The sequence below is a fragment of the Halorhabdus sp. BNX81 genome (genome assembly GCF_029229925.1).
Taxonomy (GTDB): domain Archaea; phylum Halobacteriota; class Halobacteria; order Halobacteriales; family Haloarculaceae; genus Halorhabdus.
The window spans coordinates 1,793,521-2,011,964 of record NZ_CP107254.1; the positions used below are offsets into that span (position 1 = coordinate 1,793,521).

A 218,444-nucleotide genomic window follows, 5' to 3' on the forward strand; every position below is an offset into this window, starting at 1 on the left:
TCGTCAGACGCGGGTCCGACGCTGGGTCGTGGGTGGCTCCGTCCGCCGCGATCGACATGAGGGTATATATCCGTGGACTACTTTCCCCTGGAGTGAAAGCTGGAGAAAATGCCCCGATACGAGACGATCGTCGAGGACGGGACTGTCTACGTCGCCAGCGACGGCGACCGCGTCGAAGTCGGGCGCGTCGATGCCGTCCTCGACCTGGTCGGCGGGCCGTCCTGGACCATCTCGTATACGCCCGCGGAGAAAGAGCGCCACCCGGAGATGAGCACCTCGGACGAGGGTCTGACCGTCGACGTCGTCGACATGATGGCGGCGATGACTCACGGCGAGCAGTTCGTCCGCGCGCTCGAGACCCACCCCGTCGACGCACCCTCGAACGATCCCGACGCCATCTCACCACGGCTGGGGCTGTTCGCCGGCAAGCTCTTAGAGAACCTCGACAGCGGCCTGGAGTGAGTCCGACTCACCGGAAGTCCGCAAGCGTCGTCTGACCTGACAGCCGCCGGCTCCCGGACGACGACTGAGGGGTGGTGTCCGTTTCGTTCGTGTGCGTTTCAATCTCCGTGCCGTCGCTATCGCCGTCCCACTCAGCGAGACTCGCCTGATCGCCCGCCGAAAAGGAGAGCCCGGAGACGAACACGCCGACCTTGCGAACCTCGCGGTCAGCAAACTCCGCGAGGAGATCGAGCGCGACAGAACGAACCAGCTCCGGGCGGTCGACCGGTCCGGACAGCGACCGTTCGCGCGTGTTGATATCGAACGGTGGCGTGACGACTTTGATCCCGATCGTCTGATAGAGCGCATCACGCCGATTCGCCCGGTCCGCCACCGCATCGGCGAGCGTCCGTACTTGTTCCCGGACAGTCCGGGAGCCACCCGCCTCGGCTGGCAACGACGACTCCCGGGAGAGACTCTTGGGTTTGCCGACGGGCGTCACGTCGCGGTCGTCCTCGCCGCGGGCGTACCGGTAGATCGCGCGTCCGCGTTCACCGAAGCGATCGACGAGCGCCGCCGGATCGGCATCCGCGAGTTCCCCAGCCGTCTCGATGCCCATCTCGGCGAGTTCCGTGACCGTCTTCGGGCCGACTTCGTGGATATCCTCAACGTCGAGCGGGGCCAGAAACGACTGGACGGATCCCGGTTCGACGACCGTGAGGCCGTCGGGCTTGTCGTGGTCGCTCGCGATCTTGGCCGCGCTCATCGTCGGCGCGACGCCGACGCTCGCCTCGACGCCGACTGTGTCGGCGATCTCGGTTTTCAGTTCGCCCGCGAATTGTTCGACGGACTCCCAATCGGTCCGGTCGGTCACATCCAGGTACGCCTCGTCGATGCTGACCGCACGCAGCACGTCGGCGTGTTCCGCTAGGACGGACTGGACCTCTTCGCTGACGTCCTCGTAATAGGACATATCGACGGGCCGGTAGTAGGCAGTCGGCTCCGCGTCGGGATCGGCCTCGCGTCGGGGCAGCAGCTCGAGTGCCCGCTCGATCGACTGTGCGCTCTCGACGCCGTGCTCGCGCGCCTCGTAACTCGCGGTGGCAACCGCCCCCACTGTTTCACCCGGCTCGTATCCCATCCCCACGACCACCGGTTCGCCTCGGAGTGGGGGTTCGCGGAGTCGCTCACAGGCCGCATAGAAACAGTCCATATCGACGTGGAGGACAATGCGCTGCTCGCTGGTGGACTCGACCGGCAACCGGCCGGGCCGGGACATACGCGGCGTTCGCGCCGGAGCCATACCAAGGTTCTCACACCGGCATGGACAGAGTCGAGACTACTGGGCAGGTGAAAACGGAAACTCCGCCGGAGAATCGGCGGAGGGTACTCGTCGTTTGCGCACGGTGCGTCTCCCGGACGTTCACGACGGTCGTTCCCGTCGGGAACCACCCGGCGCGGTTCCACGCTAATGTTACACATGCCCATACTTAACTCTTGCTCTCGGGGCCTTTCCAAGACACGCCGCTGGCCAGCAGACACAGCGGAAAGCGAATATCGAAGCCTGGATCGCTGGAGAAATGCCGAATTGCGCGCGTTTAACTGACGTGGGCGGCGATATCGGCGTCGGTGATGATGCCGACGGTCTCGCCGCTGTCGACGACCAGGACGGCGTCGTGATGATCCAGGTACGTATCGATCTCTTCGAGCGTCGCGTCGGGTTCGACGGTCGTGATCGACTCGTGCATCACGTCGGCAACGGGGAGTTCCCCGACGTTGTCCGCCTGGCGCTGGCGGATGTCAGTGTTCCCGATAAGTCCGTCCGGTCGCCCGTTGCGGATGACCGGCACCTGCGAGTAGCCCTCGCTGTCCATCAGCTGTTTGGCCTCGTGGACGCTGTCGTCGGGCGCGACGCTGACGATGGGCGAGTTCATCAGGTCGCCAGCCCGAAGGATGCCACCTTCCGCTTCCTGGAGCGCGTTGACGATCCGCCGGAGCGTCGAGAGTCGCGGATCGACGTCACCACCCTCGATCCTGGCGATCAGCGGCTGGGAGACATCGGCACGATCGGCGAGTTCACTCTGGGTGAGCCCGAGGTCCGTCCGGCGCTCGCGTAAGTCCGCTGGAGTCGGCAGTTCCATAGAGGCTGATAACCATAGGTAATACAAAAAGCCACCGGCTCTCAGCGGTCGGTACTCTCCCGATAGACTCCGTGTCGTCCCGCGGGCGGTCTCACTCGTCGGGTGCAGTCGGTGGCTCCTCGTCCTCGGCGTACTCGATCGTCTCGACGATTTTGAGCGGGACATCCCGTAGCGCCCCACCGATCTCGCTTTTCGCGATCCGCTGGGCGTGTTCGGCACTCTCGGCGTTGAAGACCTTCATCTCGAGGACGAGCCCGACCAGGGCGGTGTCGGCGGCGATGAACGCCGAGTCGAACGGTTCCGCGCACGCGGGACAGGTCGTGGCACCGACCTCGACTTCAACGTAGTCCATGTCCTGATCGTTGAGTCGCTTGCCGGCTTCGCTGACTGCCACACCGATAGCGTCGTCGATGTTCTCTACGTCACGAACCAACCAGGCTGCTTCCATTGCCACGAGGTAGTTCATACTTTATCTCTACCGGCGAGCCTATTCGTGTTTTATGATTTCCGGATGTCGTCCCGATGTTGCGCGTCACGCCGTTGGGCCCTGCGCACGTCACGCCAATAATGGCTATAACTTATGACGAGGCCGCGTCGGTGTGACGAGCCCATTATGCCCTCCGGCAGTGAGTATCCTGTGCAGTTGGGAATAGTACAACCGGAGTTGAACCGCAAGACGTAGCCGTATTTAATTATAATAATCTACAATACTGTAATACTTCTTTCAGCAATCTTTATATACTGGAGGCGGGGGAAGCTCAGGTGAGGACCAATGGAAACGTACCTGTACCGAGCCGGCCTGTCCGTGCTGTACCACGTGACACTGCTCGTCGGGATCATGCTGTTGCCAGTCGCGTTGCTCGCCCGTCAGATCGGGATACCGCTGCCGTATCACCGGTTTCTCGGCTCGCTGAAAGACGCATACGATCGGGCGGCGACAGAGGTCTGAGGCCGGCAGTGACAGGGCGACCCGGAGTGCGACGACTGGGGCCAGGAACGTCAAAGCGCCCCGGAGGGCCGGCGGGGTCGACCCCACGTCGAACGGTGAGTCGGCCGATCGTCACATTCTAAGTGCGGTGCCGTCCAGGGAGTCGTATGGACCTGTTCGGGACAGCCGGAATCAGAGGGCCGGTCAGCGAACGCGTCACCCCCGATCTCGCACTCCGCGTCGGTCGAGCGGCCGGCGACGACGGCGCGGAGTTCGTCGTCGGCCGGGACGGCCGGACGACGGGCATGGGACTGGCGGCCGCCGTCGAAGCGGGACTGGAAAGTGCCGGTGCCGACGTGATTCGTGTCGGCCAGATACCGACGCCGACGCTCGCCTACGCCTCCCGGGGCCGTCGTGGCGTGATACTCACCGCGAGTCACAACCCACCGGCGGACAACGGACTCAAACTGTTCGTCGACGGCCAACAGTACCCGGCTGGGGCCGAATCCCGGATCGAATCCCGGATCGAAGACGACCCCGCCCCCGCCCCATGGGACGAGTGGGGGACGACCACCCGCCGTGATCCACTCCCCGACTATCGGAAAGCGGTCGTCGAATATGCCGAAACCCTCGGCGCGCCACTTGACGGACTCGGTGTGGCAGTCGACTGCGGTAACGGTGTCGCCGGCGTCGCGACCCCACCGGTGTTGCGCATGCTCGGTGCGCACGTCCGTGCCCTGGACGCAAACGTCGACGGTCACTTCCCGGCCAGAGAGAGCAAGCCGACACCGGAGAACATCCGGGGACTCCGGCAGTTCGTCGCCGGGTCTGAGGCGGTCGAGATCGGCTTCGCTCACGACGGCGATGGGGATCGGATCGTCGTCGTTGACGATGACGGCGACGTGATCCACGAGGATACCGTCACGGCGATCCTGGCAGACCATTTCGTCCGCGAGAGCTCCGCCGGTGACCCGGTCGTGATCACGACGCCGAACACCTCAACCCGGATCGACGAACGCGTCCAGGCCGCGGGCGGCCGCGTCGAACGCGTCGCCCTCGGTAGTCTGCACGAGGGGCTGGCGGACATCCCCGACACACCGGAGACGGAAGTCGTCCTTGCCTCCGAGCCCTGGAAATACATCTTCCCCGACCTCGGGCCGTGGATGGACGCCATCGCCAGTGCGGGGGTGTTCGCCCGGCTCGTCGCCGAGTCGGGGCTTGACGCCCTGCGAGCGCCAGTCACGGAACGGCCCTTCCGGAAAGTCAACGTCGACTGTCCCGACGCGGACAAACCGGCCGTGATGGATCGACTCGCTGCGGAGTTGCCTGCCCAGTTTGCATCCGCGACGGCCTCGACGGACTACGGAGTCAGACTGGAATTCCCGGACGATTCCTGGGCGCTGGTCCGTCCGAGCGGGACCGAGCCGTACATCCGGCTGTACGCCGAAAGCGATGAGGTCGAAACACTGATCGACGACGTTCGCGCGGGCATCGAAGACGCCGTCGAAGCAGCGACGTAAGCGAGCCCCGTTTGCGGTTCGTCACGGCGGTGGCTATTTGCCCACTCCGATGCACCGCCCTGTATGGACGAGTTGATCGAGCGAGCACGCAAAGCCCTCAGAAGTTCGTATGCCCCCTACTCGGCGTATCGGGTCGGGGCCGCCCTCCGGACGGCGGATGGAACCGTCTTCACCGGGTGTAACATCGAGAACGCCAACTATTCCAACAGCGTCCACGCCGAGGAACTCGCGATCAGCAAGGCCGTCGAGGACGGCCACCGGGAGTTCGAGTCGATCGCCGTCACGTCATCGAAACGCGATGGCGTCACGCCGTGTGGAATGTGTCGACAGACGCTCACGGAGTTCTGTGACGAGGAGTTACAGATCGTGTGTGACGAGGACGACGCCGTCGCCGCGTACACGCTGGGTGAATTGCTCCCGAACACGATCAGTAGCGAAAACCTGGAGGACTGACGATGGACAGCGAAGACCCCAACGACGAGGTCCAGTATCACCTGCAGGTCGGCCCCGAGGACGTGGCCGAGGCGGTCCTGCTGCCGGGTGATCCAGACCGCGTCCCGAAGATCACGGACACGTGGGACGACAGCGAGACCGTCGCCGAACACCGCGAGTTCCGGACGGCGACGGGGACCGTCGACGGGACGCCGATCTCGGTATCCTCGACAGGGATCGGGAGTCCGTCGGCGGCGATCGCCGTCGAGGAACTCGCCAGACTCGGCGTCGACACCCTCCTTCGCGTCGGCTCGTGTGGGAGCCTCGTCGAGGAGGCCGCCGTCGGCGATCTGATCATCACGACCGGCGCGGTCCGCCAGGAAGGGACCAGCAAGGAGTACGTCCGTGAGGATTATCCGGCAGTCGCCGACTATCGGGTGGTCTCGGCGCTGATCGCCGCCGCCGAGCGGCTCGACTATGACTATCACGTTGGACTCACGTGTTCGACGGACTCGTTTTACGCCGGGCAGGGCCGGCCGGGATTCGAGGGGTTCGAGGCGCGTGGAAGTGACGAACTGGTTGGGGAGTTGCGTGACGCCAACGTCCTCAACTTCGAGATGGAGGCGAGTTCGATCCTGACGCTCGCGAACCTCTATGGACTCCGGGCAGGTGCGGTCTGTACCGTCTACGCCAACCGGGTGACCGGCGAGTTCCAGACGGAGGGCGAACGCAAGGCGGCAAAGACGGCGTCGACTGCCGTCTCGATTCTGGCGTCGATGGAGAGCGACGCAGACGCGGCCGATGCCGACGCCTGGCACGCCGACCTCTGAGGGCTGGAAGCTACATATTGGGCCAGGCAGCGAGTGCCCGGGAGACCGAACTGACGTCGGCGATCCACCGCGCAGCGATGCCCTTTTTTAAGAGTTCGGCGGTGAATCCGTCGAACGTCTCGATCGGACTGAACATCACGTCGGTTGCGACCGCCTCGTCGCCGACGGAGACGACGGTCCCTTTATTCTCGTACTGCCACTCGGCGAGCGGTTGACCGCGGATCGACCGGGCAATGTTCTCCGCGGCGACGTCCGCCGCCTGCCAGGCCGCCTCGGCGTTCGGCGGGGCCGGATCGTCGCCCGGTTGTTCGACCAGCGCCGCGTCGCCGATGGCAAAGACACGGTCGTCGTCCGTTTGAAACGACGTGGAGGCTTTGAGACGGTTGCTCTTGTGATCTTTCGCGACGCGAACGTCCTGCATGGCACGCTGGCCCGTGATACCACCAGTCCAGACGAGGACGTCGTACTCCAGATCACGACCGTCGTCGAAATGAACCCGTTCGTCGTCGACCTTGCTGACAAAACTGCCCGTCCGGACGTCGACCGATCGCTCGTCGAGTCGCTTTCGAATTGCCGACTGGAACCCGGGGCGTTCCCCCGGCAGGATCGACTCCAGGCCCTCGACCAGGACGACATCGATCGGTGCCGAGTGTTCCTCGCGATAGGCAGCCACTTCGCCGGCGACCTGGACGCCGGTCTGGCCCGCGCCACCGACAACCACGCGAGCAGGATCAGCCGTGGAGGCGGATTCGGCCGCCGACTCGACCGCGTCGTGGATCGCGAGCGCGTCGTCGAGGCTCTTGAGCGTGTGTGCGTGGGCTTCGAGACCGTCGATTCGGAAGAAGGCAGTCTGGCTGCCGATGGCCACCAGCAGGTAGTCGTACTCGATGGGATCGCCGTCGTCGAGTGCGACCGTTCTGTTGTCGACGTCGACGGCCTCGACCCGGCCCCGGACGAACGTCGTGGACGGTGCTTTGATCTCCTCGATCGGGATCGTGACGTGCTCTTTGATAGTCGGATCGCGAATACAGCGATGGACTTCGTGGAGAACGAGATGATACGGTTGATCGGAGACCCACGTGAGGTCGACCCGATCGCCGAGTTCCGACTCGAGGCGTTGGATCGCGCCCGCGCCGGCGTACCCGGAACCGAGAACGACCACCGACTCAGTCATATCCGTCGTTCAGCGAGGCCCGGATACAAACCCTTTGGAATGGCCCCGTGGAAGGTGTATGTAACCGTATCACGTGGACGCGACGCAACCATGGAGACACGCCACGAAAGCGGCAAAATCGAATGGGGAATCCGAGCCGTGGTCAGTGTTCGGGTGCTTCGGCCGGGGCGACCATATCGTCGATCGTCAGGATGAGTTTGTTGCTGGTATCGTCCTTGCCGTCGAGGGTGCCGACGATCTGCAGCTTCGAGAGCGGCGTCGGGCCGACCGTGACGCTGTCACCTTCGTCGTAATCAGAGAGCGACCCCTGAAGCGTGACCTCCGCACGGCAGTTCTCCGGATGGTGGACGCTCGCAAGGTTGATCTCGGCGACGTTCGCCTCCGGGATCTGCTCGCCGTTGTGAAACAGCGGGACTTCCGCGGCGTGGTCCATGTCCTGAATCTGGAGTGCGTCGTAAGCGGTCGCCGTCGGCTTGTAGCCGCCTTTGGGACCGGGGACCCCTTCGACCAGCTGGAGGGCTTTCAGACTCTGCATCTGGTTGCGGATCGTACCGGGGTTCCGGTTGACTCGCTCGGCGATCTCCTCACCCTTTACCGCACTTTCTGAGTCACGATAGAGGTTGACGAGCTCCTGCAAGATGTTCTTCTGACTGGGCGTGAGTTCGATTGATGACATGAGTTATTTTTCGTGATAGGCTGTATTAAATGCGGCGGTGGATGACGACGACGCGTCCGCCCGGTTAACCGGGGTACACGGTGGCAAAGACGGCCAAATCCTCCAGGGGAGATAACTGTTCTCGAACATATGTACGCCGGAAGGATCGATGGGTGGCCCGCGTCCCGACTGTGTCCTGAACGGACGCCACGCTGGTGGCTATCATGGGGCTGGCTGGCCTCTGGAGACGGCTCGTAAGTTGCCGACGGCAATTCGAGAGCACGGTCGCTGCAGTTCGTGACACAGATTTATGAAACACCGCTGTGAAATCCGACTATTGATACAGATATGGGTTCTTCGGATACGGACACCGGCGAGTCAGTCATCGAGGTCTCAAACCTCCGGAAAACCTACGGTGAGACGGTCGCCGTCGACGGGGTAAGCTTCGACATTCAGGCCGAAGAAGTGTTCGCGCTGGTCGGTCCCAACGGTGCGGGTAAGACCACAACTGTCGAGATGATTGAATGTCTGCGGACGCCAACCGCGGGGTCGGCACTCGTTCTGGGCGAAGACGTGACGACAAATGCACACTCGATCAAAGCGGAGATCGGCGTCGTCCCACAGTCGTTTCACACGTTCGATCGTCTCTCCGTTCGGGAGAACGTCACGCTCATCCGGCGGATGTACGACGATGGGTTGTCGGTCGATGCAGTGCTCGACGAACTCGATCTCACCGAGTGGGCCGAGACACCGTTTCAGTCACTCTCGGGCGGCTTACAGCGACGGACTGGCATGGCGATGGCGCTCGTTAGCGATCCCGCCGTGCTCTTTCTGGACGAGCCGACGACCGGCCTCGATCCCGACGCACGCCGTACGACCTGGGAGCAAATCGAGGGCCTCGCCGACCGCGGCACGACCGTCGTCCTCACGACCCATTACATGGAAGAGGTCGAACGGCTGGCCGACCGGGCCGCACTCCTTCTCGACGGGCGGATCGAGGCCATCGACACCGTCCCGAACCTGATCGACCGATACGGCGGGGCCATCAAGGTCGTCGTCAGAAGCACGGGCGAGTCTGCCGAGGACGAAGTGTTCGAACCGATCCTCGAAGACGCGGCAAGTGAGGTCTACTGGACCGAAACCGGCGATATCGTCGGTCTGTTCGAGGACCGCAGTCGCGCCCAGGAAGCCTACAGTCGACTCCACCAGGAGGGCGAGGGCCGGGCGATCGACCTGATCAGCGCAGGCATGGAAGACGTGTTCCTGCAACTGGCCGGCGCGACGCCGGACGCCCGGGGGGAAATCGAATGAAGCGAATCGCCGCGCTGCTGGATGCGCTGTTGCGTGACTGGTCGCGCTCGCGGGAAACAGTCTTCTTTGTCGTGTTATTTCCGATCATTCTGCTGGTGATCTTCAGTACCGTCTTTGCGTCCAGTGCGCCGTCGTTCGGACTCGTCGTCCAGAATCAGGACGTCGGCCCGAACGGCGAAGCGACGAACCTCTCCGCGACGTTCGTCGAGAACCTGGGCGGGATCGAACCCCTCGACGTTCGGCACCTCGACGCCGATCGGAACCTGACCGAGTGGAGTCAAGAGAGCGACGGCGGGGGCCGTGTCCTCGTCATACCCGACGGGTTCGCCGAAGACGTCCGCGCCCAGAGCGGCCGCGTTCGGATTGCGATCATTCGGGACACTGTCGCGCGTTTCCGGGACGACATGAACGATACCGAGCGAGCAAACATTGAGCGGGGCCTCGATCAGGCAAGCCAGCGGAACGCGACGAACGCGACCGGTGCGACGGTGCAGTTTTACGCACCGCCGGACGACCAGTCGGCATCCGTCGTGCGTGGTATCCTTTCGACTGTCATTGCCGAGTTTAACCAGGAATCGCTCGGTGTCGAGGAACCGCCAGTCAGTCTGGATTCTGGAACGATCGGCTCAGCCGGACTCACGTCGACTGATTACTACCTGCCCGCGTTCATCGCCACGCTGGTGTTGATCAACGGTGTGATGACAGTCCCGGGCGTGATTGCCGGGTTCAACCAGGACGGGACGCTCAAGCGCCTCGTGGCGACACCACTGCGAAAGCGCGACTGGATCATCGCGAACATCGTCCAGCAGTCGCTGCTCGCCCTCTTACTTTCGGGGGTGATGCTCGTCGTCGCGGCGCTCCTCTTCGGGGTGACGGTGATTCCGGGTCCGCTCTTGGTCGCCCTCATCTTGCTCGGGGCGATCGCCTTTTCGGCGCTGGGGATGACCCTCGGGAGTCTCCTGCCGAACCCAGACGCGGCAAGTAGTCTCGGCGGGTCGATCGCGTTCCCGATGATGTTCCTGTCGGGCGTCTTCTGGGAGATCGACATCATGCCCGAGACGTTACAGACGATCGGCCGGCTCATGCCGCTCTATCAGTTCCATCGCGGACTCCGCCGGCTCATGATCGTCGAAACCACCGACGGGGTGTGGCCGGCGTTTGCGATGTTGGGCGTGATGGCGATCGTCTTCATCGGGCTGGCCATCAAACTCACGCGCTGGCGGGATTTCGGGGACTGAATTCAGTCCGCGAGCCGGGTTTCGACCAGTCGAACGCCCACGACGACGATGCTTGTGATCACCAACAGCAATTGGTATCCCGACCGTGCGATGGGGAACACCCGGTCGACGTTTGCGGGTTCCGGGCCACGCTGGGGATCGACGCCTGAGCTAATGTGGACATCTTCGGTCGACCCGACGGCAACCCCGCCGCCGTCAGTTGCCTCCGGAGCAAGGTCCACGAACGTCTGGACGAGACCGCGCTGGGTCGAGAGTTCGAGTTTTCCGTTGAACGCGTAAAACTGGTCGTGGATCGGATAGAAGATGTTCGCTCCTGCCCCGAACAGATCCGGGCCGATCCCCGCGAAGACGACCGCCAGGACCCCGACCCAGGCGACACGAGGAGTGTGCCCGTCGAATCGATCGGCGAGCCAGGAGTCCGCTCGGACTCGCGTATCCCAGTAGACCAGCACAGCGAGGCCGGCCGGGAACAACAGCGTATGTAGAAGCGCTCGGTGCCCACCTGGAATGAAGAGGCCACCGAAAGCGTCCAGGTCTGGGACCACCACCAGCGCAAGTACGACGAGAAGTGCGCGTGCGTCGAAGGCACGCCCCAGCAGCGCCGCCCCTATCAGCCCGGCCAGGGCAAGGTGTACCACGGTTGAGGGCATATGCGTGGGACGCACTGGACACAAAAAGCAATTACGTCGCCATTGGCGGGGGAATCTGTCCCCGGATTCGTCTTTTGTCGAAGTGTACTTCGACGGGATTTATGGGCTCGACCACGCACTTACGGGCATGGACAGAGGGTCGGACCGCGACCGTCTCGCGAAACAGATCGCCGGGGAGATCGCGACGAGCGATCGGCCGGGCGAAACGATACGAAAGTGGCGGACGGACTTCGAGATCGCTCAATCGGAACTCGCCGCCGAACTCGAGGTATCGCCATCGGTCGTCTCGGATTACGAAAGCGGGCGGCGGGACAACCCCGGGATCGCCGTGGTCAACCGGACGGTCAGCGCATTGCTCGCGATCGATCAACGACGCGGCGGTCGGCACATCCGCCAACACGCCCGGGTTATCTCGGCCGGGTTCGACAACAACATTGTCTCGGATCTCCGGGAGTTCGCGGCGACGGTGCCGATCGATCGATACTTCGAGGTGATCGAAGCCACGAAACTCGCGCCCGGTTCCCAGGAGACTGTCGTCGGCCACACCGTCATCGATAGCATCGAGGCGATTACCCGTCTCTCCAGTGAGGAATTCTACCGGCTCTATGGCCAAAGCTCGAACCGGGCGCTCGTGTTCACGAACGTCACCCGCGGCGAGTCACCGCTGGTCGCAATGCGCGTGGTGAATCCGACACCCAACGCGGTCGTGCTCCACGGGATCGAATCCGAAGACGTCTGGGAACGGGCCGCCGATCTGGCTCGCGTCGACGGGTTCGCGCTGGCGGCGACGACGCTCGACCTGGACGCGATGCTCGACCGACTCGGCGAGCAGTTCTGAGAGAGAACAGCGAGGGGATGCGGCCGCGAACACGATGGGCCAGCCACGGCCACATCCCGTTCCCGCTGTCGGTCCGGAAAGCCCGAACCGGTGGCGATCGGCTGATTCCGTCCGCGGTATCCGTCCGAAGCGTGGTCTTACTCTATTCGACGTCGTGATCTCGCTCTATTCGACGTACGTGTACTTGCGCTCGCCCATGCGGCCCCAGCCGTCGAAGACGAACTCCGCCTCGGGCGTGGTGAACGCGTCGACGTCCGTGGTCTCGTCGTAGTTGTGAACTTCGTGAATCTGTTCGTATTCCGCGAAGCTGATATCGTAGCGCTCCCGAAGCTGGCTGTCGACGTTGAGTTGGGCGATCTCCTCCTCCCAGCCCGGCTGGACAGTTTCGACGTGGATCTCCGCCTGCGCACCGCTACCGTACGAACAGACCAGCATCTCTTCGTCGTCCAGATCACGGCCGTTCTCTCTGGCTTCCTTGAGCGCCGATGCCCGGGCAAGGTGGACGGAGCCGGTGTACCAGTTCCCGACGTATCGGGAGATACCGAGCGTCGGCTCGACCGTCCGGTCGTACCACTCGCGATAGCGATCGGTCTCGGTCAGGTCATCGGTGTACGCCGACAGCGCGTCCCGGAACGCCTCGTCGTCCTCGAAGTCCTCGCGACGGGGCTGCATGCCGATTTCCTCGGCGAGTTCCTCCTCGACGTCCGTGTCCCGAGAGATGTGTCGATAACCGAGTGCTGCACCCTTCCGGACCATCCCGGGGAACGGAATGTGGAACGGGACGACCGCGAAGTCATCAGGATGTAAATCGCGCTGTCGTTCGACGTCCGTCATCGCTTCTCGCATCCGGGCGAGATACACCTGCATCGAGCGCTTGCCGTCGACGCTCGGGAACTGCTGGTTGGGCTTGAGGAAGTCCGTCTCGTCGGCGCTGCCAAAGCCCTGGACGGGATCGACCGACGTGAGACTCGGATCCTCGTCGATCAACATCGCGACCGCGCCTGCACCCTGGGTCGCCTCGCCGGAATCACCGCGGGCGTACAGCGCGGTGTCGGTGGCGATCACCAGTGCCGCGCGTCCCCGATTCTTCCCGGCCTGGATCCAGTTGACCGCGTCGTCGATCGCCTGCGTGCCCGCGACGCAGGCGAACTTCCGCTCGCCCTTGTTGGCGTGATGGAAGTCACCCTCGTAAACGTCCTCGAGACACCCAGCGATGTACGTCGAGGCCGGCTTGGAGTGGTCGAACGCGCTCTCGGTCGCCACGTCGATCCGACCGATATCGTCGGGTTCCAGCCCCTTGCGATCCATCAAGCGCTTGGCCGCGTTCGCCCCCATCGTCACGATGTCCTCGTACACGTCGGGGAACGAACTCGAATGCAAGCCGAGGCCCTTGGTATATTTCGCGGGATCCTCGTCCTTGGCGGGGGCGAACGTCTCCGCCAGGTCGAGTTTGAGATTGCCAGTGCGGATCTCGACAGCGTCGATGCCCACTGTAGTCATGATTCGTTCCCGGAAACGGAGAGGTCCCTTATGTTTTTGTCGACTGTGAATTCGTCAATCGTCGAAATATGCGCGACGACGATCACGTCGGTCGCAAGGTCGCCCGGTCAAAGGCAGGCGTCAGAGTGACTGAGCTGGTCGCCAGTTCTACCCGGAGGCGATACTGCTGGCTCTCCGTCGATAGCCCCGTGACGGCGTGGGAGCCGCTGCCGTCAAGCGTGATTTCGTCACTCTGGACGTACGTACCGTCGTTCTCAGGGTCGGATTCGACGTACACCGAGACGTTCGTTCCGGACGGGATCGAGGCGTTCACGTCGGCGAGCGTGAGCGTGGACGGATCGACGGGTTCGGAAAAGGTTTTGGTGGCCGTGGTAAGCGAGCCAGCGCTCGCGCTGTCCGATAGCTCCTGAATCGCAGCGTCCGATAGCACCCGGTCGTAGACCTGGAGTTCGTCGATCCGTCCCTCGAAGTATTCCGGACTGCCGCCCGTATCCTCAATGCGGCCAATACTGTCAAAGGCTGTTGTGATTTGACCCGACTTCGAGGTGACAGTATCCTCCCGTGTCCCGTTGATATAGACCTGAACCTCGCCGCTGGACGCGTCTCGGGTGAGGACCACGTGATGCCAGTTATCGTCGGCGACGTTCGTCGAACTCGTCGCGGCAGCGTCGTTCCCAGTCTGAATCCCGATTTGACCGTTGGCGTTGAGCCAGCCCCAGAAGATGTCGTCGCCGTCGCCCTCACTTTCGATGCCAGTGATCCCCGGTGCTTCCCACGGCGTGTTGTCCCCGTCCTGTGTGGTCTTGACCCAGAACGAGAGGCTTGCCGTGTTCCGGAGCGCCGGCATGCCAGTCGCACCCGAGACGTAGTCGCTCGTGCCGTTGAACCGGTAGCTCGTCGTCGAGAGGATCCCAGACTCCCCAGGCGTTGCACCGACGATGGTGCCGTCGTTGTTTCCGACGATATCCTCGGCCGTCGATCCCTCGTTCTCGTCGAACGGCCAGTACGCGAGTGGGCTCGTTGCATCCTTCGAAAATCCAAGCTCGACTCGATCTGCACTGTGATCGCCAAAGGAGTCGTGGACAACATTCGATTCAGTGGTAGCCACGTCCCAGTCCGTTGACTGCCCCCAGGTTACCGGGGACACACCGATCTTCGGGACATCGAACGTACGATCGTACAGGACCGTATTGGACGGATCGTGGACGATAAATACGGTGGCCACGTCCGTCGCATTGTGGGCGCGGGTCACTCGCTCCCCGGGGTCGAAATTCTCGGTACTATCTTCCTGTCGGTCCTGAAACGTTCTTAGCGAATGGTTTTCTCGCCCTCCGGAACGGACATAGACGGTAACCTCGTCGACGGGCAGTTGGGTGCCACCGAGGTGCCTGATCGTGACGTTCGACGCATCAACAGACGCTTCGAGGTTCACCACGGGTTCGTCCTGCGTATCGATGTTTGTGAGAATTACCCCGCCCACGGCCACCGAGAGGATGACGACGACCGCAGTCATGAGAACGACGCCGGTGACTTCGGATTGACTGCGATCGGACGGATTCATGCGGATCGGTCAGTATCGTTTGCACTCTTTGGTATGTCAAACATGCGTAGGTCAGACATCGATGGTGTATTCCCGGCTACTCCCGTCCTCGAAGGATAGGGTGAGCGTGACGGTCTTGCCCTTCATTCCCACCCGATCCCCGTTGCCACTTCCCGTCCTGAACTGGCCGAGTTCGAACGAGACGGTATCGCCGCTCTGGATCTCCGCGTTCGTGTCGAGGTCGACATCCACACCGAGATCGATCCGGGCTGCATACTCCCCGTTTCCACCCGCAAACGTTTCTCCGCCAGGGTTGTTGATATACAGACCAGCCGGCGGATCCGAGACGCTTTCGACGGTCAAGCCAGTAATGGTTGCCGCCCGGTCGCCGCCGTTGTTCAGATCGAACGTGATCCGGCTGTTCCCGTTTCCACCGACTGTGCCCCCGGATCCGGAGACGTACGTCACACTCTCGGCGATGGGAGCCGATACAGTCACCTCAGCCGTGTCGAACGAATCCGCACTACTGACGTTTGCGGTATAGTCACCGGCATCACCACTCGCGGTTTGCCACTCGAGTGTGATCGTCTGGCTTTCCCCGGGATCGAGCGTGACCGATTCGGAATCCCGAAGCCCAGCCACGTCGAGTTCGATCGACTGCGTCTGGGTTTCGTCCCCAGTGTTCTCGACGGTCGCGTCGACTGCGAGCGTTTCTCCTTCCTCGACCGGCGAGTTCGTCGAGTCGATCGTGACCGCGACGTTCGCTTCCTCATCTAGCGTCCCCGCGACAGGTATCGTGCCAGTAGTCGATCCACCGGCGTTGTCCGTGACGGTGATGACCATCTCGTAGTCGTCTAGATTGCCACTGAGATCGCCGTTCTCGAACCACGGGCTGTACCAGCTGAGATCGGTGCTTTCCTCGCCGTCAAGTTGGTCAGTCCCCGCGGTCACGATGTCGCCCGTATCGTCGAGAAGCCGATACGAGACGTGGTCGAGGCCCGATCCGCTGTCGTCTGAGACTGTTGATTCGAATACGTACTGTGATACGTCAGTAGCTCCAAAGTTTCGCACAGAGCTACTCCGATCGAACGACGTCGGACCGTCGATACTTGGCGGCGGCGTGTCCTCGGGGAACGTTCCCACGCGATAGGTCGCCGATTCGGAATCCAGGGCCCCGATCTCGAGACTGACACGAGCAGGACCACCGCACTCGTAGCTGACGCGACCCTGTTCGCCGGTTCGTTTCGGAGGGATATCACAGTCTCCCCGTTCGACCTGGGGCTCCACGGTAACGCCACTGACGGGGTTGTTGAACTCGTCACGGACTTCGGCCGAGAAGGTCTCGTTACTGGAGACGTTTTTCGGACCAACAGCCGTGACGTACGTGGTTTCCGAATCCGTGGCCCCTGTTCCGAGCGCGACTTTCGCCATTCTGAGATCGTAGGTCTCGTTTTGCGCCAACTCCAGCGTGACCAGCTCGTATGCTGCGGCTGGGATCGGCGTTCCTGTGACAGAAGTCACATACCCACTCTGGTTGGTGAACTGCTCCTCGTCGAGGAGCAGCGATTCCCACGCACTGGCCGACCGCATCGAGGCAAACTGCACGGTGACGTTCTCGCCAGTCACGTTGGTGATCGCCACGTCAGTCTGTGAAGCGCTGATCGCCTCTAGATCGACAGCGGCAGTGTGGCCCGACCGCTTGTCGTAGGTGCCATCGAGTGCGACCAACGTGAGTTCGCGTCCCTCGATGAGCGTCTGTCCGCTGGCCCACAACTCGGCGTCGGCAAAGCGTCGAGACAGTACAGAGTTGTCGTACACCAGGTCAGGTGGATCGCGGAACTCGTTATAATCGGGCGCGTACACGACGCCGCCGGAATGTCGCGTTCGATTCGTTCCGTCCCAGTAGTCCCTGGTTTCGTCGTCGAGTGCTCGTGCGTTCGAAAGCGTGACGTTGACGTCACCGCTGTCAGTCCCCGCAGTGTAAAGTCGCCCGGACGGCGGGGGTGGGTTGAGTGCGATCACTCTGGCGGGATATGTCGTACCCAGGGACACCCTGATCGAACGTCCGTCTCCACTTCGCGGTGTCGTCGTAATGCCGTTGCGGAGATCCAGCATGTCCCCTTCGACGGACTGGAGGTGATCTGCCTCGATCTGTTCGTTCTGCGTCGGGACGATAAACGCCTGATAGAGGGAAAACGCGATCACGAGCACGGCAAACAACAGTACAGCACCGATTTGAATCGCCTGCGCACGCTCGTCGCCCCGGAAGGACATTGTCCCTAGGTGGGCCGGCCGCGGGTAAAAGTTTGTCTGCCGAACCACCGGACCGCTCCGACTCCGGGCCCCGATCCGCCGTTCCGGCTTACTCGTCGTCCTCTTCGACGACTTCCGGGTCGCTCATCGCCGTCTGGAGACTGTCTAGCCCGTTGACCCACTCGGCGACCAGTCCGAACTCCAGGTCGTCGACGACCTCCATCGTCAACTCCTCTTCGTCGGCGATGATCCGCGTCCCGGCTTGCGCACAATACCCCAGGGCAGCGTCCATGTTCTCTTCGGCTTCGGCCTCGCTGGCGGCGGCGATATACTCCGCGACCGAGCCGTCGGCGACGCCACCGGCGACGTACTCTTCGGCGGCATAGAAGACACAGACCAGCGAGGTCTGGACGCCGTCGACGACCATCAGCTTCTCCTCGTCGGCGATGTCCACCTCGCCGAGGACGATCTCACGGACGCCCTCGAGTTCCTCGAGTGCCCGCTCGGCTTCGAGTTCGCCGTCCTCGTAGTCAGTGACGATTTTGGCGACAGCGATCGCCGTATCGTCCTGGAGGTTCAACAGGAGACGAGCCGAGTCCTCCTGCTCGGGATCGATATCCTCCGATTCGATCCGCTGGATCCAGTTTTGCCACCGTTCCTCTGTGTAGTACTCCCCCGGCGGAGCGCTCATACCTCTCCGTTCGTGTCTCGGGGGATATGGCTTTCGCTACCGATCACGTGTCACCCGAGACCACTCACCGTCGAGAGTGACCGACACCCCGTCAGTCGAGCAGTTCGAACGCGACAGTCACTTCGGCCTGGTACTCGCGATCGTCGGCGGTCGCCACTTCGACGCCCAGTTGGTCGACCTCGATCCACTGGACGTTCTCCAGCGTATCCTGTGCTCGATCGATCGCGTCGTCTGTCGCCGCATCGAAGCCGTCGGGACTCGTTCCCACGAGGGTTACCTTTTTGAACACCATAGCGGCAACCACGTGTCCATCACAGGTACCTTCTTCGATACCGACAACTCTGTCCCCAGGTCGGTCCCGACGCCCCGAAGCGGAATCCAGGGACAGCTGAGGAACCCACTCGGCTCGAGTGTAGAAACGGCATCTCCACGCGAGAGGCGTCTTCGAGACGCGCGGCTCGATCGATCTCTTGGCAGTGTGTTCAATACGAAACGTTGAGGCGTCCCCGGGACGGACATAGTGTCGATGACAACGGTGACGGTTCCGATCCGGTACCCACTCAGCGAACACTCGGAGGCGACGCTGGCCAGAGCGATCGACGTCGCCGAGGCGGAGAACGCTGATCTGACGATCCTACACGTCAATCTCTACCAACACAACGGGCACGTCACGCGAGCCGAGCTCAAGTCCGCGGTCGAGGACGTGTTTGGCCATCTGCCGCGGACGCGATACGCGATCCGAACCGGCCTGCTCGTCGAAGAGACCATCCTCGAAGAGGTCGCCGCTGAAGGAGCCGACGTGGTGGTGATTGGAAAGAAACAGGTCGGTCGATGGCGGCGGATGGTCCGGCGGTTGGTGGACGATCCCGACGTCGCAACCTTCCTCGAAACCGAACTTGACTGTCGGATCGTGACTGCTTCAGTCGAGTAGCCAATCGGCGTCTCTCGACCGAGCTGCAAACGCCTGCACACCAATCACTCGGAGCGGTCGCGATACTCTTGGCGTTCGTCGTCGACAGCCGCCTCGCTAGATGGGGGCTGTCTTCCAGGTGACTCCGAGACTCCTTCGTCGTGACTGACCCGCAACTGGCCACTTGTATCATCAAACATCAAGTGGGAGTGGGGATAGGCGATCTCAACGTCCAGATCCTCGATCGCGTCCCAGAGCGCAGTCTGTATCTGTGACCTGACTGCTTGCATCCGGTATGGTTCTTCGATCCAGTACCGGAGAGTCAGATTAATGCCATGATCGCCGAATTCGGCAATCTGGCAGACTGGACTCGCTGGATACCGGGCGGCCCCAACTCGGATGTCCGGCCCGCCGCCGATGACGCCCTCGACCGACCGGGCTGCCTGGACGAAGCGCTCGCGTGCCAGTTCCAGATCACTTTCGTATGTGACCACAATGTCGATCGATTCCCGAACGCGCGCGTCCTCTGCGGAGTAATTAACGACATCCCGCTCGCGGATCGTCCCGTTCGGGATAACCAGAAACGTATTGTCCAGCGTGAATATCTTGGTGTATCGCAGTGTGATATCTTCGACGAACCCGCGCTGACCTGTGTCGGCCAGTTCGACCATGTCGCCGATCTCGTAGGGTTGATCGGCCAGCAGGAAGACGCCGCTGATGACGCTGCCGACAATTGGGGCGAGGATGACACCGATGACAGCGGAAAAGACAGTCACCGAGAGGGCGATATCCCCCAGTTTGAGTCCAAAGATGCGAAGGATCACAAGGAGCGCGAGGATGAACACGCCGGCTCGAATCCCGCGAATGAACGCTCGAGTCAGGCTTGGCCGTCGAAACTGGCGCGCGATCCGCCGGCCGAGCAATTCGATCAGTAGTCGGCTGGCGGCCCAGGCAAGTCCAAGGACAACGACGACAGAGACCAAATCGAGAGTCCACCCAGGGATCCACGTCGGAATCCACTCGACAGTCTGGATCGGATTCGCGGCCTCGGTCGTCGTGGCCCCAACCACGTCGATCCACCCGACGGCCAGCGGTTGCATGCGAAAATCGACACCCCGGTTGCTCAAAAGGGTTGTGTTGAGGGGGATCCGTCGACACCGGCAACCATCGGTTCTGTCAATCCGGCGAGCGGCGGCGAGGGGGATTTTTATCGCTCCGGCCGTAACTCCGAACCGAGATGGACCCGGTCACGCCTGGGGGCGATCAGGATGAACGCGGGGTCTCGGAGATGACTGCAGTCGTCACCCTCGTCGGCATCGCGTTCATCCTGGTGGCCGGGGTCGGAATCAGCGCGTTCCTGTTTACGGGCGATACGTCCGGACCACCACAGGCCAACTTCACCTACGAGTACATCGATGGGGCGAACGCGCTCCTCATCGAGCACGACCGCGGCGACGAGATCCGGGGCGGTGATCTCTACGTCGATGGCCCTGACAACAACGTCACGTGGGCGAGCCTGGCCGGGTCGAACGAGTCAGCCCTCGTCGTCCCGGACGATCAAGTCCAGGTCAGTGAAGCGAGTGCCTACGGCGCGATAGTCCGATCGAGCAGTCGATTCCGGATCATCTACCACAACGCCTCACTGAACGAATCGGTCGTGCTCTCACGCTGGAACGGCGATACGGGAATCTAGGCCATACACCCTAGCCTTTGATGTTACAGACCGGAAACGTCCGAGCGACTCGATCCCCGATCCCGAGTTCGTCCGAGATCCGCACGACCTCGTCGACGTCCTTGTAGACGCCCGGGGCCTCCTCGGCGACGGTCGCCCCGCTCTCGGCCTTGACGTAGATCTGTTCTTGGTCCCGGAGGTCGTCCTGGACATCCTCGCCCCAGTAGGTGTTCTTGGCCTCGGTCCGGGACATGAGTCGGCCCGCGCCGTGGGCCGTCGAACCGAACGTCTCCGCCATCGAGTGCTCGCCGCCGCGGAGGACGTAACTCCCGGCCCCCATGCTCCCGGGGATGATGACCGGCTGGCCCACGTCGCGGTAGGCAGCCGGGATTTCCGGATGACCGGCCGGGAAGGCCCGCGTCGCGCCCTTCCGGTGGACGAAGAGTTCACGATCCTCGCCCTCAATGGTATGGGTCTCCTTCTTGGCGATGTTGTGGGCAACGTCGTACAACAGTTCCATCTCCATATCGCGCCAGTCGCGGTCGAAGACGTCGGCAAAGACCTCCCTGGTTCGATGCATGATGAGCTGGCGGTTGACCCACGCGAAGTTGATCGCGGCGTTCATCGCCCCGTAGTACGCCTCGGCGAGATGGCTCCCGGCGGGCGCGGCCGCGAGTTCCTTGTCCGGCAACTGCGAGAGCAGTCCCTGATGGGCCTGCTCGATATCCCGAAGGTAGTCGGTACAGACCTGGTGGCCCAGGCCGCGTGAGCCACAGTGAATCAGGACGACGATCTGGTCTTCGCTGAGACCGAAAGATTCGGCGACGTCCTCGCGATAGACGTCCGTGACGCGCTGGACTTCCAGGAAGTGATTCCCGCTGCCCAGACTCCCGAGTTGCTGGCGGCCCCTGTCCTTTGCTTTCTTCGAGACTGCGTCGGGATCTGCCCCGGGTCGGACTCCCTCGTCCTCGCAGTGGGCGAGATCGTCTTCGACGGCGTAGCCCTCGTCGAGCGCCCACTCGACGCCGCGTGTGAGGACTTCCTCCAGTGTGTCGACGTCGGTCTGGACGACACCACCGCCGCCCAACCCCGACGGGATCGCCTCGAACAGCGCGTCGACGAGTTGCTCTTCGCGACCCTGAATGTCGCTGTACGTAAGGTTCGTTTTCAGCATTCTTACACCGCAATTAATATCGTAACCAACCGCTCCAGGCGATATAACGCCGGTTTCGGCGTCGATGCCGGCGACGCCGCCGACCGGGAACCCATACCCCTGGTGGGCGTCGGGCATCGCGAGGGCGTACTGCTGGATCCCGGGGAGGTGGGTGGTGTTCTTGAGTTGCTGCAGAGAGAGGTCGTCGCTGATCTCGTCGAGGAGTTCCTCGCTGGCGAGGACCCGCGCGGGAACGCGCATCTCGCCTTCCTGTGGGATCTCCCAGACGTACTCGCGTACCTTCTCCAGGGTGAACTCACCGGCGTCGTAGGTACTCATACACGTGGGTACAACCTGTGGCAGCAAGTAAGGTTCGAAGCGGGAGACGGCGTCGGATCGACAGAAACGCGGCGGCGAGACGGCCGTTATTCGAGATCGAAGCGGTCGAGCTGCATGACCTTGTTCCAGGTGTCGACGAAGTCCGAGACGAACTGCTCTTCGCCGTCCTCGGCGGCGTACGCCTGCGAGACGGCACGAAGTCGGGCGTTCGACCCGAAGATGAGATCGACACGCGAGCCGGTCCACTCGACCGCACCCGTCTCGCGGTCACGGATCTCGTAGACGTTCTCGTCGTCGGTCCCTTCCCACTCGTAGTCCATGTCGAGGACGTTCACGAAGAAGTCATTCGTGAGCGTGCCGGGCTGGTCGGTGAAAACGCCCTTCTCGGTGTCGCCATAGGTCGCGCCCAACTGGCGCATGCCACCGAGGAGGACCGTCATCTCGGGGACGGTCAGATTCAGCAACTCGGCGTTGTCCACCAGGATCTCTTCGGGCTTGCGGTCGGCCTCCTCGCCGACGTAATTGCGGAAGCCGTCGGCTTCGGGCTTCAGCGCCTCGAAGGACTCGACGTCAGTCTGTTCGGGCTCGGCGTCGGTCCGGCCGGGCTCGAAGGGCACCGTCACATCGTAGCCGGCGTCCGCAGCGGCCTCCTCGATGGCGGCGTTCCCGCCCAGGACGATCAGGTCCGCGAGCGAGACACGGACGTCGTCGGAACGCGACTCGTTGAACTCGGCTTGAATGTCCTCGTAGGTCGACAGCACTGCGTCCAGTTCGTCGGGTTCGTTGACGTCCCAGCTCTTCTGGGGTTCCAGTCGGATCCGAGCACCGTTGGCACCGCCGCGCTTGTCGCTGTCGCGGTACGTCGAGGCAGCGGCCCAGGCGGTCTTGACCAGCTGGGAGCGGGAGAGCTCCGAGTCGAGGATCGTCTCCTTGAGATCCGCGACCTCGCTGTCGCCGACCAGATCGTAGTCGGCGTCCGGCAGGGGATCCTGCCAGATCATGGTCTCGTCGGGGACTTCCGGACCGAGGAAGCGCTCGGGCGGGCCCATGTCGCGGTGGATCAGCTTGTACCACGCCTTCGCGAAGTTGATCCCGAACTCCATCATGTTGTCCTGGTAGCGTTCGAGGATCTCCCGGTAATCCGGATCCCGCTTCAGCGCGATGTCGGTCGTGAGCATCATCACGTCCTCCTTGTCGTCGGGGTCCTCGACGCCGGGGGCGGACTCGTCGAGCTCGCCGTTCTGGGTGGTCCACTGCCACGCGCCGCCGGGCCCCTTCTCGGGCCACCACTGATACTCGAGAAGGTTGTCGATGTAGCCCATGTCCCACTCGGTCGGCGTGGTGTTCCAGGGCCCCTCGATTCCGCTGGTGATGGTGTCCGCGCCCTTGCCCGAGCCGTACTCGTTGTCCCAGCCGAGCCCTTGCTCTTCGATCGGGGCATCCGCGGGCTCGGGACCGAGGTGGTCACCGGAGTCGGCACCGTGGACTTTCCCGAACGTGTGGCCGCCGGCGATGAGCGCGACCGTCTCCTCGTCGTTCATCGCCATCCGGCTGAAGGATTCGCGGATGTTCTCCGCCGAGGCTTCCGGGGCCGGTTCGCCGTCCGGGCCTTCCGGGTTGACGTAGATGAGGCCCATGACGGTCGCGCCGAGGGGGTTCTCGAGTTCGCCGTCCTCGAAGCGCTCTGAGGTCTCCATCTCCATTTCCGGGCCCCAGTCGACCGACTCGTCGGGGGCGAAGTCGTCTTCACGTCCGCCAGCGAAGCCGAACGTCTCGAAGCCCATCGACTCCATGGCGACGTTGCCGGCCAGAACGATCAGGTCAGCCCACGAGAGCTTCCGGCCGTACTTTTGCTTGATCGGCCAGAGGAGTCGACGCGCCTTGTCGAGATTCGCGTTGTCCGGCCAGCTGTCAAGCGGCGGGAACCGCTGTCTCCCGCCAGCGGCCCCACCACGGCCGTCCGTGGTCCGGTACGTCCCGGCACTGTGCCAGGCCATTCGGATGAAGAGGGGACCATAGTGGCCGTAATCGGCCGGCCACCAGTCCTTCGAATCGGTCATCAGCTCCTCTAGATCCGCCTTCACCGCGTCGAGATCGAGTTCTTCGAACGCGTCGGCGTAATCGAAGTCCGCGTCGTACGGACTGACGTCGCGAGCGTTCTGATCCAGAATTGTCAGGTCAAGCTGGGTTGGCCACCAGTCTTGGGTACTCCTTCGCATCACCAGATGAACGGGCCAAACGCACATTAATTTTGGCTTTGGCGAGGTTGTCTTCGCCGAGCCCAAAGAAATACACGCTGTTTAATAATCCTCGCCATCGGTTGGCCCTTCCCCCGTCCGGGAGAAATGCCGCCGGAAAATTCGCCGTCCTCGTCGTCTCTCTGTCGGTGCTGGAACTGATGCGGGATGGATTTCGACGGCGACCGGTCTCATGTCGACAAGTCGTCGATCAACAACGGACAGCCGGCATGCATCGCTCCGATCAGACATCGAAGACGACGTAGGCGTGCCAGCCCTCATCAGTTGCTTCGAGGACCATTTCCGAGTACGTGACGGCCTTGACCTCACGGGCGGAAATCGCGTCCAGTGGGACGCCCCGAGCGCTGGCACGGACGTGCCAGTCATCGCCGGTTCGGTCGACTGTCGCCCGGTTGTCGACCGGAAGGACGCCCCGCATATCACGCTGATAGATGAGTTCGTCCAGATAATCGAACAGTGCCGACTCCCGACTCTCGGCGCTCACGTCGACCTCGAAGCGCTCGCCGTGGCGAGGGACGTCTGCACACATCGCCGCGGCCAGGCCGTCGGCTGTCGCGCCAAAGGCGTCACCGAGAGTTTCGCCGGTCGATTCGACTGCCACGTCCGCCGTGTGCTCGCGCAGGTCGAAACTCATGTGTGGTCCTCTCCTCCGTCATCGGCTCGGGACGGTTGCTCTGCAGCCGCGTCGTCAGTTTCGGACGCAGTTCCCGATAGCCACTCCGTCCCGACGATCCCGTCCGGCAGGCTGTCGGGATACTCGATGGAATCCGCGTCGGCGGTCGCGGTCTCACCGACGGCGACGCCGCTGGTCATGATGGCCTTGAGCCCCTCCTCGACGCTCATATCGACATCGATACATCGATCCGGTGTGACGTGGAGGACGTATCCACCCATGAGCGGGTTCGGAGCCAGCGGCACGTAGATCGTCAACATCCCTTCGTGGCCAGTGTCCTGTTGGATCCCCTCGGGTGTCTCGGCCGTCACGAATCCGGTCGCGTAGGACCCTTCCGTCGGGAACTCGACGAGTTTGATCTCCTGAAAGCTCTCCGTATCCGCGTCCAGCACCAGTTCGCTCATCTCGTTGAACGTCTGATAGACGCTGCCGATGCCGGGAATCGTTCCCATCGCACGGTCGAAGCGCTGCTCGACAGCCGCCGCGCCGGAGTACGCCTCCGCAAGAAAGCCCACGAACCCGATGAGCAGAATCACGGCACCAAGCGAGATGATCTGAAGCAGTATCACCGGAGTGTTCCCACCGAGGCCGAGGACGCTTTGGAGTGTCCCCGTCAGTGGTTGCAGTATCCCGAAGATGAACCCCCAGACGAAGCTCACAACCACCACGGTAATCAACAGCGGGATGGTGAGCGTCAATCCGGTTACCAGCGCCTGCTTGACCCGGTCGCGGATATCTGTCGGGTGAGATGGCTGGATAGAGCTCGACATATCCGACCAATTAGCTGCAGCCACCGAAAGCGTTGTGGCCACGGGATCGACGGGTCGGTCGCCTGCCCCCAGCGACAGCAGGAGCGGATACGAACCCGACAGTATCGACGTCCATGTTACCGACGGCTTTCCCACTCCGCCGTTCGTGTCGGAAAGAAGACGGTCGGCTTAAACGTTATATAGATCAAGATCATACCCCTGCGTAGTGAGCGTCACTGTCGAAGCGACACGGGTCGAACGTGGCGACGACGAGTTCGTCGATGCCGCGTGGAACCTCAAGGAGCATATCAGATCCGAGGAGGGAATCTTACGACAGCGGCGTCGATTCTTCGAGAACGCCTATCGACGCTCGACAACATACCTCTATTACGATGGGGGCCACGACCCGGACCTCATCGGGTTCGCAGCGGTCCGTCGTGACGGCTACATTCTCTTTCTCGCAGTCGATCCGGCCTATCGCAACGAGGGGTTCGGGAAGCGCCTCATCGCACGGGCCGTCGGAGATTATGAATCCGTCTCCTGTCACGCGCGAACGACTAATCAGTCCGCCATGCAGTTCTACCGCCACATCGGTTTCGAAGTCGAGCGGCGGATCGACAACTACTACGAAGACGGCGGGGACGCCTACTACCTCACACTTGGCAACGACGACGGGATCATCGACCGGCTCCAGGGTCTGTTGACTCGATAGGATCGGACAGTCCAATGGTTCGATGACTGGCGAGCGCGCGGTGTAGACGTCAACGCCCCCCGCGTTGCGGGCCCGACCGACAATCATTTTCCTCCCCTCCGCGAACCCGGGAGCGATGGAGGAGCGAACCCGCGCGTATCTCCGGGGCCGGTTCGGCGACCATTATCGACGAACCGATCCGCTACCGCCGCCGGACGCTCACGAACGCGAATGGGGCTACATCCCCTGGACCGACAGCCCCGGCGAGACGATGGTTCGCCACCAGTCACTGCTGGATATGGGCGACCTCGAATCGTTCCTCGCCAGGGAACGACCACGGCACGTCTACTTTTCGGCCGGCCGATACGCCGACCCGGGGGCCGGGTCGATGAGCGCCAAGGACTGGCGCGGGTCGGACGTCGTCTTCGATCTGGACGCCGATCACCTGCCGTCGGTCGATCCCACCCAGGCCACCTACGCCGAGATGCTCGCTGCTTGCAAGGACGCTCTCTTTCGACTGCTTGACTTCCTGGAGGACGACTTCGGGTTCGATGACCTGACGATCGTCTTCTCGGGCGGTCGCGGGTACCACGTCCACGTCCGCGACGAGGGGATTCAACAGCTCGAACGTGAGGCCAGGCGTGAAATCGTCGATTACGTTCGTGGGATCGGCCTTGATCTGGATGGCCTCGTGACGACGGAGATGCGGGGGAACGTGACGGCCCGAACGCTCCGGACTGAAGGGGGCTGGGGGGAACGCGTCCACGACGAGTTGCTCGCCTTCGTCGACGAAGTCGAGTCGCTCGAGGAAGACCGGGCGATGGAACGACTACAGGAGCTGGAAGGGATCGGCGAAGGGCGGGCGAAGACGATCCATGGCGCGATCGAGGAAAACCGCGCGGCGATCGAAGACGGAAACATGGAGGCTGGCGGCCCGGGGATCCGCAAGCTCGTCGAGGCGATCACCGGGGACGTCATCGAGGGGCAAAACGCACCGATCGACGAACCGGTCACGACCGACACGAACCGGCTCATCCGACTACCGGGCAGCCTTCACGGCGGCAGTGGCCTCGCCGTGCGGAAGCTCCCGCGGGATGAACTTGCGGAGTTCGACCCGCTGGTCGACGCCGTCCCGGAGACGTTTGTGGGCCACGACATCACCGTCGAAGTGACAGATTCCGGTGAGGTCAAGCTCGGTGGCGATAGCTTTACACTCCCGGAGGGAGTTACTTCCGTTCCGGAGTACCTCGGCGTGTTCCTCATGAGTCGTGGACGCGCCGAGAAGGGCCAGGAATAAGCTGGAGTCGCCGAAAATCATGGACTTAGACGAGATCCAATCGGTACAGAGTCGCGAGCGCCAGACCGACAGCCTCCAGCAGCTTCGCGATTCGTTTTACGAGGAAGCGGGACAGTTCGTCCGCTCGCTGCGGGCCGAGCGCGAGCGCGCGGCCGAGGCCGCCGACGATCCGTTCGACTCCCCGAAGGTCACCCGCCTCTCAGATGACATCGACACCGCCGAGCAAACGCTGCAGGCCATCTACGAACGCCGCGTCGGCAAAGTCGTCAAGATGGCGTCGCTCGCGGCCGCGGACATGCCAACTGAGGAGGAGGGGCTGACCACCGAGGAGCGCGATCTCTTCGCTGACCTGGTGAGTTCGATCGAATCGAATCGCCAGCGCGTCTTCGACGTCCTGGACGGAGACTCCATGTCCGTCGCCGGCAATTCGGAACCGGAACCGTCCGTCGAAGATTCCCCACCGAGTGTGACCGACGAAGGCGTCACTGCACAACCCGACACTGCCGGGTCGACGACAGCCAGCCAGGAGCCGGCTGTCCCGCCGATGGAACCCGACGAAGACGGTCCAACCCCGGAGAGTGACGAGGTGCCCGCGGCGGAGTTGATGGGCACCGAATCGACGCCCGAGGCGAGTCCAGCCGATCCGGACGTGACCAGCCCGTCAGCGCCGGCCGAGAACGCGAAAGCGCCGGCAGCCGGGTCGAATGATGACGGATCCGACCCGACGACGCGGCGTGACGGCGGTCCGCCGGATTCGACGGACAGCAGCGTCGAGCGGACGACCGTTCGAATCACCAGCGATGTCGGAGAGATTCTCGGTGTCGACGACCGGACGTACGATCTGGTGGCCGAAGACGTCGTGACGCTGCCGGCGACAAACGCCGAACCCCTGGTCGAGCGCGGCGTCGCGGAGACGCTCCAGTAGTCTCTTACTGTGAAGGTTGTTTTCGAAGGCTGCAGCGGTACTGAGTTGTGAAATCCGCAGTGTCAGTCCGCTTGGTCCCGGGATCCGATCCGCACGTCCAGCGTCTCGGTCGTCCCGTCCCGCCAGACCTGAATCGCTGCCGGTTGTCCAACCCGAGTTTCGAGCGCCAGGGCACTGGCCAGTTGCTGGGTGGTCGGGGTCGGCTCGCCTTCGATACGGGTAATCACGTCGCCACCGACCGGGATTGGCCGTCCATTGATCGACACGTCGTCGGTCGCCCCCCGGAGAACCCCGTCCGACGGCCCGTCGTCAACGACCTGCGTGACGTAGACGCCCGAGGTCTCCGGAAGATCGTTAGCCTCCGCCACGGCGGGTGTGACGTCCCGAAGCCCGATGCCGAGGTAGGGGTGGGCGTACGATCCTGTCTCGATCAGACTCGGGACCACCCTGGTGGTCAGCGCACTGGAGATCGCCAGCCCGATATTGTCGCCCTGGCCGGCACTGATGACGCCGACGACCTCGCCCTGGAGAGTCACCAGCGGGCCGCCACTGTTGCCCGGGTTGACGGCGGCGTCCGTCTGAATCGTATCGGGGATCGAGAACCTGTTCGGCCCCTCAAGCGTCCGGTCGACGCCACTGACGATACCCGCGGAAACCGACCCCGAGAGGCCATACGGGTTCCCGATAGCGACCACTTCGGTTCCGATGGCGGGTTCACGTTCGACAAAGGATACCGGGTCGGCGGCCGGTGGATGGTCCCCGACGGATAGAACCGCGAGGTCGCTATGGGTGTCGGTCCCGACGATGGACGCCTCTCGCCAGCCGGTCGACGGATACCGGACGTACAGGTCTTCGGCGTCCGCGACGACGTGTTCGTTCGTGACGAGATGGCTTTCGTCGTAGACAAAGCCGGTCCCGGTCCCCGCCGACCCGAAGGTCGTGATGACCCTGATCTGGACGACCGAATCGCTGATTGAACGGTACACGTCAGTGTATCGCGACTGGGAGTCCGCATCGAGTCGGGTTGCGTCCAATCCCGGATCGTCGCCCGCGGACGACACCGGATCGGTCGTCTCGGCCGACGGCGAGTCCGCACAGCCGGCGGTGCCGAGTGCGGTTGCCGCACCGAGCAGACCGAGAAACCGTCGGCGAGACAGTCCCTGCGGTGACATAGGCAATGCTAGTCGTAAACGCGCATAAACGCTTGGCTGGCGACAGGTTCTTGCGGGTAGCTGGCACACCCCACGAGAGGCCCACCTATGCTGCCGAGCCACCGAGGATTAAGTATCTCTCGGGCGTATCAGTTCCTGACCCATGGAACTCACCTGGCACGGTCATTCGACCTGGAGTGTCGAACTCGCAAACACGCGCTTGTTGATCGATCCCTTTTTCGACAACCCGAAGACTTCGCTGTCGCCCGCGGACGTCGAGAGCCCCGACTTCGTGCTGTTGACCCACGGGCACGCCGACCATATCGCCGACGTCGGTGCGTTCCCGGACGCGACCGTCGTCGCGACGCCGGAACTCGCCGGTTACATCGAGAACGAGCACGGCAACGAGACCGTCGGGATGAACCTCGGCGGGACGGTCGCGGCCGGCGACGCCTTCGTGACGATGCACCGAGCCGACCACACGAACGGCATCAACACGTCCAACGAAATCGGCTCAGCCGGGATGCCAGCCGGGTTCGTGATCTCCGACGCCGAACCGACGCGAGTCAGCGACGAGGACTCGACGGCGTTTTACCACGCCGGCGACACCGGTCTGATGTCGGAAATGCGCGACGTGATCGGGCCGTTCCTCGAACCCGACGCCGCGGCCGTCCCGATCGGCGATCATTTCACGATGGGACCGGAGCAGGCCGCCGTCGCCGTCGACTGGCTCGATGTCGAGTACGCCTTCCCGATGCACTACGACACGTTCCCGCCGATCGAACAGGACGCCGAGGCGTTCGCCCGCGAGGTCAAAGCCGTCGGCAGCGACGCAGACGTCCACGTCCTCGACGGCGACGGAACGTTCGAGCTCTAAGCGGGGACGCCACCGGGATCTGGACCGCACTTACAGCGTCGCTTCGGTGTCGATCCCGTAGACTGCGGCGGGCGTCTCGACGTGGGCTGTCCGGATCGCGTCGTCGTAGCCGTCCGCCCGCAGCCACTCGACGCGCCGGGGGACGGTCTTCGGGCCGAGCACCGCCCCTGGTCGATCGGGATCGTCGATGAAGTCGGTCTCCATCAGGAACGGTTCGTTCTCCTCGATGGCGATCTCCAGCTCGTCTTTGTTCGAGAGGACGCTCTTGGTCGGCCCGTCGAGGCGGCCTTCCGAGTAGTGCTTGACGACACGCTTGGCCGGCAGCCCCCGATCTTCAGCCCACTCGGCCACCTCGGTGAAGTCCTGGCCACCTTCGGTGTGAAGCTGGACGGCGCAGCCGGTTTCGGCACCCAACTCGAAGGCGTGTTTCATCACCTCGTTCGAGGCTTCCCAGACCGGGTCGCCCACGTCGTAGTGTGGCCGCCCGGATTTGAGTGCGAGCGCCGGGCCGTCGGCGACGTACTCGGCCGCGACGTCGAGACCCGCCTGCATGATGTTGCCTGCTTCTTCAGGAGTGTACCCCCGCCCCGTCAGCTTCGAGATCAATGCGGGATGGACGCCCAGAACCGGCCAGGCGCGTCCCGGGAGTACTTTCGTGGCCCGCTCGACGGCGTCGATGGTCGTCTCGAACACCGCTCTGAAAATCGCCTCGTCGTCGCCGACATCTTCGAGCATCCAGGAGGGTTTGTTGACGACCAGTAGGTGCGTGCCGCCGGCCCTGGCGAAGTCCTCGACGGCGTCGATCCCGCGGCCGTGTTCGGGATCGAGATGCAGGTGATTATCCAGGATCGGCGTGTCGGACTCGTCAGTCATACCCGAAACTGGGGGTGTTCGATCCAAAAGGCGTTCGTCTCCGAACGAGTCGACGCTGTTCAGTCTTCGAGCGAGTGGCTCTCGTGGGCAGTATTCGCCAGCGCGTCCGAGCGGCCGTGTTCGCCCGGCGCGATCGCGACCGTCCGACAGCCCCGGTCGGCGGCGACTTCCAGCGCGGGTTTGAAGTCAGTATCGCGGGAGGCGACCACCAGCGTGTCGATCCGGCCCTCGCTGGCTGCTCGCGTCGCGTCGACGGCGAGTTTGACGTCAACGTCTCCGCTGGTCGTGATGACCTCGAACCCGCGGGCTTCGCCAGCCTGAATTAGCCCGGGTGTGGCGTGTTCGTCGAGATAGAGTCTCGCAGCCGCTACTCGGCCGTACTCGTCGGCGATCGCTCGCAGGTCGTCGAGATCAATGTCGAACTCCTCACGGAGGACGTTCGGTCCGTCGACGTAGAGACCGACGCCGCCCGCTTGATCGCCACGAAGACGGCCCAACAAGCTCATATTCTCCCCGATGAGAGGGTCGAACTTGGAGGTTCCGTCTCCGCCGGTTCTTGGGTGAGCCTAACACGCCACAGTCCCGGGACGAATTGACGGCATTTATTAGGGTCCAGTCCGTCGATCGGAGTGTAGTTCGCGGCCCGCTCGGTTGGTGTAGTCCGGCCAATCATCTTGGCCTTTCGAGCCGAGGACCAGGGTTCAAATCCCTGACCGAGCATGGATTTTCGAGCGAACAACGTGAGCGAGAACCATCCACGCGCAGGAAAGGGATTTGAACCACGCGAGTCGCAGCGTCCGACGTGACCGCAGGGAGCGAGGACGACCGTCTCGCCACCGGGTTCAAATCCCTGACCGCGCAACGATGCTGACCGGAAGAAGCTAAGTGGCTTTCAGTCGGGCGCTCACAGAACAAACGCGCCGCCACCGATGATACCCATCGTCACCAGCAGCCGACCGACGCTACCGGCAAACGTCGCCAGCGCAAATTTTCCATAGTCTTTTTCCAAAATCGTGAACGCGTAGATCGAGATCGTATCCGGAAAGAAAGGCACGGAGAGAGCGAGTGCCAGGCCGACGTAACCGAACTTGCGGGCCAGTTGGACGGTCTTCCGTTCGGACCACTCGATGACGTCGAAGCGGGACTCCTTGATTCGCTTGACAAGGGGGCCATACTCCTTGGCTTCCTGGCCGATGTGGAAGGCAAATACACTCCCGGCCGCCTTTCCGAGCCCGCTAACAAGGACGATGACCGCGAGGGTCCAGTTGTACGAGAGACCCAGTTGCATGTGTCCGGCCGGGGCGAGGACGATTTCACTCGGCAACGGCAACACGAAGGCGATCAAAAACGAGTAGATCGCGATGACGGCCAGCCCGAGTGGGCCGGTCGCTGAACGGACCATGTCTTCAAGGACGGCGTAGAACCCCGAGAAGAACCCAGCGCTCGACAGAAGCGCGTCCCCGAACGGATCCACCAACCCCTGGGCGATGTCGCCAACGATGACGAGTGGGAGGGCACCATTCACGCGGAAGGATTACGGGTGGGTTGTCGTAAACCTTAATATTCTAACCAAGCAGCGACCGGCTCAATACCAGTCCAGATCCGCAACGAACGACCGGAGCATCGACCGGGTGACGTGGGGCATACAGACGACCCGCATCTCCCCGGAGCCGGTTTTCGTGACGCGCCAGCCCCGATCGCGTAGCTGCTCGATCAACGACAGCGAGACGTCAGCGGCCAACAGCGGGAGTTCGGGGCCGACGACCGTATAGCCGCGATCGGCGAGTGCGTCGGCGAGCCACTCGGCGTTGTCCATCGACGCGTGGTACTGTCGACGATAGCCCTCGGGCCACAGCGCCTCCATGGCGGCGACGGCGCTGGCGACGCCCGCACCGCTTCTGGTCCCGGTCAGCGTCACCTGCGAGCGTGACTCCAGATACGGCGTGTCGATCGCGAGTTCGTCGAGCAGATCGCTCGAGCGCGCGAGAAAGCCGCCCGCGGGGACCGCAGCCTGCCCCACCTTGTGTGGGTCGATCGTCATCGTGTCGATGTCGGCGTGACCGAAGTGCCACGCGAAATCAGTGAACGGGAGAAAGAACCCGCCGAAGGCGGCGTCGACGTGCATCAATGCGTCCGCGTCGGCCGCCAGGTCCGCGAGTGCGGGGATCGGGTCGACGTGGCCGTACTCGGTGGTACCGGCGACACCGACGACGGCGACAGTGTCGTCGTCGATGGCGTCAGCCATTGCCTCGACGTCGGCCCGGTAGTCGGTCGTCGGAATCCGGCGCAATTCGACATCGAGCATTTCGGCGGCCTTCGTGAAGCTGAAGTGGGCGCTGTCGGGGACGACGACGTTGGGGTCCGTCGTCTCCGCCCGATTGCGCGCGATTCGGACGGCCTGGATGTTTGCCTCGGTCCCGCCGCTGGTGACGTAGCCCGCGGGATTGCCGAGGCCGGTGATCTCACCGAGCAAGTCGACGGCCTGGCGTTCGAGGTCGGTGACCGTCTGGTAAGTCCCGGGATCGCCCGGGTTCGTCGCGAGGAATCGTTGGGCTGCCTCGCGAGCCGCTGGATGTGGTTCAGTACACATCGAGGAGAGAACGCGCTCGAAATCCTGCGGCTCGGCTCGCTGCATGGACGGTATTTGGGGCTTGATCGGTTTATCCGTTCCGCTCGTCGCAGTACTGTCGCCGTCAGATTCGCTGACACGCAGTCAGACTTCGATGATGTCGCCATCCTCGACGTCCGGAATGGCTATGTCGCCAGTGAGTGTCGTCACGGCCTGCCCGCCGACGAAGACGCCGTCCTCGACGCGAACCTGTACACGCCCGGGCCGATCCAGAAAGTCGCCCTGTTCACACCGGACCGTGGTGGCGTCGATCTCGGCGAACCGGTCAAGATACGCCGCGACCGCGCCGCTTGCCGTCCCAGTAACGGGATCTTCGTCGACGCCGACGCCCGGCGCGAACAGCCGGCCATGCACTGTCGACTCCCGATCGAGCGTGTCGAACGTGAACACGTACAGCCCGGTCGCGTCGTGTTCGTCACAGAGGCGCTCGATCGCCGCCAGGTTGGGCGCGATGTCACCCAACTGCTCGAAGTAGTTGACGGGGACGACGAGAAATGGCATCCCCGTCGACGCCCGGGCGATCGGAAGATCCATGCCGACACCTGCGAACGCTGTCTCGGTCAATCCGAGGATCTCGGCCAGCCGGTCATAGCCGATGTCGACCGACCGAACGTCGGGGTCGTCGCCCGCCATCCAGACCGTGCCGTCGGCTTCGATCTCGATCGCGAGCGTCCCCACGTTCGTCGAAATCGAGTGGTCGCCGGCGTCGAGATCGCCCTGCTCGAACAACCGAGCGTGGGCGGCGATCGTCGCGTGGCCACAGAGATCGACCTCGTTCTCGGGCGTGAAATATCGAAGCGTCCGGTCGGCATCCTCGGCCGAGCGGACGAAGGCCGTCTCGCTCGCGCCGAGTTCCGCGGCGATGGCCTGCATCTGATCGGCGGACAGGTCAGCAGCGTCGGGAACCACGCCGGCCGGATTCCCGGCGAAGGAGTCCGTCGTGAACGCGTCGACGAGCGAAACGTCGAGCGAGTCGGTTGACATACCACGTGCTGGGACCACCAGGGGGATATGTCCACCGACGTCAGTCCGGCGCTACTGATCGTCCTCGCCCGTCACCCGTCGCACCCACGACGCAACGTCCTCGACGACTGCGCGGGAGACGTTGTTCGGCTGGAAGTACTCGGCCGGTGACGGCTGGCCCTCACCCGGCATGAAGAGATGGTTCAGGTCGGGGTACAGGGAGAACGAAACGTTCTCCCGGTCACCGAGTGCCTGCTGCCACTGGTTATATCCATTCTCGACGGTGACCTGATAGTCGCGCTCGCCCTGGAAAATGGCGAGGGGCACGTCGAGTTCCTTGGCCGTCGCCACCTGATCGTATTCCTGGACAGTCCGCCAGAAGGGACGCCCGCCGAGGCCGAAGAGGATCTCATCCTCACTGATGTCCAGCGACCGAATTCGTTCGACCGTTTGTTCGACCGCTTGGAGTTGGGTCGCCTCCTCGTCGCTGAGTTCACCGTCGAGACGGAACAAATACTCCTGCTGTTCCGGAATGACGTCCAGTAGTGGGCGGGCGTTGCCAGCCAGCATGACCGCGCCCGCAACCGACCCGTCGCGGTCGGCGATCCGTGGCGCGGTCATCGCGCCGATGGAGTGACCGACGACGACAGTTCGGGAGGGGTCGATCCGGGGGTGTTCACGGAAGACGCCAAGCGCGGTCAACGCGTCGTCAGTGACCTTCTCGTCAAGCGTGAGCGTGGCCCGATCGACGTCACAGGCATGTGTTCGCTTGTCATACCGGAGGACGGCGACGCCACGGCTCGCCAGCCCCCACGCGAGATCCTTGAACGGTTTGTTTGGCCCGAGCGTCTCGTCCATGTCGTTGGGGCCTGATCCGTGAACCAGGACGACGCCGGGGACCGACTCCTCGCCTGTCGGGAGCGTGAGTTTCGCCGGCAGCGAACACGTCTCGGTCGCCTCGATCGTCCGATCGACTTCCTCGAACGCCGACTGGTCGACGTACTCCGGCGGGGAATAGGAGCCGCCCGACGCCGGGAAAAACAGCCCGACGATCGTTGCGGTGTCGTCGAAGACGAGCCGGACCGCCTGTCGACCGCCGGTGAAGCGCGCGAGGACCACGGTGACGTGGTACCCGTCCGATCGGCTGTACTCCGCTCCGGCGAGTTCGACGAACTGCCCCAGGGAGGCGGTCTGGGTGGTCCAGATCGATTCGAGCTGCTCGGCGTCGATTTGGGCGGTGAACTGTTCGGAAAACGCATAGTCGTCCATGATCGCGGCGTACTCGCCGGCAGCGAGTTGGTTGACGAACGCCCGTCCGGTCTCTTTGAGTGTCTCCGGATCGATGGATTCCGTCTCAGTCGGTTCGGTCGTTTCTGTGGGCTCGTCGGTCGCTGTCGACTCGCTCGGTTCCGACGTCGCCGTGTCGGTTTCCGTCGTAGACGCATCTGTTGTCGTGCTCGTCGGTGTCGACGGTTCGTCGTCCTCCGAACAGCCGGCCAGCGACGCGCCGGAGAGGGCAATGCACGTCTGGAGGAAACGGCGGCGAGTTCGCATAGGGGACTATCCGTTGGCGAACCTCTTAAGCAGACAACCCGAGCTACAGCGAGTGAAGCGGGGCTGCATGTAAAACCATAATTGTCGCCGTCCCCTGGCTTCGCCCGGTGACTACCTGAATGGCCGACCTGCCGGAGGAATTCCCCTGTACCATCACGAACTGGGAGTACATCTACGGGCTGTGCCGGGATGTCAGCGACGACGTCAAGGCCGACGACTTCGAGCCCGACGTCGTCGTGTCGCTGGCCCGTGGCGGCTGGTTCGCCGGTCGGACGCTGTGTGACTTTCTCGGACTGGACGACCTCACAAGTCTCAAGATCGAACACTACGTCGGGACCGCGGCCAAGAGCCAGGAGCCCGAGGTTCGCTACCCCATGCCCGAGGGCTCAGTCGCTGGCAAGGACGTCCTGATCGTCGACGACATCGCCGACACCGGCCAGTCGCTCGAACACGCTTATGAGTACGTGAGCGAGCGCGATCCGAACGCCGTCCGGACCGCCACGTTGCAGTTGCTCCAGACCAGCGAGTTCGAGCCGGACTTCGTCGGCGAACGCTTGGTGGAGTGGGTCTGGGTCGTCTACCCCTGGAACTTCATCGAGGACATGATCGACCTGATCAGTAGCGTCATGGCGAAGGCCGACGCCGAAACCTTCAGCGAGGAGGACGTCCGGTCGCTGTTGCGTTCCTACCACGAGGTCGACCCGATCGAGATGGAGATCGCCCAGCCCGACCGGATGGACGAAGTGCTCACGGAGATGGAACGCCGCGGCGTCATCGAGTATGCCGGCGAGGACGCCTGGCGGCTCTCCGGGCAGTAAGTATTAGTTTATCGTCCTCTTCGTCGGATGCGTGGCGCTCGGAGACATCGACCGTCGGGCAGTCGGGCTCGCCGCACTGCTGGCTGGGGCGATCACGTTCGTCCACGTCTCGACCAGCACCGGCACCATCACCGCCGCGACGACGAACACGCTCGTGATGGCAGTCGGCATCGCGGCCGTGCCTGCCGGCGTGGTCGTCGGCGTCCTGAGCGGCAGTTACGACCGCCACTTGATCGAAGGAGGGTTCGCTGCCGCCGGTGGGACGGCGATGGGTATCCTCGGGTGGTCAGTGGTCAGGGCGATCCTGCTGGACGCCGTCCCGATCGCGCATCGACTCGACGTCGTCTTCCTCGTCGTGGCCCTCGAGGGGCCGGTGTTCGCAGTAGTCGCCCCGTTCCTGTTTCTCGTCGGTGGCTACACGGCCGCCCGGGTGGCCGAATGGACCGAGCAGTCGATCGACAATCAATTGACTGTCGGGTTGTTCCGGTGAGGACCGACGGTCGCTGGGAGCGGAGCCGTCCGGAGAATCCGAATCCGAAGGGATTGTGACCCACCCCGGCCAAGCGCCCGATCGTGTCCGCGCTCGAACTGTCGTCGCTCGTCGGAATCTTCGGAACGGCCATCCTGCCGATCATCGCGATCGCAGCCGCCGGGTTCGCGCTCGGGCGTGTCAAGGACGTCGACGCCGGGCCGCTGAACACCATCACGGTCTACGTGCTGGTGCCCGCGCTGGTCTTTCATACCCTGGTGATGACGCCGATGGACGGCGAGACGGTCCTACTTGTCGCCGTCGGCGTCCTGGCCGTGACACTGGTCATGCTGGCCATCGCCGGCGGGGTCGGGCGACTCGCCGGCCGGACCGAGCCCCTGCTGGGGGCGTTCGTCCTGACGGCCGCCTTCGCCAACTCGGGGAACTTCGGCATCCCGCTCTCGAAGTTCGCCTTCGGCGAGCTCGGCGAGAGCACGGCGGTGCTCTACGCGGCGGTCCAGGGCGTGCTCCTGTACACCCTCGGGACGTACGTCGCGGCGCGGGGCAGCGGCGGGGCGCTCGCCGGCGTCCGCCGCGCGGCCCGGATCCCGCTGGTGTACGTGGTCGTCGTCGCGCTCGGCGTCCGCTGGCTCGGCCTCGCCCCGGCGGCCGGTTCATCGGCCATGGAGACGCTCCGGCTGGTCGGCGACTCCTCGATCCCGGTCATGCTACTCATCCTCGGGATCCAGCTCTCGGGGACGGACTACGGCGCAGCCATCGGCCAGGTGGGGCTCTCGAACCTGCTCAAACTCACGGTCGCGCCGGTCGTCGCCGTCGGAATCGCGCTCGTCCTGGGCTTCGAAAATCAGACGGTCGCGCGTGTATTCATCCTCGAATCAGCTGGCCCCACCGCAGTCACGCCGATCATTCTGCTGGGCGAATTCAGCGAGCACGGCGACGGACCGATCGGCCCCGCGGAGTTCGCCAGCACCGCGATCCTGACGTCGACACTGCTGAGCATCCCGATACTGACCGTCCTGATCGCACTCCTCAGGGCCGGCGTCGTGATCTAGGCGGCCCCGTCAGGGTCGCCGCTTCCGGCCGTCGTCGTGGACGTATCGCAACGCCGCGTAGTACCGGTCCCGGTCGAACCGATCCTCGCTCGCGGCGATGCTCTCGCTGATTCGCTCCGGCGTCATGGTTGTGGGTATGAGCCACACTAACATAATGGTTTTTCATCCAAAATGTGAGAGGGCTGCCCCCAGATCCGCTGACGAAAAGTGCCACAAAAGATTGGCAGGTCACTCGGCCGGCGTCGATTCGGGGGGTTGGATCCACAGATCCCCGAAGTACTCGTCCTGGTCGAGGACGATCCGGCCCTGGTTTGACAGAAAGAGCAGGCCCAGGAACGACTCGATGCGTGAGCCGGCGGCACCGTCGACTTCGGCAAACAACACCGCGTCGCGCCCGGCGTCGAACTGCGTCTCGATCTTCGTGGCGACGGACTCGACGAGTTCCTCGACGTTCTCGCCGTGGGCCGTCCCGGTCACGTCCTCGACCGTAGGCTCGGCGTCCTCCCGCATGTCGTCGTCCATCCGGTAGTCGAGTTCCTGGGTCCCGCGGCGGAATCCACGCGGGGAGTCGCTGGTGTCGTACTCCCTCGACTCCTTCCAGTCGGCCGACCGCTCGGCCTCCCGGAGTTCCCGGACGAGATCCTCGAGGGTGTCTGGCGTCCCGCGTGCCCGTTTGCGGTCGAGTCGCCGGTCCATCTCATCCTCTAAGGCGTCGAACGGATCGCTGTCTCCCCCCGAAAGATCGCCGGCGGCGAACGGATCGGCCGGTTCGTCCACCGCAGGTTCCTCGGCAGGGTCGTCGTCTTCCAGCAGCGCGTCGCTTTTCATCCGCAACAGGACACTCGCGTAGAACAGCGCCCGCCCGGACGTCCGGAGGTCGACCTCGTCGAGACGTTCGAGGAACTTGTCGGTCACTCGCACCACGTCGATGTCCCACGGGTCTATCTCGTCGTCCTCCGCAAGCCCGACCAGGACTTCGACGGGTTCGACCTCGCCGTCGTCGAGTGATGGCTCGGAAGGCGCGCCAGATTGGGCCATCACGCCTGTCCCGCCGTCGGGTCGCGTCTGTTCTCCCCCGTCCGTGTCCTCCCGTTGGTCCTCACTCATCAATTCCTCCTCAGTCATCCGCGGGCACCTCCTCGGTGAGATCGATTCCCGTCACGCTACTCACGTTATCGCCCTGCATCGTGACGCCGATCGCACGCTCGGAGCGCTCCAGCATCGCCGAGCGATGGGAGACGACGACGAACTGAGCGTCACCGGCGAGTTCGTCGACCATCTCACCGACGAGGTCGGCATTGGCGGCGTCGAGAAAGGCGTCGACCTCGTCCAGCGCGTAGAACGGGGCCGGATTGTGTCGCTGGATCGCGAAGATAAAGGCCAGCGCAGTCAGGGACTTCTCGCCGCCACTCATCGCGTTCAGCCGCTGGATCGGCTTGTCGCCGGGCTGGGCCTTCATCGTCAGCCCGCCGTCGAAGGGATCGTCCTCGTTTTCGAGGTGGAGTCGCCCCGTCCCGTTCGAGAGTCGCTCGAAGATGTCCTGGAACTGGGCGTCGATCGTCTCGAAGGCGTCCATGAACGTTTCCTTCTTTTTGGCCTCGTAGGAGTCGATCCGCTCACGGATCCCGTCGGCTTCCTCGACGAGTGTCCCGCGTTTGTCCTGCAGATCGTCGAGATCGGCCGCGACCTCGTCGTACTCCTCGATGGCGAGCATGTTGACCGGTTCCAGGCGTTCCATCTCGGCCTCCAGTTGGCCGATCCGAGTCTGGACCGTGTGGTGGTCGGGAATCTCCTCGGGATCGTACTCCCCGACAGCATCTTCGAGTTCGTCGATCTCCCACTCCAAGCGGGACTCGGTCTCGCGTTTTTCGTCGAGTTGTGAGTCGATCTGGTTGACTCGGTCCTTCTGCTCGTCACGTGCCTGCTGGGCCGCGTTGAGTTCCTCCCGGAGGTCCTCACGGTCGGCCTTGAGGTCGGCGAGTTCGGCTTCGAGTTCGGCGACGGCCTCCTGTCTGTCGGCCAGTTTCGACTCCTCGTCGGCAACGTTCCCGTTCAGTTCCTCGATACGTTCGCCCTGTTCGGCCTTGCGGTTCTGTGCCGTCTCGATCTGGTCGTGGAGATCGTCGATTGCGTCCTCGGCGTACTGTTTTTCGAGCTGGAGTTCGTTCAGCGCCGCGTCCAGATCGTCGAGTTCGTCCTCGCGCTCGTCGATCTCGCTCTCAAGCGATTCGGCCTCGTCGGTCAGTTCGGGCAACCGGGAGTCCTCGATATCGGCTTCCAGCTCGTCGATCTCGGCTTCCAGGTCGGCGATCTCGCTCTCGACGGCCTCGATGTCGGCCTCGATCTCGTCCATCTCCGCGGAGACAGCTTCCCGTTCGTCCTCGATCTCCGCGAGTTCCTCGCGGCGCTGTTCGATGCGCTCCTCGGTCTCTTCGCGTTCGCGCTCGCGGCGCTCGATCTCGGCCTGGATCTCCCGGACCTGATCGGCGGCCTCGGACTTTCGATCGCGAGCGTCCTCGAGTCGCTCTTCGACGCCCAATAGCTCTTCACGATATTCCTGGCGCTCGTCTTCGAGCTCGGTGATCCGTTCGGCGACCCGCTGGAGTTGGCCCTCGCTGTCCGAAAAGGAATATCGCGATCCGCTGGAGGAACCCCCGGTCATCGCGCCGCTCTTCTCGACGAGTTCACCGTCGAGGGTGACCAACCGGTAGCGTCCCATCAACTCCCGGGCCGTGGCCATGTCCTCGACGACCAGCGTGTCCCCGAGGACGTAACTGAATATGCCCGAATACTCGGGGTCGAAGTCCACGAGGTTGTACGCGAAGTCGACGACACCATCGTGGTCGGGAAGCGACGGCAGTGACCGATCGTCCATCTCCGTCAGCGGGAGGAACGTCGCCCGCCCGGCGTTGCGGTTCTTGAGATACTCGATACACCGCTGGCCGATGCCGTCATCATCAACGACGACGTTCGCGAGTCGGCCGCCAGCCGCTGTCTCACACGCCGTCGCGTAGGTCGGATCGACCCCGCCGAGTTGGCCGACCGTTCCGTGGACGCCGTCGAGATCCCCATCGAGGACTGTTGTGACCGCCCGACCATATGAGGCGTCGCCGGACTCCTCGGCCCTGGCTTCGAGTTCGGCGTACTCCTGACGGGCTGCCTCTAAGTCGTCGTCGATCGCCTCGATCTCTTCCTGGAGGTCGCGTTTCTCCGCGGCGAGGTCGTCGATCACGTCCGTGATCGTCTCGCGGTTCTGCTCTGCCTTCCGGCGCTCCTCTTCGAGATCCGCGATCTCGGCGTCGAGTTCGGGGATCGACTCCTGGAGATCCTCGATCGTGGATTCGAGCTCGCGTTGCTGGTTCGAGCGCCGCCGGGCCTCGTCGAGCAGCCGATCCTGCTCGCGCTGGAGGTCGTTGCGTCGCTCCTTTGCGTCTTCGAGGGTCGCCTTCTTTGTTTCGAGTTCGTCCCGGACCTCCTCGAACTCCGCGCCGACTTCCTCGATCTCCTCCTGGACGGCCGCGAGATCGACCTCGAGATCGTCGATCTCGGCTTTCACCGAGGACTTCTCGACTTTCGTCTCCCGGATATCGGCTTCCAGATCGTCGATGGTCTCCTGCTTGCGGTCAATCTCGACGAAGGCCTCGCGTCGCCGTGCCTCTGCCTCGTCACGCTTCTCCTCGGCGCTCTCGATAGCATCCTCGAGTCGGGCGATCTCGCCTTTGATCTCCTCGATCTCGCGTTTGAGCGCGAGCTGTTCGTCCTCGCCCTTGCGCTCGATCTCGGCGTTCAACTCGGCGAGTTCGTCCTCCAGCCGGACGACCTTGCCCTCACGCTCGTCGAGTTCGCGCTGTCGATCCTCGAGCGTCTCCTCTAAGTCCGCGATCTCTTCCCGGACCGCGTCGAGATCATCGCGCTTGTCCTCGAGTTCGGCAGCCTTCTGGTAGGCCTCGTACTCCTCTTTCTCGTCTCTGAGTTCCTGGTACTCCAGGGCCGTCTCGCGTTCGTCTTCGAGTTGTTCGAGGCGGGTCTCCTTCTCCTCGATCCGGAGGTCGGCCTCGTCGATCCGGTCCTCGACGACCTCCAACTCCTCGAAGGCCTGGGCCTTCTTCTGGTCGAACTCCGCGACGCCCGCGATCTCGTCGATGATCTCCCGCCGAGCGCCCGCAGTCATGTTGATGATCTCCGTAACGTCGCCCTGCATGACGACGTTGTAGCCCTCGGGCGCGACGCCGGCCTGGGCGAGCAGGTCCTGGATATCACCGAGGTTGACCGAGCGGCCGTTGATGTAGTAATAGGAGTAGTAGTTGTCGTCGGTCTCCTTGACCCGGCGCTTGATCGTGATCTCCTCGATGTCGCCGACGTTCTCGCTGCCGGCAGCACTGACGACTTGCGACCGCGAAAGCGTCCGGTCGCTGTTGTCCAGTACGACCTCGACGCTCGCCTCGCGTTCGCGATCCGGTGATTCGCCGTCCTGATGGCCGGGATTGTAGATGAGGTCGGTCAGCTTCTCGGCGCGTATCCCCGAGGTGCGGGCCAGCCCTAACGCGAAGAGGATCGCATCGACGATGTTTGACTTGCCCGACCCGTTCGGGCCGCTGATGGTCGTAAAGTCCTCGTAAAAGGGGATGCGCGTCTTCCGTCCGAAGCTCTTGAAGTTGTCGAGGACGACCTCTGTAATGTACATGTGGTGGGGTTCGGCGGCTGTTTCGCCTCGACGGTCGTGGGCACCCGGTGTCCGTCAGGCGATGATGATGTCCGATTCGGCCTCTTGGTCGTCCGTGTCCTCGACCTCCTGGGATTTAGTGGCTTCGGCCGAGGCCGAAACCGATTCCGTCTCGTCCTCGACGTCAGTCTCGATGTTGACCGGCTTCTCGAAGCCGAGTTCGTCGTCGACGGCGTTTTCGAGTTCACGCAGTCGGACTTTCGATTCGACGAGTTCGTCCGTGAGGCCTTCGACGGTCGCTTCCAGATCGCGGACTTTCGCTTCGAGTTCCTCCACGCGATTGTCGCTCATACCACGACAACCTGTCTCGCCCCGCTTAAACCTACGTCAGACATTCACATTCTGTCTGATACGTCTCCCGCGTGGACGGCCCCGAAGGCACGCCCGAGTGCGACCGAGGGATTTAATCGCGGCGCGCCGGATATTCGGACAATGACTGCCCAAGCCATTCAGGAACGCGATCTTACCGTCGTGATCGGGCTGGAGGTCCACGTCCAGCTCGAAACCGCGACGAAGATCTTCTGTGGCTGTTCGACCGATCTCGAAGACGCCGACCCGAACACTCACACCTGCCCGGTCTGTCTCGGGCTACCAGGATCGCTGCCGGTACTCAACGAGGGGGCCGTCGAGGCCGCCGTCAGGGTTGGGAAGGCCATCGACGCCGACATTCCCGAACAGACCCGCTTTCACCGGAAGAACTACTACTACCCCGACCTGCCGAAGAACTTCCAGATCAGCCAGTACGACGCGCCGATCTGTCAGGACGGCGAACTGGAATTCAGTGTCGAAGGCGAGCGCCGGACGGTCGGGATCGAGCGCGCTCACCTCGAAGAGGACCCCGGGAGCCTCCAGCACGCCGGCGGGAACATCGACACCGCCGACTACACGCTCGTGAACTACAACCGCGCCGGCGTCCCGCTGATGGAGATCGTCACCGAACCGGACTTCCGGGACGCGACGGAGGTCCGGGCCTTCCTCGCGAAACTGGAGGAAGTCCTCGAGTACCTGGGCATTTTCGATGCAACGCGGGACGGCTCGCTCCGGATCGACGCAAACCTCTCGCTTGTCGACGCAAGCGAGGTCGACGACGATGGCTCCATCGACCAGGATGTCCTCGAAGACGCCAACCGGACCGAGGTCAAGAACATCTCCAGTCACAAGGGAGCTGAAAAGGCACTGGCCTACGAGGCCCAGCGACAGAAAAACGCCGTCGAACGCGGCCGCGAGGTTGAACAGGAGACCCGCCACTGGGACGAGTCCCGGGGGATCACGGTCTCGATGCGCTCGAAGGAAGAAGAGAAGGACTACCGCTACTTCCGGGAGGCCGACCTGCCGCCCCTGGAGGTCAGCCACTGGAAGGAGGAGCTGTCGATTCCAGAGTTGCCGGACGCCCGCCGTGAGCGTTTCGGCGAGGAGTACGGGCTCAACGAGGAAGCCGCCTCGAAGCTCACCACCACCAAGCAGGTCGCGGACTTCTACGAGGACCTGGCAAGCGAGTTCGATCCCGATCTCGTGGCGACCTGGGTCGCCGACGAACTCCTGGGCGAACTCAACTACCGCGACATGGCGATCACCGACGTGGCGGACCGCCTGGACGAGATCGAACGCCTCGTCGAACTCGTCGCAAGCGAGGAGATCACCGCCAAGAACGCCCGCGAGACCGTCCTCCGCGGGATGCTCGACGACGGCGACGATCCCGACACGATCGTCGAGCGCGAGGGACTCGGCAAAACCCAACGCGACGAACTTCAGGGTGCCGTCGAGGAAGCTATCGAGGAGAACCCCGACGCCGTTTCAGACTATCACGACGGCGACGGCGGCGCGATCAACTTCCTCGTCGGCCAGGTGATGCAAAAGACAGGCGGAAGTGCGGATCCCGGTGACGTGAACGAGTTGTTGCGGGCCGAGCTAGAGGACTAGATTCCGAGCCACTCGTCGACGCGGACTTCGTAGCCGTTCGACCGGCAGAATTTCGCGGCCTCGCGGCGAACCGCCCGCGAACCGGGGAGCTTTCCCTTCTCGTCGATCTGCGCGACGATCCACTCGGTGATGACGTCGATCCCCTCGTCGTCGTCATCCGCCTCGATCGCCGCGAGTGCTTTGAGCGTCTTTTTATACGCGTCGCGGCGTGAACCGCCGAAATCAGCGTCCTGGAGTTCGGAACTCGCCTCGATGATTCGCTTCATCGCCGCGGCGACGGTCGGCCGCTGAACCTGGACACTGACAGCGGCGGGCGAGTCGAAGGTCTCGGCGTCAGTTTCAGGCAGGAGATCGGCGAGACGGTAGGTCCCGTCCGGTGACAGGATCTCGCGGTCGCCGACCGTCTCGACCACGTCGGCCGCCGTCGTCGGGAACGGCAGCGTTTCGAGTGCGTCCTCCAGTTCACCGAGTTCGGCCGCGGGGATCGGCGGTTCCGGTTCGTCACGACGTTCCAGTGCCGTTTCGAGTTCGCGCTCGCGTTGTCGTCGCTCCTCGTCGTGGGCCTGTTTGTCTCGGCCTCGCTTGTCGTCTGCCATTTCTAACTGTTGGAACCCCAGGCAGATAGACTTATTGCCCGAATATGACGTTGGATTGAATAGACATGCGACAGAACCCCGAAGAAATGACAACCGAACCTGACGAGATCATCGAGCAAATGGACAGGCTCGTCGCGGACACGAGTCCCGGACGTGAGGGGACCGTCCCACTCAATGGGATTGCTGAACCGATCGCCAGAAACCACAGAAACGCCATTCGACGAGGGATGAGTACGGACGATATCGAGGGGTAACGCCGACGGGGCATGCGGTTCAGCGACTGTTGCCGATACGTAGACCACCCGAGCGCGAGCGGGCGACGCGTGCGCGCCTTGTCCCCCTTCCCTCTTGCGATTACACGCCGAAAGACATATGGGACGCTCTCCGCGTAGCGAGAGACAATGAGTCACGAGCCAGACGGTGGTGATCGGGCGTGCGCCTGATCGTCACCGAGAAGGACAACGCCGCCAGGCGGATCGCCGAGATCCTCAGCGACGACTCGGCGAGTGGTGAGCGGCGAAATGGCGTCAACGTCTACAAGTGGGGCGGCCAGCGCGTCGTCGGCCTCTCCGGACACGTCGTCGGCGTCGACTTCCCGCCGGAATACGCCGAGTGGCGCGACGTCGAACCGGCCGAGTTGATCGACGCCGATGTCGTTACAACGCCCACGCGGGAGAACATCGTCGCGACACTCCGTAGCCTCGCCAGAAAGGCCGACGAGGTCGTGATCGCGACAGACTACGACCGCGAGGGCGAACTCATCGGGAAGGAAGCCTACGAGTTGATCCGCGAGGAGACCGACGCGCCGGTCGAACGCGTGCGCTTCTCCTCGATCACCGAGAGAGAAGTCCAGAAGGCCTTCGAGAATCCCGACGAGATCGACTTCGACCTCGCCGCCGCAGGCGAAGCCCGCCAGATCGTCGACCTGATCTGGGGCGCGGCGCTGACGCGGTTTCTCTCGCTGTCTGCCAAGCAGCTCGGCAACGACTTCATCTCCGTCGGCCGGGTTCAGAGCCCGACACTGAAGCTGATCGTCGACCGCGAGCGCGAGATCGAGGCCTTCGATCCCGACGACTACTGGGAGATCCTCGCCGACCTCGCGAAGGACGGCCAGGGCTTCGAGGCCCAGTACTTCTACGACGACGACGGCAGCGAAGCCGAGCGGGTCTGGGACGAAGCGGCCGCCGAAGCTGCCTACGCGGATCTCTCCGAATCCGGGACGGCCACCGTGACCGAAGTTCGGCGGCGAAAGCGTACCGACGACCCGCCCGCGCCGTTCAACACGACCGCGTTCATCTCCGCGGCGAGTTCGCTCGGCTACTCCGCCCAGCGCGCCATGTCGCTGGCCGAGGAACTCTACACGGACGGCTACCTGACCTACCCACGGACGGACAACACCGTCTATCCCGACGACCTCGATCCCGAGGAGCTATTGGGTGCCTTCGAAGGCAGTTACGAGTTCGGCGAGGATGCGGAGGCGCTGCTCGCCCAGGACGAGATCGAACCGACTCGCGGCGAGAACGAGTCGACCGACCACCCCCCGATACATCCGACCGGGGAGCTTCCCGATCGCAACGAGATCGGCGCGGACGCCTGGGAGATCTACGAACTCGTGGTGCGTCGGTTCTTCGCAACCGTGGCCGAGCCGGCGACCTGGGCACACCTGCGAGTCGTGGCGAAGGCTTCGGGCCGGTCGCTGAAGGCCAATGGCAAGCGCCTGCTCGAGGAGGGATACCACGCGGTCTATCCCTACTCCTCGGCCGGCGAAACTGTCGTTCCCGCTGTCGAGGAGGGAGAAGAGCTGTCGATCGACGCGGTCGAACTGGAGGCCAAACAGACCCAGCCGCCGCGCCGCTACGGCCAGTCGCGGCTCATCCAGCATATGGAGGAGATGGGCATCGGGACGAAGGCCACGCGACACAACATCGTCGAGAAGCTCTACGATCGCGGGTACGTCGAGGACGACCCGCCGCGGCCGACAAAGCTCGCCGATGCAGTGGTCACCGCCGCCGAGGAGTACGCCGATCACGTCGTCAGCGAGGAGATGACCGCCCAGCTCGAGGCGGACATGACTGCCATCGCCGAGGGCGAGGCGACCCTGGAAGAGGTGACCGCGGAATCCAGGGAGATGCTCGGCGAGATTTTCGAGGAGCTACGCGAGTCCCGCGAGGAGATCGGCGAGTTCCTCCAGAAGTCGCTAAAGGCCGACCGGACGCTCGGGCCCTGTCCGGAGTGTGGCGAGGATCTGCTGGTCCGCCGGAGTCGCCAGGGGTCGTACTTCGTCGGGTGTGACGGCTTCCCCGAGTGTCGGTTCACCCTTCCACTGCCGAGCACGGGCGAACCACAGGTGACCGACGAAACTTGCGAGGATCACGATCTTCGGCACGTCAAGATGCTCGCGGGTCGAGACACCTTCGTCCATGGGTGTCCGCGGTGCAAAGCGGAGGCAGCCGACGAGAGCGAGGACGAGGTGATCGGGGACTGTCCCGAGTGTGGGGATGGCAATACGCCGGAGGGGCAGCGAAACGAAGACGGCGAAGCCGCCGAAGGGGAGGGTGGCGAACTCGCGATCAAACACCTCCGGTCGGGGTCGCGGCTGGTCGGCTGTACGCGCTATCCGGACTGTGATTACTCGCTCCCGCTCCCCCGTCGTGGTGAGATCGTCGTGACCGACGAGCGTTGCGAGGAGCATGACCTGCCACACATCGAAATCCACGACGGCGAAGACGACGATCCCTGGGAACTGGGCTGTCCGATCTGCAACTACGAGGAGTTCCAGGCGCGCAACGCCGTCGAGAACTTGGAGGACCTCGACGGGGTCGGCCCGGCGACGGCGGAGAAACTACAGGACGCTGGCGTAGCGGACCCCGAGGACCTCCACGAGGTGGACCCGGACGCCGTCGCCGGCGAGGTCCAGGGCGTCAGCGCCGACCGAATTCGTGAATGGCAAGCCGAACTCGCGACCTGAAAAGGAGTTCCGGGGGGCCGGAAAGCGATTTGCCGGCCGATTGTGATCAGTACACGAACCGTTCGAGGAGTCGACCGAGCAGGCCTGGCTGCCCTTCACCGCCGGGATGGAGGACGAGCGCGTTCCCGCCGTTCGCGAGATCGAGGCCGGGGCCGTCACGCAAGATCGCACCCCCGGTGTCGGCAACAACGACGAGGTCGGCGTCTCGGGACGCGCGGAGTAGCGCCGCCGCGTCGTCCTCGCTCTCGACGACCGCCGATTCGGTCGGGCCCGAACAGAGGTCGGCCAGTTCGTCGTGATAGGTCTCGACTGAGTGACGCCGTTGGTCGGTCGCGTCCGGCGCGATCCCGTGGACGAACTCGACAGTGGCATCACGATCCATCGCCAGAGAGTTGGCAATTCGAACTTTCTGGGGATCGAACGGGCCCCCGTCGTCGACGAGGGCAAAGCGGTCGATATCGTCCAGCCCCTCGGCGTCGACACCCAGTACGTCGAAGGACCGACTCGGCCCCATGAGCACGTCGGCAAGCCCTTCCGTGAAGGTCGGGCCGGACTCGTCGACGATGACGAGGTCGTACCCGTGCAGATCGGCGACGTTTGCGACCGCCCGGTCAACGTCGTGACTGACGATCTCGCCGTACTCGACGGGCACGTCGGTGTCCTCGACGAGGACGGCCGTCCGCTCCTCGAACACCTGGTCGGTTTCTGTGAGTGTCGATTCAGCATACGACAGTGGCGTCTGGTCGGGCACCTGATCGAACTGAACGACAGTTACAGTCCCGTTCCCGGCTCTGGCTAGCGGGACCGCCACGTCGAGCAGACGTTCCTCTGCCGCCGCGGTCGTGTCCTCTGTGAGCGCGACGAGCACGTCGGACTCGTCGGCGTCGTGACAGACCGAACGCGTTTCCTCGACAGCTCGTTGATCGATGCCACGACGGATCGCGTCGGTGACTGCGCCCTCCCGGGAGACGTTGCGGTGGGCGTACGCGAAGTACCAGCCGACGCTCCCGAGAATGATGACGATCGCCCCCACGAACGGGATCAGTCCCATCTGGGTCAGCAACACGAGGCCGCCCAGGACGCCAAAGCCCTGCATCCAGGGGTACAGCGGCGATTCGTAACTCGGGTCGTAGGCGATGTCACTCTCCCTGAAGGCGATCAGGGCCACGTTGATCAACACGAACACGAGGATCTGGAACGCGCTCGCGAGTTTCGCGATGCTCATGATCGGGACGAACGCGATCAGCGTCAGCATGACGAGACCGGTCAGTGCGATGGCCGTGACCGGCGTGCCAAAGCGGTCGCTGACGGTGGCGAACGTCGGTGGGGCGAGGTCGTCCCGGCTCATCGCGAAGGGGTATCGCGACGACGAGAGGAGGCCGGCGTTGGCGGTGCTGATCAGCGCGAGCATCGCGGCGATGACGACGGCGGCCACGCCGGGCGTCGACATCGTCGCCTCGGCCACGTCGGCGACGGGGGTGCTCGAGCCGACGATCCCCGACGGATCGACGCCGACGATCACGAGCACGACGAGGACGTACAGCAACGTCGTGAACCCGAGCGACCAGATCATCCCCCGGGGTATCACGCGGTCCGGATCCTCGATCTCCTCGGCGACGCTCGCGATCTTCGTCACCCCCGCATAGGAGACGAACACGAAGCCGGTCGCTTCGAGGATGCCGCCCGCGCCCGCGGCCAGGAATCCATCAAAGGAGGCGCTCTGAATCGAACCCGCACTGCCGCCGACGAACCAGATCATCGCGGCCAGCATGATCGCCACGATCCCGACCTGCAGGCGACCCGTCTGTTTCGCGCCCAGGAGGTTGACCAGGATGAGGACGGCCGCGAGCACGAGCGCGACCGGCTTGATCGGGAGTTCGAAGTACCACAAGAGGTACGGGACGCCGCCAACGAGCGCGAGCGCCCCCTTAAATGAGAGTGCGAACCAGGTCCCGATACCCGCGATCGTGCCGAGCAACGGTCCCATCCCGCGTTCGATGTAGAGGTAGGTCCCACCGGCCTCGGGCATCGCCGTCGCCATCTCGGCCTTGCTCAGTGCTGCCGGGAGGACGATCAGTGCTGCCAGAACGTACGCCAGGATCACCGCCGGCCCGGCCATCTCGAGGGCGAGCGCCGGCAGGATGAAGATGCCACTGCCGACCATCGCACCGATACTGATCGCCAGAACCGAAAACAGTCCGAGATCGCGTTCGAGTTCCTTCGGCATCGGGATTAGAGTGCCTCCAGCGAGTCCTGAACCGCTTGCACGCTCGCTTCGGCTGGCGTCACCGTCTCGGTGGCTATCCCATCGAAGGCGGCCGTTCGATCCGAATCGTTGACCCTGATGATCACTGTCTCGACGTCACCGTGAATTCGCAGGCGCTGGGCCACGAGCAGGTTGACTGCGTCCCTGTCGGTCGCGACGAACGCGGTCTCTGCCGAGATCGCCTCCGGGTCAAGGCCCGTGTCGAACGTCGTCCGATGGGTCGGCACTCCGGCACGCTCGGCCACCCGTGCCTGATTGTGTCGATCCGTGACGAAGACGACCGCGTGGGAGCTATCAAGTTCCTCTGCAACTGCTCTGACACCGCTAGTGGTCCCGACGACCACCACGTCGACGGGGGAAGGAACGTCGTCGGTCATCCCGGCGCACACCCTCCCGAGATCGGCGATCGTTCGTTCGTTCCCCCGGTTCGATGGCTAACTGACGCGTCCGGACGATGGTGTTCCATACAGTGCGGCATAACACACGGAACGTCATAAGTTAGTCGGTTAATTTGACGCTGCGTCATTTGGATTCGGCAAAATGGCCCGATTCGTTCGAATCCGTGAAAGACCGTCGAACGACGACAGTCCTGTGAGAGCTGGCCAGCTCGACCAAACGGCGACAACGAAAAAACAGACAATCAGGCCCGTTCGACGCTGAATCCGTCGAATGGCGTTTCGTACTCGTTGCGGATGAGATCCTCATCTTCGATGGTGAGCCCGATCTCGTCGAGCTCACGGCCGATCCGGTTCAGGTCGTCGCCGTCGCGGCCGATCGCCTCGATGTGGACGTTCTCGTGGCCGGTCATGACCTCCCGAACGGCGACGACGCCGCTGACCTCCTGGGCCCGTTCGGCGAGTTCCTCACGGTCGGGGACAGGTGCCGTACAGACGATCAACGTATGCAACTGGAGGCCAGTCTGTTCGTAGTCGATCTCGGCGTGATAACCAGTCAGAATGCCGTCGGCTTCCAGCGCCTGGATCCGGGTCCGCACCGTACTCGGGGCGACGTCCATACGCTCGGCGATCGTACTCGTCGAGGTTTTCCGGGCGTTGTCTTGCAGTGCATAGAGAATCGCCCTGTCGAGATCGTCGAGTTCGTGAGCGGCCATGGACTGGTGTTGTGAGCCACGCGACAGAAGCGTTGTGGTCACTCAGGGACACGGCCCACGAAAGCGGGTAGAATCGAACGCGTCCCTCGAACGGAATAAACGGAGTTTAATCCCCGGGCGAGAAACACCGGAGTATGCAGGAACGGACATATGCTGCAGACGCTGACCCCGGGACGAGCGCGACCGTCGCGGGCTGGGTACACGAGATCCGCGACCTCGGCGGGATCGCCTTCCTGATCCTCCGAGACACGACCGGAAAAATCCAGGTCAAAATCGAGAAGGACAACCTCGAGGAAGCACTCGTCGAGACGGCACTCGATGTCCACCGCGAGAGCGTTCTCAAGGTTGTCGGTGACGTCGAGGAAGAGGAGCGTGCCCCGACGGGCGTCGAGGTCTCGCCCGACGACATCGAGGTGATCGCCCCTGCCGACCCCGAACTTCCCCTGGACCCATCCGGGAAGGTCGACGCCGAACTCCCGACACGACTGGACAACCGGACGCTTGACCTCCGCAAGCCCGAAGTCAAAGCCATCTTCGAGATCCGCGCGGAAGTCCTGCGCTCGGTCCGGGAAGCCTTCCGAAACCTGGACGCGACGGAGATCAACACGCCGAAGATCGTCGCCACGGGCACCGAGGGCGGGACGGAGCTGTTCCCGATCACCTACTTCGGCCGCGAGGCATTCATGAACCAGAGTCCACAGCTGTTCAAACAGCTGATGGTCGGTTCCGGGCTGGAGCGGGTCTTCGAGATCGGGCCGATCTTCCGCGCGGAGGAGCACAACACGCCCCGGCACCTCAACGAGGCGACCTCGATCGACTTCGAGTCGGCCTTCTACGACCACACCGAGGCGATGGACGCCTGCGAGACGGTCGTGAAAGCTGCCTACGAAGGCGTCGCACAGAACTGCGCCGACGAACTCGAAACGCTCGGCCTTACCGAGGTCTTCTCGGCTCCCGAGGGCGACTTCCCGCGGCTTACCTACGAAGAAGCCATCGAGCGGATCAACGCCACGGGCGAGATCGACGACGTGCTGGTGTGGGGTGACGACCTCTCGACGGAAGCCGAACACGCCCTCGGCCAGGACGTCGGCGAGCACTACTTCATCACCGACTGGCCCAGCGAGATCAAGCCCTTCTACATCAAGGATCACGACGACGATCCGGAACTCTCGACGGGCTTCGACATGATGCACCCCTCGATGGAACTCGTCTCCGGCGGGCAGCGTGAACACCGCCACGACCACCTCGTCGAGGGCTTCGAACAGCAGGGTCTGGATCCGGGTGCCTTCGAGTACTATACCAAGATGTTCAAGTACGGCATGCCGCCCCACGCCGGCTGGGGCCTGGGTGGCGAACGGCTCGTCATGACGATGCTCGGCCTGGAGAACATCCGCGAAGCCGTGATCTTCCCGCGAGATCGGCAGCGTTTGTCGCCATAAGCGAGGACGACCAGCGGGAGTCCTCGAAACGCGAGCGGGAGCGAAGCGACACGCGAGCGGCGACAAACCTGCGAGCCAGCGAGACGAACGAAGTGAGTCTCGCAGGATCGCCAGCGACTCTCTCCGTAGCGTCGCTCGATCTCGCAGCGGTCAAAGATCGCCGATGGCCTGTGCCCGGAGTTCGCCAGTTAAATGGAGTCCGTGACTGTCGATCCTGCGGACGATCCGCTTTGCCTGCGTGGTCTTGAGATACTTGTCCTCACTGGTGGCCCGGACGACGGTCCCGAACGTCCCGGTTACCGTGGCCCCCAATCCCTCGGCGACCGTCCGCAGGCGGCGGTCGTCGGTAACGAGCCCAATTGTCGGCCCGTCGTCCTCAGTGTCCGCCGCCTGGTCGTCGTCCATGGCCGCCAGCACGGGCTGCAGTAAGCGGCTTTCGACGACTGGGTTTTCGACGCCGAGGACTCCCATCGCGCGTTCGGCGTGGTCGGTGTCGATCGTCTCTCGGGTCGCCCCACCGTCGTGAACGAACTTCTCCATGTTCGTCTTCGCCGGTTCGGTCGAGACTTGGTCGGCAACCATCTCGGGGATGACGATCGCGCCATCGAACGCGGAGAGCAGTTTGGTCTCGCCGACCGTGCCGAGATCGATCAGTGGGCCCGGGCCGACGTAGATCCGGGTCATAGCTCGTGGGCCGCTTCGACCTCGCCTTCCAGGTCTTCGCGCCGGAACTGGACTGTCAGGTTCTTCTCGCGGGCGATTTCGAGCCACTCGGCGACGGTCACGTTCGCCAGCCGGGCGGCCTCGTTGACCGCGACATCCCCGGACTGATACCGCTCGACAGCGTGGCGCACGCGAAGGTCCTGCAGACCGTCACGCAACGCTTTCCGGATGGTCGAGCTCCAATCGTCCTCGAGCAGGTCGGCGACGGCTTCGAGTTCAGCCTTCTCTTCATCGGGAAGCCGGACGCTGACTGTGGGCATGTGTATACGGCCGATGACAGCGTAAACATATTTCAAACCCCCGGTTTCGGATCACTCGCCGATCCGAACTCGAAGGGTTCTACCGGGGGGACGACGAAGGGCCGACAATGAGCGAGCGAGCGAGCGCGTTCGTCCCGGGCCACGTGACGGGGTTTTTCTCCGTCGTCCGGACCGACGATCCGACGACGACTGGCTCACGCGGCGGCGGGATCGCCCTCTCCGACGGCGTCCGGGTGACCGTCGAACCGGCACCCGAGACGACGATCACGCTCGACGGGCGGACCGTTCAGATCGAGGCAGTCGAGCGGGTTCTCGACGCCCTGGCGGTCGAGGCGGCGGTCACCGGCGAGACGGACTTGCCGATCGGTGCGGGATTCGGCGTCTCGGGGGCGATGGCGCTCGGGGCGGCACTCGCTGCCAACGCCGTCTTCGATCGCCGGCTCTCGCGGGACGAACTCGTCACGATCGCCCACGGAGCCGAGGTGCAGGCCGGGACGGGGCTGGGCGACGTGGTCGCGCAGGCAGCCGGCGGCATCACCCTCCGGCTGGAACCCGGCGGGCCGATGGAGAATCGACTCGACGCGGTTCCCACGCGCTCCCGCGTCGAATACGTCACCTTTGGCGAACTCGACACCGCGACCGTCATCGGCGGCGACACAGACCGACTGAGCGAGGCCGGAAACGAGGGGCTGTCGACTGTCGTCGCCGAGCCGACCGTAGCGGAGTTCATGTACGCCTCCCGGCGGTTCGCCCGCGAAGCTGATCTCCTGACTGAGACGGTTCGGGACGTGATTACGGACGTCGCGGCGGCCGACGGCGAGGCCTCGATGGCGATGCTCGGCGAGACGGTCTTTGCGCTCGGGGACGGACTGTCGGCGGCCGGGTACGACCCCCAGGTCTGTCAGGTCGATCCGGCAGGGGCGACGCTGGTCGATGGCAGGCACGCGAACAGAGAAGGCCCGGCCCTCTCGACGGGCACTTCGCAGTAGCGACGTTTTTCACCGTCTGGATCCGATCGTGATTCATGAGCGACGTGGACATCCCGGAGAGTCACCCACGGTACGAATCGCTGTTGACCCGCCATCGTATCGAAACCGGCGTCGAGAAGGGGATCACGAGCCAGCAGGGGCTCATCGCCCAAGGTCGGGGCGAAGCATTCGATTACCTGCTGGGCGAGCGGACCATCGAGAGCGCCGACCGGGCCGAGCGGGTTGGGGCCGCATACCTTCTGCTCGCCGACCGCCCAGTGCTCTCGATCAACGGGAACGTCGCCGCGCTCGTCCCCGGGGAAGTCGTCGAGCTGGCCGCGGTGACGGGAGCCGACCTGGAGGTCAACCTGTTCAATCGTACCGAGGCGCGGATCGAAGCGATCGCCGACCACCTCCGCGAGCACGGCGCAAACGAGGTGAAGGGACTGACGGCTGACGCGCGCATTCCCGGCCTGGATCACGAGCGGGCGAAGGTCGACGCCGACGGCATCTACGACGCTGACACGGTCGTGGTTCCGCTTGAGGACGGCGATCGGGCCGAAGCACTCGGCGAGATGGGGAAAACGGAGATCGTAATCGACCTCAATCCGCTGTCCCGATCGGCACAGGTCGCGGCGGTGCCGATCATCGACAACGTGCTCCGGGCCGTGCCAAATATGACAGCGCATGCCCGATCGCTACAGGACAGCCCGGCCGAGGACCTCCGGCAGCTAGTCGAGGACTTCGATCCGGCGGGGGCACTCGACGCCGCCGAGAAAGCGATTCGATCCGGCCAACTGGAGTGAGAAAGCGCGGTACCGGGCGACCAGCAGAGTACTTACGTGAACGCGTCGAAAAGGAGGCTATATGAGTCTCGAAGTCGACGTCCGGAAACTCGATCTGTTCAACAAGATCGCAAAGGAGGGATCGGAGACAGTCTCGGATCACCTCAACCAGATGGCGGGGCTAAACACCGAAATAGCCGTCTCGAAGATCAACTTCCTCGACATCGAAGACGTGCGGACCCACATGGGTGACGGCGACCGCGTCGGGATCTTCGTCGAGTTGACCGAAGCGCCGTATGGGTACGTCCTCTTCATGCTCGAACCGGACGATGCAAAGGAGTTGGCAGGGATGCTCGTCGGCGGGACTGACGACGACACAGAGGGATTCAGCGAGATGGAGCGGTCGGCGATCCAGGAGGTCGGCAACATCATGACCTCCGGGTATATCGACGGCTGGGCGAACGTTCTGGATACGACCATCGGGATGGGGACCCCCTCGTTCGCGTACGGCCCGGCCGGCGGCATCGTCAACGAGATGGGCGGGTGGCCCGACGAGGACATCGCGTTCGTCATCGACTCAGAGATCACCGCCGGTGACGGTGACGTCTCACTGACGATCTATACCTTCCCGAAGCTCGTCGATCTCGTCGAACTGATTCAGGGGATCGACGTCTCGACGGTCGTCGGCGAGGACACGACGATCTCGTCGGACATCGCCGACGAAATGTAGCCGGGTCTGTGCGTGAATCGACATGCCAAGAACGGAGGGCTCAAGACCCTACTCGCCGTGATCTCAGTTAGTGGTTGAAGCGTTCCTCGAACGGGTACTGATCGATCCCTTCGCCGTCATGAACACGATCGGCCTGGTCGCGTTCGCCCTCGTCGGCGCGGCAAAGGGGATCCGTGAAGAGTTCGACATCTTCGGGATCAGTGTCGTCGGATTGGTGACGGCTTTCGGTGGCGGTGCAACCCGGGACGTCCTGGTCGGGCGGACGCCGCTGGCACTCCAGTCGATGGGCGAAGTCAGCCTCGGATTTCTCGGCGTCGGACTTGCATTGCTTCTCAGCGTCCTGCTCGAATCACCGGACGACCATCCGATCACCCTCGTGGCCGACGCGATCGGCCTCGCCGCGTTCGCGACCGCCGGCGCCATCGTCGCGACGGAGGCCGGGGTCTCGCCGTTCGGCATCGTCACTGTCGCGACGATCAACGCCGTCGGCGGCGGAGCCTACGCCGACATTCTGCTCGATCGTTCCCCCTTCATCCTCTTCGAGGACTTCTATGCGACCGCCGCAGTTCTTGGCGGGAGTACCTACTGGCTGGTGACCGCTGCCGGCGCGGCGGGCGGCCTCACCGCCGCCGCGTGTGCGGGAATGACCGTCGGCACCCGACTGCTGGCGGTCACCTACGGGTGGCACCTCCCGACGGCCCAGATGCTCGGGCTGGCGCAGGAAAACTGACGGCCCCGGCCAGCACGCACGCGACTCTCGACCAGTCATGATACCGAACCCCACTTCGGAATGTTGGGACCGTAACAGTTATTATTTGCCAGTAGTACCACTAGGTGGTATGCACGCGAACGAGTTCGATCAGTTCAGCGATGTCGGCGAAGCAACGGTCACCCGCGCGATCACCCAGGAGTGGACCGACGAGTTCATGGACTTCACGGAGAGCGACGTCATCATCATCGGCGGTGGGCCATCGGGGCTGATGGCCGCCAAAGAACTCTCCGAGCGCGGTGTCAAGGCGATGGTCGTCGAGAAGAACAACTATCTCGGCGGCGGCTTCTGGCTCGGTGGGTTCCTGATGAACAAGGTCACCGTGCGTGACCCGGCCCAGAGTGTCCTCGACGAACTGGACGTCGATTATACCCAGTCCGAGGAAGACGACGGGCTGTACGTCGCCAATGGCCCGGAAGCGACCTCGGGACTCATCAAGGCCACGTGTGACGCCGGCGCGAAGATGCAGAACATGACGGAGTTCACCGACATCGTCGTCCGCGAGGACCACCGCGTCGGTGGCATCGTGATGAACTGGACGCCCGTTCACGCCCTGCCCCGCGAAATCACCTGCGTCGATCCGATCGCCGTCGAGTCCGACCTCGTGATCGACGCGACCGGCCACGAGGCCCTGGCGATCAAGAAACTCGACGAACGCGGCGTTCTGGACGCCGAGGGGATCGAGGAAGGCGCGACCGGCATGGACGCGACCGACGACGAGAGCTACGGCGCGCCGGGCCACGATTCGCCGGGCCACGACTCGATGTGGGTCGCCGAGAGCGAGGACGCCGTCGTCGAACACACCGGGCTAGTCCACGACGGCCTCATCGCGACGGGCATGGCCGTCGCCACGGCCCACGGCCTCCCGCGGATGGGACCGACGTTCGGCGCGATGTTGCTGTCAGGAAAGCGTGGTGCCCAGATCGCCCTCGACGAACTCGGCGTCGACGCCGATCCGGTCGACATGACGACGCCCGCACCGGCTGACGACTGAAAAGAGACTTCGTGGCCTCACTCCGACAACGACACCGAAACCGACTCGTTGTCGCCCGCCACGGTGACGCCCTCGACAAACGCCGACGAACCTGCGGTGACAACCACTGCTTTTGAGCCCGGGCGGGTGAGCGCGGACGTCTGTGGCGGATTGCCCGCCGCCGCGTACTGTTGGTAGCCAGCGAGGAACTGCTCCGCGTAGCTGGGCTGATCCCAGGTCGTCACCCAGACAACCCCGGACGTGGTCCCGTCCTCGAACGCGAGCAATCGGTCGTTCCCCCAGCCCCTGGCCGCCCTGTCGGCCTCGTCACCGTCGATCCGTGTCGAAAGGAGCGCCCGAATGCCGAGTTCGCCGAACTGCTCCGTCGCGACCCGGTTCCAGTCACCCGTCCCCACGAGAGTTACCTCGAGGGGCTGGGGCGGTTCGCTTCCCGGCGGCAACCCATGGAGGAGTTGTTCGGTCGTGTTCGGCGGCTCAGTGTACAGCTGTCCCAGCGAGTCCGGAGCGGTGATCTGCCCACCGGCGTAGTCGTATCCGGCCCTGACTGCGGCCCGGGCCAGCCAGGGTGAGTCCAGCCAGCCGAACTGCCACTCGCGGACGGGAGTATCGACTGACAGCGAGTACTGCGCGGCGTAGGCGTCGGCCGCATACGCGCTGGCGCCGCGATCCAACGCGGTCGCAACCAGCCGCCTGTCGAGAGTGCCGTTGTCGTGTCTCGCGAGTGCGTCCGCCCAGCCGAGTCGATCCTGAAGAAATCGCGTGTGCAGATATGCGAGATGGTACTCCAGGCGCGACGGTTCGTACATGCCTCGCAGGAGACGGACCGTCGCGTTCTCGCTGTCGACCCGGCCGGGCGGAACGCCACCGGTGTCCACCGTCGGCCCAAGCGATCCGGTGACGGCATCCGACGTCCCGAGAGAACCCGCGTCGACGGGTCTGGACAGGCCGAACTGACGAACGACCGTCGGTTCGATGGCCCCCACGTCAAGCACGGTCCGGAGTCGCCATAGCGCGGTCCTGACCGAACGCTGGTCTCGAAGGCCGAGCGGTCCGGTTGCCGACGGATTCTCGGGCGTGAACGTCGCCACCGACTCCGTCGGGACCGACGGCGTGACAACCTGTTCGTGTACGTCGGCGTCCGGCACCGGTGCGGGCGTCAGCGTCGGGGCGTCCGTCTCGTCGCCGAGACCGCTGCAGCCGGCCGTCACAACGAGTACCAGGATGGCAAAAGTAACCAACCCTCGGGAATCCATCTCTCGAAGGTGGGCGGGCGAATCAGATAAGCGTTCAGGTCCCGGACTGGGCGGGGTCAGACCCGACGCCCGGCCCAGAGGTGCACGAACCCCAGTCCGAGCGTGTTTTGGATCGTCCCGGTCGTCCGGGCGTCGATCCGATCGGCCGCCGATCGAATCCGCCCGTCCAGGGTGACCGCGGGCGATTGGACAGCCCCTCGGTTCGACGGTGCCGAAAGGCGAGTGAATGCCCGAAACGCCAGGTTCAGCGGCTTCAAAACCCATCGGTCGGTCGATCCGGCTTCGAGCACCGCGAGCCGACCGCCCGGATCGACCAGATCAAGCCACTCGTCGATCACTGACGCCGGGTCCCCGAACAGTCCAACGACGAACGTCCCCAGGACAGCGTCGACGCCTGGGGTGATCGGGGGGCACGTCGCATCACCCAGACACAAGTGGACGTTCGACCAGCCGGCTCGATCGACCCGTCGGCGTGCTTCCGAGAGCATGCCGGGCGTGAGATCGACACCGATCACTCGCCCCGTCGGACCGACCCGCTCGCGTAACAATGGCAGGTTTGCACCCGTTCCACACCCCATCTCGACCGCCACGTCTCCCGCCTGAAGGGCAAGTGCGTCGACGGCTCGACGTCGCCAGGAATCAACGAGTGGCACCGACGCGATCAGGTCATAGTACCGCGCCCAGCGGCCGTAAAACTGCTGTACCGCCCGGACGTCGGTCATGTGTTACACCTCGTCGACGATCTCCCGAACTGACGAGACGACGGTGGGCGCATCGGCCCCCAGCACGTAGACGATCGGCTCGATCCCGAATCCCCCCGTCTGGTAGAGGACGTCGGCACCGGCGACATCGACGGCATCGAACGCCGCATCGAGTTCCGCCTCGGCGTCGAACTCCACGGCAGTGTGGCCCTGGGCCTCCAGGGCGGTGACAACTGCAGGCTCGTAGGCGACGTTCAGCGTCGCGCGGGCGTCGCTTCCGTGCCGGCGTGCGGCGAGCAACACGCTTGCGACGTATTCACTCACGCCGAACTCGGGGTCACCCGGAACCGCCGCCCGTCCCTTGACGTCGAGGATCCGACCGGGGACGGCAACCACGTCGTCGATACCGCCGGCGTCGGGCAGACATTCGACGAGGTTCGACCCGACGGCTGGAATCAGTCTGGCGAACCCGCTGGCGTTTTCCAGCATCCCCAGTCCCCGCCGGACCGACGACCGGACCTGTTCGGACTGGCGGACGCGACTCTCGGGATCGTGAATCGCAAGCGTCCCACCGTGTTCAGCCAGCGACGGGAACGCCTCCTTGTGCAGCTGTGCGAGCAAGTCGCCCTGTTCGAGCTGTCGGATGAACACCTCCGCCTCGGCCAACGCCTGGACGGGACTAACCTCGCCGGCGGCCAGTCCGTCAGCGAGGCTGTCGGTCAGTTCCTGGAGGCGATCGTCTTCGAGCAGCGACTCGTTGCGTTCGACCTCGCCGTGGGCGTACTTCGAGACCGCACTCTGGCTGATCCCCAACTGGTCGGCGACTTCGAGCTGAGTCAGCCCGCGATCCCGGAGGCGCTCGGCGAGCATCGACCGGAACGTCGGCAGGAACTCCTCGACGACCACCTCCTCGACGAATTTCATTGGTCGCCTCCGAACTCACGGTCGTTTCTCGGCGACGTTCCGGCGTACACAATCGTCGTCATTGATCGCCTCCGAACACACGGTCGTTTCTCGGCGACATCTCGACGGACAAGACCGTCGTCATTGGTCGCCTCCGAACTCCCTGTCCCCCTGTATCCGGGACGCCTGTGGCCCCTTCTGACCCTGATACTTCGAACCGCGCTCCTCGCCGTAGGGCCGCTCGGCGGGGCTACTCAACTCGGTAAACGTCAACTGGGAGATGCGCATACCCGGCGTGAGCGCGACCGGCGCGGTGCCGAGATTCGAGAGTTCGAGCGTGATCTGGCCCCGATAGCCGGGATCGCACAGTCCCGCTGTCGCATGCACCACGACCGCAAGACGGCCAAGCGACGAGCGCCCCTCGACGTGGGCGATGAGGTCGTCCGGGATCTCGACGGTCTCCTTGGTCGTGCCGAGGACGAAATCGCCAGGATGGAGGATGAACTCGCCGCCCTCCTCGACGACCGTTTCTTCGACGTACTCGGCGACCTCCTGTTCGCTCGTCGGGTGGATACACGGGATGTTGGCGTGCTGGAATTCGAGGAACTCCCGACCGAGTCGGAGGTCGATACTGGCTGGCTGGATCTGGAGATCGGGCTCGTCGAGTGGCTCGACCACGAGTTCGCCCGCTTCGAGCCGGTCGAGAATGTCCGCGTCCGAGAGGATCATACCAGCGTCTCGGTCCCGAGGTGAATAAAATACCACGGTCCACGTTGCGCGGTCAAAATTGAGTGAGCCCGGTAGTCAGTCCGGTTTCGGCGGTCAGGCCTCTTCGATTTCGGCGTTGGGCCCGTTGCGCTTGACGCTCTCGATGCCGTCGCGAGCGTTCGAGCGATCGTCGTAGCCCTGGCCGCTGTCAGCGAGGATGTTGCCGTTGCGGTGACGGAGCCGCCAGCGCCACTCCCCGCCGGAATCCTCGTAGATCTCGAAAGCAGTCGGACCGACGTCGAGGGCGTCGGCGTCGGGTGCGTACGTCTCGACGCGCTCGACAGCAGCTTCGGCTTCGTCACGGTCGGTGTAGCCCTCGCCGCTGTCGGCGACGATTTGATCGTTGCTCGCCGTCAGCCGCCAGCGATACTCCCCGGCGTTGTCCTCGTAGATCTCGAACTCGTAGCTGTCGAGATCATCCCGAATCCGATCGACGGCACGCCTGGCGTCGTGATATCGCGAGTATCCCTGCCCACCGTCGGCGAGGATGTTGCCGTTGCGGTGGACCAGCCGCCAGCGATACTGGCCGGCATTGTCCTCGTAGATCTCGAAGGCGGTCGGATCGAACCGGAGGTACGCCGCCGGGCCGACGTACGCTCTGATCCTGTCGATCGCCCGCGTGAGGTTGCTCCGGGAATCGTAGCCCTCACTCGAATCACACAGGATGTTCCCGTTGTCGTGACGGAGCCGCCACCGATGTTCGCCGGCGTTGTCCTCGTAGACCTCGAAGGCGGCCTGGCTCTCGACTTCCTCGACCGGTTCGAAAGTCTCGTCTTCCGCGGGAAGTTCGTCCTCAGATGCTATCAACATGAGTTCCGCGCCGAGAGCGTCCCGGCGGACACCCGCGATCCCTTTCTGGGCGTTGTGTTTCCGGGTATATCCCTCGCCGCCGTTGGCGATCAGATTGCCGTTGGAATGCCGGAGACGCCAGCGCCACTCCCCGCCGGTATCCTCGTAGAGTTCGAACCTGGACTGACTCGTCCGCAATGTCCGGAGTTGGGCCGAGAGGTCCGCTTCATCGGCGGTAGTATCAGCCAAATCCGCTCGAAGTCGGTCGATCTCGGCAGCGAGATCGTCCTCGTCGGCGTCGGCGTCTTCGAGTGCCGCCCGGAGTTCGGTGATGGATCGAGCCAAGTCAGACTCATCCGCGATCGTGTCCGCAAGTTCCCCTTGTAGGCGGTTCGCTTCGTGCTCGGAGCGAGTCGTCAACAGCGGCGCGAAGATACCGCCGACAGCCATCACCAGGAGGCCGACCGCGTAGACGGTGATGATCGGACTCGACTGGGGCCGCCAGTTGTCGGGGTACGCGATCGTGAACCACAGGACACCGGCGATACTCACGATCAACCCGACGATAATCAGAATCGACGCGTACTGATCCAGCGGCAGTCGAACGAGTGGACCGGCGACAAGCAGCGCCAGCGCGAGCGCGCCGGCGACGATCCCCCAGCCACGGAGTGCGGAGGCGGGGTCGCTGATGATCACCATAAAGATGCCGAGTATTCCAACCAATAAGCCGAGAACGAATATCCAGTAGCCGGTCACTTCGTCGTCAGTCGCCGGCTGTCCGATCCGTTCCTCGTACCACTCGTTGAGTCGCCGATTGTGTGACGGGTCAGTTGCCATGATATATCCGTTTGATTAAATACATGGCAGATACTTATAAATTTGTACAGGTACGTCCGGGGCGCTCGGGAACACACGCAGGATAGAACAATGTCGAGCTGGTCCTCCTGAGACGACAGACGACCGACGTCGCTAGTCCGTCGCGTACAGATCAGTCGAGAGATACCGCTCGCCCGTGTCCGGCAACACTGTCGCGACGACGGCATCGTCGGGATAATCGGCTGCGACCTGTGTGGCTGCGTGGGCCGCTGCGCCACAGGAGATGCCGACCGCAAGTCCCTCTTCGCTGGCGATCCGACGCGCCTCGTCGATCGACTCCTCGCGCGTGACAGTCACGACGTCGTCGAGAAGATCCATCTCGAGGATCTCCGGAACGAACCCGGCACCGATCCCCTGAATACCGTGGCTGCCGGGCTCCTCGCCGGAGAGGACGGCCGAATCTTCGGGTTCGACGCCGATCACGTCAACGTCAGCTTCGATATCGTCCCGCAGGAACTGCCCGACGCCGGTGATCGTTCCGCCGGTGCCGATGCCGGCGACGAACGCGTCGAGTTCCCCGTCGGTGGCGTCCCACAGTTCCGGGCCAGTTCCGTCACGGTGTGCGGCGGGATTTGCGGGATTCTCGAACTGCTGGGGAACGAACGCGTCGTCGTATTCGTCGGCGAGTTCGTGGGCACGGTCGATCGCCCCACCCATGCCGCCGTCGGCGTCCGTGAGTTCCAGTTCGGCACCGAGACCGGCGAGCAACTGCCGGCGCTCCTCGCTCATCGATTCGGGCATCGTGAGCACAAGATCGTACCCCTTCGCGGCACAGACGCTTGCGAGGCCGATCCCGGTGTTGCCGCTCGTCGGCTCGATCACGACCGTCTCCTCGGTGAGCTTACCCGTCTCCTCGGCAACTTCGATCATCGACTTGCCGATCCGATCTTTGACCGAATAGGGATTGAGCGATTCGACCTTGCCCAGGACCGTCGTCCCGGTTCCATCGTCGAGTCTGAGCAGCGGTGTGTCGCCGATAAACTCCGTGACGTCGTCTGCAACGTGCATCGTAGCTGTCGATCTATCACCCTAATAAATAAGGCCAGCCAAAACTCTCAGCTTTCGAGAATCCGCATACCCGAATGGGAAATCGCGAAATCCATACCGTCGCCGGACGGACCCAGACAGATCACATTTCGGCGAGGAGTTCGTCCATCAGCTTCGACTGGGCAGCCGCGAGATGCTCGGTGAAGGTCGAGGCGTCGATGCCGAGTTCGGCGGCGACGTCGGTCGCGTTGGCGTCGCGAGGATACGAGAAGTAGCCCATCCGGTAGGAGGTCTCGAGGACCTCCTGCTGGCGGTCGGTGAGTCGGCTGCGATCGATCGGGATCACGTCCGTACTCCCTTCCTCGTCGCTTTCGACCTGCAGGAGATAGCGGATACGGACGGCGCCGTACTGTTCCCGAAGATCCGTCACGAGGTCTCGCAGATCCTGAATCGTGGTCAGATGCAACGAAAGGACCAGCGACCCATCCTGGGCCCGGATCTCAGAGATAGGGTGGTCGTGGTCCTCAACGAACTCACAGACGCAGTCCAGTGGCTCCCGGTGGAATCGATAGACGCTTGCAGACCGGTATTCGAAGAGTTGACTGAGTCGGTCGTCGGTGAGAGCAGCGTCGCCGCTGACAGTGAATTCCTCGGTAACCGTTCCCTCGGCGTTGCCGGCCCGAGACACGGACGTGAGGGGGCCATCCGCCTGTTCTGAGAGACCAGCAACTGGACAGGCATCCGGGGAGAGGACTTCGATTTCAGCGCGCATACCGGGCATTGTTACATATACGTTGGGCGAGTATCGGCATAATCCAACGGGCCATTCTCAGCCAGTGAAAACGAACGGGCCAACCGGATATCCGGCAAGAGCAACCGGAAGCCGTCCCTCGGGGAGAGGAATGGAAAAAACACTTTGGAGGTGACCGCGAGTGAGCGTACATGCAAGCCGTCGTACTCGCTGGTGGCTACGCCACGCGGCTGTGGCCCGTGACCCGCAACCGCCCGAAAATGCTCCTCCCGATCGGTGACACGACCGTCATCGATCGTGTCCTTGCGGAACTAGAATCCGACGACCGAATCGAGGACGTCTACGTTTCGACTAACGAACGGTTCGCCGACGACTTCCTCGATCACATCGCCGAAACGGATTTCCAGAAACCGACGCTCTCGGTCGAGGAGACCGTCGAGGAGGACGAGAAGTTCGGCGTCATCGGAGCACTTGCCCAACTCGTCGACCGCGAGGGATTGCACGGCGAAGATCTGCTTGTCGTCGCCGGTGACAATCTCATCAGCTTCGACCTGAGCGAGTTCATCGATACCTTCGAACGCAACGACGCGCCCACGCTAGCCGCCTACGACGTTGGCTCGCGCGAGCGGGCGAAATCCTACGGACTCATCAACGTCGAGGGCAGCCAGGTCGTCGATTTCCAGGAGAAACCCGACGATCCGGACAGTACGCTGGTCTCGATCGCGTGCTACGGCTTCCCCGCCGAAGACGTCCGCTTCGAGGAGTACCTCGACGGTGGCAACAACCCGGACGAGCCGGGCTGGTTCATCGAGTGGCTCGTCGACCGTGGCGATGTCCACGCCTTCACGTTCGACGGTGCGTGGTTCGACATCGGCACGCCGGAGAGCTATCTCGACGCGATCCAGTGGGCCCTGGAGGGGGACAGCGTGATCGCCAGCTCGGCGACCGTCGAGAACGCAGAAATCGGGGGCAACGTACACGTCCTCCCTGGTGGCGAGATCGTCGATTCGACCGTCGAGGACTCGATCGTCTTCGCCGACGCGACGATCCGGGACTGTGAGATCCGGGATTCGATCATCGACGAGGAGACGCACGTCGAACATCTCGATCTCGCCGGGGCGCTCATCGGGGCCCACACCGAGATCACCAACGGAATGTAGGGCGGCCGGACGATCGGTTCCGGAGCGAACGTTGATGGGGGACGTTCCCCAACGCTTGAGTGATGAACACCGACTTGATTCGCGATCTCGCCCCACACTACGCCGTGATGGTCACTCTGGCGTACCTGACGCTGACTATCGCGAACAGGATCGTCGGCCCACTCGAGTTCTGGGTCGAACTCGCGGGCATCATCGTCATCTTCTTCGGCTATCGCGTCGCCATCGTTCGGACCGGATACGGCCCCGATATCTGGGAGTGAGCGTCCCCGCGTCGGGCCGACGTCTGTTTCCCTTCGTTACCCCAGCCGCGCGTTCTCGATCCGGATCGAGCCCCTGGTGCCGTCCCACTCAGTCGTGTATTCGAGTTCGATCGGGCGATCCATGTGCGGGCCGTCCGTGACCAGCGTCTCGAACTCGCCGCCCTCGCCCAAGATGTGAACCCCGTATTCGGCATTGAGTTCACGAAGTTCGGCAAGCGCGTCCGCATCGAGTTGCCGGCCGAGCCAGGATTCGTCGAGACCGGCCGCCGACACGCTGACGATCCGGATTTCGAATCCGGCTTCGAGCATCGCTTCCGCGAGATCAACCGGATCGCGCTGCCAAAGCGGGGCGTACAGCTCCGCGTCGAGCCGGTCGGCCAGCCGCTCGATGCGACTGGTCTGGAACTCGCTCTCGACAGCCCCGGCGACGATTCCAGCGATTCCGCCGTCGAGTTCGGTGTCGAGTTCGTCCAGGGCGGCCGCCAGTGGTTCGAGTTCGCGGTCGCCCTGCGCGCCGGCGTCCGTCACATCCCCCGCCCCGAAATCAGCGGGTTCGACTTCCAGAAGTGGAATGTCGACGCTCTCGGCAGCCAGGCGAGCCAGTTCCGTCGCCGGGACGTGATACATGTACGAATCGCCGGCCGGGTGAACGGTGAGGAGTCGCTCGACGGGACGGCCGTCTTCGAGCCCCCGATACAGTGCCCACGAGGAGTCCTTGCCGCCGGAGAAGAGACTTACCCACGCGCCGTCGGCGGTCTCGGTCATACGCCGGCTAGTCGAACGGAGTGGTTGAGTGTTGCGGTCGGGAAGCCGTCCCGGGGACGCTTCTACCGGGCGACGGTGACCGTGACGGCCCCACACGAACACTCGTAGACGTGGCGGGTCCCGCCCGGCGACTCGTAGACGATCTGTCGATCGTCACGGTGGAGCCGCTGATCACACCCGTCGGCCTCACAGGTCGGCGTGAGCGATTCAAGCATATGTATCACTGTGTCCCCAGGGGACATGAAGGCGCGCCAACCCCGGAGTGAAACTGAAAGTGACGGACGACGGCACGGAAACTCGACAACCGGTCGGGACGAGTCGGCGTACGTAAAGGATATGCCGACGGCGGCCCCCGCCACACGTATGGTGAACGAGTGGCGGGCTGCGACAGTCGAGCCGGGCGGCGACCAGCCCGCTCCGGCGACCTGGGAGCCGGTCGAGGTGCCGGGGCGGCCGGCGGATTTCGCCGGTAGCGACGCCGTGGCGTATCGATCGACGTTCGAAGACCCGAGAGACGGTGACGAGCACGCGATGGTCGTCTTCGAGGGCGTCTACGCACACGCTCGCGTCTGGCTGAACGATACCTTCCTGGGCGAGCACGACACCTACTTCGAGCCGCTGCGACTCCGGCTCGACGGGGCGCTTGCGCCCGAAAACGAACTCGTCGTCGAATGTCGACGGCCTGACGATCGCTTCGGCGGGAGCTACGAGACCGACGACGTCCCGGACGAACGTGCCGTCCCCGGTATCTGGTGGAATGCCGACATCGCGACCTACACCGACTCTCACATCCTCGATCTCTCGGCTCGACCACGAGTCGACGACGACGGCGCGCGCTTCGAAGTGCGGACGACTATCCTGGCCGAGACGGATCTCGAGGATCGCGTCACCTTCTCCGTCAAACCCGAAGGATCACGACGGGGCCGGGGAATGATGGACCGCACGTCGGTAACGGCGGCGGCCGGGGAGCGAACGACCGTCGAGTACACGATCGACGTTCGGGATCCGGCACTCTGGTGGCCCCACGACCTCGGCGAGCAGAATCGGTACGTTCTCCGGGCGAAACTCGGCGACGACGAACGAACGCTGACGACGGGCCTATGCTCGATCCGTTACGATGACAACGATGGAATCCGGGTCAACGACACCCCAATCACAGCCCGGGGCGTCGGCTTGCTCGCGGCTGAACCGGCGGATATCGAGCAGGCGGTCGGGCTCAACGCCAACCTGGTCCGGGCTCACGCACACGTCCCGTCGCCGGCAGTATACGAGGCGGCCGACGAGGCCGGTGTGCTCGTCTGGCAGGATCTCCCGCTGACCGGGCCGGGACCGTTCGACATCGAGCGCGGCCGAACACTGGTCGATCGGATCGTCTCCGCGTACGATCACCACCCCGGGCTGGCAGCGATCAGCGTCCACGACGACCCGATCTCACTGAGTGACGGTGCGCTCGGGTCGGGTCTTCTCGATCGACTCCGCCTGCGATGGCGACGGTTTCGAGCGGACTACGACCACGAACCCGCCGAAACCGTCGCGGAGGCGGTTCCCGACGAGATTGTTGCGCTTCCCGTCGTCGGACCGCCGGGGATCGAACCTGACGCGACAGCGCTGTATCCCGGGTGGAAGTACGGGGACGCGGCCGACGTCGACCAACTGCTGGATCGGCATCCCGCGCTCGAGGCGATCGTCGGCGAGTACGGTGCCGGTTCCATCGGTGTCCCGGATCCCGAGAACATGGCCGGGTTCGACCAGGAGATCCACGACACACACGTTTCCGGCGGCATCGAACCGTCACAGGCCTATCAGCGGTCCGTTATCAAAACAATCACTGAACGACTCCGATTGCGAGCGTCGGATGTGATCGTGGCTGCCTCGCTTCGCGATCTCTCGGACGCTGGGATGGGTGTCCTGACCCGTAACGGCAAACCCAAACAAGCACATGACGCACTCACCGACGCCTTCGAGCCGGTCCAGGCCGTGCTCGCGGAGCCTTCCCCTGGCGCTGAATCCGACGTTGTCGTCCTCAATGACACCCCGAGCGAGGTCGTCGGCCATCTCTCGTGGGACATCGACGGCGATACCGACGAAACGGCGGTCTCGGTCGGTGCCGACAGTCGCAAAACAGTCGCGTCACTCTCGATACCCACGGACGCCGAATTCGTCACCCTCTCGCTCACGGGCCGATCGGCCACGAACACCTACCGCTTATAAACGTCCGTGTGAGTGGTTAACATCCACGGAGAGGAGGCCTGAGGCGTGTGATACGCCGAACCACTGGCCGCATTCACCGGAATACTTAAATGAGTGTCTCCTGTAATACGAGATACCTGAACGCCCCGAGCGTTCGGCAGTATCGTGCGACGCCCAAAATGACAGGGAATCTAGTTATAAGGCGAAAGCAAGTCGGTAGCGACTGTACTGTCGAACGCCGGAGCGGGAATGGCACAGAGGAGTAATCATGACAGACTCGATTGATGAATCAAAGAACGTATCGGTAACTGACGAAGACCTCGAAACCAAATCGAAAGGCGAACTTATCAAGCTCGCCGGGCAGCTCCGGGATCGACGGAACGATCTCAATCAGATGGCGTCCGAGCGCGCCTCGGATCGAGACGACCTCAACGCGAAAACTCGCGAGAAGGTCGACGAGGCCCAGGAGCACCGCGAGAAGCGCGACGAGCTCAACGAGCAAGTCCAGGAACACAAGGAAAAGCGCAACGAGCTCAACGCGAAGGCCAACGAGCTGTTCGAGGAGGTCGAGGACAAAAAGGAGGAGATGGAGCTCGACGAGGGCAAAAGCGTCGACCAACTCGAAGACGAGATCGAGGACCTCGAATTCAAACAGCAGACTGAAGTACTTTCCTCCGAGGACGAGCAGGAACTCATCGAGAAGATCGAGGCCAAACGCGAGAAGCTCGCCGAGCGCAAGGAAAAGCTAGAGCAGACCGACGACATCGATGAGATCAAGGCCGAGGCCCAGGAGATCCGCTCCGAAGCGAGTAAACACCACCAGAAGGTGACCGAACTCGCCGACGAAGCCCAGGAACATCACAACGAGATGATCGAGGCCTATCGCGAGGCCGACGAGATCCGCGACGAGGCCGACGAGATGCACGAGAAGTTCGTCGAGGCCCAGGAGGCAGCCGATCAGCACCACGAGGACTTCGTGCGCGTCCAGAAACGGCTTCGCGAACTCGACAAGGAAGAGGAAGAAGAAGAGCGTTCGCGCCGCGAGGAAGAGCAGGAAGCCGCCCGCGAGGAGGCCGAGGAGATCTACCAGGAGTTCAAGGACGGCGAAACCCTCGATACCGAGGACCTGATGAAACTCCAGAAGACGGGACTGCTGTAAGTTTTTTCGCCACTCATTCTCGTTTGGCGGGTTGCTTGGGATTTTTATGGATCGGTAGCGTCCGATAAACTGTGAGCACGCTGGTGGTGTGCCTGGACCGCGGGGGTGACCTGGCGAGCGTCGCGGACCCGCCGATCGTCGGGACCGAGGCAGTCGAATCGCTCGTCACCGAGTTCGGCGTCGACGACCCGGAGGACAGTCGGGTCAACTGTCTGCTCGAAGGGTTGCGCGTCGCCCGCGATCTCGAAGCCGACGACGAAGCGGTAACTGTAGCCGTGATCTCCGGGAACGGCGAGACGGTCGGCGTGAGCCGGTCGGTCGCCAGACAGACCGAGCAACTGCTCTCCGCTCACGAGCCGGACTCGGCGATCGTCGTCACCGACAGCACGGAAGACGAGCGCCTCGTCCCGATCATCGAGAGCCGGGTCCCCGTCGACGCCGTCGACCGCGTGGTGGTCCGGCAGGCCCGGGACATCGAGTCGACGTACTACCTACTCAAGCAGTTCCTGGCCGACGAGGAACTTCGCGAGACCGTTTTAGTGCCGATCGGGGCCGCGCTGCTCGCGATGCCGATCCTCCTGCTGGTGGTCAACAGCGTGACGATGGCGCTTGGAGCGATCGCGGCAGCTGTTGGCCTCCTGTTGCTGTACAAGGGGCTTGGGATCGACGAGTACGTCGAGACGCTGCCCGGCCAGATACACAACGCACTCTATTCCGGACAGGTGTCACTCGTGACGTATGTCGTCGCCGTGGGCCTCGCGTTGATCGGGTTTTTCGTCGGCGCGCTTGGCGTCTCGGCGACGGCCTCCGATAGCATCCTCATCCTGGCGATGCGGTTCGGATTCGATAGCGTCACCTGGCTGACCGCGGCTGCCCTGGCAGCGAGTACCGGCCGACTGCTCGATGAGTTGCTCCGTCGGGAAGGCGTCCGCAACGCCTACCTCAACCTGCCGTTTGGCGTGGTCGCTGTCGGCCTGGTCGTCCGTGGCGTCACCGGGTACTTCCTCGAACGGGCCGCAGTGTTCGCGGCGGTGACGGTCTCGTCGATCGATCTCGGCGTCGTCACCGTCGAAGGATTTACGCTTGCACCGGGGACCAGACTCGCAATATTCCTCATCGCGGGGATCGTCGTCAGCCTCGTCGGCGTCCGGTTTGCCGCCTACTTCAGCGAGACGAACATCGAAGAGGAACTCGTCGATGAACGGGCGACTGAATAGGTGGATTCTCGCGAAGCCACGCCATTTTCGGAGACGATCAGCTGGATCAGACGGCTGAAGTGCGCCGAACCGAACCGACGTGTATGGACGAAGTGATTCACGCCGATGGCCACGAGAACGTCACCGCCAGCCACGAGAGCACGCTCGAACTCACGAGCGACGACTTCCTTACCCCGGCCGGGGATTGCATCGTCGGGATCGAGGCCGATCGCGTTCCCGCGGATTTCGATCCGGCGTTCGTCGAGGCGTGTCAGGACGCTACCGCCGAAATCACGGCCACACTCTCGACGGGCGACCACGAGGCCCGAATCACCGGTCGAGGGCACCCGGAACTCTCCTTCGAGAACGACCGCTCGCTAGTGATCCGGACCAGCGAGTACGTCGACGACCGAACGGTCATGATCGACGCCGACGCCGCTGCGGCGGATCTGGATCGCGAACTCGTCGACGCGCTGGCCGCCGGGGCGTCGGTGACGATGCGCCTCACCGTCGAGTAACGTCCCAAAATTGATGCGGTCGTTTTTGACGCTGCGCGAACCAAGACGAACCATGAGCGAGGACGCCGAACCGGTCGAGAACATCAGCGGTGGCCCCGGCAGCGGCGGCTCGATGGATACCTTCGAGCCGAGCGAAAATGAGACGCGGGCTGCCAAGGTGGTCGACCGCCTGGGCGAACTGTACTGGCAGAAGACCTACGGCGGCCAGGACGCCTTCGAGTGTCTCGTCCGGACGATCCTCAGCCAGAACACGAGCGACGTGGCGAGCCAGCCGGCCCACGACGCGTTGATGGACCGATACGGATCCGAGGAGGACGAAGTCGATCTCGTCGACGCCCTCGCCGACGCCGAACAGGCCGAACTCGCAGAGACGATCTCCGGGGCCGGCCTCCACAACCAGAAGTCCGCCCGGATCATCGAGATCGCCGAGCGCGTCCGCGAGGAGTACGGCGGCGAGGACGACTTCGACGCGTTCGTCCGCGAGGAGCCCGCCGAGGCAGTTCGGGAAACGCTGCTCGCGATGAACGGCGTCGGCCCCAAGACCGCCGACTGTGTCCTCCTCTTTGCTGGTGGACGCGACGGCGTCTTTCCGGTCGACACGCACGTCTACCGGATCTACCGCCGCCTCGGTATCGCCCCGCCGGACGCCGACCACGAGGCAGTCCGCGAGGTGCTCGAAGAGAAAGTGCCCAAGGGGAAATGTGGCTTCGGTCACACCGCGAGCATCCAGTTCGGCCGGGAGTACTGCAGCGCGCGCAAGCCGGCGTGTCTCGACGGTCCCGAGGCATGCCCGCTGTACGATCTCTGTGATCGCGTCGGTGTCGAGCCAGCGAGCGGCGATGTCGTCGATCCGGCCGAGACAGTCGGAAGCTGAGAGATCGAGTGACCCTTGGCCGACACGGGAGGTATCGAAAGGGGCCGGTCGCTCGCGGTCGGCCAATGTATCGAACGAAGAGTCAGGCGAATTGCGGTCCCCTCCGACGCAAACCCCGGATTACGCTTCGATCGCGGCGTCGATCCGCTCGAACTGTTCGTCGGTGAGCTCGACCTCGATCGCGCCGAGGTTCTCCTCGAGCTGGTCGGTCGTCCGCGCGCCGATGATCGGGACGACGGTGAGGTCCTCGTGAGCCAGCAACCAGGCCAGCGAGACCTGGGCGGGGGAGGCGTCGATTTCCTCGGCGACCGCACGGATTTCGTCGAGGACGTCCCAGGCCTCCTCTCGGAGGTACCAGTCCGCGAAGTGCTCGTCGATGTCGCCACGCGAGCCGTCGGGAGCCTCGACCTCGCTCTCGCCGACGCGTTCGTACTTGCCGGTGAGGAAGCCGCCGTGAAGCGGCGAATACGGACAGACAGCGATGTTCTGGTCCGCACAGACATCCAGATATTCGGCGACGGGGTCGCGGTGGACCGCCGAGTACTGTGGCTGGGTGACGGTGAAGGCCTCGTAGTTGTTGACGTCGGCCTTCCAGAGTCCCTTGGTGAGCTTCCAGGCGTCGGCCGTCGAGAGGCCGACGTAGTGGACCTTGCCCTCGCTGATCAGGTCGTCGATGGTCCGCAGGGTCTTCTCGATCGGCGTCTCGTCGTCGAAGCGGTGAAGATAGAGGATGTCGAGGTAGTCCGTATCGAGTTTCTCAAGGGAGCCTTCGACCTCCGCGCGGACGTTCTTCGCCGAGAGGTTCTCCTGGAAGCGCGAGACATCCGACCAGAAGCACTTCGAGGCGACGACGTAGTCCTCGCGATCGCGGTCGGCAAGCCACTCGCCGATCCAGCGTTCGCTGTCGCCCCCGCCGTAGCCGTTGGCCGTGTCGATGAAGTTCCCGCCCGCCTCGGCGTAGGCGTCGAGCAGTTCGTGTGCGTCCTCGCGGTCCGTCTCGACGACGCCCGTCTCCTCGTGTTCCAGCCCGAAGCGCCACGTCCCGAGCGCGATCGGCGATACTTCGAGTCCAGTCTCTCCAAGTCTGACGTATTCCATATACAAGGGATCGAGCCGCGTACGCATAAGTTCGATGTGATAATTCGTACCAACTGCCGGCTTTGCGGACAGTGGTGGCCTGCCGGGTGTGCCAGGCGGCATGGTCCAATCGAAGGAGTGTGCGCGTTACTCGGACGACCGAGCCACCAGGACCAGCATCGACGCCGTGATCAGGACGAACGCCAAAAGCGAGAGGTTGGGGATCGTCAGTCCAGCCACTCGGAACAACACGGACCCACAGCCACCGATGGTACACTGGTTCCCGGTCGAGGAGGTCAATTGCAAAAGCGAATGGTACGCGGCTATGCCGCCGCCGAACACCGACAGCGGGAGGACGGTTCGAAAGATCGTCTCCCGGTTCTCGACGAAGGCCACGCCGAGAACAACCACCAGCGGGTACATCAGGATACGCTGATACCAGCACAGCGTACACGGGATCAATCCGAGACCCAGACTGAGATAGAGGCTCCCGACGGTCGCGACGACCGCGACGAGCGTGGCGAACCCGAGCAGGGTACGGGAGCGACCAGCGAGGTGACGCGTCACGGCCACAGTGAGACGGCAGTGCGGAATAAGCCTTGATGTCGGCGACGCCAACCCGCCGCAGGATCACTTCGTGACAGGAGTCACGCGGTAGCGCTCGCCCGGCGTCGTCTCGAAAGTGACGGTGCCATCGTCGCGTTCTGCATCGACCGGCGTGCCGTCAGCCGTCGTGACGCGAACCGACGGGGTCGCCCGCACCCGACAGCGCTCGCCGGAGCCCGACCTGATTGTCGCCCGATCCAGTCGCCCAGCCGACCACGTGAGATCCACCTCGAAATCACCGCGAGCCCGGAGCCCCGAGACCGACCCCTCGGCCCAGGCGTCGGGCAGTGCGGGCAGGAGGCGGATCTCGCCGGCGTGGCTCCCCAGTAGCATCTCGGTGATACCCGCCGTCGCGCCGAAGTTCCCGTCGATCTGGAACGGCGGATGGAGATCGAAGAGGTTCGGGGCCGTCGAGTCGGTGAGTAGTGTTCTGACCCACTCGTGGGCCCGCTGGCCGTTCTCCAGGCGAGCGAACTGGTTGACCAGCCAGGCGGCGCTCCAGCCGGTGTGGCCGCCACCGTGTTCGAGGCGGCGGTCGAGCGTGGTTTCGACTGCGTCCGCGAGTGCGGGGGTCTCTCGGGGCGTGATCTGGTCGCTCGGGTGTGCGCCATAGAGGTGCGAAATGTGGCGATGCCCCGGATCGGCCTCCGCAAAGTCCTCGATCCACTCCTGTAACTGGCCGTGTTCGCCGACCTGCATCGGCGGGAGGCGATCGAGCGCGGCCCGCAGATCGTCGTGGAAGGCGTCTTCGGCGTCGAGAATCTCCGCGGCGGCGATAGTGTGCTCGAAGAGGTCCCGAGTCAACTGCACGTCCATCGTCGGCGCGTAGGTGACCGTCGCTTCCTGACCGTCATCAGTCACATAGGCGTTCTCCGGCGAGTTCGAGGGAGCGGTCACCAGCCACTTCGCTTTCTCCCCTTCTTCCGCAGGGTGCTCGACGAGAAAATCGGCCACGAACGTTGCCGCCTCCCGCAGGATCGGGTACGCCATCTCGCGGAGGAATTCCTCATCTCGAGTGAAGGCGTAGTGGTCGAACACCAGCCGGGAGAGCCACGCCGCGCCCATCGGCCAGAGCCCCCAGTGAGCGCCGTCGACGGGCGCGGCGTTCCGCCAGAGATCCGAGTTGTGGTGGACGGTGAAGCCCGCACAGTCGTAGTGAGCCTCGGCGACGCGTCGGCCAGGCTCCCGCAGGTCATCGACGAAGTCGTACAGCGGGGCCGCACACTCCGCGAGGTTCGTCTGCAGGGCCGGCCAGTAGTTCATTTCGAGGTTGATATTTAGCGTGTAACCGCTGTTCCACGGCGGGTCGAACTCCTGGTTCCAGACCCCCTGGAGGTTGGGGGGTTCGGTCCCGGGTCGGGAACTCGCAATGAGGAGATACCGGCCGAACTGGGCGTACAGCGCCGTAAGGTGCGGGTCTACCTCGCCCGCGGCGACCCGATCGAGGCGCTCGTCGGTCGGCCGGTCGAGGGGCTCGCCCAGATCCAGTTCCACGCGATCGAAGAGCTCCCGGTGGTCGGCGACGTGAGTCGCTCGCAAGTCGTCGGAATGCTGGTCCGCCACCGCATCCAGCACCGCCTCGCATGCTTCGCCCGGATTCTCCGTTTCGTGGCCGGTGAACCCGGTCAGCACGATCGTTGCTGCGTCGGCATCTTCGACCGCGAGCCCGACGCCCGACCCATTTGGCGCGTCCGCACCGGTCACCCGCTTGACGGTACCGCCCTGTCCGCTCACGCTGGCGCGAGCCTCGAAGGATATCCCCTCGCCGCCAGCACCGCGGTCGTCGTCCGGTTCGTCGACGACTCGCCCCCGGAGTTGAAGCGTCCCGTCGCGAACGGCGTCCTTGGCGTCCCGCTCCCGGTCGAGCCCGACCGTCGCGTTGACGGCCCCGGGTTCCTCCGCCGTAAGCCGAATCACGATCGCATCGTCCGGAGCGGAAGCGAAGTACTCCCGGACGTGAGTTGTCCCCTCGTGGTCGTAGCGGACGCGCGCCACGCCGGCCGAGAGGTCGAGGTCGCGCCGGTAGTCGGTGACGGCGTCGTGGCCGACGTCGATCAAGAGGTCGCCAAACGTCTGGTAGGACCGCAAGCGGATGGGGTCGCCCATCAGTTTCTCGTCGGCGAGGGCCTGTGCGCGCTCGACCTCGCCGTCGAAGATGAGTCGGCGGACTTCCTCGACATGTTCCCGAGCGTCGGGATTGGTTCTATCCTCGTGGCCACCCGCCCAGAGCGTGTCGGCGTTGAACTGCACCCGTTCCGTGCCCGGGCGGCCGAAGACCATCGCGCCGAGGCGGCCGTTCCCGATCGGCAGCGCCTCGAGCCACGCCGACGCCGGTTCGTCGTACCACGTGGTGGTCCGCGGATCGAAGTCGAGAGTCATGGTTCGCCAAGCGTGAGAAATCACTTAAAACCGCATGGAGCGACGACACCGACAGGACTAATATTTCGCTTCGAGTGTCCCCATTCATGCAGTACGAAAACCCCATCATCCCGGGCTTTCACCCCGATCCGACGATCTGCCGGGTCGGAGAGACGTTCTACCTCGCGACCAGTTCCTTCGAGTACTTCCCCGGCGTCCCGTTGTACCGCAGCCAGAACCTGACCGACTGGGAACCGATCGGCCACGCGCTCACCCGCGACGACCAACTGCCCCTGGGGGGTGCCCGCTCCTCGATGGGGATTTTCGCACCGACGCTGCGCCATCACGACGGCACCTTCTATATGGTAACCACGAACGTCACCAACGGCGGCCACTTCTTCGTCACCGCCGACGACCCGGCCGGCGAGTGGTCAGACCCGACGTGGGTCGACGCGCCGGGGATCGACCCCGACCTCTTCTTCGACGACGGCACCTGCTATTTCACCTATCACGCCGACGACCCCGACGCACCCATCAAGCAGGCCGAACTCGACCTGGAGACGGGCGAACTCGGCGACCCCTACCCCGTCTGGGAGGGATTCCGCGACCCCTACGCCGAGGCCCCGCACGTCATCGAGCGCGACGGGACCTACTACCTGCTCGTCGCCGAGGGTGGCACCCACGCGGGTCACATGGTCGTCGCGGCGCGCGCCGACGACCCGGCCGGCCCATACGAGGGCTGTCCCGACAACCCGGTCCTCACCCACTGGGGACGCCCGCGTGACGAAATCCGCGCGACCGGCCACGCCGATCTCACCGTCGACACTGAGGGGCAGTGGTGGCTCGTCTTTCTGGGCATCCGCCAGCACAGCATGTGGCCGCGCTTTCACCACCTCGGCCGCGAGACCTTCCTCGCGCCCGTCTCCTGGGAGGACGGCTGGCCGGTCGTCAACGACGGCGAGCCGGTCTCCACCGAGATGGATGCCCCGCTCCCGGGCGAACCCCGCGAAGAAGCAACGTCGGTCGATCGTACTGACACGACCTTCGCCGACGGTCTCGGTGTCGAGTGGGAGTTCCGCCGCAACCCCGACCGCGATCGGTATGAAACTGGCCCGGACGGACTCGCCCTCCACGGCGGCCCGGAGACCCTGGACGAACCAGGGGCCACGTTCGTCGGTCGCCGACAGACCGCCTTCGACTGTTCCGCCGAAGCGACGCTCGCCTTCGATCCCGACGAGGACGAGGAGGCCGGCCTCGCCCTCGTGATGAACGAGGACCACCACTACCAGGTCGGCGTGACGCGCCGGGACGGCCGCCGGGAAGCCGTCGTGCGCCTCCGGATCGGCGACGCGACGGAAGTGGTTGGTCGCACTCCGGCCGGGACGACCGCCGACCTCGCCGTCGAGGCTGACACGCAGACGTATCGCTTCCTCGTGGACGGTGAAGAAGTGGCGACCGCATCGACGCGCTATCTCGCGACGGAGGTCGCGGACGGCTTCACCGGCGTCATGATCGGGCCGTACGCGACCGGCCGCGGGCGGACCTGCGAGTCGAATGCAGTGGTCGAGCGGTTCGTCTACGAATCCTGAGCGCCGGGAAACCGACCGTTTCGGTCGGTGCCGAACGCCGTCCGCCGACGTGATGGGTACTACTTTTTGCGTGGGTGAAAAGCGTATGCAGCATGGACCTCCCCGCGGAGTGGACGCACGGAACCGTCTCGGCGAACGGGATCGACCTCCAGTACTATCGAGTCGGGAGCGGGCCGTCGATTGTCCTCGTTCACGGGTTCGGAGACACCGGCAGACGATGGGTCCCGCTTGCCGACGAGCTCGCCGCGGAGTACGACGTGATAACGTACGATGCACGCGGCCACGGGCGGTCGGACGCGCCGGAGACAGGATACGGTATCTCGGACCGCGTGGCCGACTTGCGTGGACTGATCCATGAACTGGACGTCGAGCGGCCGATCCTTCTGGGCCATTCGATCGGTGGGGGAACAGTTGGCTGGCTGGCCGCAAGGCATCCCGATCTTCCGAAAGGAGCCATTCTCGTCGACCCGGACTGTTTCCACGACCTGCCGGAGAGAGACCCGGAGGAACTCTTCGAAGAATCACGACAGCGGTTACGGAACGGCCGCGAACGGACCGTCGAAGAGATCATCGAAGAACAGTATCCGGAGATGGACCCGACCCATGCCCGCCGTCTCGCTGCCGGGCATTTGGAAAGTGGTCTCGAAATCGCCGAACTCGCTCGCGAGGGATATCCCGCCCCACTCGCCGAGAAGCTCCCGGAGATTTCCTGCCAAACGCTGCTATTGCGGTCCGACAGAGATATCGAGGAACGGGTGGCCGACCTCGACGCCGCCGAAAACCTCCAGTCCGGTCGATTGCTCCACATCCCGGAGGCAGGCCACTACGTGATCCGTGACAGATTCGACGCCGCACTCACGGAGATCCGGACGTTCCTCCGACAGGTCGATCCGTAGCGGCCTCGTGGCATCGAATATCGAATCGACCGGGAGAACACGGACAAACAACGATCAGACGAACCGGAAGGTTTCGAGGTTCTTCGGCGCGAACGTCCGCATGTTGTACTCGTGGTAGAGCGCCGACGAGAGGTCCTGGACCGAGGATTCGTCGCCGTGGACACAGAGGACTTTCTCCGGACGGGGGTTCATCGTCTTCACGAAGTTCTCTAAGCCCTGGCGGTCGGCGTGGCCCGAGAAGCCGTCGACGGTCTCGACGTTCATCTCCAGAGAGAGGGTGTTGCCCCGGCCGCGACCGTTACCGTTGCCAAGCGGGATCTCGTCCCAGCCGTTCTGGATCCGCCGGCCGAGGGTCCCCTGGGCCTGGTAGCCGACGAAGGTGAGCGTCGAGTCCGGATCGGGGCCGAAGTGTTCGAGCCAGGACATGATCGGCCCGCCGGTGACCATCCCCGACGTCGAGAGGACGATCGCCGGTTCGCCGTCGGTGACCTCCTGGCGCTCCTCCTCGCCGCCGTCGATGTGGTTGAACTGGTCGGCGAGGAAGGGGTTCTCGTCCTCGTGGAAGATCCGATCCCGCAGGTCGTCCCGGAGATACTCGGGATAGGTCGTGTGGATGGCCGTCGCCTCCCACATCATCCCGTCGAGATGGACCGGCATCTCCGGAATGTCGCCCTCGCGCATCGCCTCTTCGAGGACGAGCATGAGCTCCTGGGAGCGCCCCACCGCGAAGGCGGGAATCAGGACCGAGCCGTCGCGCTCGTAGGTCTCCCGGATGATCTCCTTGAGCCTCTGTTCGGAGTCCGCCTGGTCGGTCTGGTAGTCGTTGCGACCGCCGTAGGTCGACTCCAGAACGAGCGTCTCGACGCGGGGGAACTCGTTGACTGCGCCGTTGAACAGCCGCGTGTCGTCGTAGTGGATGTCCCCCGAGAAGGCGACGTTGTACAGGCCGTCGCCGATGTGGAAGTGCGAGATCGCCGACCCAAGGATGTGGCCGGCGTTGTGCAACGTGAGCTTGATGTCCGGCGAGATGTCGGTCACGTCGCCGTACTCGATCGGGATGGTGTGTTTGATCGCCTCCCGGACCATCTCGGAGTCGTAGGGCGGGGCGCGGCCTTCCTTGGCTGCGACGTCGAGATAGTCGAGTGTGAGCAGCCCCATCAGGTCACGGGTCGGCTCTGTCGTGTAGATCGGGCCGTCGTAACCGTACTTGAACAGGAGCGGAATGAGCGCCGAGTGATCGAGGTGGGCGTGGGTGAGCACGACGGCGTCGATCGAACTCGCGCCGACGCCGAGGGCCTCGGGTACCTGCAGATAGGGATACTCGTCTTCCGCGCCCGGTTTGTCACCGGCGTCGATGAGAACCCGGGTTTCGGGCGTCGAAAGGATGAACGACGCGCGGCCGACTTCCCGACAGCAGCCAAGCGTCGTGATTCGAACCCACTCGTCGTCGGACATCTCCTCGCGGTGGATCTGGCGACCGACGCGTTCGAGGATGTCCCGGCGGTCGTCGCGTTCCTGTTTGAGGAAGTTCCGGACGTTGCTGACCGTCGAGGACTCGATCGGCGGGGTCCGGACGACCTCCGGCGTCCACCCAACTTTCTGGGTGATCTCCCGGAGCGTCGAGCCGTGGCGGCCGATTACCATCCCCGGCTTCTCGGCCTCGATGACCACCTCGCCAGTATCTTCGTGGAAATCCAGATCCGTGACGCTGGCCTCATCAGGGATGACCGACAGGACCTCGTCACGCGCCTCCCTGGGCGGGGAGAGCACGTCCGTGTCCGGGCGGACGGTGATCCGCTTGCGGAGTTTCGACGCAAGCCGACGAACGAGGTCGCCGTTCTCCGCGAAGGACTTGGGATCGCGCGTGTAAATGACCAGTTCCGGCCCCTCGTAGGTGACATCCGTGATCGAAATGTCGTTGGGTACTTCGCTAACAATCGTCTCTTTCGTATCCTCGAGTTGCTGATCTACGTTACTCATAGCTGCAAGATGCCCCCGTCGTCTCCCGAAGGCGGTCCCCGCTGCTCGAAACAGACGGGCGGAGACCAAGCCGGTGGGAACGACGACGACTGATTAGTAATGTCATGGTACGACAGTGATTCATCCACATCGGTCCGGTCCCGTAGTACTGTCGAGTGGAAGCCGGAAAACCGATATCCGTACCTGGCTATTCCCCTCGGTTAATAAAAAGCTTCGGAAACGTTGAGGGGTTTCGCCCCACGAAACACAGCCATGGAACTGACGCCGGCCCGGGTTGAATCCGAACGGACGTGGGTGGACGATCGAGCAACGGTCGTGGTACCACTGATCAATCGCCTCCGGGAGAATCTGGGAGAGGTCTTCGAGACGGCCGTCGACCCAGTGACGCCCGAGCAGTACCACGAGGCCGTAACAGCAGTCTTTGCCGTTGGCGATCGAGCGGTCAACGTCGCCGCACTGGTGGGTCTTCTGCGCGATCTCGACGTCGAGGGCGACTATCCGGGGTTCGTCGTCGACGAACTACTCGGCCGTGAACTCGCTGCCACGATCGCCGGCGAGCAGCCGCGTGCAAGCCTCGCGGAAGCAACCTTCCACTACGCGGATATCCGGACCCACGGCAGTGACGAGGACAACGCTGGGCTCGACGACCTCGACGCCGCGCTTGCGGCCGGATTCCAGACTCGCCTGCCCGGGTGGGAGTGGACCGCCACGGAGAGCCCGTTCGGTATCGATCCCGAGTGAGGGACGGTCGGGACAGGGAACGGCGGCGATCGGACCCGACGCGCTCTTGAGGGTCGATACTGAACTGTTGGACATGCGCGTCGAGCAGCTCGGAAACGGCGAGCCGGAACTGGCGATCGTGGCGGCGATCCACGGCGACGAACCCGGTGGCGTCGAGGCGATCGAGCGTCTACTCACGGACGGAACGAACGTCGAGCGACCGGTGAAGTTGATCGTCGCCAACGAGAAGGCCCTCGAAGCCGGCGAACGGTATCTCGACGCCGACCTCAACCGGGCCTTCGATGAGAACGTGCCAGAGGACGCCCACGAACGGGAGCTCGCGCGGCAACTCGCCGATGCAGTCCAGGGGTGTACAGTGCTGTCGCTGCACTCGACGCAGTCCTCTGCCAGACCCTTCGCGATCAGTCCTGGGCTCGACGACGCGACGCGGGCGATCGTCCCCCAGCTGTCGGTCGCCGCGCTGGTTCGGACGGGGCTCGATGTCGAGGGGCGGCTGTTCGCGACCGACGCGACCATCATCGAGGTCGAGACAGGATACCAGCGATCGGTCGAAGCCGCCGAGAACGCCTACCGGATCGCCCTGGAGTTCCTGACAGCGACCGGCGCGCTGCCCGGATACACCGTTTCGACTGACCTCTCAGTCTACGACCTCGGAGAACCCGTCGAGAAGCCGCCCGCAGACGAATACGAGGTATTCGCCGAGAACTTCACCCACGTCGACGCCGGCGAGACCTACGCGGCCGCCGACGGCGAGGGGCTCACCGCCCAAGAGGGATTCTATCCCGTTCTGTTCTCGGCCTACGGCTACGAGAACATCTTCGGCTACACCGGATCGTTCGCGGGGACGCTCCAAACGACCGAGGACGGAACCGCGACGCTGACCGCCGAGGATACGCGCTGAGGTGGGCGGATCGAACACGGCGGGTTTATGGCTTCCCTCACGCACGTAGAGGTATGAGCGGCGAGCAAGAGCTCGGCATCACCGAGAGCAAGGAACACGCGACCGGCGAGTGGTACGCCGAACTGGTCCAGAAGGCCGGCCTGGCCGACTACGCCCCCATGGGCGGGTTCATCGTCACCCGCCCCCGCGGGTACGCCATCTGGGAACGACTCCAGAACTACCTCGACGGCTGGTTCAAGGACACGGGCGTCCAGAACGCCTACTTCCCGCTTTTCATCCCCGAGAGCTACCTCGAGAAGGAGAAGGACATCGTCGAGGGGTTCGACCCCGAAGTCGCGTGGGTCACCCAGGGTGGCTACGAGGAACTCGAGGAGCGCCTCGCCGTCCGGCCCACCAGCGAGAGCATCATCACACCCTTCCTTGCCCAGTGGACCCGCTCCCATCGCGATCTCCCGATCCGCGTCAACCAGTGGTGTAGCGTCGTCCGGTGGGAAGCCACCGAGACCAAGCCGTTCTTCCGGACGAAGGAGTTCCTCTGGCAGGAGGGCCACACCGCCCATCACGACGAGGAAGACGCCGTCGAGGAGATGGAGACCCGCCTCGGGCAGTACGAACGCCTCTACGAGGACGTCCTGGCGATGCCGGTGCTTTCGGGGCGCAAGCCCGACCACGACAAGTTCCCCGGCGCGCACACGACGACGACCGTCGAGGCGCTGATGCCCGACGGCAAGTCAGTCCAGGGCGGGACCTCCCACTATCTCGGGACCTCCTTCGCGGAAGCCTACGACGTGACCTACGTCGACGAGGACGAGGAAGTGAAGACCGCCCACACGACCTCCTGGGGGCTGTCCTGGCGGGCGCTGGGCGCGCTGTTCATGACCCACAGCGACGACCAGGGACTCGTTCTGCCGCCGACGCTCGCCGAGACGCAGGTCGTCATCGTCCCGATCTGGGACGAGGACAGCAAGGACGACGTCCTCGCATACGCCGAGGACGTCGAGGCCGATCTCAAGGAAGCGGGCGTCCGGGTCGAACTCGACGACCGCGATCACCGCAATCCCGGGTTCAAGTACAACGAACACGAGCTCAACGGCGTCCCGCTCCGGATCGAGATCGGCTCCTACGAGGTCGAAGACGACGAACTCACGCTCGTCCATCGCCCCGACGGCGAGGAAATCACGGTTGATCGGGATGGCGTCGCCGAGACCGTCGAGGACCATCTGGACACAATCTTCGCGAAACTGTACGCCAGCGCCGAGGAGACCCTGGAAGGGGAAATCCGTGAGGCCGAATCGCGCGAGGAGATCCTCGGCACCATCGGCCAGCACGGCGGCTACGTCAAGTGTGGCTGGTGTGGCGACGAGGACTGCGAGGAGCCGATCAAGGACGCCATCGCCGCCGAGATCGTGATGGTTCCCAAAGATCGCGACGAGGAACCGATCCACGACGAGTGCGCCATCTGTGGCGACGAGGCCGAGGAGACCGCATACTTCGCCAAAACCTACTGAAGACCATCTTTTTCATCGTCGGGTGTCCTCGCGCCCATCGGGCGCTGCGGGCACCACTCCTCGAAAAACATGGGTGAAAAAGGCTGAAGCCTCACTCCGTTCGGCTTCAGTGAATCGCGCTCGCTGGCTCGCGGTTTCTTCTCGCGGGCGCGAAGCGCCCGCTCGAATGGTCCGCGGAACTTCGTTCCGCGCTATCACCGCTCGTCCTACCGAGGTCGCTTCGCGACCTCGCCACGCTCGCGCGAATGCTTGTCCGCATGTAGCTACTCATTCCACATCACAAAACAGGTTCACCAAAACGCGATATAATACAAGGAGTTTTCGCACCTGTGCTTTACTTTCCCGAACCGCTCAGTACAGAATGTAGCTGTAACGTTCTGGGAGTGTCTACTTCGTGTCTTTCTAACCATAAGAATTTTCGGTACATTCTGAATAGATTGGCACAATGGCCCCTACCCGCCGCCAAACAATTGGTCTGGTGTCTGCTGCAGCAGTTTCGGTCGTAGGAGGGTGCTCGGCTATAGGCGGTAACAACGAGAAGGCGAGGGAGAAGAGCTTGCTTCAACCGGGTGTGATCGGATACGCGAATCTCGACGACTCTCCACATACCCTCGACCTCGTCGTTTCGATTCAGGGGGAAGTCGAATATTGGGAAACGCTTGAACTAGCATCCGTCGAGCAAGCGGAATCAGAACACACGAATGGGACGCTCGGCATATCGTACCCAGCGAAACCTGTCGAGTACACTGTTCTCGCGCGGCTGGACGGAACAGAGACGGCCCAAACCACGTCTAGGGCAGGCATCCATTGGAGCCACCAACATACCGTCGAGAACCCGAACTGTACGAGAGTTCGCGTCTTGATCCAAACATCGGCTGAACTTGAAGTAGAGAACTGGGAGCCAGAGCCAGAAGCCTCTTTATGTAGCGACTAAGTTCGTCTGGAAGTCTGCTTGCAACTAAGCACCTCAGCAAATCGGTAGGCGAGCACACGCACTGAGCAGATATTCACTTCTAGCCGTCCTGAAAACAACACCCTGTGAGCTGTTTTTATGACATCCTGGTCATTCCCCCACCAAATCGATGGTCACTCGACGACCTCGACGTCGAACATGCTTCGCCAGCGATAGCGCCGCCCGCCCCAGACGAACGTGCGGCGACCCAGTGCGTACGCGAACAGCGGGAGATTCACCACCGTCGCCGGTACCGCGAGCAGGAACGTCCACCGGCGGATGCCGAAAGCCGCGTAGACGAGGCCATAGGACAGTGTCACTCCGACGGTCGTGAGTACCGGATACAGGACGAGGAGCGCGGTGAGGGCAAACAATGCGAGGGCGTTGAACACAGTGATACCCGGGCCGTGGAACCGGACGATCTTGATGAATCGGACGAACCGTTCGAGAGACTCATCGATCGTGCCGCCGGCCGAAACCTCATGAACCCGTCGTATCGAGGTCACGTCCAGATGCTCGTCCAGCGTTCCATCGTCGCTAATCGTCCGGGTCAGGTCCGCCCGGAAGGCGTCGACTTCGAGATCACCACGCTCGAAGATCACGCTCCCACTCCAGGGGATATCGGCCGCCCATGTCGTGAGTGTGCCGCCAAAGACGTTGGTGGGTTCGAGCAACACCGAAAGCGCGTCGCGTCCGCGGAAGAAGGGGACCTCCGAGACCGGGCCCTGGCGGTCGTAGTCGGCCGAGAGTTGGTCCAGCCAGTCCGGCGGATGCTCGAAGTCGTCGTCCGTCCAGACGATCCGATCGTGGCGGGCTCGTTCCATGCCGACATCGATCGCGTTGGCCTTGCCCGAGCAGCCATCGGGGTCGCCTGCGGGGATCACCGACACTGACGGAGGGAGGCCTGTTTGCTTTGCAACTGGATCGCTCTCGTGATCGGGGAGAACCAGGAGTTCGTCGTCGTCCCGGAGTTGCTCGGCCACCTGCCGGCAGGCTGGCGTCCAAGTCGTCGTCGGTAGCAGGACCGAAACCGGCGGTCGCTCCATGGTCGACAAACAGCGCCCTCCTGTCAGAAGCTACTGGAAGCGTCACGCTCTGCCGGTTGATCTCCCTCCGCCAGCATGGTCTCGATCGTCTCGACCAGCACGTCCACCGCCCGCAGAACGTCCTGCCGGTCGACGTACTCCCGCGGCGAGTGAGCGACCGGCCCCTCGTCGTCAGCCAGCACGCCCGGACCGAAGACAACCGTCGGGGCGAGTTTGGCAAACTGGGCGGCCTCCGTCGCCGCGCCGAAGGGGCGCACGCTCCCGCCGCTCGCGTCCCGCAGAACTTCGACGATTTGAGCGGCCGGGTCCGTCTCGAACGCCTCAGGGAACGGCGTGTCCGGGCGGACGAGGGAGACGTCGACACCGATCTCGTCGGGAAGCGACTTCCGGAGGTGAGCCTCCAAAGAGGCGGGGAATTCCTCGCTGCGCTCGGGCGGGACGCTTCGGCGGTCGAAGGTGAGCGTCACCTCGGCCGGGATCTGGTTCGGGGCCTCGCCACCCTCGACCATCGTCGGCGTCAATGTCGGCGATCCAAGTGTGTCGTGGGTGTCGATACCGTGGGCTTCATCGTAGCGATCCATCGCCTCGATAGTCGGGCCGATCGCTCGAACGGCATTGGTTCCGTCGCTTGGATCGCTGGCGTGGGCGCTCTCGCCGGTGAGGGTGATCTGGCCCTCGAACTGTCCGCGAGCGGCATAACAGATGTCCAGGTCCGTCGGCTCGCCGACGATCGCCGCGTCGAGGTCGGCATCGAGCGTTTCGACGAGGTGGGCCGCGCCGGTCTGGGTCGTCTCCTCGTCGGGCGTGATCGCCAGCGTCACGCGCCCGTCGCCGATTTCGGCGCGGAGGAAGGCCCCGACCATCGCCGCCAGCGGCCCCTTCGCGTCGCAAGCCCCTCGCCCCCGGACAATATCGCCGTCGCGCTCGAACGGGACGTGTGGCGGAACCGTGTCGAGGTGGGTGTTGAGCAGGAGATGGGAAGTGCCGTCAGTCTCATCACTGCCGCTCCGGTGGGCGATAACGTTGCCAACCCCATCGACGCGGACACTCACACCTGCGTCTTCGAGTACGTCGACGAGCAGTGTCTGCATCGCATCGACCGACTCCTGGGATTCGGTCCGGACTGCCTGCTCGTGGAAATCCAGAATGTCAAACGCCATCACTCACGCTCCGCATCGGGCACGCCGGCCGTCTCGTCCTCGACTCGCGTGACGTCGGCCATCGTCTCCCGGCGACGAACAATGCGTGCGCCGTCGCCCTCGATCGCGACCTCTGCAGGCCGGGGCTGGGAGTGGAAATTGTTCGCGAGTTCGTAGCCATAGGCACCGGCGTTGCCGATCGCGAGGATGTCCTCGCGTTCGGGTCGAGCGATCGGCCGGTCGGTCGCGAAGACGTCCGCGCTGGTACAGCAGGGGCCGCCGACGGAGACTGCCTCGTCCGCCCGATCCGGCGCGGAGACGTTCCGGATCGGATGGTAGGAATCGAACATCGCCGGCCGGATCAGCGTCGACAGCGAGGCATCGACGCCGACGACAGTCGTCTCGGGGGCTTCCTTGACCGTGTTGACCCTCGTGAGGATCAACTCGGCGTCGGCGACGACGTATCGCCCGGGTTCGAACTTCATCGTCGCGTCGAGGTTGCCCACCGCCCCCCGGACCGTCTCGGCGACGGCTTCGATGTCGAGCGGTGGTTCGTCCTCGCGATACGGGACGCCGAACCCGCCGCCGAAGTCGACGAACTCCAAGTCGCCGTCGCCGACCTCCCGCGCCAGGTCCGCAACTTTGCCGAGTGCGTGGGCGTGCTCGTCGACTTCGCCCGTCAGGACGCCGCTGCCGACGTGGGCGTGCAGACCAACCAGATCGAATCGCTCCCGGAGATCGGCAGCGAGATCGGGGACGCGCTCGGCCGGGATCCCGAACTTCGCGTCCTTGCCCGTCGCGACCTTCTCGTGATGGCCGGTCCCGATCCCGGGATTGATCCGGATGGCAACGCGGCCGTCGTAGCCGCGCGCTTGGAGGCGGTCAAACGTGTCCCGAGCGCCGCCGGTGATCGTCAGCCCGGGGTACTCGTCGGCGAGTTCGACAGCGTAGTCAAGGTCCGCGGCGGGCGGGTTGACGGCCGTGTACTGGAGCGTGTTGGGATCAGCGCCGGCCTCGATCGCCCGCTGTAACTCCCCGCGGGCAGCACACTCGATGTCGGCACCGACGTCGATCAATGCAGAGAGGACAGCCCGGCCGGTGTGTGCCTTCGCGGCGTACATTACCTCGGCATCCGGGAACGCGGCGTCGAACCGGCGGTAATTTGCCTGGACGCGTCCGGTCTCAAGGACGTACAGTGGGGTCTCGTACTCGGCAGCGAGAGCGAGTAACTGCTCGTGATCCCAGTCGGCGAGGCGACGAACCGGCGGCGAGTGACTCATTACTTGCCAGACGGGTTCGGCGGCTAACAAGCGTTCCGTTTCCTGAAAGGGCAGCGGGAAGGTTCTAGCAGGAGCCGCCTATTCGTCGCCGACGAACACTGTCTCCAGACGGTTCCCGCAGTCCGGACAGCAAAACGTCTGCCACTTTGTTGGATCGAGTCCGCCCATCGTCTCCGTACGGATCACGTCTTCGCGGACGACTGATTGCTCACAGGTCTCACAGTAGAAGGACTCGTCGTCAGTCATTAGTCATCGTAGGTGTCCCGTCGGAAAAAGGTCGCCGGCTTCGTTACTCGTCGAGGACGAGCCGGCGGAGGAAGTTCCCGTACGCTGGCCGGGTGACCAGGACCCCGATCAGCACACCGACGATGGTGATGATGGCGAACCCACTCAGATCACCGAGGCCAAGCACGGTCAGTGGGCTCATCGCGATGATCGTGGTCGCCGCGGCCGCCCCGATGACCCAGAACGCCTTCCGGAATCGGTTCTGGAACACCCGATCGGTGGCGATCTCCTCGCGCTGAAGGATCTCGTCGGCGATGATGATGAGGTCGTCGGCCCCGGTCCCGATGACCGCGATGAACCCGGCGATGTGAGAGAGATTCAACGGATACTGGACGAGCGCGACGAAGCCGAGGAGGACGAACACCTCCGACATCGCGGTGACGATCATCGGCAGCGCCACGCGAACGTCCTGATACCGGAGGAAGATCATCCCACTGACGGCCAGAACGGCCATGATCCCCGTGATCAGGGAGTCAGTCCGGAACTGCTGGCCGAGCGCCGGTTCAAGTTCCTGATAGTTCGCGTTCTCGAAGTCGAGGGGTGCGGGGAGACGGCCGGCTCGAAGGCTGATTTCGAGGTCTTTCGCCTGGGTCATGTTCTCTCCGGTGGTCATTCTGAACGACGGATCGGTGGCGAACCCACCCGAAGCGAACGACCTGCCGAGATCCCCATCCACACCGCCAGAGAAGACGATTTCTCCGTTGAGTGTCGTAACCAGGCAATAGTCGTCGACCGCGGAAACGTTCGTGATCTGCGACCGATCGTAGCCACAGTTGCGATCCTGGTTGAAGCCGTACTCGGTCATCTCCTGCTGGAACCGTTCGGCGACGTCATCGTTGATCGTCACCGGGACGAAAGCTTCTGTTCCATCGGCCACTTCCCGTTCCTGTGCTGTCCCGATCCGTCCGAACTCGTCCTGGCCCAGTACCTGTGACGGAACGAACGATCCGTTTTCGTCCGGATGAACCGCGTAGACACGGACGATCCCGCGCTCGTTGAGGAGTGACTGAAGTTCCTCCCGATCGCGATCCGGCGCAGTGATCGAGATGAGGTTCCCCTCGATCGCGTTGAGTCTCGAGACGCTCCCGCCACTGAGTGCGGATTCAGTGATCTTGTCCCTGATGACCTTCACCATGCGCTCGCGAGTCTCGGACGTGACGCCGTCGCGAACCGTCCCGGGCTGGTAGCCCTCGGCGACGAGGGCGTCACGTAGTTGGTCGTGGGTGACGTTTTTGGTGAAGACTTCCACAGTCTTCGTCGCCGCGGAGACCCTGACATCTGCTGGATCAGCCGACAGCGACTCAGTGACGTTCGCTGCGAGGGCGTTCTCGCGCTCGAAGGTGACGTTGACGTCCTCGGCCGTGATCCCGACAGCAGGGGCCTGAATGCTGGTCCCGCCGTCGAGTTGAATCCCGTACTGGAGGTTGGTGATACCGCCATCGTCTGCGCCACCGGTGACGGGAGCGAACAGGGCAACGGCACTCCCGAGGACGAACACGACCAGCAGGACGATCCGCCAGTTCTCGCGAACGTTCATCGGTTCACCCCGTGGAATTTATACCAGCGAAGCAGACTCAAGTTGAGCATGTAGGTGTTCATCAGGTCGACGCTCAGGCCCAAAACGAGCACGATGCCGATCTGAGCCATGATCTGGATGCCGAACAGCGTCGCCATGATGGCCATGACGGCCATGGCCACGATCGAGGTCAGCGTCATCGTCACACCGGTCTGCATCGCGGCGTACGTACTCTCGTAGAACTCACCACGCCGTCGGAGGATGTGATTGTTCAACAGGATGTCCGAGTCGACGCTGTACCCGATCAACATGAGGAGGCCGGCGACAGTCCCGAGCGAGAGTTTGACCTGGAAGAGACTTAAGACGGCAAGCGGAATCACCAGGTCGGAGAACGCGGAAATGACGATCGCGATACTCGGGACGAACGTCCGAAAGAGTGCGAACGCCAGAACGCTCATGCCGAGGAACGCGATCGCGATGCCGATGAGAGCGACCCGCATACTGTCGGCGCCAAAGGACGCCGGTGTCTGCCCACTCGACGAGACGTTTATCTGTGCTGCCGTCGCTTGCTGCTTCAATTCGGTGATGTTCGCCCCGCTGTCGAACGTGAGGCGATAGCCGTTCTCCTGACGCACGAGCCCCTGGACAGACTCAGGCTCGGGTGAAAAGGTCGTCAGAATGTCGGACGACGGCATATCCGTCTGGACGGTCATCTGTGACCCGCCGGTGAAATCGATCCCGAGTGCGACTGGCGACCCAGTCGCCGCCCACGCCCCGATCAACACGGCGAGCGCGAGCGCCAGCACCGCCAGCGGGACAGCTGCGAGCTGACGGTTGGAATACTTCGTATAATCGACTTCCGGTACCTCGAACTCTACCATGACCATGCGTGTGGCACGGGCCTGAATAAGCCTTCCTAAAAGCCAGTAGCGTCACACCGGCCGGTCGAGTTAAGCGAGACACGATGGGCTTTTAGGGCTGGTTCCCCTGTGATAGTGGCGGCATGAAAGACCTCACGACAGGGCGTTCCTACGGGGACGTGTTGCTCGTCCCACAGCGCTCGCCGGTCGACAGTCGCGACGACGTGGACCTCTCGACGCCGCTCACACCCGACATCGAACTCGAGCGCCCACTCCTGAGTGCGCCCATGGACACCGTGACCGAACGCGAGACGGCGACCGCCCTCTCGGCGGCCGGTGGGTTCGGGACGATCCACCGGTTCCTCGCGATCGACGAACAGGTGGCCGAAGTGCGGGCGGTCGTCGAAGCCGGCGAGCGCGTCGGTGCGGCCGTCGGCATCGCCGATGGCTACCTCGAACGGACCGAACGGGCGCTCGAAGCCGGGGCCGACGCGATCGTTCTGGATGTCGCCCACGCCCACCTCGAACGCGCGCTTGCGGCAGTCGAGACGCTCGTCGACGAATACGACCCCGCGAACCTTATCGTCGGCAACGTCGCGACACCCGAGGGCGTCCGTGATCTCTACGCGGCAGGAGCCGACACCGTCAAGGTCGGTATCGGCCCCGGCTCGCACTGTACGACCCGGCGCGTCGCTGGGGCTGGCGTCCCACAACTCACCGCAGTCGACCAATGTGCGGACGCCGCCGAGGACCTCGACGTGCCAGTCATCGCTGATGGCGGCATCCAGAGCTCCGGCGACGCAGTCAAGGCGCTGATGGCCGGCGCGGACACGGTCATGCTCGGACGATTGTTCGCCGGGACAGCCGAGGCCCCGGGCGACGTCGTCGAGATCGAGGGCGACCAGTACAAGCGCTCGCGGGGCATGGCGACGACGGCCGCCAACGAGGCCCGGACGGACAAGGACGGCGCAGCGGCGGACGCCGATGAGGGCGTCGAGGGACTGACGCCATACAGCGGCGACCTCGCTGACGTCGCCGACCGGTTCGCTGCCGGGATCCGGTCCGGCCTGAGTTACTGTGGCGGCCACACTATTCCGGAAGCACGTGCATCGGCTGAATTCATGGAGGTTGCAGCCAGCGCCCGCGAGCGCGAGGGGGCACACTTCGATCACGACTGGGAGAGCGTCGTCGGTGACGGCAGCGATTGATGTAGCAGCTGCTCCGCGACGGTCGAACAAAAGTGACTACGGCAGATAGCGAACACTGAGGACACCATCGTCAGCCCGAATCTCGACGCGGTCGACGCCGAGACGGGCCGCCCGCCTGATCGTCTCGTCGTCGTCGATGACGTCCGCGACGGCCTGTTCGGTTTGTTCCGCCGGAACAGTCAAAACGTGTACTTCACCCTCGCCGGCACGCTCCCGGCGTGTAACCTCTCCGACGGCCTGGTCTGTGGCGATGTCCCTTGCCTGTTTGGTCGGGGTCTCCGGACTCCGCTCGACCGGTACGGTCCGGCGGTCGTGGATCGCGGCCACCTCCCAGGTGACTTCCATCGGCGGTTCGGCCCGGATCGTCGCCTCGACCACTTCGTCGGTCTCGAAGTCCGGATGTGCCGAAAGTGTATGCACGTGGGAGTCGGTGACGTCCGTCAGGACCGCCGACTCGCCGTCGACGTGGGTAACCACAAACGTCCCCGTTTTCTCGCTCATACCCGAACGCAGGATTTCGTCCCTCTTTGATTCACCGATACCGGCGGTGTACAAGGGCCATGATCGCCACCGCGAGTGCCGGGACGACGGGTGCGGCTGGTTCGGGGATCGCGTAGAGGAGTTCGACGAGCGGACCGAAGACGCCATCGGCGGCGGGCCGCGTGATCGTCTCCCCGTCGAGGACGAATGACGTCGGCATCGACGCCACGGCACCGAGGTACAGCGAGACGAGAAACAGAAAGCCGGTCGTCCCGAGAGCGCGGTCGTAGCGTCGATCACCCGTCCCCCGGCGGTGGCGTCGGGCAACGAGCAACGTCGGCGCGAGTAGCGGCCCGACGATCAGCAACGCGATGAGGACATAAAAGGCCCGTGCGCTCGTCAACAGGCCGCCAGGCGTGCCGAGGGTCTCCCCGATCAACGAGATCACCGCAAGCACGAACACTACCGTGGCGAGAGCGGCGAACAGTCCACCCACGACGATGTACACCCGGCAGAGCCGCGAATCGGTCGCACCGAAGGCGTAGGGGAACGCACCGAAAACCCCCTCGTAGGCGTCTTCGCTCGTGGGTTCAGCCATGCCGAACCCTTGTCACGGCTGGCGAATAAGCGCGATGGTTTGAACACCGGAAGGCAACCCCCGAAAGCGCAGGGCCTTTGGGGTTGCTGGCCGTTTATCCGGCCATGGTATCGGAACCCCGAGCAGATCGAACGCGCCTCCGTGCTATCGGTCTGGCAGCGGGTTGGGCACTCATCGGGTTTCTCGGGAGTCAGATATTCGCCGCTATGCTTTATATTCCGATCTCGCCCGCGCTTGGATCCATCCAGCCAACCATGGAGCAGGCGCTTCTTACTGCATTTTCGGGCATTGGCTTTGTTCTCGTCGCTATCGCGTACCTTCGCGTGAACGACCTGAATGTCGAATATATCGACGTTCGTTTTCCGTCCCTGCGCGATATTGGGTATACAATCCTCGGCGTGGTCGTCCTCCTGGTCGGCATCGTCCTGATCAGTCTCCTGTTCATCGAACTTGGTATCGAAAGTTCAGAGCACCAGATCTTCAAAGACGTGACGGAGAACAACAACCCGGAACTGCTACTTGCATTCGTGCCGCTATCGCTTCTGGTCATCGGACCGGCGGAAGAACTCATCTACCGAAACGTCGTCCAAAAGTCGCTCTACGACCAATTCGACCGACGGCTTGCGGTCATCATCGCGAGCGTGTTGTTTGCCCTCGTCCACTTTCCAGCGTACCTCACCTCGACACCGTTGGAAGCCGCGAGTTCAGTGGTAGCCGTATTTTTCCTGGCGCTCGTGTTGGGGGAATGGTACCGCCGGACGGACAACCTCGTCGTGCCGATTCTCGTCCACGGACTCATCAATGCAATCCAGTTCGCGTTGCAATACGTCCAGATTAGATACGAACTGGCCGAAGCGACACTGACTGCGCTCATGTGAGTACCGGGCAGTCCAGAGCCGATTGGAACGCGATGCGGCGAGGATCCCGACCGAGTCGGACGGCCGTCTGACGGGGGTTTTTATCACGACATCGATTACCATGATATATGCCGACCCGGTTTTCGGTCGTCGTCGACGACGACCAGGCCCGCGACATCGAGCAACTGGCCCGCGAGCACGATCTCACGGACGAAGAAGTGCTCCGACAGTTGCTGGCGCTGGGTCTGGATACACTCGACGGTGACCGGCCGGTCGAGGGACCGACCAGTCACGACGCGCCCGGGAAAACTGATGCCGACCCTTAAGCGCTGGATGGATTCTTCCGCGAGAGCGGGCTGCCACAGATCGGACAGCGGTCGTGGTTCTCGTCGAACTCGCGGCCACACCCCTGACACTGGAAGTGCCAGTCGCGTTGGGCCTCGATCCCATCCTGGGCGATCACTTCCACGTCGATCTCCAGTTTCTCCGCGACGTTCTGCATCGCGTAGTCGTCGGTGACCAGTTCGCCGTCGAGTTCGAAAGCAGCGGCGATCAGGCGGATGTCGGTCGTCGACAGTTCTTCGAGGTCGCCGGTCTCGTCGGCCGCCCGGCGGATGCGTTCGACGGTCTCCTCGTCAGGGATGTGGAGGTGCATCCCGGACCCCTCGAGGGCGTCGAAGCGATAGGCGCTCTCGTCTTCGAGTTCCTCGCGAACGAGAGGGATCGTGGCGAGTTGCTCGTCGGTGTGATACTCGTTGATGAAAGCCGAGGCGTCGAGAACGTTCATTTAGCTACCTTAGCGTTCGATGATCATGTGATCTTTGACTGCCTGTACACGACCCACAGGAACGCGAATGCGGCCGTTGTCGTCCCGCTTGAAGGCCGTCTCACCGAGCGTCTCGTCGGGTTCGATGATGAGGTCTTCGAGCCGCCCCGATTCGAGATCCATCGTGATGTTGTACAGCATGCCAAGCTCAGCCCCGTCCGAGCCCATGACGTCTTTCCCGGAGAGGTTCTCGGCGAGTATTTCGGCCATACAGTCGCTTACCCGGTCCTCTTACATAAACGCCACGGGCTGTCGGACGCGTGACTGACAACGCGATCGGCGACCTTCCCCAGTACGCGCGTGGCTTGCCGACAGCGATACGAACACCTTAAATGGCGAGAACGCCGAACTCGGACAAGGACTTCTCAGGGTGAGACGGGATGGCCGAAGACACACCAACTGATACGACCGAGTCGTCGTCGCTCCGGACGCCCATCGTCGCGGTCCTGGGCCACGTCGACCACGGCAAAACGACGCTACTGGACAAGATCCGCGGGTCAGCAGTGACCGAAGGCGAAGCGGGCGCGATCACACAGCACATCGGCTCGACCGCCGTGCCACTCGACGTGATCGGCGAGATGGCCGGCGATCTCGTCGATCCCGCGGACTTCGATCTGCCCGGCCTGCTGTTTATCGACACGCCGGGCCATCACTCCTTCTCGACGCTCCGTTCTCGGGGTGGGGCCCTGGCGGACATCGCCATCGTCGTCGTCGACGTCACCGACGGTTTCCAGCCACAGACCGAGGAAGCACTGGACATCCTCAAGCGAACCCAGACGCCGTTCATCGTCGCGGCCAACAAGGTCGATACGATCCCGGGCTGGAACCCGAACGACGACCAACCGATCCAGGCGAGCAAAGAGCGCCAGGCCGACCGCGTCCAGTCCGATCTGGACGAACGCCTGTATGAACTCATCGGCCAGTTGAGCGACGAGGGGTTCTCGGCGGACTTTTACTGGCGCGTCCAGAACTTCCAGAACAACATCGGCGTCGTCCCGCTGTCGGCGATGACCGGCGAGGGCGTCCCCGACCTGCTGACCGTGCTGATGGGGCTCTCCCAGCGCTATCTCAAGGAGGAGATGGCGGTCGACGTGACCGGGCCGGGCGCGGGAACAGTCCTCGAAGTCACCGACGAACGCGGGTTCGGCACGACGATCGATGCCGTCGTCTACGACGGGACGATCCGGGCGGACGACCAGCTCGTCGTGGGCGGACTCGAAGAGCCGATCGTCACCGAGGTCCGCGCACTGCTCCAGCCCCGCCCGCTGGCCGAAATACGGACCGAAAAGGAGTTCGAGAAGGTCGACTCGGTGGCGGCCGCCGCCGGCGTGAAGATCGCCGCGCCGGACCTCGACGACGCGATGGCCGGAGCGCCCGTTCGCGTCGTGCGCGACCGTCCCGTCGAGGAGGTCATCGCCGACGTCGAGGCCGAACTCGCGGAAGTCGAAGTCCAGACCGCGGAGGAAGGGATCGTCGTCAAGGCGGACACCCTCGGCAGCCTCGAAGCGATATCGAGTACGCTCGCCGACGAGGAGATCCCGATCATGCGCGCGGAGGTCGGCGACGTCGCGCCACGCGACATCCGGGTCGCCGAGACCGCCAACGAACCGACCCACCGGGCGATCCTCGCCTTCGGCGTGGACGTCCTCGAGGACACCGCCGCCCTCGCCGAACAGGAGGACGTCCGACTGTTCGAGAACGACGTCATCTACCAGCTCGTCGAGGAGTACGACGAGCACGTCACGGCGATCGAGGAGTCCCAGCAGGAACAGATCCTCGACAACATCACCCGCCCGGCACGGTTCCGGATCCTCGAGGACCACACCTTCCGGCAGTCCGATCCCGCCGTCGTCGGCGTCGAAATCCTCTCGGGGACGATCGTCCGTAATTCCAACGTCGCCCGATTCGAGGGGAGCGAACCCGAGCGCGTCGGCCAGCTCAAGGGCATCCAGGACGAGGGCGACGACGTTGATGAGGCACGGGCGGGCGAGCGCGTCGCCGTCTCGATCGACGGTCCGACGGTCGGCCGGGACATCGAGGAAGGCGACGAACTCTGGATCGAACTCCCCGAGAAACACGCCAAGATCTTAGAGCAGGAACTCACCGAGGAGATCCCCGCCGACGAGCGCGAGACGCTGTCGATGTATCTGGACAAGCGGCGGAACAAGGATCCCTTCTGGGGGAAGTAGACGGGTCGTGTTCGGCCCGTTTCAGAGGCAATTCCCCAGGTGAACGGCGCGCTTTTGGGTGCGTGCCCCCAACAGCTACCAATGACAGACCCCCGTCCGGATCCCGAGTACGACCGCGTGCAGGCGCTGAAGGCGGTCACGCCGTTTCTCGCGCTCGGGCTCGCTGACCTGTTGCTGTTGCTCGGGTGGGGACTGGACCCGCTTTGGGGATTCATGATTCTGCCGCCGATCCTGTTCATCAGCGGGCTCGCGTGGATCGGGTTCCGGACCGGGTTCATCAGCGATCGAACCGACGAGAGTCCGGGCACCTCGACTGTCGATCGTGGGCACTGAGACACGCGAAAAAAGCCGACGCCGACCGTCAGGTCAGGCGTCGAAAAGATCGTCGACCGCCGATCGGGCCGCGAGTGCGGCGTCGTCGGCGACCGTTTCGGGGTCGGCCCGCGCGTCAGGCGCGTTGAGGTAGACGTCGATCTCGAGTACCTTGTCTTCGAACGTCACCGTCACGTCGAGATCGTCGATCGCCGACCGGTCGAGGCGCGAAAACACGACGTCTTCGGCCGTCGCCGCGGCCGTCTCGACGACCGTTTCGTCCGCTGGTGTCTCCGCGTCAGTGGATGGTGTGGCGTCGTCGCTCATGCACCGCCAGCGCCCGGACCGACGTCCGGACCGCCGCCGAGCGCACCGCCGCCACCGCCGAGCATCTCCTGGAGGTCACTCTGGAGTTCCTCGAACTGTTCTTCGACGCGCTCCTCCTGCTTTTCGAGGGAGTCGACGCGTACTTCGAGGTTGTCGACCGTCTCGCTGAGGTCGTCCTCGGCCTCGTCGTACTCGGTCTCGACGAGGAGTTCGCCGACTTCGCGATACATCGTCGCGTCGGGGTCGATGTCTTCGAGGGCCTCGAGGGCGTTCTCGGATTCGGTCAGCTGGTTTTGGGCCTGCTGTTTCTGCTGGGCGACCTGCTGGGCCGTCTCCTGGAGGTCCTGCAGTTCTTCGAGCTTCTCTTGTGCTTCAGGTGGCAGATTTCCCTGCATATCCGCTACGTTGGGACGAGCACAGAAAAACCCACCTTTTGTGGTCTCACCGCCGGCGAACGGCTACCCCACCGCTAGCTGGGACTCTCGTCATCATCGCCGTCCCCGCATAGGGAAAACACCGTTACCGACCGCGGATCGCGCCGGCGATCGATCCACCGATTCCGCCGACAACAAGAGGATAAATGAACCCCGCGACGAGCAGGGCAGGGAGGAGATCCGGACCGGCGGATGCTTCGAAACTCATGAAGGAGCCGTCCGACGCGGTCGACCAGCCGGTCACCACCGCACCGACGGCCACCACGGGGATGTACCCAAGCACGACTGAGCCGCCGGCCACGGCACCCGCCGTCGTGGACCGGGCAGCAGTCGCGTAGGCGACGACCGCCCCCGCGAGCGCCAGTGCGATCACCGGGACCGCAAAGAACCACGGCTCCCAGAACACCGTCTCGGTAAACGCGATGGGATTCGATGATTCCGTCCCTGAGCTCTCGAAGAGTATGTCGACGTTGTGTGCGCGGTAGAACACCCAGCCGGCAAGCTTCCATCCAGCTGGAAGGTCGATCTGCCCGCCGAACTGACTCAAAAAACCAAACAGTCCGGACGCGCTGTCGATGGCGTCCGACTTGGCGATAGCGATCACGCCATAGCCGAGGACGTACGCGATCACGCCGCCAGCCAGTCCACCACCGATCGAGACCGACTCGAGGAGTGATCCGCTTCGGGTTCGATCCCTCTGTTCGCTCTTTGCCATATCTCACCGGATGGCGAGTCGGCCGATAAACATGCCGATGACGGCTCAGATCCCGCCGACTCGTTCAGCCACCTCGACGAGCGTGGTCCAGGTCGTCATGCCGGCCCGAAGTGCAACCGGATCCGCAGCGTCGATCGTCATCGAAAGCGTCGCGTCGTCCCGATCGAGTCGGGCGTGCGTGCGATCGCCGTCGATCTCATCGAGTTCCTGGGCGACGCTGGCCTCAACGAGTGCGGCACTGTCGGGATCGTCGTACACGAACTCCAGAACCGCCTGGTGGTCCATTTACTCGACGCTGATCTCTTTGACGTCGCGGGACCGTTCCTTCAACAGGACCCGGTGGCCACAGTACGGACAGCGGACGCCGCCGTACTCGTCGAGTTCGACGTCGCGTTTGCAGCGCGAGCACTTATACGCCATCTCAGGCCTCCGTCTCCTCGCCTTCCTCTGCGAGCGCCGCGCGGATCGAGCGCTTTGCGGCACGTCCACCGGGGGTCGTGGGGCTATAGGAGCCACCCGTGAAGGTGTAGCCACAGTAGCCACACTCCCAGACGCCGGTTCCCTGCCGGGAGACGCGGTCGCGGCCACAGTCGGGGCACTCGTGGTCGTCGTTCATGTTCGCCTCGATCTCGGCGACGCGACGGCGGGAGACTCGCCCGTATCGCGCGCCGAACCGACCGGCACTGCCGGTACGATCGTCAGCCATAGTGGTGAAACATCACGCCAGCGGGCTGATAAACCTGTTGAGTTGCGGGCAGCCGACGGGGCCGGTGCCCACGACCGGGCCGCTCACTCCCCAAGATCGGCGTCCGCCAGCGCGTCGTTCAGGTCCGCCCGGACGTGCTCGCCGAGTTCGCGATCGTTGGCCGTCGTAACGACCCGGTTCTCCTGGACGCTGGAGCCGTCCCGGATCAGGAGTCGGACGTTGCCACCCTCGTCGGCACGGGTCGCCTTCGCGCGGACGCCGCCGCGTGCGCTCGACCCGCTCGCGTCGATCGGGCCGGGGATGATCTTCTTGACGTGAGGGTGGCCCGCGACCGTCTCGATCGCCCGCATCCCGTCGCGATCACCGATCAACGTCGAGTGGGTGCCGCCGATCTTCTCGGCCGCGCTTGCCTCGACGACCTCCAGGGCGGGCTCCCCACGGCGCTCGAGGACCCGATCGACCGGATTCTCGCCCTCGACGCGGTAACACTCGTAGTGAAGTTGGGATCGGACGGCGTCGATAACCTCGCGATCGCCGGTGACGTAGACTTCCTCGGGGCGCTTGCGATGGACCTCGTCGGCGACCTGGCCGGCGAAGTTCCGCAACTCGACGCCGCTCAACTCGCCGTCCTCCGGCGTCGTCGTCACGACGCGCCGCCCCAGGATGTCCTCGTCGTCGATCGTCGTCACCCGGGCGCGCTCGCGATCGAGTTCCAGAACGACCACGTCGGCGTTCGCCGTGTGACACACCAGGCAGTAGTCGCCGGGTCGATCGAGGTCAGCGGCGCACTGCCGGCACTGCATCAGTGTCCTATCGGAACTCCCATCGAATAAGCAGGGCGATCCGCGAGTGCATGCAGTAGAGACGGCTATCGATAGGCTTCGAATTCCTCGCCGAAAACGAGGAAGTACCCGGTCCCGACGACGCCGATAGCGGCGGCGACCGTGAACGCGACCTCGGGGCTCACATAATCCCAGAGATACCCACCGATGGCAGCGCTCGGGATGACGATCGTGTTCCGCAGGAGGTAGTACGTCCCGGTGACGCGGCCGCCCGCGTCGGCCTCGGCGGGGCCGACGATCAGCGCCTTGTGCGAGGGGAGGCCGGCGAATCGGAGGCCGGAGAAAGCAAAGACGACGATCATCGCTGTCTCCGTCGCCGGGGCGTAGATGAGGACGACCGGGAAGATCGCGTAGACGGCGAATCCGACCGCAACGACCGGTTTGAGGCCGACGTACTCGGCGGCCTTCGCCGCGGGCGCCATCACCAACAGCGCGACCAGCATCTCGACTCCCAGGAGGATGCCGAAAAACGCCGCCGGTGAGAGGGTGACGCTGTAGGACGTTCCAAAGAGGGCGACGGAGGCGTCGAAGCCGACTTCGAGGAACTGGGTGACCACCAGCACGAAGAAGACGTACACCATGCCGTTGGCGAACCGGACGAGGGTGTCGCCGACGAGCAGCGGTCGCAACTCGGCGGGCATCTCCCGGAGGTCCGTCCGGATCTGCTCGATCCCCGCGAAGGAGCCCCCGATCGTGTCTTCGCTCGCGTCGTACAGCCAGTGCTGGATCAACGTCCCGAGCGCGCCGAAAACCACCCCGACCAGCAGGACGTACTGGAAGTTCGTCGCGAACGAGTCGCCCATCGTCCCGAGAATCGGCGAGAGGATCGGGACGTTCCACTGCAGTTCGAGCAGGACGGCCGCCAGCACCGGGCCGACGAGGAAGGCCACCCGCCGAAAGGTTTCCGTGCTTGCGAACCCGGCCGCCAGCCGCGAGGGATCGGTGGCCTGCTTGACGACGGCGAAGGAGGCCCCGAGGCCGAAGGACTTCCAGGCCTGGGCGAGGATCAGACCGACGAAGATCCACACCCAGGGTTCGATCGTTATCCCCACGATCGTGATCGCGTCGAACTGCCCGGCGATCAGCCAGACGGCAAAGCCGAGGGTCGAGAGAAAGCCAAAGAGCGTCAGCGCGTACCGGGAGCCGATCCGGTCCGAGATAGCACCACCGGGATAGGGGAACACCGCCGAGATGACGTTGCCGAAGGTGCCATAGAGGCCGACGACGACCCCCGAAGCACCCAGCGCGGTCATGTACTCCGGGAGATAACGGCTGGTCATCTGAAAGCCCAGGCTGAAGGCGAACATCGCGATCGAGAGGACGAGGACGTCCCGCCGGAGCGCGAAGAACGACCGGAAGGCGTCGATCGGACCTGCCGCTTCGGCCTGCTCCGCTGGCATGTATCGGTCTCCAACGCCGACTGTCTAAAGCGTGCTCCCCAAACGTTATTACTCGATACACGAATTATGAATTATATGTCGAGAACCGCCGGGAATTCCGAGCGGGCCATCAACGGTCTCCTGTCGGTCGCCCAGCTCTTAGAGGAGCCACGGCTGGCGCGACTGTACACGTTTGTCCTCCGCGAGGGGGAGGTCACCATCGACGATATCGGCGATGCACTGGAGATACCACGGACGACGGCGTACTCGGATACGGGCACGCTCGTCGAACTTGGTGTGCTGACTCGAGACGAGACACAGAAGACCCACCGGTATTCGGCCGTTCCGATTTCGCTCACTGCGACCCTCGACGGGGACGAACACACAGTCACGCCGACTCTCATCGAGGCGGTTGGACGCGCACCACAAGATCAGGATCTCGACCTCCTGCTCGAAAAGCACGGCCTGGGCAAACTTGCGGCCGCCCTCACCTACGCCATCCCCTATGCTGACGGCGCGATGTCCGAACGAGTGGCTGCCCGGGAGCTGGATCTCCAGTCCGCCTTCGCCACCGCCGTCTTGCAGGCGCTCCGGGAGGTCGTCCTCGACATGCAGTCGGTTGATCCATACTTCGAAGCGATCCCGAGTGCGCGCGAGCAACCGACCGAGACAGATGCCTGACGAGGAGCGCAGATGAGTGGGTCATTCGATCCGATGGCGGAGGGTGTCGTCTGGGTCGCGGATACAGGGCTGTTCGTCGCCTGTGGCCGCCAGCAGAACAACAAGTACACTGCCCTGGAGCGGTTCGCCCGGCGAAACGACCTCTCGTTCGTACCGGAAAGGTTCGAAGCGTACAGCGAGCGCGTGGCCGAGCGAATCGACCCGTGAGAAGCGTGGAGCCGAAAACTTGCGAGGACTTTTGGAAGGTTGGCCATTTAAAAATTATTTAAAGAGATACCTGGAGTTGGAGTGTTCGGTCGCTTTCAGCATCTATCAATTTTTAAATAGCGGCAGCGAGACACACAGATAGGGTCGAATAGTGACAATAACCAATGGAGACAGAGAACAATATCAAGCCACTGTTAGCAACTTCCATACACAACCCGAACCCGACAGTTGCTTTCCAACTGCTCTAAAGAACATCCTCGATGAACTCGCCGACCGTAAAGACGAACCAAATCTACGCTACAGTATTAGCGACCTCGCTGATGCCCTTGACTACGTCGAAAACCGAGCTTCAACTTCCGACCGCCTCGCAGCACGTATCGATCCACTTCTCGAAGAGGCTGGCTGGGAAGTAAATCACATGACTGGTGTCGGATACGACCAACTCCAGACCATTATTGAGTCCGACGACCGGTCTCTTCCTCTGTGTGAATTCCACGAACAGTATTTTGAGGATATAGGCCAGCACACCGACGAGTATACTCCTGAACCCGGGCTGGATGGATTCGGAAGATGGAAACACATCATCGTCCCATTCAAAATCAACGACAACACCGTGCTCTACTTTGACCCCTACATTCAGTTCTTCCATAACCTCGATGACCTTGACGAATCCGGAGCAATGAACGTTCCTATCCAGTCGTTCAACGAGTGGTGGGCACGCCCGGAAAAACGATGGGCCTTATGGCTTGAGCCGTCGAAACAACAGACACTGTCAACAGCTTTCGGAGATGGATAGAATGGCCACAACGGATACATCGCCTGATGAAGTAGTTCGTGTTCAGAACCCAGAAGCGCTCCAAGGCGGGCCCGCTGAGACTCGCCTCAAGCGCCATCTTGGTAGAGGCGTCTACGTTCACGACGTATACGAACTACCGAACGGTAATTTAGAAGTGTCCCTCGGAAACGCATCACCTCGAGACCTCAGTGACTGTCGTGACCACGACAACGTTTTGAAGTTCATCACATTGCGGGACGTATACACGATAGAAGCCAAAAATACAGGGCAAGGGGTTTACCTCATTGATGTTCCCGACCGTGGCGACGTTATCGGGGGAATCGATGACCGGGAGGAAGAAATCAAGGAGAAGCTTGATTTCACGATGGCACAAGCCATCTACAAACACGTCTACGACCTTCCAGCAGTCAGAACACAGCTTAACCCAATTCTCCAGATCTTGCGCGCCGCTCGTAACCGGAGAGGATTGACCGTCTCACGGATAGAAGAGAATCAACGCTCAAATAATACGCGTGAATACGTTGATCTACTGAAAAACTTTGGGTACATTAAGGTCGAGGACCATGAAATCCTGCCCGGAGAGCGATTACAGTCGGCAGATCTGAACGAATACAGTTGGGATGAGTTCGGTCGGAAGTTCCTTGGTGACGTAGTACAGCGAGGTTACGTCACGATTCGAGACGAGTTGAACTTGAGTATGCTCGGGCACTACCAGAAGTACTCTGGTGCGTACTACTTCGACGCCGTTCAGCGCGGGAAGAAAGACTTGTGGCTGGACATCGACAAGATTGTAGACAATTTCGAAGAACTACATGGCGAGCGCAAAGACCGGTTCTACATCCAGGATAAGCTGGGGGAGCTCGCCTCTGTGGACGTGATCCAGAAGGACGGGGACTTCGTAAAGTCTGAAGAAAAAATCTACGAACAGGTTGCACGGGGTACCCCTACAGCCTGAACCGCGCTTATCCAGCTATTCTTCACATGTTGAATACAGTCCTTGTTCCCCCTCACACTGATTGAATGGATTTATAATATATAGTAAAAATAGTGTTTTCCTGGTTGCCCCCATCAGTGATGATGCTGACGGGAAGGCGACAGTAAATATGAAAGTGAGAGGAGGAGTTACCGCTCGGGTCGCGGCGCGGACTCGTAGCGTTCGATCTCGTCGGTCTTCTCCACGCGATCGTAGATCTCCCGCAGCGTGTCTTCCGCCCGGAGCAGTTTGTGCTCCTCCAAAAACGCCCGCCCTTCCTCACTGAGCCCGTAGAACTTGTAGGGGCGGTCGTTCCGCCGCTGGTCCTCGGGGAGCAGCACTTCCTCGACGATCCCGGCGTCGACGAGCGCGTCGAGGTGCTGGCGGATCGTCGTCCGACTCTTCGAGGGGTTGACGTAGTCGAGTTCCTTCAGCGTCGGCAGCCCATCGGGATGACCCAGGATATCCTGCAGCAGCGAGAACCGCGTCTCCTGGGTGACGACGTTGAGCCGACTCCGGACGGTTTCGAGGTCGTTCGGCGGCGTCTCTGGCGTACTCATTATCACACTGTTCGGCCGCTTCGTCCAAAAGCGTTTCGCTCAAATACGAATCGGTTAGTGGCGAATCGTTTAAAGGCGAATCACAGAGGGAAGCAGTAGTTGGTTTGAAGTGTTCGCGTGCGGAACCGTTTCCCAGATGGACGAGCAATCGGTTTCTGTCGAAGAGGTCGCCGAGAAGGCCGAGTCGTATCTCCACGAAACCTCGCTCACGCCCGAGGAGTACGAGTCGCTCAAGCAAAGCGTCGGCGAACTCGCGCCGATCTTCTCCGCCGAGCGGGCGTATTTCATCCTGGGCAGCTACGGCCAGCCGGAGATCGAACGCCTCCAGCTCGTCAAGGACCGACTCAACCAGCGGCCCGACGCGTACGCGTTCCTGATGGTCGACGTCCGCAAAGAGTGGACGAACACCTACCTCAAGTTCCGGCTGCTGGCCGATTACACGGACGTCATCGTCGGCGTTGCCGAACACGCCCACGGCGGCTTTCTCGTCGAGCAGGGCTATTTCACCGCCTTGGAAGAATACTTCGCGAAGACCCACGTGTTCAAACGCGAGTACGACGCCCTCGATCTGGACGAACTCGACACCGAGGTCGACAGCGAGGATCCCTACAGCGCGATGCAGACGGGCATCTTCGAAATGCTCGACGACGCAGGCCGGCTTTGCCGATGGACCACCGAAGACGACCTCCTCACGTGCGTCGAGAATCTGCCCGACGAATGACCTGCGGGCTCAGAGGTCCGCCGGATCTGCTTTCGTGATCTCCCGCAGGACGACCGTCGCGTACGAGCCTTTCGGGAGCGCAAACGAGAGCGTCAGCGGATCCCGTTCGACCGATAAGTCCGTCCGCAGGAGGATCGCCCGTCGCGTGCCTTCCGAGTCGAACTCGCCCGGAAGGTCGAAGTCCGCCGGGCTGATCCCCAGATCTTCGAAGACAGCCCGCTCAATTTCGCCCGGCTCACCATCCGGGCGCTCACTGTCGGTCCCGAGCAGCGGCGCGGTCACGAACGCCCGCCCGCGCTCGCAGTGGCGGCGAACCGTCCCGACGTTGTCCTCGGTTACACGCTGCGTCCGCCCGGTGTCCGGCAGTTCGAGGCCATCGGGAGCACCGCTGTCGGCGAAACAGACCACGTCGCCCGCGACTGGCTCGTCGAAGGGAAGCCCGCGCTCCAGCCGTGCCGAGAGAATCCGATTGAACGCGTAGGACTGGGCAGCGTTGACGAACAGTTGCTGGAGGTTCGTCGGGACCGCCTCCAGCGCTTCTTGGAAGTCTTCGGGGTCGTCGGCCCCGTTCTCGACGAGTCGATGGCACATCGACCGTTCGTAGCCCAGGCGCTTGGGGAGTCGATCGAGCGCGCCTTCCCAATCCTCGGTTTCTGTGACGTACTTCCGTGCCTCGCGGGTATCCTCGCGCTCGCGTTCGTGTGGATTCCCGACGTACGCGAGAACGGCGTCCGTCCAGTCGCCGCGGGCGATGGCGAGGCCGACCTCGTGGGTGACCGGGCGCTGGCTGCCGAAACGTTGCTGCCCGAAGTAGTTGGGGACGCCAATGCGGGTCGAGCCGTCGTCCTCGCCACCGCCGGACGCGCTGCCGGCGAACGCGGCGAGTTCGTCGAGAACTCCATCGAGATTTCCGGGCGCGTCGGGTTCGCTGATCTCGATCTCGAAGGCGTTGCCCGCCAGATCGCCAAAGAGGATCGGCCGGCCGCTCCGACCCAGGACCTCGATTTCCACATCGGAGAGGTCGATCGTTTCGAGATCGGCGGGGTCGACTTTCGCGACGGAGAACAGCTGAGTCGTCTTCGCGTATTTGTCCTTCGTCCCGGCCCAGGAGACGCGTTCGCGACTGATCCCGAGGTGATCCGAGAGGACGCCCGCGAAGTCGTTGGTGTCCCAGCCCGCGAGCGTCGCCCGGAAGACAACGTGTGGGTACGCGCCCTGCTTGGCGTCAATGGGCTCGACCTGGAAGGCTTCGACCTCACGGACGCCGAAGGCCGCGGGCTCCCGACGAAGGCGGCCCCCGACGCCGTCGCTGTCGCTGACGTAGTACTCCATGCCGACTGCTTGCTCGACGGGGTGTGCCTGTCGCATATCGAGAGTTGGGCGTCCTACACTGTCACCGGAAAAGAGCGTGCTGGTCGACGTGTGGAAGGCACGAAAATCGAAACCGAATTGTTGCCGTCTACAGCGCGTCCGCGAGGTCGTCGAACTCCTCGATCTCGACGCCTTCGTCGGTAATCTCGGCGATCACGAGGCCGTTGCCGGAACCGGTGTCGCGCTCGCTGGCGGCCTGGACCGCGTTCGTCGCGAGCTCTTTGGCCTCCTCGGTGGACATCTCGGCGTCGTACTCGCCCTCGATGGTCCCGTAGGCGACTTGCATCCCGCTGCCGGTGACCGCGTAGTCGTCCTGCATGACGCCGCCGGCGGGGTCGATCGTGTAGACGTGACTGCCCTCGTCGTCGACGCCGCCGAGGATCGGGTGAATGGCGAGGAACGGACCACCGCGAGCGAAGTTGCCCGCGAGCGTCGCCAGCGCGTTGATACTCATCGGCTCGTCACGACGCGTCTCGTAGAGACTGGCCTCCGAGCGCAGCGTCCGGATGAACGACTGGGCACCGCCGACCGAGCCCACGAGCGTCATGGCTGCCGTCGGGTGGATCTCCTCGACCTTCACGACGTTCTTGTTCGAGACGAACCGGCCGCCGAGGCTCGCCCGGCGGTCGGTCGCGATCACGACGCCATCCTCGGTCGCGAGGCCGACGGTCGTCGTCCCGGTCTTCGTCACGTTCTCGCCGTCTCCCTCGTCGGTCGCAATCGAGCCGAGTTCGGGTGCGTAGGGGTCTGTCCGTCCGCTGTCGTGGGGGTTCATGTTCAGATCAGGGTTCATTCGTCGTCACCTCCGAGCAGGTCGCGCTCCTCGAGGTGCTCCTCGATCACGTCCTGGCTCACGCCGAGGACGCCCTCTTCGTCGACCGTCTGGAGGTCGACGCCGTCGGGGTCGAGCCCGTCCTCGTTGGGTTCGGCCAGCCCTTCCAGTGCAAGGCCAACGCCGTCCTCGAGCGTCATGCCGTCCTCGTAGTTGTCCTCGAAGTACTCCTGGATCTCCTCGCGGCCGCCGCCGACCGCGAGTGCCGACCACTCGTAGGGCGTCCCCGAGGGGTCGGTCTCGAAGAGGCGGGGCTCGCCGTTCTCCATCCCGCCGACGATCAGCGCGACGCCGAAGGGGCGCGCGCCACCGGTCTGGGTGTACTCCTGGATCGTGTCGGTGATGGCCTTCGTCAGCGCCTCGACACCCATCGGCTGGTCGTATCGCAGATGTTCGACCTGCGACCGTCGGCGCGCAAAGTCGATGAGCTTGCGCGCGTCGGCGACGTGCCCGGCGCTCGCGATAGCGATGTGGTCGTCGATCTTGTGTGTCTTCTCGATGCTGTCGCGCTCGATGAGCGACGAGCGCGTCTGTCGGTCCGCCGCCAGGACGACGCCCTCGTCGGTCCGTACACCGACGCTTGCGCTCCCGCGTTTGACGGCTTCCCGTGCGTACTCGACCTGATAGAGCCGGCCGTCCGGCGAGAAGATCGTAATCCCGCGATCGTAGGCCTGCTGTTGTTGGTTTCCTTGCATACTGGTGTCCTCGTATTGTGTTCACCCCGAGTTAGGGCAGATCGTACATAAACCTTTCAGTAAGAGATAAATAGGTCGATTGAATGCGGTACATCGGTTCTGAGTCCCAGCGGCACATATACATCAGTATAGCGATAGGTCTCCCGTGACGCGATCGACGGCGTCTTCGTCCGCTGGACCGACCGCCAGCGCCGAGACGGTGCCAGGTTCGAGTTCGGTGTGGCCGGCGTCCCGGACGATGGCGTGGGCCAACCCCTCGCGTTCGGCTTTGTCGGCGAGCTTGAACAGCGTTGCTTCGCCGTCAGCCTGCAGGACGACCTTCTTCTGGCCGCTGCCCTTCCAGGCTGACTGGCTTTGGCTGTCGGCGTCCTCGTAGGCCATCAGGGCGGCGTGGGCGACCTGGGCCGCGAGTTTCCCCTCGCCCATGTTCAGATCCGCGCGTGCGACGATCGCCTGCTTCATGGCTACTCCTACGCCGGAGTGGGTAAAGGCGTACTGTTCCGGCTGTGGTCGTGTCGGGAAAGCCGACGGTATATATTCCCGGCCCGGCAACGACGGCTATGCAGCGGACCACGCGCGAGCGGATCGCCGATCGATTACGGGGGGAATCGCTGTCCGCGACGGCGCTCGCCGCGGCGTTCGAACTCTCGACGACGACGGTGATCGAGCACGTCGAGCACATCGCCCGGTCGCTCGATGATAGTGACGAGCAGTTGCTGGTCGCGCCCCCGGCGTGTGAGGACTGTGGCTTCGATGGGTTCGACGACCGACTGAACGAGCCGAGTCGGTGCCCGGAGTGCCACAGCGAGAACCTTTCGCCGCCGATATTTCGGATCGAGTGAGCAAGTCGTCCCAGCCGCCGCCACGCGGACACTTAAATTCCTGGCGTGAGTGTCCCCGGACGCAATGACCGACAGCGAGGATTACCGGATCGAAGCCGACAGCCTCGGCGAGATGGACGTGCCCGCCGACGCCTACTGGGGGGCACAGACCCAGCGCGCGATCGAGAACTTCCCGATCAGCGACCGGCGCTTCGGACGACGCTTCATTCGGGCGCTGGGCGTCGTCAAGAAGGGTGCGGCACAGGCCAATCGGGATCTCGGCCTCTTGGACGAGGAGAAAGCCGACGCCATCGTCGCGGCCGCCGACGAGGTGATCGCCGGCGACCACGACGACCAGTTCCCGGTCGACATCTTCCAGACGGGGTCGGGGACCTCGACGAACATGAACGCCAACGAGGTGATCGCCAATCGAGCTACCGAGATCGTCGGCGGCGAGATCGGGTCGAAGGAGATCCACCCGAACGATCACGTCAACTACGGCCAATCGAGCAACGACGTCATCCCGACGGCGATGCACGTCGCCGTTTTGGAGGCGATCGAGCGCGACGTCCTCCCCGGACTGGAGACGCTCCGTGAGGAACTCGAAATCAAGGAGGAGGAATTCGACGACGTGGTCAAGACCGGGCGGACCCACCTCCAGGATGCGACGCCGGTGATGCTGGGCCAGGAGTTCTCGGGCTACCGGACCCAGGTCGAGAAGGGGATCGCCCGCGTCGAGGAGACGCGCGAGCGGGCGGCCGAACTGGCGCTCGGCGGGACAGCCGTCGGGACCGGGCTCAACACCCACCCCGAATTCCCCGAGTTGGCGGCCGAATACATCAGCGAGGAGACGCTGCTCACCTTCCGGGAGGCCGACAACCACTTCGAGGCCCAGGCCGCCCACGACGCGATGAGCGAGGTCCACGGCGCGCTCCGGACCGTCGCCGGGTCGCTCCAGAAGATCGCCAACGACCTCCGGCTGCTCGCCTCCGGGCCGCGTAACGGCCTCGGCGAACTCGATCAGCCAGAGAACCAGCCCGGCTCCTCGATCATGCCGGGAAAGATCAATCCCGTCGTCGCGGAGTCGGTCAACCAGGTGTACGCCCAGGTCGTCGGCAACGACGCGACCGTCTCGACCGGCGCGGCCAACGGCCAGATCGACCTCAACCTCTACAAGCCGGTGATAGCGGCGAACGTCCTCGAATCAGCGCGGCTGATCGCCAACGTCAGCGGTGCCTTCGCGACGAAGTTCGTCGCCAAACTGGAGGCCGATCGCGAGCACTGCGAGGAGCGTGTCGAACAGAGCATGGCGCTGGCGACGGCACTCAATCCCGCGATCGGCTACGACAAGGCCAGCGAGGTCGCCAAGGAGGCGATGAAAACCGGACAGACCATCCGAGAAGTCGCCGTCGAGAAAGGCTACCTCACCGAGGACGAAGCCGACGAGGTGCTCGACCCGGCGACGATGACCGAGCGCGTCATTCTCGGTGACGAGTGAGCGGCCGGCGACGGGCATAGAGCCGGATGGCTACTCCGGCAGCGGCCACGGTGCCGTCGCCCCCGTCACGGCGACGACAGGCTCGTCCCGTTCGCGAGACGACGATGGGCCTCCGGGAGCCACGCGGGCGAAGAGACGGTCACGTTTCCAACGTCGGTGATATTTGAGGTATACCGGTGGGTGAACGTGATCGTCTCGGAGCGTGTTCGGCGCTCGGTCGTATACATGGCCGTCAAATTTTGAACGAGTCCGCGTCGAGTCACAACGACTGAAACCCGGTAGTCCTCGACCAGTGGCGCGAGTGTCTCGGAGGGTTGGGTCGACGTGAGCCGATACCGCACTCCAGCGTTCGACTCGATCCGTTCGATACTGGCGGATCCGACAGGGAGATAGCGTTCGACCGCGTTCGTCGCTGACCGGACGAACCGACTTCGGCTTCCGCCGGCGGTGACGCGGTCGTAGCGGTAGGCGGCCCACGATGTCGACAGTGCGCGGATGTAGACGTCCTCGCCGTCTGCATATTCGTTGTACACCGGATAATAAACCCGCCGACCCTGATAGCGGTCCGTGCGACCGTTCGTCTCGAAGTAGTAGCGGGTCGCGTTCGCGAAGGCGACGGTCCGATAAGACATCGTACTGTCGGTGACGTTTGCGACCCGCCCGGTTCGGTTGTCGGTCTCCGTCCATACGAACGAGGTCTCTCGAAGGACATCCCGATGTGCGTCAGCGAGCAAGTCCGGCTCAAGTTCACCGTCAGCGTAGACTCCTGGCACGATCATCGCCCCCGGGCCTGTGTCTGGAGGGTCCGTGGGAACCGGCGCGGGCGTAACGGTCGGGACGGGTTCGTCACCGCTCAAAAAGCCAGTACACCCGGACAGGGCGAGCAGGGTAACGACCGCCAGGACTCGCCACCGCATTGTCGACTGTTCGGCTGCCACACACATAAAGACGCGGCAAGCGGTAGCATACACCGTCCGGCGGTGGCCACACACAACGGAGCGTTTTTCCCCGAAGCGGCGCCAGTGCCCAGTAATGACTGCCGACTTCGACTACGCGGCCCTCGGGCTGGTCGCCGGACTTGAGATCCACCAGCAACTTGACACCGAGAGCAAGCTGTTCTGTGAGTGCCCGACGACGATCCGCGATCCCGCGGAATCGACGACGACCATCACCCGATACCTCCACCCGACGAAGAGCGAACTCGGCGAACTCGACGAGGCCGCCCTCGAGGAGAGCCAGGTCGAACGCGAGTTCGAATATCTGACCTACGACTCGACCTGTCTGGTCGAGGCCGACGACGAACCGCCACACCGGGTCGACGAGGAGGCGATGGCCGTCGCCCTCGAGATCGGACAGCTGCTCGACATGGACGCGATCGACCAGGTCCACGTCATGCGCAAACTCGTCATCGACGGGTCGAACACCTCCGGGTTCCAGCGCACCATGATGGTCGCGACCGACGGCGAGATCGAGACCAGCGAGGGGCCGGTCGGCGTCGAGGACCTCATGCTCGAAGAGGAGAGCGCCCAGCGCGTCGAGGAGACCGATTCCGGGGTGCGCTACAGCCTCGACCGCCTCGGTATTCCTCTGGTCGAGATCGGCACTGACCCGGACATCCGCTCGCCGGCACAGGCCCAGGAGGCCGCCGAACGCATCGGGATGCTCCTGCGCTCGACCGGCCAGGTCCGCCGCGGCCTGGGCACCATCCGCCAGGACGTCAACGTCTCGATCGCCGAGGGGGCCCGCGTCGAGATCAAAGGCGTCCAGAGTCTCGAAGACATCGAGGCGATTGTCCGCAACGAAGTGGGTCGGCAGGTCGAACTGCTCGACATCGCCGAGGAACTCGACAACCGGGACGCCACGGTCGGCGACCCGCAGGACGTGACCGGAGTCTTCGAAGACACCGACAGCGGCGTGATCCGGGGCGCACTCGACGACGGCGGCGAGGTCTGGGCCGTCCCCCTCCCGGGCTTTGGCGGCCTCGTCGGTCGCGAGATCCAGCCCGACCGCCGCCTGGGAACGGAGTTCTCCGATCACGCAAAGCGCCACGGCGCGGGCGGGATCTTCCACACCGACGAACTACCGGCCTACGGCGTCACCGAGGCAGAAGTCGAAGCGCTGGCCGAGACCGTCGACCTCGATCCCGATGCCGTCACTGGCGAGGAGAGCGAGGACGCGGTCGCCATCGTCGCCGACGCGCCCGAGGTCGCCGAGCAGTCGATCGAGGCGGTCGCCGAGCGTGCCGAGACCGCGATGGACGGCGTCCCCGAGGAGACCCGCGACGCCACCGAGGAGGCGACGACGCGGTACCTTCGACCCTTGCCCGGTGCGGCGCGGATGTACCCCGAAACCGACGTCCCGCCGGTCGAACCCGACCCGGAAGAAGTCGAAACGCCCGAACTCCTCACCGAGAAGACCGAGCGCTACCAGGACGAGTACGATCTCGACGCCGGCCTGGCCGAACAGGTCGCCTACGGGAAGCGGTGGGAACTGTTCGAAGAAGCCGTCGAGTCAGGGGTCGACGCTACGTTGGCCGCCCAGACGGTCGAATCGACCGTGACCGAGATCCGGCGGGACGGCGCGCCGGTCGAGCACCTCACCGACGACCACTTCCGGGCGGTCTTCGGGCTGCTGGCCGAGGATGAACTCGCCAAGGAGGGCGTCCCGGACCTGCTGGCTGCACTCGCCGAGAATCCCGAGTTGAGCGCCGAGGAGGCAGCCGAGCAGGAGGACCTCGGCAGTGCTGGCGAGGACGAAGTCCGCGAGGCCGTCGTCACCGTCGTCGAGCGCAACGCAAGCCAGATCGAGGACGAGGGGATGGGTGCCTTCTCCGGACTGATGGGCGAGTGCATGGGCGAACTCCGGGGGAAGGCTGACGGCGACGTCGTCAGCGACGTGCTCCGCGAGGAGATCCAGAAGCGCGCCTGATGGACTCGGCCGGACGACTACCTCCCATGTACTCACGCGCTCACGCCGCCATCTCGCTGGTCGTCGCTGGCGGGGTCGTCCTCGCCGAGTCGGTCGTTCTGGCCGGCGAACCGGCGGTCGCCCCCGCCATCGCAGTGGCCTACGGCGTGGCGCTGGGCGTGTTGATCGACCTCGATCATTTCGTGCTCGCGTGGGTGCTCTCGGGCAGTTTCGCCCCACTCCGTCGCGTTCTCCGGGCACCCTGGATCGTCGTCACCGACCCCGCGACGATCTTCGAGGCGGACGACCTCGGTCCCTACCACCGGCTGATCAGCCACGTCGTGATCGCCGGGGTCCTCGTGCCCGGCGTCTGACTCGCCGTCGATCCCTTTCTCGGCGTTCTCTCGGCGGCGATCCTCTGGGCACACCTGCTCGCCGATCTGATCGCCGACGTTCGGAACTTCGAGACAATTCCAAGAGACGGACGCCAGCCCTAATCCTCCAGTTTCTGCTCGACCCGTCGGAAGAGCCCCCGCAGTGTCCGAACCTCCCGGCCCGTCGGATGGGCACGCCCGATCACCCGCCGGAAGAGACGCCCGGCCTTCGCCCGTTTCTCCGCGGGATGGTCGATCGCCGCGAGGAAGCCCTCGAACTGGTCGTGCAATCCCTCGATCGCTGGCTGATCGGCCCGATCAGTGATGTCGGGCAGCTGGGTCTCCTCGACGGTCAGCGCCCGGAGTTCGTAGAGCACGATCGTGGCGGCCTGGCCCAGGTTCAGGACGGGATAGTCGTCGCTGGCGGGGATCGAACAGATCTGGTCGACCTCGGCGAGTTCCTCGTTGGAGAGACCGACGTCCTCGCGGCCGAAGACCAGACACACGTCGGTGTCGATTCCCTTGAGTTCCTCGGCGAGTTCCCGCGGCGTCACGAACGGATACCGGACGTGCTTGGTCGCGTCCTCGTTGGTGATCGCCGTCGTCGCAACGGTATGGTAGTTGTTGACTATCTCCTCGAAGGTGACCACGTCGGCGTCGGGCATGATGTCCTCGCGGGCCTGGCCGGCGTAGCCGTAGGCCTCCCCGTCGGGATCGAGTTCGGGCGGGTCGACCAGTTTGAGGTCCGAGAGGCCGAAGTTCTTCATCGCGCGGGCGATCGTCCCGACGTTGCCCGGGGTCTGGGCATCGACGACGGCGACGCTCACGTTCATTCGTCGAGATCGAGGTCGAGATCCTCGACGTCGGCGTCGAGTTCCTCCCGTTCGGCTTCGTCCATCGCACAGAGTTCGTTCTCCAGGGAATCGAGCGCGCCCGAACTCACGTCGGGGAGTTCGTCGCGATCCTCCTCGACGTGCTCGAGGCCGCCGTAGCCCGCCGGGGCGCGCCCGCCGTCGGCGAACCACTCCTGGAAGGCGTTGGCGAGTTCCGGCTCGCCGGCGAGGTCGCTGCCGTCCTCCTCGCGGTACCAGTAGAGGAAGTCCGACTCGTGGGGGCCACACAGCAACACGGTCCCGGTCGGCTCGCCGTAGACGATGCTGCCGACGTTGCACTCGGCGACGTTCGCCTCGCCGTGCTCGAGGTAGCAGGCGTCACACGGTTCGCCGACCAGCGCGGTGAGCCGGAGGATCCGACTCCGGGTGTCCGGCGGCATCTCGACGAGTGTCTTGAGCGACCCATCGTCGTCGAACACGTCGTCCTCCTCGAAGCGCCAGCCGCGCAACCCGATCGAAACCTTGGCCATGCGTGGGGTACTCGCCTGGCGACCAAAAAGAGCGCGCTGTCGGTCAACCGGAAAGCGCCTTCGCCGGGGACCAACCGTTTTTGCCCGTCCCGGTCGTCGCACCCACTATGCACAACGTGGACGCCGCAGGGCTCGGGATCGGCGACGACCACCCACCCCGGATCATGGGCGTGCTCAACGTGAGCCGGGAGTCGCCGTACGACCCCAGCGTCTTCGCCGACCCGGACGAGGCGGCCGCCTACGTCGAGAATATGATCGACGCCGGCGCGGACATCATCGACGTCGGCCTCGAATCGGCCAACAAACGCCTGGAGGTGCTCTCGGCCGAGGAGGAACGCGAGCGCCTCGACACCGCGATCGAGACCATCGACGCCGTCGACGGTGACGCCGTCTTCTCGATCGAAACACGCTACAGCGAAGTCGCCGACGAGGCGCTCTCGCGTGGCTTCGACATGGTCAACGACGTCTGTGGCTTCGCCGACCCGGAGATGCCCGCCGTCTGTGAGGCCCACGACGCCGCCGTCGTGAAGATGGCCAGCCCACCGGACCTCGAACGGCCGGGAGCTGTCGGCGAGACGGACTGGACCGAGCGCTGCGATGCCGAGTGGGCGGGCGATGCTGACTACGTCGATCAGGTCTACGAGGCGCTCAAACAGGGCGGGTTCACCGAGAAGACGATCGTCGACCCGGCCTTTGGCGGGTGGAGCGAGGCCCAGACCCTCGAAGACGATCGCGAGACGTTCCGGCGGCTGGGAGAGTTCCGCGAACTCGGCCGGCCAATGCTGGTCTCGATCAACCGCAAGAACTTCCTCCGGGAATTCGTCGGGCGGTCGACCGAGGAGGCGCTGCCGGTCAGCCTCGCGGCGACCGCGCTGGCCGTCGAGCGCGGTGCCGACGTGATCCGGACCCACGACGTGGCCGAGACGCGAGACGCGGCGATAATCGGCCACGAGTTGGGCGTCGGTCCCGAGGCGTTCGAGTGATGGACTTTGCCACCTGGGAGCCGGTCTACGAGGCCATCCTCGACGACTTCGGCTACGACCGGGCGGGCGACGAGCGGGCGCGGGACTGGCTGGCGTCGGTGTTCGAGCGCCGCGAAGTCGAGCCGTACGAGCCAGTACCGGATGCGTTCGCAGGCGACACCGTCGCCGTCGCCGGTGCCGGTCCGTCGCTGCTTGACGAGACCGAGGTCGTTCGAAACGCCGATTCGATCGTCGCCGCCTCGACGGCCGCCGATAGCCTCCGCGATATCGGATTCGATCTCGATTTCGTGGTGACCGATCTGGACAAACACGCCGAGGGGGTGCGGGAGTTCACGAAGGAAGGCGTTCCCGTGGCTGTCCACGCCCACGGTGACAACGTGGACGTGCTCCGGCAGTACGTCCCGACGTTCGACCTGGCGAGCGTCGTCCCGACGACCCAGGCCGCGCCGACCGGGGCGGTCGTGAACTACGGTGGCTTCACGGACGGTGACCGGGCGGCGTTTCTGGCCGATCATCTGGGAGCCGAGGAGCTCGTCTTCCCCGGGTGGGACTTCGAGGACGACTCGCTGGGGGAGGAGAAGCGGCGGAAACTCCAGTGGGCAAAGCGATTGCTGGTCTGGCTGGAACAGCGTCGAAACGAGCGGTTCGGCATCCTCGACGGGCGGCGCGACGGGATTGACACGCAGATGCTTCCCTAGCGATCGAGACGGGTTCCGAGAAAAGCGCCGATTGCACCGAGCACAAATGCATACGCAAACGAAAAGGCGACCGTTTCGAGCGGTGCAGGTGTCAGGACAACAATTCCCAGTCTCCACCGGACGGCTAGTTCTGCCAGGAAGATCCCCGGGATCGCAAGAAGGACGTATCCGCCAGCCAGCGCCACACCGACCAGCCCGAACGTGACGTGTTCTGTCTCTGAATCGAGAAGGGACTGTCCAACCAGGAGGCCAGCGACAGCCAGTACGAGGACCGGAATCGAGAAATAGACGACATCCGGTATCGTGGAACCGGATTGTTCGAGGATCATGTTGAACCGAACCGTTTCCTGCATCTCACCGTTCGATAACGTTTCGAGGGCGTCCACAAAGTGCGCATTGTAGAAGATCACGCCGATCCCCTTGAGTTTTTGAACATGAGACTCGACGGTCAATGATGCCGGACCCACGTAGAACAGCGCGGTTGTGAGAGCGTAGCCGACGATCCAGGCCACACCACCGGTGACGATTCCTTCTAACCACGGGAACCCACGGACACCTGCCACGCGGTCGTCCGATAACAGCGAACGCTCGGTCTCGTCTACGGAATCGTTTCGTGACACACTCGCATTGACTTCGAATACGGGCAAAAAACCTCCGGCCGGTCTCACTCGTCGTCGGTCTCGAAATCCAGCGCCGCGGAGTTGATACAGTAGCGCTTGCCCGTTGGCTCCGGGCCGTCGTCGAAGACGTGACCGAGGTGGCCGCCACACTCGGCACACAGCACTTCGGTCCGCTCGCGCCCGTGGCGGGTGTCGAGTTCGGTCTCGACGTTGCCCTCGGCGACCACGTCGGTGAAACTCGGCCAGCCGTGGCCGGACTCGAACTGCGAATCCGTATCGAACAGCGCCGCGCCACAGCCGGCACACCGGAAGACGCCGTCGTCGTCGACATCGAGGTACTCGCCGCTGAACTTGGGTTCGGTCCCGCGTTCGCGGAGAATGTGGTACTCCTCTTCAGTCAAAACCTCACGCCACTCGTCGTCGGACGCCGGAACGCCGTCGGATTCGGACTTTCCCATACCCAACGAACGTACTCCGAGGGTAAAGACCCACTGAATACGGGAACCCATACCGCCATCGGCGACGGCTCGGTCACTGGTCAGTGGCATCTGTCAGTTCGCCGCCGGGCTGATCTCTTTGCGTTCCCGCGGGCGATCGCCGGTCCTCTTCCTGTGGCTGTTCGTCTGGGGCTGTACATGCTCGCCCACAGTCTCGGTGTCAACGCCGGAGTTCACGTCCCGCTCGGTTGACCCGCGTCGGCATGGCTCGGCGTCGGATCGGACGGCAGTTCGATCCCCGGAGCGCCCGCGAGCGGCGATTAGCTTTCAAAACAATCAAGCACATCCGTCGGGGTACAAAGGATGAGATCTTCACGGTCGAGTGCGATCTCCCGCAACTCCCCGGTGACGTTCTCCAGGTCTGAAGGGCGCGGCTTCCCGTCCCGCAGAGTGAAACGTAAGCCGGTTCTACCTCGGCTACCGTCGGGACTCCGTGACCAATGTCGTCTTTCGGATCCGCCGACGTCCGGCCACGCGAGTGTCTCCCGATCAGCGTCTTATTCCCTAGGAGAAGCCACTTCCGTTCCGGCTCCCGATCAAATATTATGCACAAGATAATATTATCGCATACATAATGAAATCCTGGTCCCGCCGGGGGGTTGGTCCGGGCCCCGTGGTCAAAGCTGTCGCCGGATCGTTTTCGCCGTCGCTTCACCGACGCCCGGGACGTCTCGGAGTTCCGCCGTCGAGGCCGCCCGGACCCCGTCAACGCCCCCGAACCGCCCCAGCAGCCGCGTCCGAAGTTCGGGACCGACGCCCGGGACGTCGTCGAGTGCCGTCGACACGTCGTCCCTGAGTGTCGTGTGATACTGAACGGCAAAACGGTGAGCCTCGTCGCGGACGCGCTGGAGCAAGCGCAACTGTGGTGTGTCGTCATCCCAGTCGAACGTCCGCTCGGGAGTGATCACCCGCTCTTCGGCCTTCGCCAGCCCGACCGCAGGGACGTCCCAGCCGACGGCGTCGAGGGCCTCGCGAGCGGCCGCGAGCTGTCCCTCGCCGCCATCGATCAGGAGCAGATCGGGATCCGGCCGGTCGTCCCGCCCTTCGATGGCGCGCTCGGCCCGCCAGCCGATCAGCGACCGCATGGCCGCGTAGTCGTCGTTGCCTTCGGCGAGTTTCTTGCGTCGATAGTCGGGTTTCTCGGGCGACCCGTCGACGAAACAGACGTCACTGCCGACGACGCCCGCGCCGCCGGTATGGCTCACGTCGAAGCCCTCGGTCCGGTCGGCAGCATCGAGACCGAGGGCGTCGGCGAGCGCGGTGACACCGTCCTCGTGCCCCGTCTTGCGTCTCGCGTTCTTCAGCGCCAGGTCGACGAGCGTCGCTTCCCGACCGGCCCCCGGAACGCGAACGTCGACGCCAGCGTCGGATAGCCAGGATTGCACGTCGTCGTCACTCAGTCGGTCGGAGACCAGAAGACGGTCGGGGAGGTCGCGTTCAGCGTAGTACTGCGGGACGAAGGCGGCGAGCACGTCGCCGGCCCGCTTGCCGTCGGGCGTCTCGACGGTGTGGCGCTCCCGATCGACCAGCGACCCCTCATTGCTGTGGAGGCGCGCGACCGTCGCCGAGTCACCCTCCAGGGCGACCGCCAGCACGTCGGTCGTCCGGTGGTCGGTCGACTCGATGGCCTTCGCGCCACCCGCGTGGAAGGACTCGACGACGTCGAGGCGGTCCCGGAGGTTCGCCGCTCGTTCGAACGCCGCTTCGTCGGCGGCCCGGTCCATCTCCTCGCGGATCGGCTCCGCGAGGACGCCAGTCTCCCCGCGGAAGAACCGGCGGATTGTCGCGACATCCTCGCGGTAGGCCGCCGGGCTAACCTCGCCGGTACACGGGGCCGAGCAGAGCCCGATGTCGTAGTCCAGACAGGGGCGATCGCGATTGGCGTACTTGTGATCCGAACAGCCACGGAGGCCGAAGGTCTCCCGAATCGCCTTGACGACGGTCTCGACGTCACTCTTGTCGGTGAACGGGCCAAAGACGTCTGCACCTTCGGCTGGATCACGCGTGATCTCGATCCGTGGCGCGGGGTGATCGGTCAGTTGCACGAGCGGATAGGACTTGTCGTCGCGCAGCCGGACGTTGTACCGTGGCTGGTGGCGTTTGATGAGATTCGCTTCGAGGAGGAGCGCCTGCGTCTCGGTGTCGGTGACGACAACGTCGATATCGGCGGCGCGCTCGACCATCCGCCGGATGCGCTCACCCCGGGGATCGGCATACGAACGGACGCGGTCCCGGAGAGCCACGGCTTTGCCGACGTAGAGAACAGTGGCGTCCTCGTCCGAACTATCTACGAACTGATAGACGCCGGGCTCAGTCGGGAGATCGCCAGCACGTGATCGAACCTCGGCCGAGTCCATCGACTCGGGGTACGGCCCAGAGCAAATTGAACGTGGCGTCCTCCCCCCTCGATCGGGGGAGGATCGATCACCGGTCACCCGAGACGATCCAGCGGATCGAGCGATCGTCGATCGTCACTTGCCGAGGAGACGCCGTCCGGGAAGATTGCGTCCCGAAGCCGCCCAACGGTTTCCCCGGCGTCCTCAGTCGAGGCCGCGATCGGGAGGTCCTCGCCGCCGGCGATCTCCAGCACCAGGCGGGTTTCCCGGGAGTAAAGGTAGACAGCGATCGGGACTAGCCCGGCCAGCAGCAACAGCGCGCCGATCATGACCATATAGTCGTCGAGGCTGTAGATGATCGAGATCATCCCCTGGACCATCCCGAGAATGCCGCCGATGCCGAGTTGGCCGGTACTGCCGGTGTCCGTGAGATCGATGTCGCCCATCAGCGCCCCGAAGTCGACAAGCAACCCGACGCCAAGCAGGACGACACCGAACAGACCCGCCCTGAGTCCCGCCAGCAGAAAGCGCGTCTCGCCGTCGGACCTGACGGCGACGTCGGTGACGTTGGGCCGCTCGACCTGCCGGAAGTTCTCGCCGTCCATCTGCGGGGTGAACGCCAGCACGCGGTGAGTCGTGACGACAACGTGGGCGTCACCGGCGGCGACGCGTGCGCTCACGGTTTCACCCTCGTAGAGCAACTCCTCGACGCGATCACTCCAGTCAGCCATCAGTGTCGCTTCGTGATCCGGTTACAAGAAATCACTGGCCGGTAGGCCGACATCGAAGTGGCAGCTATCGGTCGGTGGATACAACCCGCCACCCGTCTAACAATCTTCCATGGCCGAAGAGACCGTCCAGTGCTGGCTCGTCGAACGGGACTTCTACGACGAGGACCTGGTGACACTCGTCTACGCCACGCCCGACGGGTCCCGAGCCGTCACGCAGCAGCGATCGACGGCGCTACTCATGAAAGAACAGGTGACAGCTGCAATCGAGATCGAGCCCGATCGGCTTGAACCCGTCGACGGGGACGAACAGGAGCGATACGCCCGCGAGGCCGAACGGATGGCCGAACAGAACGAGCCTGACGACCCGGTATAGGCGCTCGCCGACGCTCAAAGAACGCTTTGACCGTCCGTGAGGTTTTGAAAGGTACCGTCCGTTGGTATCGATATGGCCTGGATTGGTCTCCATTCCGACGCCCGAACCGGTGACATCGAATCGACGCTCCGGCGTGGGGTACTGGCGATCGGGTTCTGGGGCGCGATCACGCTTCCGCTGATCGGCATGCCGCTGCTCGCCGTCGTCCCGGCATCTGCCGACGTCGTCGCGATCGTCCTCGGCGCAAACGTGGTCTGTCTCCTCGTCGGCCAGCACCACAATCCCTCGAATGGGTGGCTTGCCGGATCGATTGAGCATCCCACCGTCAGGGAGGGTGCCCGATGACGGCCACAACGGACACGAAGCGGCAACGATTCAGGGAGTACCTCCGCGAGCAAACGGCCGATGGGGAGTGCTATCTCAAGAGCAAGTTCGTCGCCCGCGATCTCGAACTCGGGACCCGAGAGATCGGACAGCTGTTTGCCGATCTCAGCGACGAGGCGGACGAACTCGACGTCGAGCGGTGGGCCTACTCGAACGCGACGACCTGGCGAGTGGCCCGTCGGTGAGCGGTACATCGATTTTGGAAGGGACTCGTGGTATCGTCACTCTCGGAAGGGTTATCCCCATGCCAGGTGAACATTTGTTTGCAATGGTACACGGAAAAGTGGATTTCTTCCACGACACTGGCGGTTACGGTTTCATTACGACTGAGGACACCGAGGATGACGTATTCTTCCACATGGAGGACGTTGGCGGCCCGGACCTCGAAGAAGGAGCGGACATCGAGTTCGATATCGAGCAGGCCCCCAAAGGCCCGCGCGCGACGAACGTCGTCCGCGCATAGAGCGAATCGCTGTCTCACGGCAGCGCCATGAGTGAAATTTCGATTTTTGATCATTATGTCAGTAGCGGCCGGTTTGTGACCAACAAATGTCGAGATCGGACCGCCCGGATCGTCCACCCCATGCTTTCATGGGGCCCCATTTCGGGGACGAGTCAGACGGAATCTATCGGAGCGCGTGGATTTTTATCATCCCCTCACCCACAGATGCACATGGGCGAATTCGATCTTGACTTGGGAGCTGTCGAATCGCAGTTGCCCGACGAGGACGACGAGTCACCTCACGGTCGTATCGTCCTCGGCGTTCTCGACGGGACGACTCCGGACGAGGAGTGGATCAGTCTCGTCGACGACGGTGCAGTGCTGGTATTGAATGTCGAGGGGGACGTCAACGAACGGGCGGCCGGCTTTGCCCGGAGGATCCAGGACAGTGGCGGCAGTCTGATGCACTTTCGTGGGTTCCTCGTCGTTTCGCCGCCCGGCGTCGAGATCGACACCGATCGACTGGAATGAATGGTCGGCTGCCGTGACGACCGACGTTGCGTGCAATGGCCGGAGAAACGCTCGCTCGGCACGATTGTCCGCGGACTGACGATTTATACGCGCAGAGCCCGTACGGGTATATATGCCATTGAAGGCCACGGGGCAAGCGATCTTCGATCCGGACGACGGCTGGGCGGGCGGGACGACCTGGATTGCCCACCCCGAGGAGTCGATGCAACGTGCGAGCCACGCACTCTTCGTGGACGATGCGGTGTGGCTCGTCGATCCCGTCGATGCCGACGGGCTGGACGATCACCTCGCCGATCTCGGCGACGTTGCGGGCGTCGTTGTGCTCCTCGACCGCCACAAGCGGGACGCCGATGCGATCGCGCTCCGACACGACGTCCCGGTGTACGTCCCCGAATGGATGGACGGCGTCGCGACGGAGATGACGGCGCCGGTCGAGCGCTTCGGGACGACACTGGCGGACACCTACACCGTCTATCCGATCAAAGACTCGCGTTTCTGGCAGGAAGCGGCGCTGTACGACGAAGACGAAGGGACGCTCGTGATCCCCGAAGCAGTCGGGACGGCGTCGTACTTCCGGACAGGCGACGAACGCATCGGCGTCCATCCCATGTTGCGGCTCAGACCGCCCCGCCGGCTCCGGGAGTTCAGTCCCGAACGGATCCTCGTCGGCCACGGCGACCCCGTCGTCACGGAGGCGAGTGATGCACTCGCCGACGCGATCGACGGAGCGCGGCGGCGAACCCCGGCGCTGTATGTCGACGCCGCGAAGGACTTCATCTTCGGATGAATCCGGACGCCGACCCGATCTACGCAACCGAGGGGCTGATCGACGTCCTGTTGGAGCAAGCAGCGGAGCGTGCGCCCGATCCAGTCACGATCTCGGTGTCAGTGACGCCCGCCGGCGACTTCGGGGCGCTCGATCTACCCGCCGAGACACCCGTGTTCACCCACCTGTATCTCCCGGACGCCGGCAGTTCCCTGAACTTCGTCTTCGGCGTCGATCTGGGGACACCCGCGGGCCAGACTCAGGGCCGGTTCGTCTCTCACCCCGACGGGCGGCTCGAACTCACCCAGGCCGATGACTTTCACGCAGTGGTATTCGTAGCGGTGCCGCCGTGGGATCGGGATGCAATCGCCGTCTTCGATCGGGACAGTACACCACGCGAGCTTCGGCTGCTCGATGCCGAACCGCCCGAAGAGCGCTTTGGAGAGTGACTATTCCAGATACCCGAGGTCCTGTAGCTGGCTGGTTATCTCCTCGAATTCCGCCTCGGTGAGTTCGTCCGTGCGCTGGTGCTGGATCACGATACTCCGAAGTAGGAATCTGACGAGGTCGCTCGTCGAGGAGAAACTCGTCCCCTCGATCGTGTGTTCGACGCGATCTGCGAGTTCTTTCGGGATCGACACTGTCGTGTATTCGGTCATGTCCACATGGAGGGCTGCAACCGGGTTAGGCGTTTATGTCGTATCAGCGTCGGCCTGTCCGACCGGCGGCGTCGACGCTCACCCGAACCCCTCAGATTCGATCCGGTTCGCCGGGACCCCCAGTCGTTCGATCGCCGCGACGAGACTGTACACCATCGCGTTGATGCCACAGGCGTAGACGTCCACGTTGGCGGGATCGATCGACGGTAGCTCCCCCGATCCAGGGCCATCTTCGAGCCGTTTGTCGAGGGGTGCCCCAATCGGCGTCGCGACTGTCGTCTCGTCGATGTGTTTGAGCAGGGCCTGCTGGACGTAATCCGTCTCGCCGTCCCAGTCACTCAGGTACGGTTCCCGGCTAAGACAGGGCACGAAGTGGAAGTTCTCGCGTTCGCGGGCCAGCTCCCGGAAGGCCGTCCGGTACGGCAGGTCGTCGGCCCACGCCGCGCCGAGGAACAGCCAGACGTCGCGTTGTTTCCCCTGGTACTCGTCGCGACCACTCTCGAACAGATAGTCGATCATGCTCTTGAACGGGGCCACGCCGGTACCCGTCGCGAGAAAGACCATATCCCGTGATGAGGTATCAGCCAGAACGAGTTCCCCATAGGGTCCGCGGACGGTCACCTCGTCGCCGACGGCGATATCGTCACAGATCCGGGGTGAGAGCCGCCCGCCCGGTACCCGCCGCACGCAGATTTCGAGGGTGTCACGCGTGGGTGAACTCGCTAGCGAGTACGCCCGTGACGTTCCATCGTAACGGAGTCCGATGTACTGACCGGCGACGAAATCGACATCGGACTCAGTAACCAACTCGACGCGAGCGAGCATCGGCTTCGGCCGATCGTAGCGCTCAGCCAGCGTCGCCACACGTCTGGCCACGGACTGATGTCCGTCGGCGAGAAGTCGTTCGTGCAGGCCGTCCCAGTCGGCCGGCCCCCCGATCGGGCTGTATTCCGGAGCGGCCTCGGCGACCCAGCGATTGATCGCCTGTGTGACTTCCGGCCGCCGGTCCTGATCCATCTTCGTGACCCGCGTCACGCGGGCGGATTCCGTGACCAGCGGGAGGTCGGCGATCGCGTCGTGCTGGGATGCGTGGTCCCTGACCTGAGCATCCATACCGGACGCATGAGGCACCGATGGAAATGCATACCGGCCCCGTCAATCGGAAAGCGTTATGGCTAGGAGTTTGACAAGTACTGCGAGGCAAACGTCGATCACGATTTGAACCCAGGAGGCTTACGCCACTGGCTTTCAAGACCGGCGCAATGGACGCTCTGTCACCACTACCGTAAATCACGAACTTGGGGATGGCCGCATCGTCTTGAGCCTGTATCCAATGTGCGGCCCGCTGCTTCGAGACCGCTGATGGTTACAAGTGGCCAGCATGGTTTGTGTTTCGGTGAATTGTGGCCTTCGACCCAAGGTTAGTCACACTATCAATCATTAGACTGATACTATGAACGCGGTACTCCGCACACTCAAAGAACAATCCTCGAAGAATCGGAACAATTGAAAAGTCTCACTACGACGCGCAACTTCGGAACTACTACAGAACTGGTCAGTTTTACATCAATTGTACGATAAGTACAAGGATGCAGATGCCTCCTGGCTTACTCGCCAAAGCAACCCCTACACCTTCTCCTCTCTCACGCGGTTGCTTGCAAGATTTGCCGAGGTTGCTAATTTAGATACGAAGGACCGCTCGCTTACGTGGTACAGTCTTCATCACTCTGTTGTCACCGACATGGCGTGAGAGGAAAGTCAGGCTGTCGCTTAAGCCCAGTTGCGCCACTGATCTATTCGGTCCACGGTCAAGTATGACGCCGCGCCAGTAGAAGACTGGCGAGATGCTTCGGAATGGATGCGTTAAAATAGCCCCAAATCTCCTCGTTTCTCTTTAGCGCTCTGTTCTACTTGTTGAGCTTTTTCTGCCGCTTTCCTAACTCGATTTTTTGTTTCGTCCGGATCAATATCTTCGGTATTTACTGGTGGGCGAACCATCTTGACCTGCTGACACTCTGCGATGAGCGTTTCACACAGATCTAATAGTGATTCATCAACTGCAGGGGGTGCATCGGCTAAATGCTGGGCTAACTCAGCATGGACGCCCGCACAGGTTTTTTGAGCGATTTTTGGCTTTGGACCAGTCCAGTCTCCGTAATTCACCCGCTGTATTCGTTGGGCCAGCCTTTCTACTCGACTGTACCATTGTTCAACCTCTCTTTTACGCTGGTTCTGATTCTGATACCCTACGGCAATCAGTCCGATGACACCACTGACGGCCCCACCAAGGGCTGTCGGAATTGCCGTGCTCCAATCAATCATGGATGAATTTAAAAAGTCTGGAAATATTAAATCTACTGTCACTATCTGGCTGGTATTCAGTATATTTGATTCGCTTTTGTGACAATGGATCTCTGTAAGAATCTATTTGAATAGTCGGCGGCCAATTGAGTACATGGATGTTCAACAAATCAGACTGCAATTGTATCGAATCCCCGTTAGAATGACCATTGCTAGCGAATTCAGGGATTTTAAAGACTGGAATGATGAGGAAATTGAGGAAATCAAGAGCCTCATGGCAGAAAGTTTTAACGACCGTGCTGGCACCCTATTCTATCGGAACGGAGGAGTGATTTTGGTTACGTATCTTCTAATAGATAATTTTGTGAGTGACTTACCGATTGGTGTCTTAGGGATGACGTTCATTCTTTACGGTGCAACCTTGGCAGGCTACTCAATCAAGGGTCCCTATCGGATTGCAGTTGAAGGGTTGGAAAAGGAAGAACGCTATGACATCTTGAAACGAGAGATGGCCAGAGACACCATGCTGGTTACTATGGGTGCGATATTTTTCGTTGCAGGGTTCTCCCTGCGGATTATCACATCAGCATTGTAGCAGACAGTGCCTTGCAAGTTGATACGTCGGTGAGTCATCCAACCGCATGGTGGCTCATCGAATCGAAAATCTCTCTTGGGTCGTCGCGTGATCAAGCCAATCCTCATTTGCCCCGGGACTATAGCGGTGTCAGATTAGCACCGATCAAAGAGATACTTTTGCCGGCTAACCAGCCGGACCCTGGCGGAATGAAAGGGCGAGCCAGTTTCGGGAACCCCGACGAAGTAAGCACTGCAGGGCGCGTAGCGCCCGAAGCGCGCAACAAGTCGCGGGACCGAAACTGGAGAGGGCTTTCAGAGTGGTTTCCATCTTTTCAGATCTTTATCTGAACACTATCCCTCGATAAGAATGAGATCAACTGCGCTACCGTTCAGCAACTCGGCTGTTTCAGTAAGTTGTCGTCCTTGGTGTCATTCGGTTCGCTACGGACATACTTTGTTGTCCCACGTTTCACAGCATTAACATCCGTCCGTGTTCCGTTATGTTCAACTACTACGTTGTATCCCTCTTTTTCAATGAGGTCATAAACCTGCGCAGGTGTGCGGGTAGCAATTCCCCCATCTTCAGCGTCAAAGCCAATTGTTTCAATATCTCGGCAATCTCTTGGGTTGCTATCGACGTTTACGCATCGAACGGTTAATGCCATATAGGTATGTAACTGAGTGGACGTTTGTAAAGGCCAGCCTACCGCGGTGAAAGTGAAACAGGTGTTTCCCGCACGGGCAAAACAGGCCCAATTAGCTCCGAAGCTATCGTGCTCTGGTCTTATCACCGTTCATCAAGGTCAGTGGTTGTGAACGCCAGGGATATGGGACCCGAAACTACCCAAAATAACGGTATTGGGCGCTATTCCTCTTGGAACAAGCGGTGGGGCTGGGATTTGAACCGAGCCAAGACGGTCCTGCTCACTTCGTTGCGCGGGCTGCGACTTGTCGGCTTCAAATCCAGTTGCACCACTCAGCGCTCACGTTCGTTCGCGCAGAAGCGGTGGGGCTGGGATTTGAACCCAGGAGGCTTGCGCCACCGGTTTTCAAGACCGGCGCAATGGGCCGCTCTGCCACCCCACCACGATAGCCTGAACGACCATGTCTCGGTATGGTCACACCGGCGGTCACTCAGGTGCGTTTGCCAGCACCAACACGTGCCAAACCGGAACCGAGCGGTCGCGTGTGCGATTGGCTGCGGCATCTAAACGAATGAACACACTGAATTTCAAGCTGTCGTTCTCAGTCGTGGCCTGACGGGTTGTCGTGACGCCCCGAACAGGACCTGACGACCACGATCAGAGGGATAGCTGTCGTACTCGTGGTCCGCTACTGCAGCGACATGGGCAACACAGCAACGAGCCAAACGCGTTTGGTGATCCAGGTCCTCCCTATGAGCATGTTTGCTGTCGAGTTTTGGGGCCACGTCGACCAATCGCGCGGCGGAACTGACCACGTGGAAACAGGTACCGATGTCCATCCCACCAGACACTGCTGATGAGTGACGAATCGACGGCCGAAACAGGAGAATACGACACAGTGACTGTGACTGTCTTTGACGGCGAGACTCGGACCGAGGTATCAGTCACGCGCGGCCGGACACTTCGTGACGTGCTCCTCGAACAGGGATTCTCGCCGTACACACGGCTGACAGCGTCAGCGAACTGCGGCGGCCGTGGGCTCTGTGCGACCTGTGGCGTGCGGTTGCGTGATGGGCCGCCGCCGAAGCACTGGCACGATCGGCTGGCAGCCCGGTTTGGCTATCCACGACTGTCCTGTCAGGTGACCGTCGAGGCCGATCTCACCGTCGAACTGGTCGCGGACAAACGCATCTGGGGATCTCGGAACGCCACCGAAAACGATTCCCGGTGACGGCCGGCCCACGGCTCGAAACTTCGCGCCCACAGCCCTGACCTTTTGATGGTTGAGTCCGAGTATCCCCTATGGATGGTGAACTCTCCTTGCCGGTGGCTGTGGGGATCATCCTCGCAGTTATCGCCGCAGGCACTGGTGGACTGATCGTGGCACCGATCGGGATGACGGCCGAGACGACGCTGATGATGGTACTGCCGTCGATGCTCGTCTTCGCCGTCGTCGTGTTCGTCGTCGGTGTCATGCACGGCCAGCACCGCGCGAACAGCTAATCACGGTTCGGTCGCTGCCGGCCGACCGGCAAGTTTTTTCGCCGCCTCCACCCAGCCACGGACATGACTGATCGCGATCCGCTGTCGGCGGTCTCGCCGCTCGATGGCCGTTACGCCCGCTACACCGACCCGCTGGTGCCCTACGCCAGCGAATCGGGACTGATCCGCGCCCGCGTTCGTGTGGAAGTCGAGTACCTGCTCGCGCTCGCCGACCTCGACGCGACGCCCCTCGAAATCGACGACGACCAGCGCGCGACACTTCGGGCCGTCTACGAGGACTTCGACGACGAGGACGCCGCACTGGTCAAACAGATCGAAACCGAAGGGACCGAGACGTACGACGCGACCAACCACGACGTCAAGGCCGTCGAGTACTTCCTCCGGGAGCGACTGCCCGCCGATCTCGACGCCGAACAGTGGCTGCACTTCGGGCTCACCAGCGAGGACGTCAACAACCTGGCCCAGCGAATCCTGGTGAAGCCTGCTGTCGAGGACGTCCTCCTGCCTGCCCTGCGGGACGTCCGGGACGCCCTGGTCGAACTTGCCCAGACCTATCGGGACACGCCGATGCTCGCCCGGACCCACGGCCAGCCGGCCACGCCGACGACCTTCGGCAAGGAGATGGCCGTCTACGCCTCGCGACTCGGCCGCGCACTCGGGCGAATCCAGTGGGCGACGGATGGGCTCTCCGGGAAACTCGCCGGCGCGTCGGGGACCTACGCCGCTCACCACGCGGCCTACCCCGACGTCGACTGGCCGGCCTTCGCGCTGGGGTTCGTCGACTCGCTCGGCCTCGACCACGAACCACTCACGACGCAGGTCAACCCGTGCGATGATCTCGCGACGCTGTTCGGCGCACTCCAGGGCGCGAACCGGATCTTGCTTGACCTCGACCTCGACGCCTGGCTGTACGTCTCGGATCGCTATCTCGGCCAGCGATCCGTCGACGGTGAGACCGGTTCCTCGACGATGCCACACAAGGTCAACCCGATCGACTTCGAGAACAGCGAGGGCAACCTCTCGAAGGCCAACAGCGATCTGGACTTTCTGGCGGGGTACGTCACCAACTCCCGACTCCAGCGTGACCTCTCCGACTCGACGGTCAAGCGCAACATCGGCGGCGCGCTCGCTCACTGTCTGATCGGCTACGAAAAACTTCAGCGGGGACTCGGAAAGGTCGTCCCGAACGAGGCCGTCATGCGTGAGGATCTCGAGGCAACCCCCGCCGTCATCGGCGAGGCCGTCCAGACGATTCTCCGACGAGAGGGCTACACTGACGCCTACGAGCGCGTCAAAGAACACACGCGCGGTGAGTCGATCAAGATGGCAGACTTCGAGGCGTTGTTTGCGGATCTCGATGTCGATCCGGCTGTCAGGGACGAACTCGAAGCGTTGACGCCGGCATCGTATACGGGTATCGCCGACGAACTGGCTGACGTTCAGTAGCCGGGAGCCGACGCGTTCGCCCTCCCGTTGGGACACGCCGTCTTCGACCTATCGCTCAGGCATATCGATACCCTCTTTTCCCCGCCTGTGGGATCTACCGCCATGACGAAACAGATCGCCGCCATTCCGGGCGACGGCATCGGTCAGGAAGTGCTCCCTGCAGCCATCGACGTGCTTGAGGCACTCGATCGGGACTTCGAGTTCGTCGAGGGTCGCGCGGGCAATGCCGTCTACGAGCGCGAGGGCACGCCCCTGCCCGAGGAGACGCGGGAACTCGCCCGGGAGGCCGACGCGACGCTGTTCGGTGCCGCGGGGGAACTCGCGGCCGACATCATCCTCCCGCTCCGCCAGGACGTCGAGTCCTTCGCCAACATCCGCCCGGCTCGCGCGTACCCGGGTGTCGACGCCGTCAAGCCCGAGACCGATCTGGTTTTCGTCCGGGAAAATACCCAGGGCGTCTACGCCGGCTTCGAATCCGACCTTACCGATGACGTCGCAACGTTGACGCGACTCATCACCGAGGATGCGTCCCGGAAGATCGCCGAGTACGGCTTCGAGTACGCCGACGAGCACGACGCCGACCGGATCACTGTCGCCCACAAGGCCAACGTGATGCGAAAGACCGACGGGCTGTTCGTCGACACCGCCGCGGAGGTTGCCGAGGAGATGGACGTCGAGTACGACGAGGCGCTAATCGACGCGCTGGCGATGCACCTCGTTTTACACCCCGAGGATTACGACGTGATCGTAACGCCGAACCTCGCCGGCGACGTGCTCTCGGACCTCGCAGCGGGCCTCGTCGGCGGGCTCGGCATGCTGCCAAGCGCCAACGTCGGCGAGGACAACGCGCTGTTCGAACCCGTCCATGGCTCGGCCCCCGACATCGCCGGTGAGGGCGTTGCCAACCCGTCGGCGATGATCCTCTCGGCCGCCATGATGCTCGAGTACTTCGGCTACGACGAGGACGGCCAGCGTGTCCGCAACGCCGTCGAGACCGTGCTCGAAGACGGACCGCGGACCCCTGACCTCGGTGGGGACGCCTCCACCGAGGAGTTCACCGACGCCGTTCTCGAACAGCTTTGAACGGCTGATAGTGCCTCCCTGGCGGCTTGCGGGCCGGCAATCGCACTCGGTACGTCGAGACCGACCTTCTTAAGGCGGAGTAGTGCAACGCTCAGAGGGAAAACGGGACTGTCGGCACGCCGACGGCCCGGAGGAGATCACCATGATACTGACAGTCACACCGAATCCGGCGGTCGATCAGACGATCGAGATGGACGAAGAGGTTCAAGCCGATACCGTCCAGCGAAGTACAGACGCACAGTTCAACTCCGGCGGGAACGGCATCAACGTATCACAGTTCGTCCGCGCTTTGGGGTCGGAAACAGTCGCAACGGGTTTCATCGGCGGCTTCACCGGCTACTTCATCGAGCAGGATCTCGTCGAGTACGACGTACCGACCGATTTCGTCGAGGTCGACGGCGAAACCCGGATCAATACGACACTGCTGACGCCCGAAAGCGAGTACCACATCAATCAGTCCGGCCCGTCGGCTGACCGAGACGCCGTCGACGAACTGATCGAAACGCTGCAGGATCACGAGCCCTCGGTGATCAACATCGGCGGCAGCCTGCCGCCGGAGATGGACGCTGCTGACGTCGATCGGATCGCGTCGGCCGGCGACTGGGACACGGCCCTCGACGTTCACGGCGAACTGATGATCGAACTCGACGGGGAGTACGAATACTGCAAACCCAACCGCGAGGAACTGACGGCCGCGACCGGGATCGAGGTCGAGACCATCGACGACTGTGCGGAGGCGGCCCGCCAGCTTCAGGAGCGGGGCTACGAGCGCGTCATCGCGTCGATGGGCGGCGACGGGGCAGTGCTGGTCACGCCCGAGGAGACGCTGTATGCGCCGCCGCTCGACGTCGACGTTGTCGACACCATCGGTGCCGGTGACTCGATGTTCGCCGCCGTGCTGTGGGCCTACGAGCAGGGCTGGGACGACGAACGCGCGCTCCGTGCCGGGGTCGCGACCTCGGCCCAACTCGTCAGCGTCAAGGGGCCGAGCGTCCACGAACTCGATCCCGAAGCGACGATGGACGAGGTTCGCGTCTGGTCGATGCGAGCGTGAGCGTCACCGTCCGGGAGTGAGCGAGTGGGGTCGCGAGTAAAATCAGTCGGCAGGAAATTCCGCATACGTTATTACGACGGCACCGAAACGACGACTCGGTGACCTACTGATGCCGTTTTACGGCGGAGACGAACTCGGAAACGTGTACGACGAGGCTCTCGACGGAGGGTTCGGACTCGTCGCGAGTAACGTCGCGGAACCGAACACGATGATGGGGCTCATGGAGGGAGCCGACCAGGCCGATTCGGACCTGCTCATCCAGATGAGCGCCGGTGCCTGCCGCTTTGCGGGCAACGGGGACGCCGAGGCGGGCCTGCGCTCGATGGGGACGTATATCGACACCATCGCCGAGCAGTACGACATCGGCGTCTTCCTCAACATGGACCACCAGACGGACATGGACTTCATCGACATGCAGGTCGAGACGGCCATCCCCTCCTCGATCATGATCGACGCCTCCCACGAGGACTTCGAGGAGAACGTCGCCCGCTCGAAGAAGGTCGTCGAAAAGACCGAGCAGGCCGACGAGGAGATCCTCGTCGAGGCCGAACTCGGCCAGATCAAGGGCGTCGAGGACGAGATCGTCGCCGAGGAGGCGTTCTATACGGACCCCGAGCAGGCCGTCGAGTTCGTCGATCGGACGGGCTGTGACCTGCTGGCGATCTCGGTGGGGACCCAGCACGGCGTCGCCAAAGGAAAAGACCTCGATCTCAAGCCCGACCTCGCGACGGAGATCCGGGAGGCCCTCTCGGATCACGGCCTGGATACGCCGCTGGTCCTGCACGGCTCGTCCGGCCTGCAGCCCGATCAGCTGTCTAACTTCATGAACCGTGGGATCTGCAAGGTCAACAAGGACACCCGGTACCAGTACGAGTACACGCGGACGCTCTATGACCTCTACCGGGAGGAACCGAACGACATCGTCCCGCCGGAGGGCGTCGAGGACCAGCGGGATTCGTTCTTCAACGACGTCGACTGGTCGCCCAACAAGGACCGCTTCGATCCCCGCGTCGGCGGTCGCGACGTCCGCGAGCGGATCGCCGAAGTCTATGCCGGCCTCGCGGACGTCTCGGGCAGCGCCGGTCGAAGCCTCTACAAGTAGCACTCTACCGGTAGTTTCTCGACGTAACCGTTTTACAACCGGCGTTCGGATGGAGGGCCTCCAGAACGCTTTTTGCCGATGTCGTCGTCTATCTACGTAAGCGGCGACGCTATCGTCACGAATCACGACACCATGGAAACCCTGCCACTGTCCTCAACACCGCGGTTCGAACCCCTCGTTGCACCGGCAGGTATCCAAGTCGTCGATCCGATCGACGGCGGGCAGTTTACGTTTCTGACGCCCGAGCCCGTCGAGACGGACCCCGCACCCGAGGACGCGTTACCGGTTCCGGTCGACGGCGCAGTCTCGGTCGATACCGACGTGATCCGAACCCCGTATCTCGTCGGCGTCTGGATCAGAAACGGGGAGTTCGATCTCGTCGAGCAATGTACCGGGGGCGATCAGGTGTCACTTCCCGACGGACGATACGTCGTCGAGTTTTCGTCCGTCCAGCTCAAACTCTATCTCGGGATCGACGGGCCTGCAACCGTCGATGCGACGGGTGATCTCGTCGAATTTTCGACGCCGGGACAGTCCGACGTGGTGATCGGGCTCCGTTCGTATCACGAACAACCCGCACGGACGATCACGACGACAGAGAGCCCACATGACGTCATGAAGGCGATTTCACAGTTCCGTGGTGCGCTGAAGACCACGTCACCGGAGCGGTCGTTTCCAACGCTTCGCGGTCATCCCCCGCTGGTGGAGTTCGGCGAGGAGTTTTCCGCACCTGGTGGTACTCGGCTGTCTCCGGCGTCGCTGTCGATCGAATTGCCACCCCGCTGGGATCGTATCTTGCCAGCCGCGCCGCTGTCGTACTATCTCGATGCGGAACTCGTCCCCGGCGAACAGGCACAGTTGCATATCGACGGGCAGACGGTTCCGCTCGTGGGGCCGGACGGCTACGAACAGCGGCTTGCCAAGATCCTCAAGCACGTGTTCACGCTTGATTGCGTGGTCCGGACGGAAGGGCTGTACAACGTTGATCTCCACGAGCGGTCGGTGATCGAGGAACACACCGATCTGGATCTCGACCGACTGTACGACCTGTCACTTGCGGAGCGAACGCAGGCGTACCTTGAGGTTCCTTTCGAGGCCGTCGAACCTGCCACACCGGAGTGGAAGCTGACGGCTGACGTCCAGCCGGATCCCGAGAACGTTCCCGTGTTACCGTTCCTGGCTTCGGACCTTGCCATGATTCGGGCGACGGGAGACGACGATATCGAACCGGAAGACCTCTCTGAGGCCTCACCGGATGTCGAATCGTTCTTCCGAGACGGTCCGACGATGCCTGACCGGCCGGTATTGCTTCGCGGGGCTGCCGACGTGCGATCAAAGACCACGTCAGAGGACTCGACGGTGGCAGAACGAGTCTTCCGGCCGGATCCCACTGACAGCCTGATGCACACGTTCGTCGGTGACGGGATCCCGCTGGGTGCCACCAAGATGACGCCCGAGATGTTCCGCCGCCGTCTGGAGTACGAACCAGTCGAGTCCGACCGGGTTCGGGTCGACGTTATCGTCAACGAGGAAGCGATGAGCGACGAGACCGCCGTCTCGGACGTCTACGGAACGCGCGACTGGATCGACTTCGACGTCACGATCCACTCGGATCTCACGCAGGGCGAACTCGCCGATGTCTTCCAGCGCGATACTGACTTTCTCCACTATATCGGCCACGTCGACGACAACGGATTCAAGTGCAGTGACGGATATCTCGACGTCCGATCGCTGTCGTCAGTCAATCTTAGCGGGTTCCTACTCAATGCCTGCCAGTCCTACGAACAAGGTCATGCGCTCGTCGATGCCGGTGCAGTCGGCGGGATCGTCACCCTCGCGAATATTCCGAATCCGACCGCGACACGGATCGGGAAAAACCTTGCACGTTTGCTAAATACAGGGTTTTCAATCGCCACTGCCCGATCCTTTTTGGAGAAGGATGAACAATTAGCTAAGCGGTACATGATCGTGGGGGATGGCCACGCAAATATCGTGGAGAACCAATCTGGTGCTCCGATTGTAATCAAAGATGTGAATCAAGAAGACGAACGGTATGTTGTTGATATTCAGGGATATCCAGTTGCAAAAATATCAATAGGTGGATTTCGAAGCTGGCATAACAATGGAGTCAACAATATAGGCCATAATTTAATCTCATCAAGAATACAAGATATACGCATGAGTGAGCATGAGCTGAAGTCTTTACTAGAAAATGACGATTTCCCAGTGATTTACGAAGACAACATCACTTGGAGTGCCGATCTGTCACAACGTCTGTTTTAAGGCCCAACAGTAACACTGCTGTGGACAGCAGCAGCTGCCCCCATCTGCGTTAGCAGAACGAGGAGCATGAACAGGACGCCGATCATTCGCGGGTGCTGTGCCAGGAAGCTCGTTTCCTCCGAGTCTGAGTGGCTCATAGCCACTTACGCATTTATTCCATTGATAAAAATATATTTCTAAAATGATCTAATACAACTATATTTAATACAAATAAGGATAATTTTAAATGTATGATAGCGGCAGTACGATCCTTTCCACGAATGGGTGCTATCATCACCCAAGCCGCGATATCTCGGTTTCTGCCGTAACTTACTTAATTGTTAATATTGTAATCGGAACCAGGCAACACAGATGAGTCAACTGAGCATTACACACCAGGGGTGTGACTTGGCGTGAGTTTTGATGTCCCTGACGCCGACGGCCCACCGCAAGAAGCAGCGAACGTCCTGTGTATCTCGCCCGAGATCAGCACGTCCAAAGAGGAGTGCTGCGAGGAATTGTTGACGCGGCGCGGCGCACCTGACCGAATCGTGGGCGTCACCGTCGCCTCGTCGCCCGGGAGTCGGATGGCGGAGTGGGGCAACGCGATCAACCCCATGACGACCGATCTGACCTTCATCGATGTCTCCCACGGCGGCCGTTCGGCCGCGATGTCCGCCGACGGGTTCGGCGGTCAAAACGGCGCACTCGTCGACATCGTCGAAGTGCAGGACGTCGACCTCCGCCAGATCGGCAAGGAACTCACCAACCAACTCGACAGCGATAGTGACGAAACGGTCGTGGTCTGTCTCGATTCGTTGACGGACCTGTTGCAGTTCGATTCCGAAGAGACACTGACTCGGTTTCTCCACGTGCTCACCACGCGTGTGAGCGAGGCAGGAGCCTCCGCCCACTACCACATCGACGCCCACGGGCATCCTGAACGCGTCTTCGAGACGCTTTCGCCGTTGTTCGATGCGACTGTTCGGGCTGAGTCGGACCTCTAGCGCGTCACAAGATTGAGTCCCCGGGGCCCTGCGAACGGAAGCCGTTCATTTTTATTCGTCCCGTCGAAATTCGTCGATACGATGGCCCCGACCCAGGCCGTGTTGGTCAGTGCCCCAGACGAAGCAGTGTCGTCGTTGATCGCTCCGCTCCGGGATCGATGGTCGACACGGACTGCAACGACGCCGGCTGAAACCAAGACGAGCCTCGACGAACGAGTCGCCGTCGTTATCATTGATCCGGCAGTTGAGTCGCTATCAATCGACGATCTCGCGACCATGATCAACGATCGGGTCCCGGACGCTCAAATTCTCCAGTTCGGCCAGAGCAACGATCCGAGTGCGGGGACCGCTGACGCGGTTCTCACTCGCGGTGCCGACGAAGAAACGCTTTGTTCGACTGTCGATCGTCTCCAGCGTAGAGCCCGATACAAGAGATTGCTCTCGCGGTTTTATGCGAAATCCCGATCCCGGGGCGAACAGCCCCCAGAAGAGCAAACTGACGAAGGTGCCCTGAAAATCGCCGATCTCAAGTCCGAACTCGACGAAGTTGCGGCTGAGTTGGACGATGAAGATCTCTTCGATGCTGCCTTGGAATGACAACGAAGTGGTTCGGTAACTCCGGGTTCTAGACGTACGGCAGCGACTGTGCGGTCCGGTCGATCTCGTTTTCGTTAGCGCTCATTAGTGCCGTCGTGTCCCAGATCCCTTCGACCAAGGCCTGACGCTGTGCGTCGTCGACTGTGACCTCGACGGTCCGGTCGCCGTAGGTAATCGTCTCACTCTCGACGTCGATGTCGATCTCGGCGTCGGGATTGTTCTCGATCCAGTCCTGGAGGTCGGCGATCGTCTCGTGATCGGCCGTTACGGTCGGCATCCCGAGTGCGAGGCAGTTGCCCGCGAAAATTTCGGCGAAGGACTCGCCGATGAACGCGTCGATCCCCCAGCGCATCAGCGCCTGGGGGGCGTGTTCCCGCGAGGAGCCACACCCGAAGTTGTCGTTGACGACCATGACTGAGGCATCGCGGAACCGATCCTCGTTCATCGGATGGTCCTTCTGGTTGTCCTCGTCATCGTAGCGGACGTCGAAAAAGGCAAACTGCCCCAGGCCGTCGAAGGTGACGACCTTCATGAAGCGCGCGGGGATGATCTGGTCAGTGTCGATGTCGTTGCCCCGGATGGGCACGCCCGTCCCGGTCACTTCGCGCACTTCGGGGATGTCGGCGTCGAAGTCGCTCATGCGGGGGTCACCTCCGGCAGTTCGCGCACGTCAGTCACTTCGCCCGTCACGGCCGCGGCGGCGACCATCTGGGGGTTCATCAGGACCGTCCGGCCGTCCTTGCTGCCCTGGCGGCCGACGAAGTTCCGGTTTGACGACGACGCGGAGGCCTCGTCGCCCTCCAACTGGTCCTCGTTCATGCCCAGACACATCGAACAGCCGGCGTTGCGCCACTCGAAGCCGGCCTCGCGGAAAATATCCGCCAGGCCTTCCTCCTCGGCAGCCTGCTGGACGCGCTGGCTGCCGGGGACGACCATCGCCCGGACGCTGTCGTCGACTTCCCGGCCCTCGACGATGTCGGCTGCTCGCCGCAGGTCGGGCAGGCGGGCGTTCGTACACGAGCCCAGGAAGACCACGTCGATGTCGTAGCCCGCCATCGTCTCGCCGGGCTCGACGCGCATGTGCTCCTGGGCGCGACGCGCGGTGTCCTGCTTGTCCGCAGGCAGGTCCTCGGGGTGGGGGATCGGCTCGGTGATGCCGATGCCCTGGCCCGGCGTCGTGCCCCACGTGACGACCGGCTCCAGTTCGCTCGCGTCGATGTGGACGACATCGTCGTACTCGGCGTCCGCGTCGCTCCGGATCGACTCCCAGTACGGCTTCAGCTCGTCGAAGGCCTCGGGGTTCTCCTGGAAGTAGTCCGTCTCTTGCATCCATTCGTAGGTGGTCTCGTCAGGGTTGACGTAGCCCGCGCGAGCGCCCCCCTCGATGGACATGTTGCAGATGCTCATCCGGCCTTCCATGTCGAGGTTCTCGATGGCCTCGCCGGCGTACTCGTAGACGTAGCCGACGCCGCCATCAGTTCCGAGGCGACGGATGATCTCCAGGATGATGTCCTTGGCCTCGACGCCCGGCCCCAGTTCGCCGTCGACCTGGATCTTCCGGACCTTCTGTTTTTCCATGGCGATGCACTGGGTGGCCAGGACGTCCCGGATCTGGGAGGTCCCGATGCCGAAGGCCAGCGCGCCGAAGGCACCGTGGGTGGAGGTGTGGCTGTCGCCACAGACGATGGTCTTGCCGGGCTGGGTGATGCCCTGCTCCGGGCCGATGACGTGGACGATGCCCTGATCGCCCGTCGTCGGATCGGAAAACTCGATGCCCGCGTCGCGGACGTTTTCCTCGAGTTCGGACATCATCTCCTCGGCCGCGTCATCGCTGTAGGGCCGGGACTGATCGCTCGTCGGGACGATGTGATCGACCGTCGCGTGGGTCAGATCCGGCCGGGCGACCTCGATATCTCGCTCCCGGAGCATCCCGAAGGCCTGCGGGCTCGTGACCTCGTGGATGAGGTGCAGCCCGACGAACAGTTGATCCTGTCCGTTGGGGAGTTGCGTTACCTTGTGCTCGTCCCATACCTTGTCGTACAGCGTTCCCTGACTCATACTCGTCCTCTGTCTGTCGTGTGCGTTCGATAACGTGATTGCATTGTCTCAGTCGCTCACTCGGCGGCCTCGTCCCAGGAGAACAGCTCCCGGAGGGGCTCGCCGACTTCCTCGATTTCGTGGTTCTGCTCGGCCTCGCGCAGCTGCTTGTAGCTGGGCCGGTTGGTCTGGTTCTCGGAGATCCACTCCTTGGCGAAGGTGCCGTCCTGGACCTCTTCGAGGATCTGCTCCATGCCCTCGCGGGCGGAGTCGTCGATGACGTACTCCCCGCGAGTCAGCCCGCCGTACTCGGCGGTATCGGAGACGGAGTTCCACATTTCCATCAGCCCGCCCTCGTAGACCAGGTCGACGATCAGCTTCAGCTCGTTGAGGACCTCGAAGTAGGCCATCTCGGGGCTGTAGCCCGCGTCGACCAGGGTCTCGTAGCCGACCTTCATCATCTCGGTGACGCCGCCACAGAGGACGGCTTGCTCGCCGAAGAGGTCGGTCTCGGTCTCCTCCCGGAAGGTCGTCTCGATGACGCCCGCCCGCGTACAGCCGATCGCCTTCGCGTACGCGAGGGCCTGTTCCTTGGCCTCGCCACTCTCGTCCTGGTAGACGGCGACGAGCCCAGGGGTACCTTCACCGCGCTGGTAGGTCCGCCGGACCAGGTGGCCCGGTGACTTCGGGGCGACCATCGCTACGTCGACGCCTTCCGGGGGTTCGATCTGGCCGTAGTGGATGTTGAACCCGTGGGCGAACTGCAGCGTGTCCCCCGGTTCCAGGCTGTCCTCGATCTGGTCGTAGACGACCGGCTGGACGTTGTCCGGGACGAGCATGACGACGATGTCGCCCTCGGCCGCTGCCTCGGGGGGCGTCTCGACCTGCATGCCGGCGTCCTCGGCGACCGGGCGGTCCTCGTTGCCCTCGGGCAGGCCAACGACCACGTCGACGCCGCTGTCGTCGAGATTCTGGGCGTGGGCGTGGCCCTGGCTGCCAAAGCCAAGGACCGCTACCGTCGCGTCTTCGAGATACGATTCGTCCGCGTCGTCGTCGTAGTAGACAGTCGTGTCGAATTCGTCAGTCATCGGTAGTGTGTCGTCTTCGTTTCCGGATGGGTCAGTGTTCAATCTATCGTGTCGGCGTGCTCGGTCGTCGAACTACTCCTCGCTCATGTGCCCGTTGGCGTCCATCGTCTCCGCGCCGCGTTCCAGCGCCGCCGCGCCGGTGCGGACGACCTCCTCGACCTCGAACTGCTCGAAGGCCTCGACCGCGGCGTCGATCTTCTGCTTGCTGCCCGTAATCTCGACCGTCACGGCGTTCGTCGAGGCGTCGACGGCCTGGCCGCCGTACATCTCCGCGACCGACTGGATGTCGTCGGGCTTCTCGCCGCGAACCTTCACGAGGGCGAGTTCCCGCCGCATCGCCTCGGGCTTCAATTCCTCGACGGCGATCGTGGGGACGAGCTTCTCGAGTTGCTTCTTGGCCTGCTCGATGCCCGGCTCGGCCTCCTCGATGACGATCGTCATCCGGGCGATGTCGTCGTCGGTCGTCGGCCCGACGGTGAGGCTCTCGATGTTGAACTGCCGGCGACTGAACAGCCCCGACACTTCGGCGAGGACGCCGGGCTCGTGTTCGACCAGCGCCGATAGCACGGCCATCCGGGGCTGGTGGGTCGCCTCCGCTTCCGGATCGATACGAATACCTTGCTCGTTGCGCCGCCCCTCGGGTCGCATCCGCTCCTCGGGGGCCGGCCCTGGGAGTTCGCCACTGCTCATTTACAGTCCCTCCAGTTGTTTCTCCGAGAGTGCAAACAGTCCGTTGTCGCCGCCGCTCGGGACCATGGGATAGACGTTCTCGCCGGGATCGATGATCGCGTCGATCACCGCCGGGCCATCGTACTCGCGTGCTTCCTTGATGACTTCCTCAACCTCGTCGTGATCCTCCAGGCGGAACCCGCGTGCGCCGAAGGACTCCGCCAAGAGGTCGAACTCGGGCACCCACTGGTACTCACTGGCCATCCGCCGGCCCTCGTAGAAGCCGTCCTGCCACTGGCGGACCATCCCGATGGCCTCGTTGTTGAGGATGACGTACGTGATGTCCAGGTCCTCGCGGACTGCCACGGACAACTCCTGCATCGTCATCAGGAACGAGCCGTCGCCGTCGAAGGCGACGACCTCCCGGTCGGGGGCGGCCAGCTTCGCGCCGATGGCCGAGGGGACACCGTAGCCCATCGTCCCCAGGCCATTCGAGGAAACCCAGGTCCGGGGTTCGGTGTAGGTCCAGAACTGGCAGGCCCACATCTGGTGTTGGCCGACGCCCGTGGTGACGATCGCGTCGTCGTCGGCCATCTCGGCGAAGCGCTCGACGACGTGCTGGGGTTTGATCGGCTCGTCCTCGGGTGCTTCGTAGTCCAGCGGGTATTCGTCCTTCCAGGTCTGGCACTGCTCGCGCCACTCGTCGGCGTCTGGCGCGTCCGTTAGTTCGTCCTCGAGCTGTTCGAGGACGCGCTCGGCGTCGCCCAAAAGCGGGTAGTCGGCGTAGATGTTCTTGTTGATCTCGGCGGCATCGATCTCGACGTGGATGACCTCGGCGTCGGGCGCGAAACTGTCGACACCACCAGTCAGCCGATCGTCAAAGCGCGTGCCGACGCCGATCAACAGGTCCGTGTTCGTGATCGCCAGGTTGGCCGCGCCGGTGCCGTGCATCCCCGCCATCCCCAGCGATAGCTCGTCGGTCTCGGGGAAGCTTCCCAGCCCCGGCATGGTCGTGATCACCGGGATGTCGTACTTGCGGGCGAACGCGCGCAACTCGTCGCTGGCTTCGCCCTTGATGACGCCGCCGCCCGAGAGGATGACCGGCCGATCGGCGTCCTCGATCGTTTCGGCCGCGGCCTCGATGACAGCCTCGTCGGCAGTCTCCGGCGGGTGATAGGTATCGGGCGTCTCCGGGGAGACCGGCTGGACGTCGGTCTCGGCCTTGCTTGCGTCCTTCGGGAGATCGACCAGCGTCGGCCCCTGGCGACCGGACTCGGCCAGGGCGAACGCCTCGCTGACGTCAGCACCCAGCGTGTCCGGGTCGCCGGCGAAGTAGTTGTTCTTGGTGATGGGCTGGGTGATCCCCACCGTATCGACTTCCTGGAAGGCGTCGTTGCCGACGAAGTCAGTCGCGACCTGGCCGGTCAGCGCGATCATCGGATCGGAGTCCATCGACGCGTCGGCGATGCCCGTCACGAGATTCGTCGCGCCCGGGCCGGAGGTCGCCATCGCGACGCCCGGTTCGCCCGAGACGATGCCGTAGGCGTCGGCGGCGTGGGCCGCACCCTGCTCGTGGGCCATCGTGATGTGCTCGATGTCCGAGTCGTACAGGGCGTCGTAGACGGGCATGATCGCGCCGCCCTGGACGCCGAAGGCCATGTCGACGCCGGCCTCTTCGAGGGCGATGATCGCCGCTTCCGCGCCCGTCGTTACCTCGCGCGCGTCGTCAGCTTCGTCCTCCTCATCGGCAGCATCTGTCGATGGATCCGGCTCGCGGTCCTGGTGGAACGCGCGTTCGCTCATGGTCGATACCTCCGTGTCGTGGCCGGTCGTGAGCGCGTGGCTCGCGGACGCGGCGTCGGTGAATCCTGGGATGTCATGGTTCGCTTGTGTGTCATGGCTGGCGTCGAGTCGCTGGTAGCTGCAGCGCCGTCCGATCGTCGTGGAAATGGGGTACTGTCGGGGCTATGCCGCCCCTACAATACCGACAAGAAGCAGGTCGGCCGCGTCGCTGTCGCCGGATCGAACGCCGGATGTGGACAGCGGACGCATCAGTATCGGAACATCGCCGTCGTTCATTATAAACGTTCCGTGAGACGATTTCCCGAACGCCCGAGCGACCGCCGTACAGCGGCCGCTGATCGATCCGGGCGAGCGACGTGGACGACATGGTCAGGCGCGGACCTCCTCGCGCGCCCGGTCGACGTCCACGTCGCGGGCGAACCGTTCGAGGACGTCCATCGTGATCCGGTTTTGCTCCGCGCCGTACTCCTTGACGCGGCGGGTCACCGTCCGGACCTCTTGCTCGGTCGGCTCGAAGCCGGCCTCGACGAGGCGCTCCCGGACCGAGTGTTGGCCGGTGTGTTTCCCGAGGACGAGTTCGCGCTCGGCACCGACCATCTCGGGAGTCATCACGCCGGGCTCGAACGTATCGCTGTTTTCGATGACGCCCGCGGCGTGGATGCCCGACTCGTGCGAGAAGGCGTTGTCGCCAACGACGGGCTTGTTGCCCGGCGTGTCGACGCCGCTTTTCTCCTCGATCAGCCGGGAGAGCTCCGTGATCCGGGTCGTGTCGATGCCCGTATCCACGTCATACAAGCTCTCTAACGCCATGACGACTTCTTCGTAGGCGGCGTTGCCGGCCCGCTCGCCGATGCCGTTGACGCTGACCTGGGCCTGTGCGCCGCCGGCCTCGAAGCCCGAGAGGGCGTTGGCCGTCGCCAGCCCGAAGTCGTCGTGTGTGTGCACGTCGACGCGTGCGTCCGTGTGGGCGACGACTGTGCCAACCATCTCCTGGAATCGACCGGGCGTCGCGACCCCGGTCGTGTCGGGGATGTTGATCCAGTCGGTGCCCGCCTCGGTGACGGCCTCGACGACGTCGATCAGGAAGTCCTCGTCGGTGCGAGTGGCGTCCATCGGCGAGAACATACACTCGACGCCGGCGTCTTTGACGCGCTCGACGGACTCGACGGCCCGTTCGACGGCGTCCTCGCGGGTCGCATGCATCGAATCCTGGAGCTGGATGTCGCTTGTCGAGACGAACACGTGGATCAACTCGACGCCCGAGTCGATGGCCGCCTCGACGTCCTTCTCGACGACGCGGGCGAGCCCGCAGGTGGTCGTCGTGGTACTTTCGGCGATATCGCGTACCGCCTCGAACTCCGCGTCGGAGTTGACGGGAAACCCCGCTTCGATGACGTGGGTGCCCATCTCGTCGAGCACCGCCGCTATCTCTCGTTTGTCTTCGTAGGAAAACGAGGTTCGCGGCGTCTGTTCCCCGTCGCGAAGCGTGGTGTCGAAAATTCGTGCGTCCGTGATTTCGGACGTACTATCGAGTGTGCCCTGGAAGAACTCGATCCGCCGGGGATCCCGACGTAACCTCGTGCGTATTGGACATTTGCAACCGAATTGACGGCGTGGTCGTATTTAAATCTTCTCGATGCGAACGGGAGAATCCCACACACGGGAAGTTGCCGCCCGTTCTCCGACGTGAGATCGAACGCGTGTCCGCCAGGAGCAGCCACACACGATCTTTGGCCCTCGACCTACTCGTCAGGAGATGTCGACGCTGCCCTTGTGTCATCGGCGACCACGCGATCCGGGATTGTCGGGTCAGGCACACGACCGACCGTCAGCAGTCGCTCGGTGAACGTCAGGTCGGTCTTGGCCGGGTCCGGTTTGTCCATCGTCTCGTACTCGACGGCCACGCCCTCGTCTTCGGCGGCGATCCGGACAATATTCAGCCGGAAGGTCGGGTGGAACACCGGCGGGAGGATCCCGGCGATGACCTGCCGTCGGTGAAACCGCTTGAGCCACGTCCCTGTGTTGACGATCAACCGCCCGTCGTGTTCGTCGACTGCCGGCCGGTGGGTGTGCCCGTAGCAGAAGACGGCCGTCTCGGGGTGTTCCTCGAAGAGATCCTGTGCCGCCGCTCGGTATGGTTTGCTCGGATCGACGGTGAACTCCGTCTCGACGAGGCCGAAGCGATCGATCGTCCGCTTGAAATCCTGGAGGATGAACCGAATCGGAATCCAGACCAGCACGAGGATGCCGACGATCGCCACGTTGATCGCGAGCAGCGAGAACGCGAGCGCCCCGGCGGACCCGAACCGGCCAAAGGCCCCCTCGACAGTCTCGGTCGGCATCGACCAGACGCCAACCAGGTCGAGACCGACGGCGATCGCAGCGATCGCACTCAGGTTGAACACTAACAGAAAGGGGACGATCGCGTACCGCAACAGCGGGTGCATCTCGTTGTAGAAGTACTTCGAGAGGAACCACACCGGGACCCGCTCGGTCGGCGTGACTGCCTGGATGTCCTTCAGCCAGTTGCGCCGGCCGCGAGCCGACACCTGGCCCGCACGACTGGTCACGAGCGTGTTGTAATAGTAGCCAAGCGGCTTCTCGTGGGGATTGCCGAAATCTTCGAAGCGGTTGTTCGGGTCGCGCTGGTTGCCGTGCTCGAAGTGGATCGTCCGGTCGCCGACGGGACGGGTGATCGACTGCTCCTGGACGAGATCCACGTTGTACGCGGCGAAGCGCTCGACGTACGCGTCGTAGGCGGCGAGTTCGTGGTCGTGATTGCCGGGTAGCAGCGTTATCTGAACGTTCTCCCCGGTCGCCCGGAGTTGCTCGAAGAGGGCCGGGTATCGCTCGACCAGCGCGTCGAACTTTTCGATCCCCTCCAGGGTGGTGAACTCCCAGAGGCCGAACGCGTCACCGTTGATGACGAGTTCGGCGTCCTCGTCTAACTGTTCGAGCCGCTTGAGGAACGAAAGCAGCTCATCGAGGAACTCGACGTGTTCGAGTTGCTCGTCGCCGCCGATGTGGAGGTCGCTGATGACATAGTAGACTGGTTCGTCCTCGTCGGCATGGTTCTCGACGTGGGCCTCACCCATCGTCTCTTCGTGCTCGCGCTGGGGCATAATGTCTTCGCCCGCGGTATCGGTCACGACCGATCAGGTAAGCCCCCACATCGCGGCGATGCCGACCGTCGTCACGACCGCGAGCAGCAACTGCAGCGGGCCACCGACCTTCAGGAAGTCCGAGAACCGGTAGCCGCCAGGACCATAGACCATCAGGTTGGTCTGGTAGCCGACCGGCGTCATGAACGACGTCGCCGACGCGAACATCACTGCCAGCAGGAACGCGAAGGGGTCGGCCCCCATCTGGCCCGCCGCGTTGACGGCCACTGGAATCATCAACACGATGGTCGCAACGGGCGTGATGACGTTCGCCAGCAGGCCAGTGAAGACGTAAAACAGTAGCATCACCAGGATCAGCGGCAGGAACGCCTCAGTGGCGACCAGTGCGTCCGCCAGCACCTCCGCGCCACCGGTCTCGCCCATCGCGGACCCGAGTGGAATCACGCCCGCGAGCAGGAAGACGATGTTCCAGGAGACGGCGTCGTAGGCATCGGATGGCGACAGACAGCCGGTGACGATCATCACGAAGACGCCCCCGAGCGCGGCGATCACGATCGGCAGGAGATTCAGCGCCGCCGCGCCGATCACGCCGGCCATGATCGCGACCGCGAGTGGCGTCTTCGCGGAAAGCGGTGCGGCTGTCTCCGGCTCCACCGCGTCGATCCGTTCGGAAGCGCTCTCCTCGGTGACGATCAGGTCCCCAGACTCCCCGAAGTACTCGATCGCCGTCGGCGATAGCCGAACCAGCAGGAGGTCTCCCGGCTCGACAGTCACGTCGTCGAGGTCCTGGCGGATGAGATTCCCACCCCGTCGGACTGCAAGAACCGTCGTCCGGTGAAACTCCTCTAAGCGTGCCTCCGCGAGCGTCTCCCCGACGTACGCCGAGTCCTCTGGCACGACTGCGGAGGCAAGCGTGTTCTCGGTCGGGCTCTCGTCGAAGGTCCCGTCGGTAACGTCCTCCCGGACGAGTCGACGCAGGTCGAAGGCGTCACGGAAGCGGGTCGTCGCCTGGCTGGGACCGTTGACCACCAGTATGTCGCCGGCAGCGAGTCGCTGGTCGGTGTCTGGGACGGCGTAGGCCTCGCCGTTTCGTCGCACCTGGAGTACATCGACCGGGACATCCTCGCGCGCATCCACGTCGGCGGCGCGCTCGCCGACGAGCGACGAGCCCTCGGGGACACGCAACTGCGCGAGGTGATCTTCGAGGTCGAACGCCGAGACCAGATCGGCGTCGACCGGGATCCGGGCCGGGGTGAGTCGACGGCCGACCGTCAGCAAGTACACCAGCCCGACCACGAGGATGACGACGCCAAGCGGCGTGAACTCGAACATCCCGATGCCGCTTCGGCCATCGATGAGTTCCCGGGCGAAGTCGCTGGCGAGGATGTTCGTCGAGGTGCCGACGAGCGTCAGCGTCCCGCCGAGGATCGCGGCGTAGGACAGTGGCAACAGCAGCTTCGACGGCGAGACGTCGCTCCCCTCGGCGAGATCGGTGATCATCGGGATGAACACGGCGACGACCGGCGTGTTGTTGACGAACCCCGCGATCGGGCCGGTCGTGCCGACGGTCGCCAGCAACGCCCGTCCCTCGTCGCCGCGGACGAACCCGGCCAGTGAGACGCCGAGGCGCTGGACGAGTCCCGTATTCTGGATCCCGGCACTCAGCATGTACATCGCGACGATGGTGATCGTCGCCGGGTTGGCGAAGCCGGCGATCGCGTCTCTCGGCGTGACGCCGATGGTCGGACCCAGTACAGCCAGTGCGACGATGACACCGATCGCCGTCACGTCGTTCGGGATCACTTCCGAGACGAACAGAACCAGTGCAATGCCGATCAGCCCGAAGACGAGCGCCGCCTCGAAGGGGATCCCTGCGACAGCCATGGCAAGATCGACTCGGTCCGGACGCTTAAACGCTCGTGGCAAGCGTGGCCCTGCACCCGGAGGCGGTTCGTCGAGCAGTTCGCGCCCGCATGGAAAGCGATAAACGCTACCGGTGGCGAGAGGCCGGTAATGGCCCTTTCGACCTCGGACCGGGCGGTCGTCGTCGAGAAGATCGACCGCGACCCCACGACGGCGGAGGCGGCGCTGTTCGAGAACCTCTGGAGCGAGCACTGCTCGTATCGCTCCTCGCGTCCACTCCTGGGGCGCTTCGAAAGTGACGGCGAGCACGTCGTCGTCCCGCCGGGTGACGACGCCGGCGTCGTGGCGCTGCCCGAAGACGAGAACACCTACCTCGCGATGGGGATCGAGAGCCACAATCACCCCTCCTACGTCGATCCCTACGACGGCGCGGCCACCGGCGTCGGCGGCATCGTCCGTGACATCCTCTCGATGGGCGGGTTCCCGATCGCGCTGACCGACAGCCTCTACTTCGGCGACTTCGATCGCGAACACTCCCGCTATCTGCTGGAGGGTGTCGTCGAAGGGATCTCCGACTACGGCAACTCGATCGGCGTGCCGACCGTCGCCGGGAGCGTCGCGTTCCACGAGGACTACGAGGAGAACCCGCTGGTCAACGTGGCCTGCGTGGGAATGCTCTCGGCCGACCGCCTGATCACCGCCGAGGCCCAAGAGGCGGGCAACAACCTCGTCCTCGTCGGGGCCTCGACCGGCCGGGACGGCCTGGGTGGGGCCTCCTTCGCCAGCGAGGACATCGCCGAGGACGCCGAGACCGAGGATCGCAGCGCGGTCCAGGTCGGCAATCCCTATCGGGAGAAGCTCCTCATCGAGACCAACGAGGCGCTTATCGAGGAAGACCTGGTCGAGTCGGCCCGCGACCTCGGCGCGGCCGGCCTCGGCGGCGCGTCGAGCGAACTCGTCGCCAAGGGTGGGTTCGGCGCGGCAATCAACCTCGACGACGTCCCGCAGCGCGAGCCCAACATGAACGCCACCGAGATCCTGCTCTCGGAGTCCCAGGAGCGGATCGTCTACGAGGTCACGGACGAAAACGTCGAACGCGTTCAGGAACTCGCCGCGCGCTACGATCTGGAAGCGGCGGTCATCGGCGAGGTGACCGAGGACCCGAACTACACCTGTACGCTCGACGGCGAGGTCGCGGTCGACGTGCCCGCCGAGTTCGTCGGCGAGGGCGCGCCGCTGGCAGATCTGGACACTGTCGAGCCCGAACAGCCCGACGAGGATCGACCCGACGTCGATCTCGAAGACGCGGTCGAGACCGTCCTGGCCAGTCCGAACACCGCGAGCAAGCGCTGGGTCTACCGTCAGTACGACCACGAGGTCCAGGTCCGCACGGCGATGCGGCCGGGCGACGATGCCGCGCTGCTCGCGATCCGCGAGGCCGAGACCGACACGGGCCTCGCGATCTCGGCGGGCGCGGACCCCAACTGGACGGATACCGCGCCGTATGAGGGCGCATTTGCGGCCGGCCTGGAGAACGCGACCAACATCGCCGCCAAGGGCGCGACCCCCCTGGCGGCCGTCGACTGTCTCAACGCCGGCAACCCGGAGAAGCCCGAGGTCTACGGCGAGTTCTCGGGCATCGTCGACGGGTTGGCCGACGCCTGTAAAGACCTCTCGGTCCCGGTCGTCGGCGGGAACGTCTCGCTGTACAACGACTCCTCGACGGGGCCGATTCCGCCGACGCCGACGCTGACGATGGTCGGTACCAAGCCCGGATTTTCCGCCCCGTCGATGTCGCTCTCCGGCGACGGGACGCTCGTGCTCGTCGGCGATCTGGCGATCGGTGACGACGCCGAGCCCCGCCTCGGTGGCTCGGAGCTGCTTGTCGAGACGGGCGGCAGCGACCGATTCCCGGAGCTGCCCGACGATCCGTCCGGGTTCATCGACACACTCGCGGACGTGGCCGATCACGAGGACACCCTTGCCGTCCACGACGCCAGCCACGGTGGCCTCGCGGTCACGCTCGCGGAGATGGTCCACGACGACGCTGGCGCGGACGTGACGGTCGACGCCGCCGACCCGGTCGGTGCGCTCTGTCACGAACAGCCGGGCCGGGCGGTCATCGAGACGACCGACCCCGCGGCGATTGCGGACGCCTTCGACGGCGTCGCGCCGGTCGTCGAGATCGGTGCAGCCGACGACTCGGGGACGCTAGATCTCACCGTCGGTGAACAGTCACTCAGCTTCGACGCAGAAGCGATCGCCGACCTGCGGTCAGTTCTCGAAGACGAACTCGACTGACGGCGCGGCCGATCAGGCCAGAAGGAGCGCGAGGCCGAACGTCGCCAGCAGGCCGACGGCGGCGATGGCGATGCCGGTGCCGACCTGTTCGATCGTGTACTCGCCCTGGGGAGCCGTGCTTCGCAGCGGTGGCTCCCTGGACGGCGGCGCGGGATCGGTCGGATCGTATTCGGGGCGCTCGGTTTCGTGATCGTCGCTCATACGAGCGTCTTTCGGCGGGTCGCACTTCGAGTTGTCGGTGCCAGCAGGACACGAATACCGCGTCACAGAAGCGTCGGAAACGCCCTTGGATCATCGATGGACGGTCAATACAGTCCATCAACCGAACACTTATCTCTTCGGTCCATCTACACAACGTATGGCGAGTGCAACACGAGACAAGTCTCCTGAAGAAGGCGTGGAGTTCATCCACGAGGATGATGGGCGGATTACCGCTCGTGATCTGGAAAGTGGTGTTGCCTCCTTCGGCGAGACGAAAGCAGAAGCACTCCAGATGCTTGCCGAGGCGCTTGCGTGCCATGAGGGTGCCGGAAAGCCAGTCACCGACGAAGACCTCGAAGAGTGGGGACTTGACGACGTTGAGTCTGGCGATACGGAACTTCCCGAGTTCATGCAGTAGATGGTGCGGACACAGTTTTCCGGGCGTGAAATCGCTTCTGTGCTGATTGACCACGGATTCGTCCGGACAGGTCGAGTTGGCAGTCACTTGAAGCTCCGCTACGAGTCGCCCGACACCGACGAAGTCCGTATTGTCACCGTCCCAATGAAGTCAGCGGATGCTATCCCAACGGGGACGCTCCAGTCGATCGCCGAGCAGTCTGGGGCAAACGATTTCTATGCATGGTGTCAGTGGATCAGTGAAAACCTGTAGCGCTTGGTTCGCATATGTAGCGACTGGCTGTTTCATTTTGTTTTCTGATGGAAGGAACTCTTTATTTGCGTTTATTGATGGCTCCACGAATCCAGTCACCGTCGCGTGGACGGCCAGGGCGACCGCTAGAGCTTCCGGGTCGCTTTTGACGGGCGGCCTCCGAGTGACGCATAGAACCGATGACGCTCACCAAACGGATCATCCCTTGCATCGACGTGGATCTCGACGAGGACGGTAACGCCGCCGTCTACACGGGCGTGAACTTCGAGGATCTCCAGTACACGGGCGACCCCGTCGAGATGGCCAAGGAGTACAACGAGGCCGGCGCGGACGAGTTCGTCTTTCTCGATATCACCGCGAGCGCCGACGGCCGGGAGACGATGCTCGACACCGTCGAGCGCGTCGCCGACGAGGTGTTCATCCCCCTCACCGTCGGCGGCGGGATCCGCACCAAAGCGGACATCAAGGAGACGCTGCGGGCCGGCGCGGACAAGGTGTCGATCAACACCGGCGCGATCGAGAACCCCGACCTCATCGAGGCGGGCGCGACCGCCTTCGGCAACCAGTGTATCGTCATCTCCGTCGACGCCCGGCGGCGCTACGACGAGGCCGGCGAGTACTACGAGCAGATCGACGGCGAGTCGGTCTGGTTCGAGGCGACCGTCAAGGGCGGCCGCGAGGGGACCGGGATGGACGTCGTCGAGTGGGTCCGCGAGGCCGAGGATCGGGGCGCGGGCGAGCTGTTCGTCAACTCCATCGACGCCGATGGCACCAAGGACGGCTACGACATCCCTTTGACACGGGCCGTGACCGAGAACGTCGACACGCCCGTCATCGCCTCCTCTGGCTGTGGCGGTCCTGAGGACATGTACGAGGTGTTCACCGAAGCTGGAGCCGACGCCGGACTCGCAGCGTCGATTTTTCACTTCGGCGAGTACTCGATCGCCGAGACGAAGGAGTACCTCGACGAACGTGGCGTTCCCGTCCGGCTGTAATCGACGCTAGTCACGTCGCCGATTCTCGGATGTATCCCGTCGCGCGACGCGTTCGGCCTCGTCACGACTCATTTCCTGCCGGCTGTCGTGCTCGGATCGGACGAGCGCATACAGGCCCACGGTGAAGGCGAGGCCGATGAACACGACGATGAGGAGTGCCCCGCCGGCCCCGCCGGCCGTCATCCGAGGAAGACGTCGACGAAGTCGCTGGCACCGCTGGTCGTATCGCGGTACAACTCGGAGTACCCGCAGTTGGTGCAGGACACCACGGTGAAGCTATTCGTCTGGATGTCGAACATCTTGCTCAGACCGCCGCCGGTCGTGGAAATCTCACCGACGTCGGTTTCTTCGTGTCCACACTTCGGGCAGCCGCGGTCGGAATGGCTATCGGGGACCATATGCTGCGCTCGAACCTGCCAATCCGTAGGTCTTTTGTTCCCGTTCCGCTCGACCGGAACCTGGACCGGCCGTCACGAGTCTCCAGAAACAGCGAGTATTCAGGCGGCTGCGTCGTCGTAGGCAGCCTCGAACGAATCGGCCTTTTCGATGACGTGTTGTGCCCCGGCTTCGAGGGCGTCGAGCGCGTCGGTCCCGCTCTCCGTTTTGATCGTGAGAATGGGATCGGTCTGGCCGCCCGACTGCTCGGGGTTCATGTCGTAGGTCGCGGCGTCGACGCCGTCGGTCTCCAAGAGTGCGCCCTTGAGGACGTTCATGAACGTGTGATCCTCGCCGGAGATCTCGATAGACAGCGACGTCTCGTCCTTTTCGATGACCTGTAGTTCCATGGTGAATTGTTCGGCTTCGGGCGCATGAACGTTACGTTCCGAGCGGCGAGTTGCCGCGCCAGCACGTCGGACTCGGGATGTGTCGAGTGCCGACAGCTGAGAGTAATAAGGGTTAAACGTCCCGGTCGGGAACCAGACGGTATGAGCGAGAGTCAACAAAAACGGACGCAGAAGTGTATCTCCTGCGGTGTCAACATCACCGGCACGAACGCCGCAGCCTTCAAATGCCCCGACTGTGGCCACCAGATCTACCGGTGTCCGACCTGCCGCAAGCAGAGCAACCTCTATGAGTGTCCCGACTGTGGCTTTACGGGACCCTGAGTACTGGAGCCTCGGATCGTAACGACAAGCACATAATCCACTATCGTCATCCACACACATGGGAAAAGTAGCAGCCAACATCAAGGTCATGCCGGAGAGTCCTGAGGTCGATCTCGACGATCTCCAGGACCGACTCGAACAGTCCCTCCCCGAGGGCGCAAAGATCAACAGTGTCGAACGCGACGACGTGGCCTTTGGCCTGGTCGCACTCCTGCCGACGGTGATCGTCCCCGACGACGCGGGCGGGACCGAGGCCGTCGAGGACGCGTTCACGGATGTCCAAGACGTCGAGAGCGTCTCCGTCGAAGAAGTCGGCCGTCTGTGATCGTCGCGCCGTTGGGCTGATTTTCCGCAAGTCAGGTACGACCCTGGCAAGCGCGGAACGCACGTTTTATATGGCCCACCGGATTAGCGCACACCAAGAATGCCTAGTTCCAACGGCCCCCTCGAAGGCACGCGTAACAAGCTCAAAAACGACCCGCGCGACCGTGGCACCTCCCCGCCCCAGCGCGCGATTCAGGAGTTCGACATCGGGACGACAGTCCATCTCGACATCGACCCCAGCGTTGCCGACGGCCGATTCCACCCCCGATTCTCCGGTCACACCGGCGAAGTGATCGGGGAACAGGGGTCGGCCTACAAGGTCCAGATCAACGACGGCGGCAAGGACAAGACGATCATCGTCAAGGCGGCCCACCTGCGCGAACAGACCGGGGAGTAGCGGCTATGACCATCTTCAAGGAAAAACTCGAAGAGGAGTACCTCACCTTCGCGGAAGCGAAGGGGCTGCTCGCCGACATCGAGCGCGAGCGGGCCGCCGACGAGGACCGGGAGATGCCCTACGAACTCACCCGGGCCATCGAACACGCCAACCGCTTTGCCACTCTCGATATCGAGGAGTCGGCGGAGTTCGTCGAGGAACTCCTCGAACTCGAGAAGGTCGACGAGCCGACTGCGTACAAGATCGCCAATCTGGCCCCGGAAGATCGGGACGAACTCCGTTCGATCTACGCCCAGGAACGCTACACGCTATCGGGCGATGAACTCGACGACATTCTCGATGTCGTCGCGAAGTACGTCTGACCCTTGCGACCCGTCGCCGCCCCGCGTGATTTTAAGTAGCCGGTTACCGTACCCGAATGACATGAGCAGTGATGAGTCCCATTCAGACGTGGCGACAGCTGTCGTTCTCGATCATCTCCCCCGTGGCCGGTCGGACGACGATCGCCCACAGTACGAGAAAGAGCCGTTGGCCTACGCCGTGACGACTGCGGACTTTCAGCTCCTCGAGATGACGCTGTCGGACGAGGCCGACATCTCCTTTGGCGACCTGATCGATCTCGACGGCGAGGTGATCGAGACGACGCGCACCGTCGAGTATGGCGATCTCTCGAGCGGTGCGCAGTCCGAACTCGACTACGCGATCGAGGACATCGTCGAGGACAACGAACGGCGCTTCGTGGATTTCTTCAACGACGCCCAGCCGATCACGACCCGACTACACTCTCTCAATCTCCTGCCAGGGATCGGAAAGAAACTCCGCAACGGGATTCTCGACGAGCGAAAGCGCAAGCCCTTCGAGAGCTTCGAGGAACTCACCGAACGGGTCGACGGGCTTCACAATCCGAAGGAAGTCCTCGTCGATCGAATCCTCGAAGAGATCCGCGAGGAGGATCTCAAATACCGGACGTTCGCCCGTAATGACGACTGATGGCCGGAGAAGACAGTGCGAACGGTTCAAACGCGGGGAGTCGTGATCCGGATGCCCTCCTGGCCCGCGCTGACGCGAGAGGCGATCCCGACCAGGATCAGCATTTCCTCGTCGACGACCGCGTCCTCGATCGGATCCCGACGTATGCGACCGAGGCAGGGATCGATCTCGGTCACGTTCTGGAGATCGGGGCGGGCAACGGCGCGCTCACCGATCGGCTGCTCGCGGTCGCCGACCGGGTGACTGCTGTCGAGCGTGATCCCGACCTGGCCGCGTTTCTCCGAACAGAGTTCGCGGATGCGATCGAGGCGGGACGACTCACGGTGATCGAAGGCGACGCCCTCGAGGTGGATCTGCCTGACTACACCGCTTCGATCTCGAACCTGCCGTATGGCGCATCGAGCGAGATCCTCTTCCGGTTGCTCCCCGCGGGGAAGCCATTGATCGCGATGGTCCAGCGGGAGTTCGCCGACCGGATGGCCGCCGATCCGGGGAGCGACGAGTACGGCCGACTATCGGTGACGGCAGGCCACTACGCCGACGTCGAGGTCGTCGAACCCGTCCCGCCCGAAGCCTTCTCGCCGCCGCCGGCCGTCGAGAGTGCCCTGGTCCGGGGGCTGCCCCGGGAACCCGACTACACTGTGCCCGAGGACGACTTCTTCCTGGGATTCGTCAAAGCGGTGTTCACCCAGCGACGAAAAACCGTCCGGAACGGGATCAGGAACACCGCTCACATCTCGGGACTCGACGATCCGGACGCCGTCGTCGATGCGGCCGACGAGGAACTGCTTCGCAAGCGCGCAGGCGATCTCTCGCGCGCCGACTTCGCCGAACTGGCGAGCCTGGCTCACGATATCGGCCTCGATAGCGATGACTGACGACGAGGAGTCGGTTGACGCCGGGGAAACTGATCGGCCGCCTCTGGCCGACCAGCGTGGTGTCGACACCGTCTACGGGGCGAGCGAGGACTCCCATCTGCTGGCGGAGGCTGCCGTCGAGGGGGTCACCGAAGGTGAGCGAGCGATCGACGTCGGAACTGGCTCGGGATACGTCGCGAGCGCGCTCGCCGAGGCAGGGGCCGACGTGCTCGGGACGGACCTGAATCCGGCGGCCTGTCGGCAGGCCCGCGAGGCCGGGATTCCGGTCGTTCGTGCTGACTTGCTCGATCCGATCAGCGCCGACGCGGTTGATGTGGTGACGTTCAACCCGCCGTATCTCCCGGCCGATCCGGACACGGAGTGGGGTGACTGGATGCAGGCGGCCCTCTCCGGGGGCGAGGACGGCCGGGCCGTGGTCGATCCGTTCCTCGAAGACGCGGGTCGGGTGCTCCGGGACGGTGGACGGGCGTTCCTGCTGGTCAGCAGTCTGACCGGGATCGACGAGGTGCGTGACTTCGCCGCCGAACGGGGCCTCGAATCGTCGATCGTCGCCGAGGAATCGTTCCCCTTCGAGCGACTAGTCGTTTTGCGGTTGGTACCGTCGTAGCTCCGGGTGGTTCGGTCGGTTTTCGACACCCAGAGGGCCTTCGCGTGAGACACAGATTCGCAAGATGGAGCCAGTAAATCACTCCGGTGACTGATTGTACGGTATCGTGGGGACGCTTTATGTCTGAATGACTTGTTCCGCTTATGGGAAATACGAATCGTCGATGCCGTCCGGAACAGCGGGACAATTCGGCACGGAGAACAGTCGACCTATATATCGAATAGGATGAGAACGCCGAAGAGCGAGACGGCTATTCCGGAAATCCGGAGGAGGGATACTTTCCAGTCAGCAGGTTCAATGTCGGACCACGAGCGCTTACTTCCGATCGCATCGATCTGTTCTTCGAACCGTGCGACTTCGTATGGCCAAACAGCACTGACGAGGCCGATCGTAATCACGACGGTGCCCAATACGGGATTGCTCATACCCTGATTTTCAACCGGTCTGATATATATGTTGTGCTGATGTATGCATCCCGTACTGGGACGGGACGACAGAATAACGGCTGAACGTATGGCGAGGTGTGGAGTCCAGACACCCTCAGCCATCCTGCAACTCGAACTCGATCCGCTCGACCTCAGCCCCTTTCGAGAGTCGATTCGTGATCTCGATCGGTCCGATCTCGCCCGTCCGGTCGACGTGGGTTCCGCCGCAAGGGCACATATCGAAGTCATCGATCTCGACGACCCGCAATTCCTCGACGTGATCTGGAAGGAGTGAAAGGTTCGACCGTCCCTCGGCGACGGTCTCCTCGACGGTCTCCCGTGGTCGCTCGTCCTTCGTGACCGGCAGATCGCGCTCGATCACCTCGTTGGTTCGCTCTTCGATCAGTTCGAGGTCCGCGTCGTCGAAGTCGGCAGGCTCGAAGTCGATCCGGGAGGAGTCAGCGTGGATCTGGTTGCCCGCCGTGGTGGCGTCGTATTCCTCCAAGACGACTCGCGAGAGAATGTGCTGGGCGGTGTGCATTCGGCGGTGGGCCTCGCGGCGGTTCTCGTCGACTTGTCCGGTGGCGATTTCGCCTTCCGCCGGCAACTCGCCCTCTATGTCGTCGATCTCGTGGTGAACCTCGCCGTGGTCCTTTCGGACGTCGACGACCGCCGCAGCGCCCCCGTCCCACTCGATCGTCCCACGATCGGCCGGCTGACCCCCACCCTCCGGGTAGAAGTAGGTTCCATCGAGAACGATCGACTCCTCGGTCGCTTCGACGACCGTCGCCTCGAAGTCGGTCACGTCGTCGGCGTCCGGCAGGTACAGCAGTTCGGTCATATGGGCTGGTTCACGATCCAGCCCCACAAATGTTCCCGAAATTTCGACGGCCATCTGCCTGACGAGACGCATTCTCACGTTCCGGGAGTGCGCCATGGGACATGAATAGGATGGCGTGCAATCACCGCCAACGATGGGCTTGCGAGACTTTCTGCGGGAGGAAGCACAGACGACACTCACCGATCCAGTCGATCCCCGATTCGAGCTCCCGGCACTGGCCGTCCAGGACGAATCCCAACCGACCGTCTTCGAGGATGTCGAGGGGCATCCTGACGTTCGCGCGGTGGCCAACACGCTCGGCTCGCGGGAGATGATCGGGCGGGCGCTCGGCGTCGAGGCCGCCTCGATCGTCGATGCGATGGAGTCGGCGATGAACGAGCCGCTGCCCGTCGAAGAGACGGCTGACCCGTCCTTCGAGCACGTCGCGAGCGAGCCGACCATCGACGAGCACGTCCCGATCCCGATCTTCTATGACGAGCACGAACGCCAGTACTTCGCGTCCTCGGTCGTGATCGCCGAGGATCCAGAAACTGGCGTCACCAACTGCTCGTTCCACCGGATGATGTTCGACGAGGGCAATCGACTCGTGATGCGGCTGGTCGAACGCCACCTCCACGATATGTATTCCCGGACGGAAGGTGGGCTGGACGTGGCGATCGTGATGGGCGTCCATCCGGCAGTCGAGTTGGCGGCTGCCACGTCGTTTGCGCCGGAGAAGAGCGAACTCGCGCTGGCGAATCGCTTGCTCGATGGCGAGCTTGCGACCGCCGATGCCGACGGAATCCAGGTTCCGGCCGACGCCGAGATCGTCTTGCGGGCGACCATCACCGACGAGCGGAGCGAGGAGGGCCCGTTCGTCGATCTCTCGCGGACGTGGGATCGGACGCGCCAGCAACCCGTCGTCGAGGTCGATGACCTCTACATGCGACCCGATCCCTACGCGCGGATCATCGTCCCCGGTCGCACCGAACACGCCCACCTGATGGGCATCCCCCAGGAGCCCCGGATCTACCGGATCGTCGAGAACACCGTCCCGACGGTCGAAAACGTCGTGTTGACGCCGGGCGGGTGCTCGTGGCTCCACGGCGTCGTCCAGCTCGAGAAGCGCTCGGAAGGCGATCCGAAGAACGCCGGGATGGCCGCGCTGGCGGGCCACCCTTCGATGAAGAAGGTCACCGTCGTCGACAGCGACATCGACCCCGCCGATCCCACCGCGGTCGAGTGGGCCACCGCCACGCGGATGCAACCCGACGAGGACATCACCGTCATCGAGAACGCCAAGGGCTCGTCGCTGGACCCCTCCCAGGACTACGGCCGCGGGACGCTCGCGAAGTGGATCGTCGACGCGACCGTGCCGGGCGACCGGGACTGGGCCGACTTCGCGGAAGTGACCGTTCCCGGTGCCGACGAGATCGATCTCGCGGACTATCAGTGACCCAACGGAGAGACACATGCACCTGACACAACACGAGGAAGACTTGCTCGAATCGGACAACGACGCCGTCCGGAAGGCGATGGAACTGCTCGTGAAGCTCGGCGATATCTACGGGGCCGAGGAGATGATCGAGATCGAATCGGCCCAGGCGTCGGGCATCTCGTATAAGTCGATCGGCGATCCCGGCGTCGAGTTCCTGGAGGGATTTGCGGAGGAAGGCGCGGAAGCGTCGGTTCCCACCTTCGCCAACCCGGCCGGGATGGACTTCGAGCGCTGGGAGGAACTCGGCATCGACGAGGCGTTCGCCGAGAAACAGAAACGCATCCGGGATGCACTCAAGGAGATGGGGATCGTCCTTTCCTTTACCTGTACGCCGTATCTCGCGGGGAACCTCCCGCGGCGTGGCCAGCACGTCGCCTGGGCCGAATCCTCGGCCGTCTCGTTCGTCAACAGCGTCGTCGGCGCGAAGACCAATCGGGAGGGCGGCCCCTCCGCGCTGGCGGCGGCGATCACGGGTCGGACGCCGAAATACGGCCTCCACCTGGAAGAAAATCGCCAGCCCACGTTCCGGATCGACGTCGAGGCCGACATCGAGAGCCAGGCCGACTTCGCCGCGCTGGGTTCCTGGACGGGTCGCCTCGTCGAGGACGGCAAGCCCTACTTCACTGGAATCGATACGGGCGGGACGGACGACCTGAAAGCCCTCGGCGCGGCGATGGCCGCCACGGGCGCGGTCGCGCTCCACTTCGTCGAGGGTGTCACGACCGAGATGGAGCCGCCCGAGAACGTCGAGACGGCGACCTTCGGCGAGGGCGAGCTCGAAGCGGAGTACGACGAACTCACGACCGCCGACGATCCCGAACTCGTGGTCATCGGCTGTCCCCACTGCTCGCCAGAGGAGATCCAGGACGTGGCCGCGACCGTCGAGGGCAAGACGCTCTCCAGCGATCTGTGGGTCTGTACGAGCGCGTCGGTCAAGACCTGGGCCGACCGGAACGGGCTGACTGAAACGATCGAGGCAGCCGGCGGGAAAGTCCTCGCGGACACCTGCAACGTCGTCTCGCCGATCGAGGAGTTGGGATACGAGTCCAGCGCGACCGACTCGGCGAAGGCCGCGACGTATCTCCCCGGCTTTTGCAACCAGGACGTGGCGTTCAACGACAAGGAGACGCTCCTTGCGGAGGTGACCGAGTAATGACGGCGGAGTCGAGTGACTCGGCGGCCGAAGGAGCGATCAACGCCGAGCCGATCACCGAGGGGCAGGGCCGCGGCGAAGTCCTCCGTTCCGACGTGCCGATCAGCTTCTACGGCGCAGTCGAGCCCGAAACGGGGGCGTTCATCGAGGACGGCCATCCCCTGGAGGGCGAGAACATCGCGGGAAAGGTGCTGGTTTTCCCACGAGGGAAAGGGTCGACGGTGGGCTCGTATGTCCTCTACGGGTTGGCGAACAACGGGTGTGCGCCGGCGGCGATCGTCAACGAGGAGACCGAGACCATCGTGGCCACGGGGGCGATCCTCGGGGAGATCCCCTGCCTGGACTCGCCCGACGCGCCCCTGGAAACGCTCGAAGACGGGGAACGCGTCGCGGTCGACGCCGACGCGGGCACGATCAGGCGGGTGTGAGCATGGAGCGAGTCATCGTCGGGATCACGGGCGCGTCGGGCATCCCGATCGCCGTTCGAACGGTCGAGGCGCTCGCCGAACACGCCGAGGTGGTCACGGTCGTCACCGACGCTGCTGAATCGGTGATGACCCACGAATCCGGCTCCCGCGAGGAGACGATGGATCGGCTTCGGGACGCATCAGCGGCGATGTACGGCGAGAGCGACATCCATGCGCCGATCGCTTCGGGGTCGGTCGCCGCCGACGGCATGGTGATCGTCCCGGCGTCGATGGCGACCGTCTCCGACGTAGCGACCGGCCGATCGGACGATCTGGTCGCCCGGGCGGCCGATGTCTGTCTCAAGGAACGCCGCCGGCTGGTGGTCGTTCCCCGGGAAACGCCGTTGAGTCAACTACATCTGGAGAACCTGACCAAACTCGCCGAACTTGGCGTCGACGTTGTGCCGCCGATGCTCGGCTTCTACTTCGATCCCGAGGAGCCCGGGGACTTCGTCGATCACGTCGTCGGGAAGATCCTCGAACGCTTCGACCTCGATCACGACCGCTACGACGCGTGGGATCCGTCGTGAGTTAATCGATCCCGAAGACGTGCTGCCGTCTTTCGGTGTGATCTCATCCCAAACCAGTACCGACAGGAAAGACACAAGCGCGCTGACGGATGAGTGAGTGCCGATGGACGTGTTGACGCGGCTGGCCGTGATGATCGGTTTGCTCACCGTGGGGGTTGGGCTCCGGCGGGTCGGCGTCCTCGACGCGACGCGGGTCGAGTGGCTCAACAGCGTCGCCTTCTACGTGGTGTTGCCGGCGCTCGTGTTCAACTCGACGTACGACAAGCCGCTGGCGGAGATCGTCACGCCGACGCTGCTGGTTGGGCTGGTCGGCGTCCTGGGAATAACCGCCGGCGTCGGCTGGCTCGTCCACCGCCGGATCACCGACGACGGGGCGCGGGCCGCGGCGACGGTTCAGTCCTATCACACGAACCTGGGCTATATCGGCCTCCCGGTGGTCGCGAGTGCGCTCGGTGAACGCGCGGCCGGGATCGGCAGCGTCATCCTCGGGATGGGCGCGCTCATCCAGATCCCGCTGACCGTCTCGATCCTGGTCGCGGTGACTGGCAACAGCCGGAATTTCCGTAGCGAAGTCCGGAGACTGGCCACCAACCCCGTCCTCGTCGCGCTCGTCATCGGGCTTGCGGTCTCGCGCTCGCCGGCGACGGTGACCGGCATCCCGGCCGACGTGATCGCGCTGGTCGCCGAGGCGGCGCTGCCGGTCGCGCTGCTGTGTGTCGGGGGCTCCATCCAGCTCCAGTCCATGGAAGCCGATCGCTCGATCGTTGGGTCAGTACTCGTGATGAAACTCCTCGTGATGCCGGTGGTCGCCTGGGTGGTCTACGCCGCCCTGGGTGCCGACCTCTGGACGCTCCGGACCGCTGTCGTGATGTTCGGCGCTCCCGCGGCCGTCTCGACGTTCGTCTACGTCACCGAGATGGGTGGCGACCGTCGGCTGGCGTCGATCCTCGTCTTTCTCTCGACTGTCGCCTCGGCGTTTACACTGTCGGCCTGGATCGCCATCGTGCCGTGAGCCGTTTCGGGTTGCTGGTGCTACCTGGTTGAGGACTCACGGTGTGCGCTCCGCGACGAAAGTGGGGAGGGAGCGTGTGACATTTCGCGTGCCCCCGTTCGATTCTGGCCCTTGAATACATATAAATGGGCGTCAGACTTGGGTCGGACGATCGGCAGACGGCGGCATATCCTTGGCTATTTACCATCGTAGATTCGCCCGAAGTCGGACTCGCCGAGCCGCCGCTATCGGCCGGCGTGGCGGCGATGACATAAATGGGTCGAGCGCGTTACGGTATCCAACATGCCCATCACGATACGCGAGGCAGCCAGCGAGGACGTCCCCAGTCTGGAGATACTCCGTCGGCAGGCGATCGAGGCGGCGTGCAGCGATGTCTACGACCGGGAGCGCTTTGCTGACCTGGTCGCGACACCTGACGATCGGCTGCCGATGTGGGTCGAGGGCTCGGGGACGGTGCTGGTGGCGGAGACGTCGATCACGTCTGTCGGCTACGTGGTCGTCGAGGACGGGAACGTTCACGGCATATACACCAGTCCGGACTACCGGCGCGAGGGGTTCGCGAGGTCGCTGCTCGAAGCGGCCCAGCGCCATGCTGGTGACCACAACTGGTCGCACCTCCGAGCCGTCGCGCCCGAGGTATCAGCCGGGTTCTTCGAGGCCTGTGGATTCACCGCTGTCGGTACCGACGACTGGCACGGCCTTCCGGGAACAGTCTTTGAGAAACAGATCGAACCGTAACTGGAAAGTCGAATCCGGACCGCGGCCGAGGGACAGGGACGATCATTATGTATTCAAATCCGACGCGAAAGGAATGGACGATCACGTCGCTTTCCCCTGGGAAGCGTGACGAATACCCACTTCCACAGCGGGAGGGACTCCACACGTCCGGGTGGCAGCGAGGGGTGTGCAATTCCTGCGCGCAACCCCCTGCTTATGCGTGTCCCTGCGAATAGTTCACACGATGACTGAGACATTCGTGAGCGACCGGGAACGGGGTCTCCATGACCGGTCGAGACAGAAGGCAAACTGTGGTGTCGGCGTCCTCGTCGATCTTGACGGCGACGGCGGACACGAACTCGTCGAGGACGGACTCTCGCTGCTCGAGAACTTAGACCATCGAGGGGCGCGCGGTGCCGAAGAGAACACCGGCGACGGCGCGGGCATTCTCATCCAGAAGCCACACGACTTTTTCGTCGACGAAGTCGACGGACTGGGCGGGTTCGATGAATACGGTGTCGGGCAGGTCTTCCTGCCGCGGGATCAGCCGGCCGGCGAACTCCGGGAACTTGTCGAGACTGCCGCAGCCGACGAGGGCTTCGATGTCGTCGCCTGGCGGGATGTTCCGACGAACAACGACGGGCTAGGGGAGACAGCACTGGCGACGGAACCCGACGTCGCCCAGTTCTTCGTCAAACCGCAAGCCGACGTCAGTCCCGAGGAACTCGACACGGGGCTGTACGTCCTCCGGAACGTCATCGAGAGCCGTGTCGAAGCCCAGGAACCGATGGGTAGCGAGCGGTTCTACATCTGCTCGCTCGACCGCCGGAAAGTCGTCTACAAGGGGCTTCTGACAAACGGCCAGGTCCGAACCTATTACGAGGACCTCGGCGACGACCGCGTCGAGACGAGTCTGGTGTTCGTCCACTCGCGATTCTCGACGAACACCCTTGGCGCGTGGGAACTCGCTCACCCCTACCGGAACATGATCCACAACGGCGAGATCAACACCCTCCGGGGCAACCTCAACTGGATGCACGCCCGGGAAGCAGACCTCCAGAGCGATATTTTCGGCAGCGATCTGGAGAAACTCAAGCCGATCACCGAAGAGGGCCAAAGCGACACAGCCGTTGTCGACAACGTCCTCGAACTGCTCGTCGAGGGCGGGCGATCGCTGCCCCACGCGTTGCGGATGCTCGTCCCCGAGGCCTGGGAGGGCAACGACCGACTCGAAGATGCCCGCCGGGAGTTTTACCAATACCACTCGACGATCAACGAACCCTGGGACGGCCCCGCACTCATCGCCTACACCGATGGCTACGACGTCGGTGCGATCCTCGACCGCAATGGGCTACGCCCGGCCCGGTATCTCGTCACCGAGGACGACCGGCTTATCATGGCCAGCGAGACCGGCGCGCTCGAAGTCGACGCCGCGAACGTCAAACGAACCGACCGTCTGGAACCGGGCCAGATGTTCTACGTCGACGGTGACGCCGGCCGGATCGTTCCCGACGACGAGATCTTCGACCGTCTCACCGACGAGAAGTACGGCGAGTGGCTCGACGAGAACCGGGTGACGCTTGAGGCCGTCGAGGAGGCCGTCGCCGAGACGCCGACCTACGTCGAGCAGGATATTTCGAAATACCAGCGGGCGTTCGGGTACACCCTCGATCACGTCGAGCGCCTCATCGAACCGATGGCCGACGAGGGGAAAGACCCCATCGGCGCGATGGGCAACGACACGCCGCTGTCGGTCCTGTCGAGCCGGAACAAGACGCTGTTTACCTACTTCAAGCAGCTGTTCGCCCAGGTGTCGAACCCGCCGATCGACTACATTCGCGAGGAGACAGTGACCTCCCTGGAGCAACACCTCGGCCGCCAGAACAACCTCCTCGGGGAGACAGCCGAACACTGCCGACAGCTCGGGTTGGATTCGCCGATCCTCACGCGCGCCCAGCAAGCCAAGATCAGCGCGATCGAGACAAACGGCATCCGCTCGGCGACTGTCGACATCACGTACGATCCCGAAACCACGTCGCTTGCGGCCGCGGTCGAGCGCGTCCGTCGGGAAGCCGTCGACGCTATCGAAGACGGCGCGGAGATCGTGGTGCTCTCTGACACGGCAACGGGCCCCGACAGGGTACCGATCCCGAGCCTGCTCGCGGTCGGCGGCGTCCACCATCACCTCGTCCGTGAGGGGCTGCGGACCCACGCCGGGATCGTCGTCGAGAGCGGCCAGCCAAACGCCGTCCATCACTTCGCGACACTCGTCGGGTACGGTGCGGACGCGATCACCCCGTATCTCGCCTACGAAACCATCGAAGAGCAGGTCTACGAGGGCGTCATCGACGTCGACCGGGAGGCGGCACTCGCCCAGTACCGCCACGCCGTCGAGGACGGCCTCCAGAAGGTGATGGCCAAGATGGGCATCTCGACCTTAGAGAGTTACAAGGGCGCACAGATCTTCGAGGCTGTCGGCCTCGCCTCGGACTTCGTCGAAGAGTATTTCGAAGGCACGGAAAACCGGACCGAGGGGATCGGCGTCGAACAACTCGAGGCCGACGTCCTCGACCGTCACGAGAACGGCTTCGAGGAGTCGGTCGCGGGCAACCTCGATCTCGATCAGGGTGGGGAGTTCTACTGGCGACGTGACGGCGAGTTCCACCAGTGGAACCCGAGCACCATCGGCAAGCTCCAGCACGCCACCAATCACGGCGATTACGAGGCCTACGAGGAGTTCGCCGAGATGATCAACGATCAGACCGAGCGCCTCCAGACTCTCCGGGGACTCCTGGAGTTCGACACCGAGGATCGGGAGTCGATCCCGCTCGAAGACGTCCAGCCCGTCGAGGAGATCACCCAGCGGTTTTTCAGCTCCTCGATGTCGTTCGGGTCGATATCACCAGAAGCCCACGAGACCCTCGCCGAGGGGATGAACCGCGTCGGTGGGTTCGCATCGACGGGCGAGGGCGGCGAACCGACCGAGCGCTTCGGCACCGTCCGGGAATGTGCCGACAAGCAGGTCGCCTCCGCCCGCTTCGGCGTCACGTCGAACTACCTCGCCAACGCCGACCATCTGGAGATCAAGATGGCACAGGGCTCAAAGCCCGGCGAGGGCGGGCACCTGCCCGGCGAGAAGGTCAACGAGTTGATCGCCGAGACGCGCTCGACGACCCCCGGTGTCCCCCTGATCAGCCCGCCGCCCCACCACGACATCTACTCGATCGAGGACCTCGCCCAGCTCATCCACGACCTCAAGTGCTCGAACACGGACGCCGACGTCCACGTCAAGCTTGTCAGCGAGGCCGGGGTCGGCGTCATCGCCGCCGGCGTCTCGAAGGCCAAGGCCGACGCCGTCCTCATCTCGGGCCACGACGGCGGGACCGGCGCGTCGCCGAAGACGTCGATCAAACACGCCGGTCTCCCGTGGGAACTCGGGATCTCGGAAGCCAACCAGGTCCTGCTCGAAAACGACCTCCGATCGCGGATCCGGGTCCGCGTCGACGGCGGGCTCAAGACCGGTCGTGACGTCGCGATGGCCGCGCTGCTTGGCGCAGAGGAGTACGGCTTCGGGACCGCGCCGCTGATCACCTGTGGCTGTATCATGCTGCGGAAATGCCACTGCAACACCTGTTCGGTCGGCGTCGCGACCCAGGACGAGGAGCTCCGCGAGAAGTTCCCCGGCGACCCCGAATTTGTCGCCAACTACATGCGCTTTATCGCCCGGGAAGTCCGGGAGATCATGGCGGAACTGGGCGTCGAGCGGATGGACGAACTGATCGGCCGGACGGACTTGCTTGCCCAGAAGGACGTCGACCATCCGCGTGCGGAACACATGGATCTCTCGGAACTCCTCTGGCGGCCGGACACCGACGAAGACCCGGTCAAGACCCGCGAGCAGAACCACAAACTCGACGAAAAGGTCGACTACGAGTTCATCGAGGCGGCCGAGCCAGCCATCGAGCGCGGCGAGGACGTCGAGATCGAAGCCCGGGTCGGTAACGAAGCCCGGACCGTCGGGACGATCCTGAGTTCCGATATCTCGAAGGCCCACGGCGAGGACGGACTCGACGACGACACGATCACGCTGGATCTGGAGGGGACGGGCGGCCAGAGTCTCGGTGCCTTCCTCGCCAGCGGCGTGACTCTCACGTTGACCGGCGACACCAACGACTACGCCGGCAAGGGGCTCTCGGGCGGGAAGTTGATCGTCGAGACGCCCGCCGAAGCCGGCTACGAGGCGAGCGAGAACGTCGTCACCGGCAACGTCGCCCTCTATGGCGCGACCGACGGCGAGGCCTATTTCAACGGCCGAGCCGGCGAACGCTTTGCCGTCCGCAACTCCGGCGTCAAGACCGTCGTCGAGGGTGTCGGCGACCACGGGTGTGAGTACATGACCGGCGGCATCGCCGTCATCCTCGGCGAGACGGGCAAGAACTTCGGGGCCGGCATGTCCGGCGGCGAGGCGTACGTCCTCGACGAGGCCGGCGACTTCGAGGAGCGAGTCAACACGGAGATGGTCCACCTCGAAACGCTGGAGGAGCGCGACCGACGGATGATCCGTCGGCTGGTCGAGAACCACGCCCGCTATACCGACAGCGATCGAGCCGACGAGATCCTCGAGAACTGGGACACCTACGTCGAGCAGTTCGTGAAAGTGATGCCCGACGCCTACGCCGCGGTCGTCGAGCAGCGCCTGGCCGAGGGCGAGGACATCCGCGCGTCGCCCCCGCCAAAGCCGACCACGACGACGTTTCCAACGGAGGGTGACGACTGATGACCGAACGCCACCCCGGCGGCTACCGACAGCACCGTCGTCGCCCGATCGGCAAGCGCGATCCCGACGAGCGGAAAGACGATTACGACGAAGTCTGGGCCGAGAAGTGGGACGACGAGCACCTCGCTGAACAGGGCGAGCGCTGCATGGATTGTGGGACGCCGACCTGCATGGGTGGGTGTCCGATCGGCAACATCATCCCCGACTGGAACGACCTGGTCCACCGTGACGACTGGAAACGCGCCCTCGAACGTCTCCACGCGACCAACAACTTCCCGGAGTTTACGGGCTACAACTGCCCCGCACCGTGTGAGAACTCCTGCGTGCTCGCGTACAACGACGACCCGGTGACGATCAAGTCGATCGAGCGAGCGATCGCCGACCGCGGCTGGGAGGAGGGCTGGATCCAGCCCGAACCGCCCGAACAGCGCACCGACTACGAGGTCGCGATCGTCGGGTCGGGGCCGGCGGGACTGTCCGCGGCCCAGCAGCTGAATCGGGCCGGCCACCACGTGACCGTCTTCGAACGGGCCGACGAGATCGGCGGGCTGATGCGCTATGGCATCCCCGACCAGAAGTTCGCCAAGGATCGCGTCGAGCGGCGGGTCGACCAGCTCCGCGAGGAAGGCATTACCTTCGAGACGAACGCCGAAATCGGCGGGAACGTTCCCGTCGAGCGGATCGAAGACGGATTCGACGCTTCTGTCATCGCCGTCGGGGCACAGAAGCCCATCGACCTCGATCTGCCGGGTCGTGAGCTCGACGGTATCCACTTCGCGATGGACTATCTGACCCAGCAAAACCGTCGCAACGCCCGCAAGGACGTCCCCGGCCCCGACATCGATGCCGAAGGGAAAAACGTGGTCGTGCTGGGCGGCGGCGACACCGGCGCGGACTGCGTGGCAACGGCCCACCGGCAAGGGGCCGAGCAGGTCGTCCAGATCGAACTCCTGCCCAAGCCCCCGGTCGAGCGCCCGCCGGGCAACCCCTGGCCCGACCAGCCCCAAACATACAAAAAGACCTACGCTCAGGAGGAAGGAGCGATCGAGGAGTACAACGTCGACACCAACGCCTTCGTCGACACCGACGGCGACGGCGTCGTCGACACCCTGGAAGCGGACCGGGTCATCTGGGAGGAGGGCGGCGAGGGCCCGCCCGAGAAGAAAGTCAGCGAGTCGAACCTGGAGATCCCGGCGGATCTCGTCATCCTCGCGATCGGCTTCGAAGCGCCCGAGTCGAGTCCCTTCGAGCCCCTCGGCGTCGAAGTCGAGGAAGACGGCACGCTTGCGACTGATGAGGACATGATGACGACCGCCGACGGCGTCTTTGCTGCCGGCGACGCCGAACGTGGCCCGTCGCTGATCGTCTGGGCCATCGGCAGCGGTCGCGACGTTGCACGCCACGTCGACCTGCATCTCACCGGCGAGACCGATCTCCCGCCAAGCCTGGAGACGCCCAACGAGCCGCTGGTGCAGTAGGTGACGGCGATCTGACCAAGGCGACGGATTCCACAGGGAGGTCGTCTCGATCTCGAGTCCCACCATCCAGAGCAACATTTAACTCCCGTCTGGTGGTCATGGAGTGCCATGGGAGACGACAACCCCCAGCAGGCGATGACCGACGCCGAGCGCGAGGAGATCCTCGAACTGTACGACGGGCTTCGCGTCGCTGACGTCACCGACGGCCTGGACTATCACGGCTTTCACAATCAGAACCGCGTCTCGAACGACATCGGGCCGCTGTATCGCGACGTCGAGGACTTTTCCCACCAGATCACCGGGTTCGCGTACACGGCCCGGTATCTCCCGACCAACGAGCGCCGCGACCTGCCCCACTACGAGGAACTCGACTTCCAGACCTCTCATCACGAATGGGCTGGCGAGTGGTGGACCGACAAGTCCCCCGACCCCGACACCGACGCGATGCGCGAGGGCGATATCCTCGTCGCGGAGGCTCACGACATGGAAGTCGGCATCTTCGGGTCGTTCAACCTGTTGACGTTCCTCAACGAGGGCGTCCGTGGGCTGGTGACCGACGGCGGCCCCCGGGATACTGACGAGGTCATCAAGGAGGGTATCCCCGTCTACAGCAAGGAAGTCAACAAGACGATCCCGCCCGGGCGGGCCGAACTCGCCGAGGAAGGCGTCCCGGTCAACATCAGCGGGTGCCAGATCCGGCCCGGCGACGTCGTGGTCGCCGACGGCGACGGCGTCGTTACGGTGCCGATCGAACACGCCCGCACGGTCGCCGAGACCGCTCACGAGGTCCTCGAAAACGACCAGGACAACCGCCGGGAGTACTACGATAAGGTCGGCCTCGAACACGACTTCACGCTTGAGTGACGCCTCTCTGCCCGGCTAAAGAGACCTAATTGCATCGCTGACCCGGTCGCAATCGGAATACAACGCAGCGATCGAATGCCTCGGCCTCCCGGTCACTTCGGCCACTCCCCCCGTGGACTATCGGCCACAGACGGATCCTCGTCTTGGTGTATACCTACATTTGTGAGATACGTTATAAATGTCCAGATCAAATAGGCGATCATCGTAAGCTGGGCCACGATAGCGACATCGATTATCGTGACCGCTCCGATCGTGATCGCACCCAGGGCGGCCCCGAGGGCTATCGCGACCATCGGGCGGAGGTACTGACCACTGGCTACCCCCATGCCCGCGACGACAGCGAGCGCCAGTGCAAACGCGCCAGTCCCGAGACGACCGGTTTGAATCCCGCTGACACTGGACACTGGAACGATAGTAAGAACGCCGAGGCTACACCCAGTGAGAAAGAGGATGCGGGGGGCAATCCGGAGGGCAGCGGCAAGCGGTTGATCGGAGGGCAGGTATTGGTTGTTATTCATACAGTTCCGGCGATGGATCCCTCACCATTTAGTAGTTGTTCATCTGCCAAGAACGGGGTGTGGATGGGACCGTCGCTGTGGGACGATATCGTCAGTCGTTCCCAATTCCAGGTCGATCGCGTCTCTTATTGTTGCTGCAACATCGGGATGTCCATCTGTTCCGGCCGGCGAGTCAGCTCGAGCCCTTCGATCGGCTGGATGACGATCTCCATCAGCGCGTGGACGATTGAGTCGGGTTCGAGGTGGCCCGCCAGCATTTTGTCGCGCTCGGCGTCGAACGCTGTGATGTGGAGATGTGGTTCGCCGTCGGCGATCGCCCCCTGGAGCGAGCCGACTTCCCAGGCCGCCTCTTCTTTGATGTACTCGTCTATTTCCTCGTCCTCGTCGGGGAAGTCCGGGAACGAATCGTACCCCGAGACGTAGTGGATGTGCAACTGCGTCAGCGACCCGATCCCGGAGGCGACGTAGCCGGTGTCGATGTCGTGTTCGTCGATGGCCGTCTCGATCGACTCCAGGGCCTTATCGCCCGGTTCGAGCTGTACGACCACTTCGCCATTGTCGCCTTCGAAGGTGCGCATCAGCCGGCCGTTCGCCGCCACAGATAAAAAGCGATGTGGTGGCTCGTAACGAGGCACACTCGCCGGACGGCAGTGCCTACCCGGTCGCGCCCACGAAACGGGACGCCGCCGACTCGCGTTCCCAAGCCGACGGTCGCCAGCGACACGCGTTTGTCCACGCCGCCCCAGACGACGCCATGGATCAAGCACTCGTCATCGGCGGGACACGCTTCATCGGCCGACACACCGTCGAGGAATTCCTCGAACACGAGTATGACATCGCGATATTCAATCGGGGGAATCACGACAACCCCTTCGACGCAAACGACCGCGTCGAACACGTCCAGGGCGACCGGACGGACGATGCGGCGCTCGAAGCGGCACGCGAAGCGGTCGACCCAGACATCGTGATCGACTGCGTGGCGTATCACCCGCGGGACGTCCGGATTGCGACCGACGTGTTCGCCGACGTCAAAGCGTACGTCTCCGTCTCCAGCGGCGCGTCCTACGGTAACGAGGAGGTTCCCAAGCGAGAGGACGAGACGCTCTTAGAGCCCTGGCCGGGGGCGGACAGCGACGAGTCCGCCCAGACCTATGGCAAACGCAAAGCCGAGGGCGACAGGGCGGTCTTCGCCGCTGCTGAGGACGGTGTCAACGCAATGGCCGTCCGGCCGACGGTCGTCTACGGGCCACACGACTACACCGAGCGCTTCGATTACTGGCTCCACCGGATCGACACGTACGACCGGGTCGTCGTGCCGGGCGACGGCCTCAGCCTCTGGCAACTCGCCTACGTCGAGGATGTCGCGAGTGCGCTACGGATCGTCGCCGAGCGTGGCGAGGCCGGGGAGGCGTACAACGTTGGGGATCGGGACGCGCCCACGTTGGGCGAGTGGGTCGAACTGATCGCCGATGCGATGGATCGGCCAGTCCATGCGGTCGGGGCGAGCGCGAACGAACTCGCCGCGGCTGTCCTCGCGCCCGAGGACTTCCCACTGTATCGCGACCAGCCGCATCTCCTCTCGACAGCGAAACTCCACGATCTCGGGTGGGAGTCGACGCCACACGAGGAGGCCCTGGGAGCTACCGTCGAGGAACACCGCACGAGCGACCGCACTGGCACCGACGAGGGACCGGATCGCGAGCGTACGGAAGTTCTCCTCGATCGGATGTGACACGGTCGAAGGCGCCACTGAGATCATCGAACCGATATCGTCTTTCCGCAGTGCCCCTGAGTAGGCCTGATGGTCGACCGCGACCGGTTGTTCGAACTCTGGGGCCGGGCCGCATCGCTGTCCTGGCCTGTTTCCGTCCAGCACGCCTTCACAACGCTGATGCGGACGGTCGACATCGTGGTCGCCGGGCTCTTTGCACCCGCCTACGTCACCGCTATTGGACTGGCCGACCTCTACGGTCAGATCCCACTGCGAGTCGGCCTTAGCCTGGGCACAGGCGCGATCGCCATGTCGAGCCAGGACACTGGCCGTGGGGCGAAGCTGACTCGTAACCGGGGGATCACCCAGGCTGTGCTCATCGGCTTCCTGATCGGACTCCCGATGGTCGCGGCCGGGTTCCTGTTGTCGGACGCCGCGATCGCGATTCTCGGTGCGGAACGCGAGGTCGTCCGGCTCGGCAGCACCTACCTCGCGTTGATCTTCGCCGCCGCACCGATGCGGATCGTCGGTCTCGTGGGCTCGCGGTCGTTGCAGGGGACGGGCGACACCGTGACGCCGATGATCGTCAACGGCGGCGCGAGTGTGTTAAACGCCCTTGGGACAGTCGTGCTCGCGCTCGGCGTCGGTCCGGCACCCAGACTCGGCATCGTCGGCATCGGCCTCGCAACGCTGCTCGCCCGGATCGCCGAAGCGGGAACCGTCACCGCAATGATCGCGAGTCGGTGGACCGATCTCGCGTTTGCCCGCCCGCGGTCGCTGACGATCACCGGCCAGTTATTACGGATCAGCGCGCCCAACTTCGCTGAGGGGATGAGCACGTCGCTGGCGAACTTCCCGTTCAACTCGCTGTTGCTGGTCTTCGGGACGGAGGTCAACGCCGCGTTCCACATCGGCCGGCGGATCTATCAGCAGGTCGCCGGGCCCGTCTATCGCGCGATCAATACCGTCACCAGTATCCTGGTCGGCCAGGCGCTGGGTGAGGGTGACGCTGCCGACGCGCGATACACCGGCTTTGCGATGGGGGCGCTCAGCGTCGTTACGATGGGGGTGATGGGCGCGGGACTCGTACTCGGGGCTGGACCGATTGCGGGGGTGTTCACGGACGACGCCCCAACCCTTGGCTACGCGATCGAATTTACCCGGGTGTTCGGCATTTCGATGGTATTCTTCGGGATCTTCTTCCCGTTTGCCGGCGGCCTCCGCGGGGCAGGCGAGACACGAATCCCGTTCTATGCGCGGGCGATCGGCTCGATCGTCTTCATGCTCGGCCTCTCGACGTTGCTGTCGATCGGTCTCGGCTGGGGTGTGACAGGAATCTACGTCGGGCTCGTCGCGAACTACGCCTGCTGGGCGGTCGTCGCCGTTGCCGGCTTTGTCTGGAGTGATTGGGCACAGAAAGCGTCCGGACTGATGGCAGAACGGGCCGGCGTGGCGGAGTGATCTCTCCACGTGGGAGCGGTTCCCACACGGAACGCCCGGAATTTATGCCGATCCCGGCCACAATTCTAGGGGATGTACTATCGACGACTCGGCAAGACAGGACTGGAGGTGTCGCCGATCGCGCTCGGAACCTGGCGCTTCGGGATGGAACACGAGGAGACTGGTGTGGTCGAAACAGATCGGCAAGCAGCCCACGAGCTCTTAGACGCCTACGCCGAAGCTGGTGGCAACTTCATCGATACCGCCAACGGCTACGGCGGCGGTGACAGCGAGCGCTGGATCGGCGAGTGGCTCGCCGAACGGGACCGCGAGGACTACGTCGTCGCCTCGAAGTGTTTCTGGTCGAAGGAATCCCGGTTTCAGGAGAACCTTTCACGGAAGAACGTCCGCGCGGAAGTCGAAGGATCGCTCGACAGACTCGACACTGACTATCTCGATATTCTGTATCTCCACCGCTTCGACGACGAGACGCCGATTGAGAAAACCCTGCGGACAGTCGACGACCTCCTCAGCGAGGGGAAAGTCCACCACGTCGGCCTCTCGACGGCCGACGCCTGGAAACTCACCAAGGGGCTCTGGAAGGCCGACGTCAACAACTACGAGGCCTTCACCGTCACGCAACCGCTCTTTCACGCCGCCTACTACGAGGACGTCGCCGAATATCTCGATGTCTGTGCAGATCAGGACCTTGCGGTCGTCCCGTACTCGCCGCTGGCTGGCGGGTTCCTGACGGGGAAGTACGAGCGCGTCGGCGACGGCACCTACGAACTTGATGCCCCCGAGGACACCCGCGCGCAACTCGACGAAATGTTTGAGGACTGGTACGTTTCCGAGCGTGGCTGGCACGTCCTCGATGCGGTCCGAGCGGTCGCCGACGAGGTCGGTGCCACACCCGCGCAGGTCGCCCTGCGGTGGCTGATCGACCAGCCGGACTTCACGTGCGTCCCGATCGTCGGCGCGCGGACAGTCGAGCAGCTTGAGGAGAATCTCGGCGCGCTCGATGTGACAATCTCGAACGAACAGTTCCAGCGCATCTTCGCGGCCCGGTACGACGAGGACGGCAACCTCTATAAGACGAACGCGTGATCGGGACGGGGCGAAACGACGCCTGGTCCCGTTACAGGGGTCTAGGGTTCGCCGAGAAGGACCGTCCCGTCGTCGGTCCGTCCGATCCGGACATCGAAGCCGAACGCATCGAAGAGATCGACGTGGGTCTCGACGTGGTCCGTGACCCGGGGGATCCGCACCTCGCCGCCGACGGTGGCCAGCCAGGGGATCAGCTGGTCGGCCAGGTGCCCGTCGACCGCCGCGCCGGTCTCGTGAGCGGTGAGCGCCGCGTCGACAGCGTCGTCGGCGACGTCCTCGGCCGGTTTTCCAGGCTCACCCAGTGCGTCAGCACCGATCACGCCGTTCTCGTATGCCAGGACGACGAGAGCGACTGTCCCCGTCGAGTCAGCGGAAACGTAGCGCGTGGCCCGTTCGGTCACCTCGATGTCGACGTCGGACGCTGCCAATCGTTGGCATGCCTGTTTCGCCTGGCGTTCGGCGACGTCGCTATCTGCGAGATCCGTCGTTGCGGTCGAGTGGATGCGAGCGCGCTCGGGCTGGCCACGGTCGCGAAGGTGGAGGGCTGACGGCGTCGACGGAGCCAGCGACAGCGTCGCCTGGCCGCCACCCGCCGGATAGAGCCCCGTTCGTTCGACGTCGACCGCGGCCTGGAGGGCGCTCCGGCGGAGCAAAGGGAGTTTGACCCGGCGATACCAGGGCATCGACGGCGACCACGCGACGCTGGTGCCGCCGGTTGCTGTGAGGGAAAGCGGTCGATCCAGCGCACTCGCGATCGGAAGCACGGCATCGAAAAGCAATGTCACGCTGCCCGCCGTTCCGATGGCCGCCTCGTAGTGGCCACCCGTCGGCTCCGCCGGCTCGAAGGTGATAGTCGACTCGCCCACTTCGGCCCCTTCGACGCTCGCGTTAGTGATGTCGGCGACGGTCTGGAGGGCGGTCAGGTGTTGTGGTTTGAGCCCGGGTTCCGGTCGGGAACCACGAATGTTCTCCATCTCGAAATCCGTGGTCGTCAGTGCCGACAGCGTGAGCGCCGACCGGAAGAGTTGCCCCCCACCGTCGCCCCCGTCGAGTTCGAGCATGCCGACTCTTCGGCCGGTCGGGTCCTGAATGTATTGTCGCTGTTGCGGTGAGCAACGGTTTTGCCGACCCCGGACGTAACATCGACCGGCCGATGACGAGCGACTGGGCCGAGCCGGGGTGACTCCCCGGTGATGACGAACCCTATGAGTGCCGAGGCCAGCGTTCTATATCGGGGAGACAACACCGTCTTCGATGCAGAATCACCGCGAGGACGAAGTCCGTCCGAAGGACTATCCGAGCGTCGACCGAATCACCGCCAGTGACACGGATCGGCATCATCGGCGCTGGTGCGGCTGCGGCCGCGGCGGCCTGGGCCATCGATACCCATAGCGATGCGACGATCACCGTCGTCGAGAAGTCGGGCGGGCTCTGTGGGCGTGCGGCGACGCGCCGCCGCGGCGCGGTGACCTACGACTACGGCGCGAACTACCTCACGGCGGCGGATGATCGCGTCGTCGATCTCATGACCGAGACCCTCGACACCGAGGGACTGGTCGATATCGACCAGCCAGTGTACACCTTCGACAGCGCAAGCCACGTCACGGAGGGCCGAGACACCGACGAGCACAAGTGGAGCTACGAGCAGGGGTTGACACAGATCGCCAAGCGACTGTTCGGGCGGACCGCAGCGACCGTCCACCGCAACACCAAAGCGACAGCCATCCATCGCAGGGGCGACCGCTGGGAAATCGTCGCTGGCGCGGAGCGGTTCGGCCCCTTCGACAGCCTGCTGGTCAATCCGCCAGCGCCCCAGACCGCCGCGCTGCTCGCCGACAGCACCTGGGACGATCCGCTCCGGGCGGAGTTGACCACCGCGTTGGAGACCGTGGACTTTCGGACAGTCTGGACGGCGATCGTGGGGTATCCGTTCGAGATCGAGCGGCCCTACTACGCGCTGGTGAACACCGACAAATCCCACGCCATCGGCTGGATCGCGCGCGAAGAGTGCAAGCCAGGTCACGTCCCCGCTGGCGAGTCGGTGCTGCTCATCCAGGCCAGCCACGACTGGTCGGTCACACACTACGACGACCCGCCGGCCGAGAACGTCACTCGCCTCGCAGAGATGGCCAGCACGATCCTCGATGACGAGCGACTGGCGACGCCGGCGTGGTCGGACTGGCAGGGCTGGCGGTACGCGCAGCCGGAGACTGACGCGCCGACGGCTCTGCTCCGGGCCGCCGAGGGGCACGATCTGTACTGTCTGGGTGACTGGACGGTCGGGACGCCACGGCTCCACGGGGCGCTTCGGAGTGGGCTCGAGATCGCCGATCGCGTTCGACAGTCGCGCTGAGGGGGCGAGCAGTCGACCGGGAGGTCAGTCCGTCAGCGCGGCGAGATGCTCGCGCGCTTCCGTACGGGTCATGCCCCGGACGCCGCAGGCACACGAAAACAGTTCCGGCTCCTGTGGGTCATCGACCTGCGTGCGATCGACGCGCCTGAGACAGTCATCGTCGGCATCGTACGCGAAGGAATACCGATAGCTCACCTGCGTGATCCCCTCGATCCGGTGGGTTTCGTCGGGGTCGGGATTCGCGATAGCGGCGGCGTGTTCGGCCTGCATCGAGTCTTGCCACGCTTCGAGCGTCCGCTCGGGGTCGTCGGGCATACCTGCGGTTTGGTGGCCACTGCCAACAGGGTGTCGGCGTGAAAAGGAGTTGTGGCCGGCCACGGAACAGGTGGCTGGTGATCGTCCGATCAACGGCCGACGAGCCCGGCTACAGGACGAGCGTGATGATCGCCAGGACGACGAAGATGATGACCAGCCACTTGGCGATGTCCATGCTGACTCCGGCGACCCCCCTGGCGCCGACGGCTGCCGCGACGACGGCGATGAGCAGAAACAGGATCGCCCACCGAACTCGGTCTTGTTCCCATCAAGATCGACGACATGCGAGCGAGGATGGCCGACGAAGAGACAAGTTGATTCCTGAAACGGTCCCTGAATCGGCTGCAAACTACACCCTCGGGTTCGCAATCGGAAACGAGACGTTCGTCACCTGGCCAGTCGAGACGAGTAGCGACTGAAACCGGCGGTCTTGCTGCCATCATCGACCCTCAACCCACGAAAGACACCGACGATGGTGTCCTGAGCAAGTCGTTCACCCGCCCCGATCTAAGATGATGGTGAGTGACAACCGGAGTCGGTCGTCCCCCGCAGGGTTGAAACCGCCCGCACCCGATAGTAGCGGCGGATGACGTGGACGCGTCGAACGCTGCTAGCGGGGCTTGCGGGCCTATCGGGGTGTCTCGGTGCGCCGCGCCGCCGAGGGCGGGACCGTCTCGACGCGGGGTCAGCGGACGCCCGAATCGGCTTCGTCGGCGACGTAATGTTCGGGCGAGGCGTGAACGACCAATGGACTGACGGCGATCCCGCGGCCGTCTGGGGAACCACACTCGAACGGCTCCGGACGCTCGACGGCCTCGTCGTGAACCTGGAAAGCTGTATCGCCAGCGCCGAGGAGGGCGAGCGATGGCCGGGCAAGACCTACTACTTCCGGGCCGATCCCGAATTCGCGGTGCCGGCACTCGAAACAGCGGACGTCTCGGTCGCCGCACTCGCCAACAATCACGTGCTGGATTTCGGCGAACCGGGGCTTCAGGAGACGCTCGCCAACCTCGATAATGCGGGCATCGCCCACGCTGGGGCAGGGCCGGACCGAAATGCGGCCCTCGAACCTGCTATCACGGAAGCAGGTGGCATCACTGTAGCGACGATTTCGCTCACCGACCGATGGCCCGCCTACGCCGCGGGGGAGCACAGCCCTGGCACGGCCTACACACCACTGGATCGGTCCGCGGGTGGGACGCGTGCGCTCGTCCGGGATACCCTCGCCCGCGCCGAAGCGGCCGATCCGGACCTCGTCGTCGCCTCGCTCCACTGGGGGCCGAACTGGGAGACGTCCCCGAGTCCCACCCAGCAGGGGTTCGCCCGCTGGCTCGTCGACCGCGGCGTAGACGTGGTGCACGGCCACAGCGCCCACGTCCTCCAGGGCGTCGAAGTGTACCAGGGCCGGCCAATTATCTACGACGCTGGCGACTTCGTCGACGACTACATTCACAAAGAAAAGGTGCACAACAAGCGCAGCGCACTGTTCGAGTTGGTCGTGACCGACGGTCGCCTCGACGAGCTCCGGCTCGTCCCGGTCGAGATCGAGAACCGAGCCGTCTCTCTGGCTGATGCCGACATTTCCCGGTGGCTACACGAAACGATGGTCGACCGGTCGGAGCCGTTCGGTACCGCGGTCGAACGGGCCGACGACGGCGCGGTCGTTCCACTGGGATCGTGCTGACGGAGATGGGTGGGAAAGTAAGTTGATCGCTGTCGAACAGTGGACGTTTGAGAGAACGAAATACATAGATACAAGCATACATTTTTATCTCTTGCCGCCGATTCGTCTAGTATGCCCATCAGTATCGACAAATTCGAATCGCACGAGCCCGAAAGCGAGGCGACGAACGCCGAACGGGTAGTGCGCTTTCTGGCCCGGAACCACGAGACGGCCTACCGAGCCGTCGAGATCGCGGAGGCAACGGACATCAACGAAAACTCGATTCACCCGGTATTGAACCGGCTCGAAGAGCGCGGAATCGTCCGGCACAAGGAACCGTATTGGGCGATCGGTGATCTCGAAACCGTCCGCGAGACGATGGTCTTCAGTTCGACAGCGGCGTTTCTCGACGACGAACTCGGAACGGAGAGCCGTGAAGAGTGGTTGGCTGCCGCCCACGAGGGCGCGGAGCGCGACGAGTGACTCGAACCGGCCCGTCCTTTGATTCACTCAAACGAGGACACGCTGTTTTGGCCCCAGACCCGTTCAAGGCGGATGAGGACGCGACACGACCATGGGTCGTCGTGAATAACAGATCCCATCCGTTCGACAAGGAACAATACATCGTGATGGGTTTGACCACGCAGTCGTGGTACGACGAACGGATCCCACTTGAGGAGAGTGACTTTCGTCATCGCAAAGCTCCCCGGGAGAGTTCTCTCGTTCCCCACGCTGTCGCATCACTCAAGCCGGAACTGATGACTGACTATGTCTGCCGCATTTGCGACGAACCACTCGATCGAGCAGTCGAGACTCTCACAGGATATCTCTGAGGGCTGCAACGGAACGGTGTCGATCACAAACCGGTACGAGGACGACGGTCCGGCCGGGTCAGGCCTGCACCTCGATCTCCTTCCCGCGGGTGGTCGCACCCGCCATCACCGGCAGCCGGACTTCGAGGATGCCGTTGTCGTAGTCGGCCGCGATCGCCTCGTCGTCGATGGTCTTCGGGAAGCGGAACCGACGGTGATAGGTCCGACGCTGGTTGCGGCTCTCGTCCTCCTGTTCGGCGGCGATGTTGAGGACGCCGTCGTCCCAGGTGACCGTGATCTCCTCGGGATCGAAGCCCGGCAACTCGACGCTGAGGACGAACTCGTCGTCCTCCTCGTACAGTTCGTAGTCGCTGCTACCGGTTTCGAACAGTCGACTCGGGAAGTCCATGCCCTGCATCCATGAGCTTGCTGGGCTCGTGGGCAGTGCCATGGCTGATCACCTCGAATGCAGTTGATGATTGTCCGCGATTCATAATAAATTTTGCGTGGATTGTGTATTCATGCCATAGCACCCGAACACCACCAGACAACAGCGCACTGAACCGACGGGAGTGTTCATCCCAGGACGATACCGACCAGCAGCGATCCCAAGCCGACGGCGACCATTGCGGCGACGAGGTGGACTGACGCGTTGGCGAGGGCGCGACGCTGTTTCCCGGTCTCGTAGAGCCGAACGGTCTCGAACGCGAACGTCGAGAAGGTCGTGAACGCGCCACAGAAGCCGGTCCCGAACGCCAGCGCGATCGGATCGCCGAGCGGTGCGGCCACGATCGTCCCCAACAGGAAGCTTCCGATGACGTTGACAGCGAGCGTGTCGGCGTAGTCAGTTTCGACGCGCTGGCCGACCAGATGACGCGCGAGTGCGCCCAGTGTCCCACCGACCCCGACAAGCACAGCCGAATTCATACGAGCCCCCGGGCGACCGCGCGGCCGGCGAGGACACCCGCGATACCCAGCCCGTAGTTCGCCAGAACGTTCCCGGCGGCGAGTGTCGGCGAGAGTGCAGCCGTCTCGACCGCGAAGGTGCTGTAGGTGGTAAACGACGACAGAAAGCCGGTCCCGGCGAGCAGGCGGGTCTCGGGTGCGATCGCGTTCGCCAGGTGACGCTCGTACAGCAGGACACCAAGTCCGAAACTCCCCAGTGCGTTGGCAGCGAGCGTGCCGTAGATCGACGTTGGCATCCCCGTCGCGAAGGCGTATCGAAGGATCGCACCGGCGAACCCGCCGACGGCGATCAACACCAGCGGTTCGACGCGCGCGAGCGAGTGACTCTCGCCTGCCATTGACAGCCGTTCGCCGAGGGGATACACCTGCGTTACGATACGTGTACGGTCGATCGCTGGGTACCAGCAGGGTCAGTAGCCGTCCCAGTCGATCCAGTCCTGTTCCCAGCCGGTCCTCGATTGGGCGGCCTGCTGGGCGCGCTCGCGGTCCTCGCGGTGGGTCCGGTTGCGTTCGACGGCTCCGCTTTGCTCGCCCTCGACGAGCAACGGGGCGAAGGCGACGCCGCCGTGACGCTCGGTGACGTCGCCGTCCTCGACGGTCACGAGCGTCTGGTCGCCTGTGCCGAGGGGCATGACGAGTCGGCCGTCAGGGGCGAGCTGGTCGAGCAGCGCACGCGGGGGGTTCACCGCCGCGGCTTCGAGCAGAATCCGATCGTACGGCGCGTATTCCGGGAGGCCCTCGCTGCCGTCCCGGCAGTCGACGAGCACGGCATCGTAGCCGGCGCTGGCGAGATTCTCGCGAGCCTCGTACACCACCCGGCGGGTGATGTCGACGGCGTGGACGCGCTCGGGGCCGACGATCTCCGCCGCGAGGGCGGCCGTGTATCCAATGCCTACGCCGACGATCAGGACCGAATCGTCGGGCTCGGGCGCGAGCGCGTCAAACAGTCGGGCGACGGTACTCGGTGCGAGAACCCGCGTTCCGAGTCGCTCGGTCTCGCGATCGGCATACGCCGTGCGGTCGTCATCGAAGAAGTCGTGGCGCGGGACGGATCCCATCGCACTTGCCACGGCTGCCTCGCTGAGGAGGCTCGCACGCCGGTGGCGGAGCCCGTCGACCATGTCCTCGCGCAACACCGCATGGTCCATACGCGAGATTGCGACCGCACCCTAATGAACGTCGCGCTCGCCGGCGGTTCGAGACGGCAATCCCGCTCCGACGACCCGGCTACGTCCCGCCCTGCATCTGGACGAACCGCACACCGCCGAAGGTCTCGCGTTCGGTCGAGCCATCCGGACGTTTCTGAACCCGCACGAGCGTCTGTCGACGGTCACCGATCGGCCCGAGGAAGATTCCGCCCGGTCGAAGCTGATCGAGAAGCGCGTCCGGCACTGCACTGGCCGCCGCAGTCAGGTAACTCCGGTCGTAGGGCGCGTGTTCCGGCCAGCCGTCGTGGCCGTCGCCGACAGTGATCGAGATGTCCCCATAGCCGAGTTCGGCGAGTCGATCACGCGCGCGCTCGGCCAGTGAGGAATGGTACTCGACGCTGTAGACGTTCTCCCCGCCCACGACCTCGGCGGTGACGGCCGCGTGATACCCACAGCCGGTGCCGACCTCCAGCACTTCATGGCCGGGTTCGAGTTCGAGACGGTCGACCATGATGGCCACCATGTGCGGCGCACTGATGGTCTGGCCCTCGCCGATCGGCAGCGGCCGGTCGGCGTAGGCGTGTCGGCGCTTCCTTTCGGGGACGAACTCGTGGCGAGGGACTGCTTCCAGGGCATCGAGCGCACGCTCGCTGACGCGCTCGCGCTCCCGGAGTTGCTCGATCAACTCGTCGCGCTGGCGCTCGAAACCGCTCTCGCCATCACCGGACCCCTCACCGCCGGAGTCCCGCCAGCCCATGCTCTCACCACGCCGACCATGCGTCGCTGGTCTCGTCGCGGAGATACAGCCGGTTGATGTCCTTTGCGAAGGCCTTGTCGTTGTCGTGATCGAGTTTCTCGTGTTGGTACCCGACAGCGTCGTCCCGGAGGTGGATGCCTTCGACGGTAAAGGAGAAGTCACCGAGGTCGTCGGTCGCGCCGACGACGAACTCGTAGTCGCCGGGGACGTGCAACTGCTCGCTACGGGTCTCGTCGCGGGCCCCCGACTTGGGATGGACGGTCGCGTTGACGGCGACGTTGCCCACCGCACGCGTCCAGATCGTCTCGACGTCTTCGGTCTGAGCCTCCTCGACGCGACCCTCGTCGAGTTCGAGACTCGTGATCCGGACGGTCATGATCGCTTCATCGGTCTCTAAGAGGAACTCCTCGCCGACGGCCAGCGTCTCCTCGGCCGGCGGCTCGGTCGTCGCCTTGAAGGACTCGCCGTCCTGGGAGACGACAACGTCGCGCTGGACCGTCTGCTCCTCGGGGAGGGACGTCTTGTGGACGTGATCGCACTCCGTACATCGGACCGTTGCCTGCCCGCCAGTCGAAAGCACCTCGTGGACCGTCTCCAGATCCGGCGAGCACGCCGGACAGGGGAGCCCCACTCGCTGTGAAGATTCGCTCATGGTCGTTGGTACTCGGTGGGAACGTAAAAGGTCGCCGTCGCCGCGCTGTGAGAGACGGCTGTCTGGACCGGCACCCGACACTACGGCGTCGGCAAGTCGATCTCCTCGCCGTCGGCGTAGACCGTCGGGTTCCGGAGAATCCCGTCGAGGTGGATCGGCGCGTCGGTGTCCCCGCCGATGCCGGCGTCGTCACCGACCGCGAAGTGGACAGTGCCGCCAGCTTTCTCGTCTAAGAGGACCGAGCCCACGAGCTGAGAGACCCCCACGTTCGTGCCGATGCCGAGTTCCGCGAGATTGTAGGCGTCTTCGCCGACCTCCTCGGCGGCGGTTTCGACTTGCTCGCGGATCGTGTCGTCGTCGATATCCGTGACGTAGCCGTCCTCGACTTCGAGACGGATCGAGTGACCCTCCTCAAGCAAGCCGTGGGGAGCCATCGTGCCCGTAACGACGATCGTTCCGTCGGCGGTCTCCGGACTCAGGAAGATCTCGCCGGCCGGCAGGTTCGACATCGCACCTGGGTCGTGGACGATCCCGGTGTCGAGTTGCCACTCTCTGTCGCCCGGCTGGAGCGTGATGTCGGTTCCCTCTGGCGAGGTGACCCGAAGTTCCGTGGCGTGCTCGACGGCTTCGAGCAGACGCTCGCTCGCCGCGCGGATCTCCTCGTAATCGACGGCCAATCCTGTTTTGAAGACCTCCTCGGTGATCCCCGGCAGCGTCGCCACGCGACCGCCGGCGTCGGTCGTGTCAGTCCGCGCCCGGGTGTGGGTCAGGCTCTTGGTCGTCGGCGCGAGGACGACGTCGGCACTCGCCATCGCCGTCGCCACCGGTTCCGGCGGTTCCTCGCCGTGCTGATCGCCCGGCGGGTACTGGATGATCATCGCCTCGTCGGTCGTCTCACTCGCGACCGCATAGAGCGCCTCGCCGATCGGCCGGCGCTCGTCGTCGGTCACGATCAGACACGACTCCTCGCTGTCGAGGGCCAGACACTGTCCCACTGCGGTCTCGGCCGGGCCCCGTAGCTCTGAGTCACTCATGGACGCCGGTATGGTGTGGGGAGAATAGTGTGTTTCGTCCGCGGGTCGACCTGACCCCGATTCAGTCGAGTTCGAACGCCTCGATCTCGCCCGTCTCGGTGTCGATGACGACGGCCGCCTGGGGGGCCGGCGCTTCCGGAATCGGAACCCCGCCGGGATTGAGCCGGACCGTCCCGTCGCGTTCCTCGCTGACTCGTTCGTGGGTGTGGCCGTGGAGGACGTAGTCGTAGCTCCCTGACTCGACCAGCGCGTCGACGATGGCGTCGCTGGTCCCATGATAGACCGCAAAATCAACCCCGTCAAACGTCAACTCGCCCATCTCACCGAGATACGTGCCGAACTCCGCGACGGTGTCGGCGAGCGCCCACTCGCCGTCGTTGTTGCCGCGGACGGCATAGAAGTCGAAGTCCGCGTCGAAGGGCGTCGCCGAAAACGGCGCGACGATGTCGCCGCAGTGGATCACGGCTTCGACATCCTCGACGATGAACCGCTCGACTGCTCGCTCGATCACGTCGCTTGCGTCGTGAGTGTCCGCGATGACGCCGATTTTCATGGTAGATGGCGGTACGGATGGGGTAGTGAAAACGGTTGGCGACCATGATCTCACTGTCGACGCCGGACCGGGCTCAGGCGAGATCCTCGATGCGGCGAAGGAGTTTCGCATATAAGTCCGGCGCGCCGTACCAGCCGGCATCGACCATCGCGTCGATGGTCTCGCGTGCCTCCTCGGCAGTGATCGCGTCTCGCTTGAGTGATCGAAGCACGAGGTATGCCGTCCCGCGCGTCTCGATCCCCTCGGCGGCGGCCACGTCGCGACCGTACTGTCCGTCCATGACGCCGGTCCCATCCCGGGCTGCTGCCAGCGCGAGGACTGCGGCGTCCGCCTCGCTGAGACTGTCGTTCGCTGCCAGGCGTTCGAAGGAGTCCGTTCGTTCCACCGTTGCGACAGTCAGTACGTCGTCCTCGACGGCGCGCTCGACGCGCCTGGCGTCAGCGTGCCCGGCTTCGAGGCCGACCGTGACGACCTCGTCGTAGACGCGTTCTGGAACCAATCGATCGTCTTCGAACGCGGTGAGCATCCCGAGTCGATCGACAGTCGCGAGATAGATCAACGGCGTCGCATCGAAGACGTGCATCTCACAGAGAGTCGATATCGTCCACGAGGTGATCGTCGCCGACCCAGGTCACGTCCCGTTCCTCGAGCAGACGGGTGAAATCCCACACCGACATGTCCGCGAGTTGGGCCGCCCGCGAGAAGGAGATCTCACCGGCCTCGAATCGTTCGATCGCCCGATCGCGTCGCCAGTCTTCGAGCCCCTCCGCAAGCAGTTTCCGAACGGCCGTACTCCGGTCGAGGCGTTCCTCATGGAGGTACGTCTCCAGTTCGTCCTCAAGGTCGTCGGGGACGCGCGCCGAAATCGTTCCCATGTCGTTTACTTTGCACACGATGTATACGAATCTTTCGACTAGTTGGTTCGAAGGGAGCGACGAAACCAACTGACGAACTCAGTCCGAACGCAGCCCGTCGGCAACCACTCGTTCCCGGAGGACGAGCAGGCCGGGCAACATCGTGACGACGGCGACGAACGCGAAGATGATCGCCAGTCCGGTCACGATGCCGAAGCGCCGGAGGGGTGGCGACAGCGCAACGGCCAGAACGCCGAAGGCGGCGGCCGTCGTCGCCGCGCTGGCGAGCAAGGTCCCGCCGGTTCCGGTGATCGTCCGCACGAGTGCGTCCGCGACGGTGTCGCGTTCCTCACGCTCGGCCATGAAGCGCTCGCCAGCGTGGATAGAGTAGTCCACGCCAAGCCCGATCGCGAGGCTCGTGATGACGGCCGTCTCGCTGTTGAAGGAGATATCCAGGGCCGCCATCGCGCCGAGCAGCCACGCCAGCGAGACCACGACGGGCGCGAGCACGAGCGCGCCGAGCGACCACGAACCATAGCGCAGGCCGAACAGTCCAGTCGCGAACACCAGAATGACCACCAGCGTCACCGCGAAAGCTTCGACCAGGGTCTCCAGCAGTGCGTCCTGAATCACGGCAGTCGAGACCGGCGCGCCCGTCGCGACGGCGGTGATCCCGGTCGCCTCGGCTTCGATCCCCTCGGCGAACGTCCGCGTGTCGTCGGCGATGGTCTGGGCCGATTCGCTGGAGCGGACCGAGAGCACGAGTCGCGCCGACGTGATCTTGCCGTCTGCCGACCGACTCAGGACCTGCGAGGCGGCCGCCTCGTCGGCCTCGAACAGCGCGGCGTAGACCGTCTCGACGTTCTCGTCGGGCAGGCCGTCGTCGTTCGCGTCGTTGCGCTCGACAAGCGACGCGAACGATTCGTTGTCGCTTGCGACTGCACGGATCGCGGTGTGGGGACCGTCGAGTGCCGCCCGGCCGTCCGGTCGAAGCTGGATCGAGCTGCCGTCGGAGACGGCCCCTGTGGCATTGTCGAGGGCTGACAGGATCGACCCACTGGCCAGCCCGTCCCCGCGTATCAGCACCTGTGACTGGCCGCCCTCCCCGCGAAGCTGGAAGTTGTCGCTGAGGTACGCGAAGTCATCGGCGATGGTGTAGGTGTCTGGAGCGAGTGGCCCAGGAAGTGACTTGGCCCAGTCCGGTGCGTCGGTCGGCAGGAAGTCGGCCTCGTTGAACTCCGTGTCGATGGTCGTCGCGCCGTAGGCCCCCGCAGTGCCGAGCAGGAGCGCCACGACGACGATCACCACCGGCGCGCGCATGGTGACCGAGCCGAGTTTCTCGAGGACTGCGTTCGCACTCCCGCCCCCGACGCCGAAGGCTGGTTTGGCCCGGCTCCAGCCGAGCCGATGCTCGACGAAGCCGTCGACTTCGATCTTGAGCGCCGGGAGAAAGATACCGAAGGCGACGAACGTCGCGAAGATCCCGCCGGCGCTGAGCACTGCGAAGTCTCGTATCGCCGGCAGTGGACTGACGACGTTCGAAAGGAAGCCGACACCGGTCGAGACAGTCGCCGCCGCGAGCGCCAGGACGACGCTGCCGAGACCGACCGCCATCGCGGTCCGGATGGATCGGTTCCCGGCGTCAGCAGTCTCACTCGACGAACCGCCCTCAAGCGTCCCCGCGCGGGCCTCCCGGTAGCGCATCACGACGTGCAGCGCGTAGTCGATGCTCAACCCGATCAACAGGAAGGGAACGGCGATCAGGATGACGTTCATCGGGATGGCGAGCCAGCCCATCAGCCCCGCCAGCCACGCCATCACGACGCCGATCCCGACGAACGCAAGCAGGATGTCGAGGACATCGCGGTAGGTGATCCCCAGCACCAGCACGATCAGCGCGAGCGCGAAGGGCGTGATGATGGTGAAGCTGTCCCCCGTCGCCCGCGTGGAGGCGTCGTCCTGGATGCCCTGGCCGAAGACGAACGCGTCGGCGAATCGCTCTTCGACCAATCCGTCGATCGCCACCTGGGCGTCGTAGGCAGCCTGCGGATCGCTGTTCTCGCCACTCGCGTCGACCTGGCTGATCAGCGTCAGCCGCGCCTCGGCGCGCGTCTCACCCGGCTCGTACTCACGGGGCAGGAACGCGTAGGGATCGCGCTCGGTCAGCGACGACCCGTCGGGGTCGAGGACGCGTGCGAGCAACCCCTCGACTTCCGCGTCGCTTTGCTCCTCGAGGGCCGCGATCTGGGCGGACAGCGACGGGGGTTCGGCCGGCGGCGGCCCCCCCTCGGCGGTGGCGTCGGCGTAGACGGCGGCCGTCCCGACGAGGTTCTCGATGCCGATCAGCCCCGGTTCGGCGAGCGTTCCGCTGATCGAGTCGTCGGTCCTGACGGTCTGCTGCAATCGAAGTCCCTCGAGCAACGAGTCTCTCGTGAGAACGTCCCCGCCCTCGTCGCGGACGACGAGCTGTGCAGCGATCCCCTCGCTACCCCCGTAGTTCTCCCGGACGAACTCGGCGGCGTCGGTCTCCGCGGTGTCGACCTGGAACTGGCCGACGCCGGCACTCCCCGTTTCGCCGACCGTCGCCCCGGCCGCGACGAGGATCGTCAGCGCCAGGACGGCGAGGACGACGAATTTGCTGTGGGTGGCGATCCAGTCCGCGTATCGGCGAGATATCGTTTCTGACATAGGTTCGTCCGTAATTCGTCGATCCGAGTGGCCGGCGGAGACGGCGATCCCGGAGAGCGGGAACTGACCTGGCCGGACCGCCACGCCACGTTCTCGGGTCGTTAGACGACGTTCGCGCCGCCCTCTTAAGTGTTTGTAGAATCCTACTATATTTTCTTCAAGGACGGCTGGCGATCCCCCCGCAAAGACGGATTCCGGAACGGACGGCGGCCGCTACCGGTCCGTGAGACAGGGCAAAAAAACCGCTCGCGCCGACGGAAACGACGTCGAGACGTTCGATCAGTCTGCCTGCTCGATCAGCACTTCGGCGGCCTCGAGTTCCTGGCCGGTCAGGGCGTTGAGGTACGCGCCGCCGGCGATCGAGATGTGATCGTAGTCGTCCTCACTCAGTCCGTACATCGAGAGCGTCCGGGCGGTGTCGCCGCCGCCGACCACCGAGAAGCAGTCGGTGCGACCGATGGCCTCGATGAGTTCGACCGTGCCGTCGGCGAAGCGCTCGTCCTCGAAGACGCCGACCGCGCCCTTCACGAAGACGGCCTCGCTGTCCTCGATGATCGGGACGTACGCCTCGATGGTGTCGTGACCAATGTCGAGGTAGCCGGTCTCCTTCTCCTCGATATCGTCGAGTGCGATCTCGGCCCGCTCGCCGTCGTCGTCCTCGTAGGCGAAGTCAGTGGGGAGTTCGAACTCGTCGCGACGGTTCGCGACGAGGTCCTCGAGGGTGTCCTTGGTCTCGTCCCACTGGTCGTCCAGGAGGTCCATGTCGCCGACGTCCATGCCGACGGGGTAGCCCTCCGCCCGGAGGAACAGTTCGCCGGGCAGGCCGCCGATGAGGAACGTGTCGATGGCGTCGCCCAAATTGTTGACGACGCTGATGACGTCCTCGCTCTTGTTGCCACCCAGGACCATCGTGACCTGGCCCTCGGTCTCGCGGGCGCGTTCGGCCACGCCGGTGTTGTACTCGTACTCGGCCTCCATCACGCGGCCCGCGTAGGCCGGCAGTTCGAGGGCGAACCCGACCGTCGAGGCGTGGGCGCGGTGGGCCGCCGAGTAGGCGTCGTTGACGAAGGCGTCGAAGTACGGCGACAGCGTCTGGACGAAGTCGCTCTTGGCGTGTTCTTCGGGGGCCTTCTCGGGCAGTTCGTCGTCGGCCATCCGGGTGTTCTCGAGCAGGAGAATCTCCCCCGCTTCGAGGCCCTCGATCGCCGCGATAGCGTCGTCGCCGTAGATGTCCTCGACGAACTGGATCTCCTTGCCGACGTACTCTTCGAGGATCTCGGCGTGCTGGTCGAGCGAGACGAAGTCGTCGCGGCCGGGCCGACCCTGGTGGGCCATCAGGACAACCTTGTTGTCCCGATCGGCGAGTTCCCGGACCGTTTCGGCGTAGCGGTCAAAGCGGTGATTGTCCTGGACGACGCCGTCCTCGACCGGCGAGTTGAGGTCGACGCGGACCAGGACGCGCTGTCCATCTGCGAGGTCATCAAGTGTGTTGAATGCAGCCATGATTGGTGCGTGTTGTATGCTGAAGAAATTGCGGCCCTGTACACGACGGAGGGTGGATCCGGTGATCAGACGATGTCTTCGGCCAGCCGCATCATCTGGGACGTGTAGCCCATCTCGTTGTCGTACCAGGCGAAGATCTTCGCGAGCTTGCCGCCCTGGACCGTCGAGGTCTTGCCCAGGTCGACGACCGAGCCGTACTGCTGGCCAACGATGTCACGCGAGACGATCGGGTCGTCGGTGACACCCATCGAGCCTTCGAGTTCGCCGGCCGCGTACTCCTCGAACGCGGCGTTGATCTCCTCGACGTCTGGGTTGCCGGGCAGGTCGACGACGATCTCGGTGATCGAACCGCTCGGGACCGGGACGCGGATCGCCATCGCCTCGAACTTGCCCTGCAGTTCGGGCAGGATCTGCGGGGTCGCGGTCGAGGCCCCGGTCGTCGTCGGGACGATGTTCTCGGCGGCCGCGCGACCACGCCGGGTCTTGGACTTGGGGCCGTCGACGATGGCCTGGCTGCCCGTGTAGGCGTGGATCGTGGTCATCTCGGCGGCGTCGACGCCGAACTCCTCAAGCAGGACGTGCATCGGCGGCGAGACGCTGTTAGTAGTACACGACGCGGCGGAGACGACGTCCTCGCCGTCGTACTCGTCGTCGTTGACGCCGTAGACGAACTGCGGGACGGGCTTGTCGCCCTTCGGCGGGGCGGAGATCAGCGCCTTCTCCGCGCCGGCGTCCAGGTGGGCACTGGCCTCGTCCTTCGTTCGGAAGATGCCGGTCGACTCGATCGCGACATCGACATCGAGGTCGTCCCAGGGGAGTTCCTCGGGGTTCTGGATGTTGAGCAGATCGATCTCGTTACCGTCGACGACCAACGAGTCTCCCTCGAGAGAAACATCGTAGGGGAGGGTGCCCAACGCGCTGTCGTATTTCGTGAGATACTCCATCTTCTCGAAGTCCATCACGTCGTTGATCCCGACGATCTGGACGTCGTCGTTCTCCAGGGCTGCACGAAGGGTACAACGGCCGATTCGACCGTAACCGTTGATCCCGATGCGGACCGGATCGCTTGCACTCATAGTTATCTAGCTCCAATCGAAAGATGCGGCAGTATTGAGTAAATGTTTTTCGATATGCGGCTGTGAAGGACGACACTCTCACGATTGTCTGGCGTGAAGGCTGTATATATCACTATATTCGCGAACAAATATACGTACGTGCAGTCGGGTTGGCTCTCGGAGTGTCCGGTCGATATTTCGGTTGTCAGAAGGCTTTTGACGCGCTCTCTCCTACCTATGAGTATGCGACGAGACGATCGTGACGACCCGTTTGATGATTTCTTCGCAGAGTTAGAGCGGATGATGAACGACATGATGAGCGGCGAGTTCGACATGCACGTCGAGCGCCGCGATCCGGACGCACCCGCTCAGTCGAATGCGATCCACTTCGATGTCTACGAGGAAGGCGACCGTCTCCGGGTCGTCGCGGACCTGCCCGGGGTGTCCAAGGACGCGATAGATCTCAAGTGCGACGGCGAACAGCTCACGATCGACGCAGCGGGTACCCAGCGGGAATATCACGATCGGGTCGACCTGCCCACCCGCGTCGACGAACACACTGCCGACGCCAGCTACAACAACGGCATCCTCGAAGTCAGCTTCGAGACCAGCGGGGATTCGGCCGATATCGACCTGTCCTGACGGCGTCGCTGTTCGCTTTGTTCACACTCACGATCTGACGAACGAAGGGGGATCAATGGACTGACGCGGAGTGGCTATTCTCGCCACTCGTGTCCACAGGAGTCACACTCGTAGTATCGCCAGTCCGTGCCGCCGGGTACCGCCCGCTGTTCTACCTTCGTTCGATCCTCGCTCCCACATGCCGGACACCGGTACAGCTGTAACGCTGACATGGTAATGCAGTATTGTGCCTGATTAATAATAGTATTTTTGTATCGATGTGTTACCTGTTGTATGGGACACCAGTTTATCGGAAATAACCAACGTCCCATCATGTTGTGGTTGTCAATGACACACACTGAAATATACGCCAATATATAATACTTTCAATACAATGGCGGTGGCCCGCCTACCGGCAGACCGATCAGCGTCGACCGCCCTGTCGGGCCGTCCGTCGAATCGTCGCCGCAAGCCGATCCCAGAACCCATCATCGTAGTGTTCGGCGTCGATCGTCGGGCGGGCGTTGGTTTCGGTCACCAGGACTCGGTCATCGGTCACGAGCAGATCGACACCGAGCAGCGGAATGGCCATCACGTCGGCGACGGATTCGGCCACCGCTCGGCATTCGTCGTCCAGATCGACCGGTGTCGGTGTCCCACCATTGTGGACGTTGTGCTTCCATCGGTTCGTCTCGGCCGCTTCGGGAAGCCGTCGCTCGACCGCACCGACGTACTCCCCATCGAGCAACATCACGCGATAGTCGCGGGCGTCCGGGATGTACTCCTGAAGGAGAAACGAGCGGTCGTCGGTCGCGCGGTAGTCGTGGACCAGATCGAGGTAGTCGGCGATCCCCAGAAACGAGTCGAGATCGTGTGCCAGGGTGACGCCAGTGCCACGCGACGTCGAGTTCGGCTTGACGACCACGGGCGGATCGAACCGGTCGAACGCCGCGACGAGTTCCTCGCGGTCGACCGGATTCGAGATCATCACCGTCCGGGGGACGGAGATACCGGCGTCGGCCAGTCGTTGTACCGTTCCGGCTTTGTTTCGCGAGCGGAGGACAGCAGCCCGATCGTTGAGCCAGGGGACCGAGAGTGCCGCCGCCGCGACGCCGCCTTCCATAAGTCGTGGCGGAAAGACGTAGCCGACGTCGACGTCCGGGAACGGGTCGCCCCCGAGGGAGACCGTCCGTTCGCTCGTCTGCAGCGCGAGGACCTCGATATCGCGGTCGGCAAGCGGCTCCTGGAGGCGTTCGTAGGATTCGGCCTGGGTCGGGACCGCGAGCCGGAGCATACGCTCACTCGGGGGAGCAACCCGGAAAACTGTTCGGTCCGGCCTCAGGCGATCAGCAACTCTTCGCCGCGCTCGACCTTGATCCGGCAGGGCGGGGTGATCTTGTTGTACGCACGGCGGAACGCTTCCTTGACGGCCTCGGCCTGCTCGACGTCACAGTAGGCGGTGAAGAGTCGCTCGCCGGCCTGGACGCGGGCGGCCGTGCCGACGATCTTCCCGAAGGACTGGCGCATGCCGTCGGACACACGGTCGGCTCCCGCACCGGTCGCCTGTTTGTTCTCCCGGATGACCTGGTGGGGGAACTTCCGCAGCGTCATCGTGTAGTTGCCCTCGCCGAGTTCCTTGATGAGGTGGCGGTTCGCCGAGAGGCGGGAGGCCTCCATCGAACCGTGACGAAGCTGGACGGTCTCCTCGACGACCAGCGAGATCTGGACAGGATAATCATCAGGATCGGCGTTCGTATCGCCCATCTGGTGCTGTGCGATCTTCGATCCGGGGATGCCGGTGATATATTCGCGCCGGGTATACGACGGCTTGTCGATGTCGCGGTACATCGACGCAGGTTTCTCGGACATGAATTCTCTTGGTCGAAGAGAGGGAAAGCGTTCAAATAAGGGCTTCGAAGCCCGGCGGGGAGGCGTCGGCGTCTCACAACACAGCGGTAACATCGACGTCACTGCGACGTTTTTGTGTACAGCCCTCCAACAAGCGATTACCATGAACATGCTCGTCGAGGGCGAGTGGCGCACCGACGCCTACCAGACGACCAACGAGGACGGCGCGTTCGAACGCGGGACGACCGCGTTTCGGGATCGCATCGAGGACGACCCGGACGCGCGGTTCCAGCCCGAAGCCGGCCGGTATCACCTCTACGTCTGCCGGGCCTGCCCGTGGGCCCACCGGACGCTGATCACGCGCAAACTCAAGGGGCTGGACGAGGCGATCACGGTCGACTACGTCGACCCCTACCGCGGCGAGGACGGCTGGCAGTTCACCCCCGAGAAGGACGGCTGCACGCCGGACACGGTCAACGGGAGCGACTACCTCCGGGAGGTCTACGTCGAAGCCGACCCCGACATGACCGGCCGCGTGACGGTGCCGGTCCTCTGGGACAAACAGGAAGATACCATCGTCAACAACGAGTCCGCCGAGATCATGCGGATGCTCGATACGGCGTTCGACGGCACCGTTGGCGCCCACGACGTCGATCTCTACCCCGAGGGCTATCAGGCGGAGGTCGACGAAATCATCGAGGCCATCTACGAGCCGATCAACAACGGCGTCTACAAGACGGGCTTTGCGGACTCCCAGGCGGCCTACGACGAGGCTGTCGAGGAGCTTTTCGACGCGCTTGATCACTGGGATTCGGTGCTGGCCGACCAGCGCTATCTGGCGGGCGATCGGCTGACCGAGGCGGACATCGCGATGTTCACCACCCTCGTCCGATTCGACGAGGTCTATCACACGCACTTCATGTGCAACCACAAGCTGATCCGGGAATACGACAATCTCTGGCCATACCTGCGTGATCTCTACCAGACCCCGGGGGTGGCCGAGACCGTCAACATGGATCACATCAAAGAGCACTACTACACGACCCACCCGGACGTCAGCCCCAAACGGATCGTTCCGAAAGGACCCGATCCCGACTTCACGGCATCGCACGACCGGGACGCGCTTCCCGGCGGCCCGCCCGCAGACCTGGACTGAACGACTCCGGGGCCAGGAACAGCATTATTTTACAATAACGTCCATGGTTCTGGACGAATACGAAGTTCCGTCGGAGCACCGTTGATGTCCGGTCACCATACATAAACGACCGGGGCGAACATCTTCGACCGCATTCCCGGACAACGGGGAGTTGCTGGATGGTGTTTATAGGTGGGACTGCCAGTTGCTCGTGTATGATGGACTGCCTGCAGTGCGAGCAGACGTTAGACGGCGGGTGTACGACCGCCGGCGTATGCGGCAAGGACCCGAACCTGGACAGCGTTCAGGAGACGATGATCCTCGGCGCGAAAGGTGTCTCCGCCTACGCCCACCACGCCCGCGAAATGGGATACGTCGACGAAGGTGTCGACGCGACCGTCCACGAGACGTTGTTCCACACGTTGACGAACGTCAACTTCGACATGGACGAGACCATCGGCCAGGCACTGGATCTGGGGTCGGCCGCCATCGACGCGATGGAACTGCTCGACGACGCCCACACCGAGACACTCGGGACACCCGAACCCGCCGAAGTGCCCGAAAACCAGGTTGCGGGCAAGTCGATCGTCGTCACCGGCCATGATCTGTACGCCCTCAAGGAACTGCTCGAACAGTCCGAGGGCGAAGGGGTCAACGTCTACACCCACTCGGAGATGCTGCCGGCCCACGGCTACCCCGAACTCGCGAAGTACGACCACCTCAAGGGCAACGTCGGGGAAGCGTGGTTCGACCAGCAGGACCTCTTCCGTGAGTTCCCCGGGGCGATCGTCGGGACCTCGAACTGCCTGATGCCGCCGTCCGGCAGTTACGCCGATCGGTTCTACACGACGACGGTCGCCGGGCTGGAAGGAGCGACCCACCTCGAAGACGGCGACTTCTCGCCGGTCATCGAACACGCCAAGGAACTCCCCGAGCCGGACGCTGGGGAGTGGAACAGCGACGAAACCCTCTCGACGGGCTTCTATCACGAGACCGTCCTCGACATGGCCCCCCAGATCGTCGAGGCCGTCGAGGAAGGCAAGCTCCGGCACTTCTTCGTCATCGCGGGCTGTGACGGCCCGACCGACGGCCGTGAGTACTACCGCGAACTCGCAAAGAGCGTGCCCGAGGACTGCGTCGTGCTCACCACCGGGTGTGGCAAGTTCCGGTTCAACGATCTGGAATACGGCACCGTCCCAGAGACGGAGATTCCTCGCTTTATCGACCTGGGGCAGTGTAACAACTCCATCTCGACGGTCAAGATCGCGGCGGCACTGGCGGAGGCCTTCGACTGTAGCGTCAACGATCTGCCAGTCAGCATCGTCCTCTCGTGGTTCGAGCAGAAGGCCGTCGCGGTCCTGCTCGGGCTGTTCGACCTGGGCATTCAGAACGTCCGGATCGGTCCGACGATCCCCGAGTGGCTCACCGACGACGTGGTCGAACTCCTCAACGACGAGTTCGGCCTGCAAGCCGTCGGCGATCCCGAAGACGACCTCGCCGAGATGCTCGGCGAACCAGTCTAACCGCTTCTGTTCGTCGGGAACGTACGGTTGACACTCGAAGGAAAGCGGCCTACGGCGGAACGGAAGGAGAGCAGCGGAACGATGATCGCAGGCGGGGCGGTTTCGACGAAGTATCGAGCGGTTCGCGGCGTCGGACTGTTTTCTCGGAACTCACCCGATGACCGAGGACAGCTGTTCGCGCCACTCGTTGAGTTCCTCGATCTCGCTTTCGACGCTTTCGAGTCGATCGGCCAGGTCGCCGTCATCGCCGAGTTGCTCGGACATCGCTTCGACCTCCTCGCGCAACCCATCGACCTCCTCGTCGAGGCTGTCGACCGTCTCGTCGATGGAGTCGACCTCCTCATCGAGTTCCGTGACTGTCTCCGCGTTGGACGTGACCGTGTCTTCGACCGATTCGACGTCACCGGACATCGACTCGAGTTCGCCCCGAACGTTGTCGAGTTCACCCTGGAACTCGTCGAGTCGGCCCTGGAACTCGTCGATGAGTTCCTCGCCCTGGCCGTTCTCCTCTAGGAACTCTTCGAGTGCGGAGGTATAGGCCGCCAGATCACTCATCTCGTTTTGGAGATGCTGGATCCTGGCATCGACGGCGCTGCCGTCGGTATCGCCGCCACCCCCGCCGAGATCGAGTTCCTGTTTGAGCACGCGAAGGGCGGCGTCGTCGACGGCATCCTGGCGGATCTCCGCGGCGAGTGTCTTGGCGACGGATCCGGGCTGCACCTGGCCGACTGCGTCGTCGCCGCCGTCGCCATCTGGGGACTCTGTATCACCCGTCTCGCCGGAATCGTTCGGATCGGCGAGGTTGAGCGTCTCGATCTCCTCGTCGTCGGTCTCTTCGAGGCCCGGGACGCTATCGCTGTCGCCGGCGATCACGTCACGGACGACGTCGCTGCTGGCGTCGTCGACCAGATCACCCTCGTCGTCCAGTGGCGGATCGACGGACTCGATCACCGGCTCGGTCAGGAACTTCTCGACCTCGTCGGTCCCGGTGGCACGAATGCCGTAGACGGTCGTGTATTCCGAGTCGGCGTCGATCTCACGTTCGAACGTGATCTCGTCGTCGTCGATCGTCCAGTACTCGCTGCCGTACTCGGGATGGAACCCGAGGTCCTCGACGGCCACGTCCTCGGGCACGTCGTCGCTCAGCGTCACCGTGACGGGTTCGATGCGCTGGGACTGGATCCGAAACGCGATCGCCGGCACCGGAAACTCGTCGGCCTCGAACTGTTTGACCACCGTGACCCCCTCTCCCGACACCGTCACCGCCTCGTACGCCTGCGTGTTGCTCATACCCATATGTGGGTTAACCATTCGTATTAAAGTTACTTCCGTCCTCCAGGATTGACGCCGCCCGGGTTAGAGATCGATCCGGTCGCCGATCTCGACAATATCCAGTCGCTTTGGATACGGAAACGACCGGACGTGATCGTACAACGCCGTCGGATCCGCCGTCATCCCCTTCCACATGTCCCAGTGGCTCGGCAACAGCGCATCCAATTCGAGTTCGTTAGCCGCTTCGACGATCATGTTCTCGTCGTTGTACCACCGCGTGCGCGTGGGCGTCTCGCCGATGGCGTCGGGTACCATCCCGACGCTGCCGAACGCCAACACGCCCAGATCGATGTCGAATCGCTCGCCGATGGACTCGAAGGCACCCGGTCGAGCGTCCCCGCCGTGGAAGAACGTCCCCGCTTCGTGCTCGATGACGTACGAGACTGGTTCCTCGGCGTCCGGGTCGTTGGCATCCGCAACGTGAAGCGTGAACGCGCCGATCTCGATGGTCTCCCCGATCGAAACCGAGGATAGCTGGCCGTCGGCCACGTCCCACTCGTCGGTCCACCCCGCTTGCTCGGCGACAGCGAGGCTCGCGTCCGGTGCGTAGAAGGTCGCCCCCGTCTCCGCGAGGATCGGGGCCTGGCTCGGCCCGTGGACGTGATCGACGTGGTCATGAGTCACGACGATCGCGTCGGCCGCCGCCACATCCCGTGGATCGAACGGAACGGGGAGCATGCGGACTGTCCGCGGTGGATCGCCCGTCCCGAGATACGGGTCGATGAAGATGGTCGTCCCTGCCCCGTCTTTGAGAACGAATCCATTACAACCCAGATACCAGATTGCGACCCCGTCGGGAGTCGTGTTCTCGATAGCAGCCGGCAGCCACTCGCCCCAGTCTGAGGTGACCATACGCTGGACTCGACGGCCGGCCGACTAAGCGTTTTGGAGCCAGCCGGCCCCGATCGATCCGGCACGACCAGCCGTCGAGCACCACCGGAAGCGACCCGACAGCCGGATAGTGCCACGCAACCGACGCACTATCGATCGCCAAGCGGAACCCACTGGCGGTCGTGCTCGCCGACGAAGGTGCTCCGCGGGCGGATCAGCCGGTTGTCATCGAGTTGTTCCAGACAGTGCGCGCTCCAACCGGCGACCCGCGAGACCGCGAACGTCGGGGTGAACAGTTCCGGCGGGATCCCGACGCCGGACAACAACACGGCGGTGTAGAACTCGACGTTCGTATCGAGATCCAGGTCGGGGCGGTGTTCGGCCAGCACGCCCCTGGCTTCGGCCTCGACAGTTTTGGCGTGCGCGAAGAAGTCGTCTTCGCCCTCGTAGAACGCAGCGGCGGCGTCCTCCAGCACGGCCGCCCGCGGATCGCGCGCGCCGTAAACCCGATGCCCGAAGCCCATCAGTCGTTCGCCGGCCTCGAGTCGTCCCGCGAGTTCGGTCCGGATATCCTCGGTGTCTTCTAGCGCTTCGAGCATCTCCAAGACGAGATCCGGTGCACCGCCGTGGAGGTCCCCGCGGAGGGCACCGATCGCGCCGGTGATCGCCGAGACGAGTTCCGACTCCGTCGACACGATCGTCCGGGCGGTAAAGGTCGAGGCATTGAGGCCGTGATCGACGACCGTAGAGAGGTACGTCTCCAAGCCCGCAACCTGTGCCTCGGTGGGTTCCTCGCCGGTCAGCATGTAAAGGTAGTTGGCCGCGTGGCCGAGATCGAGTCTGGGCTCTAAGGGCTCCTGCCCCTGGAGCACCCGCCAGTAGGTCGCCGTGATCGTCGGCAATCGGGCGATCAATCGGAGCGCGTCGGCCTCGGGATCGTTGGGCTCGACGGCCGTGGCAGTCGCCGCGCCCATCCGGAGGGCAGCCATCGGTCCAGCCCCGCGCTCGGCGGCCGCAACGACGGCGTTGTAGCAGGGTTCGGGCAGCGTCCGATACGAGCACAGTTCGTCTTCGAAGTCGGCGAGTTCGTCGGCGTCCGGCAGCCGGTCGTACAGAAGGAGGTAGACCGTCTCGGGGTAAGTCGCGTTCGCCGCGAGTTCCCCGACGGGGTAGCCCGCGATCCACAACTGGCCGGCCTCGCCGTCGATGTCGCTCAGCTGCGTCTCGGTGACTGTCACGTCCGCGAGTCCGCGGTGTATTTCCTCGTCACTCATTGCCCGCTTGTACTGGCTCGGAGGGTAAAACTGTGGGCGACTCGGCACGCCAGGCCAGGTGGCCGCCTGATTCGATCCGGACCCACTCGAAGCTGTCGATCCAGGGGCTAAAATAGCCGTTTGAGCCTCCCGACGTGTTTTACTACGCGAGGAGAAGGCGTGTGTATGACGTCGCTGCTGCCATTGAAGTCTGCCACGCAGTCTAGAGATCGTGATCTCGACCCACAGCTTCTCGGTCTCACAGAGGAGTCCGCGGGCGACATCCTTTCGGCGATTTCGTCACTGACTGCACGACGGATCCTCGACATACTGTACGACGAGCCACGTCCCACATCCGAGATCGCGACGACACTCGACTCATCGGTCCAGAACGTCAGCTACCATCTCGAACGGCTGGAAGACGCCGATCTCGTCGAAGTCGTCGATACGTGGTATTCAGCCCAGGGTCGTGAGATGGATGTCTACGGGCCAACTAATAGCGCCCTCGTCCTCTATACGGGTGCCGAGACGGTACCGCCATCGCTGAAGCGCGCGCTCGGCCGGAGTGTCGGTGGGATCGGTGCTATCGGTGTTATCAGCGCACTCGTCCATTTCCAATGGACAGAAACCGGTCCGTTCGCTCCGTCTCGTCGGGTCGCACCGATTGGGGCTCAACCACCGGAACCGACCATCCAAGAATCGATTATGAATTTCATCACGGGCCCGGGCGGAACACTCCTTACAGCCGGTCTGGTGGTCATTGCGGTGTGCCTCCTCTGGTGGTACTGGCGACGATACCGGCCGGCCCGCCAGCAAGCGCAATCTATCTGAGAGCGCCCCTTCCATACCGTTTGGTTTTGCCATTCATGTGATCGATCAGTGCGTCCCAGGGACTCAAAGGCGTCTTTGAATCTGGGATACCACCATACGTACCCCTCCCGTGTAGTATTGTATGCGACGCAGAACGTTCCTCACAACAGTTGGAGTCGGCATCACAACCGCGGCAGCAGGTTGTAGCTCCCAGGCACAGTCAAACGAACCCTCGACAGAGACTGACGGATCGACTGACGATGCAGATGAACGGAGTACGAAGTTGGGGACAGACGAATCACCAGCCGAAGACACGACGACCACCGCCCACGAGCGGAGTCGTATCGAACGCGGTGAAACCACAGAACAGGTACTTGGAAACGACTCACTCACAGAGAAGGGACTCCGCAGACCCCATCACGTCGCGCTGACGAACCAGACCGAGGAAGAGCGAACAATTTCGCTGTCCATTCAGGGGGCCGAGACGGCGTCGCTCGACGAGCAGTACATACTCGAACCGAACGCCACGGTCTCGATATCGCTGACTGATCTCGATACGTACACTGTCCGCGCGACCGCACTGCATTCAGAGGCCACCGAGTCGATGTCGATTGAACCGTCTCAGTTTACCTGCAACGTGACCCGAACGTCGATCAATCTCACGGCTGCAGGAGCGTTCGAGTCGATGACCACGTCCACACGCATGGCCTGTCCGGGGGTCAGTACGGAAGACATCGCGGCCGACAGCACCGTTTCGAAAACGCTCGGCGATGGGGAGCCACCGGCGGACGGTGGAGATAACGCTCACAATATCGTGATAACGAACCCGAGCAGCGAGACCTGGACGGTTCGAGTCATCCTCCAATCCGAGACGACATCCCAGCTCGACGGGATCTACACGATCGAACCTGCTGGGAAGAGTCGGTTGACGCTAACCGAAAGCGGTACCTACGATATTGACGTGTGCGTTCTCGAAACCGGTGTCACAGAAACGATCAACCTCACCGCCGAAAACTTCGACTGTAACGTCTCCACAACGCAGGTCGGTGTCGATTCGGAGGGGACCCTCGACAGTACGACCCTCTCGACGCTGATGGCCTGTGTCGGTGACAACGAGACGGACTCCGCGAACAATTCGTCCACATAAACCCCCTCGAGTCGCCCTCCTCTCAGCACGTCCCAGCCTCGATCGTCTCGATCCATAGCAAGGATTATCGCCCCCGCGGCCCCGAAACCGTGTATGACCCACTTTTCCGACCGTGTCGAACAGGTTTCGATTTCCGGCATCCGCGAAGTCTTCGAGGCGGCGGACGAGGACGCGATCAACCTCGGACTCGGCCAGCCTGACTTCCCTGCGCCCGAAAATGCCCGCGAGGCGGCCGTCGAGGCGATCCGCGCCGGCGACGCTGACGGCTACACATCCAACAAGGGCACGCCGGAGCTCCGGGAAGCCATCGCCGCAAAACACGCCCGGGACAACGATCTGGACGTCGATCCCGCGAACATCATTGCCACCTCGGGCGGCAGCGAAGCCCTCCACATCGCCCTGGAAGCCCACGTAGATGCCAACGAGGAAGTCATCTATCCCGATCCGGGCTTTGTCTCCTACGAGGCACTGACCCACCTCGCCGGGGGAACGCCCAGGCCAGTCGGCCTCCGTGAGGATCTGACACTCGATCCCGCCGCTGTCGAGGACGCGATCACCGACGACACTGCCGCCTTTGTGGTCAACAGCCCCGCCAACCCGACCGGGGCAGTCCAGTCACCCGACGACATGCGCGAGTTCGCCCGGATCGCCGACGAACACGACGTGCTCTGTATCTCCGATGAAGTCTACGAGCACATCGTCTTCGAGGGCGAGCACCGTTCGCCGCTTGAATTCGCCGAAAGCGACAACGTCGTCGTGATCAACGCCGCCTCGAAGGCCTACTCGATGACCGGCTGGCGACTCGGGTGGGTCACGGGCAGCAACGAGCGCATCGAGCGCATGCTGCGGGTCCATCAGTACGGCCAGGCGTGTGCGAGCGCGCCGGCTCAGTACGCGGCCCAAGCGGCCCTCTCGGGGCCCCAGGATCGCGTCACGGAGATGGTAGAGGCTTTCGAGGAGCGACGGAACGTCCTGCTCGATGGTCTCGCCGACATGGGACTGGAGACGCCAACACCGAAAGGTGCGTTCTACGCGATGCCGAACGTGCCCGACGGCTGGGTCGAAGAAGTGATCGACCGCGGTGTCGTCGTGGTGCCCGGCGAGGCCTTTGGCGAGGGCGGGGAGGGGTACGCACGGATTTCATACGCGACGGACATGGAACAGCTGACGGAAGCGATCGACGTGATGGCGGCGGCGACGGCAGCCGTTCGGTAACGACTGGTGGCAGTAACGCCGACGGACCCAGGGTCGGCAGTACTGCCCAAACTATCACAAAGGAATATCATCCAGTCGATACTCCGACCGTGACCCACAAGTACGCAACCCGCATATACAATCACGTACAATCATGGGACGTGCTCACAGCCGTCGAGTGACTGGGATCGGACTCACCACGGGACCATCCCGCCGATGTTCGAACGTCGCCGCGGGCGAACCGAACCACGCCCTATTCGCGAGACAGGACAGAACGGCTCGTGATCGAGTCGCTACCGCAATCAATGACTGACATCGAATCGAGAGCAGCCGGGGCGGAGCGCGAACTCGATATCGACGATGTCGGCGAGATCGCCGACAGTGTTGTCGAGAACGTCGAACGCGTCATCGTGGGGCATCGCGACGCGATCGAACACATTCTCACGGCGCTGTTCGGCCGCGGACACGTCCTCCTCGAAGACGTGCCCGGTGTTGGAAAGACGATGCTGTCACGCGCGATCGCGGAATCGTTCGACTGCTCGTTCAAGCGCGTCCAGTTCACCCCGGATTTGCTCCCCTCCGACGTGACGGGGGCGAACGTCTACAACCAGAAGACCCAGACCTTCGAGTTCCGGTCCGGGCCGATCTTCGCCAACGTGGTCCTGGGCGACGAGATCAACCGCGCGCCACCGAAGACCCAGAGCGCGCTACTCGAAGCCATGGAGGAAGGCCAGGTGACGATCGACGGCGAGACCCACGCCGTTCCCGACCCGTTCGGCGTCATTGCGACCCAGAACACCGTCGAGCGAGATCGTACATACGACCTGCCGATGGCCGAACTCGACCGGTTCATGAAGAAACTTGAACTGGGCTATCCGACGGCCGACGAGGAGTCCGCGATGCTGGAAAGCGTCGTCGGGACCCATCCGATCGAGACCGTCGAACCCGTCGCGACACTCGAAGATCTGGAACAGATCCGGGCAGTGACCGCAGACGTCACTGTCGAGGACCCGATCCGGACGTACGTGACGCGGTTGGCCCGGTATACGCGCAACCACGCCGAACTCGGTGCGAGTCCACGCGCCTCGGTGCTGTTGCTCCGGGCGGCCCAGGGACGGGCGGTCCTGAACGGCCGGGAGTACGTCGTGCCGGACGACATCCAGGCCGAGGCCAGCGTCGTGTTGCCCCATCGGATCCGGAGCGGGGCCGTCGAGAGAACCGCGGGTGACCTGGTCGCCGACGCAATCGAAAGCATACCCGTCGAGTGAGATGAGACTGACAAACCGCGGTTGGGTGACCGTCGGCGTCGCCGTCGCCGCCTTTCTGATGGCGTGGCTGTTCGGTGCACGATCGCTAAACGCCGTCGCAGTCCCGGCGGTAGTCGCCGTCGTCGCCGCGGCCGCCCAGCTCAAGCTGGCCGATCGGCCCGCAGTCAGCCGGTCGAACCCACACGCTGGCTTCCCCGAAGAAACCAGGGCCGTCACCGTCGAGGTCACCGGTACCCGTGGGACGATCATCCACGCGAACGATACGCTGTCACGGGGGTTGTCTGCCACCGACAACGGATTCTCGGGAAGCGTTCCGGTCACACACACCTACGAGATGGCGCTGACGGAACGAGGACGGCACGCGATCGGTCCGCTTTCGGTTCACCTCCGGGACGTGTTTGGGTTGGTCAGCCACGAGATCGAAATCGGCGAGGCGACGGACGTGATCGTCTATCCCCAGATACACGACGTCACCGGGTCATCTGCCCTCGCTGCCGAGCTCGAACGAAATCGCCGACCGGAGCGCCAAGAGATCGACCAGTTGCGCGAGTACGTCCCGGGCGACCCGTTGCGGGACATCGACTGGAAGTCCTCAGCCAAACGACTGCCCGATCTCGTCGTCACGGAGTTCATCGGCCGGGAGACCATGGGAACCATCGAGATCACCATCAGCACTGACCGGGAGACGGCAGACAGGGCGGCCAGTGCGGCCGGCAGCGTCGCCCTGTTTTTTTCCCACGCCGGACTCGAAGTCGGTCTGACCGCGCCGGACGGTAATCTCAAACCATCCCGGGGGGAGACACATCGAAGTGAGCTGTTGCAATTACTGGCCGAAACCGGACCGGGGACACTCAATGACCGGGTCCGGACTGACGCCGACATCCGCGTCGTTGGAGACGACGGGGCGGTCACCGTCGATGTCAACGGCCAGGTGACCACCTACGAGGACATTCGCTCGACAGCGGCCCGGGATCGCACGCCAGTCGATCGTCAGAGAGCCGGGACATCGGGGGTGACGGTCACGTGAGCGTCACTGGTCGTGAGCAGAACCCGGGGAGAGACGGTCAGACGGGCATCACAGGTCGTGTTCGGGACATCACGCCCGTTCGGCTCCTCGCCCTGGGTGGCGCTCTCCTCGTGATCGGGTCGTTTGTCGGTGTCGTCCACGATGTTGTCGACGTGATCAGCGACCCGGGTCTGTTACAGCTTGTGGTCGCAGTGACATTCGTCGGTTCGACGATCGCCGCCCGATATCTTACCGTCCGGAAGGCAGTCGTCCTCGCGGTCGTGTTGCTTGCGGGTAGTCTTCAATGGTATCTGCTCGGATTATCCGGGGCGACGCTGTGGCCGTGGCCACACATCCAGTACACGATTGCCCTCCTGGCCGGCAACTCGGTCCTGGGGATCGTCAATCTGGAGGCATGGGTAATCGCCGTAACACCGGCTCCGATATTCCTGGCGTGGTATCTCGCCGTCCGCCGCCATTACGCCCCGAGCGCAGCCATCGGCGGGACGACGTTGCTGTTTTTCGTCCTCACGGGCGACGCCGGGGCCGATCTGACGCTGCTGGGCGTTGTGGGCGTCGTCACACTCGTCGGCGCGGGCGAGCTTGATCGGCTCGGAGCATCGATCGGCGAGACGGATATCGTCGCGACAGTCGTCGCCATCGCCATCGTCGCCTCGGTGACCATATCGATCGTTCCGGCCGGTGCCGCCTTCTCGTTCTCGCCCGACAGCGGTCTGAGTGATTCGGCTGCAGTCAGTTCCAGCGCTGCCCCCAGCGATGGGACGCTCGAAGGAAGCCTCCTCAGTGCATCCGAGGAGTTATCGATCCAGGGGAGCCTGGAACTCACATCCGAGCTCAGATACGCGGTCACGAGCAACAAGGGGAGTTACTGGCGCGTGGCCGCCTACGATCTGTACACCGGCGACGGCTGGGTTCGGCGTGGCGGGACTGGTTCGACCGACCAACGACTCGGCTCACCGCCGGATCGATCCCGAACCGTCGAGCAAACCTACCGGGCGATCACCGAGATCGGTACGATGCCTGCCGTGTGGCGACCGAGTGAGATCTCGGGGCCGGCAGCCGAAAATGCCCGGGCGACCCGACTCGGCGGCCTCCAGCCGATCCAACCACTCGCGGCCAACGACTCCTATCGGGTCACCAGCGAAGTGCCGATCGCGACCGCCTCGGAACTCCGGGACGCCGGCGAGGCATATCCCGCCTCCGTCAAGAACCAGTATCTCCAGCTCCCCGACAGCACGCCTGATCGCGTCGCCGAACGGACCGAACAGCTGACGGGGAACGCCGACAATCCGTACGACACGGCCCGCGTGATCGAACAATGGCTCGAATCCAACCGTGAGTACTCACTGAACGTCTCGAAGCCGTCCGGGACGACTGCCGATTCGTTCCTCTTCGAGATGGACCAAGGGTACTGTACGTACTACGCGACGACGATGGCGACCATGTTGCGAACCCAGGATATCCCCGCCCGGTTCGTCGTCGGATACACGTCCGGCCAACGCGTCGGGGAAGACGAATGGCTCGTCCGCGGCCACAATTCCCACGCCTGGGTGGAAGTGTACTTCCCCGACGTGGGGTGGATCCGGTTCGATCCGACACCAGCCGGACCGCGCGATTCGACTACCCAACAGGACCTCGAATCAGCACGGGCAGCCAACGAGTCAAACGTCGATACCAACCGAAGTCAGGGCGGCGAGTGGACTCCCACGCCGACCGAAACCGAGACTGAAGCGCCCGAGACGGACGACCAACAGACGGTCCTCGAGGAGAGAGAGCCCTCGGTCCCCGAATACTACGGCCCTGACGCGGAACTCAACGGGAGTGAATTCCCCGGCGGCCAGTTCAACGCAACCGCCACCGACCGGACCGACACTGCCAACGAGAGCGAGGGGCGCAGAGACAATGAGGGAGGCCTCGTTCCCGGACTCGAACAGCTGACGCTGGCTGCCCTCGCCATGTTCGGGTTCGCCGGCGTTGCCCGCCGAAGCGGACTCACGGACCGTGCGTACCGCGCGGTCTGGCTCCGGTGGCAACCCCGCGAGGAGCCGGCGACTGACGTCGAACGTGCCTTCGATCGGCTCGTCTACCTGCTCGAACGCCGCCACCGCAAGCGCCACCCCGGCGAGACCGTCAGACACTACCTCGATGCTGTCGATGCTGACGAACGCGCCAGACGTGTCGCGACGATTCGTGAACGGGCCCGGTATGCCGACACCGTCGACCGGGACGCCGCCGACGAAGCGGTCGAACTGGTCGACGAACTCGTCGGCGATACGTGATTGAATGTCCGGTCAATCGGAGTTTTGCGGTGATCTGTGGGGTAAATCCCGACAGTGTTTTGTACCAAGATTCCCAACAGCAGATTGTAATGTCGGAAGTCTGCTCGACGTGCGGGTTGCCTGAGGAGCTCTGCGTCTGTGAAGACGTCGCCAAAGAATCCCAGGAAATCAACATCCGCATCGACGAGCGCCGTTACGGGAAAGAGGTAACGATCATCGAAGGGTTCGATCCGAAAGACGTCGACATGGACAGTCTGTCTTCGGACCTCAAATCGAAGTTTGCGTGTGGGGGGACTGTCGAGGACGGCCAGATCGAGCTCCAGGGCAATCACACCGGCCGCGTCGAGGATTTCCTCCGTGATAAGGGCTTCAACGTCGCGTAATTGATCCTCGGTTCTACCGCGTTTCGCCGGTGACCAGTCGCGGCTTCTTCTCGGATGAAACGTGACGAGCAGCCTCTACTCCGCAGACCCGTAGCCGAGCCCACAGTCGGCCGCGTGAGGAGTATGTTTATCACGATTGCGGACATACGCTGACAGTGACGGACATCACATGCCGATTCAGCTCGATCCGGACGACGATACAGAGACACCACGGGTCAAGCCGGGGACGAACGCACAGGCACTCCTGGCCGCCCTTCTCGATCATCCGGACATGGGATTCACTCCGAAGGAACTCTCGGAACTCACGGACGTCCCACACGCAAGCGTCCACAAGACACTTTCGCGGATGCGAGAACGTGGACTCGTCCGGAAGATCGACTCATACTGGGCGGTCGCCGACGACGTGGCAGCTTCGGAAGTTGCCTCCGCCGTTAGTCTCCAGAGTATTCAGGAAACGTACGGCGACGACGCCTACGGTGACGATGAATGGGTAGCGGACGCCCCCGATCTCGGGGACAACGCGTAGCAATGGCCTACGCCCAGGGAAGCCATCTTTTTCGTCGTCGGGTGTCCTCGCTCACTGCGTTCGCTACGGGCACCGCGTGGCGACTTCGTCGCCACGGCATTCAGTTGCGGGCCCATGGGCCCGCAACCCTCTCCTTGAAAAACATGGGTGAAAAAGACCGCCTCCGCCGTCTTCGACGGCTCCGGCGGTGAAATCCCTCACTTCGCCCGTCTTTCGAGCCTCGCCTCACTTCGTTCGACAAGACGCCGGCCGGGAGTTTCCCGAACGGAGTGAGGGAAACGTCGATAGACGAGCGAAGTGAGTCTATCGGGAGTGAGCAAACGCGAAGCGTTTGCGATCTACGGGCGGCGTCCCGCCGAGCACACGAGGCGGGACTCGGGAGCTGTGCTCCCGGCGCATCGAATGACGACTGAAAGGAGGAATGAGATGCGCCGAAAGACTCACTTCATTCGTCTTTCGAGCCCTGGTTCACTCGCTTACGCTCGTTCACCAGGACGCCGGCCGGGAGTGAGCGGATTCTCCGAATCCGCGAACGCCGAACGACGCGAGCGTCGTTCGGAAATTGAACCCGATGCCAGACGTGCTCGCTCCGCTGAGCGCGTCTGCCGTGATTCAATTCCCTCGTACCGCATACACGGCCCTCACGAATTGTTCGGGCCGAGAGATGCGCCGGCCGGGAATTGAACCAGAGCCAGACGGTCGCTCACTTCGTTCGCGCTGCGACTGGCAGGGCTCAATTCCCGCAAAACGCATTTGCGGCTCGCGGTTTGCTCGCCGCAAAATGCGCCGGCCGGGAATTGAACCCGGGTCGAGAGCTTGGAAGGCTCTTGTCATACCACTAGACCACCGGCGCTCGTTCACTGCGTTCACTCGCGCCGAGCATCGACGGACTCCGTCCGTCTCAACACCGGCGCGCTCGTCACTTCGCTCCTCGCGCGCCGAGGATCGCAAATCCTCCGGATTTGCTCACCACCGGCAGACTCGTTTTGCTCGTCTGCCGAGCCTTGCCTCACTTCGTTCGGCAAGACACCGGCGCTCGACTGCAACGGGACGGGCACACTTCGGCCCGTGTCGAACCCGCGTTCGCATCCGGACGTTATCCAGCCCTCGTTAAGGGTGTTTCCTTTCAGCGTGACGCCGGACTGACGGTCCCATAGCAGTTCCCATTCGAGAGCTCGAACGCATCGAGCGAAAGCTGACTCGCTTCGACATCCGCCTGGAACTCTGCAGGCGCGTAGATATGATAGAATCGCGGGACGGTCTCGCCACCGGGCAGCGTCCACTCGACAGTCGTATCGAAGCCCATCTCGGCATCTGGCGGTGCGTCGAAATTGTCGTGGGTGATGCTCCAGGCGCTGACGAACGCTTCCCCGTCGGGATCGAGCACCCGCGCGAGTTCGTCTAAGCTTTCGATCCGCGCTTCCCGGGATGGCAGGTGGTGCAGCGTCGCGATGTAGAGAGCCAGATCGACGCGATCGTTCGTGATCGGGAGGTTCGACGCATCACCAAGCAGGAAGCGACCATCCGGGACGCGCTCGGTCGCAGCATCGAGCAGCGATCGACTCACGTCCACACCCACGACTCGATCGGCGCGCTGCTTCAGGATCTCGACGTGGCGGCCGTTGCCACAGCCGACGTCGAGACCCAGGTCCGCGTCGGCGGCGTCGGCGACGAACGCCTCGACTTCCGGCCACGGGTTCACCCGGGTCTTCGAGAAGTGCGTGCCGATGTGGTCGTACGTGTCTCGCACGTCCGCGCGGGAGCGATCCATTTCGATCCTCGATCAATCGTACTTCTCTGGGTATGCCTCGGCCAGTAGCTCCGGCTGGGATTCGAGACGCTCGCGGATCGGATCGACAATGTCTCCGATGTACTCGCCGGCGGCGTTCTTGAGATCCTGGGGGTGGAGTTCCTCGCTGACGAAGTCGTCTTCCAGTTGGGCGTAGGAGTCGTAGGTGAGGTTCCCGCCGTATTCTTCGGGGCGCTCGACGACGAAGGCCTCCTCGCGCTCATCGAGAATCGGGAACACGAGATAGCGAACGTACTCCAGAACGCCGTTACCTTCGACCTCGCCCATCGGGCAGTAGGCGTCGCCGATCTTCTCGACGACGGTGTCGGGATCGTCCGTGAGCGCGACCTTCGAGGACTCCTCGGAAGCGCTCATCTTCCCGCCCGTCAGGCCGGAGAGTAGCGGCGCGAAGACGCAGGTCGGGGCCTCGCCGCCGTGTTCGGGCAGGATCTCGCGGGAGAGCATGTAGATCCCACGCTGGTCGATCCCGCCGTAGGCCACGTCGGCGTCCAGGGCGTCGACGTCCAGGGTCTGCATCAGGGGATAGACCAATCCACCCAGGTTCGGCGAGTCCGATTCCCGGACGACCTCGCTCGCGGCCCGCTGGGCGCGGGCGATCGTCGTCTCGGCGGTCATCCGCAGGAGTTCCAGTGTGTACTCCGAATCGAGTTCGAACTCGCGCCCGCGCACGAAGGTGATCTGCTCGGGATCGGCCCCGGCGGCCTCGACCATCGCTTCGATTGTTTCCTGGTAATAGGCAGTGCGGGCCTCCAGCAGGTCGAAGGGGCTCTTTGCGTCGTCGAGGTGGGCGTGCAGGTCGGCGATCAGCACCGTCACGTCCATCCCGGCGTGCAGGAAGTCGGCGAGTTTCCGGATCGTCGTGAAGTGGCCGATGTGCATCTCGCCGGTCGGGGCGTAGCCGATGTAGACCGACGGCCCCTCGCGGTCCTCGAACAGCTCGCGTAACTCGTCCTCGGTGACGACCTCGGCGGTGTTGCGGGTCGCCAGGTCGACTCGCTCGTCCGTGTCCATACGCGTTCGTCCGGAGTCCGTCCCTAAAACGATTCGTTTCCCGCTCGAAGCGTGCTTGTCAGCCGTCACTGTTGTCTGTTCACCTCGATAGAGCGCTCCGACCGACGCATGCACGTCAGACTTCGCCAGTATCGACCGGGACGCGAGTCAAACCGAGCGTCGCGAAGTCGTCGTCGAACGCGAAGATGTGAGAGATATCGTGCTCATCGGCAAGTGTCGCGTTCATGTGATCGATGAAGGAGATCGATTGGTCGTCGTACTGTTCGAACTGCTGGACCGTCACGTCGAAACGGTGGGCATCGACATTGATCAGATTGATCGATGGCGTTTCCCTGACAGTCGCCAGTGCTTCGACCGCTTCGGCGTGGCCGACACCGTACAGCAACGTCGTCGCCGTCTCCGAGAGAACGTATCGACTCGTGTACAGCGGCCCGTAGGCGTATTCGCCTGTCCCGATCCCATCCAGTAACTCAGTGGCCGCGTCGTGATGTGTATCGTCCTCATTGAATACCGCAACGAGTGCGTTCGTATCCACGAACAGCGGTGTCGACCGAGTGACCTGGGTCATGCCTCGTTACGGTACAACACGTCGTCCACATTCTCGGAGAGATCCTCGCGTCCCGACGCGAACGACGGCCTGTCGGCAAAGAGCGGGTCGTCTGGATCGACGGGTTCGGGTTCCACGCGATCATCTACAATCCACCACACGACAGTCCGTCCGCTCTTCCGACGATCGACGACGCCGTCCCGGTGGAGTTCTCTGAGTTTCCGCCGCGCCGTCTCGGTGGAGCAGTCCAGGTGCTCGGCCACGTCTGTAGAGGTGACAGCCGGTCCGTTCACGGAGCGAAAGACGTCCAATACGCGAGACTGTGAGACGGTCTCGACGAACTCCCCCGTGTCCGATCGTTCTCGGTTGCTCATACATGTCTTTGCTCACCATCTGGCAAAAGTCTTGTTGATACACCATGTTGGCACTCCAACGTGGTCGTAGTCATTCGAATCACTCTCGAGATCAGTGGAGGAGTCAGTCCCGGACGCCTAACAGAACGGCAAAACCCGTTGTCACTCGCCCTGCTCTGCAACTCGATTCCGGTGGACGATTCCCTGGTTGTTCGCCGTGTTGGCGACGAAGTTCCGGAAGGCATCGCTCACGTCGAGGTCATCAGCCAGCACCGCGGGTCGGCCCTCGTCGCCGCGTTCGCGGATCTCCGGATCGAGCGGGATCTCGCCCAGGAACGGCATCTGGACCTGCTCGGCGAACTCCCGACCGCCGCCCTCGCCGAAGATGGCGTGTTCGCTGCCACAATCGGGGCATTTGAACGAGCTCATGTTTTCGACGATGCCCAGGACGGGCGTGTCGTGCTTGCCGAACATCTCCAGGCCCTTCTTGGCGTCGTCCAGCGCGACACCCTGGGGCGTCGTGACGATCACCGCGCCCGTGACCGGGACAGTCTGGAGGAGTGTGAGCTGGGTGTCGCCGGTGCCCGGCGGGAGGTCGACGACGAGGTAGTCGAGTTCGCCCCACTGGACATCCTCGAACAGCTGAGTCAGCGTCTGGTGGACCATCGGCCCACGCCAGATCACGGGGTCGTCCTCGCCGAGCAGGAAGTCCATGCTCATGAGCTTCATCCCGTGTTTCTCCGGCGGGATGATCTTGTCGTCGTCCGTGGCTTCGGGGCGTTCGTGTGCGTCGAGCATCCGGGGGACGTTCGGTCCGTAGATGTCGGCGTCGAACACCCCGACACGAGCACCGCGATCGGCGAGTCCCGCGGCGAGGTTGACCGAGGTCGTACTCTTCCCGACGCCGCCCTTCCCGCTCGCGACGGCGATGACGTTCTTGACGCCCGGCAGGATGTCGCCCTCGGTGCCACGGTCGATCGTCGCCGAAAGCTCCACGGCCAGATCCGGTGCGGCGTCACCGATCACCTCACGGACGCGATCGGCGATGGTCGTCTCAGTCGGCGAGAACGGCGCACCCAGCGCAAGGTCGATGTGTGCGCTCCCATTCCGCAATTCGATGTCGTTGACCAGGCCCAACGAGACGATGTCGCCGTCGAGATCCGGGTCCTCGACCGATGCCAGCAGTTCCCGCAGCTCGGCTTCGTCCATACCCGCCGTAGGCTCCGAACGAGCGAAAAGACTTGTGACCCTGCCCGGACGCGTGAATATGACGCGAGCGGAGACCAGTCCGCACTCCGTTCAGTCCGTGACAGGCTCACCGACACCGATCGTGAACGTACAGTCGGCCGCCAGTCTGAAGATGGCTCGATCGCCCACGTCGATCGCGCTCAGTCGCCGACCGATCGGATGCTCGCCGAACGAGACCGACGCTCGCGAAGTGGCCGGCCAGGCACCCACGCGACCCCGTAATTTCGTCGGCTCCCGGAGCAATCGGTCGTCTTTCAGCGTGAAATTGTACCCGGTGAGTCGGGCAGGCAGCGTCGGCGGCCGCTGGATCGAAGTTGAAAGCAGCGGCTCCCCGTCGGCTCTGACAGTCGCGGTCCGTGTCTTTCCCTCGTCGGTCACGTCGATATCCGCGACGAGCTTTGGGTAGCCCCAGATGTCGACGCCGAAGGCCCGGGCGGGTTCCGTCGTCACCGGGAGCGTCTCGACGTAGCCGCTGACCGCTCGCCGGAGTAGGGAAGCCAGCGGTATCGTTCGCGTTCCCGCCTCGACTGCGGGAAAGAGGACGCCAACCTCGTCATAGGGCGGAATGGTCTCCTCGCCCACCCGGTCGTACCGGACGACGAGGACGGTCATCGCGGCACTGTCAGCCCGTATCCCAACGGGCGCTGTCCCGGCGGGGAGCCGTTGTTCGACGGCCGCCCGGTCGGCAGGGAAGACGGCCCCTGCGATCGTCGCCGAGAGGGAGACCGGGAGTTCGAAGGTGTGGCCAGTCGAGACGGTGATCGAGTCGGTCATTCGTCGATCGCCTCCCGAACGCGTTCGAGCGCCGCGAGCGCTCGGATCGTCACTCGTTGGCCCAGGTCCTGAACGGGCCGCGGGAGCCAGCGCGTCGCCAGCACCAGCCTGGCCGGCAGGCCGACGGGATACCGGGCAGCCGGATCATCCGCAGTCGCGGCGTCCTGGATGATTGACGCCACGCGTTCGGGTGAGACCGCCAGCGGACCACCGCCGAGCAACGCGTCCCCCTCGACGGCGTCGTAGATGTCCGCATACCGGTCTGACCGCTCGAAGCCGGACAGGAGATGATCTGACTCGACACTGAAGCCGGTGTCCACCCAGGCAGGTTCGACCAGCGTCACGTCGACGGGCCCATCGGCGACTTCGATCCGGAGGGCGTCGACCATTCCCTCTATTGCATGTTTTGATCCCGCGTACGCGCCCATGCCGGGCGTGACCACGCGGCCGTGCGTGCTCGAAACGACGACGGCCGTCCCGTCTCGCTCCCGTAGCAACGGCAGTCCAGTGGTAATGGTCCGGAGTGTCCCGTGGACGTTGACGTCGAACTGCCGATCGAGGCGCTCCGCCGGCAGGTCCTCGAGCGGCCCCGGCTGGCAGTAGCCAGCGTTGGCGACCACACAATCGAGGCCGCCGACATCGGCGCTGATCCGATCGAACAGTCGGTCGACGGCTGCACCGTCGGTCACGTCCAGGGTGGCGGTCTCACAGCCCTCGAGCCCTTCGAGCCCGTCGGTGTCGACGTCGGCGGCGTAGACTCGCCAGCCGCTGTTCGCGAACCGGCGGGCTGTCGCCCGGCCGATCCCGGCGGCAGCGCCGGTAACGAGAACGGTTTGCATCGAGACAGCGATCACAGCCCTGGCCGAAAGTCGTTCCGCTCGAGGCGAGGACAGGGGCTGACAAAATCACGCTCCGTCACTTTGTTGTTGCCACATGCCGTGACGACCCTCCATTTCCCGCGGTATGCCTCCTCCCTGGCTGCCG

The 218,444-nt window shown here is 63.6% G+C and carries 233 protein-coding genes, 3 tRNA genes and 1 pseudogene (1 of these 237 running past the window's edge); 109 read left to right on the plus strand and 128 right to left on the minus strand.

The window, feature by feature from the left end:
- The first annotated feature begins 108 nt into the window (after positions 1-108).
- Positions 109-462 carry a hypothetical protein gene (locus HBNXHr_RS08955; protein WP_275881872.1) on the plus strand — a complete coding sequence of 118 codons (354 nt, stop codon included), beginning with the start codon at positions 109-111 and terminating at the stop codon, positions 460-462.
- A 7-nt stretch (positions 463-469) separates the two neighbouring features.
- On the opposite strand, the gene dinB is transcribed toward HBNXHr_RS08955, so the two are convergent.
- The 3 genes from dinB to HBNXHr_RS08970 form a co-directional block, all read right to left on the minus strand.
- A complete protein-coding gene (gene dinB / locus HBNXHr_RS08960; RefSeq protein ID WP_275881873.1) occupies positions 470-1,720 on the minus strand; it encodes a DNA polymerase IV in 1,251 nt (416 codons plus the stop codon).
- Positions 1,721-2,039: 319 nt separating this feature from the next.
- Positions 2,040-2,582: a CBS domain-containing protein gene (locus tag HBNXHr_RS08965; RefSeq protein WP_275736888.1), complete on the minus strand. Its 543-nt coding sequence runs from the start codon at positions 2,580-2,582 to the stop codon at positions 2,040-2,042.
- Positions 2,583-2,673: 91 nt separating this feature from the next.
- Positions 2,674-3,048: a DUF555 domain-containing protein gene (locus HBNXHr_RS08970; RefSeq protein WP_275736889.1), complete on the minus strand. Its 375-nt coding sequence runs from the start codon at positions 3,046-3,048 to the stop codon at positions 2,674-2,676.
- Positions 3,049-3,354: 306 nt separating this feature from the next.
- On the opposite strand from HBNXHr_RS08970, the gene HBNXHr_RS08975 reads away from it, so the two are divergent.
- The 4 genes from HBNXHr_RS08975 to HBNXHr_RS08990 all read left to right on the plus strand — a co-directional run bounded on the left by HBNXHr_RS08975 (position 3,355) and on the right by HBNXHr_RS08990 (position 6,292).
- Entirely contained in the window at positions 3,355-3,531 is a 177-nt protein-coding gene (locus tag HBNXHr_RS08975; RefSeq protein ID WP_275881874.1) for a hypothetical protein, read from the plus strand.
- Between the two features lie 146 nt (positions 3,532-3,677).
- Positions 3,678-5,030, plus strand: coding sequence for a phosphomannomutase (locus HBNXHr_RS08980; protein ID WP_275881875.1), 1,353 nt, complete (start codon positions 3,678-3,680; stop codon positions 5,028-5,030).
- A gap of 63 nt (positions 5,031-5,093) precedes the next feature.
- Positions 5,094-5,483, plus strand: coding sequence for a cytidine deaminase (gene cdd / locus HBNXHr_RS08985; RefSeq protein ID WP_275881876.1), 390 nt, complete (start codon positions 5,094-5,096; stop codon positions 5,481-5,483).
- A complete protein-coding gene (locus HBNXHr_RS08990; RefSeq protein WP_275883708.1) occupies positions 5,480-6,292 on the plus strand; it encodes a nucleoside phosphorylase in 813 nt (270 codons plus the stop codon). Before cdd ends, HBNXHr_RS08990 begins: the two co-directional genes overlap by 4 nt.
- A gap of 10 nt (positions 6,293-6,302) precedes the next feature.
- Here HBNXHr_RS08990 and HBNXHr_RS08995 read toward each other — a convergent pair whose 3' ends face one another.
- Both HBNXHr_RS08995 and HBNXHr_RS09000 read right to left on the minus strand, forming a co-directional pair.
- Positions 6,303-7,466: an FAD-dependent oxidoreductase gene (locus tag HBNXHr_RS08995; protein WP_275881877.1), complete on the minus strand. Its 1,164-nt coding sequence runs from the start codon at positions 7,464-7,466 to the stop codon at positions 6,303-6,305.
- Between the two features lie 142 nt (positions 7,467-7,608).
- Entirely contained in the window at positions 7,609-8,142 is a 534-nt protein-coding gene (locus tag HBNXHr_RS09000; RefSeq protein ID WP_275736894.1) for an Rrf2 family transcriptional regulator, read from the minus strand.
- A gap of 327 nt (positions 8,143-8,469) precedes the next feature.
- On the opposite strand from HBNXHr_RS09000, the gene HBNXHr_RS09005 reads away from it, so the two are divergent.
- Both HBNXHr_RS09005 and HBNXHr_RS09010 read left to right on the plus strand, forming a co-directional pair.
- Positions 8,470-9,432, plus strand: a complete 963-nt coding sequence (locus tag HBNXHr_RS09005; protein WP_275881878.1) for an ABC transporter ATP-binding protein — start codon at positions 8,470-8,472, stop codon at positions 9,430-9,432.
- On the plus strand, positions 9,429-10,670 hold the full coding sequence (locus tag HBNXHr_RS09010) for an ABC transporter permease (protein WP_275881879.1): 1,242 nt from the start codon (positions 9,429-9,431) through the stop codon (positions 10,668-10,670). The genes HBNXHr_RS09005 and HBNXHr_RS09010 overlap by 4 nt, the downstream gene beginning before the upstream one ends.
- A 2-nt stretch (positions 10,671-10,672) precedes the next feature.
- Here the strand turns inward: HBNXHr_RS09010 and HBNXHr_RS09015 are convergent, their stop codons facing one another.
- Positions 10,673-11,320, minus strand: coding sequence for a metal-dependent hydrolase (locus HBNXHr_RS09015; protein WP_275881880.1), 648 nt, complete (start codon positions 11,318-11,320; stop codon positions 10,673-10,675).
- 127 nt (positions 11,321-11,447) lie between these two features.
- Between HBNXHr_RS09015 and HBNXHr_RS09020 the strand changes: the two genes are divergently transcribed.
- Complete coding sequence (locus HBNXHr_RS09020) at positions 11,448-12,158, plus strand: helix-turn-helix domain-containing protein (RefSeq protein ID WP_275881881.1); 711 nt, start codon at positions 11,448-11,450, stop codon at positions 12,156-12,158.
- Between the two features lie 165 nt (positions 12,159-12,323).
- Here HBNXHr_RS09020 and hmgB read toward each other — a convergent pair whose 3' ends face one another.
- The 5 genes from hmgB to HBNXHr_RS09045 all read right to left on the minus strand — a co-directional run bounded on the left by hmgB (position 12,324) and on the right by HBNXHr_RS09045 (position 18,434).
- Entirely contained in the window at positions 12,324-13,658 is a 1,335-nt protein-coding gene (hmgB, locus tag HBNXHr_RS09025; RefSeq protein ID WP_275736899.1) for a hydroxymethylglutaryl-CoA synthase, read from the minus strand.
- Positions 13,659-13,740: 82 nt separating this feature from the next.
- Positions 13,741-15,219, minus strand: a complete 1,479-nt coding sequence (locus HBNXHr_RS09030) for a LamG-like jellyroll fold domain-containing protein (protein WP_275881882.1) — start codon at positions 15,217-15,219, stop codon at positions 13,741-13,743.
- A gap of 51 nt (positions 15,220-15,270) precedes the next feature.
- On the minus strand, positions 15,271-17,472 hold the full coding sequence (locus HBNXHr_RS09035) for a hypothetical protein (protein ID WP_275881883.1): 2,202 nt from the start codon (positions 17,470-17,472) through the stop codon (positions 15,271-15,273).
- An 88-nt stretch (positions 17,473-17,560) separates the two neighbouring features.
- The gene (locus tag HBNXHr_RS09040) at positions 17,561-18,142 is read right to left on the minus strand and encodes a DUF2150 family protein (protein ID WP_275736902.1); all 582 of its coding nucleotides are present in this window, start codon (positions 18,140-18,142) and stop codon (positions 17,561-17,563) included.
- A gap of 91 nt (positions 18,143-18,233) precedes the next feature.
- Positions 18,234-18,434, minus strand: coding sequence for a dodecin (locus HBNXHr_RS09045; RefSeq protein WP_275736903.1), 201 nt, complete (start codon positions 18,432-18,434; stop codon positions 18,234-18,236).
- A 234-nt stretch (positions 18,435-18,668) separates the two neighbouring features.
- Between HBNXHr_RS09045 and HBNXHr_RS09050 the strand changes: the two genes are divergently transcribed.
- A complete protein-coding gene (locus HBNXHr_RS09050; protein ID WP_275736904.1) occupies positions 18,669-19,073 on the plus strand; it encodes a universal stress protein in 405 nt (134 codons plus the stop codon).
- Positions 19,074-19,117: 44 nt separating this feature from the next.
- On the opposite strand, the gene HBNXHr_RS09055 is transcribed toward HBNXHr_RS09050, so the two are convergent.
- Positions 19,118-20,152 carry a mechanosensitive ion channel family protein gene (locus HBNXHr_RS09055; protein ID WP_275881884.1) on the minus strand — a complete coding sequence of 345 codons (1,035 nt, stop codon included), beginning with the start codon at positions 20,150-20,152 and terminating at the stop codon, positions 19,118-19,120.
- Between the two features lie 137 nt (positions 20,153-20,289).
- On the opposite strand from HBNXHr_RS09055, the gene HBNXHr_RS09060 reads away from it, so the two are divergent.
- The gene (locus tag HBNXHr_RS09060; protein WP_275881885.1) at positions 20,290-20,745 is read left to right on the plus strand and encodes a type IV pilin N-terminal domain-containing protein; all 456 of its coding nucleotides are present in this window, start codon (positions 20,290-20,292) and stop codon (positions 20,743-20,745) included.
- A gap of 10 nt (positions 20,746-20,755) precedes the next feature.
- Here the strand turns inward: HBNXHr_RS09060 and HBNXHr_RS09065 are convergent, their stop codons facing one another.
- The 4 genes from HBNXHr_RS09065 to HBNXHr_RS09080 all read right to left on the minus strand — a co-directional run bounded on the left by HBNXHr_RS09065 (position 20,756) and on the right by HBNXHr_RS09080 (position 25,917).
- Positions 20,756-22,216, minus strand: coding sequence for an RtcB family protein (locus tag HBNXHr_RS09065; protein WP_275881886.1), 1,461 nt, complete (start codon positions 22,214-22,216; stop codon positions 20,756-20,758).
- An 86-nt stretch (positions 22,217-22,302) separates the two neighbouring features.
- The gene (gene katG / locus HBNXHr_RS09070; RefSeq protein ID WP_275881887.1) at positions 22,303-24,435 is read right to left on the minus strand and encodes a catalase/peroxidase HPI; all 2,133 of its coding nucleotides are present in this window, start codon (positions 24,433-24,435) and stop codon (positions 22,303-22,305) included.
- 262 nt (positions 24,436-24,697) lie between these two features.
- Entirely contained in the window at positions 24,698-25,108 is a 411-nt protein-coding gene (locus tag HBNXHr_RS09075; protein ID WP_275736908.1) for an archease, read from the minus strand.
- Entirely contained in the window at positions 25,105-25,917 is an 813-nt protein-coding gene (locus HBNXHr_RS09080) for a DUF502 domain-containing protein (RefSeq protein ID WP_275736909.1), read from the minus strand. The genes HBNXHr_RS09075 and HBNXHr_RS09080 overlap by 4 nt, the downstream gene beginning before the upstream one ends.
- 205 nt (positions 25,918-26,122) lie before the next feature.
- Here HBNXHr_RS09080 and HBNXHr_RS09085 point away from each other — a divergent pair, with 205 nt between their 5' ends.
- The 3 genes from HBNXHr_RS09085 to HBNXHr_RS09095 all read left to right on the plus strand — a co-directional run bounded on the left by HBNXHr_RS09085 (position 26,123) and on the right by HBNXHr_RS09095 (position 28,809).
- On the plus strand, positions 26,123-26,608 hold the full coding sequence (locus HBNXHr_RS09085; RefSeq protein WP_275736910.1) for an N-acetyltransferase: 486 nt from the start codon (positions 26,123-26,125) through the stop codon (positions 26,606-26,608).
- 115 nt (positions 26,609-26,723) lie between these two features.
- Positions 26,724-27,884 carry a DNA primase small subunit PriS gene (gene priS, locus HBNXHr_RS09090; protein ID WP_275881888.1) on the plus strand — a complete coding sequence of 387 codons (1,161 nt, stop codon included), beginning with the start codon at positions 26,724-26,726 and terminating at the stop codon, positions 27,882-27,884.
- A gap of 19 nt (positions 27,885-27,903) precedes the next feature.
- The gene (locus HBNXHr_RS09095; RefSeq protein WP_275881889.1) at positions 27,904-28,809 is read left to right on the plus strand and encodes a hypothetical protein; all 906 of its coding nucleotides are present in this window, start codon (positions 27,904-27,906) and stop codon (positions 28,807-28,809) included.
- 62 nt (positions 28,810-28,871) lie between these two features.
- Here HBNXHr_RS09095 and HBNXHr_RS09100 read toward each other — a convergent pair whose 3' ends face one another.
- Positions 28,872-29,981, minus strand: coding sequence for a trypsin-like peptidase domain-containing protein (locus tag HBNXHr_RS09100; RefSeq protein ID WP_275881890.1), 1,110 nt, complete (start codon positions 29,979-29,981; stop codon positions 28,872-28,874).
- A gap of 142 nt (positions 29,982-30,123) precedes the next feature.
- Between HBNXHr_RS09100 and HBNXHr_RS09105 the strand changes: the two genes are divergently transcribed.
- Entirely contained in the window at positions 30,124-30,837 is a 714-nt protein-coding gene (locus tag HBNXHr_RS09105; RefSeq protein ID WP_275881891.1) for a metal-dependent hydrolase, read from the plus strand.
- A gap of 30 nt (positions 30,838-30,867) precedes the next feature.
- Here the strand turns inward: HBNXHr_RS09105 and HBNXHr_RS09110 are convergent, their stop codons facing one another.
- Both HBNXHr_RS09110 and HBNXHr_RS09115 read right to left on the minus strand, forming a co-directional pair.
- A complete protein-coding gene (locus HBNXHr_RS09110) occupies positions 30,868-31,710 on the minus strand; it encodes a TatD family hydrolase (protein WP_275881892.1) in 843 nt (280 codons plus the stop codon).
- A gap of 59 nt (positions 31,711-31,769) precedes the next feature.
- On the minus strand, positions 31,770-32,216 hold the full coding sequence (locus tag HBNXHr_RS09115; RefSeq protein ID WP_275736916.1) for an NYN domain-containing protein: 447 nt from the start codon (positions 32,214-32,216) through the stop codon (positions 31,770-31,772).
- Positions 32,217-32,355: 139 nt separating this feature from the next.
- On the opposite strand from HBNXHr_RS09115, the gene HBNXHr_RS09120 reads away from it, so the two are divergent.
- Positions 32,356-32,430 (plus strand) — tRNA-Glu (locus HBNXHr_RS09120).
- Positions 32,431-32,614: 184 nt separating this feature from the next.
- Here HBNXHr_RS09120 and HBNXHr_RS09125 read toward each other — a convergent pair.
- From HBNXHr_RS09125 to HBNXHr_RS09140, 4 genes are all read right to left on the minus strand, one after another.
- Positions 32,615-33,160 (minus strand): VTT domain-containing protein, encoded by a 546-nt coding sequence (locus tag HBNXHr_RS09125; RefSeq protein ID WP_275740916.1) that lies wholly within the window; start codon positions 33,158-33,160, stop codon positions 32,615-32,617.
- Between the two features lie 135 nt (positions 33,161-33,295).
- Positions 33,296-34,345, minus strand: coding sequence for a tyrosine decarboxylase MfnA (gene mfnA / locus HBNXHr_RS09130; RefSeq protein ID WP_275881893.1), 1,050 nt, complete (start codon positions 34,343-34,345; stop codon positions 33,296-33,298).
- A 78-nt stretch (positions 34,346-34,423) separates the two neighbouring features.
- On the minus strand, positions 34,424-35,323 hold the full coding sequence (locus HBNXHr_RS09135) for a PhzF family phenazine biosynthesis protein (RefSeq protein ID WP_275881894.1): 900 nt from the start codon (positions 35,321-35,323) through the stop codon (positions 34,424-34,426).
- Between the two features lie 51 nt (positions 35,324-35,374).
- Positions 35,375-36,856 carry an alpha/beta fold hydrolase gene (locus HBNXHr_RS09140; protein WP_275881895.1) on the minus strand — a complete coding sequence of 494 codons (1,482 nt, stop codon included), beginning with the start codon at positions 36,854-36,856 and terminating at the stop codon, positions 35,375-35,377.
- Between the two features lie 119 nt (positions 36,857-36,975).
- Between HBNXHr_RS09140 and HBNXHr_RS09145 the strand changes: the two genes are divergently transcribed.
- The 3 genes from HBNXHr_RS09145 to HBNXHr_RS09155 all read left to right on the plus strand — a co-directional run bounded on the left by HBNXHr_RS09145 (position 36,976) and on the right by HBNXHr_RS09155 (position 39,216).
- Positions 36,976-37,674, plus strand: coding sequence for a phosphoribosyltransferase (locus HBNXHr_RS09145; protein ID WP_275881896.1), 699 nt, complete (start codon positions 36,976-36,978; stop codon positions 37,672-37,674).
- Between the two features lie 31 nt (positions 37,675-37,705).
- Positions 37,706-38,164 carry a hypothetical protein gene (locus tag HBNXHr_RS09150; RefSeq protein WP_275881897.1) on the plus strand — a complete coding sequence of 153 codons (459 nt, stop codon included), beginning with the start codon at positions 37,706-37,708 and terminating at the stop codon, positions 38,162-38,164.
- An 83-nt stretch (positions 38,165-38,247) separates the two neighbouring features.
- Complete coding sequence (locus tag HBNXHr_RS09155) at positions 38,248-39,216, plus strand: AEC family transporter (protein ID WP_275881898.1); 969 nt, start codon at positions 38,248-38,250, stop codon at positions 39,214-39,216.
- A gap of 228 nt (positions 39,217-39,444) precedes the next feature.
- On the opposite strand, the gene HBNXHr_RS09160 is transcribed toward HBNXHr_RS09155, so the two are convergent.
- The 3 genes from HBNXHr_RS09160 to HBNXHr_RS09170 are packed head-to-tail and all read right to left on the minus strand — an operon-like array spanning position 39,445 to position 44,230.
- A complete protein-coding gene (locus HBNXHr_RS09160; RefSeq protein ID WP_275881899.1) occupies positions 39,445-40,341 on the minus strand; it encodes a ScpA family protein in 897 nt (298 codons plus the stop codon).
- Entirely contained in the window at positions 40,334-43,900 is a 3,567-nt protein-coding gene (smc, locus tag HBNXHr_RS09165; protein WP_275881900.1) for a chromosome segregation protein SMC, read from the minus strand. Before smc ends, HBNXHr_RS09160 begins: the two co-directional genes overlap by 8 nt.
- A 54-nt stretch (positions 43,901-43,954) precedes the next feature.
- Complete coding sequence (locus HBNXHr_RS09170) at positions 43,955-44,230, minus strand: hypothetical protein (RefSeq protein ID WP_015790458.1); 276 nt, start codon at positions 44,228-44,230, stop codon at positions 43,955-43,957.
- Between the two features lie 141 nt (positions 44,231-44,371).
- On the opposite strand from HBNXHr_RS09170, the gene gatB reads away from it, so the two are divergent.
- The gene (gene gatB / locus HBNXHr_RS09175; protein ID WP_275881901.1) at positions 44,372-45,859 is read left to right on the plus strand and encodes an Asp-tRNA(Asn)/Glu-tRNA(Gln) amidotransferase subunit GatB; all 1,488 of its coding nucleotides are present in this window, start codon (positions 44,372-44,374) and stop codon (positions 45,857-45,859) included.
- Here gatB and HBNXHr_RS09180 read toward each other — a convergent pair.
- The gene (locus tag HBNXHr_RS09180) at positions 45,856-46,455 is read right to left on the minus strand and encodes a hypothetical protein (protein WP_275881902.1); all 600 of its coding nucleotides are present in this window, start codon (positions 46,453-46,455) and stop codon (positions 45,856-45,858) included. The genes gatB and HBNXHr_RS09180 overlap by 4 nt on opposite strands.
- A 65-nt stretch (positions 46,456-46,520) precedes the next feature.
- Between HBNXHr_RS09180 and HBNXHr_RS09185 the strand changes: the two genes are divergently transcribed.
- Both HBNXHr_RS09185 and HBNXHr_RS09190 read left to right on the plus strand, forming a co-directional pair.
- Complete coding sequence (locus HBNXHr_RS09185; protein ID WP_275736928.1) at positions 46,521-46,709, plus strand: transcriptional regulator; 189 nt, start codon at positions 46,521-46,523, stop codon at positions 46,707-46,709.
- A 179-nt stretch (positions 46,710-46,888) separates the two neighbouring features.
- A complete protein-coding gene (locus HBNXHr_RS09190) occupies positions 46,889-49,423 on the plus strand; it encodes a DNA topoisomerase I (RefSeq protein ID WP_275881903.1) in 2,535 nt (844 codons plus the stop codon).
- Positions 49,424-49,469: 46 nt separating this feature from the next.
- Here HBNXHr_RS09190 and HBNXHr_RS09195 read toward each other — a convergent pair whose 3' ends face one another.
- The 3 genes from HBNXHr_RS09195 to HBNXHr_RS09205 form a co-directional block, all read right to left on the minus strand.
- Positions 49,470-51,650 (minus strand): amino acid permease, encoded by a 2,181-nt coding sequence (locus tag HBNXHr_RS09195; RefSeq protein ID WP_275881904.1) that lies wholly within the window; start codon positions 51,648-51,650, stop codon positions 49,470-49,472.
- A gap of 5 nt (positions 51,651-51,655) precedes the next feature.
- Complete coding sequence (locus HBNXHr_RS09200) at positions 51,656-52,066, minus strand: NAD-binding protein (RefSeq protein ID WP_275881905.1); 411 nt, start codon at positions 52,064-52,066, stop codon at positions 51,656-51,658.
- A 263-nt stretch (positions 52,067-52,329) separates the two neighbouring features.
- Entirely contained in the window at positions 52,330-52,800 is a 471-nt protein-coding gene (locus HBNXHr_RS09205) for an Lrp/AsnC family transcriptional regulator (RefSeq protein ID WP_275736932.1), read from the minus strand.
- Positions 52,801-52,934: 134 nt separating this feature from the next.
- Here HBNXHr_RS09205 and aspS point away from each other — a divergent pair, with 134 nt between their 5' ends.
- Complete coding sequence (gene aspS / locus HBNXHr_RS09210; RefSeq protein ID WP_275881906.1) at positions 52,935-54,239, plus strand: aspartate--tRNA(Asn) ligase; 1,305 nt, start codon at positions 52,935-52,937, stop codon at positions 54,237-54,239.
- A gap of 150 nt (positions 54,240-54,389) precedes the next feature.
- Here aspS and HBNXHr_RS09215 read toward each other — a convergent pair whose 3' ends face one another.
- Both HBNXHr_RS09215 and HBNXHr_RS09220 read right to left on the minus strand, forming a co-directional pair.
- Positions 54,390-54,923, minus strand: a complete 534-nt coding sequence (locus tag HBNXHr_RS09215; RefSeq protein ID WP_275736934.1) for a hypothetical protein — start codon at positions 54,921-54,923, stop codon at positions 54,390-54,392.
- Entirely contained in the window at positions 54,920-55,222 is a 303-nt protein-coding gene (locus HBNXHr_RS09220; protein WP_275881907.1) for a UPF0175 family protein, read from the minus strand. The genes HBNXHr_RS09215 and HBNXHr_RS09220 overlap by 4 nt, the downstream gene beginning before the upstream one ends.
- 107 nt (positions 55,223-55,329) lie before the next feature.
- Between HBNXHr_RS09220 and HBNXHr_RS09225 the strand changes: the two genes are divergently transcribed.
- From HBNXHr_RS09225 to HBNXHr_RS09245, 5 genes are all read left to right on the plus strand, one after another.
- A complete protein-coding gene (locus tag HBNXHr_RS09225) occupies positions 55,330-56,211 on the plus strand; it encodes a pantoate kinase (RefSeq protein WP_275881908.1) in 882 nt (293 codons plus the stop codon).
- Positions 56,212-56,246: 35 nt separating this feature from the next.
- On the plus strand, positions 56,247-56,996 hold the full coding sequence (locus HBNXHr_RS09230) for a 4-phosphopantoate--beta-alanine ligase (protein ID WP_275881909.1): 750 nt from the start codon (positions 56,247-56,249) through the stop codon (positions 56,994-56,996).
- Positions 56,997-57,057: 61 nt separating this feature from the next.
- Positions 57,058-57,705 (plus strand): chemotaxis protein CheC, encoded by a 648-nt coding sequence (locus tag HBNXHr_RS09235; RefSeq protein ID WP_275736938.1) that lies wholly within the window; start codon positions 57,058-57,060, stop codon positions 57,703-57,705.
- A gap of 118 nt (positions 57,706-57,823) precedes the next feature.
- Entirely contained in the window at positions 57,824-58,435 is a 612-nt protein-coding gene (locus tag HBNXHr_RS09240; RefSeq protein WP_345893724.1) for a TRIC cation channel family protein, read from the plus strand.
- A gap of 109 nt (positions 58,436-58,544) precedes the next feature.
- A complete protein-coding gene (locus HBNXHr_RS09245; RefSeq protein WP_275881911.1) occupies positions 58,545-59,468 on the plus strand; it encodes a sulfide-dependent adenosine diphosphate thiazole synthase in 924 nt (307 codons plus the stop codon).
- A 17-nt stretch (positions 59,469-59,485) separates the two neighbouring features.
- On the opposite strand, the gene HBNXHr_RS09250 is transcribed toward HBNXHr_RS09245, so the two are convergent.
- The 7 genes from HBNXHr_RS09250 to HBNXHr_RS09280 form a co-directional block, all read right to left on the minus strand.
- A complete protein-coding gene (locus HBNXHr_RS09250; RefSeq protein ID WP_275881912.1) occupies positions 59,486-60,721 on the minus strand; it encodes a hypothetical protein in 1,236 nt (411 codons plus the stop codon).
- A gap of 56 nt (positions 60,722-60,777) precedes the next feature.
- Positions 60,778-61,443: a methyltransferase domain-containing protein gene (locus HBNXHr_RS09255; RefSeq protein WP_275881913.1), complete on the minus strand. Its 666-nt coding sequence runs from the start codon at positions 61,441-61,443 to the stop codon at positions 60,778-60,780.
- A 3-nt stretch (positions 61,444-61,446) separates the two neighbouring features.
- Entirely contained in the window at positions 61,447-62,346 is a 900-nt protein-coding gene (locus tag HBNXHr_RS09260; protein ID WP_275881914.1) for a thiamine-phosphate synthase family protein, read from the minus strand.
- Between the two features lie 120 nt (positions 62,347-62,466).
- Positions 62,467-63,054 (minus strand): dCTP deaminase, encoded by a 588-nt coding sequence (dcd, locus tag HBNXHr_RS09265; RefSeq protein WP_275736944.1) that lies wholly within the window; start codon positions 63,052-63,054, stop codon positions 62,467-62,469.
- 93 nt (positions 63,055-63,147) lie between these two features.
- Positions 63,148-64,719, minus strand: coding sequence for an HVO_2922 family protein (locus tag HBNXHr_RS09270; RefSeq protein WP_275881915.1), 1,572 nt, complete (start codon positions 64,717-64,719; stop codon positions 63,148-63,150).
- A 132-nt stretch (positions 64,720-64,851) separates the two neighbouring features.
- Positions 64,852-65,766 (minus strand): cysteine synthase A, encoded by a 915-nt coding sequence (gene cysK, locus HBNXHr_RS09275; protein WP_275881916.1) that lies wholly within the window; start codon positions 65,764-65,766, stop codon positions 64,852-64,854.
- A gap of 121 nt (positions 65,767-65,887) precedes the next feature.
- Positions 65,888-66,517, minus strand: a complete 630-nt coding sequence (locus tag HBNXHr_RS09280; RefSeq protein WP_275881917.1) for a helix-turn-helix domain-containing protein — start codon at positions 66,515-66,517, stop codon at positions 65,888-65,890.
- Between the two features lie 170 nt (positions 66,518-66,687).
- Here HBNXHr_RS09280 and HBNXHr_RS09285 point away from each other — a divergent pair, with 170 nt between their 5' ends.
- Positions 66,688-67,656 carry an NDP-sugar synthase gene (locus tag HBNXHr_RS09285; protein ID WP_275881918.1) on the plus strand — a complete coding sequence of 323 codons (969 nt, stop codon included), beginning with the start codon at positions 66,688-66,690 and terminating at the stop codon, positions 67,654-67,656.
- A gap of 62 nt (positions 67,657-67,718) precedes the next feature.
- Positions 67,719-67,916, plus strand: coding sequence for a hypothetical protein (locus HBNXHr_RS09290; RefSeq protein ID WP_275736949.1), 198 nt, complete (start codon positions 67,719-67,721; stop codon positions 67,914-67,916).
- A 36-nt stretch (positions 67,917-67,952) separates the two neighbouring features.
- Here HBNXHr_RS09290 and HBNXHr_RS09295 read toward each other — a convergent pair whose 3' ends face one another.
- The gene (locus tag HBNXHr_RS09295) at positions 67,953-68,681 is read right to left on the minus strand and encodes a diphthine--ammonia ligase (protein WP_275881919.1); all 729 of its coding nucleotides are present in this window, start codon (positions 68,679-68,681) and stop codon (positions 67,953-67,955) included.
- A 62-nt stretch (positions 68,682-68,743) separates the two neighbouring features.
- Positions 68,744-68,896, minus strand: coding sequence for a hypothetical protein (locus HBNXHr_RS09300; RefSeq protein WP_275736951.1), 153 nt, complete (start codon positions 68,894-68,896; stop codon positions 68,744-68,746).
- Positions 68,897-69,044: 148 nt separating this feature from the next.
- Here HBNXHr_RS09300 and HBNXHr_RS09305 point away from each other — a divergent pair, with 148 nt between their 5' ends.
- From HBNXHr_RS09305 to nth, 5 genes are all read left to right on the plus strand, one after another.
- A complete protein-coding gene (locus tag HBNXHr_RS09305) occupies positions 69,045-70,892 on the plus strand; it encodes a hydrolase (protein ID WP_275881920.1) in 1,848 nt (615 codons plus the stop codon).
- Positions 70,893-71,139: 247 nt separating this feature from the next.
- Positions 71,140-72,030: a coiled-coil protein gene (locus HBNXHr_RS09310; protein ID WP_275736953.1), complete on the plus strand. Its 891-nt coding sequence runs from the start codon at positions 71,140-71,142 to the stop codon at positions 72,028-72,030.
- A 71-nt stretch (positions 72,031-72,101) separates the two neighbouring features.
- Entirely contained in the window at positions 72,102-73,247 is a 1,146-nt protein-coding gene (locus tag HBNXHr_RS09315; RefSeq protein ID WP_275736954.1) for a DUF373 family protein, read from the plus strand.
- An 83-nt stretch (positions 73,248-73,330) separates the two neighbouring features.
- Positions 73,331-73,744, plus strand: coding sequence for a DUF371 domain-containing protein (locus HBNXHr_RS09320; RefSeq protein WP_275736955.1), 414 nt, complete (start codon positions 73,331-73,333; stop codon positions 73,742-73,744).
- 52 nt (positions 73,745-73,796) lie between these two features.
- Positions 73,797-74,618, plus strand: coding sequence for an endonuclease III (gene nth, locus HBNXHr_RS09325; RefSeq protein ID WP_275881921.1), 822 nt, complete (start codon positions 73,797-73,799; stop codon positions 74,616-74,618).
- 120 nt (positions 74,619-74,738) lie between these two features.
- Here nth and HBNXHr_RS09330 read toward each other — a convergent pair whose 3' ends face one another.
- The 3 genes from HBNXHr_RS09330 to HBNXHr_RS09340 all read right to left on the minus strand — a co-directional run bounded on the left by HBNXHr_RS09330 (position 74,739) and on the right by HBNXHr_RS09340 (position 78,680).
- Positions 74,739-75,716, minus strand: a complete 978-nt coding sequence (locus HBNXHr_RS09330) for an aldo/keto reductase (protein WP_275881922.1) — start codon at positions 75,714-75,716, stop codon at positions 74,739-74,741.
- A 126-nt stretch (positions 75,717-75,842) separates the two neighbouring features.
- Positions 75,843-76,268, minus strand: a complete 426-nt coding sequence (locus HBNXHr_RS09335) for a disulfide bond formation protein B (RefSeq protein WP_275881923.1) — start codon at positions 76,266-76,268, stop codon at positions 75,843-75,845.
- Between the two features lie 57 nt (positions 76,269-76,325).
- Positions 76,326-78,680 (minus strand): glycoside hydrolase family 95 protein, encoded by a 2,355-nt coding sequence (locus tag HBNXHr_RS09340; protein ID WP_275881924.1) that lies wholly within the window; start codon positions 78,678-78,680, stop codon positions 76,326-76,328.
- Positions 78,681-78,766: 86 nt separating this feature from the next.
- Here HBNXHr_RS09340 and HBNXHr_RS09345 point away from each other — a divergent pair, with 86 nt between their 5' ends.
- The gene (locus HBNXHr_RS09345) at positions 78,767-80,248 is read left to right on the plus strand and encodes a glycoside hydrolase family 43 protein (RefSeq protein WP_275881925.1); all 1,482 of its coding nucleotides are present in this window, start codon (positions 78,767-78,769) and stop codon (positions 80,246-80,248) included.
- Positions 80,249-80,340: 92 nt separating this feature from the next.
- A complete protein-coding gene (locus tag HBNXHr_RS09350) occupies positions 80,341-81,144 on the plus strand; it encodes an alpha/beta hydrolase (protein ID WP_275881926.1) in 804 nt (267 codons plus the stop codon).
- A 54-nt stretch (positions 81,145-81,198) separates the two neighbouring features.
- Here the strand turns inward: HBNXHr_RS09350 and HBNXHr_RS09355 are convergent, their stop codons facing one another.
- The gene (locus HBNXHr_RS09355) at positions 81,199-83,124 is read right to left on the minus strand and encodes a beta-CASP ribonuclease aCPSF1 (RefSeq protein WP_275736963.1); all 1,926 of its coding nucleotides are present in this window, start codon (positions 83,122-83,124) and stop codon (positions 81,199-81,201) included.
- Positions 83,125-83,376: 252 nt separating this feature from the next.
- On the opposite strand from HBNXHr_RS09355, the gene HBNXHr_RS09360 reads away from it, so the two are divergent.
- The 4 genes from HBNXHr_RS09360 (at position 83,377) to HBNXHr_RS09375 (ending at position 87,208) form a co-directional block, all read left to right on the plus strand.
- The gene (locus HBNXHr_RS09360; RefSeq protein ID WP_275736964.1) at positions 83,377-83,865 is read left to right on the plus strand and encodes a hypothetical protein; all 489 of its coding nucleotides are present in this window, start codon (positions 83,377-83,379) and stop codon (positions 83,863-83,865) included.
- A gap of 73 nt (positions 83,866-83,938) precedes the next feature.
- Positions 83,939-84,766, plus strand: a complete 828-nt coding sequence (locus HBNXHr_RS09365) for a succinylglutamate desuccinylase/aspartoacylase family protein (protein WP_275881927.1) — start codon at positions 83,939-83,941, stop codon at positions 84,764-84,766.
- A gap of 53 nt (positions 84,767-84,819) precedes the next feature.
- On the plus strand, positions 84,820-86,274 hold the full coding sequence (gene proS, locus HBNXHr_RS09370) for a proline--tRNA ligase (RefSeq protein ID WP_275881928.1): 1,455 nt from the start codon (positions 84,820-84,822) through the stop codon (positions 86,272-86,274).
- A 445-nt stretch (positions 86,275-86,719) separates the two neighbouring features.
- Positions 86,720-87,208: a hypothetical protein gene (locus HBNXHr_RS09375; protein ID WP_275881929.1), complete on the plus strand. Its 489-nt coding sequence runs from the start codon at positions 86,720-86,722 to the stop codon at positions 87,206-87,208.
- 152 nt (positions 87,209-87,360) lie between these two features.
- On the opposite strand, the gene HBNXHr_RS09380 is transcribed toward HBNXHr_RS09375, so the two are convergent.
- The 6 genes from HBNXHr_RS09380 to secF all read right to left on the minus strand — a co-directional run bounded on the left by HBNXHr_RS09380 (position 87,361) and on the right by secF (position 93,373).
- Positions 87,361-88,272 carry a glycosyltransferase gene (locus tag HBNXHr_RS09380; protein ID WP_275881930.1) on the minus strand — a complete coding sequence of 304 codons (912 nt, stop codon included), beginning with the start codon at positions 88,270-88,272 and terminating at the stop codon, positions 87,361-87,363.
- Positions 88,273-88,295: 23 nt separating this feature from the next.
- Complete coding sequence (locus HBNXHr_RS09385) at positions 88,296-89,432, minus strand: M20 family metallopeptidase (RefSeq protein WP_275881931.1); 1,137 nt, start codon at positions 89,430-89,432, stop codon at positions 88,296-88,298.
- Positions 89,432-90,691: a diaminopimelate decarboxylase gene (gene lysA / locus HBNXHr_RS09390; protein ID WP_275881932.1), complete on the minus strand. Its 1,260-nt coding sequence runs from the start codon at positions 90,689-90,691 to the stop codon at positions 89,432-89,434. The genes HBNXHr_RS09385 and lysA overlap by 1 nt, the downstream gene beginning before the upstream one ends.
- Positions 90,692-90,769: 78 nt before the next feature.
- Positions 90,770-90,937: a hypothetical protein gene (locus tag HBNXHr_RS09395; RefSeq protein WP_275736970.1), complete on the minus strand. Its 168-nt coding sequence runs from the start codon at positions 90,935-90,937 to the stop codon at positions 90,770-90,772.
- Positions 90,938-90,980: 43 nt separating this feature from the next.
- A complete protein-coding gene (locus HBNXHr_RS09400) occupies positions 90,981-92,513 on the minus strand; it encodes a preprotein translocase subunit SecD (RefSeq protein WP_275881933.1) in 1,533 nt (510 codons plus the stop codon).
- The gene (gene secF / locus HBNXHr_RS09405) at positions 92,510-93,373 is read right to left on the minus strand and encodes a protein translocase subunit SecF (RefSeq protein ID WP_275881934.1); all 864 of its coding nucleotides are present in this window, start codon (positions 93,371-93,373) and stop codon (positions 92,510-92,512) included. Before secF ends, HBNXHr_RS09400 begins: the two co-directional genes overlap by 4 nt.
- A gap of 122 nt (positions 93,374-93,495) precedes the next feature.
- Between secF and HBNXHr_RS09410 the strand changes: the two genes are divergently transcribed.
- On the plus strand, positions 93,496-94,560 hold the full coding sequence (locus tag HBNXHr_RS09410; RefSeq protein WP_275736973.1) for a guanosine monophosphate reductase: 1,065 nt from the start codon (positions 93,496-93,498) through the stop codon (positions 94,558-94,560).
- A gap of 36 nt (positions 94,561-94,596) precedes the next feature.
- On the opposite strand, the gene HBNXHr_RS09415 is transcribed toward HBNXHr_RS09410, so the two are convergent.
- Positions 94,597-95,061, minus strand: a complete 465-nt coding sequence (locus HBNXHr_RS09415) for a DUF5812 family protein (protein WP_275881935.1) — start codon at positions 95,059-95,061, stop codon at positions 94,597-94,599.
- Between the two features lie 31 nt (positions 95,062-95,092).
- Positions 95,093-95,638 (minus strand): hypothetical protein, encoded by a 546-nt coding sequence (locus tag HBNXHr_RS09420; protein WP_275881936.1) that lies wholly within the window; start codon positions 95,636-95,638, stop codon positions 95,093-95,095.
- A 323-nt stretch (positions 95,639-95,961) separates the two neighbouring features.
- On the opposite strand from HBNXHr_RS09420, the gene HBNXHr_RS09425 reads away from it, so the two are divergent.
- Positions 95,962-96,516 (plus strand): CPBP family intramembrane glutamic endopeptidase, encoded by a 555-nt coding sequence (locus HBNXHr_RS09425; RefSeq protein WP_275881937.1) that lies wholly within the window; start codon positions 95,962-95,964, stop codon positions 96,514-96,516.
- Positions 96,517-96,623: 107 nt separating this feature from the next.
- Entirely contained in the window at positions 96,624-96,821 is a 198-nt protein-coding gene (locus HBNXHr_RS09430; RefSeq protein ID WP_275740973.1) for a hypothetical protein, read from the plus strand.
- On the opposite strand, the gene HBNXHr_RS09435 is transcribed toward HBNXHr_RS09430, so the two are convergent.
- Both HBNXHr_RS09435 and HBNXHr_RS09440 read right to left on the minus strand, forming a co-directional pair.
- Entirely contained in the window at positions 96,818-97,282 is a 465-nt protein-coding gene (locus HBNXHr_RS09435) for an NOB1 family endonuclease (protein WP_275736977.1), read from the minus strand. The genes HBNXHr_RS09430 and HBNXHr_RS09435 overlap by 4 nt on opposite strands.
- A gap of 9 nt (positions 97,283-97,291) precedes the next feature.
- Complete coding sequence (locus HBNXHr_RS09440; RefSeq protein ID WP_275736978.1) at positions 97,292-97,531, minus strand: PRC-barrel domain-containing protein; 240 nt, start codon at positions 97,529-97,531, stop codon at positions 97,292-97,294.
- Positions 97,532-97,701: 170 nt separating this feature from the next.
- Here HBNXHr_RS09440 and infB point away from each other — a divergent pair, with 170 nt between their 5' ends.
- Both infB and HBNXHr_RS09450 read left to right on the plus strand, forming a co-directional pair.
- Positions 97,702-99,510, plus strand: a complete 1,809-nt coding sequence (infB, locus tag HBNXHr_RS09445; RefSeq protein ID WP_275881938.1) for a translation initiation factor IF-2 — start codon at positions 97,702-97,704, stop codon at positions 99,508-99,510.
- 81 nt (positions 99,511-99,591) lie between these two features.
- Positions 99,592-99,843: a hypothetical protein gene (locus HBNXHr_RS09450; protein ID WP_275881939.1), complete on the plus strand. Its 252-nt coding sequence runs from the start codon at positions 99,592-99,594 to the stop codon at positions 99,841-99,843.
- A gap of 33 nt (positions 99,844-99,876) precedes the next feature.
- Here the strand turns inward: HBNXHr_RS09450 and HBNXHr_RS09455 are convergent, their stop codons facing one another.
- From HBNXHr_RS09455 to HBNXHr_RS09490, 8 genes are all read right to left on the minus strand, one after another.
- Entirely contained in the window at positions 99,877-100,149 is a 273-nt protein-coding gene (locus tag HBNXHr_RS09455) for a DUF3194 domain-containing protein (protein ID WP_275736982.1), read from the minus strand.
- Entirely contained in the window at positions 100,146-100,544 is a 399-nt protein-coding gene (locus HBNXHr_RS09460; protein WP_275736983.1) for a prefoldin subunit beta, read from the minus strand. The genes HBNXHr_RS09455 and HBNXHr_RS09460 overlap by 4 nt, the downstream gene beginning before the upstream one ends.
- A 124-nt stretch (positions 100,545-100,668) precedes the next feature.
- Positions 100,669-101,298 carry a hypothetical protein gene (locus tag HBNXHr_RS09465; protein ID WP_275881940.1) on the minus strand — a complete coding sequence of 210 codons (630 nt, stop codon included), beginning with the start codon at positions 101,296-101,298 and terminating at the stop codon, positions 100,669-100,671.
- A 45-nt stretch (positions 101,299-101,343) separates the two neighbouring features.
- Positions 101,344-101,583: a KEOPS complex subunit Pcc1 gene (locus HBNXHr_RS09470; RefSeq protein ID WP_275881941.1), complete on the minus strand. Its 240-nt coding sequence runs from the start codon at positions 101,581-101,583 to the stop codon at positions 101,344-101,346.
- Positions 101,584-101,718: a DNA-directed RNA polymerase subunit P gene (locus HBNXHr_RS09475; protein WP_275881942.1), complete on the minus strand. Its 135-nt coding sequence runs from the start codon at positions 101,716-101,718 to the stop codon at positions 101,584-101,586.
- A 1-nt stretch (position 101,719) separates the two neighbouring features.
- Positions 101,720-102,004 (minus strand): 50S ribosomal protein L37ae, encoded by a 285-nt coding sequence (locus HBNXHr_RS09480; protein WP_275881943.1) that lies wholly within the window; start codon positions 102,002-102,004, stop codon positions 101,720-101,722.
- Positions 102,005-102,087: 83 nt separating this feature from the next.
- Positions 102,088-102,807, minus strand: coding sequence for a DUF2103 domain-containing protein (locus HBNXHr_RS09485; RefSeq protein ID WP_275736987.1), 720 nt, complete (start codon positions 102,805-102,807; stop codon positions 102,088-102,090).
- A 65-nt stretch (positions 102,808-102,872) separates the two neighbouring features.
- The gene (locus HBNXHr_RS09490; RefSeq protein ID WP_275881944.1) at positions 102,873-104,246 is read right to left on the minus strand and encodes an MFS transporter; all 1,374 of its coding nucleotides are present in this window, start codon (positions 104,244-104,246) and stop codon (positions 102,873-102,875) included.
- A 75-nt stretch (positions 104,247-104,321) separates the two neighbouring features.
- Between HBNXHr_RS09490 and HBNXHr_RS09495 the strand changes: the two genes are divergently transcribed.
- From HBNXHr_RS09495 to HBNXHr_RS09510, 4 genes are all read left to right on the plus strand, one after another.
- Positions 104,322-104,906, plus strand: coding sequence for a helix-turn-helix domain-containing protein (locus HBNXHr_RS09495; RefSeq protein ID WP_275881945.1), 585 nt, complete (start codon positions 104,322-104,324; stop codon positions 104,904-104,906).
- Between the two features lie 12 nt (positions 104,907-104,918).
- On the plus strand, positions 104,919-105,113 hold the full coding sequence (locus tag HBNXHr_RS09500) for a hypothetical protein (RefSeq protein ID WP_275883732.1): 195 nt from the start codon (positions 104,919-104,921) through the stop codon (positions 105,111-105,113).
- Positions 105,114-105,264: 151 nt separating this feature from the next.
- Positions 105,265-105,909 (plus strand): hypothetical protein, encoded by a 645-nt coding sequence (locus tag HBNXHr_RS09505; protein WP_275881946.1) that lies wholly within the window; start codon positions 105,265-105,267, stop codon positions 105,907-105,909.
- Between the two features lies 1 nt (position 105,910).
- On the plus strand, positions 105,911-106,864 hold the full coding sequence (locus tag HBNXHr_RS09510) for a hypothetical protein (RefSeq protein WP_275881947.1): 954 nt from the start codon (positions 105,911-105,913) through the stop codon (positions 106,862-106,864).
- A 167-nt stretch (positions 106,865-107,031) separates the two neighbouring features.
- Here the strand turns inward: HBNXHr_RS09510 and HBNXHr_RS09515 are convergent, their stop codons facing one another.
- A complete protein-coding gene (locus HBNXHr_RS09515; RefSeq protein WP_275881948.1) occupies positions 107,032-107,442 on the minus strand; it encodes a helix-turn-helix domain-containing protein in 411 nt (136 codons plus the stop codon).
- 136 nt (positions 107,443-107,578) lie between these two features.
- Here HBNXHr_RS09515 and HBNXHr_RS09520 point away from each other — a divergent pair, with 136 nt between their 5' ends.
- A complete protein-coding gene (locus HBNXHr_RS09520) occupies positions 107,579-108,163 on the plus strand; it encodes a hypothetical protein (RefSeq protein WP_275881949.1) in 585 nt (194 codons plus the stop codon).
- A gap of 9 nt (positions 108,164-108,172) precedes the next feature.
- Here HBNXHr_RS09520 and truD read toward each other — a convergent pair whose 3' ends face one another.
- The 4 genes from truD to pth2 form a co-directional block, all read right to left on the minus strand.
- A complete protein-coding gene (gene truD, locus HBNXHr_RS09525) occupies positions 108,173-109,531 on the minus strand; it encodes a tRNA pseudouridine(13) synthase TruD (RefSeq protein WP_275881950.1) in 1,359 nt (452 codons plus the stop codon).
- A 91-nt stretch (positions 109,532-109,622) separates the two neighbouring features.
- Positions 109,623-110,309: an archaeal proteasome endopeptidase complex subunit beta gene (psmB, locus tag HBNXHr_RS09530; RefSeq protein WP_275883709.1), complete on the minus strand. Its 687-nt coding sequence runs from the start codon at positions 110,307-110,309 to the stop codon at positions 109,623-109,625.
- Between the two features lie 14 nt (positions 110,310-110,323).
- On the minus strand, positions 110,324-111,061 hold the full coding sequence (gene psmA, locus HBNXHr_RS09535) for an archaeal proteasome endopeptidase complex subunit alpha (RefSeq protein ID WP_275881951.1): 738 nt from the start codon (positions 111,059-111,061) through the stop codon (positions 110,324-110,326).
- A 123-nt stretch (positions 111,062-111,184) separates the two neighbouring features.
- Entirely contained in the window at positions 111,185-111,523 is a 339-nt protein-coding gene (gene pth2, locus HBNXHr_RS09540) for a peptidyl-tRNA hydrolase Pth2 (RefSeq protein WP_275881952.1), read from the minus strand.
- Positions 111,524-111,621: 98 nt separating this feature from the next.
- On the opposite strand from pth2, the gene HBNXHr_RS09545 reads away from it, so the two are divergent.
- Positions 111,622-111,903 carry a transcriptional regulator gene (locus HBNXHr_RS09545; RefSeq protein WP_275736996.1) on the plus strand — a complete coding sequence of 94 codons (282 nt, stop codon included), beginning with the start codon at positions 111,622-111,624 and terminating at the stop codon, positions 111,901-111,903.
- Positions 111,904-111,967: 64 nt separating this feature from the next.
- Complete coding sequence (locus HBNXHr_RS09550; protein WP_275881953.1) at positions 111,968-113,380, plus strand: class II fumarate hydratase; 1,413 nt, start codon at positions 111,968-111,970, stop codon at positions 113,378-113,380.
- 65 nt (positions 113,381-113,445) lie between these two features.
- Here the strand turns inward: HBNXHr_RS09550 and HBNXHr_RS09555 are convergent, their stop codons facing one another.
- Positions 113,446-114,297 (minus strand): hypothetical protein, encoded by an 852-nt coding sequence (locus HBNXHr_RS09555; protein WP_275881954.1) that lies wholly within the window; start codon positions 114,295-114,297, stop codon positions 113,446-113,448.
- A 115-nt stretch (positions 114,298-114,412) separates the two neighbouring features.
- Here HBNXHr_RS09555 and gatE point away from each other — a divergent pair, with 115 nt between their 5' ends.
- Both gatE and HBNXHr_RS09565 read left to right on the plus strand, forming a co-directional pair.
- On the plus strand, positions 114,413-116,308 hold the full coding sequence (gene gatE / locus HBNXHr_RS09560; RefSeq protein WP_275881955.1) for a Glu-tRNA(Gln) amidotransferase subunit GatE: 1,896 nt from the start codon (positions 114,413-114,415) through the stop codon (positions 116,306-116,308).
- Positions 116,309-116,334: 26 nt separating this feature from the next.
- Positions 116,335-116,661 carry a hypothetical protein gene (locus HBNXHr_RS09565; protein ID WP_275881956.1) on the plus strand — a complete coding sequence of 109 codons (327 nt, stop codon included), beginning with the start codon at positions 116,335-116,337 and terminating at the stop codon, positions 116,659-116,661.
- A 119-nt stretch (positions 116,662-116,780) separates the two neighbouring features.
- Here the strand turns inward: HBNXHr_RS09565 and HBNXHr_RS09570 are convergent, their stop codons facing one another.
- On the minus strand, positions 116,781-117,494 hold the full coding sequence (locus HBNXHr_RS09570) for an RNA methyltransferase (RefSeq protein ID WP_275881957.1): 714 nt from the start codon (positions 117,492-117,494) through the stop codon (positions 116,781-116,783).
- The gene (locus HBNXHr_RS09575) at positions 117,491-118,024 is read right to left on the minus strand and encodes a hypothetical protein (protein WP_275881958.1); all 534 of its coding nucleotides are present in this window, start codon (positions 118,022-118,024) and stop codon (positions 117,491-117,493) included. Before HBNXHr_RS09575 ends, HBNXHr_RS09570 begins: the two co-directional genes overlap by 4 nt.
- Positions 118,025-118,131: 107 nt before the next feature.
- On the opposite strand from HBNXHr_RS09575, the pseudogene folP reads away from it, so the two are divergent.
- Together folP and HBNXHr_RS09585 are read left to right on the plus strand one after the other, a co-directional pair.
- A pseudogene (gene folP / locus HBNXHr_RS09580) lies at positions 118,132-118,971 on the plus strand (dihydropteroate synthase); the annotation flags it as partial.
- 35 nt (positions 118,972-119,006) lie between these two features.
- A complete protein-coding gene (locus tag HBNXHr_RS09585) occupies positions 119,007-119,705 on the plus strand; it encodes a 6-hydroxymethylpterin diphosphokinase MptE-like protein (RefSeq protein WP_275881960.1) in 699 nt (232 codons plus the stop codon).
- On the opposite strand, the gene HBNXHr_RS09590 is transcribed toward HBNXHr_RS09585, so the two are convergent.
- The 4 genes from HBNXHr_RS09590 to HBNXHr_RS09605 form a co-directional block, all read right to left on the minus strand.
- Entirely contained in the window at positions 119,702-120,325 is a 624-nt protein-coding gene (locus HBNXHr_RS09590) for a hypothetical protein (RefSeq protein ID WP_275737007.1), read from the minus strand. The two genes, HBNXHr_RS09585 and HBNXHr_RS09590, sit on opposite strands and share 4 nt — an antisense overlap.
- Before the next feature lie 44 nt (positions 120,326-120,369).
- Positions 120,370-120,783, minus strand: coding sequence for a peptide-methionine (R)-S-oxide reductase MsrB (gene msrB / locus HBNXHr_RS09595; protein ID WP_275737008.1), 414 nt, complete (start codon positions 120,781-120,783; stop codon positions 120,370-120,372).
- Positions 120,784-121,439: 656 nt separating this feature from the next.
- Positions 121,440-123,179 (minus strand): excinuclease ABC subunit C, encoded by a 1,740-nt coding sequence (locus HBNXHr_RS09600; RefSeq protein WP_275881961.1) that lies wholly within the window; start codon positions 123,177-123,179, stop codon positions 121,440-121,442.
- Positions 123,180-123,253: 74 nt separating this feature from the next.
- A complete protein-coding gene (locus HBNXHr_RS09605; RefSeq protein WP_275881962.1) occupies positions 123,254-123,889 on the minus strand; it encodes a hypothetical protein in 636 nt (211 codons plus the stop codon).
- 109 nt (positions 123,890-123,998) lie between these two features.
- Here HBNXHr_RS09605 and HBNXHr_RS09610 point away from each other — a divergent pair, with 109 nt between their 5' ends.
- The 7 genes from HBNXHr_RS09610 to HBNXHr_RS09640 all read left to right on the plus strand — a co-directional run bounded on the left by HBNXHr_RS09610 (position 123,999) and on the right by HBNXHr_RS09640 (position 126,834).
- Positions 123,999-124,262 (plus strand): hypothetical protein, encoded by a 264-nt coding sequence (locus HBNXHr_RS09610; protein WP_275737012.1) that lies wholly within the window; start codon positions 123,999-124,001, stop codon positions 124,260-124,262.
- 72 nt (positions 124,263-124,334) lie between these two features.
- Positions 124,335-124,607 (plus strand): hypothetical protein, encoded by a 273-nt coding sequence (locus HBNXHr_RS09615; RefSeq protein ID WP_275881963.1) that lies wholly within the window; start codon positions 124,335-124,337, stop codon positions 124,605-124,607.
- Complete coding sequence (locus HBNXHr_RS09620) at positions 124,604-124,831, plus strand: hypothetical protein (protein WP_275737014.1); 228 nt, start codon at positions 124,604-124,606, stop codon at positions 124,829-124,831. The genes HBNXHr_RS09615 and HBNXHr_RS09620 overlap by 4 nt, the downstream gene beginning before the upstream one ends.
- A gap of 83 nt (positions 124,832-124,914) precedes the next feature.
- Positions 124,915-125,109, plus strand: coding sequence for a cold shock domain-containing protein (locus HBNXHr_RS09625; protein ID WP_275737015.1), 195 nt, complete (start codon positions 124,915-124,917; stop codon positions 125,107-125,109).
- 210 nt (positions 125,110-125,319) lie between these two features.
- A complete protein-coding gene (locus HBNXHr_RS09630) occupies positions 125,320-125,619 on the plus strand; it encodes a DUF5779 family protein (protein ID WP_275737016.1) in 300 nt (99 codons plus the stop codon).
- A 112-nt stretch (positions 125,620-125,731) separates the two neighbouring features.
- On the plus strand, positions 125,732-126,406 hold the full coding sequence (locus HBNXHr_RS09635) for a hypothetical protein (RefSeq protein WP_275881964.1): 675 nt from the start codon (positions 125,732-125,734) through the stop codon (positions 126,404-126,406).
- Entirely contained in the window at positions 126,403-126,834 is a 432-nt protein-coding gene (locus tag HBNXHr_RS09640; protein WP_275737018.1) for a hypothetical protein, read from the plus strand. Before HBNXHr_RS09635 ends, HBNXHr_RS09640 begins: the two co-directional genes overlap by 4 nt.
- On the opposite strand, the gene HBNXHr_RS09645 is transcribed toward HBNXHr_RS09640, so the two are convergent.
- The 3 genes from HBNXHr_RS09645 to HBNXHr_RS09655 form a co-directional block, all read right to left on the minus strand.
- Positions 126,835-127,044 (minus strand): ribbon-helix-helix domain-containing protein, encoded by a 210-nt coding sequence (locus HBNXHr_RS09645; RefSeq protein ID WP_275737019.1) that lies wholly within the window; start codon positions 127,042-127,044, stop codon positions 126,835-126,837.
- A gap of 78 nt (positions 127,045-127,122) precedes the next feature.
- A complete protein-coding gene (locus HBNXHr_RS09650) occupies positions 127,123-128,157 on the minus strand; it encodes an FAD-binding oxidoreductase (protein ID WP_275881965.1) in 1,035 nt (344 codons plus the stop codon).
- A gap of 750 nt (positions 128,158-128,907) precedes the next feature.
- A complete protein-coding gene (locus HBNXHr_RS09655; protein ID WP_275881966.1) occupies positions 128,908-129,366 on the minus strand; it encodes a hypothetical protein in 459 nt (152 codons plus the stop codon).
- Positions 129,367-129,499: 133 nt separating this feature from the next.
- Here HBNXHr_RS09655 and HBNXHr_RS09660 point away from each other — a divergent pair, with 133 nt between their 5' ends.
- Entirely contained in the window at positions 129,500-129,940 is a 441-nt protein-coding gene (locus HBNXHr_RS09660; RefSeq protein ID WP_275881967.1) for a hypothetical protein, read from the plus strand.
- A gap of 370 nt (positions 129,941-130,310) precedes the next feature.
- On the opposite strand, the gene HBNXHr_RS09665 is transcribed toward HBNXHr_RS09660, so the two are convergent.
- Together HBNXHr_RS09665 and HBNXHr_RS09670 are read right to left on the minus strand one after the other, a co-directional pair.
- On the minus strand, positions 130,311-130,586 hold the full coding sequence (locus tag HBNXHr_RS09665; protein WP_275881968.1) for a DUF3892 domain-containing protein: 276 nt from the start codon (positions 130,584-130,586) through the stop codon (positions 130,311-130,313).
- A 339-nt stretch (positions 130,587-130,925) separates the two neighbouring features.
- Positions 130,926-131,007 (minus strand) — tRNA-Ser (locus HBNXHr_RS09670).
- Positions 131,008-131,421: 414 nt separating this feature from the next.
- Here HBNXHr_RS09670 and HBNXHr_RS09675 point away from each other — a divergent pair.
- The 8 genes from HBNXHr_RS09675 (at position 131,422) to HBNXHr_RS09710 (ending at position 140,022) form a co-directional block, all read left to right on the plus strand.
- Positions 131,422-131,796: a 2Fe-2S iron-sulfur cluster-binding protein gene (locus HBNXHr_RS09675; RefSeq protein ID WP_275881969.1), complete on the plus strand. Its 375-nt coding sequence runs from the start codon at positions 131,422-131,424 to the stop codon at positions 131,794-131,796.
- A 71-nt stretch (positions 131,797-131,867) separates the two neighbouring features.
- Positions 131,868-132,068 carry a hypothetical protein gene (locus tag HBNXHr_RS09680; RefSeq protein ID WP_275881970.1) on the plus strand — a complete coding sequence of 67 codons (201 nt, stop codon included), beginning with the start codon at positions 131,868-131,870 and terminating at the stop codon, positions 132,066-132,068.
- Positions 132,069-132,131: 63 nt separating this feature from the next.
- On the plus strand, positions 132,132-133,514 hold the full coding sequence (gene purB, locus HBNXHr_RS09685; protein ID WP_275881971.1) for an adenylosuccinate lyase: 1,383 nt from the start codon (positions 132,132-132,134) through the stop codon (positions 133,512-133,514).
- Positions 133,515-133,616: 102 nt separating this feature from the next.
- Positions 133,617-134,597 carry an isocitrate/isopropylmalate dehydrogenase family protein gene (locus HBNXHr_RS09690; RefSeq protein ID WP_275881972.1) on the plus strand — a complete coding sequence of 327 codons (981 nt, stop codon included), beginning with the start codon at positions 133,617-133,619 and terminating at the stop codon, positions 134,595-134,597.
- Between the two features lie 142 nt (positions 134,598-134,739).
- Positions 134,740-135,651, plus strand: a complete 912-nt coding sequence (pfkB, locus tag HBNXHr_RS09695; RefSeq protein WP_275881973.1) for a 1-phosphofructokinase — start codon at positions 134,740-134,742, stop codon at positions 135,649-135,651.
- Positions 135,652-135,760: 109 nt separating this feature from the next.
- A complete protein-coding gene (gene fba / locus HBNXHr_RS09700) occupies positions 135,761-136,753 on the plus strand; it encodes a class II fructose-bisphosphate aldolase (RefSeq protein WP_275881974.1) in 993 nt (330 codons plus the stop codon).
- Positions 136,754-136,831: 78 nt separating this feature from the next.
- Positions 136,832-139,036, plus strand: a complete 2,205-nt coding sequence (locus HBNXHr_RS09705; RefSeq protein WP_275881975.1) for a hypothetical protein — start codon at positions 136,832-136,834, stop codon at positions 139,034-139,036.
- A gap of 392 nt (positions 139,037-139,428) precedes the next feature.
- Positions 139,429-140,022 (plus strand): hypothetical protein, encoded by a 594-nt coding sequence (locus tag HBNXHr_RS09710; RefSeq protein ID WP_275737027.1) that lies wholly within the window; start codon positions 139,429-139,431, stop codon positions 140,020-140,022.
- Between the two features lie 255 nt (positions 140,023-140,277).
- Here HBNXHr_RS09710 and HBNXHr_RS09715 read toward each other — a convergent pair whose 3' ends face one another.
- The 9 genes from HBNXHr_RS09715 to HBNXHr_RS09755 form a co-directional block, all read right to left on the minus strand.
- Positions 140,278-140,622 (minus strand): hypothetical protein, encoded by a 345-nt coding sequence (locus HBNXHr_RS09715; RefSeq protein ID WP_275881976.1) that lies wholly within the window; start codon positions 140,620-140,622, stop codon positions 140,278-140,280.
- Positions 140,623-140,647: 25 nt separating this feature from the next.
- On the minus strand, positions 140,648-141,259 hold the full coding sequence (gene leuD, locus HBNXHr_RS09720; protein WP_275881977.1) for a 3-isopropylmalate dehydratase small subunit: 612 nt from the start codon (positions 141,257-141,259) through the stop codon (positions 140,648-140,650).
- On the minus strand, positions 141,256-142,677 hold the full coding sequence (gene leuC / locus HBNXHr_RS09725; protein ID WP_275881978.1) for a 3-isopropylmalate dehydratase large subunit: 1,422 nt from the start codon (positions 142,675-142,677) through the stop codon (positions 141,256-141,258). Before leuC ends, leuD begins: the two co-directional genes overlap by 4 nt.
- A 56-nt stretch (positions 142,678-142,733) precedes the next feature.
- On the minus strand, positions 142,734-143,744 hold the full coding sequence (ilvC, locus tag HBNXHr_RS09730; RefSeq protein WP_275737031.1) for a ketol-acid reductoisomerase: 1,011 nt from the start codon (positions 143,742-143,744) through the stop codon (positions 142,734-142,736).
- 72 nt (positions 143,745-143,816) lie between these two features.
- Positions 143,817-144,434 carry an acetolactate synthase small subunit gene (gene ilvN / locus HBNXHr_RS09735; RefSeq protein WP_275881979.1) on the minus strand — a complete coding sequence of 206 codons (618 nt, stop codon included), beginning with the start codon at positions 144,432-144,434 and terminating at the stop codon, positions 143,817-143,819.
- Complete coding sequence (gene ilvB, locus HBNXHr_RS09740) at positions 144,435-146,216, minus strand: biosynthetic-type acetolactate synthase large subunit (RefSeq protein WP_275881980.1); 1,782 nt, start codon at positions 146,214-146,216, stop codon at positions 144,435-144,437.
- 369 nt (positions 146,217-146,585) lie between these two features.
- A complete protein-coding gene (locus HBNXHr_RS09745; RefSeq protein ID WP_275883710.1) occupies positions 146,586-147,803 on the minus strand; it encodes a 2-isopropylmalate synthase in 1,218 nt (405 codons plus the stop codon).
- 155 nt (positions 147,804-147,958) lie between these two features.
- The gene (locus tag HBNXHr_RS09750; RefSeq protein WP_275883711.1) at positions 147,959-149,311 is read right to left on the minus strand and encodes a metallophosphoesterase family protein; all 1,353 of its coding nucleotides are present in this window, start codon (positions 149,309-149,311) and stop codon (positions 147,959-147,961) included.
- 60 nt (positions 149,312-149,371) lie between these two features.
- On the minus strand, positions 149,372-151,222 hold the full coding sequence (locus HBNXHr_RS09755; protein ID WP_275881981.1) for an SLC13 family permease: 1,851 nt from the start codon (positions 151,220-151,222) through the stop codon (positions 149,372-149,374).
- Between the two features lie 129 nt (positions 151,223-151,351).
- Here HBNXHr_RS09755 and purL point away from each other — a divergent pair, with 129 nt between their 5' ends.
- On the plus strand, positions 151,352-153,502 hold the full coding sequence (purL, locus tag HBNXHr_RS09760) for a phosphoribosylformylglycinamidine synthase subunit PurL (RefSeq protein ID WP_275881982.1): 2,151 nt from the start codon (positions 151,352-151,354) through the stop codon (positions 153,500-153,502).
- A gap of 12 nt (positions 153,503-153,514) precedes the next feature.
- On the opposite strand, the gene HBNXHr_RS09765 is transcribed toward purL, so the two are convergent.
- Entirely contained in the window at positions 153,515-153,703 is a 189-nt protein-coding gene (locus tag HBNXHr_RS09765) for a hypothetical protein (RefSeq protein ID WP_275881983.1), read from the minus strand.
- A 157-nt stretch (positions 153,704-153,860) separates the two neighbouring features.
- On the opposite strand from HBNXHr_RS09765, the gene HBNXHr_RS09770 reads away from it, so the two are divergent.
- From HBNXHr_RS09770 to hisF, 3 genes are all read left to right on the plus strand, one after another.
- Positions 153,861-154,121, plus strand: coding sequence for a hypothetical protein (locus tag HBNXHr_RS09770; protein ID WP_008524752.1), 261 nt, complete (start codon positions 153,861-153,863; stop codon positions 154,119-154,121).
- Complete coding sequence (locus HBNXHr_RS09775; protein ID WP_008524745.1) at positions 154,122-154,373, plus strand: type II toxin-antitoxin system HicA family toxin; 252 nt, start codon at positions 154,122-154,124, stop codon at positions 154,371-154,373.
- 179 nt (positions 154,374-154,552) lie between these two features.
- Positions 154,553-155,368, plus strand: coding sequence for an imidazole glycerol phosphate synthase subunit HisF (gene hisF, locus HBNXHr_RS09780; RefSeq protein WP_275737039.1), 816 nt, complete (start codon positions 154,553-154,555; stop codon positions 155,366-155,368).
- Between the two features lie 6 nt (positions 155,369-155,374).
- On the opposite strand, the gene HBNXHr_RS09785 is transcribed toward hisF, so the two are convergent.
- The 3 genes from HBNXHr_RS09785 to HBNXHr_RS09795 all read right to left on the minus strand — a co-directional run bounded on the left by HBNXHr_RS09785 (position 155,375) and on the right by HBNXHr_RS09795 (position 156,153).
- Entirely contained in the window at positions 155,375-155,551 is a 177-nt protein-coding gene (locus HBNXHr_RS09785) for a hypothetical protein (RefSeq protein WP_275881984.1), read from the minus strand.
- Positions 155,548-155,766: a zinc ribbon domain-containing protein gene (locus HBNXHr_RS09790; protein ID WP_015788396.1), complete on the minus strand. Its 219-nt coding sequence runs from the start codon at positions 155,764-155,766 to the stop codon at positions 155,548-155,550. Before HBNXHr_RS09790 ends, HBNXHr_RS09785 begins: the two co-directional genes overlap by 4 nt.
- Positions 155,767-155,865: 99 nt before the next feature.
- Positions 155,866-156,153, minus strand: a complete 288-nt coding sequence (locus tag HBNXHr_RS09795) for a DNA-directed RNA polymerase subunit L (protein WP_275737041.1) — start codon at positions 156,151-156,153, stop codon at positions 155,866-155,868.
- A gap of 141 nt (positions 156,154-156,294) precedes the next feature.
- Between HBNXHr_RS09795 and HBNXHr_RS09800 the strand changes: the two genes are divergently transcribed.
- The 7 genes from HBNXHr_RS09800 to HBNXHr_RS09830 all read left to right on the plus strand — a co-directional run bounded on the left by HBNXHr_RS09800 (position 156,295) and on the right by HBNXHr_RS09830 (position 159,670).
- On the plus strand, positions 156,295-156,474 hold the full coding sequence (locus HBNXHr_RS09800; protein WP_275737042.1) for an HVO_2753 family zinc finger protein: 180 nt from the start codon (positions 156,295-156,297) through the stop codon (positions 156,472-156,474).
- A 58-nt stretch (positions 156,475-156,532) separates the two neighbouring features.
- Positions 156,533-156,799 (plus strand): elongation factor 1-beta, encoded by a 267-nt coding sequence (locus HBNXHr_RS09805; protein ID WP_275737043.1) that lies wholly within the window; start codon positions 156,533-156,535, stop codon positions 156,797-156,799.
- 99 nt (positions 156,800-156,898) lie between these two features.
- Positions 156,899-157,195, plus strand: coding sequence for a 50S ribosomal protein L21e (locus HBNXHr_RS09810; RefSeq protein ID WP_275737044.1), 297 nt, complete (start codon positions 156,899-156,901; stop codon positions 157,193-157,195).
- A gap of 5 nt (positions 157,196-157,200) precedes the next feature.
- Positions 157,201-157,557 carry an RNA polymerase Rpb4 family protein gene (locus tag HBNXHr_RS09815; RefSeq protein ID WP_275737045.1) on the plus strand — a complete coding sequence of 119 codons (357 nt, stop codon included), beginning with the start codon at positions 157,201-157,203 and terminating at the stop codon, positions 157,555-157,557.
- Between the two features lie 61 nt (positions 157,558-157,618).
- The gene (locus HBNXHr_RS09820; protein WP_275737046.1) at positions 157,619-158,185 is read left to right on the plus strand and encodes a DUF655 domain-containing protein; all 567 of its coding nucleotides are present in this window, start codon (positions 157,619-157,621) and stop codon (positions 158,183-158,185) included.
- Entirely contained in the window at positions 158,185-159,063 is an 879-nt protein-coding gene (locus HBNXHr_RS09825; protein WP_275881985.1) for a 16S ribosomal RNA methyltransferase A, read from the plus strand. Before HBNXHr_RS09820 ends, HBNXHr_RS09825 begins: the two co-directional genes overlap by 1 nt.
- Positions 159,056-159,670: a HemK2/MTQ2 family protein methyltransferase gene (locus tag HBNXHr_RS09830; protein WP_275881986.1), complete on the plus strand. Its 615-nt coding sequence runs from the start codon at positions 159,056-159,058 to the stop codon at positions 159,668-159,670. The genes HBNXHr_RS09825 and HBNXHr_RS09830 overlap by 8 nt, the downstream gene beginning before the upstream one ends.
- A 209-nt stretch (positions 159,671-159,879) precedes the next feature.
- On the opposite strand, the gene HBNXHr_RS09835 is transcribed toward HBNXHr_RS09830, so the two are convergent.
- Both HBNXHr_RS09835 and HBNXHr_RS09840 read right to left on the minus strand, forming a co-directional pair.
- Positions 159,880-160,095: a hypothetical protein gene (locus tag HBNXHr_RS09835; protein ID WP_275737049.1), complete on the minus strand. Its 216-nt coding sequence runs from the start codon at positions 160,093-160,095 to the stop codon at positions 159,880-159,882.
- 115 nt (positions 160,096-160,210) lie between these two features.
- Positions 160,211-160,936: an alanyl-tRNA editing protein gene (locus HBNXHr_RS09840; RefSeq protein ID WP_275881987.1), complete on the minus strand. Its 726-nt coding sequence runs from the start codon at positions 160,934-160,936 to the stop codon at positions 160,211-160,213.
- Positions 160,937-161,051: 115 nt separating this feature from the next.
- Between HBNXHr_RS09840 and HBNXHr_RS09845 the strand changes: the two genes are divergently transcribed.
- The 9 genes from HBNXHr_RS09845 (at position 161,052) to HBNXHr_RS09885 (ending at position 173,411) form a co-directional block, all read left to right on the plus strand.
- Positions 161,052-162,371 (plus strand): UbiD family decarboxylase, encoded by a 1,320-nt coding sequence (locus HBNXHr_RS09845; protein WP_275881988.1) that lies wholly within the window; start codon positions 161,052-161,054, stop codon positions 162,369-162,371.
- Between the two features lie 16 nt (positions 162,372-162,387).
- The gene (locus HBNXHr_RS09850; RefSeq protein ID WP_275737052.1) at positions 162,388-163,566 is read left to right on the plus strand and encodes an aconitase X catalytic domain-containing protein; all 1,179 of its coding nucleotides are present in this window, start codon (positions 162,388-162,390) and stop codon (positions 163,564-163,566) included.
- Entirely contained in the window at positions 163,566-163,994 is a 429-nt protein-coding gene (locus HBNXHr_RS09855; RefSeq protein ID WP_275881989.1) for a DUF126 domain-containing protein, read from the plus strand. Before HBNXHr_RS09850 ends, HBNXHr_RS09855 begins: the two co-directional genes overlap by 1 nt.
- Positions 163,995-163,996: 2 nt before the next feature.
- On the plus strand, positions 163,997-164,563 hold the full coding sequence (locus HBNXHr_RS09860; RefSeq protein WP_275881990.1) for a UbiX family flavin prenyltransferase: 567 nt from the start codon (positions 163,997-163,999) through the stop codon (positions 164,561-164,563).
- A 103-nt stretch (positions 164,564-164,666) separates the two neighbouring features.
- On the plus strand, positions 164,667-165,575 hold the full coding sequence (locus tag HBNXHr_RS09865; protein WP_275881991.1) for an AEC family transporter: 909 nt from the start codon (positions 164,667-164,669) through the stop codon (positions 165,573-165,575).
- A 282-nt stretch (positions 165,576-165,857) separates the two neighbouring features.
- On the plus strand, positions 165,858-166,313 hold the full coding sequence (locus HBNXHr_RS09870) for a GNAT family N-acetyltransferase (protein ID WP_275881992.1): 456 nt from the start codon (positions 165,858-165,860) through the stop codon (positions 166,311-166,313).
- Positions 166,314-166,536: 223 nt separating this feature from the next.
- Positions 166,537-171,069, plus strand: coding sequence for a glutamate synthase large subunit (gltB, locus tag HBNXHr_RS09875; RefSeq protein WP_275881993.1), 4,533 nt, complete (start codon positions 166,537-166,539; stop codon positions 171,067-171,069).
- Positions 171,069-172,547, plus strand: coding sequence for a glutamate synthase subunit beta (locus tag HBNXHr_RS09880; RefSeq protein WP_275881994.1), 1,479 nt, complete (start codon positions 171,069-171,071; stop codon positions 172,545-172,547). The genes gltB and HBNXHr_RS09880 overlap by 1 nt, the downstream gene beginning before the upstream one ends.
- Positions 172,548-172,655: 108 nt before the next feature.
- Positions 172,656-173,411 carry a dimethylmenaquinone methyltransferase gene (locus HBNXHr_RS09885; protein ID WP_275737058.1) on the plus strand — a complete coding sequence of 252 codons (756 nt, stop codon included), beginning with the start codon at positions 172,656-172,658 and terminating at the stop codon, positions 173,409-173,411.
- Between the two features lie 92 nt (positions 173,412-173,503).
- Here HBNXHr_RS09885 and HBNXHr_RS09890 read toward each other — a convergent pair whose 3' ends face one another.
- Together HBNXHr_RS09890 and HBNXHr_RS09895 are read right to left on the minus strand one after the other, a co-directional pair.
- On the minus strand, positions 173,504-173,929 hold the full coding sequence (locus HBNXHr_RS09890; protein ID WP_275881995.1) for a hypothetical protein: 426 nt from the start codon (positions 173,927-173,929) through the stop codon (positions 173,504-173,506).
- Positions 173,930-174,054: 125 nt separating this feature from the next.
- The gene (locus HBNXHr_RS09895; protein ID WP_275881996.1) at positions 174,055-174,507 is read right to left on the minus strand and encodes a PPC domain-containing DNA-binding protein; all 453 of its coding nucleotides are present in this window, start codon (positions 174,505-174,507) and stop codon (positions 174,055-174,057) included.
- 176 nt (positions 174,508-174,683) lie between these two features.
- Here HBNXHr_RS09895 and HBNXHr_RS09900 point away from each other — a divergent pair, with 176 nt between their 5' ends.
- From HBNXHr_RS09900 to HBNXHr_RS09910, 3 genes are all read left to right on the plus strand, one after another.
- Complete coding sequence (locus HBNXHr_RS09900; RefSeq protein WP_275883712.1) at positions 174,684-175,661, plus strand: NAD-dependent epimerase/dehydratase family protein; 978 nt, start codon at positions 174,684-174,686, stop codon at positions 175,659-175,661.
- A gap of 69 nt (positions 175,662-175,730) precedes the next feature.
- A complete protein-coding gene (locus HBNXHr_RS09905) occupies positions 175,731-177,101 on the plus strand; it encodes an MATE family efflux transporter (RefSeq protein ID WP_275881997.1) in 1,371 nt (456 codons plus the stop codon).
- Positions 177,102-177,173: 72 nt separating this feature from the next.
- Entirely contained in the window at positions 177,174-178,187 is a 1,014-nt protein-coding gene (locus HBNXHr_RS09910; protein ID WP_275881998.1) for an aldo/keto reductase, read from the plus strand.
- 41 nt (positions 178,188-178,228) lie between these two features.
- On the opposite strand, the gene rtcA is transcribed toward HBNXHr_RS09910, so the two are convergent.
- Positions 178,229-179,248, minus strand: a complete 1,020-nt coding sequence (rtcA, locus tag HBNXHr_RS09915; RefSeq protein WP_275881999.1) for an RNA 3'-terminal phosphate cyclase — start codon at positions 179,246-179,248, stop codon at positions 178,229-178,231.
- 260 nt (positions 179,249-179,508) lie between these two features.
- Between rtcA and HBNXHr_RS09920 the strand changes: the two genes are divergently transcribed.
- Positions 179,509-180,540, plus strand: coding sequence for an NAD(P)-binding protein (locus HBNXHr_RS09920; RefSeq protein ID WP_275882000.1), 1,032 nt, complete (start codon positions 179,509-179,511; stop codon positions 180,538-180,540).
- A 24-nt stretch (positions 180,541-180,564) separates the two neighbouring features.
- Here the strand turns inward: HBNXHr_RS09920 and HBNXHr_RS09925 are convergent, their stop codons facing one another.
- Both HBNXHr_RS09925 and HBNXHr_RS09930 read right to left on the minus strand, forming a co-directional pair.
- Positions 180,565-180,855 (minus strand): hypothetical protein, encoded by a 291-nt coding sequence (locus HBNXHr_RS09925; protein ID WP_275882001.1) that lies wholly within the window; start codon positions 180,853-180,855, stop codon positions 180,565-180,567.
- 109 nt (positions 180,856-180,964) lie between these two features.
- Entirely contained in the window at positions 180,965-181,096 is a 132-nt protein-coding gene (locus HBNXHr_RS09930) for a DUF1328 family protein (RefSeq protein WP_275883713.1), read from the minus strand.
- 345 nt (positions 181,097-181,441) lie between these two features.
- Here HBNXHr_RS09930 and HBNXHr_RS09935 point away from each other — a divergent pair, with 345 nt between their 5' ends.
- Both HBNXHr_RS09935 and HBNXHr_RS09940 read left to right on the plus strand, forming a co-directional pair.
- Positions 181,442-182,539 carry a CapA family protein gene (locus HBNXHr_RS09935; RefSeq protein WP_275882002.1) on the plus strand — a complete coding sequence of 366 codons (1,098 nt, stop codon included), beginning with the start codon at positions 181,442-181,444 and terminating at the stop codon, positions 182,537-182,539.
- Between the two features lie 111 nt (positions 182,540-182,650).
- Positions 182,651-183,001, plus strand: a complete 351-nt coding sequence (locus HBNXHr_RS09940) for a helix-turn-helix domain-containing protein (protein WP_275737069.1) — start codon at positions 182,651-182,653, stop codon at positions 182,999-183,001.
- Between the two features lie 408 nt (positions 183,002-183,409).
- Here the strand turns inward: HBNXHr_RS09940 and HBNXHr_RS09945 are convergent, their stop codons facing one another.
- From HBNXHr_RS09945 to gap, 13 genes are all read right to left on the minus strand, one after another.
- On the minus strand, positions 183,410-183,781 hold the full coding sequence (locus HBNXHr_RS09945) for an Hsp20/alpha crystallin family protein (protein WP_275882003.1): 372 nt from the start codon (positions 183,779-183,781) through the stop codon (positions 183,410-183,412).
- Positions 183,782-183,906: 125 nt separating this feature from the next.
- Positions 183,907-184,257 carry a CrcB family protein gene (locus tag HBNXHr_RS09950; protein ID WP_275882004.1) on the minus strand — a complete coding sequence of 117 codons (351 nt, stop codon included), beginning with the start codon at positions 184,255-184,257 and terminating at the stop codon, positions 183,907-183,909.
- The gene (locus HBNXHr_RS09955; protein ID WP_275882005.1) at positions 184,254-184,634 is read right to left on the minus strand and encodes a CrcB family protein; all 381 of its coding nucleotides are present in this window, start codon (positions 184,632-184,634) and stop codon (positions 184,254-184,256) included. The genes HBNXHr_RS09950 and HBNXHr_RS09955 overlap by 4 nt, the downstream gene beginning before the upstream one ends.
- Before the next feature lie 72 nt (positions 184,635-184,706).
- The gene (locus HBNXHr_RS09960) at positions 184,707-185,444 is read right to left on the minus strand and encodes a protein-L-isoaspartate O-methyltransferase (protein WP_275882006.1); all 738 of its coding nucleotides are present in this window, start codon (positions 185,442-185,444) and stop codon (positions 184,707-184,709) included.
- Positions 185,445-185,523: 79 nt separating this feature from the next.
- A complete protein-coding gene (locus HBNXHr_RS09965) occupies positions 185,524-186,201 on the minus strand; it encodes a protein-L-isoaspartate(D-aspartate) O-methyltransferase (protein WP_275882007.1) in 678 nt (225 codons plus the stop codon).
- Positions 186,202-186,205: 4 nt separating this feature from the next.
- A complete protein-coding gene (locus HBNXHr_RS09970) occupies positions 186,206-186,853 on the minus strand; it encodes an HVO_0476 family zinc finger protein (protein WP_275882008.1) in 648 nt (215 codons plus the stop codon).
- Between the two features lie 80 nt (positions 186,854-186,933).
- Positions 186,934-187,887, minus strand: coding sequence for an aminopeptidase (locus HBNXHr_RS09975; protein ID WP_275882009.1), 954 nt, complete (start codon positions 187,885-187,887; stop codon positions 186,934-186,936).
- A 61-nt stretch (positions 187,888-187,948) separates the two neighbouring features.
- Positions 187,949-188,440: a metallophosphoesterase gene (locus tag HBNXHr_RS09980; protein WP_275882010.1), complete on the minus strand. Its 492-nt coding sequence runs from the start codon at positions 188,438-188,440 to the stop codon at positions 187,949-187,951.
- Between the two features lie 73 nt (positions 188,441-188,513).
- Positions 188,514-189,023: a DUF3368 domain-containing protein gene (locus HBNXHr_RS09985; protein WP_275882011.1), complete on the minus strand. Its 510-nt coding sequence runs from the start codon at positions 189,021-189,023 to the stop codon at positions 188,514-188,516.
- 1 nt (position 189,024) lies between these two features.
- Positions 189,025-189,315, minus strand: a complete 291-nt coding sequence (locus tag HBNXHr_RS09990) for a UPF0175 family protein (protein WP_275882012.1) — start codon at positions 189,313-189,315, stop codon at positions 189,025-189,027.
- Positions 189,316-189,393: 78 nt separating this feature from the next.
- On the minus strand, positions 189,394-191,982 hold the full coding sequence (locus HBNXHr_RS09995) for an MMPL family transporter (RefSeq protein ID WP_275882013.1): 2,589 nt from the start codon (positions 191,980-191,982) through the stop codon (positions 189,394-189,396).
- 279 nt (positions 191,983-192,261) lie between these two features.
- Positions 192,262-193,485: a phosphoglycerate kinase gene (locus HBNXHr_RS10000; protein WP_275882014.1), complete on the minus strand. Its 1,224-nt coding sequence runs from the start codon at positions 193,483-193,485 to the stop codon at positions 192,262-192,264.
- Positions 193,486-193,550: 65 nt separating this feature from the next.
- Positions 193,551-194,561, minus strand: coding sequence for a type I glyceraldehyde-3-phosphate dehydrogenase (gene gap, locus HBNXHr_RS10005; protein WP_275882015.1), 1,011 nt, complete (start codon positions 194,559-194,561; stop codon positions 193,551-193,553).
- A 222-nt stretch (positions 194,562-194,783) separates the two neighbouring features.
- Between gap and HBNXHr_RS10010 the strand changes: the two genes are divergently transcribed.
- Positions 194,784-195,182, plus strand: a complete 399-nt coding sequence (locus HBNXHr_RS10010; RefSeq protein ID WP_275737084.1) for an Hsp20/alpha crystallin family protein — start codon at positions 194,784-194,786, stop codon at positions 195,180-195,182.
- A gap of 74 nt (positions 195,183-195,256) precedes the next feature.
- Here HBNXHr_RS10010 and HBNXHr_RS10015 read toward each other — a convergent pair whose 3' ends face one another.
- The 3 genes from HBNXHr_RS10015 to HBNXHr_RS10025 all read right to left on the minus strand — a co-directional run bounded on the left by HBNXHr_RS10015 (position 195,257) and on the right by HBNXHr_RS10025 (position 197,030).
- A complete protein-coding gene (locus HBNXHr_RS10015) occupies positions 195,257-195,394 on the minus strand; it encodes a hypothetical protein (RefSeq protein ID WP_275737085.1) in 138 nt (45 codons plus the stop codon).
- A 191-nt stretch (positions 195,395-195,585) separates the two neighbouring features.
- Positions 195,586-196,455 (minus strand): RimK family alpha-L-glutamate ligase, encoded by an 870-nt coding sequence (locus HBNXHr_RS10020; RefSeq protein ID WP_275737086.1) that lies wholly within the window; start codon positions 196,453-196,455, stop codon positions 195,586-195,588.
- 44 nt (positions 196,456-196,499) lie between these two features.
- Positions 196,500-197,030 (minus strand): 50S ribosomal protein L16, encoded by a 531-nt coding sequence (locus HBNXHr_RS10025; RefSeq protein WP_275882016.1) that lies wholly within the window; start codon positions 197,028-197,030, stop codon positions 196,500-196,502.
- A gap of 142 nt (positions 197,031-197,172) precedes the next feature.
- Between HBNXHr_RS10025 and HBNXHr_RS10030 the strand changes: the two genes are divergently transcribed.
- Both HBNXHr_RS10030 and hcp read left to right on the plus strand, forming a co-directional pair.
- A complete protein-coding gene (locus HBNXHr_RS10030; protein WP_275882017.1) occupies positions 197,173-198,165 on the plus strand; it encodes a glutathione S-transferase family protein in 993 nt (330 codons plus the stop codon).
- Between the two features lie 194 nt (positions 198,166-198,359).
- Positions 198,360-199,667, plus strand: coding sequence for a hydroxylamine reductase (gene hcp / locus HBNXHr_RS10035; protein WP_275882018.1), 1,308 nt, complete (start codon positions 198,360-198,362; stop codon positions 199,665-199,667).
- A 150-nt stretch (positions 199,668-199,817) separates the two neighbouring features.
- Here hcp and HBNXHr_RS10040 read toward each other — a convergent pair whose 3' ends face one another.
- From HBNXHr_RS10040 to HBNXHr_RS10050, 3 genes are all read right to left on the minus strand, one after another.
- On the minus strand, positions 199,818-200,957 hold the full coding sequence (locus HBNXHr_RS10040; protein ID WP_275882019.1) for a hypothetical protein: 1,140 nt from the start codon (positions 200,955-200,957) through the stop codon (positions 199,818-199,820).
- Between the two features lie 66 nt (positions 200,958-201,023).
- On the minus strand, positions 201,024-201,851 hold the full coding sequence (locus HBNXHr_RS10045; RefSeq protein WP_275737091.1) for an MBL fold metallo-hydrolase: 828 nt from the start codon (positions 201,849-201,851) through the stop codon (positions 201,024-201,026).
- Between the two features lie 128 nt (positions 201,852-201,979).
- On the minus strand, positions 201,980-203,104 hold the full coding sequence (locus tag HBNXHr_RS10050) for a citrate/2-methylcitrate synthase (RefSeq protein WP_275882020.1): 1,125 nt from the start codon (positions 203,102-203,104) through the stop codon (positions 201,980-201,982).
- Positions 203,105-203,269: 165 nt separating this feature from the next.
- Between HBNXHr_RS10050 and HBNXHr_RS10055 the strand changes: the two genes are divergently transcribed.
- The 8 genes from HBNXHr_RS10055 (at position 203,270) to HBNXHr_RS10090 (ending at position 211,717) form a co-directional block, all read left to right on the plus strand.
- Positions 203,270-203,914: a helix-turn-helix domain-containing protein gene (locus HBNXHr_RS10055; RefSeq protein WP_275882021.1), complete on the plus strand. Its 645-nt coding sequence runs from the start codon at positions 203,270-203,272 to the stop codon at positions 203,912-203,914.
- Positions 203,915-204,035: 121 nt separating this feature from the next.
- Positions 204,036-205,040 carry a hypothetical protein gene (locus HBNXHr_RS10060; RefSeq protein WP_275882022.1) on the plus strand — a complete coding sequence of 335 codons (1,005 nt, stop codon included), beginning with the start codon at positions 204,036-204,038 and terminating at the stop codon, positions 205,038-205,040.
- A 93-nt stretch (positions 205,041-205,133) separates the two neighbouring features.
- Positions 205,134-206,255 (plus strand): aminotransferase class I/II-fold pyridoxal phosphate-dependent enzyme, encoded by a 1,122-nt coding sequence (locus tag HBNXHr_RS10065; RefSeq protein ID WP_275882023.1) that lies wholly within the window; start codon positions 205,134-205,136, stop codon positions 206,253-206,255.
- Positions 206,256-206,539: 284 nt separating this feature from the next.
- On the plus strand, positions 206,540-207,502 hold the full coding sequence (locus tag HBNXHr_RS10070) for an AAA family ATPase (RefSeq protein WP_275737096.1): 963 nt from the start codon (positions 206,540-206,542) through the stop codon (positions 207,500-207,502).
- 1 nt (position 207,503) lies between these two features.
- Entirely contained in the window at positions 207,504-208,529 is a 1,026-nt protein-coding gene (locus HBNXHr_RS10075) for a DUF58 domain-containing protein (RefSeq protein ID WP_275882024.1), read from the plus strand.
- Positions 208,526-210,808: a transglutaminase domain-containing protein gene (locus HBNXHr_RS10080; protein WP_275882025.1), complete on the plus strand. Its 2,283-nt coding sequence runs from the start codon at positions 208,526-208,528 to the stop codon at positions 210,806-210,808. The genes HBNXHr_RS10075 and HBNXHr_RS10080 overlap by 4 nt, the downstream gene beginning before the upstream one ends.
- Positions 210,809-210,897: 89 nt before the next feature.
- On the plus strand, positions 210,898-211,191 hold the full coding sequence (gene yciH / locus HBNXHr_RS10085; protein WP_004516073.1) for a stress response translation initiation inhibitor YciH: 294 nt from the start codon (positions 210,898-210,900) through the stop codon (positions 211,189-211,191).
- A gap of 169 nt (positions 211,192-211,360) precedes the next feature.
- Positions 211,361-211,717, plus strand: a complete 357-nt coding sequence (locus tag HBNXHr_RS10090; RefSeq protein ID WP_275737099.1) for a helix-turn-helix domain-containing protein — start codon at positions 211,361-211,363, stop codon at positions 211,715-211,717.
- Positions 211,718-212,499: 782 nt separating this feature from the next.
- Here HBNXHr_RS10090 and HBNXHr_RS10095 read toward each other — a convergent pair.
- The 9 genes from HBNXHr_RS10095 to HBNXHr_RS10135 form a co-directional block, all read right to left on the minus strand.
- A tRNA-Gly gene (locus HBNXHr_RS10095) sits at positions 212,500-212,570 on the minus strand.
- A gap of 273 nt (positions 212,571-212,843) precedes the next feature.
- On the minus strand, positions 212,844-213,488 hold the full coding sequence (locus tag HBNXHr_RS10100) for a class I SAM-dependent methyltransferase (RefSeq protein WP_275882026.1): 645 nt from the start codon (positions 213,486-213,488) through the stop codon (positions 212,844-212,846).
- Positions 213,489-213,500: 12 nt separating this feature from the next.
- A complete protein-coding gene (locus tag HBNXHr_RS10105) occupies positions 213,501-214,538 on the minus strand; it encodes a tyrosine--tRNA ligase (protein WP_275882027.1) in 1,038 nt (345 codons plus the stop codon).
- Positions 214,539-214,653: 115 nt separating this feature from the next.
- On the minus strand, positions 214,654-215,106 hold the full coding sequence (locus HBNXHr_RS10110; RefSeq protein ID WP_275882028.1) for a PIN domain-containing protein: 453 nt from the start codon (positions 215,104-215,106) through the stop codon (positions 214,654-214,656).
- Positions 215,103-215,459, minus strand: coding sequence for a DeoR family transcriptional regulator (locus tag HBNXHr_RS10115; protein ID WP_275882029.1), 357 nt, complete (start codon positions 215,457-215,459; stop codon positions 215,103-215,105). The genes HBNXHr_RS10110 and HBNXHr_RS10115 overlap by 4 nt, the downstream gene beginning before the upstream one ends.
- Before the next feature lie 141 nt (positions 215,460-215,600).
- Positions 215,601-216,647, minus strand: coding sequence for an Mrp/NBP35 family ATP-binding protein (locus tag HBNXHr_RS10120; RefSeq protein WP_275882030.1), 1,047 nt, complete (start codon positions 216,645-216,647; stop codon positions 215,601-215,603).
- Positions 216,648-216,737: 90 nt separating this feature from the next.
- Positions 216,738-217,460, minus strand: coding sequence for an acetoacetate decarboxylase family protein (locus HBNXHr_RS10125; protein WP_275882031.1), 723 nt, complete (start codon positions 217,458-217,460; stop codon positions 216,738-216,740).
- Positions 217,457-218,299 carry an SDR family NAD(P)-dependent oxidoreductase gene (locus HBNXHr_RS10130; protein WP_275882032.1) on the minus strand — a complete coding sequence of 281 codons (843 nt, stop codon included), beginning with the start codon at positions 218,297-218,299 and terminating at the stop codon, positions 217,457-217,459. Before HBNXHr_RS10130 ends, HBNXHr_RS10125 begins: the two co-directional genes overlap by 4 nt.
- A gap of 66 nt (positions 218,300-218,365) precedes the next feature.
- A protein-coding gene (locus HBNXHr_RS10135) for a hypothetical protein (RefSeq protein ID WP_275882033.1) crosses the window boundary here: on the minus strand, positions 218,366-218,444 show its final stretch. Its footprint extends 857 nt past the window's final position; only the last 79 of its 936 coding nucleotides appear in the window; the start codon falls outside the window, past its right edge; it ends in the stop codon at positions 218,366-218,368.

Excerpts from the sequence above, each read along its gene's own strand:
- HBNXHr_RS09415 (WP_275881935.1), bottom strand. The coding sequence starts at position 95,061 with ATGAGCGAGAAAACGGGGACGTTTGTGGTTACCCACGTCGACGGCGAG.
- HBNXHr_RS09015 (WP_275881880.1), bottom strand. The coding sequence starts at position 11,320 with ATGCCCTCAACCGTGGTACACCTTGCCCTGGCCGGGCTGATAGGGGCG.
- HBNXHr_RS10120 (WP_275882030.1), bottom strand. The coding sequence starts at position 216,647 with ATGGACGAAGCCGAGCTGCGGGAACTGCTGGCATCGGTCGAGGACCCG.
- HBNXHr_RS08965 (WP_275736888.1), bottom strand. The coding sequence starts at position 2,582 with ATGGAACTGCCGACTCCAGCGGACTTACGCGAGCGCCGGACGGACCTC.
- cysK (WP_275881916.1), bottom strand. The coding sequence starts at position 65,766 with ATGCACGTTGCAGACGACGTCACGGAGTTTATCGGCGACACACCGCTG.
- HBNXHr_RS09220 (WP_275881907.1), bottom strand. The coding sequence starts at position 55,222 with ATGCCCACAGTCAGCGTCCGGCTTCCCGATGAAGAGAAGGCTGAACTC.
- HBNXHr_RS09060 (WP_275881885.1), top strand. The coding sequence starts at position 20,290 with ATGGACCCGGTCACGCCTGGGGGCGATCAGGATGAACGCGGGGTCTCG.
- HBNXHr_RS09815 (WP_275737045.1), top strand. The coding sequence starts at position 157,201 with ATGACCATCTTCAAGGAAAAACTCGAAGAGGAGTACCTCACCTTCGCG.
- HBNXHr_RS09690 (WP_275881972.1), top strand. The coding sequence starts at position 133,617 with ATGACGAAACAGATCGCCGCCATTCCGGGCGACGGCATCGGTCAGGAA.
- HBNXHr_RS09630 (WP_275737016.1), top strand. The coding sequence starts at position 125,320 with ATGGGCGAATTCGATCTTGACTTGGGAGCTGTCGAATCGCAGTTGCCC.
- HBNXHr_RS09470 (WP_275881941.1), bottom strand. The coding sequence starts at position 101,583 with ATGGACCACCAGGCGGTTCTGGAGTTCGTGTACGACGATCCCGACAGT.
- HBNXHr_RS09810 (WP_275737044.1), top strand. The coding sequence starts at position 156,899 with ATGCCTAGTTCCAACGGCCCCCTCGAAGGCACGCGTAACAAGCTCAAA.
- katG (WP_275881887.1), bottom strand. The coding sequence starts at position 24,435 with ATGCGAAGGAGTACCCAAGACTGGTGGCCAACCCAGCTTGACCTGACA.
- HBNXHr_RS09400 (WP_275881933.1), bottom strand. The coding sequence starts at position 92,513 with ATGAACGTTCGCGAGAACTGGCGGATCGTCCTGCTGGTCGTGTTCGTC.
- HBNXHr_RS09755 (WP_275881981.1), bottom strand. The coding sequence starts at position 151,222 with ATGGCTGTCGCAGGGATCCCCTTCGAGGCGGCGCTCGTCTTCGGGCTG.
- HBNXHr_RS09365 (WP_275881927.1), top strand. The coding sequence starts at position 83,939 with ATGCGCGTCGAGCAGCTCGGAAACGGCGAGCCGGAACTGGCGATCGTG.
- HBNXHr_RS09225 (WP_275881908.1), top strand. The coding sequence starts at position 55,330 with ATGAGCGAGCGAGCGAGCGCGTTCGTCCCGGGCCACGTGACGGGGTTT.
- HBNXHr_RS09215 (WP_275736934.1), bottom strand. The coding sequence starts at position 54,923 with ATGACCCGGATCTACGTCGGCCCGGGCCCACTGATCGATCTCGGCACG.
- HBNXHr_RS09340 (WP_275881924.1), bottom strand. The coding sequence starts at position 78,680 with ATGACTCTCGACTTCGATCCGCGGACCACCACGTGGTACGACGAACCG.
- HBNXHr_RS09605 (WP_275881962.1), bottom strand. The coding sequence starts at position 123,889 with ATGGCTGACTGGAGTGATCGCGTCGAGGAGTTGCTCTACGAGGGTGAA.
- HBNXHr_RS09020 (WP_275881881.1), top strand. The coding sequence starts at position 11,448 with ATGGACAGAGGGTCGGACCGCGACCGTCTCGCGAAACAGATCGCCGGG.
- HBNXHr_RS09245 (WP_275881911.1), top strand. The coding sequence starts at position 58,545 with ATGCACGCGAACGAGTTCGATCAGTTCAGCGATGTCGGCGAAGCAACG.
- HBNXHr_RS09775 (WP_008524745.1), top strand. The coding sequence starts at position 154,122 with ATGGTGCGGACACAGTTTTCCGGGCGTGAAATCGCTTCTGTGCTGATT.
- hmgB (WP_275736899.1), bottom strand. The coding sequence starts at position 13,658 with ATGACTACAGTGGGCATCGACGCTGTCGAGATCCGCACTGGCAATCTC.
- aspS (WP_275881906.1), top strand. The coding sequence starts at position 52,935 with ATGCAGGAACGGACATATGCTGCAGACGCTGACCCCGGGACGAGCGCG.
- smc (WP_275881900.1), bottom strand. The coding sequence starts at position 43,900 with ATGTACATTACAGAGGTCGTCCTCGACAACTTCAAGAGCTTCGGACGG.
- HBNXHr_RS09355 (WP_275736963.1), bottom strand. The coding sequence starts at position 83,124 with ATGAGTAACGTAGATCAGCAACTCGAGGATACGAAAGAGACGATTGTT.
- HBNXHr_RS10050 (WP_275882020.1), bottom strand. The coding sequence starts at position 203,104 with ATGAGTGACGAGGAAATACACCGCGGACTCGCGGACGTGACAGTCACC.
- HBNXHr_RS09550 (WP_275881953.1), top strand. The coding sequence starts at position 111,968 with ATGACCGACAGCGAGGATTACCGGATCGAAGCCGACAGCCTCGGCGAG.
- HBNXHr_RS10125 (WP_275882031.1), bottom strand. The coding sequence starts at position 217,460 with ATGACCGACTCGATCACCGTCTCGACTGGCCACACCTTCGAACTCCCG.
- HBNXHr_RS09655 (WP_275881966.1), bottom strand. The coding sequence starts at position 129,366 with ATGATTGATTGGAGCACGGCAATTCCGACAGCCCTTGGTGGGGCCGTC.
- HBNXHr_RS09235 (WP_275736938.1), top strand. The coding sequence starts at position 57,058 with ATGAGTCTCGAAGTCGACGTCCGGAAACTCGATCTGTTCAACAAGATC.
- HBNXHr_RS09375 (WP_275881929.1), top strand. The coding sequence starts at position 86,720 with ATGGCCCCTACCCGCCGCCAAACAATTGGTCTGGTGTCTGCTGCAGCA.
- HBNXHr_RS09145 (WP_275881896.1), top strand. The coding sequence starts at position 36,976 with ATGGCCGACCTGCCGGAGGAATTCCCCTGTACCATCACGAACTGGGAG.
- HBNXHr_RS10090 (WP_275737099.1), top strand. The coding sequence starts at position 211,361 with ATGCCGATTCAGCTCGATCCGGACGACGATACAGAGACACCACGGGTC.
- HBNXHr_RS09865 (WP_275881991.1), top strand. The coding sequence starts at position 164,667 with ATGGACGTGTTGACGCGGCTGGCCGTGATGATCGGTTTGCTCACCGTG.
- HBNXHr_RS09205 (WP_275736932.1), bottom strand. The coding sequence starts at position 52,800 with ATGGCCGCTCACGAACTCGACGATCTCGACAGGGCGATTCTCTATGCA.
- HBNXHr_RS09615 (WP_275881963.1), top strand. The coding sequence starts at position 124,335 with ATGGCCTGGATTGGTCTCCATTCCGACGCCCGAACCGGTGACATCGAA.
- HBNXHr_RS08970 (WP_275736889.1), bottom strand. The coding sequence starts at position 3,048 with ATGAACTACCTCGTGGCAATGGAAGCAGCCTGGTTGGTTCGTGACGTA.
- yciH (WP_004516073.1), top strand. The coding sequence starts at position 210,898 with ATGTCGGAAGTCTGCTCGACGTGCGGGTTGCCTGAGGAGCTCTGCGTC.
- mfnA (WP_275881893.1), bottom strand. The coding sequence starts at position 34,345 with ATGCAGCGAGCCGAGCCGCAGGATTTCGAGCGCGTTCTCTCCTCGATG.
- HBNXHr_RS09000 (WP_275736894.1), bottom strand. The coding sequence starts at position 8,142 with ATGTCATCAATCGAACTCACGCCCAGTCAGAAGAACATCTTGCAGGAG.
- HBNXHr_RS08975 (WP_275881874.1), top strand. The coding sequence starts at position 3,355 with ATGGAAACGTACCTGTACCGAGCCGGCCTGTCCGTGCTGTACCACGTG.
- HBNXHr_RS09075 (WP_275736908.1), bottom strand. The coding sequence starts at position 25,108 with ATGAGTTTCGACCTGCGCGAGCACACGGCGGACGTGGCAGTCGAATCG.
- HBNXHr_RS09995 (WP_275882013.1), bottom strand. The coding sequence starts at position 191,982 with ATGTCAGAAACGATATCTCGCCGATACGCGGACTGGATCGCCACCCAC.
- HBNXHr_RS09970 (WP_275882008.1), bottom strand. The coding sequence starts at position 186,853 with ATGAGCGAATCTTCACAGCGAGTGGGGCTCCCCTGTCCGGCGTGCTCG.
- ilvN (WP_275881979.1), bottom strand. The coding sequence starts at position 144,434 with ATGAGCAGTGGCGAACTCCCAGGGCCGGCCCCCGAGGAGCGGATGCGA.
- HBNXHr_RS09770 (WP_008524752.1), top strand. The coding sequence starts at position 153,861 with ATGGCGAGTGCAACACGAGACAAGTCTCCTGAAGAAGGCGTGGAGTTC.
- HBNXHr_RS09065 (WP_275881886.1), bottom strand. The coding sequence starts at position 22,216 with ATGAGTACCTACGACGCCGGTGAGTTCACCCTGGAGAAGGTACGCGAG.
- HBNXHr_RS09910 (WP_275881998.1), top strand. The coding sequence starts at position 177,174 with ATGTACTATCGACGACTCGGCAAGACAGGACTGGAGGTGTCGCCGATC.
- HBNXHr_RS09160 (WP_275881899.1), bottom strand. The coding sequence starts at position 40,341 with ATGACTGAGGAGGAATTGATGAGTGAGGACCAACGGGAGGACACGGAC.
- nth (WP_275881921.1), top strand. The coding sequence starts at position 73,797 with ATGAGCGAGGACGCCGAACCGGTCGAGAACATCAGCGGTGGCCCCGGC.
- HBNXHr_RS10100 (WP_275882026.1), bottom strand. The coding sequence starts at position 213,488 with ATGGATCGCTCCCGCGCGGACGTGCGAGACACGTACGACCACATCGGC.
- HBNXHr_RS09430 (WP_275740973.1), top strand. The coding sequence starts at position 96,624 with ATGCCGACCCGGTTTTCGGTCGTCGTCGACGACGACCAGGCCCGCGAC.
- HBNXHr_RS09895 (WP_275881996.1), bottom strand. The coding sequence starts at position 174,507 with ATGCGCACCTTCGAAGGCGACAATGGCGAAGTGGTCGTACAGCTCGAA.
- HBNXHr_RS09230 (WP_275881909.1), top strand. The coding sequence starts at position 56,247 with ATGAGCGACGTGGACATCCCGGAGAGTCACCCACGGTACGAATCGCTG.
- HBNXHr_RS09140 (WP_275881895.1), bottom strand. The coding sequence starts at position 36,856 with ATGCGAACTCGCCGCCGTTTCCTCCAGACGTGCATTGCCCTCTCCGGC.
- HBNXHr_RS09830 (WP_275881986.1), top strand. The coding sequence starts at position 159,056 with ATGACTGACGACGAGGAGTCGGTTGACGCCGGGGAAACTGATCGGCCG.
- purB (WP_275881971.1), top strand. The coding sequence starts at position 132,132 with ATGACTGATCGCGATCCGCTGTCGGCGGTCTCGCCGCTCGATGGCCGT.
- HBNXHr_RS09185 (WP_275736928.1), top strand. The coding sequence starts at position 46,521 with ATGCGACAGAACCCCGAAGAAATGACAACCGAACCTGACGAGATCATC.
- HBNXHr_RS10045 (WP_275737091.1), bottom strand. The coding sequence starts at position 201,851 with ATGGTCACCTCAGACTGGGGCGAGTGGCTGCCGGCTGCTATCGAGAAC.
- HBNXHr_RS09200 (WP_275881905.1), bottom strand. The coding sequence starts at position 52,066 with ATGACCGACGACGTTCCTTCCCCCGTCGACGTGGTGGTCGTCGGGACC.
- HBNXHr_RS09885 (WP_275737058.1), top strand. The coding sequence starts at position 172,656 with ATGGGAGACGACAACCCCCAGCAGGCGATGACCGACGCCGAGCGCGAG.
- HBNXHr_RS09900 (WP_275883712.1), top strand. The coding sequence starts at position 174,684 with ATGGATCAAGCACTCGTCATCGGCGGGACACGCTTCATCGGCCGACAC.
- HBNXHr_RS09555 (WP_275881954.1), bottom strand. The coding sequence starts at position 114,297 with ATGCGGTGGCGAGTCCTGGCGGTCGTTACCCTGCTCGCCCTGTCCGGG.
- HBNXHr_RS08980 (WP_275881875.1), top strand. The coding sequence starts at position 3,678 with ATGGACCTGTTCGGGACAGCCGGAATCAGAGGGCCGGTCAGCGAACGC.
- HBNXHr_RS09675 (WP_275881969.1), top strand. The coding sequence starts at position 131,422 with ATGAGTGACGAATCGACGGCCGAAACAGGAGAATACGACACAGTGACT.
- HBNXHr_RS09640 (WP_275737018.1), top strand. The coding sequence starts at position 126,403 with ATGAATCCGGACGCCGACCCGATCTACGCAACCGAGGGGCTGATCGAC.
- HBNXHr_RS09280 (WP_275881917.1), bottom strand. The coding sequence starts at position 66,517 with ATGCGCGCTGAAATCGAAGTCCTCTCCCCGGATGCCTGTCCAGTTGCT.
- HBNXHr_RS09490 (WP_275881944.1), bottom strand. The coding sequence starts at position 104,246 with ATGCCAGCGGAGCAGGCCGAAGCGGCAGGTCCGATCGACGCCTTCCGG.
- HBNXHr_RS10105 (WP_275882027.1), bottom strand. The coding sequence starts at position 214,538 with ATGGACACGGACGAGCGAGTCGACCTGGCGACCCGCAACACCGCCGAG.
- HBNXHr_RS09950 (WP_275882004.1), bottom strand. The coding sequence starts at position 184,257 with ATGAATTCGGCTGTGCTTGTCGGGGTCGGTGGGACACTGGGCGCACTC.
- purL (WP_275881982.1), top strand. The coding sequence starts at position 151,352 with ATGGCCCTTTCGACCTCGGACCGGGCGGTCGTCGTCGAGAAGATCGAC.
- HBNXHr_RS09990 (WP_275882012.1), bottom strand. The coding sequence starts at position 189,315 with ATGGGAACGATTTCGGCGCGCGTCCCCGACGACCTTGAGGACGAACTG.
- HBNXHr_RS10000 (WP_275882014.1), bottom strand. The coding sequence starts at position 193,485 with ATGGCTGCATTCAACACACTTGATGACCTCGCAGATGGACAGCGCGTC.
- HBNXHr_RS09805 (WP_275737043.1), top strand. The coding sequence starts at position 156,533 with ATGGGAAAAGTAGCAGCCAACATCAAGGTCATGCCGGAGAGTCCTGAG.
- HBNXHr_RS09105 (WP_275881891.1), top strand. The coding sequence starts at position 30,124 with ATGGAACTCACCTGGCACGGTCATTCGACCTGGAGTGTCGAACTCGCA.
- HBNXHr_RS09475 (WP_275881942.1), bottom strand. The coding sequence starts at position 101,718 with ATGGCGTATAAGTGCTCGCGCTGCAAACGCGACGTCGAACTCGACGAG.
- HBNXHr_RS10020 (WP_275737086.1), bottom strand. The coding sequence starts at position 196,455 with ATGCTCCGGCTCGCGGTCCCGACCCAGGCCGAATCCTACGAACGCCTC.
- HBNXHr_RS09460 (WP_275736983.1), bottom strand. The coding sequence starts at position 100,544 with ATGCAGGGAAATCTGCCACCTGAAGCACAAGAGAAGCTCGAAGAACTG.
- HBNXHr_RS09980 (WP_275882010.1), bottom strand. The coding sequence starts at position 188,440 with ATGAAAATCGGCGTCATCGCGGACACTCACGACGCAAGCGACGTGATC.
- HBNXHr_RS09965 (WP_275882007.1), bottom strand. The coding sequence starts at position 186,201 with ATGGGCTGGCGGGACTCCGGCGGTGAGGGGTCCGGTGATGGCGAGAGC.
- HBNXHr_RS09575 (WP_275881958.1), bottom strand. The coding sequence starts at position 118,024 with ATGGCCAAGGTTTCGATCGGGTTGCGCGGCTGGCGCTTCGAGGAGGAC.
- HBNXHr_RS09795 (WP_275737041.1), bottom strand. The coding sequence starts at position 156,153 with ATGGAACTACAGGTCATCGAAAAGGACGAGACGTCGCTGTCTATCGAG.
- cdd (WP_275881876.1), top strand. The coding sequence starts at position 5,094 with ATGGACGAGTTGATCGAGCGAGCACGCAAAGCCCTCAGAAGTTCGTAT.
- HBNXHr_RS09515 (WP_275881948.1), bottom strand. The coding sequence starts at position 107,442 with ATGAGTACGCCAGAGACGCCGCCGAACGACCTCGAAACCGTCCGGAGT.
- HBNXHr_RS09680 (WP_275881970.1), top strand. The coding sequence starts at position 131,868 with ATGGATGGTGAACTCTCCTTGCCGGTGGCTGTGGGGATCATCCTCGCA.
- HBNXHr_RS09055 (WP_275881884.1), bottom strand. The coding sequence starts at position 20,152 with ATGCAACCGCTGGCCGTCGGGTGGATCGACGTGGTTGGGGCCACGACG.
- HBNXHr_RS09010 (WP_275881879.1), top strand. The coding sequence starts at position 9,429 with ATGAAGCGAATCGCCGCGCTGCTGGATGCGCTGTTGCGTGACTGGTCG.
- rtcA (WP_275881999.1), bottom strand. The coding sequence starts at position 179,248 with ATGCTCGAACTCGACGGGGGCGACGGTGGGGGGCAACTCTTCCGGTCG.
- HBNXHr_RS09295 (WP_275881919.1), bottom strand. The coding sequence starts at position 68,681 with ATGACCGAGACCGCCGACGGCGCGTGGGTAAGTCTCTTCTCCGGCGGC.
- HBNXHr_RS09785 (WP_275881984.1), bottom strand. The coding sequence starts at position 155,551 with ATGACGGCCGGCGGGGCCGGCGGGGCACTCCTCATCGTCGTGTTCATC.
- HBNXHr_RS09850 (WP_275737052.1), top strand. The coding sequence starts at position 162,388 with ATGCACCTGACACAACACGAGGAAGACTTGCTCGAATCGGACAACGAC.
- dinB (WP_275881873.1), bottom strand. The coding sequence starts at position 1,720 with ATGTCCCGGCCCGGCCGGTTGCCGGTCGAGTCCACCAGCGAGCAGCGC.
- HBNXHr_RS09435 (WP_275736977.1), bottom strand. The coding sequence starts at position 97,282 with ATGAACGTTCTCGACGCCTCGGCTTTCATCAACGAGTATCACACCGAC.
- HBNXHr_RS08995 (WP_275881877.1), bottom strand. The coding sequence starts at position 7,466 with ATGACTGAGTCGGTGGTCGTTCTCGGTTCCGGGTACGCCGGCGCGGGC.
- HBNXHr_RS09855 (WP_275881989.1), top strand. The coding sequence starts at position 163,566 with ATGACGGCGGAGTCGAGTGACTCGGCGGCCGAAGGAGCGATCAACGCC.
- gatB (WP_275881901.1), top strand. The coding sequence starts at position 44,372 with ATGACTGCCCAAGCCATTCAGGAACGCGATCTTACCGTCGTGATCGGG.
- HBNXHr_RS09195 (WP_275881904.1), bottom strand. The coding sequence starts at position 51,650 with ATGCCGAAGGAACTCGAACGCGATCTCGGACTGTTTTCGGTTCTGGCG.
- HBNXHr_RS09270 (WP_275881915.1), bottom strand. The coding sequence starts at position 64,719 with ATGGCAACTGACCCGTCACACAATCGGCGACTCAACGAGTGGTACGAG.
- HBNXHr_RS09045 (WP_275736903.1), bottom strand. The coding sequence starts at position 18,434 with ATGGTGTTCAAAAAGGTAACCCTCGTGGGAACGAGTCCCGACGGCTTC.
- HBNXHr_RS09450 (WP_275881939.1), top strand. The coding sequence starts at position 99,592 with ATGACAGACCCCCGTCCGGATCCCGAGTACGACCGCGTGCAGGCGCTG.
- HBNXHr_RS09350 (WP_275881926.1), top strand. The coding sequence starts at position 80,341 with ATGGACCTCCCCGCGGAGTGGACGCACGGAACCGTCTCGGCGAACGGG.
- HBNXHr_RS09545 (WP_275736996.1), top strand. The coding sequence starts at position 111,622 with ATGCAGCGGACCACGCGCGAGCGGATCGCCGATCGATTACGGGGGGAA.
- HBNXHr_RS09665 (WP_275881968.1), bottom strand. The coding sequence starts at position 130,586 with ATGGCATTAACCGTTCGATGCGTAAACGTCGATAGCAACCCAAGAGAT.
- HBNXHr_RS09960 (WP_275882006.1), bottom strand. The coding sequence starts at position 185,444 with ATGGACCATGCGGTGTTGCGCGAGGACATGGTCGACGGGCTCCGCCAC.
- HBNXHr_RS09635 (WP_275881964.1), top strand. The coding sequence starts at position 125,732 with ATGCCATTGAAGGCCACGGGGCAAGCGATCTTCGATCCGGACGACGGC.
- pth2 (WP_275881952.1), bottom strand. The coding sequence starts at position 111,523 with ATGAAGCAGGCGATCGTCGCACGCGCGGATCTGAACATGGGCGAGGGG.
- lysA (WP_275881932.1), bottom strand. The coding sequence starts at position 90,691 with ATGAGTCACTCGCCGCCGGTTCGTCGCCTCGCCGACTGGGATCACGAG.
- HBNXHr_RS09925 (WP_275882001.1), bottom strand. The coding sequence starts at position 180,855 with ATGCCCGACGACCCCGAGCGGACGCTCGAAGCGTGGCAAGACTCGATG.
- HBNXHr_RS09305 (WP_275881920.1), top strand. The coding sequence starts at position 69,045 with ATGGTGAACGAGTGGCGGGCTGCGACAGTCGAGCCGGGCGGCGACCAG.
- HBNXHr_RS09935 (WP_275882002.1), top strand. The coding sequence starts at position 181,442 with ATGACGTGGACGCGTCGAACGCTGCTAGCGGGGCTTGCGGGCCTATCG.
- HBNXHr_RS09705 (WP_275881975.1), top strand. The coding sequence starts at position 136,832 with ATGTCGTCGTCTATCTACGTAAGCGGCGACGCTATCGTCACGAATCAC.
- ilvC (WP_275737031.1), bottom strand. The coding sequence starts at position 143,744 with ATGACTGACGAATTCGACACGACTGTCTACTACGACGACGACGCGGAC.
- truD (WP_275881950.1), bottom strand. The coding sequence starts at position 109,531 with ATGCGACAGGCACACCCCGTCGAGCAAGCAGTCGGCATGGAGTACTAC.
- HBNXHr_RS09410 (WP_275736973.1), top strand. The coding sequence starts at position 93,496 with ATGAAAGACCTCACGACAGGGCGTTCCTACGGGGACGTGTTGCTCGTC.
- secF (WP_275881934.1), bottom strand. The coding sequence starts at position 93,373 with ATGGTAGAGTTCGAGGTACCGGAAGTCGATTATACGAAGTATTCCAAC.
- HBNXHr_RS09645 (WP_275737019.1), bottom strand. The coding sequence starts at position 127,044 with ATGACCGAATACACGACAGTGTCGATCCCGAAAGAACTCGCAGATCGC.
- HBNXHr_RS09005 (WP_275881878.1), top strand. The coding sequence starts at position 8,470 with ATGGGTTCTTCGGATACGGACACCGGCGAGTCAGTCATCGAGGTCTCA.
- HBNXHr_RS09870 (WP_275881992.1), top strand. The coding sequence starts at position 165,858 with ATGCCCATCACGATACGCGAGGCAGCCAGCGAGGACGTCCCCAGTCTG.
- HBNXHr_RS10015 (WP_275737085.1), bottom strand. The coding sequence starts at position 195,394 with ATGTCAGCGTTACAGCTGTACCGGTGTCCGGCATGTGGGAGCGAGGAT.
- HBNXHr_RS09115 (WP_275736916.1), bottom strand. The coding sequence starts at position 32,216 with ATGAGCTTGTTGGGCCGTCTTCGTGGCGATCAAGCGGGCGGCGTCGGT.
- HBNXHr_RS10070 (WP_275737096.1), top strand. The coding sequence starts at position 206,540 with ATGACTGACATCGAATCGAGAGCAGCCGGGGCGGAGCGCGAACTCGAT.
- gltB (WP_275881993.1), top strand. The coding sequence starts at position 166,537 with ATGACTGAGACATTCGTGAGCGACCGGGAACGGGGTCTCCATGACCGG.
- HBNXHr_RS09050 (WP_275736904.1), top strand. The coding sequence starts at position 18,669 with ATGACAACGGTGACGGTTCCGATCCGGTACCCACTCAGCGAACACTCG.
- HBNXHr_RS09420 (WP_275881936.1), bottom strand. The coding sequence starts at position 95,638 with ATGGCTGAACCCACGAGCGAAGACGCCTACGAGGGGGTTTTCGGTGCG.
- HBNXHr_RS09455 (WP_275736982.1), bottom strand. The coding sequence starts at position 100,149 with ATGAGCGACGACGCCACACCATCCACTGACGCGGAGACACCAGCGGAC.
- HBNXHr_RS09890 (WP_275881995.1), bottom strand. The coding sequence starts at position 173,929 with ATGAATAACAACCAATACCTGCCCTCCGATCAACCGCTTGCCGCTGCC.
- HBNXHr_RS09570 (WP_275881957.1), bottom strand. The coding sequence starts at position 117,494 with ATGAACGTGAGCGTCGCCGTCGTCGATGCCCAGACCCCGGGCAACGTC.
- HBNXHr_RS09260 (WP_275881914.1), bottom strand. The coding sequence starts at position 62,346 with ATGAAATTCGTCGAGGAGGTGGTCGTCGAGGAGTTCCTGCCGACGTTC.
- pfkB (WP_275881973.1), top strand. The coding sequence starts at position 134,740 with ATGATACTGACAGTCACACCGAATCCGGCGGTCGATCAGACGATCGAG.
- psmB (WP_275883709.1), bottom strand. The coding sequence starts at position 110,309 with ATGAACCCCCACGACAGCGGACGGACAGACCCCTACGCACCCGAACTC.
- HBNXHr_RS09905 (WP_275881997.1), top strand. The coding sequence starts at position 175,731 with ATGGTCGACCGCGACCGGTTGTTCGAACTCTGGGGCCGGGCCGCATCG.
- HBNXHr_RS10075 (WP_275882024.1), top strand. The coding sequence starts at position 207,504 with ATGAGACTGACAAACCGCGGTTGGGTGACCGTCGGCGTCGCCGTCGCC.
- gap (WP_275882015.1), bottom strand. The coding sequence starts at position 194,561 with ATGAGTGCAAGCGATCCGGTCCGCATCGGGATCAACGGTTACGGTCGA.
- gatE (WP_275881955.1), top strand. The coding sequence starts at position 114,413 with ATGACTGCCGACTTCGACTACGCGGCCCTCGGGCTGGTCGCCGGACTT.
- HBNXHr_RS09620 (WP_275737014.1), top strand. The coding sequence starts at position 124,604 with ATGACGGCCACAACGGACACGAAGCGGCAACGATTCAGGGAGTACCTC.
- HBNXHr_RS09825 (WP_275881985.1), top strand. The coding sequence starts at position 158,185 with ATGGCCGGAGAAGACAGTGCGAACGGTTCAAACGCGGGGAGTCGTGAT.
- dcd (WP_275736944.1), bottom strand. The coding sequence starts at position 63,054 with ATGATCCTCTCGGACGCGGACATTCTCGACCGGCTCGAAGCGGGCGAA.
- HBNXHr_RS09985 (WP_275882011.1), bottom strand. The coding sequence starts at position 189,023 with ATGCACGTCTTCGATGCGACGCCGTTGATCTATCTCGCGACTGTCGAT.
- HBNXHr_RS09660 (WP_275881967.1), top strand. The coding sequence starts at position 129,500 with ATGGATGTTCAACAAATCAGACTGCAATTGTATCGAATCCCCGTTAGA.
- HBNXHr_RS09320 (WP_275736955.1), top strand. The coding sequence starts at position 73,331 with ATGGACGAAGTGATTCACGCCGATGGCCACGAGAACGTCACCGCCAGC.
- HBNXHr_RS09820 (WP_275737046.1), top strand. The coding sequence starts at position 157,619 with ATGAGCAGTGATGAGTCCCATTCAGACGTGGCGACAGCTGTCGTTCTC.
- HBNXHr_RS09110 (WP_275881892.1), bottom strand. The coding sequence starts at position 31,710 with ATGACTGACGAGTCCGACACGCCGATCCTGGATAATCACCTGCATCTC.
- hisF (WP_275737039.1), top strand. The coding sequence starts at position 154,553 with ATGACGCTCACCAAACGGATCATCCCTTGCATCGACGTGGATCTCGAC.
- HBNXHr_RS09250 (WP_275881912.1), bottom strand. The coding sequence starts at position 60,721 with ATGGATTCCCGAGGGTTGGTTACTTTTGCCATCCTGGTACTCGTTGTG.
- HBNXHr_RS09440 (WP_275736978.1), bottom strand. The coding sequence starts at position 97,531 with ATGGCCGAAATACTCGCCGAGAACCTCTCCGGGAAAGACGTCATGGGC.
- HBNXHr_RS09800 (WP_275737042.1), top strand. The coding sequence starts at position 156,295 with ATGAGCGAGAGTCAACAAAAACGGACGCAGAAGTGTATCTCCTGCGGT.
- infB (WP_275881938.1), top strand. The coding sequence starts at position 97,702 with ATGGCCGAAGACACACCAACTGATACGACCGAGTCGTCGTCGCTCCGG.
- HBNXHr_RS09860 (WP_275881990.1), top strand. The coding sequence starts at position 163,997 with ATGGAGCGAGTCATCGTCGGGATCACGGGCGCGTCGGGCATCCCGATC.
- HBNXHr_RS09975 (WP_275882009.1), bottom strand. The coding sequence starts at position 187,887 with ATGAGTGACTCAGAGCTACGGGGCCCGGCCGAGACCGCAGTGGGACAG.
- ilvB (WP_275881980.1), bottom strand. The coding sequence starts at position 146,216 with ATGAGCGAACGCGCGTTCCACCAGGACCGCGAGCCGGATCCATCGACA.
- HBNXHr_RS10040 (WP_275882019.1), bottom strand. The coding sequence starts at position 200,957 with ATGAGCAACACGCAGGCGTACGAGGCGGTGACGGTGTCGGGAGAGGGG.
- HBNXHr_RS09240 (WP_345893724.1), top strand. The coding sequence starts at position 57,824 with ATGAACACGATCGGCCTGGTCGCGTTCGCCCTCGTCGGCGCGGCAAAG.
- HBNXHr_RS09500 (WP_275883732.1), top strand. The coding sequence starts at position 104,919 with ATGAGTGGGTCATTCGATCCGATGGCGGAGGGTGTCGTCTGGGTCGCG.
- HBNXHr_RS09510 (WP_275881947.1), top strand. The coding sequence starts at position 105,911 with ATGGCCACAACGGATACATCGCCTGATGAAGTAGTTCGTGTTCAGAAC.
- HBNXHr_RS10025 (WP_275882016.1), bottom strand. The coding sequence starts at position 197,030 with ATGTCCGAGAAACCTGCGTCGATGTACCGCGACATCGACAAGCCGTCG.
- HBNXHr_RS09030 (WP_275881882.1), bottom strand. The coding sequence starts at position 15,219 with ATGAATCCGTCCGATCGCAGTCAATCCGAAGTCACCGGCGTCGTTCTC.
- HBNXHr_RS09465 (WP_275881940.1), bottom strand. The coding sequence starts at position 101,298 with ATGGCAAAGAGCGAACAGAGGGATCGAACCCGAAGCGGATCACTCCTC.
- HBNXHr_RS09955 (WP_275882005.1), bottom strand. The coding sequence starts at position 184,634 with ATGGCAGGCGAGAGTCACTCGCTCGCGCGCGTCGAACCGCTGGTGTTG.
- HBNXHr_RS09765 (WP_275881983.1), bottom strand. The coding sequence starts at position 153,703 with ATGAGCGACGATCACGAAACCGAGCGCCCCGAATACGATCCGACCGAT.
- HBNXHr_RS09520 (WP_275881949.1), top strand. The coding sequence starts at position 107,579 with ATGGACGAGCAATCGGTTTCTGTCGAAGAGGTCGCCGAGAAGGCCGAG.
- HBNXHr_RS10055 (WP_275882021.1), top strand. The coding sequence starts at position 203,270 with ATGACGTCGCTGCTGCCATTGAAGTCTGCCACGCAGTCTAGAGATCGT.
- HBNXHr_RS09880 (WP_275881994.1), top strand. The coding sequence starts at position 171,069 with ATGACCGAACGCCACCCCGGCGGCTACCGACAGCACCGTCGTCGCCCG.
- HBNXHr_RS09835 (WP_275737049.1), bottom strand. The coding sequence starts at position 160,095 with ATGAGCAATCCCGTATTGGGCACCGTCGTGATTACGATCGGCCTCGTC.
- HBNXHr_RS09180 (WP_275881902.1), bottom strand. The coding sequence starts at position 46,455 with ATGGCAGACGACAAGCGAGGCCGAGACAAACAGGCCCACGACGAGGAG.
- HBNXHr_RS09750 (WP_275883711.1), bottom strand. The coding sequence starts at position 149,311 with ATGGGTGAGGCCCACGTCGAGAACCATGCCGACGAGGACGAACCAGTC.
- HBNXHr_RS09480 (WP_275881943.1), bottom strand. The coding sequence starts at position 102,004 with ATGGCTGACGATCGTACCGGCAGTGCCGGTCGGTTCGGCGCGCGATAC.
- HBNXHr_RS09840 (WP_275881987.1), bottom strand. The coding sequence starts at position 160,936 with ATGACCGAACTGCTGTACCTGCCGGACGCCGACGACGTGACCGACTTC.
- HBNXHr_RS09285 (WP_275881918.1), top strand. The coding sequence starts at position 66,688 with ATGCAAGCCGTCGTACTCGCTGGTGGCTACGCCACGCGGCTGTGGCCC.
- HBNXHr_RS10030 (WP_275882017.1), top strand. The coding sequence starts at position 197,173 with ATGAACATGCTCGTCGAGGGCGAGTGGCGCACCGACGCCTACCAGACG.
- HBNXHr_RS09135 (WP_275881894.1), bottom strand. The coding sequence starts at position 35,323 with ATGTCAACCGACTCGCTCGACGTTTCGCTCGTCGACGCGTTCACGACG.
- HBNXHr_RS09300 (WP_275736951.1), bottom strand. The coding sequence starts at position 68,896 with ATGCTTGAATCGCTCACGCCGACCTGTGAGGCCGACGGGTGTGATCAG.
- HBNXHr_RS10065 (WP_275882023.1), top strand. The coding sequence starts at position 205,134 with ATGACCCACTTTTCCGACCGTGTCGAACAGGTTTCGATTTCCGGCATC.
- HBNXHr_RS09940 (WP_275737069.1), top strand. The coding sequence starts at position 182,651 with ATGCCCATCAGTATCGACAAATTCGAATCGCACGAGCCCGAAAGCGAG.
- HBNXHr_RS09495 (WP_275881945.1), top strand. The coding sequence starts at position 104,322 with ATGTCGAGAACCGCCGGGAATTCCGAGCGGGCCATCAACGGTCTCCTG.
- HBNXHr_RS09395 (WP_275736970.1), bottom strand. The coding sequence starts at position 90,937 with ATGACTGACGACGAGTCCTTCTACTGTGAGACCTGTGAGCAATCAGTC.
- HBNXHr_RS09040 (WP_275736902.1), bottom strand. The coding sequence starts at position 18,142 with ATGAGCGCTCCGCCGGGGGAGTACTACACAGAGGAACGGTGGCAAAAC.
- HBNXHr_RS09610 (WP_275737012.1), top strand. The coding sequence starts at position 123,999 with ATGGCCGAAGAGACCGTCCAGTGCTGGCTCGTCGAACGGGACTTCTAC.
- HBNXHr_RS09035 (WP_275881883.1), bottom strand. The coding sequence starts at position 17,472 with ATGTCCTTCCGGGGCGACGAGCGTGCGCAGGCGATTCAAATCGGTGCT.
- leuD (WP_275881977.1), bottom strand. The coding sequence starts at position 141,259 with ATGAGCGACTTCGACGCCGACATCCCCGAAGTGCGCGAAGTGACCGGG.
- HBNXHr_RS09290 (WP_275736949.1), top strand. The coding sequence starts at position 67,719 with ATGAACACCGACTTGATTCGCGATCTCGCCCCACACTACGCCGTGATG.
- HBNXHr_RS10115 (WP_275882029.1), bottom strand. The coding sequence starts at position 215,459 with ATGAGCAACCGAGAACGATCGGACACGGGGGAGTTCGTCGAGACCGTC.
- HBNXHr_RS09170 (WP_015790458.1), bottom strand. The coding sequence starts at position 44,230 with ATGAGCGACAATCGCGTGGAGGAACTCGAAGCGAAAGTCCGCGATCTG.
- HBNXHr_RS09080 (WP_275736909.1), bottom strand. The coding sequence starts at position 25,917 with ATGTCGAGCTCTATCCAGCCATCTCACCCGACAGATATCCGCGACCGG.
- HBNXHr_RS09625 (WP_275737015.1), top strand. The coding sequence starts at position 124,915 with ATGGTACACGGAAAAGTGGATTTCTTCCACGACACTGGCGGTTACGGT.
- HBNXHr_RS09330 (WP_275881922.1), bottom strand. The coding sequence starts at position 75,716 with ATGGAATACGTCAGACTTGGAGAGACTGGACTCGAAGTATCGCCGATC.
- HBNXHr_RS09600 (WP_275881961.1), bottom strand. The coding sequence starts at position 123,179 with ATGGACTCGGCCGAGGTTCGATCACGTGCTGGCGATCTCCCGACTGAG.
- msrB (WP_275737008.1), bottom strand. The coding sequence starts at position 120,783 with ATGGGAAAGTCCGAATCCGACGGCGTTCCGGCGTCCGACGACGAGTGG.
- HBNXHr_RS09790 (WP_015788396.1), bottom strand. The coding sequence starts at position 155,766 with ATGGTCCCCGATAGCCATTCCGACCGCGGCTGCCCGAAGTGTGGACAC.
- leuC (WP_275881978.1), bottom strand. The coding sequence starts at position 142,677 with ATGAGTCAGGGAACGCTGTACGACAAGGTATGGGACGAGCACAAGGTA.
- HBNXHr_RS09345 (WP_275881925.1), top strand. The coding sequence starts at position 78,767 with ATGCAGTACGAAAACCCCATCATCCCGGGCTTTCACCCCGATCCGACG.
- HBNXHr_RS09565 (WP_275881956.1), top strand. The coding sequence starts at position 116,335 with ATGTACTCACGCGCTCACGCCGCCATCTCGCTGGTCGTCGCTGGCGGG.
- HBNXHr_RS10110 (WP_275882028.1), bottom strand. The coding sequence starts at position 215,106 with ATGACCCAGGTCACTCGGTCGACACCGCTGTTCGTGGATACGAACGCA.
- HBNXHr_RS09485 (WP_275736987.1), bottom strand. The coding sequence starts at position 102,807 with ATGCAGTGCCGGCAGTGCGCCGCTGACCTCGATCGACCCGGCGACTAC.
- HBNXHr_RS09585 (WP_275881960.1), top strand. The coding sequence starts at position 119,007 with ATGGACTTTGCCACCTGGGAGCCGGTCTACGAGGCCATCCTCGACGAC.
- HBNXHr_RS09095 (WP_275881889.1), top strand. The coding sequence starts at position 27,904 with ATGGACTTAGACGAGATCCAATCGGTACAGAGTCGCGAGCGCCAGACC.
- proS (WP_275881928.1), top strand. The coding sequence starts at position 84,820 with ATGAGCGGCGAGCAAGAGCTCGGCATCACCGAGAGCAAGGAACACGCG.
- HBNXHr_RS09380 (WP_275881930.1), bottom strand. The coding sequence starts at position 88,272 with ATGGAGCGACCGCCGGTTTCGGTCCTGCTACCGACGACGACTTGGACG.
- HBNXHr_RS09100 (WP_275881890.1), bottom strand. The coding sequence starts at position 29,981 with ATGTCACCGCAGGGACTGTCTCGCCGACGGTTTCTCGGTCTGCTCGGT.
- HBNXHr_RS09650 (WP_275881965.1), bottom strand. The coding sequence starts at position 128,157 with ATGGATGCTCAGGTCAGGGACCACGCATCCCAGCACGACGCGATCGCC.
- HBNXHr_RS10060 (WP_275882022.1), top strand. The coding sequence starts at position 204,036 with ATGCGACGCAGAACGTTCCTCACAACAGTTGGAGTCGGCATCACAACC.
- fba (WP_275881974.1), top strand. The coding sequence starts at position 135,761 with ATGCCGTTTTACGGCGGAGACGAACTCGGAAACGTGTACGACGAGGCT.
- psmA (WP_275881951.1), bottom strand. The coding sequence starts at position 111,061 with ATGCAAGGAAACCAACAACAGCAGGCCTACGATCGCGGGATTACGATC.
- hcp (WP_275882018.1), top strand. The coding sequence starts at position 198,360 with ATGATGGACTGCCTGCAGTGCGAGCAGACGTTAGACGGCGGGTGTACG.
- HBNXHr_RS08955 (WP_275881872.1), top strand. The coding sequence starts at position 109 with ATGCCCCGATACGAGACGATCGTCGAGGACGGGACTGTCTACGTCGCC.
- HBNXHr_RS09360 (WP_275736964.1), top strand. The coding sequence starts at position 83,377 with ATGGAACTGACGCCGGCCCGGGTTGAATCCGAACGGACGTGGGTGGAC.
- HBNXHr_RS09945 (WP_275882003.1), bottom strand. The coding sequence starts at position 183,781 with ATGGCACTGCCCACGAGCCCAGCAAGCTCATGGATGCAGGGCATGGAC.
- HBNXHr_RS09255 (WP_275881913.1), bottom strand. The coding sequence starts at position 61,443 with ATGACCGACGTCCGGGCGGTACAGCAGTTTTACGGCCGCTGGGCGCGG.
- HBNXHr_RS10130 (WP_275882032.1), bottom strand. The coding sequence starts at position 218,299 with ATGCAAACCGTTCTCGTTACCGGCGCTGCCGCCGGGATCGGCCGGGCG.
- HBNXHr_RS10010 (WP_275737084.1), top strand. The coding sequence starts at position 194,784 with ATGCGACGAGACGATCGTGACGACCCGTTTGATGATTTCTTCGCAGAG.
- HBNXHr_RS09385 (WP_275881931.1), bottom strand. The coding sequence starts at position 89,432 with ATGGCGTTTGACATTCTGGATTTCCACGAGCAGGCAGTCCGGACCGAA.
- HBNXHr_RS09310 (WP_275736953.1), top strand. The coding sequence starts at position 71,140 with ATGACAGACTCGATTGATGAATCAAAGAACGTATCGGTAACTGACGAA.
- priS (WP_275881888.1), top strand. The coding sequence starts at position 26,724 with ATGGAGGAGCGAACCCGCGCGTATCTCCGGGGCCGGTTCGGCGACCAT.